The sequence below is a fragment of the Alteromonas sp. ABV4_515 genome (assembly GCF_056160345.1).
In genome coordinates this window covers 173,015-403,700 of the sequence record NZ_JBSWWZ010000003.1, presented here as the reverse complement: position 1 = coordinate 403,700, position 230,686 = coordinate 173,015, and the positions used below count along the sequence as shown (strand labels likewise).

At 47.6% G+C, this 230,686-nt stretch carries 214 protein-coding genes, 7 tRNA genes, 1 other RNA gene, 1 pseudogene and 2 riboswitches (2 of these 225 cut by a window edge); of the genes and pseudogenes, 156 read left to right on the top strand and 67 right to left on the bottom strand.

The genetic code is table 11. The annotated features are described in order from the left end of the window. From dmpE to ACXAGX_RS09555, 8 genes are all read left to right on the top strand, one after another. Positions 1-331 carry the 3' end of a 2-oxopent-4-enoate hydratase gene (gene dmpE / locus ACXAGX_RS09590; RefSeq protein ID WP_474837954.1) on the top strand. Its footprint begins 467 nt before the window's first position, so 331 of the gene's 798 nt are visible here — the last part of the coding sequence; its start codon lies beyond the left edge, outside the window; its stop codon occupies positions 329-331. Beyond that, positions 328-1,122, top strand: coding sequence for a 2-oxo-3-hexenedioate decarboxylase (dmpH, locus tag ACXAGX_RS09585; protein ID WP_474837952.1), 795 nt, complete (start codon positions 328-330; stop codon positions 1,120-1,122). Before dmpE ends, dmpH begins: the two co-directional genes overlap by 4 nt. 13 nt (positions 1,123-1,135) lie before the next feature. After that, complete coding sequence (locus ACXAGX_RS09580) at positions 1,136-1,357, top strand: tautomerase family protein (protein ID WP_474837950.1); 222 nt, start codon at positions 1,136-1,138, stop codon at positions 1,355-1,357. Then, entirely contained in the window at positions 1,354-2,271 is a 918-nt protein-coding gene (locus ACXAGX_RS09575; RefSeq protein ID WP_474837948.1) for an acetaldehyde dehydrogenase (acetylating), read from the top strand. The genes ACXAGX_RS09580 and ACXAGX_RS09575 overlap by 4 nt, the downstream gene beginning before the upstream one ends. Beyond that, on the top strand, positions 2,271-3,308 hold the full coding sequence (gene dmpG, locus ACXAGX_RS09570) for a 4-hydroxy-2-oxovalerate aldolase (RefSeq protein ID WP_474817788.1): 1,038 nt from the start codon (positions 2,271-2,273) through the stop codon (positions 3,306-3,308). The genes ACXAGX_RS09575 and dmpG overlap by 1 nt, the downstream gene beginning before the upstream one ends. 72 nt (positions 3,309-3,380) lie before the next feature. Further along, positions 3,381-4,133 carry an SDR family oxidoreductase gene (locus ACXAGX_RS09565; RefSeq protein WP_474837946.1) on the top strand — a complete coding sequence of 251 codons (753 nt, stop codon included), beginning with the start codon at positions 3,381-3,383 and terminating at the stop codon, positions 4,131-4,133. A 44-nt stretch (positions 4,134-4,177) separates the two neighbouring features. After that, positions 4,178-4,594, top strand: coding sequence for a tautomerase family protein (locus tag ACXAGX_RS09560; RefSeq protein WP_474837944.1), 417 nt, complete (start codon positions 4,178-4,180; stop codon positions 4,592-4,594). Between the two features lie 68 nt (positions 4,595-4,662). Continuing rightward, positions 4,663-4,998 (top strand): 2Fe-2S iron-sulfur cluster-binding protein, encoded by a 336-nt coding sequence (locus ACXAGX_RS09555; protein ID WP_474837942.1) that lies wholly within the window; start codon positions 4,663-4,665, stop codon positions 4,996-4,998. Between the two features lie 33 nt (positions 4,999-5,031). On the opposite strand, the gene ACXAGX_RS09550 is transcribed toward ACXAGX_RS09555, so the two are convergent. Both ACXAGX_RS09550 and ACXAGX_RS09545 read right to left on the bottom strand, forming a co-directional pair. Beyond that, positions 5,032-5,106: transfer RNA gene (locus tag ACXAGX_RS09550), tRNA-Arg, on the bottom strand. Between the two features lie 118 nt (positions 5,107-5,224). Then, positions 5,225-6,391 carry a flagellar assembly protein T N-terminal domain-containing protein gene (locus tag ACXAGX_RS09545; RefSeq protein WP_474837940.1) on the bottom strand — a complete coding sequence of 389 codons (1,167 nt, stop codon included), beginning with the start codon at positions 6,389-6,391 and terminating at the stop codon, positions 5,225-5,227. Positions 6,392-6,617: 226 nt separating this feature from the next. On the opposite strand from ACXAGX_RS09545, the gene ACXAGX_RS09540 reads away from it, so the two are divergent. Beyond that, positions 6,618-7,094, top strand: coding sequence for an LPP20 family lipoprotein (locus ACXAGX_RS09540; protein WP_474837938.1), 477 nt, complete (start codon positions 6,618-6,620; stop codon positions 7,092-7,094). Positions 7,095-7,200: 106 nt separating this feature from the next. Here ACXAGX_RS09540 and flgN read toward each other — a convergent pair whose 3' ends face one another. From flgN to flgA, 3 genes are all read right to left on the bottom strand, one after another. Further along, positions 7,201-7,632 carry a flagellar export chaperone FlgN gene (gene flgN / locus ACXAGX_RS09535; protein ID WP_474837936.1) on the bottom strand — a complete coding sequence of 144 codons (432 nt, stop codon included), beginning with the start codon at positions 7,630-7,632 and terminating at the stop codon, positions 7,201-7,203. A 10-nt stretch (positions 7,633-7,642) separates the two neighbouring features. Next, the gene (flgM, locus tag ACXAGX_RS09530) at positions 7,643-7,978 is read right to left on the bottom strand and encodes a flagellar biosynthesis anti-sigma factor FlgM (RefSeq protein WP_070127087.1); all 336 of its coding nucleotides are present in this window, start codon (positions 7,976-7,978) and stop codon (positions 7,643-7,645) included. Positions 7,979-8,080: 102 nt separating this feature from the next. Beyond that, positions 8,081-8,815 (bottom strand): flagellar basal body P-ring formation chaperone FlgA, encoded by a 735-nt coding sequence (gene flgA, locus ACXAGX_RS09525; protein ID WP_474837934.1) that lies wholly within the window; start codon positions 8,813-8,815, stop codon positions 8,081-8,083. A 166-nt stretch (positions 8,816-8,981) separates the two neighbouring features. On the opposite strand from flgA, the gene ACXAGX_RS09520 reads away from it, so the two are divergent. The 13 genes from ACXAGX_RS09520 (at position 8,982) to flgL (ending at position 21,651) form a co-directional block, all read left to right on the top strand. Beyond that, positions 8,982-9,902 carry a chemotaxis protein CheV gene (locus ACXAGX_RS09520; protein WP_474817796.1) on the top strand — a complete coding sequence of 307 codons (921 nt, stop codon included), beginning with the start codon at positions 8,982-8,984 and terminating at the stop codon, positions 9,900-9,902. An 18-nt stretch (positions 9,903-9,920) separates the two neighbouring features. Further along, positions 9,921-10,754: a CheR family methyltransferase gene (locus tag ACXAGX_RS09515; RefSeq protein ID WP_474817797.1), complete on the top strand. Its 834-nt coding sequence runs from the start codon at positions 9,921-9,923 to the stop codon at positions 10,752-10,754. A 95-nt stretch (positions 10,755-10,849) separates the two neighbouring features. Then, positions 10,850-11,257 (top strand): flagellar basal body rod protein FlgB, encoded by a 408-nt coding sequence (flgB, locus tag ACXAGX_RS09510; protein ID WP_070127082.1) that lies wholly within the window; start codon positions 10,850-10,852, stop codon positions 11,255-11,257. Further along, positions 11,257-11,679: a flagellar basal body rod protein FlgC gene (flgC, locus tag ACXAGX_RS09505; protein ID WP_070127081.1), complete on the top strand. Its 423-nt coding sequence runs from the start codon at positions 11,257-11,259 to the stop codon at positions 11,677-11,679. The genes flgB and flgC overlap by 1 nt, the downstream gene beginning before the upstream one ends. A 24-nt stretch (positions 11,680-11,703) precedes the next feature. Continuing rightward, positions 11,704-12,393 carry a flagellar hook assembly protein FlgD gene (locus tag ACXAGX_RS09500; protein WP_070127079.1) on the top strand — a complete coding sequence of 230 codons (690 nt, stop codon included), beginning with the start codon at positions 11,704-11,706 and terminating at the stop codon, positions 12,391-12,393. Positions 12,394-12,407: 14 nt separating this feature from the next. Continuing rightward, positions 12,408-13,793 (top strand): flagellar hook protein FlgE, encoded by a 1,386-nt coding sequence (gene flgE, locus ACXAGX_RS09495; protein WP_474817798.1) that lies wholly within the window; start codon positions 12,408-12,410, stop codon positions 13,791-13,793. A 130-nt stretch (positions 13,794-13,923) separates the two neighbouring features. Next, positions 13,924-14,667, top strand: a complete 744-nt coding sequence (locus ACXAGX_RS09490; protein ID WP_474817799.1) for a flagellar basal body rod protein FlgF — start codon at positions 13,924-13,926, stop codon at positions 14,665-14,667. Between the two features lie 47 nt (positions 14,668-14,714). Continuing rightward, positions 14,715-15,503, top strand: a complete 789-nt coding sequence (gene flgG / locus ACXAGX_RS09485; RefSeq protein WP_070127076.1) for a flagellar basal-body rod protein FlgG — start codon at positions 14,715-14,717, stop codon at positions 15,501-15,503. Between the two features lie 11 nt (positions 15,504-15,514). Then, on the top strand, positions 15,515-16,195 hold the full coding sequence (flgH, locus tag ACXAGX_RS09480; RefSeq protein ID WP_474837932.1) for a flagellar basal body L-ring protein FlgH: 681 nt from the start codon (positions 15,515-15,517) through the stop codon (positions 16,193-16,195). Between the two features lie 11 nt (positions 16,196-16,206). Further along, positions 16,207-17,319 carry a flagellar basal body P-ring protein FlgI gene (locus tag ACXAGX_RS09475; RefSeq protein WP_474817801.1) on the top strand — a complete coding sequence of 371 codons (1,113 nt, stop codon included), beginning with the start codon at positions 16,207-16,209 and terminating at the stop codon, positions 17,317-17,319. Further along, positions 17,319-18,272: a flagellar assembly peptidoglycan hydrolase FlgJ gene (gene flgJ / locus ACXAGX_RS09470; RefSeq protein WP_474817802.1), complete on the top strand. Its 954-nt coding sequence runs from the start codon at positions 17,319-17,321 to the stop codon at positions 18,270-18,272. Before ACXAGX_RS09475 ends, flgJ begins: the two co-directional genes overlap by 1 nt. 18 nt (positions 18,273-18,290) lie before the next feature. Further along, on the top strand, positions 18,291-20,414 hold the full coding sequence (gene flgK / locus ACXAGX_RS09465) for a flagellar hook-associated protein FlgK (RefSeq protein WP_474817803.1): 2,124 nt from the start codon (positions 18,291-18,293) through the stop codon (positions 20,412-20,414). A 7-nt stretch (positions 20,415-20,421) separates the two neighbouring features. Further along, positions 20,422-21,651, top strand: a complete 1,230-nt coding sequence (flgL, locus tag ACXAGX_RS09460) for a flagellar hook-associated protein FlgL (protein ID WP_474817805.1) — start codon at positions 20,422-20,424, stop codon at positions 21,649-21,651. On the opposite strand, the gene ACXAGX_RS09455 is transcribed toward flgL, so the two are convergent. Continuing rightward, entirely contained in the window at positions 21,628-22,599 is a 972-nt protein-coding gene (locus tag ACXAGX_RS09455) for a hypothetical protein (RefSeq protein WP_474837930.1), read from the bottom strand. The genes flgL and ACXAGX_RS09455 overlap by 24 nt on opposite strands. Positions 22,600-22,826: 227 nt before the next feature. On the opposite strand from ACXAGX_RS09455, the gene ACXAGX_RS09450 reads away from it, so the two are divergent. From ACXAGX_RS09450 to ACXAGX_RS09370, 17 genes are all read left to right on the top strand, one after another. Then, positions 22,827-23,678, top strand: coding sequence for a flagellin N-terminal helical domain-containing protein (locus ACXAGX_RS09450; RefSeq protein WP_474817807.1), 852 nt, complete (start codon positions 22,827-22,829; stop codon positions 23,676-23,678). A gap of 1,016 nt (positions 23,679-24,694) precedes the next feature. Next, positions 24,695-25,540, top strand: a complete 846-nt coding sequence (locus ACXAGX_RS09445) for a flagellin N-terminal helical domain-containing protein (RefSeq protein ID WP_474817808.1) — start codon at positions 24,695-24,697, stop codon at positions 25,538-25,540. A 682-nt stretch (positions 25,541-26,222) separates the two neighbouring features. Beyond that, complete coding sequence (locus ACXAGX_RS09440) at positions 26,223-27,062, top strand: flagellin N-terminal helical domain-containing protein (RefSeq protein ID WP_474837929.1); 840 nt, start codon at positions 26,223-26,225, stop codon at positions 27,060-27,062. Between the two features lie 91 nt (positions 27,063-27,153). Next, a complete protein-coding gene (locus ACXAGX_RS09435) occupies positions 27,154-27,633 on the top strand; it encodes a flagellar protein FlaG (protein ID WP_474817810.1) in 480 nt (159 codons plus the stop codon). Positions 27,634-27,645: 12 nt separating this feature from the next. Continuing rightward, positions 27,646-29,076, top strand: coding sequence for a flagellar filament capping protein FliD (gene fliD / locus ACXAGX_RS09430; RefSeq protein WP_474817811.1), 1,431 nt, complete (start codon positions 27,646-27,648; stop codon positions 29,074-29,076). Between the two features lie 22 nt (positions 29,077-29,098). Beyond that, positions 29,099-29,527, top strand: coding sequence for a flagellar export chaperone FliS (gene fliS / locus ACXAGX_RS09425; protein ID WP_070127064.1), 429 nt, complete (start codon positions 29,099-29,101; stop codon positions 29,525-29,527). A gap of 161 nt (positions 29,528-29,688) precedes the next feature. Continuing rightward, a complete protein-coding gene (locus ACXAGX_RS09420) occupies positions 29,689-29,838 on the top strand; it encodes a hypothetical protein (protein ID WP_474817812.1) in 150 nt (49 codons plus the stop codon). Positions 29,839-29,840: 2 nt separating this feature from the next. Further along, complete coding sequence (locus ACXAGX_RS09415; RefSeq protein ID WP_474837927.1) at positions 29,841-33,212, top strand: motility associated factor glycosyltransferase family protein; 3,372 nt, start codon at positions 29,841-29,843, stop codon at positions 33,210-33,212. Between the two features lie 39 nt (positions 33,213-33,251). Beyond that, positions 33,252-34,202, top strand: a complete 951-nt coding sequence (locus ACXAGX_RS09410) for a stealth family protein (protein WP_474837925.1) — start codon at positions 33,252-33,254, stop codon at positions 34,200-34,202. Positions 34,203-34,387: 185 nt separating this feature from the next. Next, positions 34,388-35,386 (top strand): hypothetical protein, encoded by a 999-nt coding sequence (locus tag ACXAGX_RS09405; protein WP_474837923.1) that lies wholly within the window; start codon positions 34,388-34,390, stop codon positions 35,384-35,386. 11 nt (positions 35,387-35,397) lie between these two features. After that, positions 35,398-36,525, top strand: a complete 1,128-nt coding sequence (gene gmd, locus ACXAGX_RS09400) for a GDP-mannose 4,6-dehydratase (RefSeq protein WP_474837921.1) — start codon at positions 35,398-35,400, stop codon at positions 36,523-36,525. After that, entirely contained in the window at positions 36,518-37,633 is a 1,116-nt protein-coding gene (locus ACXAGX_RS09395; RefSeq protein WP_474837919.1) for a DegT/DnrJ/EryC1/StrS family aminotransferase, read from the top strand. Before gmd ends, ACXAGX_RS09395 begins: the two co-directional genes overlap by 8 nt. A gap of 3 nt (positions 37,634-37,636) precedes the next feature. Then, entirely contained in the window at positions 37,637-38,686 is a 1,050-nt protein-coding gene (locus tag ACXAGX_RS09390; protein ID WP_474817818.1) for an N-acetylneuraminate synthase family protein, read from the top strand. Continuing rightward, entirely contained in the window at positions 38,679-39,299 is a 621-nt protein-coding gene (locus tag ACXAGX_RS09385; RefSeq protein WP_474837917.1) for a NeuD/PglB/VioB family sugar acetyltransferase, read from the top strand. The genes ACXAGX_RS09390 and ACXAGX_RS09385 overlap by 8 nt, the downstream gene beginning before the upstream one ends. Beyond that, positions 39,296-40,174 carry a sugar phosphate isomerase/epimerase family protein gene (locus ACXAGX_RS09380; protein WP_474837915.1) on the top strand — a complete coding sequence of 293 codons (879 nt, stop codon included), beginning with the start codon at positions 39,296-39,298 and terminating at the stop codon, positions 40,172-40,174. Before ACXAGX_RS09385 ends, ACXAGX_RS09380 begins: the two co-directional genes overlap by 4 nt. After that, on the top strand, positions 40,131-40,883 hold the full coding sequence (locus ACXAGX_RS09375) for an acylneuraminate cytidylyltransferase family protein (protein WP_474837913.1): 753 nt from the start codon (positions 40,131-40,133) through the stop codon (positions 40,881-40,883). The genes ACXAGX_RS09380 and ACXAGX_RS09375 overlap by 44 nt, the downstream gene beginning before the upstream one ends. Before the next feature lie 74 nt (positions 40,884-40,957). Further along, complete coding sequence (locus ACXAGX_RS09370; RefSeq protein ID WP_474837911.1) at positions 40,958-41,836, top strand: GSCFA domain-containing protein; 879 nt, start codon at positions 40,958-40,960, stop codon at positions 41,834-41,836. A 47-nt stretch (positions 41,837-41,883) separates the two neighbouring features. Here ACXAGX_RS09370 and ACXAGX_RS09365 read toward each other — a convergent pair whose 3' ends face one another. The 11 genes from ACXAGX_RS09365 to ACXAGX_RS09315 form a co-directional block, all read right to left on the bottom strand. After that, positions 41,884-43,338, bottom strand: a complete 1,455-nt coding sequence (locus ACXAGX_RS09365; protein WP_474837909.1) for a CDP-glycerol glycerophosphotransferase family protein — start codon at positions 43,336-43,338, stop codon at positions 41,884-41,886. A 6-nt stretch (positions 43,339-43,344) separates the two neighbouring features. After that, positions 43,345-44,088 carry an SDR family NAD(P)-dependent oxidoreductase gene (locus ACXAGX_RS09360; protein ID WP_474837907.1) on the bottom strand — a complete coding sequence of 248 codons (744 nt, stop codon included), beginning with the start codon at positions 44,086-44,088 and terminating at the stop codon, positions 43,345-43,347. Positions 44,089-44,150: 62 nt separating this feature from the next. Next, positions 44,151-45,542 (bottom strand): AMP-binding protein, encoded by a 1,392-nt coding sequence (locus ACXAGX_RS09355; RefSeq protein WP_474837905.1) that lies wholly within the window; start codon positions 45,540-45,542, stop codon positions 44,151-44,153. Further along, positions 45,445-45,705, bottom strand: a complete 261-nt coding sequence (locus ACXAGX_RS09350; protein ID WP_474837903.1) for an acyl carrier protein — start codon at positions 45,703-45,705, stop codon at positions 45,445-45,447. The genes ACXAGX_RS09355 and ACXAGX_RS09350 overlap by 98 nt, the downstream gene beginning before the upstream one ends. Then, positions 45,698-46,351 (bottom strand): UDP-4-amino-4,6-dideoxy-N-acetyl-beta-L-altrosamine N-acetyltransferase, encoded by a 654-nt coding sequence (gene pseH, locus ACXAGX_RS09345; RefSeq protein WP_474837901.1) that lies wholly within the window; start codon positions 46,349-46,351, stop codon positions 45,698-45,700. Before pseH ends, ACXAGX_RS09350 begins: the two co-directional genes overlap by 8 nt. Beyond that, positions 46,352-47,401: a pseudaminic acid synthase gene (gene pseI / locus ACXAGX_RS09340; RefSeq protein ID WP_474837899.1), complete on the bottom strand. Its 1,050-nt coding sequence runs from the start codon at positions 47,399-47,401 to the stop codon at positions 46,352-46,354. Positions 47,402-47,418: 17 nt separating this feature from the next. After that, on the bottom strand, positions 47,419-48,501 hold the full coding sequence (pseG, locus tag ACXAGX_RS09335; RefSeq protein WP_474837897.1) for a UDP-2,4-diacetamido-2,4,6-trideoxy-beta-L-altropyranose hydrolase: 1,083 nt from the start codon (positions 48,499-48,501) through the stop codon (positions 47,419-47,421). Next, positions 48,502-49,203 carry a pseudaminic acid cytidylyltransferase gene (pseF, locus tag ACXAGX_RS09330; RefSeq protein WP_474837895.1) on the bottom strand — a complete coding sequence of 234 codons (702 nt, stop codon included), beginning with the start codon at positions 49,201-49,203 and terminating at the stop codon, positions 48,502-48,504. A gap of 55 nt (positions 49,204-49,258) precedes the next feature. Further along, positions 49,259-50,428 carry a UDP-4-amino-4,6-dideoxy-N-acetyl-beta-L-altrosamine transaminase gene (pseC, locus tag ACXAGX_RS09325; protein WP_474837893.1) on the bottom strand — a complete coding sequence of 390 codons (1,170 nt, stop codon included), beginning with the start codon at positions 50,426-50,428 and terminating at the stop codon, positions 49,259-49,261. Continuing rightward, entirely contained in the window at positions 50,425-51,426 is a 1,002-nt protein-coding gene (pseB, locus tag ACXAGX_RS09320; protein WP_070127043.1) for a UDP-N-acetylglucosamine 4,6-dehydratase (inverting), read from the bottom strand. Before pseB ends, pseC begins: the two co-directional genes overlap by 4 nt. Positions 51,427-51,561: 135 nt before the next feature. Next, positions 51,562-52,017 carry an adenylyltransferase/cytidyltransferase family protein gene (locus ACXAGX_RS09315; protein ID WP_070127042.1) on the bottom strand — a complete coding sequence of 152 codons (456 nt, stop codon included), beginning with the start codon at positions 52,015-52,017 and terminating at the stop codon, positions 51,562-51,564. A 257-nt stretch (positions 52,018-52,274) separates the two neighbouring features. On the opposite strand from ACXAGX_RS09315, the gene ACXAGX_RS09310 reads away from it, so the two are divergent. From ACXAGX_RS09310 to flhB, 19 genes are all read left to right on the top strand, one after another. Then, positions 52,275-53,078 carry a flagellin gene (locus ACXAGX_RS09310; RefSeq protein WP_474837891.1) on the top strand — a complete coding sequence of 268 codons (804 nt, stop codon included), beginning with the start codon at positions 52,275-52,277 and terminating at the stop codon, positions 53,076-53,078. A 158-nt stretch (positions 53,079-53,236) separates the two neighbouring features. Continuing rightward, positions 53,237-54,718 carry a sigma-54 dependent transcriptional regulator gene (locus tag ACXAGX_RS09305; protein WP_474837889.1) on the top strand — a complete coding sequence of 494 codons (1,482 nt, stop codon included), beginning with the start codon at positions 53,237-53,239 and terminating at the stop codon, positions 54,716-54,718. Between the two features lie 115 nt (positions 54,719-54,833). Beyond that, a complete protein-coding gene (locus ACXAGX_RS09300; RefSeq protein WP_474817834.1) occupies positions 54,834-55,979 on the top strand; it encodes a sensor histidine kinase in 1,146 nt (381 codons plus the stop codon). Beyond that, positions 55,976-57,322: a sigma-54-dependent transcriptional regulator gene (locus tag ACXAGX_RS09295; protein ID WP_070127038.1), complete on the top strand. Its 1,347-nt coding sequence runs from the start codon at positions 55,976-55,978 to the stop codon at positions 57,320-57,322. Before ACXAGX_RS09300 ends, ACXAGX_RS09295 begins: the two co-directional genes overlap by 4 nt. A 221-nt stretch (positions 57,323-57,543) precedes the next feature. Then, complete coding sequence (fliE, locus tag ACXAGX_RS09290; RefSeq protein ID WP_070127037.1) at positions 57,544-57,879, top strand: flagellar hook-basal body complex protein FliE; 336 nt, start codon at positions 57,544-57,546, stop codon at positions 57,877-57,879. Positions 57,880-57,893: 14 nt separating this feature from the next. After that, positions 57,894-59,597: a flagellar basal-body MS-ring/collar protein FliF gene (fliF, locus tag ACXAGX_RS09285; RefSeq protein ID WP_474837887.1), complete on the top strand. Its 1,704-nt coding sequence runs from the start codon at positions 57,894-57,896 to the stop codon at positions 59,595-59,597. A gap of 11 nt (positions 59,598-59,608) precedes the next feature. Next, positions 59,609-60,640 (top strand): flagellar motor switch protein FliG, encoded by a 1,032-nt coding sequence (gene fliG, locus ACXAGX_RS09280; RefSeq protein ID WP_070127035.1) that lies wholly within the window; start codon positions 59,609-59,611, stop codon positions 60,638-60,640. A 14-nt stretch (positions 60,641-60,654) separates the two neighbouring features. Beyond that, positions 60,655-61,437: a flagellar assembly protein FliH gene (fliH, locus tag ACXAGX_RS09275; protein WP_474837885.1), complete on the top strand. Its 783-nt coding sequence runs from the start codon at positions 60,655-60,657 to the stop codon at positions 61,435-61,437. Next, positions 61,430-62,764: a flagellar protein export ATPase FliI gene (gene fliI, locus ACXAGX_RS09270; protein WP_474837883.1), complete on the top strand. Its 1,335-nt coding sequence runs from the start codon at positions 61,430-61,432 to the stop codon at positions 62,762-62,764. The genes fliH and fliI overlap by 8 nt, the downstream gene beginning before the upstream one ends. Positions 62,765-62,769: 5 nt before the next feature. Beyond that, entirely contained in the window at positions 62,770-63,219 is a 450-nt protein-coding gene (fliJ, locus tag ACXAGX_RS09265) for a flagellar export protein FliJ (RefSeq protein ID WP_070127032.1), read from the top strand. A 137-nt stretch (positions 63,220-63,356) separates the two neighbouring features. Further along, positions 63,357-65,264, top strand: a complete 1,908-nt coding sequence (locus ACXAGX_RS09260) for a flagellar hook-length control protein FliK (protein ID WP_474837881.1) — start codon at positions 63,357-63,359, stop codon at positions 65,262-65,264. An 85-nt stretch (positions 65,265-65,349) separates the two neighbouring features. Continuing rightward, positions 65,350-65,910 carry a flagellar basal body-associated protein FliL gene (fliL, locus tag ACXAGX_RS09255; RefSeq protein ID WP_474837879.1) on the top strand — a complete coding sequence of 187 codons (561 nt, stop codon included), beginning with the start codon at positions 65,350-65,352 and terminating at the stop codon, positions 65,908-65,910. A gap of 12 nt (positions 65,911-65,922) precedes the next feature. Beyond that, complete coding sequence (gene fliM, locus ACXAGX_RS09250) at positions 65,923-66,981, top strand: flagellar motor switch protein FliM (RefSeq protein WP_070127029.1); 1,059 nt, start codon at positions 65,923-65,925, stop codon at positions 66,979-66,981. 28 nt (positions 66,982-67,009) lie between these two features. Next, positions 67,010-67,417, top strand: a complete 408-nt coding sequence (gene fliN, locus ACXAGX_RS09245) for a flagellar motor switch protein FliN (RefSeq protein WP_070127028.1) — start codon at positions 67,010-67,012, stop codon at positions 67,415-67,417. A 124-nt stretch (positions 67,418-67,541) separates the two neighbouring features. Continuing rightward, positions 67,542-67,862, top strand: coding sequence for a flagellar biosynthetic protein FliO (gene fliO / locus ACXAGX_RS09240; RefSeq protein WP_474817840.1), 321 nt, complete (start codon positions 67,542-67,544; stop codon positions 67,860-67,862). A gap of 13 nt (positions 67,863-67,875) precedes the next feature. After that, a complete protein-coding gene (fliP, locus tag ACXAGX_RS09235; RefSeq protein WP_474838109.1) occupies positions 67,876-68,613 on the top strand; it encodes a flagellar type III secretion system pore protein FliP in 738 nt (245 codons plus the stop codon). 9 nt (positions 68,614-68,622) lie between these two features. Beyond that, entirely contained in the window at positions 68,623-68,892 is a 270-nt protein-coding gene (gene fliQ / locus ACXAGX_RS09230; RefSeq protein WP_070127026.1) for a flagellar biosynthesis protein FliQ, read from the top strand. 13 nt (positions 68,893-68,905) lie between these two features. Continuing rightward, positions 68,906-69,688 (top strand): flagellar biosynthetic protein FliR, encoded by a 783-nt coding sequence (gene fliR, locus ACXAGX_RS09225; protein WP_474837877.1) that lies wholly within the window; start codon positions 68,906-68,908, stop codon positions 69,686-69,688. A gap of 11 nt (positions 69,689-69,699) precedes the next feature. Beyond that, positions 69,700-70,824, top strand: coding sequence for a flagellar biosynthesis protein FlhB (gene flhB / locus ACXAGX_RS09220; protein ID WP_070127025.1), 1,125 nt, complete (start codon positions 69,700-69,702; stop codon positions 70,822-70,824). A 48-nt stretch (positions 70,825-70,872) separates the two neighbouring features. On the opposite strand, the gene ACXAGX_RS09215 is transcribed toward flhB, so the two are convergent. Continuing rightward, positions 70,873-72,789: a diguanylate cyclase gene (locus ACXAGX_RS09215; protein WP_474817843.1), complete on the bottom strand. Its 1,917-nt coding sequence runs from the start codon at positions 72,787-72,789 to the stop codon at positions 70,873-70,875. A 154-nt stretch (positions 72,790-72,943) separates the two neighbouring features. On the opposite strand from ACXAGX_RS09215, the gene flhA reads away from it, so the two are divergent. The 17 genes from flhA to ACXAGX_RS09130 all read left to right on the top strand — a co-directional run bounded on the left by flhA (position 72,944) and on the right by ACXAGX_RS09130 (position 91,219). Continuing rightward, a complete protein-coding gene (gene flhA, locus ACXAGX_RS09210) occupies positions 72,944-75,046 on the top strand; it encodes a flagellar biosynthesis protein FlhA (RefSeq protein ID WP_474817844.1) in 2,103 nt (700 codons plus the stop codon). 29 nt (positions 75,047-75,075) lie between these two features. After that, a complete protein-coding gene (gene flhF, locus ACXAGX_RS09205) occupies positions 75,076-76,572 on the top strand; it encodes a flagellar biosynthesis protein FlhF (RefSeq protein ID WP_474817845.1) in 1,497 nt (498 codons plus the stop codon). Further along, positions 76,569-77,435, top strand: a complete 867-nt coding sequence (locus ACXAGX_RS09200) for a MinD/ParA family protein (RefSeq protein ID WP_070127022.1) — start codon at positions 76,569-76,571, stop codon at positions 77,433-77,435. The genes flhF and ACXAGX_RS09200 overlap by 4 nt, the downstream gene beginning before the upstream one ends. Beyond that, a complete protein-coding gene (locus tag ACXAGX_RS09195; protein ID WP_070127021.1) occupies positions 77,432-78,160 on the top strand; it encodes an RNA polymerase sigma factor FliA in 729 nt (242 codons plus the stop codon). Before ACXAGX_RS09200 ends, ACXAGX_RS09195 begins: the two co-directional genes overlap by 4 nt. A gap of 48 nt (positions 78,161-78,208) precedes the next feature. Beyond that, positions 78,209-78,592 carry a chemotaxis response regulator CheY gene (cheY, locus tag ACXAGX_RS09190; RefSeq protein ID WP_070127020.1) on the top strand — a complete coding sequence of 128 codons (384 nt, stop codon included), beginning with the start codon at positions 78,209-78,211 and terminating at the stop codon, positions 78,590-78,592. Between the two features lie 34 nt (positions 78,593-78,626). Continuing rightward, positions 78,627-79,370: a protein phosphatase CheZ gene (locus ACXAGX_RS09185; RefSeq protein WP_474817846.1), complete on the top strand. Its 744-nt coding sequence runs from the start codon at positions 78,627-78,629 to the stop codon at positions 79,368-79,370. A gap of 12 nt (positions 79,371-79,382) precedes the next feature. Further along, complete coding sequence (locus ACXAGX_RS09180; RefSeq protein WP_474837875.1) at positions 79,383-81,638, top strand: chemotaxis protein CheA; 2,256 nt, start codon at positions 79,383-79,385, stop codon at positions 81,636-81,638. 24 nt (positions 81,639-81,662) lie between these two features. Next, positions 81,663-82,808: a protein-glutamate methylesterase/protein-glutamine glutaminase gene (locus ACXAGX_RS09175; protein WP_474817848.1), complete on the top strand. Its 1,146-nt coding sequence runs from the start codon at positions 81,663-81,665 to the stop codon at positions 82,806-82,808. A gap of 28 nt (positions 82,809-82,836) precedes the next feature. Then, positions 82,837-83,601 (top strand): ParA family protein, encoded by a 765-nt coding sequence (locus ACXAGX_RS09170; protein ID WP_474817849.1) that lies wholly within the window; start codon positions 82,837-82,839, stop codon positions 83,599-83,601. A gap of 7 nt (positions 83,602-83,608) precedes the next feature. Then, the gene (locus ACXAGX_RS09165; RefSeq protein ID WP_474837873.1) at positions 83,609-84,343 is read left to right on the top strand and encodes a chemotaxis protein CheW; all 735 of its coding nucleotides are present in this window, start codon (positions 83,609-83,611) and stop codon (positions 84,341-84,343) included. A 15-nt stretch (positions 84,344-84,358) separates the two neighbouring features. Then, the gene (locus tag ACXAGX_RS09160) at positions 84,359-84,847 is read left to right on the top strand and encodes a chemotaxis protein CheW (protein WP_474817851.1); all 489 of its coding nucleotides are present in this window, start codon (positions 84,359-84,361) and stop codon (positions 84,845-84,847) included. 78 nt (positions 84,848-84,925) lie between these two features. Beyond that, entirely contained in the window at positions 84,926-85,345 is a 420-nt protein-coding gene (locus ACXAGX_RS09155; RefSeq protein WP_474837871.1) for a DUF2802 domain-containing protein, read from the top strand. 238 nt (positions 85,346-85,583) lie between these two features. Further along, entirely contained in the window at positions 85,584-86,522 is a 939-nt protein-coding gene (metA, locus tag ACXAGX_RS09150) for a homoserine O-succinyltransferase MetA (RefSeq protein WP_474837869.1), read from the top strand. Between the two features lie 3 nt (positions 86,523-86,525). Further along, the gene (locus ACXAGX_RS09145; protein ID WP_474837867.1) at positions 86,526-87,581 is read left to right on the top strand and encodes a homocysteine S-methyltransferase family protein; all 1,056 of its coding nucleotides are present in this window, start codon (positions 86,526-86,528) and stop codon (positions 87,579-87,581) included. Positions 87,582-87,590: 9 nt separating this feature from the next. After that, positions 87,591-90,215: a methionine synthase gene (gene metH / locus ACXAGX_RS09140; RefSeq protein ID WP_474837865.1), complete on the top strand. Its 2,625-nt coding sequence runs from the start codon at positions 87,591-87,593 to the stop codon at positions 90,213-90,215. Positions 90,216-90,244: 29 nt separating this feature from the next. Beyond that, positions 90,245-90,835: a DUF938 domain-containing protein gene (locus ACXAGX_RS09135; protein ID WP_474837863.1), complete on the top strand. Its 591-nt coding sequence runs from the start codon at positions 90,245-90,247 to the stop codon at positions 90,833-90,835. Between the two features lie 33 nt (positions 90,836-90,868). Continuing rightward, positions 90,869-91,219 (top strand): hypothetical protein, encoded by a 351-nt coding sequence (locus ACXAGX_RS09130; RefSeq protein WP_474837861.1) that lies wholly within the window; start codon positions 90,869-90,871, stop codon positions 91,217-91,219. Positions 91,220-91,287: 68 nt separating this feature from the next. On the opposite strand, the gene ACXAGX_RS09125 is transcribed toward ACXAGX_RS09130, so the two are convergent. Together ACXAGX_RS09125 and ACXAGX_RS09120 are read right to left on the bottom strand one after the other, a co-directional pair. Further along, positions 91,288-92,178, bottom strand: a complete 891-nt coding sequence (locus ACXAGX_RS09125) for a LysR family transcriptional regulator (RefSeq protein ID WP_474837860.1) — start codon at positions 92,176-92,178, stop codon at positions 91,288-91,290. A 106-nt stretch (positions 92,179-92,284) separates the two neighbouring features. Beyond that, positions 92,285-93,235 (bottom strand): hydrogen peroxide-inducible genes activator, encoded by a 951-nt coding sequence (locus ACXAGX_RS09120; protein ID WP_474817860.1) that lies wholly within the window; start codon positions 93,233-93,235, stop codon positions 92,285-92,287. A gap of 146 nt (positions 93,236-93,381) precedes the next feature. Between ACXAGX_RS09120 and ACXAGX_RS09115 the strand changes: the two genes are divergently transcribed. The 4 genes from ACXAGX_RS09115 (at position 93,382) to ACXAGX_RS09100 (ending at position 98,136) form a co-directional block, all read left to right on the top strand. Continuing rightward, a complete protein-coding gene (locus ACXAGX_RS09115; RefSeq protein ID WP_474817862.1) occupies positions 93,382-94,032 on the top strand; it encodes a carbonic anhydrase in 651 nt (216 codons plus the stop codon). A gap of 11 nt (positions 94,033-94,043) precedes the next feature. Then, the gene (locus ACXAGX_RS09110) at positions 94,044-95,582 is read left to right on the top strand and encodes a SulP family inorganic anion transporter (RefSeq protein ID WP_474837858.1); all 1,539 of its coding nucleotides are present in this window, start codon (positions 94,044-94,046) and stop codon (positions 95,580-95,582) included. Between the two features lie 247 nt (positions 95,583-95,829). Then, complete coding sequence (locus tag ACXAGX_RS09105; RefSeq protein ID WP_474817864.1) at positions 95,830-96,477, top strand: carbonic anhydrase; 648 nt, start codon at positions 95,830-95,832, stop codon at positions 96,475-96,477. Between the two features lie 12 nt (positions 96,478-96,489). Continuing rightward, complete coding sequence (locus tag ACXAGX_RS09100; protein WP_474837856.1) at positions 96,490-98,136, top strand: SulP family inorganic anion transporter; 1,647 nt, start codon at positions 96,490-96,492, stop codon at positions 98,134-98,136. A 56-nt stretch (positions 98,137-98,192) separates the two neighbouring features. Here the strand turns inward: ACXAGX_RS09100 and ACXAGX_RS09095 are convergent, their stop codons facing one another. After that, positions 98,193-100,274 (bottom strand): M13 family metallopeptidase, encoded by a 2,082-nt coding sequence (locus ACXAGX_RS09095; RefSeq protein ID WP_474817867.1) that lies wholly within the window; start codon positions 100,272-100,274, stop codon positions 98,193-98,195. Then, positions 100,264-101,487 carry a GNAT family N-acetyltransferase gene (locus tag ACXAGX_RS09090; protein WP_474838107.1) on the bottom strand — a complete coding sequence of 408 codons (1,224 nt, stop codon included), beginning with the start codon at positions 101,485-101,487 and terminating at the stop codon, positions 100,264-100,266. Before ACXAGX_RS09090 ends, ACXAGX_RS09095 begins: the two co-directional genes overlap by 11 nt. A gap of 82 nt (positions 101,488-101,569) precedes the next feature. Here ACXAGX_RS09090 and ACXAGX_RS09085 point away from each other — a divergent pair, with 82 nt between their 5' ends. After that, entirely contained in the window at positions 101,570-102,019 is a 450-nt protein-coding gene (locus ACXAGX_RS09085; RefSeq protein WP_474817868.1) for a regulatory protein RecX, read from the top strand. 12 nt (positions 102,020-102,031) lie between these two features. Here ACXAGX_RS09085 and ACXAGX_RS09080 read toward each other — a convergent pair whose 3' ends face one another. Continuing rightward, complete coding sequence (locus ACXAGX_RS09080; protein WP_474817869.1) at positions 102,032-102,217, bottom strand: hypothetical protein; 186 nt, start codon at positions 102,215-102,217, stop codon at positions 102,032-102,034. On the opposite strand from ACXAGX_RS09080, the gene alaS reads away from it, so the two are divergent. The 8 genes from alaS to ACXAGX_RS09040 all read left to right on the top strand — a co-directional run bounded on the left by alaS (position 102,211) and on the right by ACXAGX_RS09040 (position 109,225). Next, entirely contained in the window at positions 102,211-104,808 is a 2,598-nt protein-coding gene (gene alaS / locus ACXAGX_RS09075) for an alanine--tRNA ligase (RefSeq protein WP_474837854.1), read from the top strand. The two genes, ACXAGX_RS09080 and alaS, sit on opposite strands and share 7 nt — an antisense overlap. A 133-nt stretch (positions 104,809-104,941) precedes the next feature. Further along, positions 104,942-105,136: a carbon storage regulator CsrA gene (csrA, locus tag ACXAGX_RS09070; RefSeq protein WP_070126998.1), complete on the top strand. Its 195-nt coding sequence runs from the start codon at positions 104,942-104,944 to the stop codon at positions 105,134-105,136. 161 nt (positions 105,137-105,297) lie between these two features. Continuing rightward, a tRNA-Ser gene (locus ACXAGX_RS09065) sits at positions 105,298-105,388 on the top strand. Positions 105,389-105,430: 42 nt separating this feature from the next. Beyond that, a tRNA-Arg gene (locus tag ACXAGX_RS09060) sits at positions 105,431-105,507 on the top strand. A gap of 49 nt (positions 105,508-105,556) precedes the next feature. Continuing rightward, positions 105,557-105,633 (top strand) — tRNA-Arg (locus ACXAGX_RS09055). Between the two features lie 387 nt (positions 105,634-106,020). After that, a complete protein-coding gene (locus tag ACXAGX_RS09050) occupies positions 106,021-106,287 on the top strand; it encodes an OadG family protein (protein WP_474817871.1) in 267 nt (88 codons plus the stop codon). A gap of 19 nt (positions 106,288-106,306) precedes the next feature. Further along, positions 106,307-108,091: a sodium-extruding oxaloacetate decarboxylase subunit alpha gene (oadA, locus tag ACXAGX_RS09045; protein ID WP_474837852.1), complete on the top strand. Its 1,785-nt coding sequence runs from the start codon at positions 106,307-106,309 to the stop codon at positions 108,089-108,091. A 3-nt stretch (positions 108,092-108,094) separates the two neighbouring features. Then, the gene (locus ACXAGX_RS09040; RefSeq protein ID WP_474837850.1) at positions 108,095-109,225 is read left to right on the top strand and encodes a sodium ion-translocating decarboxylase subunit beta; all 1,131 of its coding nucleotides are present in this window, start codon (positions 108,095-108,097) and stop codon (positions 109,223-109,225) included. Between the two features lie 7 nt (positions 109,226-109,232). On the opposite strand, the gene ACXAGX_RS09035 is transcribed toward ACXAGX_RS09040, so the two are convergent. Genes ACXAGX_RS09035 through pspF form a run of 6 tightly spaced genes read right to left on the bottom strand, consistent with a single transcriptional unit; the run spans position 109,233 to position 115,688 of the window. Then, positions 109,233-110,048: an ATP-binding cassette domain-containing protein gene (locus ACXAGX_RS09035; RefSeq protein WP_070126994.1), complete on the bottom strand. Its 816-nt coding sequence runs from the start codon at positions 110,046-110,048 to the stop codon at positions 109,233-109,235. Next, positions 110,045-111,040, bottom strand: a complete 996-nt coding sequence (locus ACXAGX_RS09030; protein WP_474817874.1) for an oligopeptide/dipeptide ABC transporter ATP-binding protein — start codon at positions 111,038-111,040, stop codon at positions 110,045-110,047. Before ACXAGX_RS09030 ends, ACXAGX_RS09035 begins: the two co-directional genes overlap by 4 nt. Next, complete coding sequence (locus ACXAGX_RS09025) at positions 111,040-111,933, bottom strand: ABC transporter permease subunit (RefSeq protein ID WP_474837849.1); 894 nt, start codon at positions 111,931-111,933, stop codon at positions 111,040-111,042. The genes ACXAGX_RS09030 and ACXAGX_RS09025 overlap by 1 nt, the downstream gene beginning before the upstream one ends. Further along, entirely contained in the window at positions 111,920-112,951 is a 1,032-nt protein-coding gene (locus ACXAGX_RS09020) for an ABC transporter permease (RefSeq protein ID WP_070126991.1), read from the bottom strand. Before ACXAGX_RS09020 ends, ACXAGX_RS09025 begins: the two co-directional genes overlap by 14 nt. After that, positions 112,948-114,582 carry an ABC transporter substrate-binding protein gene (locus ACXAGX_RS09015; RefSeq protein WP_474817876.1) on the bottom strand — a complete coding sequence of 545 codons (1,635 nt, stop codon included), beginning with the start codon at positions 114,580-114,582 and terminating at the stop codon, positions 112,948-112,950. The genes ACXAGX_RS09020 and ACXAGX_RS09015 overlap by 4 nt, the downstream gene beginning before the upstream one ends. Before the next feature lie 2 nt (positions 114,583-114,584). Beyond that, entirely contained in the window at positions 114,585-115,688 is a 1,104-nt protein-coding gene (gene pspF, locus ACXAGX_RS09010) for a phage shock protein operon transcriptional activator (RefSeq protein ID WP_474817877.1), read from the bottom strand. Positions 115,689-115,910: 222 nt separating this feature from the next. Here pspF and pspA point away from each other — a divergent pair, with 222 nt between their 5' ends. The 9 genes from pspA to maiA all read left to right on the top strand — a co-directional run bounded on the left by pspA (position 115,911) and on the right by maiA (position 124,193). After that, positions 115,911-116,582: a phage shock protein PspA gene (gene pspA, locus ACXAGX_RS09005; RefSeq protein ID WP_474817878.1), complete on the top strand. Its 672-nt coding sequence runs from the start codon at positions 115,911-115,913 to the stop codon at positions 116,580-116,582. A 107-nt stretch (positions 116,583-116,689) separates the two neighbouring features. Further along, complete coding sequence (pspB, locus tag ACXAGX_RS09000; RefSeq protein WP_474817879.1) at positions 116,690-116,929, top strand: envelope stress response membrane protein PspB; 240 nt, start codon at positions 116,690-116,692, stop codon at positions 116,927-116,929. After that, entirely contained in the window at positions 116,926-117,381 is a 456-nt protein-coding gene (pspC, locus tag ACXAGX_RS08995; protein WP_474817880.1) for an envelope stress response membrane protein PspC, read from the top strand. Before pspB ends, pspC begins: the two co-directional genes overlap by 4 nt. Positions 117,382-117,568: 187 nt before the next feature. Beyond that, positions 117,569-118,369, top strand: a complete 801-nt coding sequence (gene phhA, locus ACXAGX_RS08990; protein ID WP_474837847.1) for a phenylalanine 4-monooxygenase — start codon at positions 117,569-117,571, stop codon at positions 118,367-118,369. A gap of 107 nt (positions 118,370-118,476) precedes the next feature. After that, complete coding sequence (gene tyrR / locus ACXAGX_RS08985) at positions 118,477-120,033, top strand: transcriptional regulator TyrR (RefSeq protein WP_474837845.1); 1,557 nt, start codon at positions 118,477-118,479, stop codon at positions 120,031-120,033. Between the two features lie 206 nt (positions 120,034-120,239). Then, entirely contained in the window at positions 120,240-121,340 is a 1,101-nt protein-coding gene (hppD, locus tag ACXAGX_RS08980) for a 4-hydroxyphenylpyruvate dioxygenase (protein ID WP_474837843.1), read from the top strand. Beyond that, complete coding sequence (locus tag ACXAGX_RS08975; protein WP_474837841.1) at positions 121,333-122,481, top strand: homogentisate 1,2-dioxygenase; 1,149 nt, start codon at positions 121,333-121,335, stop codon at positions 122,479-122,481. The genes hppD and ACXAGX_RS08975 overlap by 8 nt, the downstream gene beginning before the upstream one ends. Further along, the gene (locus ACXAGX_RS08970; protein ID WP_474837839.1) at positions 122,478-123,488 is read left to right on the top strand and encodes a fumarylacetoacetate hydrolase family protein; all 1,011 of its coding nucleotides are present in this window, start codon (positions 122,478-122,480) and stop codon (positions 123,486-123,488) included. Before ACXAGX_RS08975 ends, ACXAGX_RS08970 begins: the two co-directional genes overlap by 4 nt. A gap of 48 nt (positions 123,489-123,536) precedes the next feature. Continuing rightward, entirely contained in the window at positions 123,537-124,193 is a 657-nt protein-coding gene (gene maiA / locus ACXAGX_RS08965) for a maleylacetoacetate isomerase (RefSeq protein ID WP_474837837.1), read from the top strand. 70 nt (positions 124,194-124,263) lie between these two features. On the opposite strand, the gene ACXAGX_RS08960 is transcribed toward maiA, so the two are convergent. Next, complete coding sequence (locus tag ACXAGX_RS08960) at positions 124,264-124,731, bottom strand: Lrp/AsnC family transcriptional regulator (protein WP_070126980.1); 468 nt, start codon at positions 124,729-124,731, stop codon at positions 124,264-124,266. A gap of 196 nt (positions 124,732-124,927) precedes the next feature. Here ACXAGX_RS08960 and ACXAGX_RS08955 point away from each other — a divergent pair, with 196 nt between their 5' ends. Then, the gene (locus ACXAGX_RS08955) at positions 124,928-125,983 is read left to right on the top strand and encodes a Glu/Leu/Phe/Val dehydrogenase dimerization domain-containing protein (RefSeq protein WP_474837835.1); all 1,056 of its coding nucleotides are present in this window, start codon (positions 124,928-124,930) and stop codon (positions 125,981-125,983) included. Positions 125,984-126,075: 92 nt separating this feature from the next. Then, an RNA gene (gene ffs, locus ACXAGX_RS08950) (signal recognition particle sRNA small type) lies at positions 126,076-126,172 on the top strand. Positions 126,173-126,192: 20 nt separating this feature from the next. On the opposite strand, the gene ACXAGX_RS08945 is transcribed toward ffs, so the two are convergent. Beyond that, complete coding sequence (locus tag ACXAGX_RS08945) at positions 126,193-126,474, bottom strand: late competence development ComFB family protein (protein WP_474837833.1); 282 nt, start codon at positions 126,472-126,474, stop codon at positions 126,193-126,195. A 675-nt stretch (positions 126,475-127,149) separates the two neighbouring features. Here ACXAGX_RS08945 and ACXAGX_RS08940 point away from each other — a divergent pair. The 4 genes from ACXAGX_RS08940 (at position 127,150) to ACXAGX_RS08925 (ending at position 132,805) form a co-directional block, all read left to right on the top strand. Further along, the gene (locus tag ACXAGX_RS08940) at positions 127,150-129,807 is read left to right on the top strand and encodes a TonB-dependent receptor plug domain-containing protein (RefSeq protein ID WP_474837831.1); all 2,658 of its coding nucleotides are present in this window, start codon (positions 127,150-127,152) and stop codon (positions 129,805-129,807) included. 169 nt (positions 129,808-129,976) lie between these two features. Further along, positions 129,977-130,882: a class I SAM-dependent methyltransferase gene (locus ACXAGX_RS08935; RefSeq protein WP_474837829.1), complete on the top strand. Its 906-nt coding sequence runs from the start codon at positions 129,977-129,979 to the stop codon at positions 130,880-130,882. Beyond that, positions 130,872-131,753, top strand: coding sequence for a sulfotransferase family protein (locus ACXAGX_RS08930; protein ID WP_474837827.1), 882 nt, complete (start codon positions 130,872-130,874; stop codon positions 131,751-131,753). The genes ACXAGX_RS08935 and ACXAGX_RS08930 overlap by 11 nt, the downstream gene beginning before the upstream one ends. Positions 131,754-131,794: 41 nt before the next feature. Next, positions 131,795-132,805 carry an aspartyl/asparaginyl beta-hydroxylase domain-containing protein gene (locus ACXAGX_RS08925; protein WP_474837825.1) on the top strand — a complete coding sequence of 337 codons (1,011 nt, stop codon included), beginning with the start codon at positions 131,795-131,797 and terminating at the stop codon, positions 132,803-132,805. Here the strand turns inward: ACXAGX_RS08925 and ACXAGX_RS08920 are convergent. Next, entirely contained in the window at positions 132,795-134,351 is a 1,557-nt protein-coding gene (locus ACXAGX_RS08920) for a sulfotransferase family protein (RefSeq protein ID WP_474837823.1), read from the bottom strand. The two genes, ACXAGX_RS08925 and ACXAGX_RS08920, sit on opposite strands and share 11 nt — an antisense overlap. A gap of 704 nt (positions 134,352-135,055) precedes the next feature. On the opposite strand from ACXAGX_RS08920, the gene ACXAGX_RS08915 reads away from it, so the two are divergent. From ACXAGX_RS08915 to ACXAGX_RS08890, 6 genes are read left to right on the top strand one after another with little or no spacing between them, the layout of a single operon-like run. Next, positions 135,056-135,823, top strand: a complete 768-nt coding sequence (locus ACXAGX_RS08915) for a DUF3450 domain-containing protein (protein ID WP_474817894.1) — start codon at positions 135,056-135,058, stop codon at positions 135,821-135,823. A 6-nt stretch (positions 135,824-135,829) separates the two neighbouring features. Continuing rightward, entirely contained in the window at positions 135,830-137,188 is a 1,359-nt protein-coding gene (locus ACXAGX_RS08910) for a MotA/TolQ/ExbB proton channel family protein (protein WP_474817895.1), read from the top strand. 1 nt (position 137,189) lies between these two features. Continuing rightward, positions 137,190-137,714 (top strand): MotA/TolQ/ExbB proton channel family protein, encoded by a 525-nt coding sequence (locus ACXAGX_RS08905; RefSeq protein ID WP_070126970.1) that lies wholly within the window; start codon positions 137,190-137,192, stop codon positions 137,712-137,714. Between the two features lie 11 nt (positions 137,715-137,725). Next, entirely contained in the window at positions 137,726-138,124 is a 399-nt protein-coding gene (locus ACXAGX_RS08900; RefSeq protein WP_070126969.1) for an ExbD/TolR family protein, read from the top strand. Position 138,125: 1 nt separating this feature from the next. Beyond that, positions 138,126-138,737: an energy transducer TonB gene (locus tag ACXAGX_RS08895; protein ID WP_070126968.1), complete on the top strand. Its 612-nt coding sequence runs from the start codon at positions 138,126-138,128 to the stop codon at positions 138,735-138,737. 2 nt (positions 138,738-138,739) lie between these two features. Further along, positions 138,740-140,050, top strand: a complete 1,311-nt coding sequence (locus tag ACXAGX_RS08890) for a tetratricopeptide repeat protein (protein ID WP_474837821.1) — start codon at positions 138,740-138,742, stop codon at positions 140,048-140,050. A 44-nt stretch (positions 140,051-140,094) separates the two neighbouring features. Here the strand turns inward: ACXAGX_RS08890 and ACXAGX_RS08885 are convergent, their stop codons facing one another. Next, positions 140,095-142,146 (bottom strand): GNAT family N-acetyltransferase, encoded by a 2,052-nt coding sequence (locus ACXAGX_RS08885; protein ID WP_474837819.1) that lies wholly within the window; start codon positions 142,144-142,146, stop codon positions 140,095-140,097. A gap of 45 nt (positions 142,147-142,191) precedes the next feature. On the opposite strand from ACXAGX_RS08885, the gene ACXAGX_RS08880 reads away from it, so the two are divergent. Continuing rightward, the gene (locus tag ACXAGX_RS08880) at positions 142,192-142,611 is read left to right on the top strand and encodes an acyl-CoA thioesterase (RefSeq protein ID WP_070126966.1); all 420 of its coding nucleotides are present in this window, start codon (positions 142,192-142,194) and stop codon (positions 142,609-142,611) included. 26 nt (positions 142,612-142,637) lie between these two features. Here ACXAGX_RS08880 and ACXAGX_RS08875 read toward each other — a convergent pair whose 3' ends face one another. After that, complete coding sequence (locus tag ACXAGX_RS08875; protein ID WP_474837818.1) at positions 142,638-144,428, bottom strand: helix-turn-helix domain-containing protein; 1,791 nt, start codon at positions 144,426-144,428, stop codon at positions 142,638-142,640. A gap of 184 nt (positions 144,429-144,612) precedes the next feature. Continuing rightward, positions 144,613-144,701, top strand: a riboswitch (cyclic di-GMP riboswitch). A gap of 47 nt (positions 144,702-144,748) precedes the next feature. On the opposite strand from ACXAGX_RS08875, the gene ACXAGX_RS08870 reads away from it, so the two are divergent. From ACXAGX_RS08870 to ACXAGX_RS08825, 10 genes are all read left to right on the top strand, one after another. Continuing rightward, entirely contained in the window at positions 144,749-145,408 is a 660-nt protein-coding gene (locus ACXAGX_RS08870; protein ID WP_474837816.1) for a PEP-CTERM sorting domain-containing protein, read from the top strand. Between the two features lie 136 nt (positions 145,409-145,544). After that, positions 145,545-145,646, top strand: a riboswitch (TPP riboswitch). 59 nt (positions 145,647-145,705) lie between these two features. Continuing rightward, positions 145,706-147,757: a TonB-dependent receptor gene (locus ACXAGX_RS08865; RefSeq protein WP_474837814.1), complete on the top strand. Its 2,052-nt coding sequence runs from the start codon at positions 145,706-145,708 to the stop codon at positions 147,755-147,757. 9 nt (positions 147,758-147,766) lie between these two features. Then, positions 147,767-148,036 (top strand): YkoF family thiamine/hydroxymethylpyrimidine-binding protein, encoded by a 270-nt coding sequence (locus ACXAGX_RS08860; RefSeq protein WP_474837812.1) that lies wholly within the window; start codon positions 147,767-147,769, stop codon positions 148,034-148,036. Beyond that, the gene (gene pnuC, locus ACXAGX_RS08855) at positions 148,029-148,649 is read left to right on the top strand and encodes a nicotinamide riboside transporter PnuC (RefSeq protein WP_070126961.1); all 621 of its coding nucleotides are present in this window, start codon (positions 148,029-148,031) and stop codon (positions 148,647-148,649) included. Before ACXAGX_RS08860 ends, pnuC begins: the two co-directional genes overlap by 8 nt. Beyond that, positions 148,627-149,442 carry a phosphotransferase gene (locus ACXAGX_RS08850; protein ID WP_474837810.1) on the top strand — a complete coding sequence of 272 codons (816 nt, stop codon included), beginning with the start codon at positions 148,627-148,629 and terminating at the stop codon, positions 149,440-149,442. The genes pnuC and ACXAGX_RS08850 overlap by 23 nt, the downstream gene beginning before the upstream one ends. Positions 149,443-149,567: 125 nt before the next feature. Continuing rightward, positions 149,568-149,644: transfer RNA gene (locus tag ACXAGX_RS08845), tRNA-Trp, on the top strand. Between the two features lie 22 nt (positions 149,645-149,666). Then, positions 149,667-150,179: a hypothetical protein gene (locus ACXAGX_RS08840; protein ID WP_474837808.1), complete on the top strand. Its 513-nt coding sequence runs from the start codon at positions 149,667-149,669 to the stop codon at positions 150,177-150,179. Positions 150,180-150,185: 6 nt separating this feature from the next. After that, a complete protein-coding gene (gene rimI, locus ACXAGX_RS08835; RefSeq protein ID WP_474837806.1) occupies positions 150,186-150,635 on the top strand; it encodes a ribosomal protein S18-alanine N-acetyltransferase in 450 nt (149 codons plus the stop codon). A gap of 201 nt (positions 150,636-150,836) precedes the next feature. After that, on the top strand, positions 150,837-151,589 hold the full coding sequence (locus tag ACXAGX_RS08830; RefSeq protein ID WP_474837804.1) for a hypothetical protein: 753 nt from the start codon (positions 150,837-150,839) through the stop codon (positions 151,587-151,589). A 72-nt stretch (positions 151,590-151,661) separates the two neighbouring features. Beyond that, positions 151,662-151,841 carry a hypothetical protein gene (locus ACXAGX_RS08825; RefSeq protein ID WP_474837802.1) on the top strand — a complete coding sequence of 60 codons (180 nt, stop codon included), beginning with the start codon at positions 151,662-151,664 and terminating at the stop codon, positions 151,839-151,841. Here ACXAGX_RS08825 and ACXAGX_RS08820 read toward each other — a convergent pair. Continuing rightward, a complete protein-coding gene (locus ACXAGX_RS08820) occupies positions 151,810-152,757 on the bottom strand; it encodes a LysR family transcriptional regulator (RefSeq protein WP_474837801.1) in 948 nt (315 codons plus the stop codon). The two genes, ACXAGX_RS08825 and ACXAGX_RS08820, sit on opposite strands and share 32 nt — an antisense overlap. A 122-nt stretch (positions 152,758-152,879) precedes the next feature. Here ACXAGX_RS08820 and ACXAGX_RS08815 point away from each other — a divergent pair, with 122 nt between their 5' ends. From ACXAGX_RS08815 to ACXAGX_RS08795, 5 genes are all read left to right on the top strand, one after another. After that, positions 152,880-153,941, top strand: a complete 1,062-nt coding sequence (locus ACXAGX_RS08815) for an SDR family oxidoreductase (RefSeq protein WP_474837799.1) — start codon at positions 152,880-152,882, stop codon at positions 153,939-153,941. Between the two features lie 146 nt (positions 153,942-154,087). Continuing rightward, a complete protein-coding gene (prfC, locus tag ACXAGX_RS08810) occupies positions 154,088-155,671 on the top strand; it encodes a peptide chain release factor 3 (RefSeq protein ID WP_474837797.1) in 1,584 nt (527 codons plus the stop codon). 23 nt (positions 155,672-155,694) lie between these two features. Beyond that, the gene (gene argS, locus ACXAGX_RS08805) at positions 155,695-157,425 is read left to right on the top strand and encodes an arginine--tRNA ligase (protein ID WP_474837795.1); all 1,731 of its coding nucleotides are present in this window, start codon (positions 155,695-155,697) and stop codon (positions 157,423-157,425) included. A 478-nt stretch (positions 157,426-157,903) separates the two neighbouring features. Further along, entirely contained in the window at positions 157,904-158,077 is a 174-nt protein-coding gene (locus tag ACXAGX_RS08800) for a hypothetical protein (protein WP_170826625.1), read from the top strand. A gap of 63 nt (positions 158,078-158,140) precedes the next feature. Next, on the top strand, positions 158,141-159,091 hold the full coding sequence (locus ACXAGX_RS08795; RefSeq protein WP_474837792.1) for a rhomboid family intramembrane serine protease: 951 nt from the start codon (positions 158,141-158,143) through the stop codon (positions 159,089-159,091). On the opposite strand, the gene ACXAGX_RS08790 is transcribed toward ACXAGX_RS08795, so the two are convergent. Beyond that, positions 159,057-159,929, bottom strand: coding sequence for a LysR family transcriptional regulator (locus tag ACXAGX_RS08790; protein ID WP_474837790.1), 873 nt, complete (start codon positions 159,927-159,929; stop codon positions 159,057-159,059). The two genes, ACXAGX_RS08795 and ACXAGX_RS08790, sit on opposite strands and share 35 nt — an antisense overlap. Before the next feature lie 154 nt (positions 159,930-160,083). Between ACXAGX_RS08790 and ACXAGX_RS08785 the strand changes: the two genes are divergently transcribed. The 4 genes from ACXAGX_RS08785 (at position 160,084) to ACXAGX_RS08770 (ending at position 164,591) form a co-directional block, all read left to right on the top strand. After that, positions 160,084-160,839 carry an SDR family NAD(P)-dependent oxidoreductase gene (locus ACXAGX_RS08785; RefSeq protein ID WP_474837789.1) on the top strand — a complete coding sequence of 252 codons (756 nt, stop codon included), beginning with the start codon at positions 160,084-160,086 and terminating at the stop codon, positions 160,837-160,839. Positions 160,840-160,921: 82 nt separating this feature from the next. Beyond that, a protein-coding gene (prfB, locus tag ACXAGX_RS08780; RefSeq protein ID WP_474837787.1) for a peptide chain release factor 2 occupies positions 160,922-162,020 on the top strand; the annotation gives its coding sequence in 2 pieces (ribosomal slippage) (positions 160,922-160,996 and positions 160,998-162,020; 1,098 coding nt in all). Between the two features lie 23 nt (positions 162,021-162,043). Continuing rightward, positions 162,044-163,585, top strand: a complete 1,542-nt coding sequence (gene lysS / locus ACXAGX_RS08775; RefSeq protein WP_474837785.1) for a lysine--tRNA ligase — start codon at positions 162,044-162,046, stop codon at positions 163,583-163,585. Between the two features lie 151 nt (positions 163,586-163,736). Then, a complete protein-coding gene (locus ACXAGX_RS08770; RefSeq protein ID WP_474817922.1) occupies positions 163,737-164,591 on the top strand; it encodes a formate/nitrite transporter family protein in 855 nt (284 codons plus the stop codon). On the opposite strand, the gene ACXAGX_RS08765 is transcribed toward ACXAGX_RS08770, so the two are convergent. The 3 genes from ACXAGX_RS08765 to ACXAGX_RS08755 are packed head-to-tail and all read right to left on the bottom strand — an operon-like array spanning position 164,588 to position 166,813. Next, a complete protein-coding gene (locus tag ACXAGX_RS08765; protein WP_474837783.1) occupies positions 164,588-165,490 on the bottom strand; it encodes a ketopantoate reductase family protein in 903 nt (300 codons plus the stop codon). The two genes, ACXAGX_RS08770 and ACXAGX_RS08765, sit on opposite strands and share 4 nt — an antisense overlap. Beyond that, entirely contained in the window at positions 165,487-166,185 is a 699-nt protein-coding gene (locus tag ACXAGX_RS08760) for a TIGR01621 family pseudouridine synthase (protein WP_474837781.1), read from the bottom strand. Before ACXAGX_RS08760 ends, ACXAGX_RS08765 begins: the two co-directional genes overlap by 4 nt. Positions 166,186-166,189: 4 nt before the next feature. After that, positions 166,190-166,813: an Hpt domain-containing protein gene (locus tag ACXAGX_RS08755; RefSeq protein WP_474837779.1), complete on the bottom strand. Its 624-nt coding sequence runs from the start codon at positions 166,811-166,813 to the stop codon at positions 166,190-166,192. A 218-nt stretch (positions 166,814-167,031) separates the two neighbouring features. Between ACXAGX_RS08755 and ACXAGX_RS08750 the strand changes: the two genes are divergently transcribed. The 4 genes from ACXAGX_RS08750 (at position 167,032) to ACXAGX_RS08735 (ending at position 172,753) form a co-directional block, all read left to right on the top strand. Continuing rightward, a complete protein-coding gene (locus tag ACXAGX_RS08750; protein WP_474837777.1) occupies positions 167,032-169,863 on the top strand; it encodes a M16 family metallopeptidase in 2,832 nt (943 codons plus the stop codon). Positions 169,864-169,936: 73 nt separating this feature from the next. Next, a complete protein-coding gene (gshA, locus tag ACXAGX_RS08745) occupies positions 169,937-171,535 on the top strand; it encodes a glutamate--cysteine ligase (protein WP_474817927.1) in 1,599 nt (532 codons plus the stop codon). A gap of 110 nt (positions 171,536-171,645) precedes the next feature. Then, on the top strand, positions 171,646-172,338 hold the full coding sequence (locus ACXAGX_RS08740) for a transglycosylase SLT domain-containing protein (RefSeq protein ID WP_474817928.1): 693 nt from the start codon (positions 171,646-171,648) through the stop codon (positions 172,336-172,338). A 289-nt stretch (positions 172,339-172,627) separates the two neighbouring features. Next, positions 172,628-172,753, top strand: coding sequence for a DUF3149 domain-containing protein (locus ACXAGX_RS08735; RefSeq protein ID WP_083273178.1), 126 nt, complete (start codon positions 172,628-172,630; stop codon positions 172,751-172,753). A 10-nt stretch (positions 172,754-172,763) separates the two neighbouring features. On the opposite strand, the gene smrB is transcribed toward ACXAGX_RS08735, so the two are convergent. Continuing rightward, entirely contained in the window at positions 172,764-173,330 is a 567-nt protein-coding gene (gene smrB, locus ACXAGX_RS08730) for an endonuclease SmrB (protein WP_474837775.1), read from the bottom strand. A 132-nt stretch (positions 173,331-173,462) separates the two neighbouring features. On the opposite strand from smrB, the gene prmB reads away from it, so the two are divergent. From prmB to ACXAGX_RS08715, 3 genes are read left to right on the top strand one after another with little or no spacing between them, the layout of a single operon-like run. Continuing rightward, the gene (gene prmB, locus ACXAGX_RS08725) at positions 173,463-174,407 is read left to right on the top strand and encodes a 50S ribosomal protein L3 N(5)-glutamine methyltransferase (protein WP_474817931.1); all 945 of its coding nucleotides are present in this window, start codon (positions 173,463-173,465) and stop codon (positions 174,405-174,407) included. A 5-nt stretch (positions 174,408-174,412) separates the two neighbouring features. After that, a complete protein-coding gene (aroC, locus tag ACXAGX_RS08720; protein WP_474817932.1) occupies positions 174,413-175,516 on the top strand; it encodes a chorismate synthase in 1,104 nt (367 codons plus the stop codon). Positions 175,517-175,548: 32 nt separating this feature from the next. Then, positions 175,549-176,724, top strand: coding sequence for an MFS transporter (locus ACXAGX_RS08715; RefSeq protein WP_474817933.1), 1,176 nt, complete (start codon positions 175,549-175,551; stop codon positions 176,722-176,724). 18 nt (positions 176,725-176,742) lie between these two features. Here ACXAGX_RS08715 and ACXAGX_RS08710 read toward each other — a convergent pair whose 3' ends face one another. From ACXAGX_RS08710 to sodB, 5 genes are all read right to left on the bottom strand, one after another. Further along, a complete protein-coding gene (locus ACXAGX_RS08710) occupies positions 176,743-178,029 on the bottom strand; it encodes an NAD(P)/FAD-dependent oxidoreductase (RefSeq protein ID WP_474817934.1) in 1,287 nt (428 codons plus the stop codon). 31 nt (positions 178,030-178,060) lie between these two features. Then, on the bottom strand, positions 178,061-179,581 hold the full coding sequence (locus tag ACXAGX_RS08705) for a SpoVR family protein (protein ID WP_474837773.1): 1,521 nt from the start codon (positions 179,579-179,581) through the stop codon (positions 178,061-178,063). A 1-nt stretch (position 179,582) separates the two neighbouring features. Then, entirely contained in the window at positions 179,583-180,869 is a 1,287-nt protein-coding gene (locus ACXAGX_RS08700) for a YeaH/YhbH family protein (protein ID WP_070126934.1), read from the bottom strand. A gap of 59 nt (positions 180,870-180,928) precedes the next feature. After that, positions 180,929-182,851 (bottom strand): PrkA family serine protein kinase, encoded by a 1,923-nt coding sequence (locus ACXAGX_RS08695; RefSeq protein WP_474817936.1) that lies wholly within the window; start codon positions 182,849-182,851, stop codon positions 180,929-180,931. 235 nt (positions 182,852-183,086) lie between these two features. Then, positions 183,087-183,668, bottom strand: coding sequence for a superoxide dismutase [Fe] (gene sodB, locus ACXAGX_RS08690; protein ID WP_474817937.1), 582 nt, complete (start codon positions 183,666-183,668; stop codon positions 183,087-183,089). Positions 183,669-184,013: 345 nt separating this feature from the next. On the opposite strand from sodB, the gene ACXAGX_RS08685 reads away from it, so the two are divergent. The 5 genes from ACXAGX_RS08685 to ACXAGX_RS08665 all read left to right on the top strand — a co-directional run bounded on the left by ACXAGX_RS08685 (position 184,014) and on the right by ACXAGX_RS08665 (position 192,345). Beyond that, positions 184,014-184,364 carry a Grx4 family monothiol glutaredoxin gene (locus ACXAGX_RS08685; RefSeq protein WP_070126931.1) on the top strand — a complete coding sequence of 117 codons (351 nt, stop codon included), beginning with the start codon at positions 184,014-184,016 and terminating at the stop codon, positions 184,362-184,364. 401 nt (positions 184,365-184,765) lie between these two features. Beyond that, positions 184,766-187,336, top strand: coding sequence for a TonB-dependent receptor plug domain-containing protein (locus ACXAGX_RS08680; protein ID WP_474837771.1), 2,571 nt, complete (start codon positions 184,766-184,768; stop codon positions 187,334-187,336). A gap of 142 nt (positions 187,337-187,478) precedes the next feature. Then, complete coding sequence (locus tag ACXAGX_RS08675; protein WP_070123639.1) at positions 187,479-188,039, top strand: RNA polymerase sigma factor; 561 nt, start codon at positions 187,479-187,481, stop codon at positions 188,037-188,039. A 3-nt stretch (positions 188,040-188,042) separates the two neighbouring features. Further along, positions 188,043-189,110 carry a FecR family protein gene (locus tag ACXAGX_RS08670; RefSeq protein WP_474837769.1) on the top strand — a complete coding sequence of 356 codons (1,068 nt, stop codon included), beginning with the start codon at positions 188,043-188,045 and terminating at the stop codon, positions 189,108-189,110. 424 nt (positions 189,111-189,534) lie between these two features. Then, positions 189,535-192,345, top strand: coding sequence for a TonB-dependent receptor plug domain-containing protein (locus ACXAGX_RS08665; protein WP_474818397.1), 2,811 nt, complete (start codon positions 189,535-189,537; stop codon positions 192,343-192,345). Positions 192,346-192,451: 106 nt separating this feature from the next. Here the strand turns inward: ACXAGX_RS08665 and ACXAGX_RS08660 are convergent, their stop codons facing one another. After that, positions 192,452-192,646 carry a bacterioferritin-associated ferredoxin gene (locus ACXAGX_RS08660; RefSeq protein WP_070123642.1) on the bottom strand — a complete coding sequence of 65 codons (195 nt, stop codon included), beginning with the start codon at positions 192,644-192,646 and terminating at the stop codon, positions 192,452-192,454. 225 nt (positions 192,647-192,871) lie between these two features. Here ACXAGX_RS08660 and ACXAGX_RS08655 point away from each other — a divergent pair, with 225 nt between their 5' ends. Beyond that, positions 192,872-193,477, top strand: a complete 606-nt coding sequence (locus tag ACXAGX_RS08655) for a peroxiredoxin (protein WP_070123643.1) — start codon at positions 192,872-192,874, stop codon at positions 193,475-193,477. A 121-nt stretch (positions 193,478-193,598) separates the two neighbouring features. On the opposite strand, the gene rnt is transcribed toward ACXAGX_RS08655, so the two are convergent. Then, positions 193,599-194,234 carry a ribonuclease T gene (gene rnt / locus ACXAGX_RS08650; RefSeq protein WP_070123645.1) on the bottom strand — a complete coding sequence of 212 codons (636 nt, stop codon included), beginning with the start codon at positions 194,232-194,234 and terminating at the stop codon, positions 193,599-193,601. 240 nt (positions 194,235-194,474) lie between these two features. Here rnt and ACXAGX_RS08645 point away from each other — a divergent pair, with 240 nt between their 5' ends. After that, complete coding sequence (locus tag ACXAGX_RS08645) at positions 194,475-195,338, top strand: flagellar protein MotY (RefSeq protein ID WP_474817940.1); 864 nt, start codon at positions 194,475-194,477, stop codon at positions 195,336-195,338. A gap of 49 nt (positions 195,339-195,387) precedes the next feature. Here the strand turns inward: ACXAGX_RS08645 and glpQ are convergent, their stop codons facing one another. Both glpQ and ACXAGX_RS08635 read right to left on the bottom strand, forming a co-directional pair. After that, complete coding sequence (gene glpQ, locus ACXAGX_RS08640) at positions 195,388-196,395, bottom strand: glycerophosphodiester phosphodiesterase (protein ID WP_474817941.1); 1,008 nt, start codon at positions 196,393-196,395, stop codon at positions 195,388-195,390. Between the two features lie 260 nt (positions 196,396-196,655). Further along, positions 196,656-196,952 carry a hypothetical protein gene (locus ACXAGX_RS08635; protein WP_139138932.1) on the bottom strand — a complete coding sequence of 99 codons (297 nt, stop codon included), beginning with the start codon at positions 196,950-196,952 and terminating at the stop codon, positions 196,656-196,658. 376 nt (positions 196,953-197,328) lie between these two features. Between ACXAGX_RS08635 and ACXAGX_RS08630 the strand changes: the two genes are divergently transcribed. Next, positions 197,329-197,823: a retropepsin-like aspartic protease family protein gene (locus ACXAGX_RS08630; protein ID WP_474837767.1), complete on the top strand. Its 495-nt coding sequence runs from the start codon at positions 197,329-197,331 to the stop codon at positions 197,821-197,823. A 49-nt stretch (positions 197,824-197,872) separates the two neighbouring features. Here the strand turns inward: ACXAGX_RS08630 and ACXAGX_RS08625 are convergent, their stop codons facing one another. Beyond that, entirely contained in the window at positions 197,873-198,364 is a 492-nt protein-coding gene (locus tag ACXAGX_RS08625) for a VOC family protein (protein WP_474837765.1), read from the bottom strand. A gap of 106 nt (positions 198,365-198,470) precedes the next feature. Between ACXAGX_RS08625 and ACXAGX_RS08620 the strand changes: the two genes are divergently transcribed. Beyond that, a complete protein-coding gene (locus ACXAGX_RS08620; RefSeq protein WP_474837763.1) occupies positions 198,471-199,355 on the top strand; it encodes a LysR family transcriptional regulator in 885 nt (294 codons plus the stop codon). Between the two features lie 29 nt (positions 199,356-199,384). On the opposite strand, the pseudogene ACXAGX_RS08615 reads toward ACXAGX_RS08620, so the two are convergent. Next, positions 199,385-199,636 (bottom strand): annotated as a pseudogene (locus ACXAGX_RS08615) (endonuclease III); the annotation flags it as partial. A gap of 19 nt (positions 199,637-199,655) precedes the next feature. Next, positions 199,656-200,582 carry a LysR family transcriptional regulator gene (locus tag ACXAGX_RS08610; protein ID WP_474817950.1) on the bottom strand — a complete coding sequence of 309 codons (927 nt, stop codon included), beginning with the start codon at positions 200,580-200,582 and terminating at the stop codon, positions 199,656-199,658. Positions 200,583-200,694: 112 nt separating this feature from the next. Here ACXAGX_RS08610 and ACXAGX_RS08605 point away from each other — a divergent pair, with 112 nt between their 5' ends. Both ACXAGX_RS08605 and ACXAGX_RS08600 read left to right on the top strand, forming a co-directional pair. Continuing rightward, complete coding sequence (locus ACXAGX_RS08605) at positions 200,695-201,681, top strand: zinc-dependent alcohol dehydrogenase family protein (protein WP_474837761.1); 987 nt, start codon at positions 200,695-200,697, stop codon at positions 201,679-201,681. An 11-nt stretch (positions 201,682-201,692) separates the two neighbouring features. Continuing rightward, complete coding sequence (locus ACXAGX_RS08600) at positions 201,693-202,496, top strand: SDR family NAD(P)-dependent oxidoreductase (protein ID WP_474817952.1); 804 nt, start codon at positions 201,693-201,695, stop codon at positions 202,494-202,496. 2 nt (positions 202,497-202,498) lie between these two features. Here ACXAGX_RS08600 and nth read toward each other — a convergent pair whose 3' ends face one another. The 9 genes from nth to ACXAGX_RS08555 form a co-directional block, all read right to left on the bottom strand. Next, a complete protein-coding gene (gene nth, locus ACXAGX_RS08595) occupies positions 202,499-203,131 on the bottom strand; it encodes an endonuclease III (protein ID WP_474817953.1) in 633 nt (210 codons plus the stop codon). A gap of 9 nt (positions 203,132-203,140) precedes the next feature. After that, positions 203,141-203,833, bottom strand: a complete 693-nt coding sequence (locus ACXAGX_RS08590; RefSeq protein ID WP_070123653.1) for an electron transport complex subunit E — start codon at positions 203,831-203,833, stop codon at positions 203,141-203,143. Next, entirely contained in the window at positions 203,830-204,474 is a 645-nt protein-coding gene (gene rsxG / locus ACXAGX_RS08585) for an electron transport complex subunit RsxG (protein WP_474837760.1), read from the bottom strand. Before rsxG ends, ACXAGX_RS08590 begins: the two co-directional genes overlap by 4 nt. Further along, positions 204,474-205,547 carry an electron transport complex subunit RsxD gene (gene rsxD, locus ACXAGX_RS08580; protein ID WP_474837758.1) on the bottom strand — a complete coding sequence of 358 codons (1,074 nt, stop codon included), beginning with the start codon at positions 205,545-205,547 and terminating at the stop codon, positions 204,474-204,476. Before rsxD ends, rsxG begins: the two co-directional genes overlap by 1 nt. Beyond that, a complete protein-coding gene (rsxC, locus tag ACXAGX_RS08575; RefSeq protein ID WP_474838105.1) occupies positions 205,547-207,781 on the bottom strand; it encodes an electron transport complex subunit RsxC in 2,235 nt (744 codons plus the stop codon). The genes rsxD and rsxC overlap by 1 nt, the downstream gene beginning before the upstream one ends. Positions 207,782-207,786: 5 nt before the next feature. Next, positions 207,787-208,356, bottom strand: coding sequence for an electron transport complex subunit RsxB (gene rsxB, locus ACXAGX_RS08570; protein WP_474837756.1), 570 nt, complete (start codon positions 208,354-208,356; stop codon positions 207,787-207,789). Further along, positions 208,356-208,937, bottom strand: coding sequence for an electron transport complex subunit RsxA (gene rsxA, locus ACXAGX_RS08565; RefSeq protein WP_070123658.1), 582 nt, complete (start codon positions 208,935-208,937; stop codon positions 208,356-208,358). The genes rsxB and rsxA overlap by 1 nt, the downstream gene beginning before the upstream one ends. A 188-nt stretch (positions 208,938-209,125) precedes the next feature. Continuing rightward, a tRNA-Asn gene (locus ACXAGX_RS08560) sits at positions 209,126-209,202 on the bottom strand. A gap of 22 nt (positions 209,203-209,224) precedes the next feature. Further along, positions 209,225-209,301 (bottom strand) — tRNA-Asn (locus ACXAGX_RS08555). Positions 209,302-210,423: 1,122 nt separating this feature from the next. On the opposite strand from ACXAGX_RS08555, the gene ACXAGX_RS08550 reads away from it, so the two are divergent. From ACXAGX_RS08550 to ACXAGX_RS08540, 3 genes are all read left to right on the top strand, one after another. After that, complete coding sequence (locus ACXAGX_RS08550; RefSeq protein WP_474838103.1) at positions 210,424-211,731, top strand: MATE family efflux transporter; 1,308 nt, start codon at positions 210,424-210,426, stop codon at positions 211,729-211,731. Beyond that, entirely contained in the window at positions 211,731-213,749 is a 2,019-nt protein-coding gene (gene uvrB / locus ACXAGX_RS08545; RefSeq protein ID WP_474837754.1) for an excinuclease ABC subunit UvrB, read from the top strand. Before ACXAGX_RS08550 ends, uvrB begins: the two co-directional genes overlap by 1 nt. 170 nt (positions 213,750-213,919) lie before the next feature. Beyond that, a complete protein-coding gene (locus tag ACXAGX_RS08540) occupies positions 213,920-214,846 on the top strand; it encodes a LysR family transcriptional regulator (RefSeq protein WP_474817958.1) in 927 nt (308 codons plus the stop codon). Positions 214,847-214,953: 107 nt separating this feature from the next. On the opposite strand, the gene ACXAGX_RS08535 is transcribed toward ACXAGX_RS08540, so the two are convergent. From ACXAGX_RS08535 to queC, 3 genes are read right to left on the bottom strand one after another with little or no spacing between them, the layout of a single operon-like run. Beyond that, positions 214,954-218,049 carry a DUF748 domain-containing protein gene (locus tag ACXAGX_RS08535; protein WP_474837752.1) on the bottom strand — a complete coding sequence of 1,032 codons (3,096 nt, stop codon included), beginning with the start codon at positions 218,047-218,049 and terminating at the stop codon, positions 214,954-214,956. A gap of 60 nt (positions 218,050-218,109) precedes the next feature. Beyond that, entirely contained in the window at positions 218,110-218,694 is a 585-nt protein-coding gene (locus ACXAGX_RS08530) for a DUF2780 domain-containing protein (RefSeq protein WP_474837750.1), read from the bottom strand. 19 nt (positions 218,695-218,713) lie between these two features. After that, positions 218,714-219,373: a 7-cyano-7-deazaguanine synthase QueC gene (gene queC, locus ACXAGX_RS08525; RefSeq protein ID WP_474837748.1), complete on the bottom strand. Its 660-nt coding sequence runs from the start codon at positions 219,371-219,373 to the stop codon at positions 218,714-218,716. Between the two features lie 117 nt (positions 219,374-219,490). On the opposite strand from queC, the gene queE reads away from it, so the two are divergent. Together queE and ACXAGX_RS08515 are read left to right on the top strand one after the other, a co-directional pair. Next, a complete protein-coding gene (queE, locus tag ACXAGX_RS08520; protein WP_474837746.1) occupies positions 219,491-220,141 on the top strand; it encodes a 7-carboxy-7-deazaguanine synthase QueE in 651 nt (216 codons plus the stop codon). Between the two features lie 17 nt (positions 220,142-220,158). After that, positions 220,159-221,028, top strand: a complete 870-nt coding sequence (locus tag ACXAGX_RS08515; protein ID WP_474817963.1) for a type 2 periplasmic-binding domain-containing protein — start codon at positions 220,159-220,161, stop codon at positions 221,026-221,028. 89 nt (positions 221,029-221,117) lie between these two features. Here ACXAGX_RS08515 and asnB read toward each other — a convergent pair whose 3' ends face one another. Both asnB and ACXAGX_RS08505 read right to left on the bottom strand, forming a co-directional pair. Continuing rightward, positions 221,118-222,791 (bottom strand): asparagine synthase B, encoded by a 1,674-nt coding sequence (gene asnB / locus ACXAGX_RS08510; protein WP_474817964.1) that lies wholly within the window; start codon positions 222,789-222,791, stop codon positions 221,118-221,120. Positions 222,792-223,072: 281 nt separating this feature from the next. Beyond that, positions 223,073-224,737 (bottom strand): M28 family metallopeptidase, encoded by a 1,665-nt coding sequence (locus ACXAGX_RS08505; protein ID WP_474837745.1) that lies wholly within the window; start codon positions 224,735-224,737, stop codon positions 223,073-223,075. Between the two features lie 72 nt (positions 224,738-224,809). Here ACXAGX_RS08505 and ACXAGX_RS08500 point away from each other — a divergent pair, with 72 nt between their 5' ends. Beyond that, on the top strand, positions 224,810-225,664 hold the full coding sequence (locus ACXAGX_RS08500) for a DUF3025 domain-containing protein (RefSeq protein WP_474837743.1): 855 nt from the start codon (positions 224,810-224,812) through the stop codon (positions 225,662-225,664). Positions 225,665-225,719: 55 nt separating this feature from the next. Here ACXAGX_RS08500 and ACXAGX_RS08495 read toward each other — a convergent pair whose 3' ends face one another. Next, positions 225,720-226,424, bottom strand: coding sequence for a Yip1 family protein (locus tag ACXAGX_RS08495; protein WP_474817967.1), 705 nt, complete (start codon positions 226,422-226,424; stop codon positions 225,720-225,722). Positions 226,425-226,681: 257 nt separating this feature from the next. Here ACXAGX_RS08495 and ACXAGX_RS08490 point away from each other — a divergent pair, with 257 nt between their 5' ends. From ACXAGX_RS08490 to ACXAGX_RS08480, 3 genes are all read left to right on the top strand, one after another. Further along, complete coding sequence (locus tag ACXAGX_RS08490; protein ID WP_474837741.1) at positions 226,682-227,461, top strand: ABC transporter ATP-binding protein; 780 nt, start codon at positions 226,682-226,684, stop codon at positions 227,459-227,461. Between the two features lies 1 nt (position 227,462). Next, a complete protein-coding gene (locus tag ACXAGX_RS08485; protein WP_474837739.1) occupies positions 227,463-228,656 on the top strand; it encodes an ABC transporter permease in 1,194 nt (397 codons plus the stop codon). 313 nt (positions 228,657-228,969) lie between these two features. Beyond that, positions 228,970-230,686, top strand: partial view of a GAF domain-containing hybrid sensor histidine kinase/response regulator gene (locus tag ACXAGX_RS08480; RefSeq protein ID WP_474817972.1) — the start only. It continues 1,784 nt past the right edge of the window; only the first 1,717 of its 3,501 coding nucleotides appear in the window; it begins with the start codon at positions 228,970-228,972; the stop codon falls past the right edge of the window.

The following is a 230,686-nucleotide window of genomic DNA, read 5'->3' as shown; positions in this document are numbered from 1 at the left end:
AGACAATGCTTCCTGCGGGGTTTATGTGCTGTCTGATCAGAAACTCGACCCGCGCAAGGTGGATATCACCATGTCCGGCATGACCCTTTATAAAAACGGTGAACTGTTCTCAACCGGAGTCGGCGCAGCTGTGCAGGGTTCGCCCTTCAATGCTGTCGCCTGGCTCGCTAATACTCTTGGTGAACTCGGTATTCCGTTTAAGGCCGGAGAGGTCATTCTGTCCGGTTCCCAGTCTGCGCTGGTGCCGGTGTCTGACGGCGACGAACTGACCTGTACTCTGGGCGGTATCGGTGAATGCTCAGTGCGATTTGAAGGGAGAACAGCACGATGAAAACACAACTGACTCAGGATCAGATCACCCGCTTCTGCGAGCATGTGGAAGGCGCGCAGACCCGTGCCTACGCCATCCCTAAACTGACCAATGAATTTGCGGAGATGACCGTCGAGGATGGTTACTTTGTGCAGAACGCGTTGCGAAAACGCTTCCTTGAACAGGGTCAGCGGCTGGTGGGCTGGAAGGCGGGTCTTACCTCTAAAGCCAAAATGCAGCAGATGGGCGTATCGGTGCCAACTATCGGTTTTCTTACTGACGCCATGAGCGTACCGGAAAATACTGTGGTCGATACCGCTGAACTGGTTCATCCCCGGGTAGAGCTGGAAGTGGCTTTTGTGACTAAGGCCGAGTTGTCTGGCCCCGGCTGCACAGCATCAGACGTTCTGGCGGCAACAGATTTCATTCTGCCTGCTATCGAGGTAATCGATTCACGCTACGAAAACTTCAAGTTTGATTTGCCCAGCGTAGTGGCGGACAACTCGTCCTCTGCGAAATTTGTCGCCGGTGGACGCCCCCGTTATGCCGAAGATGTGGAACTGGATCGTCTTGGCGTCGTGCTGGAAATCAACGGTGAAATCGTTGAAACCGGCTCTTCTGCGGCGGTACTTGGCCATCCGGCAGAAGCGATGGCCATGCTGGTCAATATTCTCGCGGATATGGGCGAAGTGTTGCCTGCCGGCAGTTTTGTGATGAGCGGTGGCATTACAGCGGCAGTGGCTGTTAAGCCCGGTGACTCTGTGGTCGCCCGCTATCAGGAACTTGGCAGCGTCAGCGTACGCTTCACCTGAGCAGGAGTGACTCATGCCAATAATTGAAATGCATTTGATGAAAGGTCGCACCGATGAGCAAAAACGCTGTGCAGCCAGAGCAGTAACGGACGCCATTGTGGAATCTCTCGGTGTGAAGAAAGAGTCTGTTCGCATTCTTATTACTGAACACGGTGACTGCGACTTCTTCGTATCGGGTCTCACAATGGCGGAGCGAAATCACCAGCGAGAATTAAAACTGGAAGGAAACTTATGATGAAAAAAATCAAGTGTGCTCTGATAGGTTCGGGAAATATCGGTACCGACCTTATGTATAAAGTCATGCGCAGTGACGTGCTGGAGCCGGTATGGATGGTAGGTATCGACCCGGAATCTGAAGGCCTGGCGAGAGCGAAGAAGATGGGCCTGAAAGTAACCGCAGATGGCGTTGATGGTCTGTTACCTCATGTTGAGGCGGATGAAATTCAGATCGCTTTCGATGCTACCAGTGCTTATGTCCATGCGGAAAACAGTCGTAAACTCAACGAGCTGGGCGTCATGATGATTGACCTGACGCCTGCTGCCATCGGGCCGCTTTGCGTACCGCCGGTAAATCTTAAGGAGCATGCCGCTAAACAGGAAATGAACGTTAATATGATTTCCTGTGCTGGCCAGGCCACTATTCCTATTGTTAATGCGGTATCTCAGGTACAGACCGTAGAGTACGCGGAAATTATCGCCAGCCTGTCTTCTAAGTCTATCGGTGCGGGAACCAGGGCGAACCTGGACGAATTTACTTTTACCACTTCCAATGCTATCGAGAAAGTGGGTGGGGCGAAGAAAGGCAAAGCGCTGGCGATTATCAATCCCGCAGAGCCCCCTATCATCATGCGTAACACCATCTACTGCCTGACGGAGGATGCGCCGGACGAAGCCAAAGTGCGCAACTCTATTCTCACCATGATTGAGCAGGTACAGAAGTATGTGCCAGGCTATCGCCTGGTTAATGGTCCGGTTTTCGATGGCAATAAAGTAGCTGTGTTTATGGAAGTGGCAGGGCTTGGCGACTACCTGCCGAAATATGCCGGCAACCTCGACATCATGACTGCCTCTGCTACCCGCACAGCAGAGATGTTTGCCGAAGAAATACTTAACGGCACCCTGTTGCTGAAACCTGTGGAGGCTGCGTAATGAGTGAGCAGAGAAAAGTAATGCTGCATGACATGTGTCTGCGCGACGGCATGCATGCAAAAAAAGAACAGATCAGTGTTGAGCAGATGGTGAAAGTCGCCACGGCTATGGATAACGCCGGTGTACCGCTCATTCAGGTTACCCATGGCGCAGGTCTGGGCGGTAATTCATTGCAACATGGTTTTGCTATGGCCAGCAATGAGGAATATATCAGTGCTGTAGCTGCAGCGGTGAAAGAGACCATCATCTCGGTACTGCTTATACCAGGGCTCGGCACTATGAAAGAGCTGCGCTCAGCCTATGAAGCCGGAGCAAGAAGTATTCACGTTGCCACTCACTGTACGGAAGCCGATACCTCACCACAACACATTGCCTGCGCCAGAGAGTTGGGAATGGACACGTCAGGCTTTCTGATGATGTCTCACCTGAACACGCCTCAGGGCCTGACAGAACAGGGAAAGCTAATGGAATCTTACGGTGCGCAGACTGTGTATATCACGGATTCTGCTGGCTATATGCTGCCTGCGGATGTGACTGAAATCATCTCCCGCCTCCGCGGTGAACTGAAACCGGAAACCGAGATTGGCTTCCACGGCCATCATAACCTGGGGATGGGCGTCGCCAATTCCATTGCGGCTATTCAGGCTGGTGCCACCCGCATAGATGCGTCGGTTGCAGGTCTTGGTGCAGGTGCCGGTAACACGCCACTGGAAGTGCTGGCTGCTGTGTGTGAACGTATGGGTATTCCTACCGGCTGCGACCTGTTTAAGCTGATGGACGTAGCGGAAGACATCATTGTTCCTATGATGGATCACATGGTTCGCGTTGACCGCGATTCCCTGACTCTGGGGTACGCTGGCGTGTACTCCACGTTCCTGCTACATGCGAAAAAGGCCGCAGAGAAATATGGCATTACCGCCCGGGATATTCTTGTTGAACTGGGCCGTAAGAAAATGATCGGCGGACAGGAAGACATGATTCAGGACACCGCCATGACGCTGGCCAAAGAAAAAGGCCTGTTAAAAGAAGCGAGCTAGTTCTGAAGCGCGACCTGGAGAAGGGGAGTTCTGCAGAAAGTCGCGCTACCACGAAGTATGTAGGAGGTTTATATGTCCGATAAAAAACTTGCTGTTGTCGTGGGTGCCACGGGAACTTTTGGTGTTGAAATTGTGCGTCAGCTTGGTGATGCCGGGCTGAATGTGCTTGCAGTCGGTCGGGACGCAGATGCGTTGTCGAGCCTTGCCAGTCAGTATGACCACGTTCAGACCTGCCAGGCCGATATCAGTAACGACAGTGCGATTGCGGCTATCGGCAATGCCGTATCCGGCACGGTAGACATGGTCGTTCACGGACCGGGTGTCGGCGTAGCCGGTGGAATAATGACAGTACCCACCGAGACAATGGTGGATGCAGTGAATATCAAAGTAGGCGGCATGCTGCGGGTAACCCGCGCAGTCCATGACCACCTCGAGGCTGGCAGTCGTCTGGTGGCCATCGGTGGTCACTACGGACTGGAGCCAACGGAGTATGCCGCATCAGCCGGTGTAGCCAATGCTGCTCTGGTTAACGTGATGCGTCAGCTGTCGCTGGCATATGGCGAGAAGGGTATTACTGCTCACACCATAGCGCCGGGCCCTGCAGATAGTGAGCGGCTTCGTCGGGTAGCATCGGCGCGGGCAGAACAGCGGGGTATTGATGTGGAAGACGTGCTTGATGAACTCAAAGCAGATTCATCGGTACGTCAGTTCACCACCGCCGATCAGGTTGCCTGGGCGGTGTGTAATCTGCTCGATCCCCGAGCCATCGCCATGACAGGCTCTACTATCATGCTGGATTCCGGCCGTCGTAAAGGGCTGCCCTAGGCTGCTCTTATTAACGTGACGAATATCGTCATAGGAGATGTTTTATGCCAATCGTTCACTTTCATTTACCAGAGCGTCTGGCCGGACGGGAACAGGTCGAGGCCGTTGCCGCTAAAGCCACGGCAATTTATGCAGAGGTGCTGGATAGTCCGGTAGAACGCATTCGTGTTTATACGCATATTCTGCCTGACTACTGTGTCAGTGTGGGTGGCAAAACGCTGAATGCCGGCGCACCACCCGCACCGTTCTTTGAGTTTTTCGTCCTGAAAGGACGCTCACTTGAACAGCGCCATCGTGTTTCTGCGGGTTTTACGGAAATGTTATCGCTGACGCTGGGTTGTGATGCCAGCATTATTCGCGGTGTGTGTAATGAGGTTGAACCGGACAACTGGAGCATAGCTGGTAAGCCCGCTTCTGCCGTCCGACAAGGTGAGATAGCCAGTCGCGCAGGTACGCACTAAGCATTGATTGACCACTACCTCAATCCAGAAATAGACCTGCCGGCTTTGCCGGCAGCGGGAGAAAGACTATGCCTTTTAACGTCGACGTTACTAACAGCGATGAAACCTTCAACTGCCGAGCAGATGAAAACCTGCTCGCTGGAATGATGCGACGTTCCGGGAAATGCATTCCTGTGGGATGTCGCGGCGGTGGCTGCGGGGTGTGTAAGGTCAGAGTGATTTCCGGCCTGTGCAAGACCACAAAAATGAGCGCCTGTCATGTGACGCCTGAAGAGCAGGCAGAAGGGTATTTGCTGGCTTGTAAGGCACTTCCGACAACGAATATCGTAGTGGAGATTATCGGCAATATTCGTAAGAAAGTCTGTGAGCAACGCAAAAAGGAAGCGGCGGTTCTGCACAAGTAACCCCGATACTTCTGCGGATGTCAGAAATACTCATGGCGTCCCCGGCAGGAATCGAACCTGCAACTAAACCTTAGGAGGGTCTCGTTATATCCATTTAACTACAGGGACCAGAATTGCTTTTGTCTTTAATATCAAGCGTTCGCGCCAGTATAGTAAAATTTCATGGTGCTGTCAGCCAGCAAGGCTGACTCGCAGATTTACTGAGACCGGCACAGGTTAGTCTGCTTTACCGTTTAGTCACAAAGTCATTGGGCTGGATATTGCCAATGATGCCATTGTCTACCGGCACCACGGTGGCACTGTCTACAGAGGCGCTGACGACTTTCACTTTTGTAGGATAAAGGTTGTACTGCAAGAAGTGCATGCCTTGGGGGTCTATGACTTCATTGGTTTTATAAAGCGTCAGCTCATCACCCGGTTGGATGCCATGAGCACGTCCAATCGATACCTGAAGTTGGTCACTGTTAACCGCCAGAACACGGCCTGTGGCGGGTTGACACGTCAGTTCGTGCTCAACGTCTTCAACGATGTTACTGAAAAGACGGTTAATGGCTTGGCCGTATTCACTCTGCCAGAATCGGGAGCTGCTGACATCAATTTGCTCAAAGCGATCAAACTCCCATAAAGCCTCGGTGCTGTAATTCTTTTGCATGAGCGTGGCACCATTCATACCGTCAACCAATGCCAGGTCCAGTGAAAACTGACGCAGTGCATCATCGCTCTGCCAAAATGCCAACGAGGAATGTTGGGGGCGTACAATGCTTAAATCTGTGATCGTGGCTGCCAACACATATTGTGCCCGACTTTGTCGTGCCAGCGATGGTGCCTGAGCGAGAACGCTAGAGCGACGCCAGCGCACCGTATTAGGAACGATTTGCTGCAGTGAGGTATTATCAGAGTTGGCGACAAACTGCTGCTGAAGAGAGCGGGGTGCTTGTTCAGACAGCGCATGGATTTGCCCGTCTCCAGCTTGCTGCCGATGTTCAATGGGAAACCAGGTGGTGACTAACGTTTTTTGAAAGCCGGCTGCTTTACAGGTTACCGCCTTAGGAAAAATATCAGCTCGAATCGTTACCGTAACGTAGTCGCTATGCCATTTCTCATCAATCAGCTCTAAGTTATTCACCTCACCGCTGGCATTGATTTGAAGTCGATCTTCTTGCAATAAACCGTTAGTCAGCATTTGTACGCTTTGTACCGACGCGCCGGCAAACATCAATGCCTGTCGAATGGCCTCTTCGGTGGCTTTTTCTTTAGCTGCGGTGCGGTTGCCTTGCTGAATCAATGCCTGTCCTCTTGCCTCGTACCAAGCGGCAGAACTTTGCCACGACAGCACGGCCAAGGTGCCCGTCAGTGCCACAGTTTTAACAAAGCGGAACAATGATTGATTCATATTGGCATTACCTTTACAAACACCTGATGGGTGCGAACAGTTAACTGCAAACCAATTGTCTGCGTTATAATGATCTCTTAGCAAAACTCAGCAAAAAACGTTCCTGAAATACTGTCTGAAATCTGACGCTCACTAACAAGGCACAGTTATTGCGTGCCTATCCAACATTCGAAACGTAAAGTATCGACACTCAAAAATAGAAACCCAGAGTAACGTTAGGTGAATTATGCGGACATTAATCAAAAAATGGGGAACGGCTTTTGGCGCGGGCTTGGCATTGTCGCTTACCGGTTGCTCTGGCCTAATTGATAAACATGTCGAGTGGGAAGTGGTTGAACCGGAAAGCTATCCGGTATTATCGGCTATCGGCTACGCGCCAATCGCTCAACAAATGGGGCAGACAGACAACGATCGTTCTTTGATGGCCATGAAAGCGTCAAAGCTTGATGCTTATCGCGAGCTAGCCGAGCAGGTTTATGGTCAACGCCTCGATGGTGAGCAGTCTGTCGCGAATATGATCATGCAGAATTCCCAATTAAAAGCGTCTGTCGAGGGTGTGATCCGTGGCGCGCGGGTAGTGAAGAGTTATCCGGTAGGGGAAGACACCTACGCGACTGAGCTGGAGTTAGATATGCGCATGGTATACGACATCTATCTGACCACGGCGAAGCCTAAACGGATAAAAGACGTAACCTACTACTAGTTTGATTTCGGAAATAAAGCCTGATGAGGTTTATTCCCCTTTAGATATAACAAAGCCCGTTTACACGGGCTTTATTGTAAATAATTGTCTTGTTTTTTGTATGTTCTTAGGCACTTACGCCACGACCCAAACCTGAACCTTTCGGTTTTCCGCTTTTATCATAGGTCAGTGATTCTTTCGCGCGTACCTCCAACATCAAATTGCGCAGATGCGTGAGTCTTAATTGACCCTGCTCAACGGCTTTCTGATTCACTGAAGTGCGGTACTTACATTCTTCCAGCAGCTTTTTAGCTGTAGCGATGAGTTCTGAAACGTCGTCTGGCACCGACGATTCATTAACCAGCGACTGATATTGCTTACTAATGCTCATATCACTCTGCTGTATGGTGTCGAGGGTCTGCTCTTTCTCCTTGAGCAAGTTCATCAAAGCTTCAGCGTCACGGCTGCTGATAAGGTGCAACTCCTGCTCAAGTAACAACGCCAGATGCTCTAAATTAGCAATCTGTTGTTGTAAGCCTGAAAGCAAGTTTTGCGACATAATTTACCTACTAAGATTTGATGCCAAACACCTGCGCTTCTAATCGCGCGATTTTGTGCGCAAGCGAATCAGCATCGATTTTATACTCACCACTTTGAATGGCTTTCTTCAACTTGTCGACCTTTTCCTGATTAACTGGCGCCTCAGTGCCTTTTTTCTGCACCTGACTCAACTGCTGAGCTGACTGAGTCAAAGAAACAGAATCCTGACGTGGTGCAACAGTTTGCGCCGTTTTCGCGGCAGCTTCTTGCTGCACTGCAGACTGGGTCTGTGCTTGCTGATTATTCAGCTTCGCATTGTCGATGGGTGCCTTAGGGGCCCCATTGTTTACATTATTAATTGCCATAAATTTTTCCACTACCAATAACACCTCATACACGTTATCGGCTGAACCTGTCGCTTCTTTAACCTTTTTGGCGTATTTCTTAAAATATTTTCTAAGGCTGAATTACAGGTTTACAACGACGGTTTGCGTGCTGACCACTTCGGCAATAATTGCTTTGTTTGAAGACGCATTTATAACCTGAATATTATCGCCGATGACCCCGTCCTGTCTAGCGATACCGGCGGTTTTTACCTGCATGCCGCCACCTTGTGCACTGATGGTTATTCGATCACCTTTACAGACAAAGCATAGCATATTTGCCTGAATAGGTTGTCCATTGCGCACTCGTCTTTTCATTCTGGCGCCGAGTAGTTCATCTGCCGACGAATAACTGGTATGACGTAACTGGTTAACATCGACTTCGGCTAACCGGAGATTTTCTGATGTAAGCAAGCTGCCGGGGCTGATGAGCCCTGCGGTTACCACGACGGTTCGTGTTCGTGAGACCCGGGCATTGGTAAATAGATACCAGTCATTATTGCCGCAGCTCACACGCACAGAAATGTAACTTTGGCGCAGAGAAGCAGGCTCTGCATGATAATTAAATGGCGTATGGCATACCGGAATTTGAATGCGATCATCAATGGCTACCATATTTATCGATATATTTTCTTGTTCTGAGTCGTTGCCGATAGCATTTAATAAATAACGCTCTGCACCCTGTTCAATTTTTTCTCGCAACTGGCTGCCCGACTGCGCAAATACAGGGTTTGAGACTATGTTAAGCAGCAAAACGAAAGCAAGAAGACGAAACTTACTTAAAGTAATGACCATTTTTTTCGATAACAATTTATGCATGATGACTTTTTTCGTGTTCACTTCACTTTATTTTGACTATGATTAAGAGCAGGATCGGATGGTACGAAAAGTCACTATCGTCACTTTTTTGGCGATTCTGCTTTTAAACAAAGAGTGATAAGGTGAAACGCAATGTTCGTGCCCAATTTTAAATTAGAGGTGATGTATGTCAGGCATTCTTGATTCCGTTAACCAGCGCACGCAGTTAGTGGGGCAGAACAGGCTTGAACTTCTGTTGTTCAGACTCAATGGCCGTCAGCGCTTTGGCATTAACGTATTCAAAGTGCGAGAGGTATTGCAATGTCCGCCTCTTACCGCAATTCCAAAGCTGAATTCCTTGGTTCGTGGTGTCGCGCATATTCGCGGCCAGACCATTTCCGTTATCGATCTCAGTATGGCAACCGGTGGGCGTCGTATTGAAAACCTCGATACTGCCTTTATCGTGATTGCTGAATACAACCGCTCCGTTCAAGGCTTTCTGGTGGGGGCGGTGGAACGCATCATTAATACAAACTGGGACGCAATCATGCCGCCGCCGCAAGGAACTGGCCGTGCCAGTTATCTCACCGCGGTGACTGAGGTGGACAAAGAGTTAGTAGAAATACTCGATGTAGAAAAAATTCTGCATGAGATTTCTCCGCTTAAAGCCGATGTTAGCGACTCCATTGCTGAAAATCTCGATACTACCGGCAGTGAAGATAAAATTATCTTTATTGCTGATGACTCTTCTGTTGCTCGCAGCCAGGTTAAGAAGTCACTTACTGCACTGGGCCTGAAGATGGAGCTGGCTAAGAACGGTCTTGAAGCGCTCAATCGTTTAAAAGAAATTGCCGCTGAAACCGGAGATGTCACTGACAAAGTTGGCGTGTTGGTTTCAGATATTGAAATGCCAGAAATGGATGGCTATACCTTAACGGCCGAAATTAAAAACACCCCTGAGTTGCAAAAACTCAAGGTGGTTTTGCACACATCACTCAGTGGCGTATTTAACCAGGCCATGGTGCAAAAGGTTGGCGCCGACGATTTCATTGCGAAATTCCATCCTGACGAATTGGCCACAGCCGTGGGCAAATGGTTAAAAAAATAAGTACGAGGGCAGGGAAGTTTGAAAAACAAAGAAGTTTCAGCCGATAGTTATCGTCAGTTTGGTGCGTTTTTGCAGCAGCAGTGTGGCATTTCACTGGGCGATAACAAGCAATATCTGGTAAGAAGTCGGCTGTCTTCGTTAATGTACGAATTTAATTTTGACAGTATTGACGAATTAATTGCTGCTGTTATTCGCGGTGCAAACCGCAGTCTACTGCAAGCTGTACTTGATGCCATGACCACCAACGAAACCCTGTGGTTCCGAGATGGCTATCCTTACGAGTTACTTATCAATACTATTCTTCCCAAATTTGCATCAGAAAATCGACGTCTTCGTGTATGGAGTGCGGCTTGTTCATCAGGACAAGAGCCGTACTCTATCGCCATGTCTGTTCTGGAGTATCAACGACAGAACCCTGGCACATTGCGTGGGGGCGTCGACATCACCGCAACTGACCTATCGTCTTCTATGCTGGATAAATGCAATAAAGGCGTTTACGACGAATTGTCTTTAGGCCGCGGCTTATCCTCTGAGCGTCGTCAGCGCTATTTCTCCCCTAATGACGAAGGCATGATGCAGGTGAATCGTGAAGTCAGGGATATGGTGACGTTTAAAAGCCTCAACTTACTGCATAGCTATACCGGCCTAGGTCGATTCGATATTGTATTCTGCCGCAATGTGCTCATTTACTTCCCGGCGGACGTCAAGCAACGCATACTGCAACAAATTGCCGCCCAGTTGCAACCAGAAGGCGTTCTTTTCCTCGGAGCTTCAGAATCCATTGGTGAAGCGGCTTCCTTGTTTACTATGGTTAAATGCCGTCCAGGCCTTTATTACCAACGCAAGAAATAATCTGCCCTCATACTCATTCAGCGTCAAAAAATACTTGGCACTTCATTTGCAGTTGATTTCGGGAATGTCGAAATACGTGCAACCGGAGTCTTTGAATGGCCATCAACCTCGATAATCTCGTTGGCTTTCATCAAAAAGCAATCAACATCCGTGAAGAAAAAATGGAAGTCATTGCCGGAAATCTGGCAAACGCCAACACGCCTGGCTACAAAGCTCGTGATATTGATTTTAAACAGGCAATGGAAAGCGCACGCCATGTTCAGCAGCAAGGTAATCTTACTCGCACCCACGATAACCATATTGGTGGTTCGCTGAGTACAAGCAGTTTCGACATCGACTACCGAATTCCAAATCAGCCAGATACCGGTGACGGCAACACCGTTGAGGTACAGTCTGAGCGAAATGCCTTTCTTGACAATGGAATGAGATATCAGGCCAGCCTGAAATTTCTGGAAGGAAAGCTGAAGGGTATGAAGAAAGCCTTGAGTGGAGGGCAAAGTTAATGAGCCTGTTTAATGTAATGTCGATCTCGGGTACGGGCATGGAGGCAGAAAGTGTCCGCCTGAATACCACCGCCAGTAATATTGCTAACGCGAACAGTGTGAGTAGCAGTTACGAAGAAACGTACAAAGCCCGACACCCGGTTTTTGCCGCTGAGCTGGCTCGTGCATCAGAAGATCAGACCAAAGGGGTTGGTGTTCAGGTGAAAGGCATCGTCGAGAGTGATGCGCCTCTACAAATAGAATACGCACCGCACAACCCTATGGCAGACGAAAACGGCTATATCTACAAGCCTAATGTCAACATTGTTGAAGAAATGGCAAATATGATGTCTGCCTCAAAAGGTTATGAAACCAACGTGCAGGTAGCAGACACAACGAAAAGATTATTTCGTCAGGTACTGCAATTAGGCAGTGGCCAGTAAGTCGGTTAAGCAGAGGATTTTATCGTGAGTACGATTACTAATACCCCAGGGCTGAACACTGACCTCTACTGGCAAGAAGAAGGCGTCGCTGTTTCTGACGGTAGCGAACAGCGACTTTCTCAGGAAGACTTCTTCTCGCTACTGACAGAACAGCTTGCCAACCAGGATCCAACCAAGCCCGTTGATAACGATCAAATGGTGGCGCAAATGACGTCATTTACTATGGCTGACGGTATTTCATCACTGAATGAGAAGTTTGAGTCTTTCGCCGCGTCTATGACTTCGAACCAGGCCCTGCAGGCGTCCAGTCTTATCGGCCAACAAGTACTGGTTGAGGGAAATGTAGGTTACATGTCAGAAGAAGGTGCTGGTTTCAGCGGTGTGCTGGTAAATGAGCAAACGGTACAGGATCTCAAGATCAACATTGAGAATCAGTACGGTGAAATTGTAAAAACCATGAATGTGGGTACGCAAGCTGCAGGCAACATTCAGTTTGCCTGGGATGGTACTGACAATAGCGGCAATGCCATGCCGGCGGGTGAGTATGTTATCAGTGCCAATGGCAGCGTGGACGGCGAGGGCACTTCGGTGCCTATCGCAGTAAACCGCCAGGTAGGCAGCGTAAGTATGACTGGCAGCAGTCAGGGCATTATTTTGAATTTGGCGGGTGATGTGAGCATAAGTCTTGGCGACGTCATCCAAATAGGCAGTTAGTAGGAGAAAGAGTTATGTCTTTTAATATTGCACTTAGTGGCGTTTCTGCCGCGCAGAAAGATCTCGACGTCACCGCCAACAACATTGCGAACGTCAACACCGTTGGTTTTAAAGAGTCGCGTGCAGAGTTTGGTGATGTCTATGCATCGTCACTCCTGGCGGGCGCAAAAACCAAAGTGGGTGATGGTGTACTGACGCAAGAAGTGGCGCAGCAGTTTTCTCAGGGTAGTTTGCAGTTTACCAATACCGCATTAGACTTAGCGATTACCGGTAATGGTTTTTTCGCCACAGTACCAGAGATCACTTCCCGGGATTTCTCATTTACCCGTGCTGGTCAGTTTAAGCTGGATGAAGATAACTTCGTGGTTAACAGTAACGGCGACAACTTACTTGGCTTCCCGGTCAATACTGATGGTACCAGTTCTTCAGTCGCTTTAAGTACAACGGTTCCGGTACGCATTCCAGATTCATCAGGTTCGCCTCAGCAAACCAGTGAAGTGGATATTCGCATGAACCTGCCAGCGGGTGATCCTGCATTAGATCCAACTCAGTTTAATCCAGATGATCCACTGACCTACAACGCAGCGACTTCCGTTACTGTTTACGATTCGCTGGGTGACAGTCATGTAATGACCTACTATTTCATTAAAGATCCGGCTTCGGCGACAACGAATGACTGGTATGTAGCCACGGCGATCGATGACAATCTGATTGATATGGTCAATTCCGACGGTACCGATTCTGACGTTGCCACTGCGACTAACACCGTGGGTACGGCTTCAGGTTTTCCTGTAACGGCGGCAAAAATGTCATTCAGCCAGGGCGGTGACTTTGTTTCTATTCAAGCTGCAGATGGTGTATCGAGTTCCGATTTTAAAATTCAGACAGAAGCATTAGGGGGAACCATTCTCTCTAACGGTTCTGATCCTACGCAGCAAATCAGTATCGACTTCAACCTCGATCCTGCTGGCGCGACTACCCTTGAACCCACGCAGTTTGCGTCAGCCTTTGAAGTAACATCGTTAGAGCAGGATGGCTTGCCAGTCGGACGTTTGACGGGTATCGATATCGGCCCTGACGGCCTGGTAAGAGCGACTTTCTCGAACGGTACGTCAGAGCCAATTGTTCGCGTGGCATTGGTTCGCTTTTCTAACGAGCAGGGCTTAACGCAGCAAAGTAGTACGCAATGGAAAGAGTCGATTGCGTCGGGTGAAGCTCTCGCCGGGGAAGCAACCACAGGCACCTACGGTGAAATCAATTCATCAGCACTGGAACAGGCAAACGTTAACCTGACAACAGAGTTGATTGACCTGATCATCGCTCAGCGTAACTTCCAGGCTAACTCCCGTGCATTGGAAGTGAACAATCAGCTAAACCAGACCATTCTGAATATCCGATAGTTTACACCTTTTAGAAGGCCGGCATCGCCGGCCTTTTTTCTATCTATTCTCACCTCTTTACGCCAATTTACTTTTGGCATCTGAATTGCAGTCACCTTGGTATTGTTAATCAGAACGTCAAAAGTCAGTCATGGATAAATTACTCTATATCGCTGCAAGCGGCGCCAAACAAGACCTGTTGGCCACGGGTGTACGTGCCAATAATCTGGCGAATGCACAGACCACGGGTTTTCGGACTCAGCTTGAACAGGCAAGAGCAATGCCGGCCTACGGCGAAGGTTTGCCGACTCGGGTGTTTTCCATGACCGAAAGCCCTTCTCATAACTATGAGTCCGGCGCCATGGTGCAGACCAACCGTGACCTTGACGCAGCCATCCAAGGTGACGGCTGGTTCTCTGTTCAGGCGGCTGATGGTCAGGAAGCGTATAGCCGTGACGGTAGTTTTCAGCTGGGCCCCGACGGCATGTTGACAGATATGCATGGAAATATCGTGATGGGCGATAACGGCCCGATCTTTTTGCCGGTGCCGTTAGATAACCTGAATATTGCCATGGATGGAACCATTTCTACCCGCCCCGTTGGCGCGCCAGAAAACGTATCCGAAGAAGTGGGTCGTCTGAAACTGGTAAACCCGGATTTAGACAATATGGAAAAAGGGTATGACGGATTGTTCCGAACCAAAGATGGCGTTCCCGCAGACGCGGACCCGAATGTCATGGTGCGCACTGGCATGCTTGAAGGCTCAAATGTGAATGCAGTAGATGAGATGGTCAATATGATCAGCTTACAGCGTCACTATGAGATGCAGGTAAAGATGATGAAGCAAGCCGATGAACTCTCAACTCGTGGCAATCAGTTGCTTCGTATTATTTAATTTTTAACTAATGATCACATGCACATGCGAGTGGTCAGGAGGTCGATATGCATCCTGCGTTATGGATTAGTAAAACTGGGCTAGACGCCGCACAAACCGACGTTGCTACGGTATCCAATAACCTGGCAAACGCCTCGACAGTAGGCTTCAAAAAAGATCGTGCGATTTTTGAAGATTTGCTTTACCAGAATATAAACCAACCTGGCGGGCGTTCGTCTGCAGATACGGAAATGCCTTCAGGTCTCATGTTGGGGTCGGGTTCTAAGGTGGTAGCCACGCAGAAGGCGCACACCCAAGGGAACATGCTAACCACAGAAAATGCCCTCGATATGTCGATTCAGGGGCGTGGTTATTTTGAAATCCTGCAACCTGACGGCACCATTGCTTATACCCGTAATGGTCAATTTACGCTTAATGATCAGGGGCAGATTGTTACCTCTGGCGCAGGCTTTTTGTTGCAGCCAGAAATTGCGGTGCCTGAAGATGCGCAGCAAATCACCATTTCACAGGACGGTGAGGTGTCGGCCACTATTCGTGGCCAGGCCGATGCTCAGGTCTTAGGTCAGCTGAATATTTCAGACTTTGTTAACCCCACAGGCCTGCAACCCACCGGGCAAAACTTGTTTGTGGAAACCGCTTCCAGTGGCGCACCTATTCAAGGTGTTCCCGGATTGCAGGGGCTAGGCACCATCTCGCAAGGCACGCTGGAAACCTCCAACGTTAACGTCACGGAAGAATTAGTGAACCTGATTGAAAGTCAGCGTTTGTACGAGATGAACTCGAAAGTCATTTCTTCTGTTGACCAGATGCTTGGTCAGGTGATTCAGCAGCTTTAACAGGTGACATTATGCGGATCCTTGGTTTTATCGCACTTAGTATGATGCTGGCCGGTTGCAACAGTACGCCGCAGCCGCCGGTACAGGCGAATGATCCGGCCTTTGCGCCGGTGATCCCGGATATCCCTCAGGAGCACATTACTGAGGATGGCGCGCTGTTCAGACCTTATATGGCGAACAGTCTGTATTCTGACGTTACCGCCCGTCGTGTTGGCGACATTATTACGGTAACACTAAGTGAGAATACGGCGGCATCAAAGACTGCGGACACCACAACTGCGAAAAATACGGGCGTGAACGTACAGCCCATCACTGGTCTCGGGGGTAATCCCATCAATATCGGGAATGAATCGATTCAGCTTGGTTTGAATGCCTCGAATGATTTCACTGGTAATGCCCAGGCGAACCAGAGTAACAGTTTGCAAGGCGCCATTTCTGTCACCGTTGTCGACATTATGCCGAATCAAAACCTGGTGATCCGCGGTGAAAAGTGGTTAACCCTGAATCAAGGGGATGAATACATCCGCCTTACCGGCATTATTCGTCCTTCAGACATTAGCCCAGAAAATGAGATTGTTTCTACCCGAATCGCTAACGCCCGCATTCAATACAGCGGCACGGGCAGTTTTGCCCGGGCGCAGGAGAAGGGCTGGCTTACCCGTTTCTTCTCATCTGAAATCTGGCCTTTCTAGGAGTATCCGGTATGCGTTTTTTGACTTACCTCACAGCCTTTTTGCTGGCTGCCATGCCGGTTATCGCCAGTGCTCAACGTATTAAAGACGTAGCCAGCATCCAAGGGGTGCGTAGCAACCAGTTAATCGGCTACGGATTGGTTGTGGGTCTACCGGGAACTGGCGAGCAAAGCCCGTTTACAGAGCAAAGTTTCCGTACCATGCTGAGCAATTTTGGTATTAGTCTCGACCCGAACACCAAGCCTAAAATTAAGAACGTGGCAGCCGTGGCGGTACATGCCGACCTACCCGCTTTCATTAAACCAGGACAAAAGATTGACGTTACCGTTTCGTCTGTGGGTGAAGCAAGTAGCCTGCAGGGCGGCACCTTACTACAGACGTTCCTTAAAGGGGTTGACGGCAAAGTGTATGCGGTGGCCCAGGGAAGCTTAGTGGTAAGCGGTTTTGGTGCCCAGGGCGGTGACGGTTCACGGATTGTGGTAAACACGCCTACTGTTGGCAGAATTCCTAATGGCGCGCTGGTTGAGCAAACCGTGCCGTCCGGCTTCGCAAACGGCGACACGCTAACACTCAATTTGCATTATCCCGACTTTTCAACGGCCAAGCGATTGGCAGATACCATCAACGAACGTCTTGGCGCGCAGCCTGAACAAGGCTATGCCATTGCCACGCCTATAGATGCCGCATCAGTGCGTGTGTCGGCGCCCCGTGACGTAGGTCAACGAGTGGGTTTTCTGGCGGTACTTGAGAATTTTGATTTCGAGCCCGCAGATGCACCGGCACGCGTGGTGATTAATAGTCGTACTGGCACCATTGTTATTGGTCAGGACGTTCGCTTACTGCCCGCTGCTATTACCCATGGTGGTTTAACGGTCACTATTGCCGAAAATCAACAAGTGTCTCAACCGAATGCGCTGGCCGATGGCAACACGGTCGTCACCACACAGTCTATTGTGGATGTGGATCTCGCCGACAGCAGAATGTTCAAGTTCCAGCCTGGCGTAACCCTGGATCAATTAGTCCGCGCGGTAAATGAAGTAGGCGCAGCCCCCGGTGATTTGATGGCTATTCTTGAGGCACTCAGGCAGGCCGGTGCCCTGCGTGGCGAACTGGTCATTATCTGATGGACATGCAAAACACTTCACGTAGCCAATTGGAAATGGCCCGCAATGCGAACGACATTGGTGGGTTGAACAACCTGCGTGAAGCCATGGCAAGTGGCAACGGTGAAGTGTTGCAAGAAGCTGCCCAGCAGTTTGAAGCGATATTTGTGCAGATGATGCTGAAGTCCATGCGTAAAGCGCAAGATGCACTTGCCGATGAAGACAGCCCATTTAATTCGGAACAAGTAAAGTTTTACCGTGATATGCATGATCAGCAGCTTGCCGTCGATTTGTCCAGCAACGGCGGCCTTGGTCTGGCGGATCTCATCGTTAAGCAGCTCGGTCAATTAGATCCGAATTATCGCCCAGCCAGCACCATTAGGGCTGATGGCAACATTGAATCTTTAAACCAGGCTCGCGCCGAGTCTGTTACCAAGGCACAGGATACGGTGTTGGAATCTGCGTCGAAGGGTACCAAGTCTGCCTACAAGGCGGCCATGTTTGAAAACCAGGAAAGTTTTGTTGAAGCCTTGTATCCCCATGCAGAAAAGGCGGCTGAGATGCTTGGCACAGATGCTAAGGCCATTATCGCGCAAGCCGCGGTGGAAACTGGTTGGGGACAGTTTGTGATTCACGATCAGGAAGGAAATAGCACCCACAACCTTTTCGGCATTAAAGCGAATCGTCAATGGCAAGGTGAGCAAGCGGTGGTAGATACCCTTGAATTTAGCAATGGTGTGCCCGAGCGTCGCAAAGCGGCATTTAGGCAATATGACAGTCTGGAAGCCGGCCTTGCCGACTACGTGAACTTCATTCGTTCTCAGCCTCGCTATCAGCAAGCCGTAGAAAAGGGCGCTGACACGTCGCAGTATTTCTCTGAATTACAGCAGGCCGGGTATGCCACCGACCCCAACTATGCCGAAAAAGTCATGGCGGTGTATCGCAGTGATATTGTCCAGGGCTTCCAGCCTTAATTACCGGAGTGCAGATAAATGATTCGCGCTGATCTTTTCAACATCGCTACCAGCGGCGTAAATGCCAGCAGTCAGCTACTGAACTCTACCTCGAACAATATTGCCAACGTGAATACCGAAGGCTACGTGCGAGAAAGAACGGTATTTGAAAGCACAACACTTGGCGGCGTTGGTCGGGGAACGACTGAGCGGGTTATCAGCATCTTTGCGCAAAATCAGCTGCGTCGCGACACTACCTCGGTGGGTGAGCTGGAAACCTTCGTTGAAAAAACCGCGTCGTTGGATAATTTGCTCGCCGGCGAAGCCAATTCTATTGCCAATGGGCTCAGCGAGTTTTTTGCCGCCATACAAACTGCTTCCGATGACCCAACAAATCTGGCGTCCAGAGAGGCCGTGCTAGGTAAAGCAACAAGCATGGTGGCGCGGCTTAATTCCATTTCAGACTTTATGGAAGCGAAAGAAGAAGAGCTGAATCTGGAATTTACCAGTCAGGTTGAGCGCGCCAATAGCTTGATCACAAATATCGGTGAATTGAATGTTGCCATTGTCACTGCGAAAGGTGGCAGTAACTCTGAGCCAAGTGCACTGCTCAACGAACGTGACAAGGCCATAAACGAACTCGCGGAACTCATGTCTATCGAGGTGCGAGAAAATCAATATGGCGCTTCGGTAATTAACTTATCTTCCGGCGAATCATTGGTTCTTGAGAATGGCGACTTCAACGTATTTGAACTGGGGAACGACGCCGATCTCAATTTCAAAGAGTTGCAGTTGGCTACCCATTTCAATTCTCAAACCAAATCCGAAACGGCAATAAATATCAACGAAGCCTCTGTGGGTGGTTCGTTGGGCGGGCTCTTTCGTTTTCGTGATGAAATTTTGGGTCCAGCCCAGCGGGACGTAGGGCAAATAGCCCTGGCGATGGCTGATGCTGTTAACTCTCAAAATAAATTGGGAATGGATTTAGATCTTCAGCTTGGTGGCGATATTTTTGCTATTCCCGAGTTTACCGGACTGAACTACACCGGTACGCCCGATAATTTGCCCGTTAGTGGCCGAATCATTCCGGGGCAGGGCAGCGACATTACTGATGCCGACTATAAAATTACCGTTGATGCGGTAAATGGTAGTGGTTACCCCACTTCTGTCACCCTCACCATGATCAACAGCGACGGTACGCCGAAAAAGCTGGCCGACGGCAGTGACGCCATCTTCCCGTCTATAGCCATTAATGCCGGCTATAACGACTTGCCTGGTGGGATTCAAATTGAGTTTCAATCTGCGTCCGGACACAGCGTTGGGAATGAATTTCTGATCCAGCCCACCAAGTATGTGGCTTCTGATATTGCGCTTGCCACCGAACGCCCGGAAGATCTGGCGTTTGCAGCCCCTATACGTGCTGAAGCCAGTTTATCCAACTTAGGTGATGCGCAGGTTAAGCAAGTCACCGTGTCTAATACGGTGGTGGACGCCGCGCTTGGTAGCGAAGCCTCAGCATTCGATGGTGCGGGTGGTATTCATAATGCAGCCAACGCGCCAGGCGGCACAGTTGGTGCACCTGCGCAAATTGTATTCACGTCGGCAACGGATTTTCAGGTTCTTGATGCCGCTGGCGCGGTTATCACCAACGTGTCAGGGGTAACAGACTACGACAACCTTTTAGCTCAGGCGGAAGCCACGGGTAGTGGTCCAGCATGGCCGGCTGCGTTCAGTGCACTTGATGATTACCCTGGTTATGATGTGAGTTTGTCAGGCGTACCGGTACCTGGCGATAGCTTCAACCTCACCTATAATACAGATGGTGTGGCAGACAACACCAATGCGGAAGTACTGGCTGGATTGCAACGGGAAGGCTTGGTACAACTAAGTGCCGACAGCAGTAACAAAACCCGGACATTCCATGATGCTTATTCGTCTTTGATTGGTCGCGTTGGCGAAAAAACCGCCACGGCAGAAATTTCTTTGGAAGCTGCCGAAGCCATGAAAGTACAGTCTGAAACCTGGTTTGATTCCGTTTCTGGTGTGAGTCTCGATGAAGAAGCGGCAAACCTGGTGCGTTATCAGCAATCTTACGCTGCGGCGGCAAGGATCCTGACAACGGCACAAGATTTATTCGACACGATTTTGTCGGTAGTGAGGTAGTGTAAAAATGCGTATTTCTACCAATCAGATTTATGATCAAAACATCCGTGCGATCATGGAAAACCAAAAGCAGCTCACGGCAACCCAGGAATCGCTGTCTACCGGTAATAAGCTTAACCGTCCAAGTGATGACCCCGTAGGTGCAGCCAGTGTGGTGCGACTTACTGAGCAACTCGATAAAATCACGCAGTATCAACGTAACAACGATCTACTTACCAACGCATTAGAAGAGCAGGAAGCCGTGCTCAACAACATGTCGGAGTCGTTACGTCGCGCCCGAACGCTGGTGGTGCAGGCAGGTAACGGTATTTTATCTGAGGAAGACCAAGGGGCTATCGGTAAAGAGTTAGAGCAGATCCGCAACGAAGTACTTGATTTGATGAACACCCAGGATGCCTCGGGCAATTTTATCTTTGCGGGTTATCAATCACAGCAGCAAGCGTTTACATTTAACCCGGCCGCATCCGGTAACGCCATAACGTTCTCAGGTGATTCAGGCACCACATCCGTGAAGCTTTCTGACAGCGTTACTGTTCAGCGCAGTTCATCGGGACTCGAAGTGTTCGAGAACGTTTTTGCTCGTCATAACTTTTCTGTTACAGGGTCAAGTGCGGGGGCAAACGTAACTACAGCGAAAGTGGCGGAGCAGGGTACCTTCGATCAGTTCTTCGACAACAACTATGATGCCGTTACACCGGCTAACAATAATTATCAGTTGGAGGTGTTGGGCTCGGGCCAGGTGCAGCTCACTAATTTAGGTACCTCTGCCGTTGTTGGCGCAGTTGATTTCACTTCTGGCGAGCCGTTTACCATTAAGGGAATGACGTTTACGGTTAATGCTACCGTAGGGGAAACCGTAGACTTTTCATTGAATACTCCAGAAAAGAAAAACGTTGCCGAAACCTTAAATGACATTGCCAACCAACTCATGGACGACTCGTTAAACGGAGATGCATTGGAAAGTGCCCTGGCAGACGCTTTGGTAGGATTAGATAATGGCATGGAAACCATCAATCTGGAGCGCTCCTCTCTTGGCGGCAGGCTGAATATTGCTGAGTCTATTTACGAAACCAATCTCGATTTAGAACTGACTGCCAAAGATGCCAAAGCGAACATTGTTGAGACCGATTATGCTGAAGCCTCAACGGAATTTGCTAAGCAAGAAGCGGCATTAAGCGCGGCTCTGGCCACCTTCCCAAGAGTATCCGGCCTTTCACTGTTTGATTACATTGGCTAATGTTTCTACACCGGTGACGTGAGCGAAGTAGACGCGCGTTTGGTTGTCCTGATGGCTTGAATAATAGCTGATAAATAGGTCATCTCCCAGCAAGACCAGCCCAGGATAACTGTTGTCACCGGCACTAGGTAGTGTGAGACATTCGCTTAGCTGCGTTGTAGATTTATTCAACAACCATATTTGGGTGACAAAAGTGTCACCATTCCATTTCCTGCCTGCCACGAGAAAGTGTTCTTTGCCTAGCGGCAACATGGCAGGACCGCCAATGTACTCACCAAGATCCTGCCACTGCCAACGATGATACGGCGGTTTACTTATGCCAAATTGGGCACTGAAAGAATCGGCGTCGCGACGAACAAGGGCGTTAATTACGCCGTTATTATCAATAACCAAATCACTTTCATTTGGATAGCCCAATCCGTCTCTTTCCAAACTAAGAGCGGCAACTGGATGCCGGTAAAATCGGCGTTGCGGATGGCCCTGAAATAAGTCCAGTCGATTGGCTTTACGATTATAAGCCAGCCCTAGCGCCGTATTGTTGTGCCAGGCAATACGCCACAGCCACCAACCATGTTCGCCAAACCGGTTCTGTGATGACCAATATCTGCCATTGTCTGAAAACCAACTCAACATAGACGTTTTTACCTTCGAGCCGTCACTCTTTACTTGGCGACAGTAGGCTATCAGCCAAATCTTGCCATTATCGTCGATAGACAGTTTTGGATCGCGCAAGTCTGTCTGCGGAAAACTGAGTGTTTGCCGGAAAAGGCGTTTGCCGTTTTTACATAGCTTCACTACATCAATGCTGCCATCGCCACTCACGTGATTGGCTGCACGACGGTAACAGCATAAAAAACCATCATCCAGTGCGATTAAATCGGTAAAAGCACAGTGAGCAGCCAGAGATGAAACGCGCTGAAGTTGATGGAGTTGTAAAATATTTCTCATATTAAAATTTTCATAAAACCAATATGTTAACCAAGTATAGGCGGCAATAGTCTGCCGCTCCACGGCAATTTTTAGTGATTTATATTAAAGGGATTAAAGTCTAAGTCGATAACACTACTGAGAGAGCCAGTTCATCAATTACCCCTCAGGTTTTGGTGACTACTATTTGTAATCGCCGGTAGTTCCGGCAGCCAGCTCTGCTGGACTGAGAGTGTAGGAGAGACTTTATGTCTATGTTCGTGAATACCAATGTATCCTCACTGAATGCGCAACGTCAGCTTTTTGATGTTAGTAATTCTCTGAGCACGTCTTTCGAACGTTTATCCTCGGGCTTCCGCATTAACAGCGCTGCTGATGATGCCGCAGGTCTTCAGATAACCGATCGAATGACTTCACAAGTACAAGGTCTTAACCAGGCCGTACGAAATGCCAATGATGCAATTTCATTATCGCAAACTGCTGAAGGGGCATTATCAGAAACCACCACCGCACTTCAACGTATTCGTACGCTGGCAGTACAGTCACAAAACGGTATTAACAGCTCAGCTGACCGTGTTGCACTGCAAAAAGAAGTCTCTGCGTTACGTACAGAAATCTCACGTATTTCGACCACAACGCAGTTTGCCGGTGTAAACATTCTTAGTGGTGACTTTTCTGCTAAGTTCCTGGTGGGCGCAAACGCTGGTCAGACTATTTCTGTAAACCTGTCGTCGCCTTCGCTAACGCGTGCAGGTGTGCAAGGTTTCAGCGCAACGGGTCTGGGCATTACCGGCTCTGATGTGGATGTTCTAACAACCAGTAACGCATCCGGCATGATGGCAAAAATCGATACCGCTATTTCTGCTATCGGTGGTCTGCGTGCCGATTTAGGTGCACTGCAAAACCGTTTCCAGTCAACCATTCGTAACCTGAGCAACATTTCAGAAAACGTTTCTGCTGCACGTTCTCAGATTAAAGATACTGACTTTGCTACTGAAACAGCAAACCTGACCCGTAACCAGATCCTTCAGCAGGCAAGTACAACCGTACTGTCACAGGCTAACCAGCGTCCTCAGGCCGCATTGCAGCTGCTGGGTTAAGCGTTAACGGGAAAAGCCAGGAGGTAGTGCTCTAGCTGCATTCCTTAGCAAGTAAGAGTCGGTATATATCGGCGTCAAAAATGCCTGATGGTTCTCATCGGGCTTTTTTATTATGCGGCAAGTGGTTTTACGCTCATCACAACTCACAACTCACAACTCACAACTCACAACTCACAACTCACAACTCACAACTCACAACTCACAACTCACAATTGCAGAATGCTGCGTGCGCGCTGTGTGTATACGAAATCGACTTAGCTAATTTATAACGAGCTCCACGTGCACGCAGTCTCATCAACACGCGAGAATGCTTTGCTAGAAGCAATATCCGTAATGCTTTCTGCGCAGTCATTCACCGGGAAAACGATATTTAATGGGCGTTTTAGTAGGAGTTACAGTAAATAGAGTCCGACTAAATTGCAAAAAATGTCAGCCAAGCGCTTCTCTTCGTTTCTTGTTCAAGTTTTAAGTTGTTGAATTTTTTAGTAAATATATATCCTCCAATATTCCTTTAAAAATTTAAAAAAAAGCTAAAGGATTTTCCCGATTATGACGATAACTATTACAAAGGGAATGAATGATGTTTATTCATTTAGTAAAAGCTTAAAAAGTAGTGCTGGTGGAAGTTTTTTTAAGCTTAAATGCCTGGTTAATTTTATGTTGATAGTAATTTAATTGTTTACTTTCAGATATTTAGTTAACGATTGTTGTGTTTGTGACTGGTTTGAAGTTGAAACGGTAACAATAGAGGGTATTAGCGGTTATCAAAGAAGGAGCTGCTGACAGGCGAGAATGAAGCCAGGAGGTAGTGAGAGGTTTGAGGTCTGGAACGACAAACCCGCCAGCCAGCATAGAGAAGTCACTTCTCTACTTAGCAAGTTTTACCGGTAGTGTGCCGGAAAAACGTCAGAGAAACTCTGACACATTGAAGGTAGCACTAACCGTGCCAACAAATTTACATCGCGCAACCTATAAAAATAATAGCGCAAACACTTTGAACTGTTAGGAGAGACCCCATGAGTCTATTTGTTAATACCAACGTGTCATCTATAAATGCACAACGTCAATTATTTACCACTGGTAACAATCTGAGTACTGCATTCGAACGCCTGTCTTCAGGCTTTAGAATCAATTCAGCAGCAGATGATGCCGCTGGCCTTCAGATTACCGACCGTATGACTTCTCAGATTCAGGGTCTGAACCAGGCTGTTCGCAACGCCAACGACGGCATCTCTCTTGCTCAGACAGCAGAAGGCGCAATGGCAGAAACCACCACTGCGCTGCAACGTATTCGTACACTGGCGATTCAGTCTCAAAACGGTATCAATAGTTCTGCAGACCGCCTTGCACTGCAAAAAGAAGTGTCTGCACTGCGTACAGAAATCTCACGAATTTCTACGACCACGCAATTTGCTGGTGTGGATATTCTGAAAGGTGACTTCTCTGCTAAGTTTTTGGTCGGCGCAAACGCGGGTCAAACTATCTCAGTGAATTTATCTACTAATGCGCTTGGACGAGCTGGCGTAAATGGTTTTAGCGCAACTGGCTTGGGCATCGTGAGTGATGACGTATTAACAGAGCAGGGTGCATCGCGATTACTCACCGCTGTAGATAAAGCCGTATCGGCAATTGGTGGATTACGCGCAGACTTAGGTGCGCTTCAGAACCGTTTCCAATCAACGATTAGAAACCTGAGCAACATTTCTGAAAACGTATCAGCGGCAAGATCACGTATCAAAGATGCAGACTTTGCCACCGAGACGGCAGAACTGAGCCGCAACCAAATCCTGCAACAAGCAAGTACCACTATTCTTGCGCAGGCAAACCAGCGTCCACAAGCAGCTTTATCACTGTTAGGATAATCTGAAAGAGGTATTTTCTCGGGACGGAGTTGAGAGGCCATTCCCCGATAAGAAGGTTAGCGGCCGAGAGGCCGCTCCTTGAAGAAAGTGCCGACTAACAGGACTAAGAGTGTAGAAGAGTTGGTTGAGAGGCCAGTTTATCCTACTAAACACCTGCCAGCCGACAGTAACTGAATTTGCTCAATCTCCTAACGTGAGCAAATTGGCCGGGATTTTATGTCTCGGCCTTTTTTTAATTCTTGCCGAAAACCTTGCCAATTGAATCTACAGATTGAGCAAATCTGACGTTCACCTAAACCAAAGCACTTCGCGTGCCAGTTTTCAATTTACCGCCCACTTTTCAAAACACCGCGTTTTGGTGGTTGAATGCTTTTTGTTATATGCCAGAGTCGTTCAACAAACAACCTCCTGTTTTAGACTTTTCTTGCTTTTCCTTTCGCAGAACTCAAAAAAGATGAAATTAAAATTGTTTTAAAACAATGGCTTAAGTCTTTTCTTTTGTGGTGCGAAAAAAAAATCGAAAAAAAGCTAAAGATCCTAAAGACTTTGCCGATACCTATTGTTGAGGGGTAATTTACTTTACTTTTAAGAGAGGGGTTAGACGGGAGTAGTGACCTGTCTAATTTGAACTGGAAGGGTTTGATGATACCACATAGGCCATTGAATCCCTAGGAGGTTATTTATGTCTTTGTTTGTAAATACTAATGTTTCATCGATCAATGCGCAGCGTCAGCTTTTTGACGTGAATGATCGTCTGAACACGTCTTTTGAAAGACTATCATCAGGGTTTCGTATTAACAGTGCAGCCGACGATGCTGCTGGCCTGCAAATTTCAGATCGTCTGACATCTCAGGTTCAGGGTTTGAACATGGCTGTACGTAATGCGAATGACGCGATTTCGCTTTCTCAAACAGCAGAAGGTGCATTATCTGAGGTTACAACCAGCTTGCAGCGTATTCGCCAGCTGGCTGTTCAATCGCAGAACGGCATCAACTCGTCGTCTGACCGTAAGGCGCTGCAAAAAGAAGTGTCTGCTTTACGTACTGAAATTTCACGTATCGCCACCACCACACAGTTTGGTAACGTGAAAATTCTTGATGGTAATTTTTCAGCAAAATTTCTGGTTGGTGCCAACGCCGGTCAGACTATCTCTGTGAACCTGTCTTCTACCAATTTGGGTTCAATCAGTGGTTTCAGTGCGACTGGCCTGAATATCACCACTAATAACGTATCAACTGCAGACGGTGCGTCAGCGCTGATGTCCGATGTTGATGCCGCTATTTCTGGTATCGGGGCGGTACGCGCCGACTTAGGTGCATTGCAAAACCGTTTCCAATCGACTATTCGTAACCTGAGTAACATCAGTGAGAATTTGTCTTCTGCTCGTTCGCAAATTCGCGATACAGATTTTGCAACCGAGACCGCTGAATTAACCCGTAACCAAATTATTCAGCAAGCATCGGTTTCTGTGCTGAGTCAGGCAAACCAGCGTCCGCAAACTGCGCTATCTCTGCTCGGATAAGCTATAATATAGTTGTTACCTTAATTGAGATAAACGGGTTACTCGCACATAAGCAAGTACCCGTTAAGACGTTTCAGTAAGGAGGTATTAGGTGGAAATTCAAAATACTCAAATTGGCCAGACATTTGCTTTGAAGACTCAGGCTGCGCCCGTTCAGGCGAGTCCGCTACCTGCTGCCGAGGCATCGTCTGACGGTTCGTCACAAACCAGCGACAAACAACGGACTACTCTCCCAGCTTCTTCGGAATTGCAGAAGGCGACAGAAAATTCTAAGAATTTATCTCAAGCTTCTTCAGCGCAAGCCGATACAGTGTCAGGAGAGGAAAATGATGTTGAGCTACAGGAAGCGGTAGCTAAGGTTGAATCTTTCCTGAAAGTACAGAATCGGGATTTGGCATTTTCTGTAGATGAAAATACCAGCCGCTCGGTAGTGACCGTAAAAGATTCGACATCTGGAGAAGTCATCAGGCAAATACCTTCGGAAGAAGTGTTAAAGCTTGCTGAACGAATTCAGGATTTACAGCAGGATGTTGGTGACAGCGTAGGAGTGTTTATCAACAACCAGGTTTAGATGGGGTAGGTTATGACAATTCAGTCTCTAGGTGTGGGATCAGGGTTAGCACTCGACGATCTTGTACAACAGTTATTAGCTGCAGAGCGCACGCCGAAAGAGGAGCGCTTGAATGCAAAAGAAGAGCGAATAGAGGCTGAAATCTCAGGACTTGGTCAAATTAAGTCTAAACTTTCCGACTTCAAAGACGCCGTAGATGAATTGCGTAGTGATAACGCCATTAACGGGCGGGAACCTACTATCACCAATCCGTCGGAAGACAACGATGTGTTGTCTGCAGATGCGTCAAACTCAGCTTTACGTGGTACGTATGAAGTTGTCGTTTCCCAGCTTGCAGCGGGAAGTCGCATTACCACTGACGATGGCGCTTTTACCTCTAGCAGTGATTCGGTACTGTCTTCAGGTACCGGTTCACTCACGTTTGATGTGGGCGGTAGCGAGAGTTTTACCGTTGATATCACGGCGGGTATGACACTTACCCAACTTCGTGAAAAAATTAATAAGGCGGAAGATAATTTTGGCGTAACGGCCAATATCATCGACACGGGTACCAGTGCAGGTCCTCGTCTGGTCTTTTCCTCAAGCGAAACCGGTGACGGTAACGATTTGGTTATTACCAACGATACCGGTGCCGCAGAGCTGGACAGACTGTCTACCACCGGCGGTACCAATAACATCAGCGCCGCAAATATTGAGAGTGCCCGAAATGCTATCGCGACCATTGATGGCATTGAAGTGCAAAGTAGTTCAAACGAGTTCGAAAACACCATTCAGAACGTGTCGTTTGAGGTTAACGAAGTTTCTCCTAAAGACGCGGCTGGCGATTTCCTCGCCACCAAATTAAATATTGGTTATGACAAAGAAGGTTTGGATAAAAAAATCCGTGACTTTGTCGATAACTACAATGCGCTCATTGATGAAATCGGCACACTTACCCGTTACGGTGAGTCTGAGCTGGAAGAAGACGGCGCACTGGCAGGTGACTCGTTAATTCGAAGTATCCAAACTGGATTAGCCTCCATCGTGGGCGATAGTGTAAGTGCGTCGGCCTTAGGCGGTTTGTTCCAGATAGGTATTGAATTTAACGACGACGGAAAGCTGGAAATTGGTACTACCGATTATGGCTTAGGTACCGGTGAAGATCGTTTGGAAGATGCGATGGAAGATAACTTCGATGAAATCGCGTCTTTGTTTACCGATTCCGATGAAGGTATTGCCACACGTCTTTACGACTTTGCCAAAGAATATACCTCTTACAGCGGATTGATTAGCTTACGTGAAAGAGCCGTGAAAGATGATCGCGACGAATTGTACGATGAACGGGAAACCCTTGAACTTCGTATGGCCAGCTATGAAAGTATGCTGCGAGATAAATATTTAAACCTTGACCAGACAGTGGCGCAACTGAATCAAACCGGTTCTGCATTGCTCGCGTCATTATAAGTAAAATTGAGTTGGAGTTACTATGTCACTTAAAGGTATAAACGCATATCGCAAAGGCAACCTTAAACAAGATGTTGCCAATGCCGATCCACATAAATTGACACTGATGCTGTTGCAAGGCGCACTGGATCGCGTTGCCTATGCAAAAGGTGCGATGGAGCGTAAAGATCTGGTCAGTAAGGCTGATTATATTTCTAAAGCCAGCGCGATAATCATGCACTTGCGCGATACCCTTGATTTGGAAATTGGTGGTGAAGTCGCAAACAATATGTTCGCACTTTACAATTACATGGTTCAGCTTCTTAACGACGCCCATATCAATAATGACTTGAATATGTTAGGTGAAGTGTCTAGCCTGTTAACACCAATCCGCGATGCGTGGGTACAAATTCCGGAAGCTGCTAAGCAGGAAGCTTACGAGGCCCAACGTCTTAACCGACAAGCTATTTGAAAAATTCGATTCTAAATCATAGCGATACTCCACTATTCTTAAAAGCAGTCAACGCCCGGTTGACTGCTTGCCTAACGCTTTCCAGCGACGACTTTTCCTCTGAGCAATTTCGATACTTATCCCAAATACGCCATAAAGTTATTCTCCGTGCGTTAAGCCGAATGGCGCCAGAACAACGCACTGACTTTGCTAAACAAGAACTAGAAATTAATCGTAAGCTTGAAGAGCTGGCGCAAGGGTTGCTAGGTAATGCAAAAGATGAAGTGGTTAAATATTCCCGGGGTCGGGCTGCCGTTAACAAGTACAAGTAAACATGCTGAACCAAATTCAATTACATATTCATAGCGACGAAGTAGAACAACAAAAGGTGGAAGTCGAGGCGGCGGTGGAGATCAGACGTCGACACCGTGAAGGCATTGACGCCTTTCGCCGAAACATTCCGTCGTTATTGTCGTGTATCAGTAATGAAGCCACCACAAACTCTACCATTCTGTGCAATAAGTTTGGTGAGATAAATATCGTTAATGTTACTAGTGGGCAAGTACTTTACGGGTTGCATCCGGTTGAGGAGGTCTGCGAGCACTTCAGACAAGCTATGGTGCTCGCTGAGCCGGTTCATTTAGTTGAAGATAGTCTTCGAGAGCCCGATGTATTAGTTATTCTGGGATTAGGACTCGGCTATTATTTGCCGAAAATTATTGAAGAGAATAAATTCAAGAATATTGTAATTTATGAGCCCAATGAAGAGCACTTTGTGTGCTCTCTGTCCGCCATTGAATGGCGGGATATTCTGTCGCTGGCAAAAAAGAACGGCATTGGCCTCTTCCTGCAAATTGGGGAAAATGGAAAAAAGCTTGCTGAGAATATCGAAGAGCTGCAGACCCATTTAGGCTGCACCGGTTTCTATTTCTACAAACACCTTAACAATCCGGTATTCGACGAAATTGAATACCGATTAAGAACAGATAGTTGGACTGCGTTTACAAAGTGGAACGCGTCAGTAAGCCAACGTAATCCCATTGTGAACTATGTTCCTCAGTGGACATTCAGGCAATGTAAGCCTGCGGATGATTTTGCGTTAGATACTGCCAAACGAGACACTAACCTTCAGGCATTTAAAAAGTATTTTCCAGATATTTATAAAGAGTTTGCTGATTACAAGCCTGATATCTGGTGTGCGGGATATGACAGTCGAGATAAGCTGAATATTGTTCATCGCAAAACCCGATCTTGGCTGTACCATTACGATGCTGAAACGGCATCGACCGATAGCTTTCAGTGCTTTGAAAAGCATCCGCACAAAGATGGCATAGTGCTGGGGTATAAAGGGAAGAAGCTACGAAACTATCTGCATTATCAAATGGTAATGGAGTGCGAAAAGGTACTCAAGGGCGTTGAAGATGAAACCGGAAATCTGCCGGAGCAAATAAAATCAATCATCTTCTTTGGCATGGCTGCAGGCTTTGAACTTGAGCATTTAATTCACCACTACGATGTTGAAAAGCTGTTCATCTGCGAGCCTAACAAAGACTTTTTCTACGCTTCCTTGTATGCACTCGACTGGGAAGCGATCCTCACCTATTTCTCACAGAAAAAACGTCGCCTATATTTAAATATTGGTGATGACGGTACCAATCTGACGAACGACTTACTGGTACAGTTCCAGTCTATTGGGCCGTATGTCTTGGCGAATACCTATTTTTATCAAAGTTATTACAACGAACATTTGGTGAAGGCTGTATCTCAACTGCGCGAACAGCTTCAAGTGATGATTGCGATGGGCGATTACTTTGATAATGCCCGGTACGGTACATCTCATACCTATGCAGCAATTAAAAAAGGTACGCCGTTTCTGAGAAAAGGCGTAAGCAAAAAGCTCAGTACCGCTGACAAAGATGTGCCTGTATTGATTGTGGGCAACGGCCCATCACTGGATCAATTATTACCACTGTTAAAAGAGGAAGCCGATAAAGCGATTGTTGTTTCCTGTGGTACGGCCTTGCAAACGCTTCATAAACACGGGATCACCCCGGATTTTCACGCTGAAATCGAGGCCAATCGTTCTACTTACGATTGGGCTGTGCGGGTTAACGACCCCGACTATTTAAAATCAATTTCACTGATCAGTTGTAATGGTATACACCCTGACACCTGCAATCTGTACCGAGATGTGTTTCTTGCCTTTAAACAAGGTGAGGCTTCGACGGTATCGATACAAGAAGTTCTTGGGCAGAAAATCTTCGCTGCTCTCGACAATGCTTATCCAACCGTTACCAATTTTGCGGTTAACTTTTTCACAGAAATTGGCTTTTCGCAGTTTTATCTTTTCGGTACCGATTTAGGCTTTGTTGATGAAAATCACCATCACAGTAAAACCTCAGGGTATTACGACGAGAAGGGTCAGGATCTCTACGACTACACAACGGAAAACAATACCAGCTTGGTTATTCCGGGTAATTTCAGGCCATTTGTTAATACCAAATATGAGTTTAAAGTCTCTAAATCCGTGCTTGAAAATACGCTGCAAGGGAAGCGGCTAGATGTGTACAACCTGAATGACGGTGCAAAAATAAATGGTACCCGGCCTTTGCATTCAGAAGATGCCATTGTTATCAGTAATCCTGAGATAAAGCGGCAAGCCCTTAACGCCTTGAAGGAAAATGGTTTTGCAGTATTGAATTTTACTGATTTTGATAACGACTTTTCGGCAAGATTCAATCATGCGCAATTACTTACTGAAATTGATGAATTGATTAGTGCATTACCAGCGCACTTTGCCCAGCGCAGTGACGTTGCCGAATGCATAGAAGAGCAGAGAAATATTCTCGTGGCCTCACTGCTTAGAAAGCGCTCTCTACTTTTCTTTTATTTGAACGGCACACTTAACTATATAAATAGTTCTCTGACTAAAGTGGTCAATTTGCAAAGTGAGACTCGCGCAGTCGAATTAGGTGAGCAACTCGCAGGCGTTTGGAAACGTTACCTTTCTTATATTCGTCAAAGCTTTGAAAATCAGCAGTTTGAATTCGATAACATTACCAGTTTTATGGGTAAGCGTAGAGCGCTGCTGCTAAATCAATGGTTCGAAAATAATCCGGTGCGAGTGAAAACGCACGACGGTGAACCCCTTTGTTCGTACAGTGTTTATCTTCAGATCGCGAACAAGCATTCGAAAGAAAAGGCCCCGTTGGTTTACGTGGCCACCGACATAACTGAACAGAAAGCAGAGTATCCGCATCAGCACCTTATTCAACGTAGGGAAGTTGAACAGGTTGACACATTGTTCCTGAAAACCGGTAATACTGTTTATCTACCAGGGAGCTATAAAACCCCGTTTGCTTCGTCGTCATGTAACGAAGAAACCTGCGTGAACTTTGCGGTACTTGGAATGGCCAGCGGCTTGACGGGTGTCATCATCGTGCCAAAACTGATTTACTGCGAAGACTATGAGCCTGCTGGCGTGGCATATTTGCTTCAAGCGCTTTCTGGCTACCATTGCTACGGAGGCGCGGATTTCCTCATAGTGAGTCAAAAACTACTTAGCGAAACGCAGTTACTACTTAATAGTGGAGACAGGCTGTGTTATTTGCCGGAATTGAAAGCGCTGGATCTTATGGGGCGGAAATTGTCTGCGGATATTTATGAGTCGCGGTTGCTCGATATGGTCGCCAGAGGCATTGAATAAGCGCTTGTTGGACAACGCTGCACAGGGGCCAGTATTGAAATGCAAAGCGAAATAGACTTTGTTATTACTTGGGTCGATGGCAACGATCCTGTTCATAAAGCCAAACGCAAACGCTGGCAGTCCAGGGCGTGGCAAGGTGAGTCGAGAGACGTAGAACAGTCTGTTAGTGATAAACGGTTCGTGCAGCACCGTGAGCTCATTTATTGCCTTCGGTCTATTAAGTACCATGCGCCGTGGTATAGAAAAATCTGGTTGGTGACAGACAACCAAATCCCCGAATTTTTGGACAGCGCCAAGTTAGCCGAAGACAAAATATGTGTCGTAGACCATACGTTACTTTTTAAACATCACCCAGATGCACTCCCCACTTTTAATACGCGGGCAATAGTCAGTCAGCTTGACGTCATTGAAGGCTTGTCAACGCAGTTTATTTACGGCAACGATGATTTTATGTTCGGTAGTGCTGTTAGCCCAGACTTCTTTTTTAACCAAGATAAACCGGTTATCTGGGGGGATTGGCAGCCTGTGTTACCAGCCAATAAGACCACATTGTTTCAGCAGGGGATGATCAATGCAGCCAGAATGGTGGAAGCGGATACCGAGCAATTTATTCACATTAGTCACGGCTTCCAACCCATGGATAAGAATATCATTGGTAAATTAAAGTCTTGTTTTACCGATGCATTTGCTAATAATCTGCAACACAAATTCCGTCACCGAAGCCAGTTTTTGGTTGAATCTCTGCACAATCATTACTGTTATTACAAATTAATGTGTCCTGTGGCGGGTACTGAGCCAATGGTGCACTTCAGTTTTGAACTATGCCGTGAAGGCACGGAAGAAAAGGTTCGCTTATTACTGGATTTGTTTAAAACCGGCGAGCGAAAAATGCTGTGTATAAACGAATATCAGGCACTGGTTGAACGCATGGAGTTTGTAGAAGGCGAGCTTGATAAGCTATGCGGGCCAGCGCTTTTCAGTGAGCATTGACAGCCTGATCAAGTTATCATTTCATGGTTTTTCTATTAGTGCCGATAACCTTGTGATACTTAACTAAACCGGCATGGATTATCTTTTCCAACGCGATCTTCAGATTTATGACTGATACTGATAATAGAAAACAGGTTCTCATTTTACTCTCATCACCTTTTCAATATTGGTGTGCACAGGAGTACTTGTACCAGGCTTCGCTACTTCACTGTGATATTACGGTTATCAACGCGGCCACCTTCTGCCGTCACTCCATGGTTCAAATAAAACGGCTGCATGAAAACTGCTCACGGGTAAAAGAGGTCATCCTGACTATTCCTAAAGCCGGAACGTTAACGTCGCGGATTGCCCCTTATGCTGATTTAGCAAAGCAATTTCTGCACATTAAATTTGACCTTGTTTTAGTGGGTGATCTTCGGCAAATTTGGATGCAAGATATTGCCTGTAGTCTTGATTGCGAAAATATCGTTTTGGTGGACGATGGCGCCGCAACCAATGTGTTTGTGGAAAAACTGATTGGACCGGCAAACTTTAAGTTGCCTGTTTCTATGCACTCGCAGCGCCCCGAACGAAAACAAGAAGCGGCAAACATAAAGCAAGCATTGGGGCTAAACGTGGTGGAAAAGTCGATGACGCTTTTTTCCATTTTTACGTTTCCCCATGATAACCATACGCGGTTAAATCAATTATCGGCATTACGTGCGCGTTTTACGCAAACTGAGAAAAACGATGAATTTCACTTTATTGGTTCGCCTGTGGTGGAAAAAGGCATTCTCGCGGATGACGACTATTACAAAATGATTGAAGATGCGTTGAGAAATAGCCGTGCAGGCATGAAGCCAGTTTATTTCGCGCACAGAGCGGAAGCACTCGAGAGTAAAAAACAAAAGCTGGAAGCATTAGGGTTTTCCGTAGAGTTACACGATGAACCTTACGAATTACTGTGCGCCAGTGCGGGAAGGGTGCCGGCAGAAATAGCGGGTATGCATTCAACTAGCTTATTTAATATGAAAATTCTGTTTGCAGAGCAGATTTCTGCCTCTTGCTACCTGATGAATGAAACGCGGCTTGCCCAATTTGCTACGCAACATTGGGGGAGCGATAAGTTTACGTTAAGAGATCACATAGAATCGATCTATCGTCGCCTCGATGAATTTAATATCGAAGCCAGGCTGGCGAACTAAGTGAGGACACAATGACCAGGAAAGTTGCATTAATTACCGGCGTTACCGGTCAGGACGGTGCATATTTATCGCGGTTTCTACTCGATAAAGGTTACGAGGTACATGGCCTGCGTCGCCGTGCGTCATTGCCAAATCTGGATAGAGTGCATGATCTCGTGGAGCCGCCACAACAGGTTAAAAACGATTTTTACCTGCACTACGGTGACATGAGCGATGCATTGTCGCTGGTCAGATTGATCAACGAAATCCAACCCACCGAAGTTTACAACCTGGCCGCACAGAGTCACGTTCACGTTTCTTTTAATGCGCCGGAGAACACCGCAGACGTCAATGCGCTGGGTACACTAAGGTTACTGGATGCGCTAAGAACGCTGAAAATGGAAGATTCAGTGAGGTTTTATCAGGCGTCTACCAGCGAACTTTACGGAAAAATACAATCTCCACGACAAGATGAAAGCACACCGTTTTATCCGCGCTCTCCCTACGCCACAGCGAAACTCTACGCTTACTGGTCTGTTGTAAATTATCGTGAGTCTTACGGCATGTTCGCGTGTAACGGCGTACTGTTTAATCATGAGTCTAAGTTCAGAGGTAAAACCTTTGTCACCCGAAAAGTGACTTCAACAATCTCTCGTATTGCTTACGGGCTTCAAGATTGTTTGTATTTGGGGAACATTGACGCGCAGCGTGACTGGGGTCATGCAAAAGATTACGTAGAAGCGCAATGGCTGATGCTACAACAACCAGAACCTGATGATTTCGTTATTGCGTCGGGAAGAAAAACCTCCGTGCGCGAATTTGTGGAAATGAGCTTCAAACTGCTCGGTATCACCTTGCGATGGCAGGGCAGTGGCGTTGATGAGATCGGCGTTGTTGAAAATATCGATGCAAGTGTGTTGGAAGAAGCGACCAAAGGCTTTCCACCGGCCCTTCGCATTGACGACACTGTGGTTCGTATCGACCCTTATTATTTCCGTCCAAATGAAGTGGATGTATTGTGGGGCGATGCGAGCAAGGCTGAGCGCGTATTGGGCTGGAAACCTGTTATTGGCTTGCAGGAAATGGTGAGCGAAATGGTTACCCATGATCTGGCGTTATCTCGGGATGAAGCTATTTTGAATAAGCATAGACATGACTAACACCGACTTCATACCTGTATCTCAACCTTTTATCGATGACAGCGCAAAGGCGCTGGTCATGGATTGTTTGGAGTCCGGCTGGATTTCATCTCAGGGCGCGTATGTTACTCAGTTCGAGAATGATTTTGCTGCTTACATAGGTGCAGAATTTGCTATTAGTGTCACCAGTGGAACCGCAGCACTACACTTAGCGCTTCTTGCCATAGGCATCGGCCCGGGCGATGAAGTTATCGTACCGGATCTTACGTTTGCGGCTACAGCGAATGCTGTGCTGCTGTGTGGCGCCAAGCCAGTGCTGTGCGCTATCGATGAGGATACCTGGACCCTCGATGTGCAGGATTGTAAGCAGTTAGTTACCAGCAACACCAAAGCCATTATTCCTGTGCATTTATATGGCAACCCTGCTGATATGAAAGCGATTACCCATTTGGCTGGCGAACATGGTATTACTGTTATTGAAGATTGCGCAGAATCCCTAGGCGCATCGGTGGATGAACAGTACACAGGCACGATGGGGGAAATGGGCTGCTTTAGCTTTTTTGCTAACAAATTGCTGTCTACTGGTGAAGGCGGCATGGTTACCACCAACGACGCTGAATTAGCTAAGAAACTGCGAATTTTACGGGATCACGGCATGGCGCCGGACAAAAAATACTGGCACGACTTTGCCGGGTTAAATTATCGGATGACCAATATTCAGGCGGCAATCGGCGTGTCCCAGTTAGCGTTGCTTGATGAGTTCACTCGCTTGCGCGGTGAACAGGAGAGGCTCTATCGGCAGCATCTGGAAGGGATATCTGGCATTATGTTTAAATCGGTGTTGAGCGGCGCAAAGTCGGTTAACTGGCTAATGTCTATTAGAGTCAATGCCGAAAACAAAAGTGCCGAGGGCTTACGAGCCTGGCTTGCTGAACATCAAGTGGATTCCCGGCCATTTTTCTTTCCGCTTCACGAGCAACCCCCATACCGTGATGAACGTTCGGCCCTGGAAGCGACGAAGAAACTTTCGGATAGCGGATTATCTCTACCCACATTTATTGGCCTTAGTAACGAACAGATAACGCGCATTTGCGATCTGATTAAAAGATATATGGGTCAGGAAGCATAAAACATGACGACATTTTCCCAACAGATAAACATCGCTGACACGGTAATTGGGCCTGAGCAACCGGTTTACATCATCGCAGAAGCTGGCGTTAACCATAATGGTGACATCAATCTAGCGTACAAACTTATCGACGTTGCCGTGAAAGCCGGCGCAAACGCAGTAAAATTTCAATTGTTCGACACCGTCGCCCTAATCCGCAACGATGTAAAAAAGGCCAGTTACCAGGTTCAGGATACGAGCGACCAGCAAAGCCAATATGACATGCTAAAAGCGCTGGAAATTTCACCTCAGCAATGTGAAGCACTGGCGGAATACGCTCGTAGCAGCGGTATTGATTTTATCGTTACGCCCTTCGATGAACCCAGCCTGACGTTTTTACTGTCTTTGCCGCTATCGGCATTAAAAATTTCGTCCACCGATCTGACCAATATTGCTTTTATTGAGCGGGCTGCTCAAGCGCTGGTGCCACTCATATTGTCCACGGGCATGAGTGAGCAGTCTGAGGTTGATGAAGCGATGGCAATGCTTCGGGGTAAGTGTAACGATTTAATTTTATTGCAATGTACGTCAAGTTATCCGGCGCCCGATACAGAGCTCAACCTGCGTGTAATGAATAAATACCAGTCCGACTATGACGTCGTTGTTGGTTACTCTGATCATACTGCTGGCATTGGTGCTTCGCCTTATGCCGTGGCGGCAGGGGCCAGTGTAATTGAAAAACACTTTACGCTGGATAAAAGTCTGCCAGGCCCGGATCACCAAGCGTCGTTGTCTCCTGAGGAATTGGCGTCTTTGGTAAAAGAAATTCGTAAGGTAGAAACCATGATGGGGCGCAGCGTGAAGCGTGTGGAATTATGTGAACGAGAAAACCGGTTATCTCTGCAAAAATGTTTGGTGGCTGCTGAGCCCATTGCGAAGGGAGAATATCTAACTGCACGCAATGTGGTTGCCAGAAGAACCGGTGGCCATGGCATTCCGGCGAAATACATTAACGATGTGATTGGCAAGCAAATGCATTGCGACCTGGCCCTTGGTGATATCATCGATGTCTGAAGCACATCTGGTGATAGCGGGGGCGGGGGGGCACGCTCGCTCCCTGGTGTCTTTGTTGCGCGCCAATAAGCTTGAGCCCCAAGCCATTATAGACGTGCATGCCGCGCCAGGTGAGGTGATCATGGGCATTGCGGTAGTAACGAGTATCGACCATCTCAATCTGGACGGTGAGATAACCACCATCTTGGCCATTGGCGATAATGCCTTGCGTAAAACGAAAGCTAATGATTTAAAAGCTCAGTGTTACACGTTGCCGCTAACCCATCCTTCTTCTTTTATCGATGAATCTGCGGTATTAGGCTGTGCCAGTCAAATTTTTGCGGGCGCCTATGTTGGCCCGCTTGCTGAAGTGGGGCAATTTGCCATAATAAATACCCATGCCGTGATAGAACACGAAGCCAGTGTAGGGGCTTTTTCTCACGTGGCTGTGGGTGCCAAGTTGCTAGGTAGAACGCGAATTGGTGAGTCTTGTTTTATTGGTGCCGGCGCAGTAATAAAAGACGGAATATCAATTTGTGATGGCGTGACGGTGGGCGCAAACAGTTTTGTTAATAAGCCTATTGATGAACCGGGTGTTTACGTCGGCAGTCCCGCAAGGAAACTCAACCGATGAATGGGCAGATTTACATTTCCAGCAGTTGTGTCAACAACCGTAAAATCGCAGACAGCGTGCGGCAACTCGCCGAGCAAGGTTATACCAATATCGAATTATCCGGCGGTACCAACCTTTATCCAAATTGGAAACAAGATCTTCTGAATTTACAATCAGAGTTTGGAATTCAATATCGTTGCCACAACTATTTTCCGCCGCCAGAGGAACACTTTGTACTTAACCTGTCAGCCAGTGATAATGATGTTCGGGCGCGTTCCATTGCCCATGTTCAGCAAGCCATTACGTTGTCTGCTGAGTTAGGGGCAAAGGAGTATGGTGTGCATGCGGGCTTTCGATTTATGCCTGACCACAAAAAGCTTGGGCAGGCTTTTGATTGCGCTCAGCTGCAAAGTGAAGAAGAGGCTATCGCACTTTTCGCGTTAGCCTGGGAAGCGCTTAATAAACAGGCCAAGGATCATGGCGTGAGCTTGTATGTAGAAAATAATGTGCTTTCGAAAGCAAACCGGACAACCTTTGGCAGTGATAATCCTTTTTTAGCCACAGATTCTGCATCAATAGCCCGTTTACAGGATGCCTGTCAGGCTTCGTTGTTGTTAGATGTGGCCCACTTAAAAGTAAGCTGCAACAGTCTGGGGCTTTCGTTTGAAAAAGAGTTAGCGCAATTAGCCCACCTGTCTGACTACCTCCATTTTAGCGACAACGATGGGACTGCAGACACAAATCATGGCGTGCGTGAGGGAACAGCGTTATTCAGTTTATTGCGCAAAGTCGAACTTGCGAATAAAACCATAACCCTTGAAGTTTATGACGGTTCAATTCAAACGAGTTTGAATGCCACATTGGCATTACTTCAACCTGGGATGGCTGATGGATAAGCAGCAAAAAGTACTCGCCATCGTGCCCGCTAGAGCAGGTTCAAAAGGCGTTGTCGACAAAAATATTAGAATACTGCATGGTAAACCTTTGCTGGCGTGGACCATTGAAGCGGCATTAAAAGTCGATGATATTCAAGATGTGGTGTTGTCTACAGATAGCGAACACTATGCGCAAATTGGCAGGGAGTATGGCGCGTGGGTGCCCTTTCTCAGAGAAGCAAAGTTCGCTACAGACGATGCCTCTCTCATGTCGTCAATACAGCATACGCTAGACAGGCTAGCAAAAGAAGGCAAAGCATATGATGTGGTTGTAGTGCTACAACCCACCTCGCCATTAAGAACGGCAAATCACATTCGCGAAGCCCTGACTCTTTTTCGTGCTAAGCCGCAGTCACCTAAGTCTCTCGCTTCAGTTTATGAAGTCAATGCAAAATACCGATGGCTGTTAAGCATCAATGACGAATCACAACTGCGGTTTGTTGATGACAAACTTAACCAGGGAGGGGGATTTAATCGTCAGTCTAATTCTCCTGTATATATGCCAAACGGGGCGATTTTCATTTATCAGACTCAGGCACTTTCAGCACAATATCAACCCAATACTTGTCCGTATGTTATGACGGAAGCGTCATCCCTTGATATTGATACTGTAGATGATTTTCAGTGCGCTGAAGTTCAGTTGAGCCAGATGAGCGTTGATGCAGGCTAACCCCACGTTCTACTAATGTGTTTCAACAGATTGCCGATACAGTGGTTGTCGAATGGTAACCGGAGAGATAGCGCATGAGAAAAATGAGTGTACTTGAAAAACACGGCTTTGCTGGCTTAAACCGTTGGCCTGGCAACGAGCAACTCGCGCAAGAAGATGCTGTTCTCGATTACTTTATGCACGGCTATCTGCCCACTCAATCGATAATCGACAAAGAGACAAACATAACGGCGTTCGGTTCGTGTTTTGCGGGAAATGTGTCTCGCTTTCTGTTGAAACATGGCTACAAAGTGAATGCCCATAGCTGGGACCATAACCTTTCCGACCTCATTCGTATCGATGAAATTATGGTTCACACACCCGCTTTATTGGCACAATTCGAGTGGGCGTTTGAAGACAAGTCACTGGATACGATTTTCATTGGGACCAATGAAGAGAAAGCGCAAACCTACCACAGCCTTGAAATCTGTAAAGACATCATCAAGCAGACAGACTTTTTCATAATCACCTTAGGTTTAACAGAGGCATGGTTCGACAAAGAAAATCAGCAGTACCTTTGGAAGTTCGTGCCGAATAAGAAGCTGGATGCGCAAAGATTCGAAAACCGGTTTGTTTCCTTTGCTGAGAATCTCGACAACCTGAATAAAATCTATTCGTTGATTAAGCGTCATAAACCGGATGCAAAAATTCTGTTTACCTTGTCTCCTATCCCGTTGCTAGGTTCGTATCAAAAGAAATCTGTTATCTGTGCGAATACGTCTTCTAAAGCAACCTTGCGAGCCGTATTGCACGAATTCATGACGCAAAAAGAGGATGACAACTTATTTTATTTTCCGTCTTACGAGCTGATTAATCACTATGTTGATGAGCCGTGGAAGGAAGATAATCGACACATCACCCCCGAAGCCGTTGAAACCATCATGTCTATCTTTGGTCGCTACTATTTAAAGTAAGTGATTGGTGAAACGCTGCTTTTTGCCTGCAGCTCGTGTCCTGAAGTTCAGGTTTGTTCTCTGACTAGGGAGACAATTTGCGGAGAGGCGAGTTGTGGCAAGGTTTCAAATTTAGTGCGTAGCTTTTCGCGCTGAGCAGCATACAGTTCTTTTTCGCTGCGTAACGCCGCCAAAAGTGAATCTACGGTTGTCACGGTTTCACCGGCCACAAAATCATCATCACTCACCAGCGTGTTGCCTCGAAGTTGTAGGTATTGCTGCTTATCGTACTGGAAATAAACAATGGGTTTGTCCGCCAGCAGAAAGTCGTAGGCAATGGAGGAGTAGTCGGTAACCAGTGCGGCAGCATCTGCCAGCCAGGGGTACACATTTTTTCCGCTCGGATAGATATAGATATTCGGATGGTCCGGGAGAGCTTGCAGACAATTCTGCTCTGATAGTCCCATGGCTTCGCCAAATAGACGTGAAATAAACGGGTGGAACTTGAGGATAAAAGCAGCTTTGTTTTGCTCGCACCAGTGATTGATTTTATCCAGATCGAGAGGATATTCATTGTCCCCCCAGTCTCTGTATGTTGGCGCATAAACCACAATGTCGCCATGTCTGGCTCGCACTTGGTTGAGGGTGTCTAGCGACTCTGCATTTATCCAGTCTCGTTGTTCCTGCGTCTGACAGAAGACGTCATTTCTCGGGTACCCCAGATCCAGATATTGTCTTGCGCGAAATATGGTTGGGAAGATATTCAAATTGAACCAGCGGGAACTGGAGATAAATGCCTCATCACAGATGTGCGGGTAATGTATGTTTCCACTCAACGCTTTGTACGGCAGTCCATGCCATAACTGAATGACGGGAATGGCTTTGCGTAACAAAGAGAATGTCTGGCCGGTAAACTCATGATCAACGACAATGCGCCGGGTACAGCACAATCGAAGTAAGGCCGCTATGCTCAACCGCTTGTACAGATCAGTGTCATAATCTAAGGCATCAATCTGTTGCTTAAGGTTTCTGCCCACTAAAAATGCTTCACCTGAGTGGCTTCTTTTATGCTCTCGGTAGGCAAGTAGCATGTTGGTGTCGAAAAAACCTTCAGCGTAATACAGATAGTGTTTTTTGGGTGTGAAGCATCTTACAAACGTAAAGAGGGTGAGCAGTAACGTAAATTTAAATCGCTTAACGTAGTGGGTGAGGGGAACCTGATAGCGCGAAAACACAACATCTTCATTGTCGTTCTGGTTTTCAATGATCACTAAAGAAGACTTTGCAAAACCTTTATCCAGTAGCCCCGCGGCAACCGCTGAGGTATACGACGCCTGATGCAAAACGATTTGGGAGCCCGTCGGAAGATCGTTTTCCGCGTTCACGATATCCTCCGCCTGCTTCAGATTATCCACAAAGCCGACTACCTGATAACCCTGAGCAGAGAGTTGCTTGGCGAGTTCGCGTCCTGCAGGATTTGCTGGCGCAACAAGTAGGGGCGTTTGTTTAGAAATCGATACCATGATGCGTTATGCCGTAGAGCCTGCGTCTACTGTCAACACGGTGCCGGTTACAGATTTGGCGTGCTGACTTAATAAGTAGAGTACTGCCGCTGCTGCATCCTCGGGCGTAGCCAGTTTTCCTAGCGGACTTCGACGTTTCACGCTCTCCAGTTTCTCTCCTTGTAACGACTCAGTCATGTCTGTTTGCATGTAGCCTGGTGCCACACAATTCACGGTAATATTCGCTTTGCCCACCTCTCTGGCAAGCGACCGGGTAAAGCCTTCAAGCGCGGCTTTGCTTGCAGCATAAACACTTAGTCCATTGAATCCTGTGCTGGCAATAATGGATGAAACATTAATGATGCGACCGCCACGATTGAGCATCATGCTTCTTGATAGGTATTTCGCCAGCAGGATAGGGGCTTGCACATTGATATTCAGTAAACTGCTGATTTCACTGTTGTGCATGGTGGCAAGCACGCCATCAAAACCCACGGCAGCATTATTTATCAGCCCGTATGGTCTACCGTAATTAGCAATGATCGTTTTGCAAAGGTGATGAATGTCATCCAGCTCAATCAGATCAAAGGGTTCAAAATGCAGGTCGTCTAAATAGCTTTCTTGCAACCCTTTTAATTCTGCTGACAGGGTTCTGGAAATGGCCACCACACGATAACCCTGCTCAAGACATTGTTTGCAAATTGCCAGTCCTAAACCTCGTCCTGCTCCGGTAACAACCACCAGGGGTTTTGTTTGTTCTGATTTATCCATTGTTGTTTCCGTGTTTTCTAATTTTTAAGTCTGGTTTATCTGTTTTGTTGTCACGATAGTGTTCACTGACGCGACACTTTGCCGCTGTCAGACAAAGGGAGCGTAGGAACAATATTGATTTTCGTCGGCATGTCGGCTCTATCCAAATGTGTTTTGCAATGGAGCATCAACGCCATTTGTAACTGCTTCGCGCTTAATGTCGTGCTCGTCGCCTTAGCAACGGGTTCATCGAGTTCTGGTGCCTGCAACACCACGTCTGCAATCACAATCTGACCTAAAATTTTATGTGGCTTGCTGTACACGCGGGCCAGTGCAACTTGTTCGGCAGAAAGCAGTACGGATTCAACCTGTTCTGGGAATACTTTGTGTCCGCCAACATTAATGACACCATTGTCTCTGCCTTTAAAGAACACGCGGTGATGCGATATGCTCACGGCGTCCTGCGTATTGATATAGCCATTTTCATCAGTGTGAACTACCGCTTCACTGCTATTTTTCCGATTCACTGTGTTGGCGGTGAACGCTGGTTTTAGCCAAAGAATATTCTCTTTTACCCGTAGTCGAATACCGTTAACACCAGTTTCTAGCCATTGTTCGGGAAAACCTGCTTTTCCATCGCTAACGGCAAATCCCACTCCGGCCTCGGTAGATGCGTAGATATGGAATATTTTCGCTTTCGGATATCTTGATAGAAGGGCATCGAGAAGCGGCTGATCAGCAATTTCACCACCCAGCGAAACCCGTGAAAAGGCTAAATGATGGCTGGGTTCGGTGAATAAGAATTGTCGCCAAAAGGACGGCGTTGCAGAAAGCGCATTGACTTGCCAGTTAAGCATTTGCCTGGATTTATCGGCAATATCACCACGAAGGCAGTCAATGGTACAGGCACCACTCAGTATGCCCTGTAAAACAACCTGCAAACCGGCAAATCGGTACGGCTGATACGTGAGTGCCCAGCGCAATTCGGATAAGTGTGGTTTTATCTGTATCGCTGAGCATATGCTCGATGTGGTATGTGCGATTCTTTTAGGATTGCCGGTAGTCCCCGATGTTTGAATGAACCAGGTTGTTGCTATTGTCGAATGAGAGACGTTTGTCGCCAGTTTGTAACGGAGTGCTTCCGGCGTAATGGTGATATGCTCTGCAACGCTTTCTAGCGCCAACAATGTTGTGACGAAGTGGGCGAGATCGGTAATCGCTTCGCTACCAGAAAGGCCGTCATCTGAATCCATAGCGGCGTTGCGGTAAGTTTCACGCAAAGAGGTGGCATTAGCTTTGAGCGTTTCATAGCTAATTGTCCGACCATCATGTGTGATAACGGCCGGGCCTGAATAAGTTTGAATGCGCGCTAGCAGACTATTCACTGGGTTGAAGTACGCTCTGATAAACGCTAACGAAATCTCCCAGCGTTCTTGGGTAAACAGCGAGTTCCATTTCACTGAAGGGATCGACATTAAATTCTTCTTCGAGTTGAGCCACGAGCATTGCAAAGCCAAGGGAGTCCAGGCCGCTCTGAAGTAGTACGGTGTCATCGTCGATATTGTCAACAAGGTTGCAGTCAGAAATTAGTGCTACCTGACGCATGCTGTCTAATATGGTGTCTCGTAAGTCAGTCATCCTGCTCATTATCTCTTTTTGCTGTAGGCGAAGGGGCATGGCGCTTGAAGAATTCTATCTCATTTTCAAATGAGATATTGTGTGCTGCCAGGGCTATTTGTTTTGGAAGACGGGCCAATAATTCGTCTTTCGATGTGAGCCATTGCATTCTCGTATATTCAAAGCGTTTGACGGTATGGTTTTTCCCGCTGCGGGAAATGGTGTCTCCGTCTTTCAATGGTGTGTAATTAAACAATTTATGGAGCTTCAATACTGAAGTGTTAAACGATAATACTTCGGCATACAGTCGCTCAGCGGTGGTTTGTGTAAAGGCAAACTCCAGCGCGGCAATTTCAAGGAGTAATCCTGAACCCGGCCACACATCATCTTCACCCAGGTAACAGCCCCATTCCAGCGTCAGCGGGTTTTCACTTTTTAATGTAAAGTTGAGTACACCGATAGGGCGCTCGTTTTGTTCCATCACAAAGAAAACCCGGGTTGGATCGTTTGCTAAGTTCTCAAACCAGGCAAGGTGCTGCTGCAGCGTGATGGTATCTTGCTGATGCATATTTTGGCGTATATGCGGCTTGTTTCGCCATGCTAATACACGCTCCAACTGCGCATGGCTCAGCGGCGAGAAGTGGCTGGAGGGGTATTTTCTTTCCATTTACACCAGGTCCCAAGACATGGGGGTGCCTTTTGCCACATCGTGTTTTACTTGTTTGCCAAGCAGTCGGGCTAAATACTTAACCGGTAAACCAAGGCCGGGACGAATTGCTCGTAGGTTCTTTTCAGTGAGCACTTCTCCTGCGGATAAATCTTCACAGATATACAAAGACCGGCGGTGTATACGCGAATTCACTTCCGCTGTGGTACACCCGTAACTCACCGTACCAATGGCAATGGCTGCGCGCTCAGTTTCTTTCACCAGCATTGCAAATTCATCCGGTTCCAGTGAAAAAGCGGCATCGACGCCACCGGCACTGCGATCAATAACAAAATGTTTTTCAATCACGCTGGCGCCCATTGCTGTTGCAGCAATTGCCACGCCTAACCCTGACGTGTGGTCTGATAAGCCCACGTGGCATTGGAACATCTGTTTCAAATGAGGAATGGTGGCAAGGTTTGCATTAATGGGATCTGCAGGATACTGACTTGTGCATTTCAGCAACACGTATTGGTCACAGCCGTTGCTCTGTAGCACTTCTACAATTTCTGCTATTTCAGTCAGGCTTGCCATACCGGTAGACACAATGACGGGTTTACCAGTTTGGGCAACCTTGGCTAGAAGTGCGTGATCGGTATTTTCAAAAGAAGCGATTTTATAGCAAGGCACGCTGAGTGATTCTAAGAAATCAACGGCACTTGCATCAAAGGGGGTACTGAATGCCACCATGCCTCTGGACTTTGCTCTTTCGAATATCGCACTGTGCCATTCCCAGGGCGTATGCGCTTTCTGGTAGAGGTCGTATAGCGATGACCCTTGCCATAAACTGTTTTTATCATCGATGAAAAACTCGCCATGCTTGACGTCTATGGTCATAGTATCTGCGGTGTAAGTTTGTAACTTCAATGCGTGAACGCCAGCATCTGCGGCAGCATCAACCATACGCAAAGCCAAGTCCAGATCCTGGTTATGATTGCCGGACAATTCCGCAATAATAAACGGGGGCTGGTTGCTGCCAATCGAAAAAGGGCCAATGTCTATGGTTTTCACGTTTTGCTTCTCGCTTGTTATTGCTGCTGTTGTTGATGTTGCTGTCGTTGCTGTATTACCAGATTTACTTCCGGCAGAAGATGACGAATAATTTGACGACACACCTCTGGTGTTCCCGCTTTAGCAGGCAAGATAGCACCGGCCTGCTGTGCCATGGCGGTCAGTTTATTAGTATCTGATAGCATGGCAGTGAGTAAACTGGCAATGCATTTTGCACTCACCTCGTTGTAATGGCCGGCGTACACGCATGCTTCCTGTTTAGACACACAAACCGTACTTTCTATTTGATTCTCGGCAATGGTCACCACTAACCCGGGAAGTTGAGATATACATCGTTCCCAGTGCATACTACCGCCCGCACCTATCATCACATCGGCTTTACGCATTAGCGCGGCCATATAGGTACTGTCGATGTGAACGTCAATATGCTGACAATGGCTAACGCGCTCGAGGATATCTTGTTTATTTCGATGCGACGAACCTATTACCACATCGGCAGAAAGGCGGCTTTCTTTACATAATTCCAGGGCATCTAACGCTATTGTCGTCATATTAACCGGGTCGCTACCGCCAAAGCATATCAGCACCCGTGGTGCTGCACTGTGAGTTTGCTGGTGGCTCGAACCGTCGAGATAAAACTCTTCTCTTAAAAGTGCATATTGTGGACCTAAAAGCACTTCGCATTTTTCTGGAATAAGGTGCTGATACCGTTGCGTAAAGTTATCCGTAAGATTGCAATCCAATAATAAGTCGCAATGATGGTCGCGGTTTGCCAAATCATCGATAACCATCACTTTTTTGCCAGCATTGATCAACTCACTTTCAAAGCGTTGATCTAACTGATAATGATCGATTATCCATAAGTCAGCAGGGATATGTGCCACCGAACTCGCTATGGCGTCAACTTCAATATAGCCAAAACCCTGTTCGCGAATGAGTCCGAGCAACATATCTGCCCCTTTTGTTGCTACAAAAGTAATTTGAATATCGGGTACCCAGTTCTGCAACATGGTTTTTAGCGACTTCGCTAAGGTAAGGCAGCGCATGCCGTGACCGGCGCCGATTTGATGACTGGCATCAACGCGAAAAGCGATCAGCAACTATATTTCCCCCATCTCATGTAGCACCTTATAGAGAATTTCAGCACGCTTCCAATCCTCGGGTGTATCGATGTCCTGCACCTTGTGGCTCGGGAGTGTGAGCATTCTGGAACGTGGCGAAAATACCCGTTTGCTCTTGTTCAGCCACGTTTCTGATTTAGCCACGTACAATTGCCCAGCATCGTGAAAAGTATCCGCTAAATCTTGAGAACGCTTACCAATATCCTGTGCAGAGAAGGGGAGTACACCGCCGTCTGTGTCTTCTATCAAGGCCCGTTGAATGGGAAAGGAAAATTGATTGGCGGTAAACACAAAGTCTGCATTGAGTGTGACTAATTTACTTATTGCGTTGTCAATTGTGGTGCTAGCAAGAAAGGGAGCAGTGGCATAGATGCAAGCACAAACTTCCACAGCCATGCCTTGGGCCATCAACGTTGACAACGTGTGCCGTATCACCGGTGTGGTGCCGGTGTGGTCGTCTGCTAATGTCTTGTCTCTGAGAAAAGGCACTTCCGCCCCATAAAATTCAGCAATTTCAGCAATAGATTGATCGTCAGTAGACACGATGACTTTGTCGATATTCGCACAACCCAGGGCCGCTTCAATGGAATAAGCAATTATGGGCTTACCGCAAAAGTGTTTAATGTTTTTTCCGGGAATCCGTTTACTGCCGCCTCTGGCTGGAATAATAGCAATATTCATAATGTTCGATGTTTTACCGTTAAGCTAAACCGCGTTTATAAAAGTAAACGCACCGCTACCTGGTTAAAGAATTAACGAGCGATAGTAATGTATCGGCAATAAAATCAACTTGTGAAGGCGTTAAATCTGGAAAAACGGGTAAAGTGACTGCCTGACGGTAGTAGTTTTCCGCTGCGGGGAAATCGCCCCAGTTGAATCCTTTCTCTTGATAGAAAGGTTGCGTATGAATGGGAATGTAGTGCAAGTGGGCAAAAATGCCGGCTTCTCGCAGTGAAGATACTAACCGAGACTGCTGTTCTGGCGTGATGGCGTTAATTCTCACGACATACAAGTGAAAGCTACTCACGCATGATGGTGAAACAACAAGCGGAATTATGGCTTCTTCGTCGCTGAAGCGTTGGTCGTAGAGGGCTGCAACACGATTTCGTTGCGTGACAAATTCGCTGAGTTTGTTTACCTGACTGGTACCCAGGGCGGCCTCAACGTCATTCATGCGATAATTGTAACCAAGTGCTATTTGTTCATAGTACCAGGGGCCGTCGGATGATTTTTTCATGCTATCCGGATGGTTGGTAACGCCATGGCTTCGAAGCAATCGCATGGTACTTGCCAGTTCAGCATTGTTGGTCATCGCCATTCCCCCTTCCAGGGTGGTAATAATCTTGACCGGATGAAAACTAAAAATACATATATCAGCGAATTGGCAGCAGCCCACACGGCTATTCTGATAACTCGCACCCACGGCGTGTGATGCGTCTTCGATAACCTTAAAACCATACTTTTTTGCCAGCTTCGCGATGGCTTCCATGTCACAGGATTGTCCGGCGAAGTGAACAGGAATCACCACTTTGGGTAATGTATCGGTGCGTGCTGCTTGTTCCAGTTTGTCGGCCAAAGCCACCGCACACAGGTTACCAGAGGTAATGTCTATGTCGACAAAGTCGACCTCAGCACCACAATATAATGCGCAGTTGGCTGAGGCTACGAAAGAGTTCGGCGAGGTCCAAACACGGTCGCCTTCTCCCACGCCTAGCGACAGACAAGCGATATGAAGCGCCGAGGTAGCGCTATTTACCGCGACACCAAATTGAACCTGGCAGTAGTCTGCTAAGGCTTGTTCGAACTGAGGTACAGCAGGGCCTTGCGTTAACCAATCTGATTTTAGTGTTTCGACAACGGCCTTGATATCGTCCTCATCAATATGCTGTCGACCATAAGGAATCACTTTTTCGCTTCCTCGTTAAAAGCACAGATTTCCTGTACTGATAAAAAGTGCGGATTGGTGTCTGATACATATTCAAACCCTTCGTCGACAGGCTTTCCTTTTTCATCAAGCGCATTACTGGTGAAGTTATTACTCCGATGGAAAAATTTAATAGCAGGGGCGATAACGAAGTGATCGTCAAACTCGAAGGTATGGAAAGCCATGTCGCCAGGGCACATCATTTCGTGAAGTTTTTCCCCGGGGCGAATGCCTACAATTTTGATTGGCAGTTCAGGGGCCATCGCCTGGGCAAGATCAGTGATTCGGATAGAAGGGATTTTCGGTACGAAGATTTCTCCCCCTAACATCCGCTCAAAATTCTTGAGCACGAAGTCTACGCCTTGCTGCAGAGTAATCCAGAAGCGGGTCATATTCTGATGGGTAACCGGAATATGGTCTGTGCCCTCATCAATTAACTTTTCAAAGAAAGGCACAACCGAGCCTCTTGAACCTACCACATTGCCGTAGCGAACCACTGAAAAACGCGGCTTTCGTCCACCCACCATATTATTAGCTGCAACGAATAATTTATCCGAAGCTAACTTGGTGGCACCGTAAAGATTTACAGGGTTGGCGGCTTTATCTGTCGAAAGGGCAATAACTTTACTTACCCCGTTATCGATAGCGGCGTTTATGACGCTTTCGGCTCCGTCGATATTGGTGCGAATACATTCAGTGGGGTTATATTCTGCTGCGGGCACTTGTTTCATTGCCGCAGCGTGAATAACAAAATCTACGCCCTGCATCGCGCGGGTCAGTCTGTCTTTGTCACGTACATCACCGATAAAGTAACGCATGCAGGGGGCATTAAACCGCTGCTGCATCTCAAACTGTTTGAGTTCATCGCGTGAGTAGATAATCAGGCGCTTAGGTTTATAGCGAGAAAGGAGCGTTTCGGTATATTTATGACCAAAAGACCCGGTGCCACCGGTGATTAATATAGACTTTCCATCGAACATATCACGCCCGCTATTTTTTTGATTGTTAAGTTAAATATATCATGTGTCGGTAGCTTTGCCACAAACCTTAACACTATCAGTGTTTTGTCTGTTTGATTCTTATACCTCGACGGTGCATTTTAGAGGTTAAAATCATCAGATATTTTCAATAAGCCCATGAAGGTGCCTTGTCACTTTCTGAATTTCTCTGATTTTTTCATCTTGTATTTCGTGGATCACCGTTTTCAATTCAGTGGTCGACACATCTTTCGTTCGTGGCAGATAAATCACTTTCACAATATCCTGCAAATCATCGAACTGACCCACCCAATCATCTCCCATGGCGAATATGTCAGCATCCAGACGAATAAGGTCCTCCCGCTTTTGCTCCCAGCAGTTTTCCTGAAATACGTCATCGACGTAGCGGCAAGCCAGTAGGATTTCGCGACGATCATGAAAGGGGATGACCGTGGTTTTCCCTTTTTGCTGATTAAACTCATCAGAAGACAAACCGACAATCAGACGATCGCCAAGGGCTCGTAAGCGTTTAAGCAACTTAACATGGCCTATGTGAAAAAGGTCGAAAGTGCCATAGGTGACAATAGTGGTCATTTTCATCATGCTTTTCTCGTTCAGTCCTTGTTATATCGGCCAAAGCCCGGCTACCTGTACCTGAAATTTCAGTTATAGTTTTTAACACTCACGTGTCAATTCTGAGACCTTTTGAACTGAACAAAAAGTGATTCGTAGTACTGGCTTTGATACTATCAAACAATATGACGGGTTTGTGCTATATTTAAACCTGAGTCAAATAATCACGATTTACTGGCCGTGATTCTAGTTAGCGTAATGCTGAGGAGACTTCTCAAATGATCAACTTTAATAGTGATGCATCATCTAATACTTCACTACTTCAACAGGTTCAGGAAAAACAAACTAGCCTGATGGAGAAGCTCGCCTCTGGTAAAAAAGTTAACAGCGCTGCCGATGGGGCTGCTGCTCAGCAAATCATCGATCGCCTGACTTCTCAGGTCGAAGGTAATCGCCAGGCTGTGAACAATGTCTACGATGGCATCTCATTGGCGCAGGTCGCCGAGGGTGGCCTTGAAGGCATTAATAACGACGCCAATCGTATTCGTGAACTCACGTTGCAGTCGGGTAGCGGTATTTTGTCCGACGCCGACCGTCAGGCCATTCAATCTGAAATCACGCAGCTTCAGGAAAACATCACGCAAACCATAGAGCAAACCACCTTTGCCGGTAAGCCGTTACTGAATGCCGATGGCGAAATCAGTTTTCAAGTGGGTGCAAATCCAGACCAGAAGGTGGGAGTGAACACCAGCGATGTGGCAGGCAATTTATCGGGCTTACTCAATATTGACGTCACTTCCGATAATTTAACCGATGCGTTAGATGCTGCCGATGCGGCGTTGGAAACCGTCGGTGGCTTCCGTGCCGACCTGGGCGCAACACAAAACGCGCTGGCGAGTACTGCCCGTAATTTGACCCAGGCTGATGTAAACAGCACCGAGGCAAGAGGCCGTATTCAAGATCTGGATTATGCTCAGGCCGTTTCTGAAAGTGTAGCGAATGATGTACGTGGACAAGCGGCAACGACGGTCCAGGCACAAGCCAACCAGCAACAGGGTCAGGTGCTCGCGCTACTCAGTTAATAAATCCTAAATGATTATGTTTTAAACAAAAAGAAGCAGTGTGGACTGCTTTTTTTTATTACAAAACGAGAATCAGTGTTTCCGAACTGATTTTTTACCGCTACAATCAGACAGATGCGCTAGACTGTAAATAATAAAAACGCGTTCTCGAGGAATCGATGAAGGAAATTTTGCTCGTTAGTGATAACGGCGAACTTATTCAAAAGTTGGAGACAGTCATTACTTTCATGGGGGAAGCTTGCTTTGGGCAATCTTTCGCAGATAGCCTTGGCTATTTAAATACCCATTCAGTGGAAGCAGTGATGGTTGACTACGCCAGACCCGACCAGGTTCAAAATCTGGTCGCGCAGTTTCCTCACATCCCTTTTGTCGCGATACAGTCTGCAGACGGCCAGGTAACGCCTAATTGTAATCTGGTCAGCACTGCAACACTTCCTATTACTTATCCGGTACTCACTCAGGCTATTCATCGCTGTCAGGAATATTCCCGACATCGTCCAGGCCCTGTAAAAACCGCTGGGCTCAAAACCCGCTTGTTCCGTAGTCTTGTTGGTCGAAGTCAGCAAATTCAAATTGTTCGTAAGCTGGTAGAGCAGGTGGCACCTACTGATGCAACCGTGCTTATCCTTGGTGAATCGGGTACCGGTAAAGAAGTGATTGCACGTAATGTACACTTCCTATCAGAGCGTAAAGATGGCCCGTTTATTCCGGTAAACTGTGGTGCTATTCCTGGCGAACTGCTGGAAAGTGAGTTGTTTGGTCATGAAAAAGGGGCCTTTACCGGCGCAATCAGTGCACGTAAAGGGCGTTTTGAATTGGCTGAAGGCGGTACATTATTTCTTGATGAAATTGGCGACATGCCATTGCAGATGCAGGTAAAACTGCTTCGTGTCTTACAAGAAAGAACCTTCGAGCGGGTGGGTGGACACACGCCGATCCGCGCAAACGTGCGTATCATCGCGGCAACGCACCGTAATTTGGAAACCATGATTAAAGACGATAAATTCCGTGAGGATTTGTACTATCGTCTGAATGTTTTCCCCATCGACAGCCCTGCGCTGCGTGAACGTCGCGAAGACATTCCGCTGCTGTTACAAGAACTGATTAGTCGTATTCAGGGCGATGGCGTTTCAGTAGTTAAATTCACAGAAATGGCGATATCGTCGCTGATGGAACATGATTGGGCGGGTAACGTTCGTGAACTCTCCAACTTGGTAGAACGCTTAAGCATTCTCTATCCGAATCAGATTGTGGATATTCAGGATTTGCCAGTGAAGTATCAATATGGCGAAATTCAGATTTATGAGCCTGATTATCCAGAGGAACTGTTAGAGCGTGATGCCTTTAACGAGTTGTTTGCTGAGGCTGCGGCCAGCGAAGCAGATCGCGACGCAGAAAGTACGCCTCAACCTGCAGCACCGGAAGCCTCGTCTGATAACTCTCAGTTACCAGAAGGCGGTGTGAACCTCAAAGAATACCTTTCAGAACTGGAAATTAATCTCATCATTCAGGCGCTGGATCAGCAAGAGTGGGTAGTTGCCCGTGCTGCCGATAAACTGGGCATGCGTAGAACCACCTTGGTTGAAAAAATGCGCAAGTACGAAATTCAGCGAGAAGAGTCCGTCCCGTCAGATAATTGACTGTAAAGTCGCCCAGTAAATGCGAATAAGATTTTGTATTTATTGATTTTTATTTTTGGCACATCAAATGCATTAATCTTCATAAGGCACAATGTCTGCTTTTTGACGAGGGTTTATGGCATACGATGGACAAAGCTATTCTTCACTGTATAGCGACACATCAGTACAAATTTCTGAATACCGTTACAACACTGCATCTGATGATGCCGGTGTCGGTGACGATATTGATAGCCTCAAAAAGCAAGCAAGTCGCCTGTCGCATCTTCTGCAAGTGATGCCTGCTGGCGTTATCGTTCTGGACGGTCAGGGTGTTGTTCGGCAGGTTAACAGTCAGGCCAGTGAGTTACTGGGCGAGCCGCTAGAAGGTGAGTTATGGCGAACCATCATTGCTCGCTCCTTTAAACCTCGGGCAGACGATGGCCATGAAGTATCGCTTATCGATGGCCGTCGGGTTAAATTATCCATTACGCCCCTCGAAAACGAACCAGGCCAGCTAATTGTTCTCACCGATTTAACAGAAACCCGAGAGTTGCAAGCCCGGGTGAGTCATATGCAGCGTTTATCTGCGCTCGGTAAAATGGTGGCCTCGTTGGCACATCAAATCCGTACACCATTGTCTGCAGCAATGCTGTATGCCGCTAATTTAAAACGCAAAGGTTTAGGTGAGCATGCAACCCGGGATTTCGCGGGTAAACTCACTGATCGCCTCAAAGAACTAGAAAGTCAGGTAAACGACATGCTGTTGTTTGCTAAGTCCGGTGAAGATCAGGTTGTGTCCGAGATTTCTTTGACCCATCTCCTTGACGCTATTGAGCCTAATGCCCGCACCATTGTTCAGCAAGCCGAGCAAACCCTTAGCATTCAAGGTTTCGATGGAGAATCCACACTAACGGGAAATCTCACCGCGTTGCAAGGTGCTATTTTAAATCTTATTCATAACGGTTCCCAGATCAGTCCACAAGGTGCCGTGATTAATCTGTCGGTGGTCCGCAGTGGTGAGCATATTGCTATTTCAGTGATTGATCAGGGGCCTGGCGTACCGCTTTCCATGCGTCAGAAAATTTTCGAACCGTTTTTTACCACTAAAACCCATGGAACCGGATTGGGCTTAGCCGTGGTGAAATCTGTTGTGAATGCCCATAAGGGCCAGTTGGGTGTCACCAACCTGGACGGGCGGGGCGCCTGTTTCACAATGACCTTACCGGTAACCGTAAAACCATCATCTTCATTTTCCGCTGCGATCACAGGAGCCAAGTCATGAGTCATTCTACTATTTTAATTGTTGAAGACGACGCCGGTTTGCGCGAAGCACTGAATGACACGCTACTGCTTGCAGATTATCGTGTAGTGGCGGCAGCATCCGCTGAAGACGCGCTGGTCAAGTTGGCGTCAGAGAATATCGATTTGGTGGTCAGCGATATACAAATGGGCGAAATGAACGGGCTGACACTACTTAAAAATATCAGACTGCGCTATCCACAGTTACCGGTATTGCTGATGACGGCTTACGCAACTATCGACGATGCGGTACAAGCAATGCGTGATGGCGCCACTGATTACCTTTCCAAGCCTTTTGCTCCAGAAGTGTTGTTGAATCTGGTTAGCCGCTATGCGCCATCGCATAAAATTGAATCTCGAACGCCCATTGCTGCCGATCCCTCAAGTTTAAAGTTATTGGAGTTATCTCGCAAAGTGGCGGGCTCTGAAGCAACCGTCATGGTACTCGGCCCCAGCGGTTCAGGGAAGGAAGTGCTGTCTCGATACATTCACGACCAGTCAGCCCGGGCAGGCGAAGCCTTTATTGCTATCAACTGTGCCGCCATTCCTGAAAATATGCTCGAAGCGACGTTGTTCGGTTATGAGAAAGGCGCGTTTACGGGCGCCGTTCAGGCGTGTCCGGGTAAGTTTGAACAAGCGCAGAGTGGCACCATCCTCCTCGACGAAATTACGGAAATGGATTTGGCATTGCAGGCTAAATTGCTTCGCGTTTTGCAGGAGAAAGAAGTCGAACGGCTTGGTGGCCGAAAAACCATCGAGCTGGATGTGCGTGTTATTGCAACCAGTAACCGCGATCTCAAGCAAGCCGTAGAGGCGGGCGAATTCCGCGAAGATTTATATTATCGTCTGAATGTGTTCCCCATTATCTGGTTGCCGTTGGCACAGCGCCCTGGTGATATCGTGCCATTAGCGGAACATCTAATGTCCCGCCATGCAGACAGCAAGCAACATCGCGATATACGGCTTTCTGCTGCTGCCCGCAATAAGCTTGTGCAGTATGACTGGCCGGGCAATGTGCGAGAGCTTGAGAATGTAATGCAACGGGCGTTAATACTTTGCGACGGTGAGGTTATCGAATCTTCAGATCTGATGATCGACATGACCGCCACACTGGTCAGCCATACCGCAAGTATCGACGACCCCGTAATTGACGACAGTAAACTCGGCTCTGAATTACGACATCAAGAGCACCAGATCATTCTTGATACCCTTCAGCTATGCAAAGGGAAACGAAAAGATGTCGCAGAGAAGCTGGGTATAAGTCCACGAACGTTACGCTATAAATTGGCACGCATGCGTGATGAAGGCATCGACGTACCTGCGTAAAAAAATCGATTCATTGCAATGTGTGCGTGTTTCACACACAAGCCTCTTGCCACGGTATTCAACCGTGGCTTTTTTTGTCAATTCTGTGTCAGTTATTTGGCATCGCCTCTAAGCTTCTGAATTATATAACTTAAAAAAGTTGGTATTGCTTTTGCTGTTGTCTATTTAAGAAACTAAGTCAGACAGTATTCTGACGAACCGTAAATTTTCAGGAGTCAGCGATGGACATTAAAGCCAACAGTTTGTATCAGGAAATGCAATCTATGATCGGCCAGACCCGTCTGCAGGCCACAGAAATGCCGGAACAGGCATTAGAAGTCAAAAATGCATCTGGCAGTGAGTTTTCAGCCATGCTTAAGCAGGCAGTGGAAGGGGTAAACAATATGCAGTTGGAATCAAAAGATTTACAACAGCGGTTTGAAATGGGCGATCCCTCTCTCAGCCTGGCGCAGGTTATGGTAGCGAAAGAAAAAGCAGGTATTGCCTTTGAAGCAACAGTACAGGTGAGAAACAAAGTGCTGGAAGCCTATAAAACAATTATGAACATGTCGGTGTAGTGGGGTAGTACGTCATGGCTGAAGCAACAGGTACTAACTTAACCGTAAGCGACGGAGTCGACGATAGCGTCAATTCCGGTGCAGAAAATAAATCCGGGTTCATGGACACCCTTGGTAGTGCCGACATGGTTCGTCAAATGGCGCTTGCTGTGGTGCTGGTAATTTGTGTTGCCATTGCCATCTTTATTTTGTTGTGGGCGCAAGAGCCTGATTATCGCCCGTTGGCAAAGCTGGAAACTGAAGAGCTCATCGAGACCTTAGACTACCTTGATGCCAATCAAATTGAATATAAATTGGAAGGTAACACGGTTTTAGTGCCTACCGATGAATTCCAAACCATTCGCCTTGGCATGACCCGCCAGGGGTTGACCCGTGCTGGTGATGATGGCACTGAAATTATCATGCAAGACATGGGCTTTGGTGTATCGCAGCGTGTGGAAATGGAGCGATTGAAACATGCCCGTGAGCAGCAGATCGCGGCAACAATTGAAGACATGGCCAGCATTCAGAAAGCCAGAGTCCTGCTGGCGATGCCGAAAGAAAATGTGTTTGCTCGCCGTGAGAAAAAAGCCAGTGCAACCGTGGTGCTAACCGCGAAACGCGGAAAGGTGATTGCGGGTGAAGAAGTGGATGCCGTGGTAGATATCGTGGCCTCTGCGGTACAAGGCATGGAACCCGCGCGGGTAACGGTAACAGACAGTAATGGTCGATTACTGAATTCCGGTTCTCAGGATTCTATGAGTGCCCGGGCACGTAAAGAATATGAAATTGAGCGTCAGCGCGAACAGGAATATTTGGAAAAAATTGATGCGATTCTGATCCCGGTACTCGGTTTAGGAAACTACACAGCACAAGCTGATGTGTCTATGGACTTCACGGCCATGGAACAAACTCAGCGTACTTACAACCCAGACTTACCCGCTGTGCGCAGCGAAATGACTATCGAGTCGAACAGTGTGGGTGGGCTTAACGGCGGTATTCCGGGCGCACTCACCAATCAGCCTCCGCTTGATTCTAACATTCCAGAAAACGCCATTGGCGCAGACGGGCAATCAGCGCCTGTGCCTGGTCGTAGCAACCGCGAATCGACAAAAAATTACGAGCTGGATACCACTATCAGTCACACCAAAAAACAGACTGGTGTTATTCGTCGTCTGAGCGTGTCGGTGGCTGTTGATCATGACCGTACAACCGCTGAAGATGGCAGTGTCACCACCGCGCCGAAGTCCCAGGAGCAACTTCTGAATATCCGTCGCTTACTGCAAGGTGGAATTGGTTTTGATGTGGCTCGCGGAGATTCTCTGGAAGTAGTCAGTGTACCTTTCACCCGTATGGATGAAGAAGGTGTCGAAGATATACCTTTCTGGGAACGTCCGGAAATCTTACCTATACTTAAACTGGTTGTGGGCGGACTCATCATTATTGTGCTGATCATTTTCGTGATTCGCCCAATGTTGCGTCGTCTGATCAATCCTGATGAGACCAAAGACTCTGACGACTTCGATGCGGATGAGGGCTTAGATCTGGGTGATGATACCATTAGCATGCTGAGTCAGGATTTTGATGAAGGTCAGGTTGGCTTTGCACCTGATGGCTCGCTCATGTTGCCAGATTTACACAAAGATGAAGATGTTCTTAAAGCTGTGCGTGCGCTGGTTGCGAATGAACCTGAGTTGTCCGCACAGGTTGTTAAGGGCTGGTTGACGCTGGATGACTAAGGTTCAACAAAATGCCTGAAGATAATAACCAACAAACTTATGACATTAGTAAACTGGAAGGGGTAGAAAAGGCCGCTATCTTGTTGCTGAGTTTGTCAGAAGAAGATGCAGCCCAAATCCTCAAGCACCTGGAACCGAAGCAGGTGCAAAAATTGGGCGGTGAAATGGCGAAGGTTGACGATATGACTCAACCGAAAATTACTGCCGTGCATAAGCATTTTATTGAAGAAATTCAAAATTACAGCACCATCGGATTCCAGAGCCAGGATTTTGTGAAGCGTGCGCTTACTGCTGCACTGGGTGAAGATAAAGCGGCGAATCTGATCGATCAAATCTTGATGGGCAGCGGCGCCAAAGGGCTTGATTCTCTCAAGTGGATGGATTCCAAGCAGGTGGCCGGTATTATTCGAAACGAACACCCGCAAATTCAAACCATCGTATTGTCTTATCTTGAGCCTGAGCAAAGTGCGGAGATTTTGTCGCAGTTCGCTGAAAAAGTGCGTCTGGACTTGCTAATGCGTATCGCCAATTTAGAAGAAGTTCAGCCCGCAGCCTTGCAGGAGCTGAACGAAATCATGGAGAAGCAGTTTGCCGGTCAGGCAGGTGCACAAGCGGCCAAAATGGGCGGCCTGAAGTCTGCTGCCGACATCATGAACTACCTCGATACCTCCATTGAAGGTCAGTTGATGGATGCCATCCGTGAACAAGATGAAGAAATGAGTCAGCAAATTCAGGATCTGATGTTCGTATTCGATAACCTGATAGACGTGGATGATCGCGGCATACAGGCAATCCTGCGCGAAGTGAATCAGGACTCACTGCTGAAAGCCATTAAAGGCGCTGATGAAGAGCTTAAAAATAAAATCACTGGCAACATGTCGGCCCGGGCGGCAGAAATGTTACTGGATGATCTTGAAGCGCTCGGTCCGGTACGTTTATCTGAAGTGGAAACTGCTCAGAAAGAAATTCTGTCGGTGGCCAGACGTCTTGCTGATTCCGGTGAAATTATGCTGGGCGGCGGTGGCGGCGAAGAGTTCCTGTAACGGACTAATCTGCCATGAATGATAAATTGCCGAAGAATGATGAATTTTCAGATGCGAAGTCCTGGGATTTGCCATTTCTTGATGAAGCGCAGACCACTGAAGATCTCACCCGCACCAATGCGCTGAATCGTCGTAGCGACTGGAAATACGAGCCTCCCGAAGCTGAGGAGGAAGAAATTTTGCCGCCAACGGCGGAAGAAATCGAAGCCATTCGTCAGTCTGCTTATGACGAAGGGTATAATGAAGGTAAGCAAACCGGATTTGACGAAGGTAGGGCTGCTGGCTTTGAAGAAGGCAAACCGGAAGGTTATGAAGCCGGGCTGCAGGCCGGTAAAGAAGAAGGCTTAAATGCCGCTGCCGAAGAGATGGCTGCTTTAGCCGGGCATTGGTCTTCGCTAGCGGATAATTTAGTAGCACCGTTATCTCAGGTTAACGAAGACACCCGTAAGCAACTGGTGAAATTAGCGGTGTCTCTCGCCCGTGCAGTTATCAGAACAGAAGTGCAGACCAGTGAAGATGTGGTCATGCAGGCGTTGGCTGAAGGGTTAAAAGCGCTGCCAGTGGCTGAATCACAGTTCCATATATCCATGCATCCCGACGACATTCAAATTGTTAAAAATCACTATGGCGATGAAACGATTGCCGCGAAGGGTTGGCATTTCATTGAAGCCCCGGCAATGTCTCGTGGTGGTTGCGATATCACCACCCAGCAAAATGCCGTCGATGTGTCGGTTGAACGTCGCTGCCGAGATGTATTAAATCGCTTCCTGCTCGACCAGGGATTGTCTGATGACTAGCCCCTGGGGTAATTATTTCGAAAACCTCTGTGTCGATATTCCTCAGCCTCCTATTGTGGCAGCGGGAAAACTGGTTCGGGGTATCGGTCTTACGCTTGAAGCTGTGGGGTGCCAACTTCCTGTGGGCAGTCAGTGCATGGTCCAGACTGTTGAGGGAGAGATAGAAGCGGAAGTGGTGGGTTTTGGTGAAAACATTACTTATCTTATGCCAACTGAGGCGGTGCGTGGCATCGTGCCGGGTTCTCGGGTACTTCCGTTAAACCGCCAAAGTGGTTTGGCAGTGGGGATGGGATTACTGGGTCGCGTGGTCGACGGTAATGGTCAGCCGCTGGACGGTTTAGGACCCGTAAAAGCAGATACCCGCGTATCCACGAATAAGCCCCCGATAAACCCGCTAAGTCGTCGACCAATATCTGAACCCATGGATGTGGGGGTTCGGGCTATTAATGCCCTGAATACGGTGGGCGTCGGTCAGCGAATGGGGCTATTCGCCGGCTCCGGTGTCGGAAAATCCGTGCTGCTGGGTATGATGACCCGGGGCTGTCAGGCTGATGTTGTAGTGGTGGGATTGGTTGGCGAGCGGGGCCGAGAAGTAAAAGAATTTATCCACGACATTCTTACCGAAGAAGAGCGCCAACGTGCGGTCGTCGTTGCAGCGCCAGCTGATACCTCACCACTTATGCGGTTAAAAGGCTGCGAAACAGCAGTGACCATTGCGGAGTATTTTCGCGATCAGGGCATGAATGTGCTGCTATTAATCGATTCTCTTACGCGCTATGCCATGGCACAGCGCGAGATTGCATTGGCGGTGGGTGAACCACCGGCAACGAAGGGATACCCACCCTCAGTGTTCGCAAGACTGCCTGCTTTGGTGGAACGGGCGGGTAATGGTAGCGAAAACCAGGGCTCAATCACCGCATTTTATACCGTACTGACGGAAGGCGACGATCTTCAAGATCCCATTGCCGATGCGGCGAGGGCAATACTGGACGGTCATGTTGTGTTATCCCGTTCCTTAGCCGATAGTGGTCACTATCCCGCGATTGATATTGAAGCCTCTATCAGCCGGGTAATGCCGATGGTAACCAGCGACGAACATTTAGAACAAGCCAGACGTATTCGTCAGGTCTACTCAATGTACAAACAAAACCGTGATCTCATTTCCATTGGTGCATATGCCAAAGGTTCAGACCCGCGTATCGATTCGGCCATTCGTGCCGAACCTGCAATTAACGCTTTCCTGCAGCAAGGCATGAAGAATATTCTGCCTTACAGTGAGTGCCTTCAAGGCATGACTGCCTTGGCGGGTGGGTTAGGTAAAGGGTAACAGCCATGAGTCAACTTGACTTAGTCGCTAAGTTTGAACTGGAAAAGGAACAGAAAGCGGCGCAGCAATTTCAGCTCGCGCAGCAGCATGTTACCCAGCAACGTCAAAAGTTAAGTAGCCTGCAGCAATATCGGTTGGATTATTTGCGTCAAATTCAGGCCACTGGCAAGAGTGGTGTGGGCGCGAAAGCGTATCATCAACATCTTTCGTTTGTGGGTAAACTGGATAAAGCCTGCCAACAGCAAATGAACCTTATCTCTCAGGCTACCGTGGTGGCCGATCAGCGTAAACGTGCCTGGCTGGAACAGCAAAAGCGTCGGAAAGCCGTGGATATGTTAATCGATAAAAAAGCCCTTGAAGCCCGTCAAAAAGAATCTCGCCTGGAACAAATCATGAGTGATGAGTTCGCTTCACAAAAATTCTATAGAAATCAGTTGTCCAAGTCAGGTTACTAACAATTTTTCAAGTAAAGTTCATAGTAATTCAACAATTGGAACAGGATTTGAATAGTCTTTTCCGTGACGAAAAATAACCCACCCAATTTACTGTTTTTTGACGAAAACACACAGTCTGCGGGAAGAGGATTGAGATTATGATGCAACAAGTTGCCACGCAACGTTCAGATATTGCCGCTCTGCCAGTCGATATAGAATCATCGACGGCAAGTGCAGATGCTTCAGGCCAAAATCAGGCTTTTGAAGAGGTATTTACGCAAGCGACTCAATCCCCACCTGTGCGTGAGAATAAGCCACGGGAAAAGAACGCAGATGACATTACGGTTAATCGTTCGGTTAAACGGGACACACCAGTTGAGAAAAAGGTGGATGAGCAATCTCGCCGTGGTGATAGCAATGAAGCGCAGTCGCAGTCTGAACAGTCAGCCAATGAGGTCACTACCAGGAAAACCCAAAGTAGTGGCAATGGAAATAATGGCGAAAATGCAGCGGATGTCGACACCGAGCACGATGACGCCCTGTTGGTTCAGGGGGAAGAGGCAATTGATGAGAGCACGGCAGACATCCAACCTGATATCGACATACAGCCTGACTGGTTGGCCTTTGTCGATGCCATCCGCAAGCTTAACAGTGGTGACGAAACCGCGTCTGAGCAAGGCATCGTAATAGATGCTTCTGGCGAGGGCGACGTTATTGTTGATGACTCAGCCTTGTCCACTGATGTTGTCTCGCCGGATACCGACCTCGAAGCACTTATCGCGAGTTTGAAAGGCACAGTTCAGACTGACGCCGAAAATACTGAAAGTACAGATAAAAACGCCGAATTAGCCGCCTTGGTTGAAGCGTTGAATGAAGCCGTGAAAAAGCTCATGGCCAGTGAAGAAGATGGCGAGCAGCCAGGCAAGGCCGACGACGTTGTGACTGAAGACGTAATGAAAATGGCGGCCTCACTGCTTGCAAGCCTGTCAAAAAATGGCAGCAAAGATCTAAACCGCATCGCCGAAAGTCTTGCTGATGGCGAGACTTCCGCTGAAGCAGAAATCATCGTCACCGACGCAGAGCTACTGGTATCACTGATAAAAAGTGAACTTGGTGAAAACACAGAACAGCAGCCGAGCGGCAAAGAAGCAGATAAAAACACAACGGATGATGGCAGCGCCGCATTACCCTTGGTGCCGGCAAACGATTTGATGAAAAATCTGGCGGTAACCGAAGACACCACTAAAACACTGGTAGCGGAATCGTTGGCAGATAAAGTCGTGGCGCTCTTGCCTGACAGTAGCAATGAAACGCAAAAAGCTGAGGTAAAGCAGGGCGTGATTGATGCTGTTAAGCAGTATCAAACCAAACTCGACGCTGGTGTGGAGCCCGCGCAAACGCTAGAGGTCATGATTGCTGATGTGATTAATGGGGCAGATATTTTACCCGATGACAACATTGAACAACGCATAGCCGGCGAAATGCAGCAATTATCATTACTAGTGAATGCGGCCACGCAAGTGGCGGGCTCGGGGAACCCCGCTATCATGGCGGGAGCGCAGACCCGAGCAGACAATACCCTTGCTGATATTCAGCAAGTGAAAGCGGAGCGTGTACTTCAACAGCCCTCTGATGCCGACAAAGCGGTGAACATTCATCAACCTGAAGGTCAGCAACAACTGGCTGAGAAAGTACGTTGGATGGTGAATGCCAGAAATTCAATGGCAGAAATTCGCTTAGATCCGCCTGAACTTGGCAGTATGCAGGTGAGGGTTAATGTGAGCGGCGATACGGCATCAGTCAATTTCGTTGTGCAATCTCCACAGGCCCGGGACGCATTGGCACAAGCGGAGCCGCGCTTACGCGAAATGCTGGCCGAGCAGGGCATCAGTCTGGGAGAGTCTTTTGTTAACCAACAGCAACAGGGTGAAGCGAATAAGCAGGGCAGTGAAGGCTCAGGTAATGGTGGCAATGGTCAGTTTGCTGGCGGTGGCGAAGAAGAAACCCAAGTGGTTGAACAATCTTTGACCCGACAGGCGCAAGGTGGAATAGACGACTATGCTTAACCGTAATTGCGCATACGTGAAGCGTCTTGCCAATTACAGTTAAAGTCCCATAATACTTGCCATTCTGATTGATGAGGTTGTTTCAATGGCTGATGAAGAGTTACAAATTGAAGAAGAGGGTGGTGGTAAAAAGAGTAAGTTAATGCTCATTATCATCATCGTAGTGGTGTTGCTTGGTGGCGGCGCAGGCGCGTATTTCTTTTTGTTTGCAGGTGATGAACCCGTGGCGGAAGAAGGCGTTGAAGGCGAAGCGGCCGCGGAAGGTGGCGAAGAAGTTGAAGCCGAAGCCGCCGATGCGGGAGCAGGCAGTGCTGGCGCCGAAATCGGCACAGCGCTTTATGTTGCCATGCCACAACCTCTGCTGTTTCATATTCCCGGCAGTGGACGTGAGCGCACCGTGCAGATAAAGATTCAGCTTTTGGTACGTGGGTCTGACAACGAAGAAACGGCAAAAGTGAATATGCCGCTCATTCAGGGTCGTCTGTTGCAGGTATTCAGTAGCAGTAACGCTGATGATCTGGTCACCGAAGCGGGGAAAATTGAACTTCGCGAGAAAGCGTTGGAAGAAGTACAGTCCGCGATGAAGGAATATACCGGAACAGAAGTGGTCGAACAGGTATTGTTCACAGGTTTCGTGATGCAATAACGGGTAATCTCAGTGAGCGATTTATTATCACAAGACGAAATCGACGCGCTGTTACATGGCGTCGATGATGTCGAAGAAGAAGAAGTCTCGGACGCGCCCTCCGACAGATCTGCGCTGGAATATGACTTTTCCTCGCAGGATCGCATTGTACGGGGGCGGATGCCGACGCTGGAAATTGTGAACGAGCGCTTTGCAAGGCACTTGCGGGTGAGCTTGTTTAACATGATGCGCCGGTCTGCTGAAGTTTCCATCAACGGTATTCAAATGATTAAATTTGGTGAGTACATTCACACGTTGTTTGTACCCACCAGTTTGAATATGGTGCGATTCCGCCCACTTAAGGGAACCGGACTCATCACCATGGAAGCACGTCTGGTTTTTATTCTGGTAGATAACTTTTTCGGTGGTGATGGTCGTTATCACGCCAAAATTGAGGGCCGTGAGTTTACGCCTACAGAGCGCCGAATTATTCAGATGCTACTGAAAATCATCTTCGAAGATTACAAAGAAGCCTGGGCGCCCGTTATGGATGTTTCTTTTGAATACCTCGATTCAGAAGTGAATCCGGCCATGGCTAACATTGTGAGCCCGACCGAAGTGGTGGTGATCAGTTCTTTCCATATTGAACTCGATGGTGGCGGTGGCGATTTCCACGTATCACTCCCGTATTCTATGTTAGAGCCGATTCGGGAATTGTTAGACGCCGGTGTTCAAAGCGATAAGGAAGATACCGATTTACGTTGGAGTAAGGCACTTAGGGATGAAATTCTGGATGTGAAGGTCGCGCTTACCACGCACATGCTAGACGTGGATGTACCGCTTCGACAGATAATGGAATTTAAGCCCGGTGATATTATTCCGGTAGAAATGCCGGAGCACATTACTGTGCTAATTGAAGATTTACCGACGTTTCGCGCGAAGCTAGGTCGCTCCCGTGATGCGTTGGCACTGAAAATTTCCGATAAAATCGCCCGGCCTACGTCGGTGAAATCGGAACTGCAATTATTAACCCGTGGTGGGCGCGTTATCGATAACGACGCTGAGCTACAAGTACTTGAAGAAGATCTGTAGTCATGATCTTAGTTAAAGGGGTATTGTCATGAGTGATAATGACGGAATGGACGACTGGGCTGCGGCTATGGCCGAGCAGGCCGATGCGGAAGCGGCCGAAGGTGAAGGTGGCGAGGACGTTCAGGTTGCCGAATTAGATGAACTAACCGACGACGCCCCCATTACGCAGGAAGAGAAAAAGAAACTAGATACCATTCTGGATATTCCTGTGACCATTTCCATGGAAGTGGGGCGCAGCCAAATCAGTATCCGGAACCTGCTACAATTGAACCAGGGGTCAGTGGTGGAATTAGACCGGGTTGCCGGGGAACCACTGGATGTTCTGGTAAATGGCACGTTGATTGCTCATGGTGAAGTAGTAGTAGTCAACGACAAATTTGGTATTCGGTTAACGGATGTTATCAGTCAGATCGAGAGAATCAAAAAGCTTCGCTAAAACGCTTTCTAAAACAGGGGGTTGCTTTCTGCTGCCCCTGTTATTTAGTTTCACAACCCGTGCCGAAGGCACCCAATCTTTTTCCAATCCTGTTTCTGTACTGTCAATTTTCGGATCACTTCTCGTGGTGGTCGGCATTATTTTTTCTTTAGCCTGGCTGATGCGCCGGTTTAATGTCACTCATGCCAGTAGTGGTCAGATGAAAGTGGTTGCCAGCATGGTAGCAGGTACGCGAGAGCGTATTATTGTTATTCAGGTTGGGGAAGAGCAGCATCTCATTGGGGTGACAGCCACCAACATTAACCATTTGAGCAAACTTGAAACGCCTCTGGAAACCAATAACACCAGTGAAACCGGTGGTGCCGATTTTAAGCAAAAACTGATCAAAGCCATGGCGGGCACCATTAACCCCGCCGTAAAAGGAGCGGACAATGAAAAACAATAAACACCGCTTATTGATGCTGATGCTACCCGTTATCTTAGTGTTTAGCTTACCGGTAATGGCACAACAGGGCATTTCTGCTGTTACTGTCACCAGTAACCCGGATGGTTCGCAAGATTATTCAATGACGCTGCAGGCACTGTTTATCATGTCTGCGCTAAGCCTGATCCCTGCGTTCATCATGATGATGACCTCATTTACCCGCATCATCGTGGTGTTGTCTATCTTACGTCAGGCTATCGGCTTACAACAGGCGCCTTCCAACCAAATCCTGATTGGGGTGAGCTTGTTTTTATCTATGTTCATCATGACGCCGGTATTTGAAGAAGTGAATGAACGTGCACTTCAGCCATACTTAAACGAAGCAATGACTTCCCGTCAGGCGCTGGAAGAAGCCGCCGAGCCTATGCGGGCGTTTATGTTGTCGCAGACCAGGGTGAAAGACTTAGAAACGTTTGTTCGTATTGCCGGTGACGAAGGTAAGTATGATGAGCCAGCAGATGTGCCGCTTACTATCCTCATCCCTTCTTTTATCACCAGTGAGTTAAAAACCGCCTTTCAGATTGGTTTCATGTTGTTCATTCCGTTTTTGATCATCGATTTGGTTGTCGCCTCAATATTGATGGCAATGGGTATGATGATGCTATCGCCGATGATCGTTTCATTGCCCTTCAAGTTGATGTTGTTTGTATTGGTAGACGGCTGGAACCTGATTTTCGGGACGCTAGCCACCAGTTTTGGTATGGGCGTCTAGGAGAGCAATATGTCACCAGAGGTGTTTGTACAAATATTGCGGGAATCCATGTTTATGGTAATTCTGCTGGTTTCCGCGGTTATCGTACCCAGCATGATTGTGGGTTTAATTGTTGCCGTTTTCCAGGCAGCAACCTCTATCAACGAACAAACCATGAGTTTCTTGCCTCGTCTTATCGTTACTTTGTTGGCGCTGGCCTGGGGCGGGAATTGGTTAGTGGAGCAACTGATGGATTTTACCTTCCATATGGTTGAGCAAATCCCGCAAGTTGTGGGATAAGCAGGCTCCGTTAGTGAACGTCGATCTCAATACCATCAATCAGTTTTTGGCCGATCTGATGCTGCCTTTTATGCGCATCAGTGGTCTGTTTGCTGCGATGATTGGTCTAAGTGCTCAGTCGATTCCGGTGACGGTGAGAACATTGCTCGCGCTGTTTCTTACCTTAGTGATTATGCCAGTTATAAAACCTGTTCCATTCGACAACTTAGTCGGGGTGGGCGCCATTGTTGAAGTTATTCAGCAAATTATTATTGGTGTCGCCATCGGCTTCATTTCCATGATGGTATTAAATACCTTCGTGCTGGCAGGTCAGATAGTGGCAATGCAGACCGGGCTTGGTTTTGCATCGATAGTCGACCCGGTTAACGGTATTAATGTTCCGGCCGTGGGTCAGTTTTATCTGATTCTCGCAACCTTACTGTTCTGGACCTTAGATGGCCACCTGGCAATGATTCAAATGATTACGACCAGCTTCGATGCTTTTCCCATCGGTGAAGCCTGGTGGACCGCAGCCCAGTTCCGGGACATCGCCGAGTGGGCAAGTTGGATGTTTGTTTCCGCAGTAACCCTTTCCTTAGCCCCCATCGTGTCGCTACTGATTGTGAACCTGGCCTTTGGGGTTATGACCAAAGCCGCGCCGCAGCTGAATATTTTTAGTATTGGTTTCTCCATTGCCCAGATAACCGGGTTAATTATTATCTGGGTTACGTTAGAAAACTTTGTTTCCCATTTCGCCACACAATGGCAGCGAGCACAGCAGTTTATGTGTGAGTTGCTGCTGATTTGTCCCACTTGATGAGGTAAGTCATGGCTGATCAACAGGATAAAACAGAAGACCCCACGAGCAAACGCCTCGAAGACGCGCGAAAAAAAGGTCAGCTCGCCCGATCGCGGGAACTCTCTACGGCATTGGTGCTGGTGGCTAGTGGCATCATGTTTCTATTGCTTGGCGGCACCATTGCGAAAGCAATCTTCGGCATGATGGAAGATATGTTTACGCTGTCCCGCGATGAAACCTACGACATGACTCACATGTTTAATGCCTGGGCACAGGGGTTTTCTGCAGTGGCTGGGCCGGTGTTGCTGTACATGATTGTAGCCATGGCTGCGGGAATATACGGTTCAATCGCACTAGGTGGCTATAACTTTACCTGGCAGTCTGCATCACCAAAGCTCAATAAACTTAACCCCTTGAATGGTTTCAAGCGCATGTTTGGTATGAACGGCTTAGTTGAATTGCTTAAGGCCATCGCCAAGTTTTTTGTCATTGCTACCATCGCCCTATTAACGCTGATGTATTATGAAGATGAGGCACTTCATCTCGACGTTGAGCTTTATCCCAATAACTTGTTTCACGCCTTGGATATGCTGGAGTGGGCGTTTTTGTTTCTTACTCTGGGCATGATCCCTATCGCCGCCCTTGATGTGCCTTATCAGATGTACAAGCACAACAAAGAAATGAAAATGTCGAAGCAGGAAGTGAAGGATGAGCGTAAAAACGCTGAAGGCGATCCCATGGTGAAAGGGCGTATTCGTCGCCTGCAATACCAGGCCGCAGCCCGAAGAATGATGCAGCAGGTACCGGAAGCCGATGTCATCGTAACCAACCCGACCCACTATTCTGTTGCGCTGAAATACGATGACAACGGCGGCCGTGCGCCGGTGGTAGTGGCCAAAGGTATCGAAGAATTAGCCATGCATATTCGAAAAATTGGTGACGCTCACGACGTTCCCATTGTGCCTTCGCCCATGCTAACCCGGGCGATTTACTACTCAACCGAAGTCGATCACGAAATCCCTCACAAACTGTTTATGGCGGTTGCTCAGGTACTGGCGTACGTTTATCAACTGCGGGCATTCAAAGCGGGTAAAGGTAAGCGCCCGAAACCGCTGAAGAAAGACCTGCCTATACCACCGGAACTCCGGCGCTAAAGCTGGAGTATGGTAGCGAATAGCGAGGAAAATTATCAGACAAAGTTTTTATCCGGCAATGTTGTTATCGACGAGATTAATAGCGTCGCGGCTTTTATCCTTAGCCTGATATAGAGCTCTATCGATAGCCTCTAATTCTTCTGCCATCGTTCCTGGCCCTGTAATGTACCCAATCCCACCGGAAACGGTGAGAGGGTCTAATGCGTAGGGAAGTTTTTCACCAGCGGCTTTCAAGGCCGCTCTAAACTTATCTGTAGCAATGCGAGCCTCCGTCACATTGGTATCAGGGAAAATCAGCAAAAATTCCTCACCGCCGATCCTGCCCGCAATATCACTTTTTCTGAAATTGTCTCTAACCAGAGCACCAAACTTGCGTAAAACCTCATCACCTGCGGCGTGACCAAAGTTGTCGTTCACCTGTTTAAATAAATCAATATCGAGTAAAGCGACAGTAAGTTTTTTTCCGGTAACCTCTGCAATACCTGCCTGTTCCTCCAATAGTTTTAAGGTATGCTGACGGTTAAGCAGAGAAGTGAGGCTGTCAGTCATCGCAATTTGTTCCAACTTATACTGATACCTGGCGCGCTTTTTCTGCAAAATAACAAGTACTACGCAAAGGATTGAGAGTAAAATCAGCGCTGAAATCATAAAAAATCCTCGCTGACGCTCTGTTTTTATCCGCAACTCCTGCGCTTTCGTTACTGATCTGAGAGCAGCATTTTCCTGATTTTTCTTATTGACGTCGAAGAGAGTTTGCAGTTTAAACAGCTTGTCTGCACTGATTTCGTTCAAGCGTTTTATCTGTTTTCTGCGTGCGTCATCAAGTAATTGATAAGCCTGGCTGTAATTGCCTAATGCCGCCTGAATTCTCGATTCCAGCAATCGAAATTCAATCATTTCTTTCGGTGTGGTTGAGGCGAAAAGAGGCTCTGCACCGGTAAGAGTGTCAAGCGCAGCCTCGAAGTTACCGGTGTGATAATGGGCTTTTGATAAGCCCCTTAAAATGTCACCGCGATACTGTTCATGGGGCAGAGTGCCCTGGATCAACACCAAATTTTGGTATACGTCCAAGGCTTCTGCAAAGGCTTTCTTTTTCATTAATCTATCAGCATCGAGCAGTTGTAATTTCACTTGCGCATTTTTATCTGGCAATTCCTGAGCAATTGTCATTGCTTTATCAAAGTATTGCCGTCCAGCGGTCTCGTTGTTCGTTGCGAAGTGAGATAAAGCCAGTTTATGTAAAAGGTTTAGCTGATTGATCCGGTTGTTTTTCGTGATGGCAAAATCAAGCGCCTCCTTCAAATAGGGGACAGCATTGTCGTACTGCTCAGCTTCCTGAAACACCGTTGCGATAAGGCCTGCTATGTGAGCAGGCGGAATTTGCGTGACATTTTCCGAGGCAATCCTGTGCGCAACAATGAGCTTGGTCAGTGCCGACTCGCGATTTTGCAATGATTGCTGAATCAATCCCTCCGTCATCAATGCACCAATATGTAACTGGATGATGTTATTCTCTTGCGCCCACTCGTTAACGATAGCAACATACTGCAATGCCAGTACCTGACGTGCTGTTTTTTCATAAAGTAACGATTTTTGCAGCAACAAACGGTGATAGAGCAGTGGCTCATTGATTTGATTTACATTGGTAAGTCCCAGCTCCAACAGCGACTCTGAGCGCTCAAAATCCCCCAGCTTCATATAAAAGTATGACAGCAGATATTGAATGGTGGCTGGCGTATATTCAGGTTGCACATCATCAAGCATCTCTTCGAGGCCTAAAACGGTCTCCTTCGGATTCTGATGAAAAGATTTTATGACGCGGATAACCTCATCATTGGGAGCAGAAACTTGTGCCGATGCAGCATGAGTAGAATAAGACATCAATATCAGACTGATTGCCGTGACAACATGAAGAAAAGTGCCAATAGATGCAATACGTCGCTGTTTTAACTGGTATTCCGGCACACAATGTCCTGAACAAATCTTATCCACATTAACTATAGTTCAAAAACTCGAAACAGGCGCGCATTAGTAAACATTTTCAAACTGGCACAGTAGTTGAAATACTCACTACAGACGCAATTGAAGTGTCAATTTTCTGTTAGCGAGAGCAATTATTATGCAGTTATCCGCCTACCTGCAGCGGTTCGACAAGAACCAGTTTCAAAATATCACCAGTGGTCTGGGTGCGCCTGTCGTATTACTGGCGATTATGGGCATGGTTATTCTTCCCATGCCGCCATTTCTACTCGATGTGCTGTTCAGCTTTAATATTGCGTTGAGTCTGGTGATCATCCTCGTTGCCGTGTTCACCCAAAAGCCGGTGGATTTTGGTATTTTTCCGCTGGTTTTGCTTATTGCTACGGTATTAAGGCTTGCGCTTAATGTGGCATCTACACGGGTTGTTCTGCTGTACGGCCATGAAGGTGGCGATGCTGCGGGAAAAGTGATCGAAGCGTTTGGTGCGGTGGTTATTGGCGGTAACTATGCAGTGGGGGTTGTCGTATTCGCTATTCTTCTGATCATTAACTTCAAAGTGGTTACCGCGGGTGCAGGTCGAATCTCAGAAGTGAGCGCCCGCTTTACCCTTGATGCCATGCCCGGTAAACAAATGGCCATTGACGCCGATTTGAATGCTGGCTATATCGACCAGGATCAGGCCCGTAAACGTCGTGAGGAAATCACCGCCGAGGCCGACTTTTATGGTTCTATGGACGGTGCGTCTAAATTTGTAAAAGGTGATGCGGTTGCTGGCTTATTCATCATGCTGATTAACATCGTAGGTGGATTATTTATCGGCATGATTCAGCACGACCTCGCGTTTGGCGATGCCATGGAGGTGTATACCATTTTGACTATCGGTGATGGCCTGGTAGCACAAATACCTTCTCTGCTGCTTTCAGTGGCCACCGCCATTATTGTGACTCGTGAAAACGAAACCCAGGAGATGGGTAAAGAAATCCGTACCCAATTGGGCAACCCTCAGGCGCTGTATATTGCCTCTGCGGTGCTGTTTGTCATGGGCATTGTGCCAGGTATGCCGCATATCGCATTTCTGGGCTTTTCTGCCATAGCGGGTGGCTATGCCTACTGGCAAGGTGTGCAGGCGAAGAAAGAAGCCGAAAAACCAAAAGTTCCAGCGAAGACAGAGGCGGGGGTCGATCATCCGGTTCCAGAGGCTAAAGAACTCGGTTGGGACGACGTACAGCAGGTCGATACTATCGGACTGGAAGTGGGCTACCGGCTTATTCCGTTAGTCGATAAATCCCAGGGCGGCGAACTGCTCACCCGAATCAAGGGCGTACGTAAAAAGCTCTCTCAGGAACTTGGCTTTCTGGTACCGCCGGTACACATTCGCGATAATCTGGATCTCGACCCCAATGCTTATACCATTGCGATGTTGGGTGTCACCATTGGCGATGCGCAAATCAGTCACGATGAAGAACTCGCCATTAATCCTGGACAGGTATTCGGTAAACTCGAAGGGCGCGCAACCAAAGATCCTGCCTTCGGTTTAGACGCAGTGTGGATTAGGCCGAACCAGCGTGAACATGCACAAACACTCGGTTATACCGTTGTTGACGCTGCTACCGTAGTGGCAACGCATCTAAGCCAGCTGCTGAGTAACAATGCTTATCAACTTCTCGGCCATGAAGAAACTCAGCAACTACTGGATATGCTGGCTAAGTCTAGTCCGAAACTGGTCGAAGGGCTGGTGCCTGACATTCTACAACTCAGTACCGTGGTGAAAGTGCTGCAGACACTGTTATTTGAAGGTGTGCCTATTCGAGATATGCGTACCATTGTTCAGACGTTGACTGAGTACGGCCCGCGTAGTCAGGACCCAGATGTACTGGTGTCTGCGGTGCGTATTGCGCTAAAACGTCTCATCGTTCAGGAAATCAGCCAAGGCGCCAAAGAAGTGCCCGTCATAACTCTGGCACCAGAGTTGGAACAGATGTTGCACCAGTCTCTTCAGGCAGGGGGAGAAGATGGCGCCGGTATCGAACCAGGACTCGCAGATCGTCTCCAACAATCCTTGCAACAGGCCGCACAACAACAAGAGCTAGAAGGCGAGCCTGCAGTACTCCTGACGTCAGGTATGTTGCGACCTGTGCTGTCACGCTTCCTTAAATATTCGGTAGCTGGCTTGCATGTGTTGTCGTACCAGGAAATACCTGACGACAAGCAAATTAAAATTGTCAGCTCTGTCGGTCAATAATCTGACACTGGGTGAGTGAAGAGGTTGAGATGAAAATCAGACGTTTTTTTGGCAAAGATATGCGGGAAGCGTTAAGCCAGGTAAAAGCCGAATTGGGCAGTGATGCCGTCATTATGTCGAACCGTAAAGTGGCCGATGGTATTGAGCTGGTGGCTGCTTACGATAAAGAACCTGAGGCAAAACTTAACCTGAACACGCGCCATGACAACAAAGCATCCGCGGGCCAGCAAAAGGCCACGCCGAGCCTGAGCGAAATTATTGGTGATGATGGTCCTGACAACCTCCGTGCATTATTAGAAAAGCAGGCTGCCGAGCGAAACGCAGCGGCTGACGCTGCTACGCAGCAAAACGCACCGCGCCAGGTTCAGCCTCATTCCCAGCGCGACCTTGCTCAGCCTCAATATCAATCACAGCCTAAGGCACAAGCTCAGCCACATTCCCAGCGCCCACAGCAGCAAACTGCACAGCAAGACAATGATGTATTTTCTTTTGCTGATGTATTTAATCACGGGCGCAACAACACTGCACCAGCTTCACAAATGAGCCCTGACTTCGAAGCTGCGCCTTCTCAGCAGGCACCTTCGAGTAACGCGCAGGGCAATAGTGAACTGGATGCCATCAAAGAGGAATTGGCGTCTTTACGTAATGTGCTGCAATATCAGGTGGCCGACCTGATGGAAGCGAAGAAAAAGCGTCAGCGACCCGTTCACAGCTACCTGATGCAATGCCTCACTGGCATGGGGTTAAGCGTTGCGCTGGCTGAACAGTTAGTACATTACACGCCTTCACAGTACACCGAGCGTGAAGCGTGGATTTATTTGTTGAACCTGTTGGCTAACCGTCTGAACGTTTCGGGTAACGATATTCTTACGCAAACCGGTGTTGTTGCACTGGTCGGTCCAACTGGCACGGGCAAAACCACTACCGTTGCAAAGCTTGCTGCACGTTATGCACAAAAGTACGGGGCAGAGCAGGTAGCGATGATCACCATCGATACCTATCGGATTGCAGCTTATGAACAGCTGGCGACTTACGGCAAAATTATTGGCTGTACTACCCGAAAAGCACAAAGTAGCGAAGAATTAGCTGAACAACTCTTTCAGTTACGTCATAAACGTCTAATATTAATAGATACAGCAGGTTTTAGTCAGCGAGATAGCCGATTAATTCAACAACTTGGTCAGTTTAGCAACGGTCAAATGCAACCTGTACGTAAATACCTGGTTGCGCAAGCTAATACCCAATATCCTGCTCTGCAGCGCATTATTGCAGCGTATAATTCGGTTAAACTCGACGGCTGTATCTTCACTAAAATTGATGAGTGCTACAGTTTGGGTGAGGTATTAAGCGTTGCTGTTGAGCAGCAGCTACCGGTGAGTTATGTGACCGATGGCCAGCAGGTGCCTGAAGATATTAAAGTTGCTGATGCGAAATCTCTCGTATCTGCAGCGGCAAAGCTTTATAAAAAGTACGGTTTGAATCATACTAAGCATAATCATGAAGTTAATTCAGTTAAGGCAGTATGATCGAAGATCAAGCGAGTAGCTTACGAAAGATGAATCAATCACGCCTCATTAAGGTTATAGCCGTCACCGGCGGTAAGGGTGGTGTGGGTAAAACCAACATCACACTGAATACGGCCATCGCCATGGCAAAGCAAGGCAAACGGGTGATGGTGCTCGACGCCGACCTTGGCCTGGCTAACGTCGATGTTATGCTCGGACTGCGAGTAGAGAAGAACCTTTCTCATGTGCTGTCTGGCGAATGCACCCTCGACGATGTGCTGGTAACCGGCCCCCATGGCATCAAAATCGCACCGGCAACGTCGGGTACGCAGGCAATGACAGAATTGTCGCCTACCGAGCATGCAGGTCTAATTCGTGCGTTCAGTGAATTGCGCTCGCAAATCGACGTGCTCATTGTCGATACTGCAGCGGGTATTTCCGATATGGTGCTGAGTTTCTCCCGGGCGTCTCAGGATATTATGGTCGTGGTGTGCGACGAACCCACCTCGCTCACTGATGCCTATGCGTTAATTAAAATTCTAAATCGGGAACACGGTGTTTTTCGGTTTAAAATTGTTGCCAACATGGTGCGGGACATACGTGAAGGACAGGAGCTTTTCAGTAAATTATCAAAAGTCACTGGGCGTTTCCTTGATGTGGCGCTTGAACTGGTGGCTACCGTCCCCTTCGACGAGAATATTCGTCGAGCGGTAAGAAAGCAGACAGCCATCGTTGATGCTTTCCCAGGCTCGCCTGCCGCCGTAGCCATTAGTCAATTGGCGACCAAAGCGGCTAATTGGCCGGTTCCTGCCCAGCCAGGCGGACATCTCGAATTTTTCATCGAACAACTGGTAGCTAAACAAGCGGTAGGAAACCAACGTTGAACAGTAAAGCAGCAGCTTACCGACAACAGAATGACACTGCACAGTTGGTAGAGCGACATGCACCATTGGTTAAACGCATAGCCCATCATTTGATGGCCCGTTTACCTGCCAGTGTGCTTGTGGACGACCTGATACAGTCTGGCATGATCGGATTGCTGGAAGCTGCGAAAAATTTTGACGGTTCGAAGGGCGCCAGTTTTGAGACGTTTGCGGGTATTCGTATTCGCGGTGCCATGCTGGATGAAATTCGAAAAGGTGACTGGACTCCCCGTTCAGTGCACAAGAATAGCCGCGCAATCACAGAAGCTATCTCTTTAGTTGAAAGAGAAACAGGAAGAGATGCGCGCGATGTTGAAATAGCTGCTAAGCTAAATGTCAGCATTAATGATTATCATCAAATGCTTAACGAGGTTAATGCCGGAAAATTAATCGGTATCGAAGATCTCGGTGTATCTGAAGATGTGATCACAACAGAACAAAGTAAGGGTAATGACTCACCGTTAGAAGATCTTATGCAAGGCGCCTTTCAGAAAGCGCTGGCATACGCTATAACAACATTACCCGAGCGGGAAGCGATTGTATTGTCTCTGTACTATGACGAGGAACTGAACCTACGTGAAATAGGTGAAGTGCTCGACGTGAGTGAGTCCAGAGTCAGTCAAATTCACAGCCAAGCCATGTTAAAACTAAAAGCACGAATGCAATCCTGGCAGGCTGAAGAATAGCGCACACCAATATTAATAACGATTTACTATCCTTCACCGGAGGCTATTTTGGACAAGAGCATGAAAATTCTCGTGGTAGACGATTTTTCTACGATGAGACGAATCATAAAAAACCTGCTTAAAGATCTTGGATTTTCCAATATTCAGGAAGCTGACGATGGTAGTACAGCTTTGCCTATGCTCCAGCAAGGCGACTTCGACTTTGTCGTGACTGACTGGAACATGCCGGGAATGCAAGGGATCGATCTTCTTAGAGCTATCCGTGCTGACGACAAACTTAAACACTTACCAGTGCTCATGGTGACTGCAGAAGCGAAGAAAGAGCAAATTGTTGCTGCTGCACAAGCTGGCGTAAATGGATACGTGGTGAAACCATTTACAGCAGCTACACTAAAAGAGAAATTAGACAAAATCTTTCAGCGTTTAGGCTAACTTAGCAGCACCTGCCAGAGAAGAGGATTACTGGATGTCACCCATTAAAAAAGTCCCTATTTCGCTAGAAGAGGCGAAGCAACTGGTTAGTTATCTAGAGCAAGGGGATGATGAATCCGCCAATGCTCTGTTGGAGGCAGTATCAGCCAAGGAATCTGTGGAGCTCTTTGCCGAGGTTGGCAAGCTTACCCGTCAGCTCCATGATGCATTAAACACATTTCAATTAGACGAGCGCATCGCAGGCTTAGCCAACGATGATATTCCCGATGCGCAGACTCGTCTGAATTACGTCATCGAAGAAACAGAGAAAGCCGCCAACACCACAATGGATGCTGTCGAGTCATGCATGCCTATTGCGGAATCTCTGGCAGAGCGTATCGGCGCAATTGAGCCTGAATGGCAGAAACTCATGACCCGTCAAATCGAGCTAGGTGAGTTTAAGTCGTTGTGTTTGGAAATTGACTCCCTGTTTAAAGACGCATCTCAGGATTCGACTAAACTTAATAGTCTGTTAACCGAAGTGTTGATGGCACAAGGTTATCAGGATCTCACGGGGCAGGTTATTCGACGTGTAATCGATCTTGTGAAAGAAGTAGAAGATAGCTTGGTGAATATGTTGACTGTGTTTGGTGAAGCTGGTCAGCCTAAAGATAAAACACCCACCAAGAAGCCAGATGCGATTGAGGCAGAAGGCCCAATTCTTGATGCTGAAAAACGTGACGATGTTGTACAGGGTCAAGACGATGTGGATGACCTTCTATCAAGCCTTGGTTTTTAGGGGAGCGAATGAATGTCGTTTGAAGTTGATGAGGATATACTACAGGACTTTCTGGTTGAGGCTGGTGAGATCCTTGAACAATTACAGGAACAGCTGGTCGACCTGGAAAACAACCCGGAAGATGCTGACCTCCTCAACGCTATCTTCCGTGGGTATCACACTGTAAAAGGTGGTGCTGGTTTTCTTTCTCTAACCGAACTGGTAGAGATTTGTCACGGTGCAGAAAACGTCTTTGACGTGATGCGCAACGGTCAGCGCACGCTAACACCTGAACTTATGGATGTTATTCTCCAAGCCACGGATGTGGTTGTTGAGATGTTTGAACGTGTTAAAGCCCGCGAACCATTAGAGGCCGCAGACACAGCACTGGTCGATACCCTCCATAAACTCAGTAAGCCTGAATCCGCAGACGAAAATATTTTCGGCGATGTTTCAGCCGCAGCGCCGGTAGTTGAGGCGCCTGTCGAAGAAGAACCAGAACTCATTGTTGAAGAAACGCCTGTTGCACCCGAAGCTACTGCTGTGGCATCTGGCGACAGTGGTATTGAAGATATCTCAGAAGATGAGTTTGAAGCCTTGCTGGACCAATTACATGGTTCAGGTGCGCCTGGTCGTCCTGCTGAATCTGCAGCATCACCGGCCCCGGCAGCGCCAGCGGCACCTGCAGCGGGTGGCGATGGTGAAGATATCACCGATGATGAATTTGAAGCTCTACTTGATGAGCTTCACGGCAAAGGGCAGTTTAAAGGGCCATCAGATGCTGCGCCAGCACCGGCAGTCGCACCCGTTGAGCCGGCCGCAGATAGCGGTGACGACGAAATCACTGATGACGAATTTGAAGCCTTACTTGATCAATTGCATGGTAAAGGTCAAGGGCCTGCAGGTGGCGTCGAAGTAGACAATACTGCGACCAAAGCAGTTCAGGCCGCGAAAGCAGAACAGAGTAAGGCAGCAGAGCCGCCTAAGGCAGCTACACCGCCTCCGGCCGCCAAACCGGCGGAACCGGCGAAGCCTGCGACACCTGCTAAACCGGCAGCGGCCAGTAAACCTGCGCCTGCTGCTAAAGCCGCGCCAGCCAAGAAAGAAGAGAAGGCACCGCAAGCTGAAACCACTGTACGGGTTGATACCAAACGCCTCGATCAGATAATGAATATGGTGGGCGAGTTGGTGTTGGTGCGAAACCGCTTACTTAGCCTTGGCATCACCACAAACGATGAAGACATGTCGAAGGCCATTGCCAACCTCGACGTTGTAACGGGTGACTTACAAGGCGCGGTAATGAAAACCCGCATGCAGCCCATCAAGAAGGTTTTCGGTCGTTTCCCTCGGGTTGTACGTGACCTCGCCCGCAGCTTGAAAAAGGAAATTACCCTTGAGCTTGAGGGTGAAGATACCGACCTGGACAAAAACCTGGTTGAGGCACTGGCCGATCCGTTGGTTCACTTAGTTAGAAATTCCGTGGACCACGGTATTGAAATGCCAGATGACAGGGCAAATGCCGGAAAACCGCGCATGGGTACGGTTAAGCTATCAGCGTCGCAAGAGGGTGATCACATTCTGCTTACTATCGATGATGATGGTAAGGGCATGGACCCTGAAAAACTGAAAGAAATTGCAATCAGTCGCGGTGTTCTCGATGCCGATGCGGCAGCCAGAATGTCCGATGTTGAAGCATTCAACCTGATTTTTGCCCCGGGCTTCTCCACCAAAACCGAAATCAGTGATATTTCGGGTCGTGGTGTGGGCATGGACGTGGTGAAAACCAAGATTAACCAACTCAATGGTACCGTAAATATTGATTCTCAGATGGGTAAAGGAACCCGTCTTGAAATCAAAGTCCCACTGACGTTGGCAATTCTGCCTACCCTGATGATTGTTGTTGGCAAACAAACCTTCGCATTGCCGTTGGGTGCTGTGAATGAAATCATCAACATGGATATCAAAAAGACTAATACGGTAGATGGTCAACTGACCATGATAGTGCGTTCAAAAGCGATTCCATTGTTCTTCCTCGGCGAATGGTTAATTCGCGGACCAAAAGACATTAGCAAAGAAAAAGGACATGTGGTTGTGGTACAAATTGGTACCCAACAGGTCGGTTTTGTTGTCGACGCGCTAATTGGTCAGGAAGAAGTGGTGATTAAACCGCTGGATGCGTTGTTGCAAGGAACTCCAGGCATGGCCGGTGCAACCATTACATCTGATGGTGGTATTGCACTCATTCTGGATATCCCAAGTCTTCTTAAGCGCTATGCCCGTCGGTCATAGCTGCTAGTAAAGGAACTTCTTGTTATGGCGTTTAAAGTCCTTGTTGTGGACGACTCAACGTTTTATCGTCGCCGTGTCCGTGAAATTCTGGATGAAGACAGAGAACTTCAGGTTGTAGGTGAAGCCTGTAACGGCGAAGAAGCGCTGGATATGCTTGTCAAGCTATCGCCGGATGTGGTGACCATGGACGTCGAGATGCCGGTAATGGACGGCATCACGGCGGTCAAAAAGATTATGGCTAAACGTCCAATTCCAATTTTGATGTTTTCATCGCTGACTCACGAAGGTGCTCAGGCTACCCTGGACGCACTGGAAGCTGGTGCGTTGGATTTTCTACCGAAGAAATTTGAAGAGATCTCTAAAAATCGCAAAGACGCTGCGAGCCTGCTGAGAACCAAAGTCAGGTTACTTGCGCGGCGTGGTGTGGGTATACGCCGACCGCCAATGGCCCGTGCTGCTCCAGCACCTAAGCCTGCGCCTCCTATGCCTGCCAATGCACCCAAAGCCACGTTTTTTAAAAGCTCGTCTGTGCTTACAGGGCGGGCCGAAAGTGCCAGTGCCGCACCAGTGGTGTCTCAAGTTAAAGCCTCAGGCAAGCGTTATAAGTGCCTTGCCATTGGTGCATCAACCGGCGGGCCTGTGGCATTACAAAAAGTGCTTTCAGGTTTACCTGCTAACTTTCCTCATCCTATTGTTCTGGTTCAGCATATGCCCGGAACGTTTACCAATGCGTTTGCTCAGCGTTTACACAACAACTGTGATATCTCTGTGAAAGAAGCGGAGCAAGGTGACATCCTGCGGCCTGGTTGTGCGTATTTGGCGCCAGGGGGCAAGCAGATGGTGGTAGATTCCCGCTCTTTGCCAAATATTGCATTGCGTGATGCGCATGCTCACGAGAAAGATACCTACAAGCCCAGCGTGGATATTACCTTTAACAGTTTGGTTGATATTTACGGCGGCGACGTACTGTGTGTGATCCTTACCGGTATGGGAGCAGACGGGCGCGAAGGCTGTGACGCGTTGCATAAAAAAGGCGCAAAGGTGTGGGCTCAGGATGAAGATTCTTGCGTGGTTTATGGCATGCCGCAGGCTGTGGCAAAAGCCGGTATTGCGGAAAAGAGCATCAATATTGAACATATTGCATCGTGTATCCGCTCTGAGATGATGTAGAGCGAATTCAATCAGCAGGAGTTGAAGGTTGAAAATATGGACGATTGCCAACCAGAAGGGAGGAGTGGGAAAAACCACGACCACCGTTACGCTGGGAGGCATTCTAGCGCAACAGGGTAAACGGGTGTTATTAATCGACACCGATCCTCACGCGTCGCTCAGTTATTACTTTGGTACCGATGCAGAAGAACTAAGTGCTTCTGTTTACGATATTTTTATTAATCATCAGGAGATATCTGCCGATAGGGTACTGGACAGCTTGTGCCCCACCAAATTAGACAGCTTGTTTATTCTTCCGGCATCTATGGCATTAGCCACGCTGGACCGACAAATGGGTATGCAAAATGGTATGGGACTTATTCTTAAAAAAGCCTTGCAGACTGTGGAAAAGGAGTTCGATTACGTACTGATCGACTGCCCACCTGTATTGGGTGTATTGATGGTGAATGCGCTGGCAGCCTGCCATAAAGTGGTGGTGCCGGTGCAAACCGAATTTTTGGCACTTAAAGGTCTCGACAGAATGGTGCACACCCTAGAGATTATGGGGCGTTCGTTACGTAAGGAATTTGACACATTGATTGTGCCAACTATGTTTGATCGCAGGACAAATGCGGCCATCCAGGCACATCAAAAATTGCAAGACGATTACGGCAGTAAAGTGTGGAGTGATGTCATTCCCGTCGATACTCGGTTCAGAGATGCGAGTCAGGCACAGACACCTGCCTCTGTGGTTTATCCGAGATCGCGAGGGGTCTTCGCCTATACTAAACTGTTAGATGAATTGGAACTATGAGTCGACTATGAGCAAGAGTACGCCGTTCGCCCGTGAAGATGTGATGCAGGCGTATCTGGACAGCTTACTACAGAGTCCGGAAGACCCGGCAGATGTCACGGCAAACACCGCTCGGTTACTTGAGCAGGCGACTGCTGACATCGTGGCCCGGGAACCGGTAGCCACGCCCGTTGAAGAGGTTGACGTGGCTGCGCCTGTGGTGGAAGAAATTGAGGAAAGCATTGCTTCTGCAGAAGCCATTGTGGTACCTCAAGAGCCGGTGACTCACCGGCCCATTCAGGATTTGCTTGAGAGTCGTTTCCAGGCACTGTTTTTTGAGGTAGCTGGTCTCACACTGGCGGTGCCTTTAGTGACACTAGGCGGTATCCACCGCATGGAAAAAGTCGGTGGGCTCATCGGTAAGCCTAAGTGGTTTAAAGGGGTGATGCTGCATCGTGAACAAAAAATAAACGTTGTTGATACTGCAATGTGGGTTATGCCAGAAAAATACGATCAAAATCTCGCAGAAACGCTAAACTATCAGTATCTTATTATGTTAGGGGACAGTTTGTGGGGCCTAGCCAGCGACAAACTGGTCAATACCGTTACTCTTACCAAGGACGAAGTGAAATGGCGTGAGGCCGGTGGCAAACGTCCATGGTTAGCGGGCATGGTAAAAGAAAGAATGTGTGCGTTAATCGACGTATATCAGTTAATTGCAATGCTAAATAACGGCTTAGGCAGTAATGACCAAACGCCTTAGCGGGGAGCCAGGTTAATGAATGACAAGACCACAAGTAATAATTCACCTGAGAAAGATCAGGTGCTTCAATGGGTCACCTACCGTTTAGGTGAAGAAACATACGGCATCAACGTTATGCAAGTACAGGAAGTACTGCGCTATACAGAAATTGCCCCAGTACCTGGCGCGCCAGACTATGTACTAGGTATCATTAATTTGCGTGGTAATGTTGTTACCGTTATCGATACCCGTGCCCGCTTTGGCTTGATGCCTGCTGATACCACAGACAATACCCGTATCGTAATTATCGAGTCGGATGAACAGGTAGTGGGTATTCTGGTTGATAGCGTTGCTGAAGTGGTTTATTTGAAGTCTTCAGAAATTGACAGCGCGCCAAACGTAGGCACAGAAGAGAGTGCCAAGTTTATTCAGGGCGTGAGCAACCGCGATGGCGAATTGTTGATTCTTGTCGACCTGAACAAGTTACTCAGTGATGACGAATGGGACGAACTGAGCGGCTTCTAAGCAATATCACTGCCCGTTACCCGGCGGGCAGTGCCTGAGCTTCTTTCCTTTCCCAATTTTTGGAGAATTAACGTTTATATGGATGTATCGGCCTTGTCCTTACTTGCCATTGCTACAGGGCTTCTGGCTGTTGTTGCCGTTATCTGGCTGTATTTTCATTTTAATAAACGTTTGACTCACCTTATACAAACGCATCTTGAGAGCGAATCCCGCGCCGACATGCTCAGTGACGATGTGAAAAATCTTGAAAACCAAATTGCCGAAATGCAAACCCGCTCCATGGTGCAGGGCAAACACATGCGTGAATTGGCCGACCAATGTGACCAGTTTGAGAATCAGTTGCGGGAAGTGAAGCAACAAGACCCTTCAATGCGCTTATACACCCGTGCCGCCGAACTGGTGAAGTCGGGCGCTTCAGTGGAAGAGGTCATGCAAGCTTGTGATTTGCCCCGCGCTGAAGCTGAACTACTGATGAGCATGCACAGTCAGCGAAATTAGTCTGTCAGCGGCAAGTGCGTTTAGTGCTTAATCTCTGATTAATCTGCAATACCTTTCCTCGATAGTTTTGCTAACTGCCACGCGGACAATTATCAAGGGTGCTATGCTTTACCAAGCGATACGTGCTTCAAGTCCTAAGGTGCAACTTAAGCCGTTTAGACGTCCAGCCGTAAAGATGTTGACATCGCAAGTGATTCAGCCACAATAGCGGCATATTCTGTCAATCATTGGAGCATCCATGCCTATCTGTATCCCAGGTCAACTTCCCGCGCAGGACGTGTTATCCGGTGAAAATATTTTCACTATGGACAGCAACCGTGCCGCCACTCAGGATATTCGCCCTATGGAAGTAGGGATCCTGAACCTGATGCCGAATAAAATTGAGACAGAAGTTCAAATCCTCAGGTTGCTTTCTAACACGCCACTGCAGGTGAACGTTAACCTTATTCGTGTCGATAATCTGGCACCCAAACATACACCCCAGGCGCACATGGACGCCTTTTATCACGACTTCTCAGAAATCGAAAGTAAGAAGTACGATGGTCTTATCGTGACTGGCGCACCGTTGGCGCATTTGCCCTACGAAGATGTGAAATACTGGGACAACATGAAAGATATTCTGGAGTGGGCACAACGCAACGTGCAGTCTACCATGTATCTTTGCTGGGCAGCGCATGCGGCTATGTATCACTTTTACGGTGTACAGCGAGCGCTTCGTGATAATAAGTTATCTGGTGTATTCGAGCATAAGGTACTAGATCCGTATAACGAGCTGTTACGAGGTTTCGACCCGTATTTTTATGCGCCACATTCCCGGTTTGGCTATATCGATTCAGATGTCTACAATGGCGTGAAAGGTTTGCACGTAATCACCGAATCCCCTGAAGCAGGTGCCTACACCGTGGTGTCTGATGATAAGCGGATGGTGTTCGTAACAGGCCACCCTGAATACGATCCGGAAACGCTGCACGATGAATACTATCGCGACTTACAGGCAGATTTGCATCCTGCCATTCCGGCAAATTATTTTACCGACGACGATCCGACAAAAGCGCCTTTAGTCCGTTGGCGGTCTCATGGTAGTCTCATGTTTAATAACTGGCTGAACTATTATGTTTACCAGACTACCCCGTACGATTTGAACCAGCTGGCAGAAAAAGCCCAGCCGAAGAGGTAACCCGTGAGTTCAGACAAACAACACGCTCTGCTGGACGCGGCAGCAAAACGCATTCTTATCCTGGATGGCGCCATGGGCACCATGATCCAGGAACACAAGCTGGAAGAAGAAGATTATCGCGGCAAGGAATTCGCCGACTGGCACTGCGATGTGAAGGGCAATAATGACTTGCTGGCCATTACACAGCCCAAGATCATTTACGATATTCACTGTGCTTATCTTGAGGCAGGGGCGGATATCATTGAAACCAATACCTTTAACGCCACCACCATCGCCATGGCCGATTACGACATGGAAGCGCTGTCAAAAGACATCAATATTGCCGCGGCGAAACTGGCCCGCAAAGCCTGCGATGAATTTACCGCGAAAACCCCAGACAAGCCGCGTTATGTGGCCGGTGTGTTAGGGCCCACAAACCGCACAGCCTCGATTTCGCCTGACGTAAACGATCCGGGCAAACGCAACGTAACCTTTGATGAGCTGGTGGAAGCCTACATTGAATCGACAGAAGCGTTGCTGGATGGCGGTGCGGATATCATCTTGATTGAAACCATCTTCGATACCTTGAATGCCAAGGCCGCCGTATTTGCCGTTGAATCTGTTTTCGATAAGCGCGGCAGCCGCGTACCGGTAATGGTGTCTGGTACTATTACCGATGCCTCGGGTCGTACCCTGTCTGGCCAGACGGCTGAAGCGTTTTATTATTCCATGCGTCATGTAACGCCGCTGTCCATGGGGCTCAATTGTGCCCTTGGCCCTGATTTGCTGCGTCAGTATGTGGATGAAATCAGCAATATTGCAGAGTGTTTAGTATCAGCGCACCCGAATGCAGGTCTGCCTAACGAGTTTGGTGAATACGATCTCGGCGCTGAGGAAATGGCGAAGCACATTAAAGAGTGGGCGCAGTCTGGACTGGTGAATATCGTTGGCGGTTGCTGTGGCAGCACGCCTGAGCATATTCGTGCTATGTCAGAAGCCGTTGAAGGCGTTGCACCACGAAAAGTGCCGCACTTCGAACCTAAAATGCGCCTTTCCGGCCTCGAACCTTTTGTTCACTAAGGTGTTATTGTGACAGCAGAGTTTTCAACATTTATCAACGTTGGTGAACGTACCAACGTCACCGGTTCCGCTATTTTCAAGCGCCTTATTCTGAATGCAGAGTATGAAAAAGCGCTGGATGTTGCCCGCCAGCAGGTGGAGAACGGCGCACAAATCATCGATATCAACATGGACGAAGCCATGTTGGATTCGGTGGAGGCCATGCGTACCTTCCTGAATCTGATTGCGTCTGAGCCGGATATCTGCAAAGTGCCTATCATGATCGACTCTTCCAAGTGGGAAGTCATCGAAACAGGCCTGAAATGTGTACAGGGTAAAGCCATCGTTAACTCCATCAGCCTGAAAGAAGGAAAGGAGCAGTTTCTGCATCATGCGAAACTGATTAAACGATACGGTGCCGCTACCGTGGTTATGGCCTTTGACGAAACCGGTCAGGCGGATACCCAGCAGCGTAAAGTGGAAATCTGTCAGCGCAGCTACAAAATCCTTACCGAAGAGGTGGGCTTCCCGCCGGAAGATATCATTTTCGATCCGAATATTTTTGCAGTTGCTACCGGTATTGAAGAACACAATAACTACGCGGTGGACTTCATCGAAGCAACCCGCATCATCCGCGATACCTGTCCGCATGCCCACATCAGCGGTGGCCTGTCGAATATCTCGTTCTCTTTCCGGGGTAACAATCCGGTGCGTGAAGCCATGCACTCGGTATTTCTGTATCACGCGATTCGCGCGGGTATGGACATGGGCATTGTCAATGCCGGTCAGCTGGAAGTGTACGACCAGATACCTGACGAGCTTCGCGAAGCTGTAGAAGATGTGATTCTGAACCGTCGTGAAGACGGCACCGAGCGTCTGCTGGACATTGCGCCGAAATATCAGGGCGATGGTAAAGCGGCGGCGGTGGAAGATCTCACCTGGCGTGAGCAGTCGGTGAATAAGCGTCTTGAACACGCGCTGGTAAAAGGCATCACCGATTACATTATTGAAGATACCGAAGAAGCCCGCCTGGCCGCTGAACGTCCGCTGCACGTTATTGAAGGGCCGTTGATGGACGGCATGAACGTGGTAGGTGACTTGTTCGGTGAAGGTAAAATGTTCCTGCCTCAGGTGGTGAAATCTGCCCGGGTAATGAAAAAAGCCGTCGCACATTTGCAGCCATACATCGAAGCCGAGAAAGACGGCGAATCGAAGAGTAACGGTAAGATCCTCATGGCTACCGTGAAGGGCGACGTGCACGATATTGGTAAAAATATCGTTGGCGTGGTGCTGCAGTGTAATAACTTTGAAGTCGTAGACTTGGGCGTGATGGTGCCTTGCGCTACCATTTTGCAGGTGGCGAAAGACGAAAAGGTAGACATGATTGGTCTGTCGGGTCTTATCACGCCGTCACTGGATGAAATGGTCTATGTGGCGAAGGAAATGGAGCGCCTGGGCCTGGATTTACCGCTACTAATTGGTGGTGCTACCACCTCTAAAGCACATACCGCGGTGAAGATTGAACAAAACTATCATGGCCCGGTTGCTTATGTACCGAACGCCAGTCGGGCAGTGGGTGTGTGTCAGAAACTGATTAATCCAGAGTCTCGTAAAAAGTTCGAGCAGGAATTGACTGACGAATACGACAAGGTACGTGCACAGCATGCCCGTAAACAGCCCCGCAGCCGTCCGATAACGTTAGAAGAGGCGCGTGCAAATGCATATCAGCCAGATTTCTCTGCGCAGCCTGTGAAGCCCAACAAGCTCGGTGTTACGCCGGTTACTGTTAAGCTTGAAACCTTGCGTGACTATATCGACTGGACACCGTTTTTCCTGACGTGGTCACTGGCCGGCAAGTTTCCCCGCATTCTTGATGATGAAGTGGTGGGCGAACAGGCAAAAGAACTGTATGCCGACGCCAACAAGATGCTAGATAAGATCATTGCTGATGGCAGTTTGCAGGCCAAAGGTGTGCTGGGTCTGTTCCCGGCAAACCGGGTAGGTGACGACGTTGAAATTTATACCGATGAAAGCCGTGAAAGCGTGCTGGGTGTGTCCCACCATCTGCGCCAGCAAACCCTGAAAGACAAATTTGCGAACTATTGTTTGTCAGATTTCGTTGCAGCAAAAGACAGCGGTATTGCCGATTACATGGGCGCCTTTGCGGTGACCGGTGGTATCGGTGAAGACGAACTGGCCGAATCGTATAACCAAGCCGGTGACGACTATAACGCAATTATGGTGAAAGCCGTTGCCGATCGTCTGGCAGAAGCCTTCGCTGAATATCTGCATGAACAGGTTCGAAAAGAATACTGGGGCTTTGTGCCAGATGAAAACTTGGATAACGACGCCCTTATTCGCGAGAAATACCAAGGTATTCGCCCTGCACCGGGTTATGCGGCGTGTCCTGAACACACTGAAAAGCAACTAATCTGGGATCTGCTGGACGCCGAGAAACATACCACCATGCGCCTCACTGAAAGCTACGCCATGTGGCCGGGGGCGGCAGTATCAGGGTGGTATTTCTCTCATCCTGAATCCCGCTATTTTGCAGTGGCAAAAATCCAACGCGACCAGCTGGAAGATTATGCCGCCCGCAAAGGCTGGACAATGGAAGAAGCCGAGAAATGGCTGGCTCCTAACCTTGATGACTGATCGCTTGATGATAAACGGATGCTAAACAGATGACCGGCCAACTGCCATTTTCCCAGGCCTGTGAAAACAACAAAGGGCCAATTTTAGCAATACTAAAAGACGCGTTTGCAGACCGTAAACGCGTGCTGGAAATTGGCAGCGGCACTGGACAGCATGCGGTGCACTTTGCACCGAATCTTCCACATCTGATATGGCAAACCAGCGATCAGCCGGCTTATCACGAAGGCATTAAATTATGGTTGTCTGCTTATCCGTCAGAAAATCTGCTATCGCCGTTGTCTCTCACGGTAGGACAGGGCGAGCTACCATTTGCTGAGTATGATGCGGTTTATTCTGCCAATACTGCGCATATCATGCAGAAGGCGGAAATTGCTGAAATGATGCAGACGCTGTCGGAAAAATTGCCTCAGGGTGGTGTATTTTGCCAGTATGGCCCGTTTACCGATGACGGCGAGTTTAGCAGCCACAGCAACCGTGAGTTCCACCTAAGCCTGATAGAAAGAGGCTGCGGAGGCTACCGGGACATTCAAGAACTCGAAGCCTGGGCGCCGGCGCTCACATTGGTAGAAGTTCACACAATGCCCGCTAACAACTTACTGTTGCAATGGAAAAAACGGTAGACTGATAGTTATCACAATGAAGTGGTGAGCAGGTTGATAAAACGCTTTTTTCAAAAGTTCCGCCCCGCACCTGCAAACGTTATCGTTGTAGGTACCGATTACCCATCGTATCAGCTCGGCAGCTGTATTCAGGCTGAATCCTCGTTACACCTGTCATTCTTTATGAACGAAGAACCCTGGCATCACCGCACCTTTATTCTAGAAACCGAATTGCGTTATTCCAGCGAATTGCTTTCACTGGTAGAGAAACATCAGGTGAAAGCGGTGTTTTGTGCCTGTGGCGCAGACTTTGCTGTTTACCAACAAAGATTCGCTGAATCACTGACACAGCGAAATTGCCAGCTTATTCTTTGCAAGAACAGCCGGTTACCTGCTTTAAGCTAGCGTCTTTAGCGTTAAACAAAATTTGTCTTGTGCGTGGTACTTGTGCTGAAAGCGTATCGCTATTGAGGTTAGGGCTGGCCGATGGATCTGGCCAACGCGATAAACGCTTTGATGAATGGTGCGTTGGCATCCGACTTTCGATAGCCCAGGTTCAACGATTTTTGTATGCCGTTTTTACCTAAACGCACTGTGGTCAGTTGCAGTGCTTCCGCTTGCTCCTCAGCAAGCCATTTGGGTAATGCGCCCACACCACGGCGAGCACTGATCATTTGCAGCATGATTTCAGTGGTTTCGATAGTTTTATGTTTTTTAACTGTACAGCTAGCTGGCGTGAGGAAGTGAGAGAACACATCCAGTCTGGAAGGTTCAACCGGGTAAGTCAGTAGCGTCTCGTCGGCCAATGCTTGTGCTTCAACCATCGATTCCTCTGCCAGCGGGTGTTCGCGAGATACAACGAGTACCTGCTCGTAATCAAAAACCGCTTCGTATTGAATGGAGGGCAAGTGCAGCGGATCTGGTGTTAACAATAGATCGATATCATAACCATGCAGTGCCTGTAGCCCGCCAAAGGTAAATTTTTGCCTCACGTCTACATCTACGTCTGGGTAGTCTGATAAAAATGGCTTCACCACTTTTAGCAGCCATTGGTAACAAGGGTGACACTCCATACCAATACGCAAAATGCCCTGTTTACCCTGAGCTATCTGGGCGAGTTGTTCTTCGGTATGAGCAAATTGAGGGAGTAATCGCTGCGCCAGATTCAGCACGGCATTGCCAGCATCGGTAAGCCGTAAACGTCGGCCATCTTTTTCCCAAAACGCGATGCCAGCTTGCTGCTCTAGCTTCTTCATGCTGTGACTCAGTGCGGACTGGGTCAAATGCATGTTGTCTGCCGCTTCAGTGAGAGTGCCAAATTCATTAATGGCGGCAATAATTTTCAAATGCTGGCGATCAAGCATGGTTGTTCCGTGAGCAGAGTTCATGATTTACTCGAAATATAGCATTTCTACTCATGGTTTATCTGTCTACACAGTATCGATTCAGTTGAAGAAACGGCTAGATGCGTTAAGGTGTCAATTCCGACACCGAAACCGCAGTTTGCAAGCGGTCACTGATCACATTGCGCATTAAACTTGCCAGGTCGCGAAAGGTAGCACGTGCTGGTGAGGTGTTTCGCCAAGCTAACATGTGTTGCCGTACAATCGGCATGTCAGCCAGTTCGCATACATGCAACGCTTCTGGGTTGTGCAGCTCTGAATGAACATAAAGACCAGGCAAAAACGCCATGCCCATGCCCATTACTACCATTTGCCGCAACGTATCCAGACTCGTACCTTCGTAATCGCGATCAACGTTAGCTCCCAACTGAGCACAAATTTCCTGTACCTGATAGTGAAAGTGATGGCGGTCTTCCAGCGCCAGGATTTTCTGTCCTCGTATCTCTTCCGGCTCGATGAAGTCCCGTCCCGACATAGGATGGTCGGCGGGTAGAACGAATTTCAAAGGCTCAATGAACAGCGGTTGTGTTTGAATTTGTGAATCGCGGTTCGACATCGGCGAAAGCGTGATGTCGAATTCACCCGCCAGTAGGCCTTGTAACAGTTGTTTCGGCGCAGCTTCGCGTACATAGAACTTAAGTCCCGGTCGTAAGCGGTGAATATCTGGCAATATGTGTGGTAGCAGATACGGCCCCAGCGTGGGCGGAATGCCTAAACGGTATGTGGTTGAGTCACCTTGCGATAGCGACTGTGCCATTTCACCAAACTGCATAGTCGATTGTAAAACCGCATCGGCATATTCAAGTAAGGCCTTGCCCTGAGCGGAAAGCAAAGTGCCTGAGCGAGAACGTTCGAACAGCACCAAACCCAAGTTCGTTTCCAGTGTGCTTATCTGGCTGGTAAGGGTAGGTTGACTGATACCTAAAATTTGCGCAGCACGGCGAAAGTTAAGGTGTTTAGCTACGGTAACAAAGTAGCGAATTTGATTAAGCGAAGGCGCTTTACCGTTAAAAAACATAGGGACCATCTGTCTGTTAAACGTATTATTTTGTTGTGTGATAGCTTTTTGCTATCGCGATATACTCTATACATCTATAAAGCTATCAGTCAATCTTGTCAGTATAGATTTAAACTAAAGTTTATCCGTGTACCTAGGAGTAATAAATGGATCACGTAATTTCTGGCGTAGCTAAGTTTCAGCGCGACGTTTATCCTGAAAAGAAAGAAACCTTCAAAAAGCTGGCAACCGGCCAGAATCCTGAAGTATTGTTCATTACTTGTGCAGACTCCCGCATCGACCCGAATCTGGTAACGCAAACAGATCCAGGCGAGCTTTTCATCTGTCGCAACGCTGGCAACATTGTACCTCCTCACAGTAACCAAACCGGTGGTATGACTGCATCAATAGAGTTTGCCGTTGCAGCACTAGGCGTTACCCACATCGTAGTATGTGGCCATACCGATTGTGGTGCAATGAAAGGTGCACTAAATCCTGAAAAATTGGATAGCTTGCCACATGTTAAAGAGTGGTTAGGTCACTGCCGTTGCGCCACTGAAGTCGTTAAGGAAAAGCATGGTGGTGAACTTAATGCTGATAGCTTAGCTGAAGTGACTAAAGAGAACGTATTGCAGCAAATGCAACACCTAAAAACCCACCCAGCAGTAGCCGCTAAACTGGCGACCAAAGCCGTTCAGCTACACGGTTGGGTATATGACATTGAAACCGGCATGGTCCATTGCTACGACCCTGAAACAGAGAGTTTCAAAGAAATGGAACAGGCCTATGCTGAGCGCACTTTAGTGGTAGGCGCGTAAGGAAATAGCCTATGAAACTTGATTTATCGTTTAGTGAAATAAAGAACGATTTACCTGCCAGTATCGTTGTATTTTTTGTCGCGTTACCACTTTGTTTGGGTATCGCTCTGGCTTCTGGCGCACCGTTGTTTTCCGGCGTTATCGCCGGCATCATCGGTGGTGTTATTGTTGGCCTGATGAGTGGTTCTCGCCTTGGTGTAAGCGGACCAGCAGCAGGATTAGCGGTAATCGTTTTTGATGCCATTGGTACACTTGGCAGCTGGGAATTATTTCTGGTTGCCGTGGTACTTGCCGGTGTATTCCAGTTAATTCTTGGATTTATGCGCGCTGGTTTTGTTGCCTACTTCTTCCCCACGTCGGTCATAACCGGCATGCTGGCAGGTATCGGTATTCTGATCATTCTGAAACAGTTACCTTACCTATTTGGATGGCATTCTGATTTTCTGGGAGAAGAAGCTTTTAACCAGGTAAATGGAGAAAATACCTTCTCTGCAATCGAGCACGCGGTGTCTCTTATGTCACCAGCTGCGGTTGCGATTTCGGTGGTTTCTCTAGCCTTGCTGGTTATTTGGGACAAGTACCTCACCAAAGCGCACAAAATTTTCCAGCTCATTCAGGGCCCCATTGTGGTGGTTCTGCTGGGTATTGTTGCGTCAATCGTGCTTGCGCAAGCCGGTATGCCGTTACAGGCCGATCAGCTGGTAAGTCTGCCGGTTATCGACAGCTTCGAGGCATTTAAAAATGAGATGGCATTCCCTGCATTTTCGGAAATGCTGAACATTGATGTGTTTACCATCGCACTCGTGATGGCAGCGGTTGCCAGTATTGAAACACTGCTTTGTGTTGAAGCTACCGATAAACTTGATCCGCAGAAGAATACAACACCAACCAACCGTGAACTGAAAGCGCAAGGTATTGGTAACATCGTTTCTGGTCTGGTAGGCGGATTACCTATTACTCAGGTAATTGTTCGTAGTTCTGCGAATATTGCCTTTGGTGGTAAAACCAAAATGTCAGCCATTCTGCACGGTGTTTTTCTGTTAATCGCGGTATTTGCAGCAGCCACTATGCTGAACCAGATCCCGTTGGCATCGTTAGCTGCCATTCTTATTACTGTTGGTTACAAGCTGGCTAAGCCTGCCATGTTTAAAGTGATGTACAAAACGGGTTGGGAACAGTTCTTACCCTTCGTTACCACTATCCTGGTAATGGTATTTACTGACCTTCTAACAGGTGTGGTAACAGGCCTTGCAGTGAGCGTTTTCTTCACACTGAAACACAGCTACCGCAATTCATACCAGTTCACTGAAACCGTGAACGAAGAAGGCGGTGCGAGAACGCATCACATTGTTATGGCTGAGGAAGTTTCTTTCTTTAACAAACCTAGCATTTTGAAGAAACTAAACTCTATTCCAAAAGATTCCAAAGTCGTTCTGGATTTCTCAAAGAGTAAGTCAGTGGCTTTCGATGTAAAGGAATTGGTTAAAGATTACCTCGACCAAGCCGGTAGTAAAAACATTAAAGTTGAAACTATACAGTTTCAGCAATAATGGAATGTTGTAAGACGCTTTCTGTTATTTAGTCCTACAGTTAAAGGGCCGATTTAGGCCCTTTTTGTTTATCTCAAAAAATTGGTTTATTGTTTTACTGACAGTGTAATCACTCATCACCTCGTTCAAATGAGTACCTTTGATAGAAAAAAACTATCGCGAGTAGTAGTGTTTTTCTATAAAGCTATCAGTTAAAAATTCTTTTAATAGAATAATGATAATACCATGTTAATTTGAGGTAAATTTTATGGACCACGTGATCTCTGGTGTCGCAAAGTTTCAGAAAGAGGTATTCCCCAAAAATAAAGCAACCTTCGAAAAATTGGCTAATGGCCAAAATCCCGAAGTCCTTTTTATCACCTGCGCTGATTCGAGAATCGATCCCAACCTCGTGACTCAGACCGGCCCGGGTGATCTCTTCATCTGCCGTAATGCTGGCAATATTGTTCCTCCGCATACCACCCATACCGGCGGTATGACCGCTTCTATTGAATTTGCCGTTGCGGCTTTGGGTGTAAGCCACATCATCATTTGTGGTCACTCTGACTGCGGCGCGATGAAAGGTGCACTTGCCCCTGATTCACTCGATGCATTACCTCACGTCAAAGAATGGCTTGGTCACTGCCGTTGCGCCACCGAAGTGGTGAAGGAAAAGCACGGCAATTTATCAACTGATTATCTCGATGAAGTCACCAAAGAGAATGTATTGCAGCAAATGCAGCATATTCGCACCCATCCTGCCGTTGCAGCGAAACTTGCCACTAAGCAAGTTCAATTGCATGGTTGGGTTTACGACATCGAGTCTGGTGACGTGCTTTGCTACGACGAGAAAGCTGAAGCATTCAAACTGCTTCAGGATGTATATGGTGGAAAACCCTTTGGCGAGAAAAAGTAGGAGGCGAGTCAGATGAAAAACTTACTTTCTAATGTAAAAGGCGATTTAACCGGCGGCCTCACAGCTGGTATTGTTGCGCTGCCGCTAGCTCTCGCACTTGGTGTGGCATCAGGTGTCGGCCCAATGGCAGGACTTTACGGCGCTATTGCGGTTGGTTTTTTTGCAGCATTATTAGGTGGTACGCCGTCGCAGATTTCAGGACCAACAGGTCCTATGGTGGTCGTTCTGGCAGGCTTGTTTGCCACGCTTTCGGGTGACCTAGGCTTGATTTTTACGGTGGTGATGCTCGCCGGTCTGCTACAGATTATTATGGGCTTTACCGGTGTCGGTCAGTATATCCGACTGGTGCCTTATCCAGTAATCTCCGGCTTTATGTCGGGTATTGGTGCCATCATCATTATTCTGCAACTTGGCAGATTGATGGGGCATGAGCCGCCGGGAGGCACTATTGGTGCGCTTAAATACCTTCCTACGGCGCTGTCTGACATCGATTTCGTCACCCTTGGTCTTGGGTTAGGAACATTGATTATTGCCTATAAGTGGCCGCCCAAATTGGGCAAAGTGGTACCGGGTGCGCTCGCAGCACTGATCATTGGTACACTGGTGAGCTTAGGTCTTGAAACGCCAATTCTTGGCGATATTCCAACAGGTCTACCAGAGCTGCACATGCCGGTATTCGATCAGTCAAAATTACTTCTGGTGCTGGAAGCTGCCTTCATTCTCGCTATCCTGGGCGCAATTGACTCGTTGTTAACGTCTCTTGTGGCGGATAACATGACCCGTACTCGTCACGACAGTAACAAAGAACTTATCGGCCAGGGTGTTGGTAACACGGTTGCTGGTCTGATTGGTGGTATTGCGGGTGCTGGCGCGACGATGCGTACGGTGGTGAATATTCGAAGCGGTGGTAAAGAACGCTTGTCGGGTATGGTTCATGCGCTGGTACTGCTAGCGATAGTATTGGGCCTTGGTCCATTAGCTGCGCAAATCCCTCACGCCGTATTGGCTGGTATTCTGGTGAAAGTGGGTCTGGATATCATCGACTGGAGTTATCTGAAGCGCGCGCACACTGGGCCGCGTTGGGACTTCGTTCTCATGTTGCTGGTACTGGGGCTGACGGTATTTGTAGATCTGATCACTGCGGTGGGCGTCGGTGTGGTATTGGCTGCATTAGCCTATGTTAAGCAAATTGCGCAGCTTCAGCTTGATGAAGTGAATAATCTGCCAGAAACATCAACCGATCCTGAAGAAGACGCGCTGCTTAAACAGGCTGGTAACAAGGTACGTATCTTCAGCTTTGGTGGTCCGTTGAGTTTTGGTGCTGCCGCTGATTTAGGCCATCACGTTCGTGAGAAAGTAAAAAATGGTTCACGGGCGCTTATTCTAGACTTCAGCCGCGTTCCTTCCATGGATGTCTCTGCTGCAATGGCGGTGGAAACTATCACATCTGATGCGAAGGCTGCAGGCCGTCACGTGATTATGTGTGGCGCAGCAGCGGCTGTACAGACCGTGCTTGAAAACATTAACGCGCACCAGAGTGGTGTGGTTGTAACGCCAGACCGCAAAGCGGCGCTAGCTAAGGCGATGGCATTGGTGAATGAGCCGGGAAAGGATAACGGCAGTCCGGGTGCTGCCGCAAATTTCATCCCAGCGAAATAATTATTAATCATAAAAAAAGGGCTTCCAAACGGAAGCCCTTTTTACTTGTTCTTTTTTTACCAGATTTGCACCCGATCTTCCGGTGCAAGATACAGTGCATCGCCAGGCTTCACGTCGAAGGCTTCGTACCATGCATCCATGTTACGTGGTGTCAGTGTACGGTAGCGAGCTGGAGAGTGCGGGTCAGTGCGAAGCTGATTAATCAGACTTTGCTCTGTACGCTTCTCGCGCCAAACTTGCGCCCATGCCAGGAAGAAGCGTTGATCGCCTGTCAGACCGTCGATAACAGGGGCTTCTTTTCCATCAAGGCTTAACTTATAAGCTTCATAAGCCATTGCCAGACCACCCACGTCACCGATGTTTTCACCCATGGTCAACTGACCATTTACATGTTGTCCTTCTACCGGCTCGTATGCATCGTATTGGGCACCCAGCTGTTCTACTTTTGCAGTAAACGCTGTTAAATCTTCATCAGTCCACCAGTTACGCTGAATACCGTTGGCATCAGATTTTGAGCCCTGATCATCAAAACCGTGACCCATTTCATGACCAATAACCCCACCAATTGCGCCATAGTTTACCGCTGGGTCAGCGTTCGGGTCGAAAAACGGTGGCTGCAGAATCGCTGCAGGGAATACAATTTCGTTAAACGAAGGATTGTAATACGCATTCACAGTTTGTGGCGTCATGCCCCAGCGCTCACGATCGGTGGGCTTCAGCTCGTTCTCAACGTCTTTTTCATGGAAAAATTTACGTAAGTTACGAATATTCTGTACCAGTGTGTCGCTACTGATTTCAAGACCACTCAGGTCAACCCACTCATCTGGGTAACCGATTTTAGGACGGAATGCTGCCAGTTTAGCGCGTGCTTCTTTCTTGGTTTCGTCACCCATCCACTCCAGGCCATCGATACGCTTGCCCAGTGCGGTACGCAGGTTTTCAACTAGCTCCGACATTTGTGCTTTTGAGCTTTGTGGGAAGTAGCGGTCAACGTAAATTTTACCCAGCACAAAGCCAAGTGATTCGGTTCCTGAGAGTTGTCCAACAGCGCGCTTCCAACGTGGGCGAGGCTCTTGCTGACCGTTTAACGTACGGCTGTAAAAATCAAAGGATTCGTTATTTATTTCTTCGCTTAGCAATGAAGAATTGTTGCTAATGGTATGGAAGGTTAGATAGGTTTTCCAAATACCCAGGTCGGTTTCGTTGATAATGTTGATGACATCTTTCAGCGGTTCTGGGGTACTGATGTTCAGTTCTGGTGCTTTCAGATCAGACTGGGCCAGGAAAGTATTCCAGTTGAAGCCCGGATAGGCATCGCTGAGTGAGGCGCGCTCAATTTGGTTCAGGGTGAGGTCGCGGTTACGGCGTTTCGCACGGGGCCACTGCGCATCGGCAATGCGGGTTTCTAATTCAAGAATTTGCTGCGCACCTTCTGCTGGGCTCTCAGCACCTGCAAAGGCCAACATCTTCTCTACGTGAGCAACATAGGCTTCGCGAATTTTTACGAAACGCTCTTCATCACTGAGGTAGTAATCGCGATCAGGCAGACCCAAACCACCTACACCTACTGTTACCTGATACTCATTAGGATCGAGGCGGTTATAACCCAGGTAAGAATAGATTGGCGTGGCACTGCCGTATAACCATGACTGACCAAAGACACGAGTAAGGTCATCGCGGTTACCAATTTTGCTGATCATGCCAAGAATGTCAGAGATGGGTTCGATCCCTTTGGCATTGATGGTGTCGGTATCCATGTAAGCAGAATAGAAGTCGTGAACCATTTTCTCTTCGGTATTGAGATCCTGCTTCGTCATCAGGTCGTCAACGATAGCTTTTACCTGTTCTTCACTGCGGTCTCGTAATGCGTTAAACGCACCAAAGCGAGTTTTGTCAGCCGGCAATTCGTAATTTTTATACCAAGTGCCGCTGGCATATCCAAAGAAGTCATCTCCGGGTTTAACTGACGTATCCATGGCGGTTAAATCCACACCAAAACTGCCCAATTCAGGCTTGCCGGCTTCTGCTGTAGTTTGTGCTTCTTTTGCCGGCGCGGAAGACGTCGACTGTTCTGGTTTACTACAACCAGAAAGGCTGAGTGCTGCAGCAATAGTGGCAGCAAGTAACTTATACTTCATTGTCGTTTCTCTTTGTCGTTATGGCAGTGTCGGGTGTGACAGCTGCTGTACTTGTTGTTTTCAGTTTATTTGTCATTGCTTCGTTAAACGGTAACACAGTTGCCGCCTGTTGGAAGTAATGGGAAATTTGGGGCGTTTCCTGATGTAAAAATTCTTCTACAGCACTATGGAAACGGTTATCAAATAAATGGTGAAGAGATACACAAAAGGTTGGCTCGAAGCCGCGTAAAATTTTATGTTCACCTTGTGTCCCCGGATTAAATAAAGGTAATCCATGCTCAATGGCGAATGCAATGCCTTGATTGTAACAAGATTCGAAATGCAGCCCATCGATGTCCTGCAGGCTCCCCCAATAGCGACCATAAAGGCCCTGTTCATCGTAAAAAAACAGTGCGCTGGCAACCGGCTCCCCGTTCCTGGAGGCCTTCACTAACAGAATGTGGTCAGCCATAGTACGGAAAATAGCTTCGAAGAACTCAGGGGTGAGATACCCGCTGTGCCCCGACCGCTTTAGATAAGTTTGCTGGTAACAGAGAATAAAAAACTGAATATCGTCGTCAGTCAGTTCGGCACCTTTAATACGCTGGATGGTAACCCCAGCTGCATCAAGTTTTTGACGTGATTTTCGCAGTGAACGGCGTTTTCTTGATGTTAGTGCAGCAGTGAAATCATCTTCAGTTTCGTACCCATAGTTGTACCACTGAAACTGTACGGAATAGCGACGGGCAAAACCATTCTGTTGCCAGGATAGAGAATCAGCCTGAGGGCTGAACAGAATATGCAGCGATGACACGCCATCGTTTAGCAAGGTATTGAGCGAAGCGTGGATAGTGGGAAGCACGTCATCAGCGTTGTATCCGTCTGCAACCAATAACCTTGGGCCGGTAACGGGAGTAAACGGGATAGCGCTAATCCATTTTGGATAATAATCCAAACCATGTTGCTCGTAGGCATGCGCCCAACCGTGGTCGAACACGTATTCGCCGTAGCTGTCGGCTTTCAGATAGCCAGGCATGGCGGCAATCAGTTTTGACTCGTTATGTACCAGCAAAAAATACGGATGCCAGCCTGTCCCTTCACCCACACAATCCGTATTTTCCATGGCTGACAGAAACGGATATTGCAAAAACGGCCCGGCAGACGATGCAAGGGCTTGCCAGGCGGGTGCTGGTATCGCATTAATAGATGTGACAAAGGATGTGGTATATTTCATCTCAGACACGAAGTTAGCTGTTCACCAGAACACGCTGTCAATATAAAGCCAATGTTAGTTAGAAATCTGATAATCCGACACCATGACAGACCCCAACCGCAAAATCATTATTGACGCGATTACCCGCATGCTGGCACGACGAGAGCACAGTAGGGTAGAAGCCCGCACAAAGCTAAGCCAAAAGGGGTTTGACCCAGAGGCATATTTGCCGGTTCTGCAGGAGTTCACCGAGGCTGATATTCAAAGCGATAGTCGTTATGCTGAAATGCGTGTTCGCGCCTGCGCGTCAAAAGGGATTGGGCCTGAAAGAATACAACGAGAATTGTCGCAACATCAGATTGATCATTATGTGGTGCAGGAAGCCATGAAAGAAGCCGATGTAGATTGGTTTGAGTTGGCGCTAAACGTAAAAATAAAGAAATTTGGAGAGGGCCGGGAAACTGACTTTAAAGCCCGTCAAAAACAAATGCAGTTTATGAATTATCGCGGCTTTACCCGTGATCAAATCCAATATGCCGTCAATGGCGACTAAAACCCGACTAAATTAGCAGCGAATCCTTAACAACCACGCGCTTTCCATGATATGTTTGCGCCCTGCGGGCGGCGCACCTGTTCGGGTGCCATTTTCCCCACCATTTTCATGCATCTTCGGTACATCGCGGATATTTTCCCTAGCACCGATGGGATGTGCACTGTTAATAAAAGTAGGAAGTTTGGATTTCAATGACATTATCAACTGCTGACATACGCCAAAAGTTTATCGATTACTTTAAGAGTCACGGCCACCAGGCAGTGGCAAGTTCTTCTCTGGTGCCGGCAGATGATCCTACACTCCTGTTCACCAATGCGGGTATGAACCAGTTCAAAGACGTGTTCTTAGGGGCAGAAAAGCGCAGCTATAGCCGCGCAGTTTCTTCTCAGCGCTGCGTTCGTGCAGGTGGTAAACATAACGATTTAGAAAACGTGGGCTACACCGCTCGCCACCACACCTTCTTTGAGATGTTAGGTAACTTCAGCTTTGGTGATTACTTTAAAAAAGAAGCAATCAGCTTTGCGTGGAATTTTCTTACCGTTGAACTGGGTCTGCCAAAAGAAAAGCTATTGGTAACCGTGTATTCCGAAGATGACGAAGCGTTCGCTATCTGGGAAAACGAGATCGGTGTGCCTGCAGAAAAAATTATCCGCATCAATACCTCCGATAACTTCTGGTCCATGGGTGATACCGGCCCGTGTGGTCCGTGTTCCGAGATTTTCTACGATCACGGCGAGCACATTTGGGGGGGGCCTCCGGGCACGCCTGAAGAAGACGGCGACCGCTTCATTGAAATCTGGAACCTGGTTTTCATGCAGTTCAATAAGCAAGCAGATGGCACCATGGAGCCGCTGCCGAAGCCTTCTATTGATACCGGTATGGGCCTTGAGCGTATTTCTGCCATTCTTCAAAATGTGCACAGCAACTATGAAATCGACTTGTTCCAGAACCTCATTAAAGCGACAGCTGACATCACTGGCGCAACTGATCTGGAAAACAAATCTTTGCGCGTGGTAGCGGACCACATTCGTTCATGCGGCTTCTTAGTGTGTGATGGCGTTATGCCAAGCAACGAAGGTCGTGGTTATGTACTGCGTCGTATTATTCGTCGTGCGGTTCGTCATGGCTATCAGTTGGGCGCCAAAGACATTTTCTTCTACAAGCTGGTAGCGGCACTGGTGAAGGAAATGGGCGAGTTTTATCCTGAACTGGCTGATCAACAACCGGTTATTGAGAAAGTACTGCGGGTAGAAGAAGAGCAGTTCAGTAAAACCCTTGAGCGCGGTATGAATATGCTGAATGACGCGCTGTCTGCACTAGAAGGTGACACGATTCCGGGTGAAGTGGTATTCAAGCTTTATGATACTTACGGTTTCCCGGTAGACCTGACTAACGATGTGGCTCGTGAACACGACGTTAAAATTGATGAAGCCGGTTTCGAAAAAGCCATGGAAGCCCAGCGCAACCGTGCTAAAGAAGCCAGCAATTTTGGCGCGAACTATAACGACTTGTTGAAAATCGATCATACAACATCGTTCACCGGCTATAACGATGTTGACGGTGAAGCGAACATCGTTGAGCTAATCTTCGACAACCAGTTTACCGACACGTTGACCGATGGACAGGAAGGGGTTGTGGTACTGGATCAAACCCCGTTTTACGCAGAATCGGGTGGTCAGGCCGGCGACAGCGGCGTGCTTAAAGTAGCGGGCGGCGAGTTTATTGTTTCTGATACCCAGAAAATGGGTAACGCTTTTGCCCATAAAGGTAAAGTGGTTGGTGAGATTAAGAAGGGTGAGACAGTCACTGCGGCAATTGACAACGCCAAACGCGAAGCCGTGAAGAAAAACCACAGTGCTACTCACTTACTGCACGCGGCATTACGTGAAATCCTCGGTGAGCACGTAACCCAGAAAGGTTCATTGGTTGAAGCAGCCCGTATGCGTTTTGACTTCTCTCATTTTGAAGCGGTCACGCCAGAACAGCTTCTGCAGGTTGAAAACCGCGTGAACGAGGAAATTCGTGCGAACCATTCGTTGAAGACAGAACTGATGGAACTGGATGAAGCGAAGGCTTCCGGTGCCATGGCGTTGTTCGGTGAGAAGTATGACGAGAAAGTGCGCGTAGTAACCATGGGTCCATTCTCGGTAGAGCTTTGTGGCGGTACTCACGTTCAGCGCACCGGTGATATTGGTTTATTCAAAATCACCTCAGAAAGTGGCATTGCATCAGGCGTTCGTCGCATAGAAGCGATAACTGGCGCAGCGGCAGTTGAATATGTGCAACAACAACAGATTCAGTTACAAACCGCAGCTGGATTATTGAAGACAGATAGCGCGGGCTTGATTGACCGTATCGGTGCATTGCAGGCGCAAACTAAAGATCTGGAAAAAGCACTGACCGCAGCGAAGCAAAAATTGGCTGCGCAACAGGGCGCTGATCTCTTAGGCGATGCTCAGGATATAAATGGTGTGAAAGTGCTGATTTCCGAGCTTGAAGGCGTAGAGTCGAAAGCATTACGTGGAATGATGGACGATCTTAAAAACCGAATCGGCGAAGGCATCGTAGTACTAGGTATGGCTGATGGTGCTAAAGTCAGTTTAATTGTAGGCGTCACCAAACAGCTAACCGGCAAAGTTAAAGCAGGAGAACTGGTTAACTTTATTGCCTCACAGGTTGGTGGAAAGGGCGGTGGCAGACCAGACATGGCGCAAGCCGGTGGTAGTCAGCCAGAGAATCTGAAAGGTGCATTGGCGTCAGTTAACGCATATCTGTCAGATAAGCTATAATCCAGTGTGTAAGGTATACAGTGAGTTTCTTAAGTGACATGGAAACAGGGAATCACTGCTGTTACCGTCGGGTCGTGCCGACGAGTGACGAAAGTTAAGGGAAAGTTCATTTTTAAAGGACAGGAGCAAGCGAATGCTTATATTGACTCGTCGTGTAGGTGAAACCCTGATGGTAGGTGATGATGTTACCGTGACTGTTTTAGGGGTTAAGGGTAATCAGGTACGTATTGGTGTAAATGCACCAAAAGAAGTATCAGTGCATCGTGAAGAAATTTACATGCGCATTCAGGCTGAAAAAGGTGGTCAGCCCGGCAACACTGCTGAATAATCACTTATAGAAAGGTCGGTTTAACCGGCCTTTTTTGTGTCTACGGACTGAAAAAGTTGGCTTTTTATCCGATTTGTTTAAAATGGCAGCATACGATTCATTTTATTGAAAAAAGGGTTTGACTCCCTCACGAGTATCAGTAAAATGCGCACCACTGTTACGGAGAGGTGGGTGAGTGGCTGAAACCAGTTCCCTGCTAAGGAACCATACCTATTACTGGTATCGAGGGTTCGAATCCCTCCCTCTCCGCCACTATTAAGGTTGGAAGTGGTGGCCAACAATAAGTTTTAATGCGCGTGTGTAGCTCAGCTGGATAGAGTACCTGGCTACGAACCAGGCGGTCGGAGGTTCGAATCCTTCCACACGCGCCAACTTACAAAAGCACCACCTTTTACGGTAAAACGTAAAAGTATACTTAAAGCGTGTGTAGCTCAGCTGGATAGAGTACCTGGCTACGAACCAGGCGGTCGGAGGTTCGAATCCTTCCACACGCGCCACATTGAAAAGCCCACCATCTGGTGGGCTTTTTCATTTCAGCTTTCTGCTGCTACTTCTTTTCTCAAACATCGACGTTTTACTCATCCCTTCATATCGCCAGTTTCGCTGCTTTCGTTCAAGGGCCTCGTGCAGTACATAGCATTGCACTGTCATCGTTTGCCCCTTGCTAATAATGAGAAATGGCCCACAATGGTGATAATTTGTACTAAGGAATAAATGCTGACCATAGGTCTTCACAATCTTAATAAATGGACCAAAAAAGCGAACTAAGTGTGAGTTTATGCTTTATTTTTGCATATTTATTGGTTTTATAGGTCTGAAGTCCCATTGTTTTTGCATTTTTAACATGATAATTATTCGCTTCACCCAAATTAGAGGTAATTTATATGGCCCCTGAATCCATGAGCAGCCTACTGGGCGAGGCCGCTACGCTAATGTTTACAGGCATGGCATTCGTGTTCGCCTTTCTTGCTTTGCTGATTGCTGGCGTGCGCTGCATTGCCTGGTATTGCGAAAAGTTTCCAGGCGAGGAACCCGCCGCCGCGCCGGTGCGTACCCGGGCTATGCCGACAGCAAAAGACGCAACAGTTAGCGCCGGAACGATTGCAGCGATAACGGCTGCCGTTCATCAGCACCGAAATAATCAGAAATAGGTTTTTAAGAGGAATCACTATGTCTAAGCCATTGGCACTGACCGAATTAGTTCTCCGCGACGCACACCAGTCTTTACTCGCAACCCGCATGCGCCTGGAAGATATGCTGCCTATTGCCAGTAAACTTGATGATGCCGGTTTCTGGTCTGTTGAATCCTGGGGCGGTGCAACCTTCGACGCCTGTATCCGTTATCTTGGGGAAGATCCCTGGGAACGTATTCGCGCATTGAAAAAGGCGATGCCGAAAACGAAGCAGCAGATGCTGTTGCGTGGTCAGAATTTGCTAGGCTACCGTCACTATGCAGATGATGTCGTAACGCGCTTTGTTGAACGAGCCCATGATAATGGCGTGGACGTGTTCCGTATTTTTGATGCCATGAACGATGTCCGTAATCTGCAAACCGCCGTGAAAGCCGCCATTGACTGTGGCGCCCACGCGCAAGGCACCATGTCATATACCATCAGCCCCATGCACACCATCGATGGCTGGGTTGATATGGCTAAGCAGCTTGAAGATATGGGCGTGCATTCCATCTGTATTAAAGATATGGCGGGTCTGCTGAAACCTTATGAATGTGAAACACTGGTCACCCGCCTGAAAGAAACCGTTCAGGTGCCTATCGCCATGCAGTGTCATGCGACCACGGGCCTGAGTACGGCAACCTATCAAAAAGCCATTGATGCCGGCATCGACATGCTGGACACCGCGATTTCTTCAATGAGTATGACCTATGGTCACAGCGCCACTGAGACCATTGTGTCGGCCCTTGAGGGCACCGAAAAAGATACGGGCTTGTCGCTAGAGGGGTTGGAAGACATTGCCGCTTATTTCCGCGACGTTCGAAAGAAATACGCCAAGTTTGAAGGCAGCCTCAAAGGTGTCGATGCCCGTATATTGTTGGCGCAGGTGCCAGGCGGCATGCTCACCAATATGGAAAGCCAGCTGAAAGAGCAGGGCGCTGAAGACAAGTTTGATGAAGTATTAAAAGAAATTCCGCGGGTGCGTGAAGATCTCGGCTTTATTCCATTGGTAACACCTACCTCACAAATCGTCGGGACTCAGGCTGTTTTGAACGTACTGACCGGCGAACGTTATAAAAGCATTTCCAAAGAAACCGCGGGTGTACTAAAAGGCGAATACGGCGCAACTGCTGCGCCTGTGAATGCTGAACTGCAGGCCCGGGTGCTTGACGGCGGTGAGCCGGTTACCTGTCGTCCAGCTGATTTGATCAAACCAGAAATGGAAAGCCTGACAGACGACCTGACATCATTGGCTAAAGACAAAGGCTTCCAGTTGGCGGATGAACAGGTCGACGATGTACTCACTTACGCCTTGTTCCCGCAAATCGGTCTGAAGTTCCTGCAAAACCGCGGCAACCCAGATGCCTTTGAACCAGCGCCAGGCAAAGAACCGGAAGTGGCTACAGCGCCTGCTGCTGCTCCAAAAACTGCGGGTCAGCCTTCCAGTTACGATGTTAAAGTGGATGGCAAGGTGTATCACGTGGAAGTGGCTGATTCCGGCACGCTAACCAGCGTGACACCGGCTGCAGCGTCTGCGCCTGCCTCGTCTGCGGAGCCAGCACCATCAGCCAGCGGTCAGACCATCAACGCGCCGCTTTCCGGTAACGTATTTAAAGTTCTGGTAAGTCCGGGTGACGTTGTTGCCAATGGTGATGTGGTGATTATTCTGGAAGCGATGAAAATGGAAACGGAAATACGCTCTGCCTTCGACGGAACGGTAAACACTATTCTCGCTAAAGAAGGTGACAGCGTCGCTAGCGGTCAGGCACTGATAGAGTTATAAGCCATGGAAAAACTATACATACTCTGGGACAGCACTGCGCTGGCTCATTTTCAGAGTGGTGAGCTAATAATGATGGCCGTTGGGCTGTTATTACTGTGGCTCGCCATCGTAAAAAAATTCGAGCCCTTGCTGCTGTTTCCTATCGGCTTCGGAGCTTTGCTGACCAACATTCCGCTGGCAGGTTTTTCTGACCCCGGTGGCTTGCTCTATTATATCTACGAAGTGGGTATTCACTCTGGCGTTTTCCCGTTACTCATATTCATGGGGGTGGGAGCCATGACAGACTTTGGTGCCTTGATTGCGAATCCTCGCATGCTTCTACTCGGCGCTGCTGCCCAATTTGGTATCTTTGCCACATTGTTTGGTGCGATAGCGCTGAATTTTATTCCCGGCTTTGATTTTAGCCTGAGAGACGCGAGTGCCATAGCCATTATTGGTGGTGCCGATGGACCAACTGCCATTTTCCTCGCTTCACGTTTGTCGCCAGACTTGCTTGGCGCTATCGCTGTCGCCGCTTATTCTTACATGGCGTTAGTGCCAATAATTCAGCCACCCATTATGAAGGCGCTGACGACTGAAGATGAGCGCAAAATTGAAATGGCACAGCTTCGGGAAGTGAGCCGTAAAGAGAAAATCATTTTCCCTCTGGCCGTTCTGATCTTAACCATTTTGTTTTTGCCCTCGGCGACGCCGCTGGTGGGCATGTTCTGCTTCGGTAACCTGATGCGTGAATGTGGTGTGGTAGATCGCCTGTCCAAGACTGCCCAAAATGAGCTCATCAACATAGTCACTATCTTCCTTGGGCTGGCAGTGGGTTCCAAGCTTTCGGCTGATAAATTCCTTACCGTGGAAACCTTAGGGATCCTGGGCCTGGGCGCGATCGCCTTCGCAATAGGTACTGCTGCGGGCGTACTCATGGCAAAGGTTATGAATAAAGTGAGCGGCGGCGGTATTAACCCATTGGTTGGTGCTGCGGGTGTGAGTGCTGTGCCTATGGCGGCCCGTGTGGTTAATAAAGTCGGTTTGCAAAGCAATCCGCATAACTTTTTGCTCATGCACGCCATGGGGCCAAATGTGGCAGGCGTACTGGGCTCTGCCGTAGCAGCGGGTATCCTGTTGGCGCTGGTGGGTTAAGCGAGTTCTACTCTGATGTGGCCAGCGTTTGCTGAGGTACGAGTGACTGATAAGCGAGAATGAGCTTTTTAGTCATCTCGTGCTGAGGCCAACGAAAAATGGTTTCGGTTTTACCTGTTTCGACAATCTGGCCACCGTCCATGACAATGATCCTGTCGGCAATATGACGCACAATCCCTAAGTTGTGAGAGATAAATATGAATGACAGGCCCAGTTCCTTTTGCAGTTTCAGGATCAGGTTTACCGTTTGTGAACGCACTGAGGGATCGAGTGCTGCGAAAGGTTCGTCGGCAACCAGGATTTTCGGTTGCAACACCATGGCCCGCGCAATTGCCACACGCTGTTGCTGACCATCTGACAACATATGGCGATAAAAGTAGTAGTGATCACGCAGCAAACCTACTTTAACCAATATATCTTCAATCAGGGTTTTGCGTTCTGATTCAGACAGTTCGGTATTAAGCTTTAATGGTTCATCGAGAATGCGGCCTACAGGAATGCCCGGATTCATCGCCTCACTGCTGTGCTGGAAGATCATTCGGATATCGTTACTGCTGTTGTAGCTTTTAGTAGACTTCTTTTTAGCCGCGTTGTACATCACGTTGCTCAAGAATATCTCCCCTTCGTCGGCGGGTATTGCACCAACCAGCAGCTTCGCCAACAACGATTTACCCGCTCGGTTCTCACCAATTATCGCAATAGTTTCACCTCGTTTCACCGTCAGCTCGATGGGTCCCAAGGCAAACACTTCTGGCTTTTTCAACCAGCGCTTCTGATCGCTATGACGGAATGTCAGGCCACTGACATGCATAAGCTCACTCATAGTTTCTCCATATGCAGCGGAAAGTGGCAGCTGTAAGTGTGATCATGAATACGTCTTACGCCCGGTGTGCTCACGCAGGCCCGCTGCGCGCGAGGACAGCGAGGTCCTAAACGGCATCCAATTGGCACATGCTGTAACGAGGGGATAGTGCCGTCGAGAGAGGGCAGTACCGATTTCGGCGGCAAGTCCGCCCGGAAACTTGGTGCACTGTCGATAAGTGCTTTGGTGTACGGATGCAGTGGGCGCTTACGAATATGTTTCATCTTGCCCGATTCCACTGTTTGACCGCAGTACAGCACGGTCATGGTATGGGACATGCTGGCAATGGCCAGCAAATCGTGACTGACAAACAAAATCGAGAGTGATTTTGTTTGATTCAGCCGCGTGAAGAGTTTCAATACTTTGGTTTTGGTGGTGGTTTCCATCCCTCGGGTCGGGTCGTCGGCGATGAGTAATTTGGGTTGTGAGATTAACGCCATGGCAATCATAAACTTCTGACCAATGTCAGTGGGTACCTGATGCGGATACGCGTTCAGGTAATGTTTGTGATTCTTAATGCCCACCTTATGTACGGTATTGATAGCCGTTTTTCGGCGATCTAGATTTCGTTGCCAGAACCATTTACCGTTGACTAACTCGTCGGGGATCGCTTCTTCGAGCTGTTGTCCTAATGTCATCGATGGGTCCATGGACGTAATAGAATCCTGAAACACAACACCAATATCACGGCGCATCAGTTCCCGGCGTTCTTTCGCCGTCATCGATAACATGTTCTTGCCATGCCAGCTCATCCGGTCTGCTGTAACTTTCCATTGGGGCGGTAACGCACCGGAAATGGCCTGTACCATTAAACTCTTACCCGAGCCAGATTCACCCACCAGTGCGCGAATTTCGCCACTGTTAACGGTGAGGTTCACTTTATCGAGGGCTTTTACCCGCGTACTACCGTTGTCAATTTCCAGGGTCAGGTTTTTGATGTCCAGCATTGGCATTAGTGTGTCAGCCTCCGTCTTAGTGCAGAGCGTAAACCGTCGCCGACAATGTTAATTGCCAGAACCATAAGAAAGATGGTCAGACCCGGTAGTCCCACATTCCATGGTGCCACATAGGCAACATCGAGGCCGTCAGCAAGAATAACGCCGAGTTCCGGCAGTGGCGGCTGTGCACCCAAATTCAGAAAACCCAGTGCCGAAATGTCGATAACAGCTACGGAAAGCGCCAGAGAGCCTTGTACAACCAGCATCTCAATCATGTTGGGCAGTACCGAGTGAAAGAAAAGCTGCAAAGGCTTGGCGCCGTCCAGACGAGACGCCAGAATGTATTCTTTTTTCATTTCGCTGCGCACAAACGAGCGGGTGTGATGTATGAACTGTGGGATCAATGCCAGTGTTATGGCCCACATACTGTTCACCAAGCCTGTGCCCAAAATCGCGACGATAATGATGGCGATTAAGAGAGTAGGAATGGCCATCAGTGCATCCAGGGTATGATTAATGACGCTTGAACGTACCCCACTCGTCATCCCGGCAATGGTGCCAATGGTAACGCCCACCACCATGGCGATTAACACCAGAAGTACGCTGGAGCCGAAGGTTACCCGGCACCCATACATGATACGAGAAAACACATCTCGTCCAAGCGCATCAGTGCCAAACAGGTGGCTGATTGTGCCGTTAGGTTCCCAGCTTGGAGGTACGAGTAACGCATCGATGTTTTGTTGTAGCGGGTCGTAAGGGGCAACGAGCGGCGCAAACAAAGAAACAAAAAGAAACAGACCAAGTACAATGAAGCCCGCAAAGGCGACATGGCTACTGCGAAATTCTTCCCAGGTGCGTTGCCACGGGGAAGGCTGTGATTCTTCCTGATAAAGACTAAACCGTGCCACGTTCGTATTTTTCCCGGCTTGGATCGATGATCCGATTAAACAAATCAATCAAAATAGTAAAACTAACCACTAAAGTTGCCACTGCAAGCATGCCTACCCGTAATGCCGGATAGTCACGCTGGTAAATAGCCTGAATTAACCAATTGCCAATGCCCGGCCATGAAAAGAGCGTTTCCACAATCATCGCGTTGGTGATCAGCGTGGTTATCTGAATAGCCATCAAAGGCAGAATGGGAAGTAAGGCGTTACGCAGGATATGCCGACGGAATATTTGTACGCGGGATAGCCCCCGTGACTCTGCCGCCGCAATATAAGGGCTTTTCAACACATCAATAACAGATCGTCGTGTGAGTCTTACCACTGAAGCTGTAGACACCAGCGCAATGGAAATTGTTGGCAGTAACAAATGATAAAGTGCGTCATTCAATGCCAGTGACGTATCGGTGTTCTCAGCAATAATAATATCAATCAGAATAAAGCCCGTGGTGGGCGGAACATCAAACAACAAGCTGACACGACCAGACAGTGGTACAATCCCAAGGTTAAGACTGAACACCATAATAAACACCAACGCCAGCCAGAAAACCGGAAACGAGTAGCTCACCATACTGGCAGAATTAATCAGATAGTCCCGTTTCGTGTAGCTGCGCATGCCTGCATAACACCCCAGCGGTACACCCACGAAAATCGCCACGAAAAGCGCATATGCACTGAGTTCAATGGTGGCGGGCATGGCGATGCCAATTTCTTCCCGTAAGGGCAATCCGGATACAAAACTATATCCCCAGTTCCCTTGCAGTAGCTGCTGTACGTAATGAATGAATTGAAACAGGTAGGGTTTATCCAACTGGAATTGACGTAGCAAAGCGGCGCGTTCGGTTTCATTTTGCGGGGTAATGCCGGTGAGGTTCACCAGTACGTCACCGGGAAACAGATATGCCAGTGAAAAAGACAGCGCCGCCAGCACCAGCATGGTGGTGATAAACAGGGTGGCATAACGAATTAGAATTTGTATCACAGGGACTTAGTCACTCCGGCAAATCGCACGCCGCCGTACGGGTTTATACTCATACCTTTTAAATTTTTTCGATAGGCCTGGTAGCGATAAGCATGTGCAATAGGTACCAAGGGAAGTTCATCATACAACAGACGGTTTACTTCTTCATATATAGCTTTTCGACGCTCGAGATCCTGTGTTTCCAGCGCCTCGTTGATCAGAGCATCATACTTTTCATTGCACCACATGGCGCGATTAGTACCCGATGGAATAGCGCCACAGCTGAGAAGAGGGCGGTAGAAATTATCCGGATCACCATTATCAGCAGACCAACCAATCAACACACTGTCATGCAAACCTTCCCGTAAATGTCGCCGGAAGGTGGTCCAGTCATAAGTCACAATATTCACCTGAATATCAACGGCGGACAAATAACGTTGAATCAGCTCAGCCATTTTACTTGCGTTTGGATTATACGCGCGTTCAACAGGCATTGCCCAAATGGTCATGGTGAAGCCTGGCTCAATGCCCGCTTCTTTAAGTAATTTTTTCGCCAAAACCGGGTTATACGCGGTGTCTTCCGCATCACTTTGAAACGCCCAACTGGCTGTAGGAAGCAAGGTTTTCGCCCGCGTGGCGCTTTCAAAATAAACGGCTTCCAGCAGGGTGTTTTTGTCGATGGCCAGTGCCAGCGCTTTTCTGACTTTAGGATCATCAAAGGGTGGGCGTTCCGTGTTGAAGGCCCAAAAACCAATATTCAGCCCTGGCTTTTCAGAAAGCTCGAGTTCTTCCCGGTTACGAATGATCTCAAGCTCAGTTTGCGCAGGGAAGGCAATAGCATCGCATTCACCAGTGATAAGTTTCGCCAGTCTTATCGAACTCTTGGTGGTGATATCGTAAATAAGATGCTCGGTATTAGATTGTCCATCAGGTAATTCATCAACCCCCCAGTAATTCTCATTTCGAAGGAAGCGGATGTAATGATCTTTACGATAGCTTTCAAACTTAAACGGGCCGGTTCCTATAGGGAAGTAATCAATGCGTTCTGGCGTACCGCGACTCAGCAAATGGTCGGCATACTCCGCTGAGAGTATGACTGAAAAATCCGTAGCCAGGTTTGCCAAAAATGAGCTATCAGGCTCTTTGAGGGTAATTTGCACCCGGTAGCCATTTATACGCTCAACATTTACGATGTTGTCTGCTAATCCAAGACTTTCGAAATAGGGGTAGCGGCCGCCGGAAACGGCATGAAAAGGATTAGAAGGCAAACGCCAGCGGTTAATACTGAAGATCACATCGTCAGCATTCAACGAGCGGGTTGGCGTAAAATAAGTCGTGGTGTGAAAAGTAACGTTTTTATGAAGCTGGAAGGTGTAAGTTAGTCCGTCATCAGACACCATCCAACTTTCAGCAACGTTAGGCACAATTTGCCCGCTTTCGGCATCGAAATTGAGAAGGCGATCGTAAAGTTGATGTGCCGTAGCATCTGCAGTGGTGCTGGACGTGTCAGTTTGCGGATTAAAGTTCACCGGATTACTTTCGGAGCAGTAGATGATCCCTGATTGGTAAAAGGCAATCTGTTCTGATTTGTCGCAGGCCTGCAAACCCGTTAAAGCAACCAGAAATGCCGCCCACCGAAAACCGCCTCGCACCGTCACGCCTCCACAGATTCTGCCGAAGAATCCAGTAAGTTATATTTTTTCAGATATCCACGAAGCTGATGATAAGTCAGACTCAACTTTTCTGCAGTCTTTTTCTGATTAAACTGACTGTCTTCAAGGGCCTGGCGAATCATATCGATTTCATATTGCTGAGAGCGTTCTTTTAGATCAATGGGGAAGTTAAACGACGCCGTCGCCGGTGCAGCAGGCGCGTTTGCCGCGACATCGGGTAATTCAGGCGGTACTTCCACAACGTCTGACACTGTACCAGAGCTTGCCATTCTGTCCTGGGTTTTAATTCTGCCCTTGGGTCTGAACGGAGACTCAAACGGATCGAGAATAATTTCATGCACAGGTAGGTGAGGGTTGTTGGTGCGATAAACCGCCCGTTCAACCACGTTTTTCAGCTCACGGATGTTGCCCGGCCAGGAGTATTCCAACAGCGTTCGGCGTGCCTTTTCGGTAAAACCGCTAAAGAGTTCCATTTCCAGTTCACGGGCCATATTAATGGCGAAGTTTTCTGCCAGAAGCAATATGTCTTCTTTTCGTTCCCGTAATGGCGGAATAGTAATAACATCGAATGCTAAGCGATCCAGCAAGTCAGCGCGGAATTCTCCGCTCTCTGCTAAAGCCGGTAGGTCTTCGTTTGTCGCCGCAATAATACGCACATCAGTTTTCAGTGTTTTACTGCCGCCCACACGTTCGAATTCACCATATTCAATCACTCTGAGCAGCTTTTCCTGAATAAGTCCTGAGGTGTTTGCCAGCTCGTCGAGGAACAGGGTGCCGTTGTTAGCGACCTCAAAACGACCTTCCCGTCGTTTAGCTGCACCGGTAAATGCACCAGCTTCATAACCGAACAGCTCACTTTCAAGCAGGTTTTCATTCAGTGCGGCACAATTGAGTTTGACGTAGTTTTGATCCCAGCGCTGTGACAGAAAGTGCAAACGAGCAGCGATAAGTTCTTTACCGGTTCCCCGTTCACCGATTACCAGCACCGGTTTGTTCAATGGCGCGATCTGTGAAATCTGTTCCAGTGTTTCCAGAAAGCTATTGGCCTGCCCAAGCAAGTTATCTTGTTGGCGAAATCTACTCATTTATTCCCTCAAGTGTTAGTCAATTAGACCAATTCTTAGTGTAGATGAAAAAGTGGTGAGAATCGAACTATTCTTTTTCACGAAAAAAAGCTTTCAATTCAGTGGTATGCAAATACGATGAAGTTGGCAAGTATATTGTATAGATATAACCCAGTCGCAGATTGCGAATTTTCGAAACCATGCACTTTTGCATGATTATTTCACGAGATAGAGGTAATGAATATGGGTATCTTCTCGCGTTTCACCGATATAGTGAATTCAAACATCAACGCTTTACTGGATAAAGCTGAAGATCCGGAAAAAATGGTTCGTCTTATCATCCAGGAGATGGAAGACACACTGGTAGAGGTGCGTTCTGCGTCAGCGAAGACCATTGCCAGTAAAAAGGAAATTGTAGCGCAAATCAGTAAATACGAGCGTGATGCTGAAGATTGGGGAGCGAAAGCGGAACTGGCGCTGAGCAAAGACCGCGAAGATTTAGCGCGTGCTGCCCTGCAAGAACGCAAAAAAGCATCGGAAGCTGCTGTTGCACTGGGTCAGGAACTGGCTATTGTTGAAGAGCAGATTTCTAAACTTCAGGACGAAGTGGGTCAGTTGCAGGATAAACTGGCAGACGCAAAAGCCCGTCAGAAAGCGATTATTATGCGTCAGAAAACAGCCAGCTCTCGCTTAGAAGTGAAGCGTACGCTGGATAGCAGTAAAGTGGATGCGGCAATGGGGCGCTTTGAGCAATATGAGCGTAAGATTGACGATTTGGAATCTCAGGTTGAAGCTTATGATTTGGGTAAGAAAACCCTTAACGATGAGTTTGCTGAGCTGGAAGCCGGTGACAAAATCGATGAAGAGTTAGCCGCATTAAAAGCCAAAATGAATCAGAATAAGAGCGCAGAATAAAAAGCGCGTCAAACCGGCAACCAAACGGTTGCCGGAAAAAGAAACACGATTAATTTTACTCCTGATATTATGGAAAAAATCAGAGTATTTGCTGGAGGAGAGAGAATATGGACGCGGGAATAATGGCATTAATAACAGCCCCTTTAGTTCTGTTTTTAATTTTTGTTGCACCTATCTGGTTAATTTTACACTACCGCAGCAAAAAGCAGGTGAGCCAGGGCTTGAGTGCAGAAGAATATGCAGAATTAAAAACCCTGGCTGAAAAAGCGGAAAAAATGTCAGACCGGATTAAAACCCTTGAGTCGATTCTAGATCATGAAGCGCCACAGTGGAGGGACAGAGCATGAAAGGTCAGTTATGTCGCGACACCCAGCACAAGCGTATAGCCGGTGTTTGTAGTGGAATAGCGGAATATTTTGGTCTTGAACGCTGGCTAGTCCGCATTCTGGTGGTATCAGCTTTCTTTCTACTTGGTGGTCCGTTTATCTTTATTGCATACGTAGCATGCTGGTTTATTCTTGAGCCGAAGCAAGCTAATGCGCAAATTTTTAAAGACGACCCGGTGAGCCAATTTAAGTCTGGCGAAGGCAAAGGTTGGACGAACACCCACGCTGTGCAGCCAGAGCAATCTGCCAAAGTGGCGGTGAAAACCAAAGTCTGGCAGGCTGGCGAACCGCCTAAACAGGCTGTTCATGATATCGCCGCGCGTTTTAAAGACGCAGAATTACGCCTGCGTAAAATGGAAAAGTACGTTACCTCCCGCGAATTTCAATTAGACCGCGAAATTAGCAGACTTTAATTCGATCCTCTTCTCGATGGCAGTGATGCCATCGACTTTTTTGTTTTTAGAGCCTGCAAATCAAATGTTTAACTCCGTTTGTAAAATTTATGTTACGGTGTTCGGGGCAACCTCAATGTGCCTCTCTCTTCCTTCCGCCGGTAAAGTCCTTAGACTGAAATGAGTTTCTCAATTCACGAAGGTACCCATGGCAAAGTCGTCCGCATATCAGTCAAAACAGCCCGATGAAAATGGCAACATCCACTGGACTCAACAGGAAAATGCTATTTGGTCAGAACTGTATCATCGTCAGATTTCACTGTTGCCGGGCAGAGCCTGCCAACAATACCTGGATGGCTTAACGTTGCTAGACCTGCCAGAAAATCGTATTCCTCAGCTGAGCGAAATTGATAGTGTATTGGAATCGACAACAGGCTGGCGAACCGCGCCGGTCCCCGCATTGATAAACTTTTCCTCATTTTTTGCCTTGCTGGCGGATAGACAGTTTCCTGTGGCCACTTTCATCCGTAGCCGGGAAGAATTTGATTATTTGCAAGAGCCGGATATTTTTCACGAGGTATTCGGGCATTGCCCATTGCTAACCAATCCTGCATTTGCACACTTTACGCATACCTACGGCAAACTCGGCTTGGCAGCGTCTAAAGAAGAGCGAATTTATCTTGCGCGGCTTTATTGGTTCACCGTGGAGTTTGGTTTGGTTAATACCGCCGAGGGGCAGCGTATTTATGGCGGCGGCATTTTATCTTCTCCAGGCGAAACCTGTTACGCGCTGGAAAGTAATGCACCGTTGAAGGTACCAATGAATCCTCTGGATGTACTACGAACGCCATACCGCATCGATATTATGCAGCCGCTTTATTACGAATTAGCCGCATTCGACGATTTATTTACGCTGGCAGAAAGCGATATTATGAAACTCGTCCGGCAGGCTATGAAGCTGGGGTTGCATGCACCGCTTTTCGAGATAGCGCCTAAACAAGCGAGCTGAAAATTATTTAAGCATAGTAATGTTATGATTTTGTGATATCCTGTAAATATATATTTACAATGCTATATTCATACTAATGTAGCCACAAAAACAATGACAGAAACCCTATGCGCTTAGAAATCAGTTGCCAGGATCGCCTTGGTATTACGCAGGATATATTGGATATCCTCGTTGAACATGAAATCGACTTACGTGGCATCGAAATTGACGTCGCGGGAAAAATATTTCTGAATTTTCCTAACATTGAATTTGAAGATTTTCAGCACTTGATGCCAAAGATCCGGCGGATTAATGGCATCGACGATGTGAAAACCACCCCGTTTATGCCGGGGGAAAGGGAGCGTCACCAGCTTTCAGCCATCCTTCGTACATTACCAGACCCGGTTTTCTCCATCGATAACCGTTGCCGCATTTTAATGTGTAACGAAGCAGTGATGAGTGGGATGGAAATGCCGTTCTCGGATATCAAATCAATGGACGTGGGGGAGTTGGTTAAAAATTTCAATTTCACCCGTTGGATGGAAAACGAAGAAGGGGCCGCCACGTCGGTTAAAGTTAAATTCATCCAGCAGGATTACCTCGCCGATGTGTTGCCGGTAACCGTTCCAGATGGTCACAATCAGCCCATTCTCGCCGGCGCCGTCGTCATCTTGAAATCAGAAATTCGCCTCGGGCAGCAGTTCAGTGCTTTTCATCAAGTTGAGACGGACTCGTTCGACCATTTCATTACACGTTCCGCGGCCATGGCGAAAGTGGTCAATGAGGCCAAACAGATTGCTGATCTGGATGCGCCTGTGTTGATATTCGGTGAAACCGGTACCGGCAAGGAAATGATAGCCAAAGCGTGCCATCAAGCCAGTCGCAGACATAAAAGCGAGTTTCTGGTTCTGAATTGTGCCTCTTTGCCAGACAGCGTCGCTGAATCGGAGTTATTTGGCTATGCTGCCGGGGCGTACAATCAGCCTGACGGTAAAGTGGGACTCTTAGAGCTGGCAGAGGGCGGCACGCTACTACTCGACGAAATTGCAGATATGTCGCCGCAGTTACAGGCAAAACTGCTGCGGGTTTTGGAGAATAACGAATTTCGCCGGGTGGGCGGTGATAAACCTGTTGAAGTGAATGTGCGCTTTATTTGTACGACCAGTCGTGACCTTGGTCAACTGGTAGAAGAAGGTGTGTTCAGAAAAGATTTGTATTATCGCCTGAATGTACTGAGTTTAGTCATGCCGTCTTTAAAAGAACGCCGCCAGGATATTCTGCCATTGGCAGAATCTTTCATTCTGCAGCACAGCGGAAAATTAGGGCGTCGACCGGCAAAACTCAGTAAATCCTGCGTCGACTTTCTGCAGCAGTATCCATGGCCGGGAAATGTTCGGCAACTACAAAACGCTTTATTCCGCGCGTTATCGTTGCTAGATGGTAATGAAATTACCAAAGAAGATATTCAACTGCCAAGTTGTGCCCCGAGTGTCACGTACATTGATGAGAACTTTGATGGCACCCTCGATGAGGAAGTGAAGAAGTTCGAGCGTGATTTGCTTAAACGCCTTTATCCATCGTACCCAAGCACACGACAGCTTGCCAAGAAGTTGGGGCTGAGTCATACCGCTATCGCAAACAAGTTGCGTGAATATGGTATTAATAAAAGCACTGTAAAGCTTTAATGACAGCTTGTTGCGTTGGCTTTACGAAATAAATGCCATTTAACGTTGTTCGGCGGGCAAGAACGTAGCTTCCCGCCGAATGTCCACAAATCTGTACGCTTTTGCACTTCGATACCATCAAAATACACTGTTAGTCCCCCACTGTCCTTCCCATTAAATTTGGTGTTTATTGTTCACATAACATTAACAAGTGTGAGGAATGCACCATGTCAGATATCGATTACTCTTATAACCCATTGGGCTCAGATGGCTTCGAATTTGTTGAATATACAGCTGCTGATGATAAGGGCATCGGCGATCTCAAAGCGTTGTTCTCGTCGTTGGGGTTTGCTGAAGTTGCCCGTCATCGCTCCAAACGGGTGTGGTTGTATCGTCAGGGTGACATCAACTTTATCGTTAACGCAGAACCTGCTTCACAGGCTGAAGAGTTTGCGCGTTTACGAGGACCGAGTGTATGCGGCATGGCATTTAGAGTTAACGATGCCGGCGTTGCTTTTGAACATGCTGTGAAAAACGGAGCGAAAGCCTTTCACGGTAATCTTGGGCCGATGGAACTAAACATTCCAGCGGTTTACGGTATAGGCGAGAGCACACTGTATTTTGTCGACCGCTATGGTGATGACAGTATCTACGAAGTCGATTTCCGCTTTTACGATGACTGGCAGGCGCGCATGACCGATGCCAATGCAGGCCTGACTTTTGTCGACCATCTCACTCACAACGTCCGCCGCGGAAACATGGCGGTATGGGCGAATTTCTACGAGAGCATTGGTAACTTCCGCGAGATCCGCTATTTCGATATTGAAGGGAAGCTTACCGGTTTAGTGAGTAAAGCGATGACCTCACCCTGCGGAAAAATCCGCATTCCTATTAATGAATCTTCCGATGATAAATCTCAAATCGAGGAATTTATTCGCGAATACAACGGCGAAGGTATTCAGCATATTGCCATGTCTACCGACGATATTTATCAAACCGTACGCGATTTAAAAGCCCGCGGAATGCGCTTTATGGACACGCCGGACACCTACTACGAAGGTGTGGAGAAGCGGGTTCCCGGTCATGGCGAATCGCTGGCAGAATTGAAAGAACTGAAAGTGCTGATTGATGGCGCACCGATGAAAGACGGCATTCTATTACAGATTTTCACTGATACCGTTATTGGCCCAGTGTTCTTCGAAATTATTCAGCGTAAGGGCAATGAAGGATTCGGTGAAGGTAACTTTAAAGCCTTATTCGAGTCTATCGAGCTTGATCAAATTCGCCGGGGCGTGTTGGAAAATAGCAACGAGAAAGAAAATGCGTAACTGGATCCGGTTTCCCGTCACTCAGGGCGTGCATTCGAAACAAGCCCACGCTGACTTTCCTGAACAAGGCATTTATGAACGGGAAATTGGTCGCAGTGGCTTCTTCGGACCCGCTACGCATTTGCATCACAAGCATGCGCCCACCGGTTGGACGGAGTGGGAAGGCGATTTGCGTCCTCGTGCGTTTGACTTAAATATGCTTAAACTGAGCGGCGAAAGCAGCCCGTTTTCTGCCCCCGATATCCTGTCGAATGCCCATTGTAAATATCGACTGTGGAAATGTGCTCATCCGATGAAGCATTTAGCCCGCAACGCCGATGGTGATGACTTATTGTTTGTGCATGAAGGGGAAGGGGATTTGTTCTGTGATTTTGGTCACCTGGAAATTACCGCCGGTGACTATGTATTACTTCCTCGTTCAACCATGTGGCGGCTTGAGCCCCGCGAGCCCTTCACGTTACTGATGATTGAAGCCACAAACGAAGCCTATCAGCTGCCAGACAAAGGCATGTTGGGGGGCCAAGCGGTATTTGACCCTGCGGTATTGGAAGTACCGCAGATCAATCCGCGCTTCTTGGCTCAGCAAGATGAAAAAAGCTGGAAAGTTGAGGTGAAGCGTGGCGGTAAAACGTCGGTAATCACCTATCCGTTTAATCCGCTAGATGCGATTGGATGGCACGGTGAGGTGTGTGTGGTGAAATTGAACTGGCGGGATATCCGCCCGTTGATGAGTCACCGCTATCATCTGCCGCCTTCAGCTCATACCACATTTGTGGCGCCGCGCTTTGTGGTGTGTACATTTGTTCCGCGGCCAATCGAAAGCGACCCCGGTGCACTGAAAGTGCCTTTTTACCACAACAACGACGACTATGACGAAGTGCTGTTTTATCACGAAGGGGATTTCTTCAGTCGCGATAATATTGAAAAAGGCATGGTGACATTTCATCCGGCAGGATTTACCCATGGGCCTCATCCCAAAGCATTCGCCGCAGGCAGGGCGCATAAGAAAACCTTTACGGATGAGGTAGCGGTAATGGTGGATACCAGAGATGCCTTAATCGCCAGTGATGCTGCCTTGCGGGTGGAAAATCCGGAATATGTGTACAGCTGGAAGACCTCAACAAAGGAGGGCGAAGAATGAAATTTGCAACCTATAAAAATGGCCAGCGAGACGGCGTATTGATGCTGGTCTCCAGAGATTTGACACAAACCATAGCCGTGCCAGATATTGCTAACACACTGCAGTACGCGCTGGATAATTGGTCCGAGCTCGCTGCTCAACTGCAATCACGTTATCAACAGCTTAACGATGGCATGCTAAAAAGCGAGCCGTTCAGAGAAGAGCGTTGTGAATCTCCGCTTCCACGGGCCTATCAGTGGGCTGACGGCAGTGCCTATGTAAATCATGTCGAGTTAGTCAGAAAAGCACGGGGTGCTGAAATGCCCGAAAGTTACTGGCAAGACCCGTTAATGTATCAAGGCGGCTCCGATGATTTTATCGGTCCCCGGGATGATGTGATTTTACCAAGTGACGACTGGGGCATTGATTTCGAAGGTGAAGTGGCGGTAGTAACCGATGATGTGCCTATGGGATGTTGTGAAACGGTGGCGGTTGAACGAATACGATTGCTGATGCTAGTAAACGATGTGTCTTTGCGTGGGTTAATCCCCGGTGAACTCGCCAAAGGGTTTGGTTTTTTTCAGTCTAAACCTGCCAGTAGCTTTTCACCGGTGGCGATAACGCCGGACGAGTTGGGGGATACCTGGAATCTGACAAAAGTGCATCTTCCGTTACGTTCGACCTACAACGGCGAGTTATTCGGCATGCCCCATGCTGGCATCGATATGACATTTAACTTTGCACAACTTATTGCGCACGCGGCTAAATCGCGTAATCTGAGAGCAGGGGCTATTATCGGCTCTGGAACAGTATCCAATAAACAAGGTACTGAACATGGTAGTGCTGTAAAAGATGGTGGTGTTGGTTACTCCTGTATTGCCGAAATTCGGATGATTGAAACCATACGCGATGGCAAACCGTCCACGCCGTTTATGCAGTTCGGCGATCGTATTCGCATTGAGATGCTGGATGGACAGGGGCACAGCATTTTTGGCGCTATTGATCAGCAAATAAAACCGCACAACTAAAATAACGCTAACATAACGAGAGTGCGGTGAATGAAAGAAGGGTGAAACATGAGTCTGAAACTTTACGGTTACTGGCGTTCTTCTGCAACTTACCGGGTGCGCATTGCGCTGAATCTGAAAGGACTGGATTACGAATATGTGCCGGTTCATCTGGTGAAAGAGGGCGGTGAACAAACCCACGAACTTTTCACCCGCTTAAATCCGGCCCAGTTAGTGCCAGCGCTGGTGGATGACGATGAAGATTTTGTACTGAATCAGTCTCTGAGCATTATTGAATATCTTGATGAGCGTTACCCGGAAACGCCGCGGTTGTTACCACAACACGCGCTTGAAAGGGCACGGGTTCGTGGTCTCTCTCACGACATCGCAATGGAAATGCAGCCGTTAGGAAACCTGCGTGTGCTGAATGCGCTTCGTGATGATTTCGATGCCGACGACGAAGTAGTTGGCGCCTGGGTACGCAAGTGGTCGAAACTGGGTTTTGAAGCCATTGAAAGTCGCTTGCAGACACAGGCTGGGAAGTTCTGTTTTGATTTCGATGTAACCATGGCTGATGTTTGCCTGGTACCCCAGGTTTATATTGCCAAACGATTTAACCTGGATTTGACGCCTTATCCACTGATCGAAAAAATTGTTGCGAATTGTCAGGCGCTGGAAGCCTTTGAGAAAGCCCGGCCTGAAAATCAGCCGGACTGTCCGGAATAATTCGGCGATGCCATTTGGCAGACACCACGACTAAAGGTACAAAAAAGTCCGTTTTCACGGGCTTTTTCTGTTACTGACTCTTAATGGGTAACTCTGTGGTGTTCTTCACTTGCTTCAGTGCAAACGTAGAACTGAGGTGATCAACCAGAGGTAAATGGGTTAGCTTTGTCTTAAGAAGATATTCATACTCTTCTATGCTCTCTACGACCACTTTAAGAAGATAATCCTTCTCCCCACTGGTTGTATGACATTCAACCACTTCGTCAATCGATTGCACCGCATTTTCAAAATCGTTGAGGGAGTCGCCGTCATGGTTTTTGAGGGTGACAAAGATAAAAACGGAAACACCCAGATTGAGTTTTTTGCTATTTAAAAGGGTAACTTTACGCAGGATGATCCCCTCGGATTCCATGCGTTTGACGCGACGCCAGCAAGGCGTATGTGACAATCCGACCTTCTGGCTCAGGTCGGCCATCGATACGGTTGCGTCCTGTTGAAGCACGCGAAGAATTTCGCGGTCAAATTTATCTAATTTCATGAATCAGGCTTCTCGTTAGGTCTATGATAATTATTATAACACTTCCATAATACTAGGATATATATCCTAGTCTATAGTTCTTCTGAATAACCATATTTCCGCTTGTAAACTTCCGTGACCAACAATGCAAAATCTGTCCTCGTCATGTTCGGCTAATATAGCCGCAATTTAACCCGCTTAGAGAAGAACCATTTTCATGTCAGTTTTTGAACATCCTGAGTTCGATAGTCACGAACACGTTGCCTTTTATCATGACAAGCCGTCAGGCTTGAAAGCGATTATCGCTGTGCACAATACCAATCTTGGGCCAGCACTGGGTGGATGTAGAATGTGGCCTTACATCGATAGCCAGGAAGCACTAACAGACGTGTTGAGACTGTCGAAAGGCATGACCTACAAATCGGCGATGGCGAACCTGAAGTTGGGTGGCGGGAAGTCGGTCATTATCGGTGATCCTCGCAAACAAAAGTCTGAAGACATGATGCTGGCCATGGGCCGATTCGTGGATTCACTGGGCGGTAAGTATTTTACTGCCGAAGATTCGGGTATTGCAGTAGGTGATTTGAAAACCATGGCCACCCAGTCTGACTACATCACCGGTGTGAGTGCACAATATCACTACAACAATGAAACGCCTGACGGTAATCCAGCGCCGTCTACTGCCTACGGCGTGTTCACCGGCCTTAAAGCATCAGTAGAATATGCGCTAAAAACTGATCTTAAGGGCGTGCGTGTGGCTATACAGGGCGTAGGGCATGTGGGTTATCGTTTGGCTAAACATCTGCATGAGCATGGTGCTGAACTTTTCGTTACTGACATCTTCCCGGAAGGCGTTGAACGTGCAGTACAGGAATTTGGTGCCCAGGCCGTTGCCCCTGAGAAACTGTATTCGTTAGACGTGGATGTGATTGCTCCTTGTGCCTTAGGCGCGTCTATTAATGATGAAACGCTGCCTGAAATCAAAGCCAAAGTGATTGCGGGTGCGGCGAACAATCAGCTGGCAAAAGAGACAATGGGGGAAGCCTTACGCCAGCGCGGTATTTTGTACGCGCCGGATTATGTGATTAACGCAGGTGGCGTTATCGATATTTATCATCAACGTATGACGTCTTCGAGTGACGCATTACGCACCCACATTGAACAGATTGGCGATACGCTGAAAGAAATTTATCAACGCGCGGAAAGTGATGAAAAAGCCACCAATATCGTGGCAAATGTCATTGCAGAAGAACGATTTAATCACAAAGCTTGAAACTTCGGTCTCAAATCGTCATAATGCGCGCCGCTCCTGAAGACAGTCAAACATAATTTGCATCTTCAGGAGCCGCAAGTTTCAATGGTGGGCCTTGGTCCTCTCGCAATGATACTCTGTGAACCCGGTCAGGCCCGGAAGGGAGCAGCCGCAGCAGACGACTCATGTGCCGGGATGTGGCTGGGGCCCGCCACCCAATTCCCCAAAGTTTATTCTTCAGTTGTCCGTTTCGTTTTAGCTTGATCTAAATAGCGCATCGCCTTTTCAACGGCACTTTCTACATTCATTTCCATTTGCTGACGCTCGCTCTGTGGCAAATAAAAAGCCATGTCGACTTCAAAGCGGATGTAACGCGGTGGTACCTGGTTAAGTGCCAGGCAACAGACGTCAGCCAGGTAGTCAGCTGATTTGGATTTGTCCAATTCCAATTCACTCAAACGCTGCAACACCAGATGTTCATAATAGTTATGGATGTCATCATCTAATTTCATGTTTGTATCCTTTGCTTAGAATGGCCCTTCCATGCCCTAACAGGTTGGTTACTCAAAATCATGTTTTGTCTAACCCGACCTGATAATCGGCATTATTGCTTTTACTTGTATAGTCGTTTTAACGCAAATGTCGAGAAGAGATGGCTAAAAGCATAACAATAAAGAAAATACGCGATATTCCTTGTTTCGTCGTCTTAACCTATTCAAATGGCGATAGCGGTTAAAGATTAAATTTTAATGATTGTGGAAAAATTAAACTGGCGATGCTCCCGCGTTAAATAACGTTCTTTGTATATTTATATTTACAACCCTATGATTAATGATAATCGTTGTTATATATTTGTTCTTGTAATGTTGCAATGTGATATGGCAAGAAGCTCTTTTATCCGCAATTTTGTGGTTTATCGAGATGAAAATTCTAATAATAGAAAAAAATGATAAATCTTATCTTAAAAGTGTGTTTAAAATCATACTAGAAGATGATCGTTTTCCTAATAACGTAAAAATTTAAAAAAAATTTGAACTTTTGCAACTTCGCTCCGCAAAGTAAGTTGACCCTCTGTTGACTCTGTGGTTATTATCGTCGGTGAGGTGTTATACCTTTTAATAATAAGTCGTAGATAAACGATTTAATAACACACACTAAACGATTTTAGTGGTCCAGGGAGACAATACATGTTTAATAATTCTAAGCTGGCCAAGTCTGTGAAACTGGCTTGCGCTTTCGGTGCGCTTTCTGCTGCTACATTTGGTTCTTCAAGTGTATTTGCACAAGAAGAAGCAGCTGACGACAACGTTGAAAAAATTGCTATCACTGGTTCTCGTATCAAGAGAACTGATATGGAAACTGCAAGTCCTGTTCAAATCATCTCAACTGAGCAATTCGTTGAGCAGGGTCGTGTATCTGTTGCTGACGCGCTGCAAAACGTAACGGCTAACAGCTTCGGTTCTTTCGTACCTTCTTCAGGTTCATCTGCTCAGTCACAAGCTACTGTTAGCTTGCTGGGTGCCGGTTCTGACCGTACTCTGGTACTGATCGACGGCCGTCGTATGGCGGGTTCACCTTCTTTAGGTGGTTCATCAGTTAACTTAAGCTCTATTCCAATGGCTGCTGTTGAGCGTATCGAAATCCTGAAAGATGGTGCTTCTGCTATCTACGGTTCTGACGCTATCGCGGGTGTAATCAACGTAATCCTGAAAAAGAACTACGAAGGTGTAACTTTCGATGTTCAAGTTGGTCGTCCTTCTAACGAAGGTGCGGATACTCGTCAATTCTCTATTGCAACGGGTGTATCTAACGACAAAGGTAACATCACGTTCGTTTATGACCACCAAGAACAAGGTGCTATCTTCGATTCTGACCGTGAGTACACTGCGGCTTCTTGGGAAGACTTAAACGGCGACGGCCTGATCTCTATTTACGACGAAACCGTTGGTGTGAGCTACTACGGTGCAACGCTTTATGGTCCAAATGGTCTGGAAGCTTCTCCAGATTGTGACAACCTGGCTGCTAACGTTCCTGGTTTCGTAGGCGTACTGGACCAAGGTACTCAATTAGTTGGTTCTGGTATCGGTAACGGTTCAGTGTGTGGTTACGCATTTGCTAACGTATCTGCGAACATGGCATCAACTAACCGTGACTCTATCATGTCTAGCGTAAACTACTCGCTGACTGACAACATCGAGTTCTTCGGTCGTGCAATGCTGTCTCGTAACGATTCTTTCGGTCGTTATGCGCCTCCTGCTGCTCCTTGGAACGGCGTTCCTGCAAACAGCACAAACAACCCATACGATGAACCAGTTCAAGGTTACTGGCGTTGGTACCAGATCGGTAACCGCGACGGTCTGGTAACTGACTATCAGCAAGATTACATGGCTGGTTTCTCTGGTTTCTTCGGCGACAGCGTTGAGTGGGAAATTGCTTACCACAAAGCTAAACTGGACTACCGTCAAGTTGGTCGTTACTACCTGAGCTATGCGGGTCTTGCATACAACCAAGCGAACGATATCGATCTGGGTTCTGAAACTGGTGTGAACAACATGCGTTCTACCATCTATCAAGAAGACCAGAACGAAATGGACCATATCTTCGGTGGTGTTCAGTTCTCTCTGGGTGAACTGCCTGGCGGTGAAATCATCCACTATGTTGGTGGTGAATACTTCGACCAAAACTTTGCTTCTAAGTACGATGCACAATCTGAAGCGGGTCTGATCGGTGGTTCTGCGGGTAACACTGCTGAAGGTCAGCGTGATACTACTGCATTCTTCTATGAGATTTCTGCTCCAGTTACTGATGAAATTTTGGTTTCTGCTGCATACCGTCACGATGATTACAGCGACTTCGGCACGAAAGGTACACCAAGTGTTAAAGTTGAATACCGTCCGATGGAAGATCTGCTGTTGCGTGGTTCATACTCTAAAGGTTTCCGTGCACCGTCTCTGAGCGAACTGCTTGCAGCAACTTCATTCAGTGCTACCTCTGCAACTGACTACGTAGCATGTCGTGACGCAGGTATCCCTGTAACTGATTGCCGTAGCCGTCAGTTTGATAACCTGATTGAATCTAATGAAAACCTGGGTCCAGAAGAATCAACGTATATCAACGTAGGTTTCGTGTACTCTGGTGTTGAAAACCTGTCTGTGTCTCTTGATTACTTCAACCTGGACGTTGAAAACGTGATTGACAGCATCACAGTACAGACGCTGATCAATGCTGAATACGGTGGTTTCCTGGACGACTTTATGGCTGCATATCCAGGCGTTTCTCTGGTACGTGCTGAAGACGGTTCTGTTCTTGAAGACGTTGTAACTCGTTCAGAAAACGGTGCGGTAATGAAGCGTACTGGTCTTGATTTCAGCATCGAGTACTCACTGGAAACTGAATTCGGTGATTTCCGTCTGACTAACAACACCACTTACATGCTGAGCTCTGAGAGCGACGTATACTTCGGTGGTCCTTCTCAGGATTACGCTGGTTTCGCCGGCCAACCTGAGTACAGAAGCCAGTTTGGTGTTAACTACTCAATTGCTGACCTGACTGTTGCGTGGACTACTGACGTGATCAGCGATACTGCAGAAGATGATTACCTGGATGTTGCTGACGGTAACCCGCAAAACTTCCGTTATGTATCTGAAAACCACAACCCAACTTACGTTGTTCACAATATTAACGTTAAGTACTTCACTGATTACGGTACCTTCTCTCTGGGCGCTCGTAACCTGTTTGATAAAGGTGTTGTATATGACGACGCAGGCCTGTGGGTAGACGATACTCTGTATCAACAGGGTCACATCGGTCGTAACGTTCAAGCTGGATACCGCATCAGCTTCTAAGTTTAGCTTGCTAAATTTAGTGTTAATATCAAAAGCCGCTTTTCGAAGCGGCTTTTTTCGTTCGGTAATCCCTCTTTCCATTCTTTATATAACTGCCTTTTCCCGATAAACTGACTCCTCAATAGTTAAAAGATACACATCCGTTTGTGTCTGAGGGTTTATAATAATAATGAGTGATTTCTGGACGGATTACTGGCGACAAGGACATCTGACTTCTTTTGGTGATAGTCAAGGCGCAGGGTATCAGGGGGCGCTAGCCACGCACTGGGAAAATACTTTCACAACGCGTTTGAGTGCAGGCCAAACCATTGTCGATATCGGTTGCGGTAATGGCGCAATGTTTGACATTTTGCTGAGTACACCGATTGCTGAGCAAGTGAAGTTGATTGGCGTTGACGCTGCCTCACTGACTATTCCAAAAAAGTTCTTGAAACCTAACGTTAGCTTTCTTCAACAAACCTGTGCTGAAGCACTCCCTTTGGAAGCTAATACTATCGACATGGTGATTTCTCAATTCGGTCTCGAATATTCCGATTTCTCTCAATCAATTGAAGAGTTAGCCAGAGTATTGAAGACAGATGGTAAGCTTTTGTGCATCATGCACTGCGATACATCTTCTATTGTCGCGCCGAATGCCAGTATCCTCGCAATGGCCGAGCGACTTGCTGAACCCGAGTGTGGACTGTTCGCATTACTTAATCGTTATGTGTTGGCCTTGCGCGATAATACCGATGTAGAGGCGCACAGAATGCGTTTTCAAAACGCGTTTAGTCAAGCGTCAGAAGACAACCGCAATGCCCTGGATGCAACAAACTTTCCCCAATTCTGCCAGGTGCTTTTCGACCCTCAACGCGACTACAATAACAGACAGATCATTCTTAAAATGTTTGAGGATGAACTCACTGGGCAAATTGAACGCTTATCTGACTTAACACAAGCCGCTCTCGATGAAAACGCGCAAAATGCCTTAGTCGACATACTTACTCACAGTGGATTTAACGACATTAAAATCGATCCCTTTGTTGATGACAACGGAGATGTACTGGGTATAAAGGTAAACGCTAATGCCAGCTAGTGTATCAATAGTTCGTCCTATTATTATCATGTCGGCGCCGCGCAGTGGGAGTACGCTGCTTTTTGAAACGTTGAGTCGTCACCCTGAGCTTTATTCATTAGGCACAGAAAGTCATGGGTTAATCGAAAGTAATCCATCACTTTCGCCGCCATTTAATAATTTCGACAGCAATGCACTGACAGAGGGTCATGCGACACCAGAGATTACTGAGCGGATAAGAAACGCATTCGCATCTTCTATAGTAAGTTATAGCAAAGAGCGTCCATCTTCAGACGCATCCGTAAGGCTACTCGAAAAGACACCAAAAAACGCAGTGCGGATCCCGTTTCTCAAGAAGCTATTCCCTGATGCGCGGTTTGTTCACTTGGTCAGGGATCCGATTAAAAATATCGCCAGTATCATGGATGCCTGGCAGTCTGGTCGCTTTGTCACTTACCCGTTTTTACCCGGTTGGGACGCCCATTGGTCATTATTTCTGCCGCCGGGCTGGCGTACTTTAAAAGGACAATCCCTTGCTGAAGTTGCTGCATACCAGTGGAAAGTGGCCAACCAATCAATTCTAACCAACCTGGACTATTCGGAAAATGGCGATACGGTATTGGTTCGCTACGAAGACTTGGTTGCTGAACCACAAAAGGTATTGGCACGGATCTGTGACTTTCACAAACTCGCACCTCACCAGTTCGTTACTCGTGACGAAGCACTGCCTTATTCACAGTTCACTTTGACGCCACCAAGCGCAGATAAGTGGTTGCGTCATCAGCAAGCGTTAAGTGCAATTGAATCGGCGCTCTCACCAACGGTTGAGAAAATTAATCTAGCGTTAGCTGAACAAGCACTGCCTTCGTTGCATGTAACACAAATATCTTAATGGTCATTTCAGCTTAAGCTGCAAAAGTAAAAGAAAACATAATGAAGCTTACAAACGAATTTATTCAATTGCCCTTATTGTTTGATGTAGAGCAACTCAAAAAAGAAGTGGCTAAATTTACTCAAGCTGACTGGAAACCCCACCACGAAGGCTTCAATGGCAACTTTTCTATTCCGCTTATTTCAGTGGGTGGCAAAAACAATAATGACTTCAAAGGAGAGATGAAAGAAACGTCGTATCTTCAATCGTCGCCATATCTACGCCAGGTTATTGGTAGCTTTGGTGAAGTCATAGGTCGCTCAAGATTAATGGGACTATCTCCGGGCGCTGAGGTGCCGCTGCATTCTGATATTAATTATCACTGGTTTCGCCGTGTTCGCATTCATGTACCCATTGTCACAGAACCATCGGTGACATTTTACTGCGCCGATAAAGAAATAAACATGCAAGCAGGGGAAGCTTGGATTTTTGACTCTTGGAAATACCATAGAGTGTGCAATGCGTCAGACGTGTTTCGCGTTCACCTGGTTATCGACATTTGTGGTTCTAGTCGCTTTTGGGCGTTATCTGAAAAGGGCAATTGCCCCGGCGAAGCAGAGAAAACACCACGCTCTGCGTTTACAAATATTCCTTTTGAAACGTCAACTCAACCGCCAATTTATACCGAGAAGTATAATGCGCCCTTGGTGATGTCACCGGGAGAAATGGAAGGCTTAGCGTATGAACTGTTCGATGAATTAGACCGCAGCCCTAATAATTCAGCCGAGGATGCAGCAGAGTTTCGAAAAATAGTCAGAGGCTTCTGCCAAGATTGGCGCGTGCTTTGGACGCAGTTTGGCTTAACGGAGGTTGGGTGGCCTCACTACCATAATTGTCGTAACCGCGCTTTCGAATCAGTCCGTAAATTTGATACTCGATTAAAGCTTGCGAACGGAACTCAGGCGCCGCGGATGTTCTTATTTTGCATGATTGATCCCGCCCTCAATGTTGAAGTTAAAACCGACTATCTCGCAGCTATGAATACCGACGACAGCGGAAATATCACACTTTAGCATTGGCTAATATTTCTGCTCGTTGTTCAACTAGCTTATTTACTCGCGCTTGATAAGGTGCGAGTAATTCACTGAATTTGTCGCCTGAGCCTAAGGATGATGCCGATATGGGTTGTCTTACCTGACTTGCACTCGGTGTAAGGACAGGCGTGGACTGCTGATAGAAGTTCAGGTTTGAATCTGAGTAGGGCAAACCACAATAAGCGAATAGTTTCTTCACTTCTTGCTGTGGCTCGTGTACCAGTGCTTCATAGTCGATAATATATGGTGAACACTGTTGCTGTTGTGCATGCTGTAATAGTGCGTAATACCCTTCTATGTAAGTCAGAATATGTTCAATGTTGTAGGCATATTCATTCCCACTCATGAAATACTGGCGATACAGCGCGATAATGTTATCCGTGACAGGACGCAGAATATTAATCACCTTGGCGGTGGGGAAAAGCTGCGTGATCAATTGGTGATGAATAAAATTATTCGGGTTTTTATCAATCAACATACCATCGGGTAAAGTGACGAAGTCGCGGGCTTGCTGCAAATAGAATTCTCTCAGCGCGGCTTTGTCATTTTCAGATACCGGAGAAGCTGGATTTCTGCCAGTCATCTGTAGATGCAACGCTATTCTTTCCATGAATGGCAATTCATTGGTTGTTTCCACTTGCTCAGCACTTGCAAGAATTTGTTCAATGAGTGTTGTGCCAGAACGGGGAAGGCCACAAACGAACAGTAAATTACCTCCTTGGGGATGCTTTTTATCAGCATTGTACGGTTGGGAAAGTAGTGCCTGAATCAAAGAGACAAACGCTTCTCGCTGAAAAGGGCGGACACGACACAGTAAACTATTTCCTGTTTGTAATAATGTAGTAGCCGCTGCAGTTTCCCCTTTATCAGCCTGAACTTTTGATAACGCTAAATTGACCAAGCCAGACTGCAAAGGATCTGTGAGTTGCGCTAATGCCGACTCGGCGAGTGAAGCGTCGGTGTCAGAAAATCGAAAGCCTTTTAAATCGCAAAGGGACCATAGCCCGGTACCTGAAGCGTGGGGACACTCATTAATGAATCGTCGATAGGCATTAGCTGCAGAATCAATTTGAGCAAAAGACTTGGCATAGTGACCTTCAAGCAGGTCCAAGCCCTTCGCTTGTGTGGCCTGATGTCGAAGTCTCTTTAGCCAATGTGCGGAGTCAGCCATATTACCCGTAGCCTGGCCACTTAATACCAAATGATACAGTTGTTCATTGGTTAAGTGGGGGTGCTGATGTGAGACAGCGCAAAGTAATTTGAAGAGCGGGTAGTGCAGTTCAAATTGAATGAGTAACTTCATCAATATATCGACTAACTCGCCTTCAGGCCCTGCTTGCACCGCTGAACGGAGCATGAATGTACCCTTGATGATGTCGCCAGAACGAAACAGGGCATAGCCCTGAGCCACCGCGTTCGCCGCAGGATTCTTTATAGCATCTGCCTTGTTGAGGGCTTCTGCAACTTGCCCGCGATTCACTAATCCAAACGCTTCCTTTAGCAATGCCACATCTTTAGGCTGCACTGAGATACTCCGCAAAAATATCCATCATAGCCTGAACGGCAGATTGTGAAAATAAAACCCAGACAAAAACAACATTTATAGAGCTGACACTTTCGCTGCTTTCTAACGCGGCTCTGCTAACAATCGCGGAAGGCAATAGATTGGTCGCAAAACAAACACTAAAAACAAAAAGCGTTGATTTATAACTACGTCATTTGACGTAGGAAAAGACGAATATTCACATCGAAATCTTGGCGAAATAGAATGTTTGGGCAAAAAAAGTAATTAAAGAATCAAACATACAAAAACTCTCTAACGTTCTGTTAACTAATAGGCGTCTTAACGTAGAACTGGTCGGGGAAGAATGAGATTTTCGAAAAACAGTTATTAACCCAAAGTATGAAGAGAATGCACTGATTACGCGGTGAAATTCCGCTAAGAAAGGCTAACTTACAGCCTTTTCAGCACATTTTTCTGGTACGACCATATCCAGATTGGTTAAAGTGTAATCGTTCAGACAAGATTAACAGCCGTGTTAAGACAGTGTTACTTGACTCATTCCATTGATCCGTGTGAGTATTGGAGTTCGTAGTGTTGGCGTTTTGGCGCTAAACACTACCTTCCTTAAAAACATTGATAAAGTTTTTACGCCCCTGGCTCGAACATTTACTTAATGTATCGCGCGAGGATTCAAATAAGAAATTTGGTTGGGAACTATGTCCAAGATGAGCAAGAGAACTCTTATTGCTTCTACTGTGATCGGTGCATTCGCACTTACTGGTAGTGCAGCTGTCTCTGCAGTGGAGCTATCCGATCTTCAAAAAGAAGACGCGAAGATTCATGCTGCTGCAGCGAAATCTCAAGAAAAAATCAACACGCTGTTCGAACAGTCTCAAGAACTGCTTGTTGAATACCGTTCAGTTGTGGATCAGACAGAAAATCTGAAGATTTATAACGATTATATCGCTAGCCTGGTTGCTGACCAGCAACGTGGTATCGATTCACTGCAACGTCAAATCGATAGCATCGAAGCAACTAAGCAGGGCATCGTTCCGCTTATGTTCCGCATGATCGATAGCCTAGAAAAATTCATCGAGCTGGATTCTCCAATCCACCTTGAAGAACGTCGCGAGCGCGTACAGCGTCTGCGTGACCTGATGGCTAATTCTAACGTTACGGTTTCTGAGCAATTCCGTCAGGTAATCGAAGCGTATCTGGTTGAAGTTGAGTATGGCACGAAGATGTCTTCTTACCAGGGTACAATTGACGTTGACGGTGCTGAACAGACTGTTGACTTCTTTAACCTGGGCCGTACTGCTCTGCTGGCTTTGTCTCTTGACCAAACTCACGCGTGGGTATGGAACAACGAAGCTCGTACATGGGAAAAACTGGGTGACGAATACCTGGCCTCTACTGTTATTGCAGTGAAAATGGCTCAGGGTACTATTCCACCAGATCTTCTTAAGTTACCAATTGAAGCAGCAGCGGAGTAAGTGTTAATGAAACCAGTATTCAAATCTCTTGTAGCCGCTGCAACAATGGCAGTGGTGGCTTCTGGTGCTCAAGCACAAGAAGCAGTGAGCCTGCAGGACCTGCTGGAACAGGTTAAACAAAACCGCGTTTCAGAAGCGAAAATTAACCAGCAGCGTGAAGCAGAATTCCAATCTGCACGTGCTGACAAGCAAGCTCTGTTGAAAAAAGCACAATCAGACCTTCAAGCGGAAGAAAACCGTGGCGATCGTCTGCAACAGCAATTTTCTAACAACGAAACAACACTGAACGAAAAAGCTGCAGAGCTGGACCAGGCAACGGGTACTCTGGGTGAAATGTTCGGTGTGGTACGTCAAGCTTCTTCTGAAGCATTCGGTCGTATCTCTACTTCTATCGTAAGTGCACAGTATCCTGGCCGTGACGACTTCCTGGCAGAAATGTCTGAAGAGTCTAAAGGTCTGCCTAACATCTCTGAGCTGGAAGACCTGTGGTTCGCACTGCAGACTGAAATGACTCAGGGCGGTGAAGTTGTTCGATTCACTACTGAAGTAGTTAATCTGGACGGTGGTTCTTCTGAGCAGGAAGTTGTACGTGTTGGTTCTTTCAACCTTATCGGTGAAGAAGGTTACCTGACTTACGACGACATGAACGATGTAGTTCAGCCTCTGGGCCGTCAACCAGACGGTTACCTGGTATCTTCTGCTAAGGACCTGGTTGCTGCTAACTCTGGTCTGGTAGGTTTCTACGCTGACCCTTCACAAGGCGCTATCCTTGGCCTGTTGAAGCAAAAAGCCACTATGGCTGAGCGTTACCATGCAGGTGGCGTAGTAGGTTACGTTATTACTGGTATGCTTATCATCGGTCTGCTGATCGGCGTATTCAAGATGATTCAACTGGGTGCAGTTGGTGCGAAAATCAAATCGCAACAGAAAAACCCAGGTAACCCGTCTACCAGCAACCCTCTGGGTCGCATCCTGATGGTTTACAAAGACAACAAAGGTGCTGACGCTGAAAGCCTTGAACTGAAACTTGATGAAGCCATTCTGAAAGAATTGCCTTCTATCGAGAGCGGTATCAACGTAATCAAAATCTTCGCTGCTATTGCCCCTCTGCTGGGTCTATTAGGTACGGTTATCGGTATGATCGAAACGTTCCAAACAATTACTCTGTTTGGTACGGGCGACCCGAAAATGATGGCTGGTAGTATCTCAATGGCACTTGTAACTACTGCTCAAGGTATCATCGCGGCTCTGCCTCTGATCCTTACTCACAGCATCGTTGCATCGCGCAGCAAGTCTATCGTACACGTTCTTGACGAGCAGACTGCGGGTATCATCGCAGCTCACTCAGAGTCGGAGAAAGCGTAATATGTTATACCTGATCGGATTATGGGAATCTGTCAGGGATTTTATCGCTACCGGTGGTGACGTACTTTATTTCGTCGCCCTCGCGCTCTTTCTCATGTGGGTACTTATGATTGAGCGCTACTGGTACATGACTTCAGTGTTCCCAAAGGTGAAGAAAGATATCATCGCCAAATGGGACGCTCGAAGTGATACTACCTCTTGGTATGCGCATAGAATCCGTGACGCATGGATTTCTCAGGCGTCAGATGATCTGAACGCCAGGATGCTAATCATTCGCACGTTAGTGGCAATTTGTCCGCTAATTGGTCTGCTCGGTACAGTTACCGGTATGATCTCGGTTTTCGAAACAATGGCAACGCAAGGCACCAGTAACGCCCGTCTGATGGCATCTGGTATCTCAATGGCAACAATCCCGACAATGGCGGGTATGGTTGCGGCACTGTCCGGACTATTCATTAGTTCTCGTCTCGAAGCTAAAGCGAAGATGGCTAAAGAAGGCTTAGTAGATAGCCTTCCACATCACTAGAGAGAACGATTATGGCTCGAAAAGTTAGAACAGAAGAGGAAGAAGCAGCGATCGATATGACGCCTATGCTGGATATCGTATTCATCATGCTTATCTTCTTCATTGTTACTACTGTTTTCGTTAAAGAAGCAGGCATAGAAGTAAATAAGCCTGAGGCGAGCCAAGCGTTTCTTCACAAAAATGCCAACATTTTCATTGCTGTAACGGAAGATGGAACTGTATGGATGAATAAAAGTGAAGTCGCTGTGGACTCGGTCAGAGCTACTTTAGAACGATTGCTTACTGAACAGCCAACGGATTATGTATTTATCCAGGCTGACGTCAAAGCCAAACATGGTGTCGTAGTGAAAGTTATGGACCAAGTTAAAGCTGCAGGCATCGATCGCGTATCGGTAGCGGCGAGGGGTTAAGATGGTAAGGATAATTGTTTCTATTTTGTTAGGTGCAGTAGTTGCGTTTGGTCTGTTTATTATCATGGCAAAGCTCATTGAGAATTCAGGCAGACCAGCAGATGAAGTAGCACCTGCTCCGATAATTGATATTGTGATGCGACCGCCGGAAGACGACACGCAAACGCGTTCTCGTAAGCCGCCTCCGCCTCCGCCGCCACCTCAGCAACCGCCTAAGGTTCAACCTGTTGAACCAGAAGCTGCTGAGCCAAACACAGACGGTTTCAGTCTGGCAATTCCGTCAGTTGATACCGGTGGTGTTGGTGTAGATATCGGTGGTGTAGGTGCGATGCAACGTGACGGTGACGCAACACCTATCGTACGTATCGACCCTAAATATCCACCTGATGCTGCCCGTGATGGCCGTGAAGGTTGGGTAAAACTGCAGTTCACTATTAATGAACAAGGTGGCGTAGATGACATTTCAGTTATCGACGCAGATCCTAAACGTATTTTCGACCGTGAAGCGCGTCGTGCACTGAGCAAGTGGAAATACAAGCCTAAAATTGTTGACGGTAAAGCGGTTAGACAAGAAGGCATGTTCGTTCAGCTGGACTTTAAACTGGAGCAATGATCATGAAACTACGTACATTTAAAATGTCCGCCGTTGCTTTAGTATTAGGCGTTGGTGCTGCTATCGCAGCGCCAATGGCCGCAGCGCAAGAATCTGCGCCTGCTGCCGCTGCGCCTAAGAAGCCATCGGGCCCTGTGATTTGTCCTGGTTATGTTAAGGGCAAAACCACACTGGTTGGTGAACGTACCGGTAAGAAGGTTCAGGCAGCATTTGAAGCATATAACGAAGATCGTGTGCAAGAAGCTATCGACATCCTGAAGGAAGTTGATCCTAGCGACGATTTTGACCGTGCATATGTAAATCGCTTCCTGGGTAACCTGATTGCTTCTCAAGAAGGTAAAGGAATGGAAGCATTCGGTTACCTGAAAAGTTCTGTTGAACCCAAGGTTCTGAACGATCTTGAGCATGCTGGAACACTGAAGCTTCTGGGCGACCTGAGCATGCAGGAACAAAAGTATTCTGACGCTGTAAGTTACTACGATCAGTGGATGGACTTTACCTGTAAAGAAGACGCTCAAGTTTATACCCGTAAAGCGCAAGCTTTGTACGAACAGAAGAAATTCGACCAAGTAGCCTCTGCTGCAGATAATGCGATTCGTTTAAACGAAGAAGCTGACAAGTTGGATAAAAACCCGTACTTGTTAAAATTATCTGCGTTCTTCGAATCGAAGAAATATCCAGAAACAGTAAGCGTTGCCGAAACACTGGTGAACAAGTTCCCAGATAACGGTACCTACTGGATTCAGTTAAGCAGTTTCTACATGATGGTTGAGCGTTTTGATAAAGCGGTTCAAACTCTGGATGTTGCATACACTGCAGGCTTCCTAGAGAAAGACTCGCAAATCAAACAGTTAGCATCTCTTTATTCTAACGCTGGTAATCCACATGCTGCCGCTTCATTGCTGGCAAAATATGTAGATTCTGGTCTGCTTAAGAAAGACGCGGAAATGTTTGCGAACATTGCCAACTCTTTCCACCAAGCAAAAGATTATAAAGATGCGGCTTCGTTCTATGGTAAAGCTGCTGCTGCCGATTCAGATCCTGAGTATTATCGTAAGCAGGGTACATTGTTACTCGTAGCTGAAGATTACAAAGGTGCGATTAAGGCACTGACAAACGCACTGGAGCGTGGCGCTGAAGATCCTGCGAAGATTCACTTCTCTTTGATGGAAGCGAACTTCTATGCTGGCAACTTCAAAGCTGCTTACGAACATAACCAGAAAGCGAAAGAAGACAAATCTCTGCGTCGTAACGCATTAGCGTGGGAACCTTATATTAAAGATAAGGCTAAAAACCGCGGTATTAAGATTTAATTCTGCATTCATTAAAAAACCCTGCTTCGGCAGGGTTTTTTGTTTTAGTTCTCTTCAATAGTTTCAAGCCATTCAGATACTCGCCTTCGGCAATCTTCAATCATGGTTTTCTTGCCATTGTAACCCGTGTCTTGCGCCACTTTTGCAGGGTTTATTTTCTTTTCCAACAGCGATAAACAAAGGCAAAGTATCGCATCATCACAGCGAGACAATAGCCAACTCGATGAGGAGTACAAATGATCAACGCTGCGACTGCCGCTAGCAAATTGTTTCAGCCTACGCTGATGTAGTGGCCTTGCGATAGGATTCTCAGGAGTACGTTCACATTCTATTAGTTGGGAAATAACGTTATCAGCGGTATCACTGATTGGCAGTGCCATTAAGGCGCTAGTAAATCCTGAAGCTTTATCTGGTTTCCGTCCTCGCTTCATAAGTAGAAAATCTGCTGAAGTCCAAAATTTCAGCAGAGGCTCATCTGCCCCGAAAGATGTTGTGAGTAAATCTATTTTGTCAACGTGTTGGTAGTAGTGTTTTAAGTTTGCCAGCAGTTCGCTTCCCAACCCGTTGCCCTGCCATTGTGGCTGCACGGCGATTCGATTTATTCTTCTGTAGCGCAAAGTCGCTACATTGGCTTGCGCAGACTGCAGCGCGAGACTCTGCGCGGTAAGGTGTCCTTTAACCCGTCGGGTGCCGCTGGCAATGCCACTGGCCACATCTGCTAAGTGTTCGTCACCTTCTGCTTCAACGGCACAGGCAGCCATCAGGTTGCCTTTTGTGAAGAGTAAATGAAACTGAAGGTTAGGTGAGTCCATCATTCTCGCTAAATCGTCAGGGCTACTTTGATAGTGCGCGGTAGAAAGAAGCTGCATAACTTCTTTTACTAAGCAGAGATCCATTTCCGATACTTTGTAGATTTTGTATGCGGTTGAACCATTGCCATTGGCCAATTCTTCTGACTTGTCTTTATTGAAGTGAGCAGTGCCGACTGTGGCTGGTATGGTTCTCTGCTCAGGACTGGCAAATATTAATGTATCAACGAGTTTTTCCAGAGGGTCATTTTCAGACCATCTTAATGGGGGGCGAAGTGTAAAAACAGGTATATTCCTGTGTTTTAAAAACTTGGTACGAAAGCCCTGTCCGCTGCCCTCGTATCCATCTGTAGTGGTACTAAGAAGTGTTAATCCAGGCCTATCAATCAATTCATTTAGCACCGGTAGCGGCACTGATGCAGCTTCATCAATGATCAACACATCATAGATAGCTTCGCGTAACTTCGGATTATCGAGTGCCATCCATTCAAGGGATAGAGCGGGGTCTTCTATCAGGCTTTCAGCCACGCGCTCCAATGTTTTAACCGATAAGAGGGATGGAGCCGACAGCATGACACTTCGCCCGGCATTGGTGAAATGAGCGCCGATGTGGCCCGCCAGCGTGGATTTACCTCTTCCTCTTGCTGCAATAATACATCTACAACTTTGTTTGTTTACGTTTTCTGCGGTGATGGCGTTAAATATATTTTGCTGGTCGGGCGTTAACGATAAACCGTCGGTTAATCCTTTATTTTTTACCTCTTGCGGTAACGGCAGTATTTCGGTTGTTGAGGTAATCCTGCCTGCGAAATCTGCGTGTACTAACAAGTCGGCCAAATAGCTAATGTATTGACTCTTGTGTATTTCGGAACCGTGACTCAGGAAGTGCGGGTTTAGCACACTTTCATGCTGTGCCCAGGTTTCAAGTGGCGGACAAAGTAGGATGGTTGTGCCGCCTTGTCGAACAGTTCCAGCTATGGCAGCTAACACAGACGGGCGAAACGTTTCTCCGGCATCGACAACCGCGACATCGAATTCTTTGCCCAGTAAATCTTTAAAGTGCGTGTAGGAGCGGTGCTTCAAAGTCATTGCAGGCGCAAAATCGCCTATCCAGCAGCAATCTAACTGGCCAGCCAAGCCCGAGACGATAGAACTAGCCTTGTCTATACACCAGGTGGTTTCACCCGTGATCAGCAGCAGTTGTCGCTGATAGCAACCATTCGTCGATGATAATGGGTGAGAAATCCACTCAGTTGGGTCTGTCTGGGCCATGTGCCATTTTTTCACGTATAATCCTGCGCTTAGTTTATCGATTGTTTAAGAGGAATTCGAATGCGCTTTTTGTCCCGCCGACTGGTAATGCCGAATGATTTAAATTATGCCAATGCATTATTCGGAGGCAGAGCGATGGAGTGGATTGACGAGGAAGCAGCCATCTTTGCAACTTGTCAGTTAGAAACCAATTGTTTGGTGACCAAACATATTGGCGAAATTACTTTTGAGTCGCCAGCGCTTCAGGGTGATATTGTTGAGTTTGGTTTGGAAACGAAAAAGGTGGGTAGAACATCTATTACCGTCAGTTGTTTGGTACGAAATAAAGCCACTAAAAAAACCATCTGTCTGGCAGACGATATTGTGTTTGTAACACTCGATCCAGAAACCCGAATGCCAACACCGCATGGAAAAACCATGGCTGCGCTGGAAGCGCAAACGGAGCAGGAAATTAGAAACCTCAACTTGCAGGTTGATTAGCCCCCACACATGTGAGGCAGCCTGTGTCAGGCTGCCGAAGATTTCCAATTTGCGAGTACGTCGGTGAGAGTGTTGATTTGAGCCTCTGTTAGACCGTCTCCCGCCGCATAGGTTTGCGGTTCACCTAATTTTGCCAGTGAGGTGAATGCAATGTCATGACACAGCAAAATTTGCCCTGCTACCGAGCTGGCACTTCCACGTTCTTCTATATTACAAAGTTTCCAGAGTTGCTGGTTCAGGTCGCTGGCAAACCCCCAGCGGAGTAACATTAACGACGTTGCGCCATACAGACAAATGCCATAATCTTGATTCACTTTATCGACAAAATCGCTAAAGCTTTCGCTTTCCTCCCACCCAGATAACGCACCGTCCGCAAACAAACATTCATCGTGGAAAATTAAAAATACCGATAGCGTACCGAACAATAACAACTGTTTAATTTTTTCTGTCTGCGCTTCATCGTATTGCGAAAAACCAAAAAGCCGTTGGAACACGGTATAACTGAGCAGCATCGCATCGGTGAGAATTTCAATATTGGAAAATCGACACTGTGCGGTCAGTAATTGTTGCGCTGCAAAAATGACAGCGAGGTCTCGGATATTGCCTAACCCGAGATTGCGGCCAATGGCTTGTTCCAGGCTTTTGGGGGTTGTTCCGTACACGGCGCGGCTTGCTTTGCTCATCACGTGAGCTTGAAATATCGGATCTTTTTCAATGAGAGACACAACGCCAGGCAATGTCATGGCTTCTGCATCCATTTTCAGCAACGAACGAATTGAGTGGGGCAGTGGAGGCAGATTTTCCACCACCTCCAGCAAATTACTATTGCCCGTCTGAAATCGAAGTCGGTTTCCCAACTGACGAAGCTGACCGGCACTTATACCGCTATGCTCTTTAAAGCTCCGCTCGAATGAACGTCGGTCAGAAAACCCTAACGCTTCAGCAGCATCTTCTGTTTTCTGGCCACTCAATAATCGATGACAGGATTGATCATGGATGAACTCTTTCAGCAAAGCACTGAATGAAATGGAATCTTGTCTAAGCTGACGACGAAAAGCGGATTCAGTTTGCCCTAGTTGAGTTGCTACCCACTCCGAGCGGATTCGTGCAGGACTCGCTGCTTTTTGGAAAACGTCACGCACTTGTTGCTTAAGTGGAATGTCATGGGTTTCTTCCAGTCCAGCAGAAAGCATCTTTTTAATCGATTGCGAATAGTAAAAAGACGCGACTTCACACCAGGCGTTGGCAAAACAAAGGCGCACTTTGCCAGTCTCATAATGAATATCACTGTGACTCAGTGGTGCCAAAAGCGCTTCAGGCTGAGCGTTCATGGGCGGCATGGTGACACGGGAAAAGTCAAATTTGCGCCCGGCAAGATGACGAAAAAGCGCCAGCAGAAAATAGCACCGAAGTTCCGTTAGTATTATGTGTGGCGATGAAGCAAATTCTACCGTGGTAATGGTACCGTCTGATTTCACCGTGAGATTGGCTTGCTCACCCATTAAATGACGGTAATGCTTGCCCAATACATGCATGGCGTCGTCGATATGTTTGCTGGCAGTCAAATACACCACCAGGTTACTCATTTTATTGAAATCGAGATAACCAATAAGTGAACGGCCGGTCTGTTGAAACTGACTCGCAGGACAAAGATCGTGGAAGAGGTTTGCTAAGGTCTCATCATCAAGTTTGCCGCTTTCAACGCTGGCAATACATTCCAGTGCAAGATTATCTCGCTCATTGTTAAGACCAGAATCCCGTCTGAAACTGAGTAAAGCCCGAATAATTGCTGACCAGAAAAGTCCTTGGTAATGCACGTGCGCTCCCATGTTTTAAGCTGCTTGTTAGAATATAGCAAATGCAGGTTGCATGACAGAGGAGGGCACTATTTATTCCCTGGTACAAATGTGTCCCAAAGATCGAACGGATCTGTCCTGTTTTGCTTTACGCCGCCCTCGTATTATTACAACCGTTGATTGAATAAGGGAAACGTCACTTCCCCCAACAACATGCCAAACCTGCCGTGAGGCAGGGACGGAAAGCCACGGGTCTTACTGACCAACCGCCAGTAAGACAGCCGGGCTGCAGTGAAGTTGATTAATTACTTTCAGGCAAACACTGCTCAAGGACTCAAAAAATGAAATTTAGCATCAAAGCTGCAGCACTGGTAACCACGTTTTTCGCAGCCTTTTCTTCAAACGCTGACGTAATTTCAACTTACGATATTGATTTCGCCACCGCTGATTTAGAAGCGCATCAGCAGAATGGTAGTACTTACGACGTTTACACGAATGGCGTACTTAATTTACGAGAAAATGCGTGGGTAACGCTTAATCTGTTCGATACGTTTGGTATTTCAGAACTGGATCTCGATAATGGAGCGACATCGTACAACTTCACTTTTGACATCAGAGTGCTGCCTGGTGCGAGAAATCCAAATCCTAACCCTTTCACTGAAATCGCAGGGCTGTGGTTTGCCGATTTTACTAACGGTGAGCAGAACCACGATGCAAGTCGCACGTTCAATCTAGCAGGTACACAGAACTTCGGTATTCAGGACTTGGTATACACCAATGCGCCTCGCTGGGAAACGTTCAGCATCAATCTAGATGATTACTTCTCTGGTGTCATCACTGACATCGTATTCATTAACGACTGTAATTTAAATGCTGGCTGTGGCGACATGAAAACCCGTTTCCGTAACGCCTCTATCACTGAAGTCAGTGAACCTGGCGCCATGTCACTCATCCTTTTAGGTATGGGATTGATGGGATGGCGCGCAAGACGCCAGAAATAACAAGTCGTCAGACTTCCTCAGCCCGCCAACGTCACATGGCGGGCTTTTTTGTGTTTGCGGATCAGTGTTCTGCAGCTTGACTCAGGTTATGAAGTTGTTAGACTGCAGGCGCATTTTTGCTACAACGGTAAAAATGCATTAGGCCAAGGGGTGCCGGTTAGCGGCTGAGATCCATTGTGTGGGAACCCTTAAACCTGATCCGGATAATACCGGCGTAGGGATGGTGAAAAATTTGATTTAGCTACCTCAATACCTGCCTGTAAAACCGGATCTTTTTGATGACTGAAGAGATCCTTAATGAAAAAAAGCACATTACTCCTCGCCATTCTGGCAACACCGGCATTTGCTGATAACGACACCGATATAGAAAAAATCACGGTTAGCGGCGATTTCAGAGCATCTACCCTTGAACAACTCAGCGCCAGCGCATCGGTTTTCGGCGAAGAGCGCTTAGATAGCCGTCAGGCCTCTCACGTTGAAAATATGCTGAATGTGGCGCCCAATGTGAATTTTGCCAGTGGTGCTTCCCGTGGCCGTTTTATTCAAATTCGTGGTATCGGCGAGCGTAGTCAGTTTGCTGAGCCCATTAATCCTTCTGTCAGCTTTATGGTTGATGACTTTGATTTTTCAGGTCTTGCTGCCGCTGGCGTATTATTCGATACCCGTCAGTTGGAAGTGTATCGCGGCCCGCAGGCTACCGTATTCGGTGCTGGGTCCCTTGCTGGTGCAGTGAAAATTGTGAGTCATGCCGCAGATGCAGACGACAGTCACTTTGAATTCGGTTTGGGCAACACGTCGCTAATGCGTATTGAAGGTGCACACAGTGTACAAGTGTCAGAAGACTTCGCTATTCGTCTGGCCGGGGTGCATAACAGTAGTGACGGCTTTGTTGAGAACGACTTTCTTGAGCGTGACGACACCAATAATATTGATGAAAGTGCGGTAAGACTCGCTGCACAATGGAATATTAGCAGTAAAACTAGCCTGAATGCCGACCTGCGCTGGTACGACGTAAACAATGGTTATGATGCCTTTTCGCTGGACAATAACCGACACACACTTTCTGATGAACCTGGATTTGATGATCAACTCACTAAGGGGATCAGCCTGCATTTGAATCATCAGCTGGATGCCGGTTTACTGGAAGTGATTGCCACCGCTGCGAACCATGATATCGCCTATGGCTACGACGAAGATTGGACTTACGATGGTTTCCATCCATGGGGATACACGTCGTTCGATGCCTACTTCCGCGACGTTCAACAACGCTCTGCAGAGGTGCGTTTTACCTCGGCAGATGATAAGAAACTGTTCGGTGATACCACGACTTGGGTTGTTGGTGCGCGCATTAATCACAGTGAACAAAACTTGTTACGTGAATACACCTATGCCGACGGTGACTTCATTAGCCAATTTGAACCAACCACCACGGCGGTATATGGACAGCTTGATACACAGTTAAATGATTCGTGGTTGTTAACTACGGCGCTGCGTGTTGAGGAGTATTCTCAAAAATACAATGACAATGCCGGTTTGGACTCAGAAGACGACTCCAGCATGGTGGGCGGAAAAGTGGCACTGACCTATGACTGGGACGGTGATTTTGTGTATGCCAGTGTATCTCGTGGTTACAAAGCAGCAGGTGTCAACTTCGACGAGCAGGTAAGTGAAGCACGTCGATTCTACGATACTGAATATAACTGGAATTACGAAGTGGGTTATAAAGGGCAACTGTTTGACCCTGCGATCACCGCACGTTTCGCTGTGTTCTATATGGACAGACAAGATACTCAGGTGAATGATTACGACGTACAAACCCGTGAAGATGGCTCGGCAGCCTTTATCGACCTGACCGCCAATGCCGATGTAGGCACCAATAAAGGTGCTGAGGCTGAACTGAGCTGGCAGGTAACTGACGCGTGGACTCTGCAGGGATCTGTGGGCTATTTAAGTGCAACCTTTGAAGGTTATGAAACGGCTGATGGTGCCTATGTTGACGAACAGCGTCAGGCGCAGTCGCCTAAATTTACTGCTAACCTGTTCAGTGAGTTCTGGCTAACCGATGAGTGGGTATGGCGGGCAGACATGGACTTTAAAGACGAATACCGTTTCTCAGACAGTCATGACGAAACCGCTCCCGCTGCCACATTATTTAATACCGATATCACCTGGGTTCGTGGCAATTGGCGCACTACCCTGTGGGTGAGAAATCTAACCGATAAAACCTACTACACTCGTGGGTTTGGTGGTTTCAGTAATGATCCGCGAGACGAGTATGCCTTTGCCGAACCGTATTATCAGTTGGGTGATGGCAGACAATTCGGTGTTACCCTACGCGTTCAGTTTTAAGGAATAGTTATGCAAGTAATGGTTGAGTTATCTCTGTATCCGTTAGTCAACGAGTACATTCCGCCGATTCAGAATTTTATCGATCGTCTCAATAGCCATCAGGGGTTGTTGGTTACTACCTGTTCCACCAGTACCCAGGTGAGCGGGGAGTACGGTCTGGTAATGGATGTTCTGGGTAAGGAAATGCAGCGTACCCATGAAGAAGTCGGGCAGGCTATTTTTGTAGCCAAGTTCCTAAACTTTGATGCCATGCAAGCACGCAAGAAAAATAATGACTGAGTTTTTTTCGGCATTTATCGGTCAGCTCACAGCCACCTCTCCAGCGGAGTGGGTGGCTGTTGTGCTGGCACTTGCGTATGTTTGGCTAGCAGCGAATCAGAACCGTTGGTGTTGGTTATGTGCGTTCATTAGCACTGCTATCTATACCTGGTTGTTTTGGCAGGTAACGTTGCCGTTTCAGGCAGTACTGAATTTGTATTACATGATAATGGCGGGCTACGGTTATTATCAATGGAACCGCCAATCTGGCGGGGAAGATATCGTGCGTTCATGGCCCTGGTACTGGCATGCTATGATGATTCCGGGGTTACTGTTTATTGCCTGGGGATTGTCGTTATGGGCACAAGGCCAGTTCAATAGCGACCATTTGCTGCTCGATGCCAGCATTCAGGTGGTGAGTGTGGTGACCACCGTGATGGTTGCGCATAAAGTATTGCAGAACTGGTTATACTGGTTCGTGATTAATCTGGCATCTGCCTATTTGTACGCACAAAGCGGCCTAGCTTTATCTGCCTGTCTGTTTTTTGGCTATGTAGGTTTCTCTATTTTTGGCTATTTACAATGGTCGCAACAATGGAAGCTGCAACAGCATGACGCCCACGCGTATCGTTGAGTTGGTGTCTGCACCTCTCGGCCTTTCAAGCAAGGTAACTTGCGAAGCGTGGGGTGGGGGAGATGTGAATCAGGTTTTCCGTGTTAGTGATGGGGAACGTGAGTTTGCCGTGAAATGGACGGGCAACGACCATTTTAGCGGCATTGATAAAACGGCTGTGTTTGCCCTGCAAAAACAGGTGGCGCAGGCGGAATTGGCACCCGAGCCTGTTTGGCTGAGTAACGACCATAGCTTGTGGGTTGAAGTCTGGCAGCAAAATCTGAATACCAGCTTTGAGCTTCCAGGTGTAACGTCAGGGGCAGACGATCAGAGCATCTCCACGAAACAAATTTTGTTACTGGCATCCGCTCTTGCTTCCATTCATCAGCAAAATGTCATTGCACCAGAGCTAGACTTATCCGCGCGCTGGCAGCATTACATCAAACTTGCCGCCTTGCCGGACGATCATGAATGGGTAAAGCGGGTCACCGAATTTACTGAAAATGGCCTTGCCTGTGTTGGTGCCGATGACAGCCCCGTGCTTTGTCACAACGATTTATCGTTACCGCATATTGTTGAGACCACGACACCGGTTATCGTTGACTGGGAATATGCAGCAATGGGTAACCGTTATTTCGACGTTGCTTCATGCGGGCAGATTAACCAGTTGGGGCAAGCACAAAAACTGGCATTGTATCAGGCTTATGCACTTTATAGTGGCATGGAGCAGCAAGTCGTCATCGAGCATTGCCTGCAACAAGAGGCCGTAGTCGCGCTAACCGCGTCGCTGTGGTACGCGGCGTTACCAAAATAAAAAGTCATTTGCCTGCATAAATGCATGGATTTTGTGCGCATTGGTTGAATGGTAGGCAAACGCACGATTTTGCAGATAAAAAGGCTTTACCTTTGAAGTTGCATACGTATAATGCACAGCGCGCTAGGGGTGTAGTTCGAATTGGTAGAACAGCGGTCTCCAAAACCGATGGTTGGGGGTTCGAGTCCCTCCACCCCTGCCACTTTTCCTCTGAGTAAGTTATAGTGTCTTCACTTTCTTCCACTCACAATATTATGTCTTCTTATTTAAATCCTTATCAAACTGCTATCCTCCAGGAAATGGGCATTTGTGTCTGGCAATCTCAGTCAGCGCTGAATGATGTTGCCGCCACTAACAATGCCAAGCCTGAAGTCGCAGCTGTTTCCCCGGCTAATCAGTCCCGTGAAGCCGTGAATACGTCTACCGGCGTAGCACCGACAGCCGCAAATGGTCAGGCCAGGATTGCGCAACTGCGTTCTATGCTGGGCAATAAGGATGAGAATAAAGGTGCCAGAGCTCCAGTTCCCGTTGCCGAATCCATTGACCCGCAAAGTTTTGGTCAGATGGGACGAGATATTTTGCTGGCGCTGTCATTATTTCATAATGTGAAAGCCATTCGCTGGCAATACGGTACTGAACTGTCATTGAAAGACAATGTGCTTACCTTGCCCTTTAAAACTGCACCTACCCATGCCGCCGACAAGCGTCGTTTGTGGCAAGTGATTTCTGCAAATTAATGCAATATGTCTTTTGAATTAAAACCGCTGATAGAAGACGATGTCGCAGATGCTCATCAAATCCATCAGCAAGCTACCTACAATCCTTGGTCATTAGCCACCTTTGCTGATTGCCTAACGCCTCCTTATGCCGGGCTTGTTGCAACTGATGTCGAAAATCAGGTCTGCGGCTATGCGGTTATCCTGCTTGTCGTCGGTGAAGCAACTCTCATGGATATCGCCGTGGCGCAATCTGTCCGCGGGCGAGGCTTGGGTAAGCAGTTGCTTAATGGTGCTATTGAATGGTGCCAGCAACAGCAGACTGAATCCCTGTGGCTGGAAGTAAGAGCTGGAAACACCCCCGCCATTTCGCTTTATCAAAAAGCTGGATTTGAAGACATTGAAATCCGTAAGAATTATTACCCCAGTGATAACGGCAGGGAAGATGCGCGCATCATGCGCAAGATGCCGGTTTAATTCTCTGTCTTTTCCTGGGAAGTTCAGCTTGTCGCCCCGGACATTCCCCAATAACCTATTATCAGGAAGATGATGTCAGTCCACACTGTAGTAAAACATAAGTACAAGCCTGACTACTGGATACGGAGCTGTATTGCGATATCGAAAGATACGTGCATTCTTTTGGGCTCGCATCTAGAAAAGCCAGGAAAGTTTCTAGTCTTGAACGAAGGCAATGTCAGACAATTGTCTTATGAAATTCCTCAGACACGAGACGACCAACGAGGCGCGTTGTATAAAACGGAAACCGGGTTTGGTTGTATTTTTGACACCTGCATTGTTGAATATGATTTTTCCAACGACAGGTTTTCAGAATACCTGATTGAAAAGCCACTTCCCAAGGATTACGCTGGAAGAACGACGGGGCCGCTAGGTCGGGCTTCCAGATTGAGTGACAATCAACTGTTAGTTCCATTGGAGCATTACTTTTTTAGGTTCCATGCGAGTTACATGACAACATTATCGCTTAGATCAGACTCGGGCATTTTCTCCCCCTTCATTTTTTCATTAAAGAAGTCCCACCCATGTTGCCATCTTCAGTGTTCTGTAACTTATATTGATGATAAAACCATCTTTCATCGCTGTGCAATCGCAGACAGAAAAGCCGATCATCCCGACAATTATGCTGAACTTTGCGAGTTGAAAAATGGGACTGTTCAAATCATCTCATCGACTTCTGTCGGTAGAGGTAGTTTCGCTTCTGACAATTCCTGCCTTATGGTTAAAACAAGAAGCAAGCCATTTAAATTTGAGATTTACAGCTTAAATGGCGAAAAGGAGCATGTTATTCCTATCACGCCAAAACGGTTTCTGGGAAATGTGGATAAATGGCATTTAACGTTTTTTGATAAATTTGAAAATACCCTTTGGATAGCATCTGCTTCCGATGTAACAGAAATTCAGCTTTCTCTTTAATCAACCTCATCCAAAATTCTCTTGTTGCGTATAGGTTAATACAAGCGTCAGATAATTTTGATGGTGAACGTGATGGTAAAATCGAAGCAAGATAATAGTCATGAACGGGAAATTACACTGGAAGAAGATGATTTTCAGCACGACGAGGACGAGTTTGATCCTGTCGCGGGTGAAGAGGATCCCGGTGCTGCGTTGGAAACCTTAGTGGAGTATGACAAGTCTAAGCGTGATTCTTCCAACAATCCCAGTTAGGTAATGGTGTCACCTTTTCAAAAATAAAGTCTATAAAGGCGCTCACTTTCGGTACGCCAAGCCGTCGTTGGGGAGTAAGTACATACAGCGCTCTTTGCCCGTCGGATACTTCTGAGCGCCAGTCCTGCAACAATGGGATCAGGGACCCTTCAGACAGTTCTTCAGAAATAAGCCAGGTTGGGAAAAGCACGAGCCCTTGTCCCAACAGTGCGGCTTTCACCAAACTTTCCGGATCATTACTGTAAAAGTTGCCTGTTACATCAATCGGCGTTGATTGATTTGCATCTCTTGCCTGAAAAAACCAGCGCTGACGACCGAGTTCCCCCTGATAGATAAGACAGTTATGTTGGTCGAGTTGTTCTGGTGACAGAGGCGCTCCGCACTGCGAGACATAGTCTGGGGAGGCTGCCACTACGTAATTCATATTAGCCAATCGGCGGCTAATGAGTGAAGAGTCAGCCAAATCGCCAACACGAAAAGTGATATCGTGACCGCCACGTATAGGGTCGACCACCTGATCGCGCAATAGCAGTTCTGCTGTGATCCCTGGGCATTGTCGCTGAAACTGATTCAGTAAAGGGACTATCTGCCGCTGGCCAAATGCGACCGGAGCATTAATTCGTAGCACCCCTGCAGGCTCTGGAGCTGGATTTGCCAGTGCTTCCGTTGCAAGGTCTAGCTGCTCCAGAATACCGCGAATTTCCTCATAGTAACGCCATCCCGCTTCCGTTAACGCCACTGCCCGTGTGTGACGATAGAGTAAAGGTTGACCGAGTGAACTTTCAAGGGCACTGATTTGACGTGATACAGATGAAACCGCACAGCGAAAATGCCGTGCGGCTGCCGTAAAACTGCCAGTGGCAGCCACGCGATCAAAAACCCGCAGAGCATTTAAATCTATATTATTGATATTCATGTAGTTGCTTTCTGTGCAATAAAGATTTGCAGATAATGCGATTGTAGCAACATCAAACCGCTTTTACCCTTTGAATCCTACGCCGATTACAACGGCTTTGTTTCACTGTATAGGAGAGCAATATGCAAAAAGGTACAGCATTAGTGGTGGGAGCAACCGGCCTGACGGGCGGTAACCTAGCTGCTTGGTTAGCGGCAAATGGCTGGAGTGTTTATGGCTTATCACGAAAAGGAGTTGAACAAAGCGGTGTTATTTCCGTCGCAGCAGATTTACTGAATGAGAAAGCTACGTCCGAAGCATTGGCGGATTTACCGATCACTCATGTTTTTTATTGTACCTGGGTCCGTCGTGATACAGAAAAAGAAAACATTGAGTCGAATAGCGCGATGATGCGCAATATGTTCAAGGCGCTCAATACCGACAGGCTTAAACATGCGTCTCTGGTTACCGGTACAAAGCAATATCTAGGGTCATTTCATGCTTATGGAAGTGGACGTATTGAAACGCCGTTCCGTGAAAGTGAACCTCGGGTACCGGGTGACAATTTTTATTATGCTTTAGAAGATGTGTTGTTCGAGGCTGCAGAGCGGGGCAATTTTAGTTGGAATGTACACAGACCGCACACAGTGATTGGTTATTCCCGTGGTAATGCCATGAACATGGGCGTGACCCTGGCGGTTTACGCTTCTATCTGTAAAGCAACCGGTAAGCCGATGGTTTTTCCAGGATCTAAAACGCAGTGGAATGCACTGACAGACATGACCGATGCTAATTTGCTAGCTCGCCAGATTGAATGGGCGGCGACCATGCCGGGTGCTGCTAATCAGGCGTTTAATACAGTAAACGGAGACACTTTTCGCTGGCGCCGTATGTGGCGGGAAGTCGGGACGTTCTTTGGTGTGGATGTGGCTGATTGCCCTGAAACGCCACAGCCGCTGGAGCAACAGATGAAAGGTTGCGAATCGGTGTGGCAGGATATCGCGGCTAAACACGACTTGGTTGAAGATGATGTGACTAATCTGGTTTCCTGGTGGCATAGCGATGCTGATTTGGGACGTGAGCAGGAATGCGTGAACGATATGACTAAATCACGGGATTTCGGTTTCACCGATTATAAAGAAACCCGTGCCGCTTTCTTTGACTTATTTGCACGACTGCGGGCAGAGAAGGTGATTCCAGAATAAACTGACTTGTTCGCAGGGACGGGAAAAAGGGCGGCAATTTCTGTGATTTCTGGTATCATGCGCGCCAATTTTTGAAATTACAGGTGACGCCCTTTCTAAGCTCTGAGCCCGCGTCCACCCTCACACAGTGACAGATCAGAATATTCATGAGTAATCTAACCAGCGAAATCAGCAAACGCCGTACGTTTGCGATTATCAGTCACCCGGATGCGGGTAAAACCACCATCACCGAAAAAGTGCTTTTGTTCGGACAAGCGTTGCAAAAAGCCGGTACCGTAAAAGGTAAAAAATCCGGTCAGCACGCCAAGTCAGACTGGATGGAAATGGAGAAGGAGCGGGGGATCTCGGTTACCACCTCGGTAATGCAGTTTCCGTATCGCGAAAACCTGGTAAACCTGCTGGATACCCCGGGACACGAAGATTTCTCTGAAGACACTTATCGAACGCTCACTGCCGTGGATTCCTGCTTGATGGTAATCGATGCGGCGAAAGGTGTTGAGGATCGCACCCGTAAGCTGATGGAAGTTACCCGTCTGCGTGACACGCCCATTATCACCTTCATGAACAAGCTCGACCGCGATATCCGTGACCCGCTTGAGTTGCTGGACGAGGTAGAAACTGAGCTGAAAATCATGTGCGCGCCGGTAACCTGGCCAATCGGCTGCGGAAAGGAATTTAAAGGTGTTTATCACCTGCACCGTGATGAAGTCATTTTGTATAAATCCGGTCTCGGTCACATGATTCAGGATGTTCGCATCATTAAAGGACTGGATAATCCGGAACTGGAAGCGGCTATCGGCGGCGGCCTGCTAGAGACCCTGAAAGACGAGCTGGAACTGGTTCAGGGCGCGTCTAACGAGTTCGATCAGGAACTGTTTCTTGAAGGCGAGCTCACGCCGGTTTTCTTCGGTACTGCTTTAGGTAACTTCGGCGTGGATCACATGCTCGACGGATTGGTTGAGTGGGCGCCAACCCCGCAGGGCCGGGAAACCGAAGAAGGCAAGATTGAAGCAGATAACCAGGCTTTCACCGGCTTTGTGTTTAAAATTCAGGCCAATATGGATCCGAAGCATCGTGACCGTGTGGCGTTCTGTCGAATCGTATCGGGTAAATATGAGAAAGGCATGAAAATGCATCATTCCCGTATTAACAAAGATATCCGTATTTCAGATGCGCTGACGTTCCTGGCCGGTGACCGTGAGTTGCTGGAAGAGGCTTATGCCGGTGATATTATCGGTTTACACAACCATGGCACAATCCGGATAGGTGACACGTTCACTTCAGGTGAGAAGTTCCGCTTCACCGGTATTCCTAATTTTGCGCCGGAACTGTTCAAGCGTATTCGCCTGAAAGATCCGCTGAAACAGAAGCAACTGCTAAAAGGCCTGATCCAGCTTTCCGAAGAAGGGGCTGTGCAGGTGTTCCGTCCGCTGATCAACAACGACCTGATTGTCGGCGCGGTAGGTGTGCTACAGTTTGACGTGGTTGTAGCCCGTCTTAAAGCTGAGTACAACGTTGATGCTATTTACGAGCATATCAGTGTGAATACTGCGCGCTGGGTTTACAGCGACAGTGACAAAAAACTGGACGAGTTCCGCCGTAAAGCTGAGCAGAATCTGGCGCTGGATGGTGGTGACAACCTCACTTATATCGCGCCGACTATGGTGAATCTGCAGCTCGCGAAAGAGCGTTACCCTGATATTGAATTTAAAGAAACCCGCGAACACTAAGACCGGACAAAAGATCGAGAACTATGAATATACATGCTTTACTTGTCAGCCGTTTCTCCGAAGCGTTAGATAAATTAGGTGCAGAAAACGCACCCGTGCCAGTGGCACGCAGTTCACGTCCTGAGTTCGGTGAATACCAGTTTAACGGTGCCATGGCACTCGCAAAACAGTTACGTCAGAAGCCACGCGATATCGCAGAGAAAATTGTTGAGCTGGTGAATCTTGATGATGTTGCCAGCAAGCTGGAAGTGGCGGGTCCGGGTTTTATTAACGTTCACCTGAGCGATGCCTGGCTGGCAAACCAGTGCGAACAGGCATTGAACGACCCGCGTATTGGTGTTGCGAAAGACGCAGAACAGACCATTGTGGTGGATTATTCTTCGCCAAACCTCGCCAAAGAAATGCACGTGGGTCACCTGCGTACCACCATCATTGGCGATGCCGTGGTGAAAGTACTGGAATTCCTGGGCCACAAAGTGATTCGTCAGAACCACATGGGCGACTGGGGCACGCAGTTCGGTATGTTGCTGGCGCACCTGTCTGACAAACTGGAAAACCAGATGGCGGAAACCGCGCTGTCTGATTTGGAAGACTTTTACCGTGAAGCAAAAGTGCGCTTTGACGAAGAAGAAGGTTTTGCTGACCGTGCCCGTGAATACGTGGTGCGCTTGCAGGGCGGTGATGAGCAATGTCTCAAGCTGTGGGATCAGTTTATCGATATTTCGATTAAGCACAGCGAAGAAGTGTACGACAAGTTGAATGTGAGCCTGACCCGCGAAGACATCATGGGTGAGTCGGCTTATAACGACGATCTGGCAAACGTGGTTGCTGACCTTAAAGAAAAAGGTATCGTGGTAGAAGATCAGGGCGCGCAGGTAGCGTTCCTGTCTGAACTGGCCGATAAAGAAGGTAAGCCAGCGGTATACATTGTGCAAAAATCCGGTGGTGGTTATCTTTATTCCACAACTGACCTGGCAGCTATCCGCTATCGTTGTGGCAAGCTACAGGCAGACCGCACGCTTATTCTGACTGATGCCCGTCAGGCACTGCACTTTAAACAAACTGAAATTGTGGCCCGCAAAGCAGGCTTCATCAGTGACGAGCAAACCTACGAGCATTGCCCATTCGGTATGATGCTGGGCAGCGATGGCAAGCCGTTCAAGACCCGTACTGGCGGCACTGTTAAGCTGGTGGAACTGCTGGACGAAGCGGTTGAGCGTGCCGGTAAGTTGATTTCTGAGCGTGATACTGATTTGTCTGAAGCGGAACTGAAAGAAGTGGCGGACAAAGTCGGTATTGGTGCCGTTAAATACGCTGATCTGAGCAAAAATCGGACGACAGACTACGTGTTCAACTGGGACACCATGCTGAGCTTTGAAGGTAACACGGCGCCGTATCTGCAATATGCTTATACCCGTGTGCAGAGTATCTTCCGTAAGTCAGGTATTTCTCCAAAGGATTTAACCGGCGCGATGCGCTTCACCGAGAAACAGGAGCACGCCTTGGCAGTATTGCTGCTGCAATTTGAAGAAGTGATTGGCGTAGTTTCTCGTGAAGCAACTCCGCACGTGCTGTGTACTTACCTGTACGACGTAGCAAGTGCGTTTATGAGCTTCTACGAAGCCTGCCCAATTCTCAAAGACGGCATTGAAGAAGACGTTCGTAATAGCAGACTCGAGTTGGCTGCATTGGTTGCGAAAACCCTGGAGCAGGGCCTGAGCCTGCTGGGTATTGAAACCCTCGAGAAAATGTAATTTCTAGCCGATGTTTCAGAGAGGCGTGAGCGCTTGAAGCGCACTACGCGATTTCAATCTGAAACACGGCGTAAACCCATCCATGGGGCCTCGGCTGCCGCTTCCCTGCGGCAGACGGTTTCAGATTGAAATCACTTCGTACGCTTATCGCTCACGCCCATCGACAAAGCTCGGCGACGCATCCTTGCGGCTGACGGTCCTCGCTCCCCAACACCTTACCCACCTGCTGGCTCAGCAATAGCAACTGTGCTCTATTCGCATTAGCTTCCCTGCGGCAGACGGTTTCAGATTGAAATCCATTCGCGTAATTATTGCTCACCCCTTTTCTTGTGTTTCACTCCAATTTTTATCTAAAAACAGACTTTACGGACAGTTTTCACCGTCTTTAAAATCTCTAATATTAAATACGACTTCTTTTATTGTTAAAGAAGTTTAGCTTTCAGAACTATCTATTTTTAAACAACTAAAGGAACTAGTTATGCAAGAATTAAATATCAACGAAGTAGAGCAAGTAAGCGGTGGATTAAGTGCAGAGCGCGGTGCAATTGCCGAAGCTGCAATAGCAGGTGCAGCTTTTGCTGTGGGCATGACCGGAGTAGGTCTAATTGCTACTGGTGCTGTCCTCGCATGCGTTTATTTAATGGATGATTAATGAAAATAGTAAATACTACGGATTTTCTCCGTAGTATTTACTAAAACAGGGATATTGATTGGAATGAAAATCAAGAAAAATGGAGGGATACCAGTAAAAATTCATGATTTGGATACATTCATAAAAAATTGGCGTCCTATAGATGGGTGGCTTATAAGCGACAAAAACCAATATGTACTACCAACACATCATAGTGCACTCGGTCGTATTTTTTATTCTTCCTACTGTAAGAAAGTAAAAGCAAATTTGATGGCGATAGTCTTTTGCTTGCTGTCTGTGATTTTATTGCTGGCTTTCAAGCCCGTCGAAAACAATCAGGCGCTCATAGTCGTATTTTCCTTACTTCTATTGTTTTCGGTATGTGATGGAATTTTATCAGTAAGGAGTATTGATAATTGCCGACAGAAAATCGAATTTTTATTTAACTTCAAAAGTACTTCTGAGTTGCATGGTCCGCCATTAGCGCTACTAATGTGTGTTATGTATTCGATTCAATGGTTGCTCGAGGTTTATTATGGAAGCCTAGAATCTTTAATAATCTCTGTTGGTAATTATTATCCAGAAATAAACATCTTCTCCTCATGGCGTTTTATCACTGGTTCCTTTCTCCATGGTGACTTGCAACACTGGATTTTGAACACCCTATTGGCAATATTGTTTGCATCCACGATTCCTAAAACAAAGCTTTTTAAAACCGGATTGATACTGATTCTCGGCGCCGTCACTTCACATTGCATAACGTATTTTTGTCATCTAGCTTCTGATTCATCGTTTGATTGTTTATTAGGTATCTCTGGAGGTGTCTTCGCGTTACTTGGATATTCTGTCATTGCTCACCTACGGCAGAACGCGAAAAGTACGGCATTAATACTTTTTGCTATCATGGTATTGAGCGAGGTTTCGCTTGCTTTGCTTACTGATGATTCGAGCCATACTGCGCATATCAGCGGCTTTCTCTTTGGCATTACCATTGCTCTTCTTAATTCTTCAAAACCCCACCGACCCAATCAATAAATTCCCGAACCCGCTTTGGCATATGCTGTTTGGAAGGATACACAATCGACAAGGGGAGCGGTGCGCTGGTGAAATCTTCCAGTATGCTTACCAGTGAGCCATCGGCTAGGTGTGCTTTCACGCCATGCAGAGGTACCTGGATCATGCCGAGGCCGTTGAGGCAAGAAGTGAGGTAGGCGTCGGTGGTTGCTACCGATACCAAGCTTTTCATCGCAATTTCAATATTGCGGCCGTCTTTCAAGTACTCAAAGGTCGCCGATGTGGATTGCAGAGAAAACCCGTAATCTACCAGAAAGTGATCTTGTAAGTCGGCAAGGGTCTCGGGTTTACCGAAGCGTTCTATATAAGACGGACTAACGCAATTTACCACCGTAAAATCACCGAGGGGCTTTGCAATAAGTTCGCTGTCTTCCAATGTACCTGCGCGGATCACGCAGTCTACGCGCTCTGAAATAGGGTCGATACGATAATCTGCGCCTTTCAGACGAATACGGGTTTTGGGATGAGTGTCGAACCATTCATGTAGACGTGGGGCCACCATAGACGCATATAACCTTCCCGGCATATCAACAATGATGTCACCACTGAGCTGGCCGCTGTCATCTTGAAACTGGCTTTCCAGTACATCGAGCTCAGCGAGAATTCGCTGACATTCAGGCAAGTATCGACTACCTGATTCAGTGAGAGTCACGCGCCGGGTACTGCGATGAAAAAGTCGGGTGCGCAAGTGGGTTTCTAACTTACTCACCGACATGGAAACCGCCGACTTCGGTACCCCAAGTTGATCAGCGGCGGTAGAAAAATTCCCGCTTTCTGCAACTTTGATGAACCGTCGCATGCACTCAATTTTATCCATATTGCCTTTATCTGTTCATATAAAGTGAACAGTGTGTCGTTATTTTTCTGGTTTTTCAAACTTACCCTCACCGTTAAGCTTCTCTAATTGGCAACATTGCCATGCTTTTCATGGCATAAGTTTTGAGGAAACGATAATGAGTAAAATTGCTTTAATCACCGGTGGAAGCCGCGGTCTCGGGCGCAGTATGGTGTTGGCGCTGGCCAAAAAAGGGGTCGACAGTATTTTCACCTATGCCAGCAATGAAGACGCAGCGCTAGCAGTTGTGGATGAAGTTAAACAATTTGGGAGCAATGCAATCGCACTGCAATTCGAAGCGACAGATTTTAGTGCTTACAGTGAATTCGCCGCACGAATAAAGACGCTACTCAGAGATAACTTTAACGAGCAGTCGCTGGATTTCCTGATAAACAATGCCGGAACGGGCTTACACAAAAGTATTGCTGATACCACCATGGAAGACATGGATTTTCTGTATCAATTGCATGTGAAAGCACCGTATTTTCTCACCCAAAGCCTGCTTAGCGAGATAGCAGACAACGGACACATTGTGAATTTGTCTTCTGGTCTGGCACGATTCAGCGTACCGGGAGCGAGTGCTTACGCCATGATGAAAGGGGCTGTGGAAGTGATGACGCGATATATGGCTAAAGAATTAGGTGAGCGGGGGATCAGTGTAAATACCCTTGCGCCGGGTGCCATCGCTACCGATTTTAATGGCGGTGCGGTGCGTGATAACCCGCAAATGAACCAGTTTGTCAGCAGCGTGACAGCAAAAGGCCGGGTTGGTGAAGCCGAAGATATTGGTCAGCTGGTGGCCAGTCTGCTTACCAGCGACGCAAACTGGATGACGGGTCAGCGAATCGAGGCCTCCGGCGGGATGTTCCTGTAAAAATCTGAGGCTGTTCCACTATTAAAATACCCCCAAATTCGGTAGACTGCGCGGTCTTGATTTATGAGTGAAATGACAAACTATGTTTGAAGTTAATCCTGTAAGAAATGCTATCGAAGATATTCGTGAGCGTGCTTCGGCGCTCCGGGGGTATCTTTGACTTCGATACGAAGTCAGAACGTTTAGAAGAAGTTAACCGTGAACTGGAAAGCCCGGACGTATGGAATGAGCCAGAACGTGCTCAGGCGTTAGGTAAAGAGAAAGTTGCGCTGGAGCAGGTGGTAGAAACCATTCAGCGTCTCGATCAGGGAACGGAAGATGTGGAAGGTTTACTGGAACTCGCTATTGAAGCTGAGGATGAGGAAACCTTCGAAGAAGCCAAATCCGAACTGGAATCTTTGGTTAAAGATCTGGAAGTGCTGGAATTCCGCCGTATGTTTGCAGGCCCCAATGATGCCTGCGACGCCTATATCGACCTGCAGGCCGGTTCCGGTGGCACAGAAGCCCAGGACTGGGCGAACATGCTGCTGCGTATGTATCTGCGCTGGGGCGAGGCACAGGGCTTCAAGACCGAGATCATCGAATTATCTGAAGGTGAAGTCGCGGGTATCAAGAGTGCAACGATTCGCTTTGAGGGCGAGTACGCTTTTGGCTGGCTGAGAACGGAAACTGGTGTTCACCGCCTGGTGCGTAAGTCGCCGTTTGACTCGGGCAACCGTCGTCATACGTCATTCTCATCGGCCTTCGTCTATCCTGAAATTGATGACAACATCGAGATCGATATTGACCCGTCTGATTTACGTATTGATACCTACCGTGCATCCGGTGCCGGTGGTCAGCACGTTAACAGAACCGATTCAGCGGTACGTATTACCCACGAGCCAACGGGCATCGTGGTGCAGTGTCAGAATGACCGCTCACAGCATAAAAATAAAGACCAGGCGTTTAAGCAGTTAAAAGCCAAACTTTATGAATATGAGCTGCAGAAACAGAATGCCGAGAAGCAGGTATTGGAAGACAACAAATCCGATATTGGCTGGGGCAGCCAGATCCGTTCTTACGTTCTGGACGACTCCCGCATTAAAGATTTGCGTACCGGTGTTGAAACCCGGAACACCCAGGCCGTTCTTGACGGTGACTTAGATAAATTCCTGCAGGCCAGCCTTAAATCCGGCCTGTAAATACGTAATAAAGTGGAAAGGTTATGACCGACCAGCAACACGATGAAAACAAATTAATTGCCGAGCGCCGTGCCAAGCTCACGTCAATCCGTGAAAACTGCCGCGCGAATGGTTTTCCAAACGACTTCCGTCGTGAAAACTACGCCGAAGAACTGCAGGCGCAGTTCGGTGAAGAGGAAAAAGAAGCACTGGCAGAGCAGGGCAATAAGGTCTCTGTGGCCGGTCGTATCATGGCCAAACGCGGTCCGTTTCTGCTGCTGCAGGACATGACCGGTCGTATTCAGGCCTATGCCGACAAGGAAACGCAAAAAGAAATCAAAGCGAAATTCGGTAGCCTGGATATCGGTGACATCATTGGCGTGGCCGGTGATCTGCACAAATCCGGTAAAGGTGACTTGTATGTAAACATGGAAAACTGGCAGCTGCTGACCAAATCATTGCGTCCGTTACCAGAGAAATTCCACGGCCTTGCTGATCAGGAAACCAAATACCGTCAGCGTTATGTTGATCTGATCACCAGTGAACATACTCGCAAAAACTTTAAAATCCGCAGTGCGCTGATTAACGGCATTCGCCAGTATCTGACCGAGCGTGATTTTATGGAAGTGGAAACGCCGATGCTGCAGGTTATTCCGGGCGGTGCGACGGCCAAGCCCTTTGTCACTCACCACAACGCACTGGACATTGATATGTACCTGCGTATTGCGCCGGAATTATATCTGAAGCGTCTGGTTGTCGGTGGCTTCGAACGTGTATTCGAAATCAACCGGAATTTCCGTAACGAAGGTTTGTCTACCCGTCACAATCCTGAGTTCACCATGCTGGAATTCTACATGGCGTACTCTGACTACAACGACCTGATGAACCTCACTGAAGACATGCTGCGCAAGCTGGCTCAGGACATTCTGGGTACCACGGAACTGGTGAACACCACTCGTGACAGCGAAGGCGAAGTCACGTCTGAAACGCATTACGATTTCGGTAAGCCGTTCGACCGTTTAAGCATGGGTGAAGCCATTCTGAAATACTGGCCACAAGCCAACGAGGCAGCAATCCGTGATCCGGAAGCGCACCTTGATGAACTGAAAGCCATGGCGAAACAGTTGCATATCAAAGAGCCTGAAGTTGATGGCATTTGGGGGGCGGGTAAATACCTGTGTGAAATCTTTGAAGCGACGGCAGAAGAGAAACTTATTCAGCCTACCTTCATCACTGAGTATCCGTGGGAAGTATCGCCGCTGGCTCGTCGTAACGACAACAACCCGTTCATCACCGACCGTTTCGAATTCTTCGTAGGCGGCCGTGAATTGGCGAACGGCTTCAGCGAGCTTAACGATCCGGAAGATCAAGAAGCCCGTCTCCGTAAGCAAGTTGAAGAAAAAGATGCCGGTGACGACGAAGCAATGCACTTCGACGAAGACTACATCCGCGCGCTGGAGTACGGTTTACCGCCAACAGCGGGTCAGGGTATCGGTATCGACCGACTGGCGATGTTGTTCACCGACAGCCCGACCATTAAAGACGTTATTCTGTTCCCGCACATGAAACCGGAAGTTCAGGAGTAACGCTAGCGTTACTTACGAAATACCAAACGGCAGCGTTAAAACGCTGCCGTTTTTTTATGCGCGTTCTATATAAAATCAATCGAATTTCATGCCCTTGTCGTATCAGCAGTATTGTAAATCTGTTGTTTAAATCATTTCAGAAGGGCTGCCAATGACAGGCGACAAACATCACAAGCACCAGGATCATGAAGATCATCAGTCTCCGCTTACCGAAGAAGAAGAGCAGGATGTCAAAGAGCATGGGAGCCTCAATTCGGTCTCACTGTATGCGGTTATTCACCGGGAAGGGCTGGAAGAATTAAAACGCCCTTTTATGTCGTTGTGGTGGTCCGGTGTCGCCGCGGGGATCGGCATTTCAACCTCTGTGCTGGCAGAGGGGATCCTACATACCATGTTCGAAGGCTCAGATAATCAGTTTGCGCTGGAGAACTTCGGTTATACCGTGGGTTTTGTGTTAGTCATTATGGGGCGCTTGCAGTTATTCACTGAAAATACGCTGACTGTAATCCTGCCTTTGCTCACCGACCGCTCTTGGAAAATGCTGGGATGTCTCGGTCGTTTGTGGGGGATTGTCTTCATAGCCAATATGGTGGGCACATTTCTCGCGGCCTACTTAATGTATGGCCTACATACCGTGCCGACAGAATACATTGAAGGGATGAACGCAATTTCAAAACACTATGTTGAACTGGATTTCTCGGAAGTGTTTTCTTATGGCGTGATTTCCGGATTTATCATTGCTGCTATTGTGTGGATGAAGCCGTCGGTGCAGTCTGCTGCGTTTTTCGTTATTGTGATGTTTACTTACCTTATCGCAATCGGTAATTTCACCCACGTGATTGCGGGCTCAACTGAACTGTTTTTACTGGCTTTGCAGGGAGAAGTGTCTGCGTTGCAAACCGTTACATTAATTTGCGGCACGTTATTAGGGAATATCGCCGGTGGAACCTGCCTGTTTGCTTTGCTGGCCCACGGTCAGGTGGCGCAGGAGATTGAGCCTGATTAAACGGAAAGTTGGTTTATCTGTTGGTAAAGCCGCGCGTTGGTGGGAACGGCAATGCGCTCACCCGCAGCTTTCGACAACAGATAGCCAGTGATAGCGTCTATCTCTGTTTGTCGCTGATGAGCGATATCCTGATGCATACTGGAAAAGTTATCCGCGGTGGCCTGGGCCACCGTTTTTATGCGAGCCAGTATGGTTTCAGCGTTTTCATTCAGCCCACAAACCTGCATAACTTCAGCAATCTCACGACTTAGTGCGTCAAGAACTGCGACAAAGCGAGGTGCCAATATCTGACCATTTCGAATATTGTGGATGGCGGTGAGCGGATTAATCGCCAGGTTTACCGACAACTTTTGCCAGAGTGACAGATAAATATCTTCACACCATGTAACGGGCGGAAAGGCAGTTTCAACAATCGTTCTAATCTTGTCATCGGTGGCTGGGTCGGCCGGTGTGGACAACGAGCGGCCTGCCAATGTAGTCCCCATTCCTGTATGCCGCACTGATTCGTGATTGGTTTTCAAAGCACCGTGACTGGTGGTGGCTTGATAGATACGTTGCAAAGGCAAAATCTTGCGCGCTATTTCTTCGCCCCCCATGCCGTTTTGCAATAGCAGAATGGGGCTGTCGCTTATCACTGCTTGCCATTGAAGCAATGCTGCTTCAAGTTGATAAACCTTCAATGGCAATACAACAAGATCATAGGTAAGGGGTGTACCGGTGGGCGAAATATCTTCCGCGTAACTCGATATTTGTTTGCCATCGAATAAGGCAACGCTTTTCACACCGGTTCTATGTTCACGCATTCCCCGGTGCACCATGACATCATTTGCTGACGCAAAAGCGGCAAACAGCGAACCGATGGCACCATCACCAATAATACACACGTTATTTTGCGTCATCCATCGTCCCGTCTGGTTGGCAAAGTAAAAGCGGGCCAGGGGAGTGAAGTCACGCAGGGCTGTTTTTCAAGCCATGTGGTGAAAAGCGGGGAAGTAAAGAATTCACCGTCTTGCGGCAGACAATGAATGGTAAATTTTTGCCCTTCATAGTCGAAATGCAATTGCCAGGCATGCAAGCTAACTCTATCGGCTTGCGGGGCGCCGTAATGGGTGTCACCGAGAATGGGAGCGCCTAGGCTTTTCATTGCAACCCTGATTTGGTGGGTTTTACCAGTCAGCGGTTTAACCTGTGCAATTCGCCCCAAATGGTCGATATGATGACTGAATAACTGGGTAACCGCAGGGTTCTCTCGGGTTTTGGTGAGAACATGTTGACCTCGTCGCCGGTTCTTCATGTCACCGGCAATCGTGCCTTGTTTTTTTGACGGTTTTGCGGACAAGGCGGCAAGATAGTATTTTTGAATATTGCGGGTAGCAAAAAGTTCGCTAAGTACCGCCGCGGCGTTTTTATGCCGTGCCAGCAATAAACAGCCCGAGGTAACTGTGTCTAGTCGATGACAAAGATAGAGCGCGCTATCACCGGTGATTTTTTTTGTTTGCGCAATAACGCCTTGCTCACTATCGTGCATCGCTACGCCCACAGGCTTGTTGATAACGATAAAGTCGGCGTGTTCAGCAATAATTTGTATGGTCAAACCGTTAAGACGCTCGCAAAAGTGCCAAGGCGCTATCGTAATCTAACTCATCGATAGCATCGCGTAGCGTTTGCTGCAGCCCTGCATCGGATGTGGTTTGCTCAAGCCAGCTATCCAATTGGTCCTGGGCAATAAATTCACTTTGTTCTAGCGCTCGGATAAAAGCATCCGGGGCGGCGGTGTTGCCTGCGCCTTCAGCGGGAGTCGCCGATGGCGTCATGTCTTGATCAACAGAAATATCGGATGATGGCAGCAAGGCCGATTGTGGATTATCTAACAACGCTGGGTTGGCCTGTAGCTTCGCTAACAGCAACAAGGTTTCATCCATCGCGGTTTTCAGTTCCGGCAAAGAGGCTGGTACAGCAGCATCGGTTTTGAGTTCAGCTTCAGTTTCTTTGCTGGCAAGATGTAGGCGGGTAAATCCCAGGTTGCTGGCAACCCCTTTAATGGTATGCGTATAGAGTCTGGCCTCCTGCCATTGCTGATCATCCACCATAGTCTGAAGCTTATCTGATGCTTGCTGGTACTCGTCGGCGAATTTTTGCAATAAACGCAGAAAGAGGGTTTTATTCCCACTTAATTGAGACAGGCCAAATTCAAGATTAATTGTCTGTTCGGCAGAACTCATAGCATCTCCTCATCAATTTCGGCCAGTGTATTTCATTGTTGAATAAATTGATACATGGGCTACGGAGAACAGGGTTTTCTGAGCTAATTTCTGGTAGTCTCAGTAACAATCTTTATCAAACGCAGTAACAACTTATTCTCGCTAGTGCGCTTTATCATAGGTTAGCAGTAGTGGTTGCTGACGCAATCCGACATGAAATACAAAGAAAAGGAAGCCTGATGACGTTATCTCTCGCCGCGAAAGCCTTACTCTGTGGCAGTGTTGCAGTGTCATTATTAGGATGTCAGTCTCAAAAGCCTGTTGAGCCGACAAACGACACACTGCAAGAACAGCAAGTTTACATACCCTTTGAGAAATACACGCTGGATAACGGCCTGACCGTCATTCTTCACGAGGACCACTCCGACCCGTTGGTACATGTTGATGTTACCTATCACGTGGGCAGCGCCAGGGAAGAAGTTGGCAAGAGTGGTTTCGCCCACTTCTTTGAGCACATGATGTTCCAGGGCTCTGAACATGTTGCCGACGAGGAACATTTCAAGATTATCACTGAAGCGGGTGGCACGCTGAATGGCACTACTAGCAACGATCGCACGAATTACTTTGAAACTGTGCCGGCAAACCAACTCGAAAAAGTACTTTGGCTGGAAGCCGACCGTATGGGGTTCTTACTGCCTGCGGTTAACCAAACAAAGTTTGAGAACCAGCGCGAAACCGTAAAAAACGAGCGTGGACAGCGTGTTGATAATCAACCTTACGGTTTGCGGTCAGAAAAGAACGGGGAAGCACTTTATCCTGCGGGTCATCCTTATTCGTGGCTGACAATTGGCTATGTGGAAGATCTCGACCGGGTGAATGTAAACGATCTAAAAGCGTTCTTTAAACGTTGGTACGGGCCGAATAATGCGGTACTGACCATCGGTGGCGATATTAATGCTGATGAAACCAAAGAATGGGTTGAACAATATTTTGGCTCAATTCCCCGGGGCCCGGAAGTGGCGGAGCCAGAACCTCAGCCAGTAACATTAGCTGAAGACCGCTATGTAACACTGGAAGATAAAGTCCATTTACCACTGCTGCAAATTACCTATCCCACGGTTTATGCCCGTCACCCTGATGAAGCGCCTCTGGATGTGTTAGCCGATATTCTGGGTGGGGGTAAAACCTCGTTAATGTACAAAAATCTAGTGAAAGAAGGGATAGCCGTACAGGCGGGCGCTTCTCACCCTTGCCGCGAACTGGCATGCGAATTTCAGTTGATCGCGTTAGCGAATCCACAAAACGGTATGGATTTAGGTGCATTGGAATCAGTCATCGATAGCACACTGGCAGAGTTTGAAACCCGAGGTGTGAATGCCGACGATTTGCAGCGCACGAAAGGGGGCATTGAAGCATCCACCATTTTCGGCTTGCAGAGCGTATCAGGTAAGGTGAGTGCATTAGCCGCCGGTGAGACCTTCTACGGCAAACCTGATTTAGTGCAAGAAGATCTTGAACGCTACCGCAATGTGACCGCTGCAGACGTTATGCGTGTGTTCAAGCAATATGTGAAGGGTAAACACAGCGTCACTGTTTCTGTGGTTCCTCAGGGCCAGGCCGACATGGCCGCCGCCCCACAGAATTTTGAAATGCCGCCACGTCAAATTCCGCAGCAGGCACAACCTGCCGAAACCGTGGAAACCGTCAGTATCGAAGATGATTTTGACCGTAATGTAGAGCCTGCGGCAGGGCCAGCTCCCACGGTGGAAGTGCCTGAATTCTGGAAAACCAAACTAGCTCCAGCTATCGATATGCTGGGTGTGACCAGTGAGGAAACACCTACGGTAACACTCACGCTGAACCTGGAAGGGGGAATGTTACTCGACCCCATGGATAAAGCAGGCTTAGCTTACGTTACCGCGGCAATGATGAATGAATCGACACAGAATTATTCTAACGAGGCCCTTTCTAATGAACTGGCTAAGCTGGGAAGTTCAATTCGTTTTAGTGCCTCAGGCCGTTACACGCAGGTTTCTGTTTCTACCCTTACCAAAAACCTGGATAAAACCCTGGCGTTGTTGAATGAAAAACTGTTTAGCCCGGCGTTTTTGCAAAGCGACTTTGATCGCCTTAAAGCGCGTATGGTGCAGAGCCTTCAGCAAAGCATGCGGAATCCAGACTATATGGCTAACCGGGCAAAAGAGCTTGTATTATATGGCGATGAAACTCGCGTGAGCCTGCCATCTTCCGGTAGTCTGGAAACCATTGCCAATATTACGCTGGACGACGTGAGAGCATTTTACGATACCTTCCACACGCCGTCTCACGCCAGTATTGTGGTGGTAAGCGATCTCACGCAGGTTGAAGTGGCCTCTGCGTTGTCTTTTTTGTCTGAATGGCAGGTCAGAGACTACGAAATTCCGACTTTTTCTGATTTCCCTCAGTACGAACAGCCACATGTATTCCTGGTAGATAACCCGAATGCCGTGCAGTCTGTGGTTTACATGGTAAAACGCGCAATGACCTTTGATGCCACAGGCGAGTACTTCTTATCGAGACTGATGAATTTCCCGCTTGGTGGTGCCTTTAACAGCCGGATTAATCTGAATCTTCGCGAAGACAAAGGTTACACCTACGGGGCGTCTACTTCGTTCATTGGTGGCAAAACTCTGGGCTGGTTCGAGGCCCATGCCAACGTAACCGCGGTAAATACGGTGGATGCCATAAAAGAAATGATGAAAGAGATTAAGAATTACCGTGAAAACGGTATAACAGACGCCGAATTACAGTTCATGCAAAATGCGTTTACGCTAAGTGATGCGCTGGAGTACGAAACACCGGCCAGCAAGGTGGCATTCCTGCGTCAGTTACTCGCTTATGATTTACCTGATGATTACCGCGATCAACAAACCATGATGATCAAAAATGTAAGCACGAAGGAACTGAGTGAGTTAGCGAAATCACAATTGAATATCGACGACATGCAAATTATTGTAGTCGGTGATGCCGCGAGCCTTAAGGAACCGTTAAAAGCCCTGGGCTTGCCGGTCGAGACGTTATCACTGAATTAGTGAAAGGTTTTTATTGAAATTCTGGTGTTGCGCCCCACATTTGTGGGCCAACACTCCTTGATGGATGAACACATTGACCTCATCAGAGCAAATTTTTACCCGTCGCGTTGAAGCGATGGAATCGCCTGCGTTTCTAGATGCGCTAAAAGATATCAAACACGGTGTAGAGCGTGAAGGCTTGAGAATTGAGCCCGCTGGTGCACTGGCCGTAACGCAACATCCTGAAGCACTGGGTGCCGCTCTGACGCACGATTGTATTACCACTGATTTCTCTGAGTCGCTGCTCGAATTCATTACCCCGCCGGTAGCCAGTAGCGAAATCACAGAAACGCAACTGAAAGACATTCACAAATTTGCCCTTGAGAATATGGGCGGTGAATTGCTTTGGCCATTAAGTATGCCGTGTTTCATCGATGACGAATCCCGTATTCCACTGGCCTATTATGGTGAATCAAACGTGGCGCAAATGAAGCGTGTGTATCGTATGGGCCTTAAAAATCGATACGGCAGCATGATGCAGGCGATTTCCGGCGTGCACTTTAACTTTTCTTTGCCAGACAGTTTCTGGAAAGTGTGGGCAGACTACACAGGGCAGACCTATTCACAAGATCAGGTGTCTGCCGACTACCTGGCGATGGTGCGTAACTATCGTCGCCTTTGCTGGTTGTTGCCTTACCTGTATGGCGCTTCGCCGGCATTGTGTCATTCCTTCATGAAAGGAAAACCGACTACTCTACCGTTCAAGAAAGTGGGCAAGGGCACTTTATATATGCCTTACGCCACTTCACTGCGAATGAGTGACTTGGGCTATACCAACTCAGAGCAGTCGGCGCTGCAAATTTGCTACAACCAAATAGCCACCTACACGGAAAAACTCCGCAGCGCCATGTACACGCCATCTGAACGTTTTGGCCAGTATGCTGCTGGCGAAGGCGGTCATTATCAGCAGTTATCGAAAAATATTCTGCAGATTGAAAATGAGCTCTATTCACCCATACGTCCTAAGCAACCAACGGCATCGATGGAAAAGCCCACCGATGCTTTGGTACGTCGTGGGGTGAGTTATGTGGAAGTGCGCGTATTGGATGTAAACCCCTTCTCGCCGGTGGGCATTACCAAGTCGCAAATGGATTTCCTTGATGTGTTTATGGTGAGTTGTCTGATGATGGAATCACCAGACATGACGCCAGAAGAGTTAGTGGTGTGTCGCGAGAACATGGACAAAGTCGTGCTGGAAGGCCGTAATCCTGAACTTAAGTTACACACCAATGGCAGCGACATCGCTTTTAGTGCGTGGACTGAAAAGCTGTTTGCTCAGTTCAGAAAAACTGCCGAATTGCTTGATAAAGCTAACCAGCGTTCTGATTATTCCATCGCGGTAAACACCGAATGGGAAAAGGTGTGCGATCCGGCGCTAACGCCATCAGGACGCATTCTCGATGCGTTGCTTGCAGAAAATAAAGATAACGTGGTGTTTGGTCTGGAACTGGCGCAGAAATATGCGTCTGAAATAAACGGTTACGATTACAAACAATATAGCCGCGAAGATTTTGAGAGAATGGCATCTGAATCCATCGCTGCTCAGAAAGCGGTAGAGGCGGCAGATGACAAATCATTTGCTGATTTCATTCACGATTATTTTGCCGAACCTATGGCAACGCGAGCAAGTTGACGTAAAGTTAAGTAAACTGAAGTCAGAACCGTCGTTTATGCTGCATCAATGCAGGGCTATACCTGAACGACAGACAAAAAAATGCCTGGCAAGAGGGCCAGGCATAAATAATGTTCCAGGGAAACACACACATTTTGCTAGAACACTTATTCAGACAACGTCCAGTGAGAAAGTTCAACATTCGTTTCAAGTTTTTTCTAGCTGGCGCCACTTTTTTTTCGGCAAGCCTGCTGAGCGGTTGCGCTACCTCCCCACCTCAGGACACCAGTAATATCTGTGAAATCTTCTATGAGAAAGAAGATTGGTATGACGCTGCGGCTGATGCCCGGGATAAGTGGGGCGTGCCTATTCATATTCCAATGGCAATCATGTATCAGGAAAGTTCTTTCCGTCATGATGCACTGCCACCCAAAGATTATGTTTTCTTCGGTCTTATTCCATGGGGCAGGGTGAGTTCTGCTTATGGATATTCTCAGGCTAAAACCATCACCTGGTCAGACTACGTGCGGGAAACGGGTAACAGTTGGGCCGACCGGGACGACTTCGAAGATGCCATGGACTTCATGGGCTGGTTTATTTCTAAGTCGTATAAAATAAACGGGGTCTCGAAATGGGACGGTTATGCCCAGTACCTGAATTATCATGAAGGTTGGGGCGGCTACAAACGCCGTAGTTATAACAGCAAGCCCTGGTTGAAAAAAGTGGCTAGCACCGTTAAAGCGCGCTCATTACGTTATGCAACGCAACTTAAAACCTGCGAAGAAGACTTAAGTAAGAGTTGGTTCTGGAAATTATTTTCCTGATTGATGGAATGCGGAGAAAAAGAGGTAGGCAGGCGCACCACACACCTGCCTACAATCGACGCTAAGCCAAGACCGTTAATCACCCAACGTCGAACAGGCAGTTTCAATATATTGCAAATGATAATGATTTGCAATAGCAACAAGTAAAAACTTTTCAGATTGTTTTATGGCCTGTTGATCTAGGTCATGCCCCCGCGAGCTTCAGAAAAATCCCCTTGATGCAGATCACAGAAATTTCTCCGACACCGTTGCACACTTAACCCGTCCACCAATGTTAAGGAGCAGAACGATGTTCATGTCCATGATTAAAGATCCGGTAGTGTGGGGTTCGCTGCTATTAATTTTCGTCGTGATTGTGATGATGGGGTATTACACCTGGCTGTTTATGCACAACAGTGCCGAGCAGGATAAATAACGAAGCAGGCTTAGCCCTTCTTTGCATTGCTGTCTGGGGTATCAATTAAAACGAGTAACGCCCCTTGCCCACCGTACTCCAGGGGAGCCTGGTGAAACGCTTTGACATGGGGGTGTTGAACCAGGTAATGGGGCAAGGCGTTTTTTAAAATTCCAGCGCCGATACCATGCACAATGCCAACGCAGTCAATCAGTTCTTTGCGGGCGGTATAAATTAATGCGGAGAGTTCCAGCTTTACATTCTCACGATTTAGGCCGTGGAGATCCAATACCAGCTCAGGGTAAAAATCACCCCGACGAAGACGTTTAAGGCTATGGGTTGGTTCGTCTTCACGGCAATAACGCATGGGGCCTTGGGCGGGAAGACTTGCTTGATACACATCAGAAAAAGCAAAGCTGGCATCGAGCAAACGCTGCTGACGGCTGTCAGGCTGTGTGGCAGAATGTAAACGCTTGGTTGGCACGTGGCGGCGCTTATGCACCACTTTATCCTGCGTTAACGGCTTAATGCCGTTCATTTCATCCATAAAGGCCGCGAAATCGTCATCCTTATTTTCAGGCCCGCTTTTATCCGCCAACAATCTTCTCCGGTTATCACTTATACACGCATTGAATAGGGCAAATGCGGCGTGGTGCACGCATTTTGTGTTGGGAGTCGCCCTGAGTTTCGGTATGATACCAGCTTTATTTCTGGCGATGTACCTCACTCCATGACCGATAAGATTTATTTAGACGAAGCCATCCGCGATTTGCACACTGTACTAGATATGGTGCGATGGACTGTCAGCCGTTTCAACTACGCTCAACTTTACTACGGTCACGGTACCGATAACAGTTGGGATGAAGCGGTTTGCCTGGTTATGCACGCGCTACATCTGCCACAAGATATTACTGCCCGTACCGGCGATGGTTTATTTTCTGCGCGACTAACCCAGTCAGAAAAAGAGAAAGTAACCGATTTGGTACTTAAGCGCGTGCAAACCCGCATGCCGCTGCCATATATCACTCATGAAGCCTGGTTCTGCGATATGCCGTTTTACGTGGACGAGCGCGTGCTCATTCCTCGTTCGCCATTTGCTGAACTGATTAAAACCCGCTTTGCCCCGTACCTTGAAGAAGCGGTTGAGCCAACCAGTATTCTGGATATGTGTACGGGCGGCGGTTGTATCGCTATCGCTCTGGCGCACACCTTCCCACTGGCGCAGGTTGATGCCGTGGATATTTCATTCGACGCCCTTGAAGTGGCTGACTTTAATATTCAGGAACATAATCTGGGCGATCGGGTTTTCCCCATCCACTCTGATTTGTTCACCAGTCTGGAAGGCCAGCAGTACGATTTAATCGTGTCTAACCCGCCTTATGTTGATGAAGAAGACATGAACGATCTGCCTGATGAATATCAGCATGAGCCTGAGTTGGCTCTAGCTGCCGGTGAAGACGGCTTAGATCTGGTGGAACAAATGCTAAAACAAGCACCACACTACCTGAAAGACGGTGGTTGGATGCTGGTGGAAGTGGGCAACAGTGAAGTGCATATGGCAACACGTTTCCCGGGGTTGCATGTAGATTGGGTTGAATTGCAGCAGGGCGGTCACGGGATTTTTGCGGTGTCTAAATCGTCACTGGTGACTTATTTAAACGGTAAGGAAAATTAATACAGATGTCTGGCAATAGCTTCGGAAAAATGTTTACTGTGACCACCTTTGGTGAAAGTCACGGTATTGCTATCGGTGGTGTGGTTGATGGTTGTCCTCCTGGACTGGAAATCACTGAGGCGGATCTGCAGATTGATTTAGATCGTAGAAAGCCTGGCACGTCACGTTATACCACAGCACGTCGGGAAGGCGATGAGGTTCAAATTCTGTCTGGTGTGTTTGAAGGCAAAACGACCGGTACCAGCATTGGTCTTCTGATCCAGAATACCGACCAACGTAGTGGTGACTATTCCAATATTAAAGATCGTTTCCGCCCTGGTCATGCAGACTACACCTATCATCAGAAGTATGGCACTCGGGATTATCGTGGTGGTGGTCGTTCTTCTGCGCGGGAAACGGCTATTCGTGTTGCAGCGGGGGGAATCGCCAAGAAATTCTTAAAAGCGGTTTACGGTATTGAAATTCACGGATACCTGTCTCAACTGGGTCCGATTAAAGTGGACACGGTTGACCACAGCATTACTAACACCAATCCGTTTTTCTGCCCCGATGAAAGTAAACTGGAAGCGCTGGATGAATATATGCGCGACCTGAAAAAATCCGGCGATTCAATTGGCGCGAAAGTGTCCGTGGTTGCCACGGGGGTTCCTGTGGGTTTAGGCGAACCGGTGTTTGACCGCCTCGATGCCGACATCGCCAGTGCCATGATGGGCATCAACGCCGTGAAGGGCGTGGAAATTGGTGATGGTTTCGACGTCATTGAGCAAAAAGGCAGTGAACACCGCGATACGTTAACACCAGATGGTTTCACCAGTAATCACGCTGGTGGTGTGCTGGGTGGCATTTCCTCAGGCCAGGATCTCGTTGTACACATGGCGCTCAAGCCTACATCGAGCATTTCTGTGCCAGGTAAAACCATTGATGTTGACGGTAATGAGATTGATATCGTCACCAAAGGTCGTCACGACCCTTGTGTGGGAATTCGTGCCGTGCCTATTGCCGAAGCGATGCTGGCCATTGTATTGATGGATCATTGTCTGCGGCACCGTGCTCAAAATGCGGGTGTTTCCACGTCTACGCCGGTTATCCCTGGCAACGCTGACAAATAATTCTTGAATATCTCTCTTAAAGGGTGCGTGAAATGGTAGCTCATTCACGCACCAATCTTATTCTTCTCGCTATCACCTACTGGCTCTATTTCGGGCAGCTAGGCGTTCTTACTCCTTATCTGGGCATTTTTCTCGATGGACGTGGCTTCTCTTCCGCCGACATTGGTGAACTCTGGGCCGTTATTACCTTATCTCGCATCGTCGGACCATCTCTGTGGGCCAGTGTGGCCGATAAAACCGGCAAAGCGGTTAACGTTGTCCGGTTAGGCTGCTTATTGTCGGTACTGTGTTTCAGTTCGGTGTTTTGGGTTCACAGTTTTTGGGGATTAACATTGGTGTTCGGGTTAATGATGATGTTCTGGACGGCAGTGCTGCCGCAACTGGAAGTTATCACCATTCAGTCAGTGAAACCGACAAAAATCAGCTACGGTCAGATCCGTTTGTGGGGCAGTATCGGTTTTATCGTACTTACCGTTTCCGTGGGTAAAGCGCTGGATATTTTCTCTTCTGAAGCCCCGGTATACGCCAGTTTATTTGTGCTCACGGGTTTGTTCATCGCTTCGCTGTTTATTCGTCAGCCAGAGAAAGTGCCGTCAAAAGAAGAGGAAACCGGTACCTTATGGCAGATAGCCAAAAATCGCACATTTTTGCTATTTCTGGCCGCGGCCGCTTTATTGCAAGTGAGCTTTGGCGCGTATTACGGTTTCTTTGCATTGTACATGCGGGATTTGGATTACTCGGGTCAGCAAACGGGATTACTCATCGCTATCGGCGTTGTGGCTGAAATTGGTATATTCCTTATTGCCCGTCGGCTCATCTCACGTTTTGGCGTATGGCAATTGTTGTTGGCTTGTTTGGTCCTTACCGCAATGCGTTGGTACGCGCTGGCAGCCTGGGCCCAGTTTGGTGTGGTTGTAGTGATCAGTCAGCTCATTCATGCACTGAGTTTTGGCCTTGCGCACGTAACTGCTATGCATTTTATCACTCACTTTTTCCCGGCCCGGTTTCAGAGCCGCGGACAAGCACTGTATGTGAGTATCGCTTTTGGTATCGGCGGCGCGTTGGGTAATTATGTAGCAGGGCAGCTGTGGGATCAGGGCGTTCATGCCTACGAGACGTTTGCCTTTGCTGCTGGCGCTGCGTTTATTGGGGCGTTTTGTCTTATTTTCTGCGACCGGGCAACAATCAATACCACGCGCCCGGCCTAAAGGCGTTAACCCGAAGGGTTAACTCAATAAAGTGGTTTCTGTTTGACTGGAAGCTGCTTTGGACTTACTAAAACGGGTCGCGCTGTAGGGCTCAGGGTCGGTAAAGGGCGTTTCACCGGTCATGATTTCTGCCAGCAATCGACCCGTCACTGGTCCTAACGTCAGGCCATGGTGGGCATGGCCGAAATTAAACCATAAGCCCTTATGTCGCGGCGCTGCGCCGATTACCGGTCGCATATCCGGCAGGCAAGGGCGAAGACCCATCCACGGCTCATCTTCTATTGGTTCACCAAGGGGCAGTAAGGTTCTGGCAATGGCTTCACAGCGGCGCAGCTGGCTGTCATTTTTTGGCGCGGCGGGGCGGTCAAACTCAATGCCCGTGCTTAGCCTAATGCCTTGTTCCATAGGCGCGAGCACAAAGCCACTTTCACTGTCGCATACCGAATGATGTAATTGTTTGCCTTCTTGCATACAATAATGACGATGGTAGCCCCGCTTCACGGCAAGCGGAATAGCATAGCCAAATAACTTAAAAATGTCTGCAGACTGTGGCCCGAGTGCCACTACTACATTTTGGCTGGTAACCGGCCCTTCTAAGGTATCAACTTGCCATCCATTTTCACCCTGGGCCAAAGAGCGTGCATCACCCTGCAAAATAATCCCTCCCTGTTGGCGAAAGAGTGCTGCATAGCCTTTTACCAGCGCTCCGGGATTGGTCACTGTTTTCGGATCAAGCCAGTGAATGCCCCCAATGACCTTGTCAGAGAGGTGTGGGTCACGCTGTTGTAATGCCGATTGGTCGAGCACATCATAGTTTATGCCATAGGAGACGAGACCCTGGGCCTCTGAACGAGCGCGGCTAAAAGCTTGCTCGTGCTTAAATATTTCAATCCAACCTTCACAGCGAATCAATTCTGACAGCCCGGCTTTTTGCACAAGGGTGTCATGCTCGTCAATGCACCGTTCAATAAGCGGAAGCATGGCCAATGTTGATGCATTAAGCGGTGAGGGCGCGGATTGCTTCCAGTACTGGAACAACCAAGGGGCGATTTCCGGCAGGTAACCGGGATTAAACCGCACAGCGGTTTCCCGATTTAAACTATAGCGGAGCAGAGCAGCAAACTCCCGAGGGAATGCGTAGGGAATAACGCTTGAGCGTTCTATTAGACCAGCATTGCCAAAACTGGTACCTTCACCGGGCTGGTCACGGTCGAGTAAAACAACCTGATGACCCCGGGATTGAAGGTGTAGCGCTGTGCACACACCAACAACTCCCGCACCAAGCACGATAGTGTCGTACTGCATGATAAAACAATTTCCTTATTATTTGCGCTTATCAGGCGGCGTTGGCCGTGCGCATACAGCTGGCTATTACCTCTGCGCCGTTGCCAGTATCTTGCTCAAGATATACATCAAACTTCCATAATCGGAACAGGTGTCGCATGACTTCGTCTTTCGAGTCTGCCAACGGAATTCCCCGCTGTGGCACATAACGAAGGGTGAGTGAGCGGTCACCGCGAACATTCACATTATAAACCTGAATATTCGGCTCCAGATTACTGAGATTGTATTGAGCAGACAGTTTTTCGCGAATTTTCAGATAGCCTTGTTCATCATGAATGGCACTCACGCTAATGTACGGGTTGTCTTCGTTATCCTCAATGGAGAACAGTTTGAAATCACGGATCAGCTTGGGTGATAGGAACTGACTAATGAAGCTTTCATCTTTAAAATTATGCATAGCGAAGTGCACGGTTTCAAGCCAGTCTTTACCTGCTACATCTGGCAGATAATATCTATCTTCCTCCGTAGGGTTTTGGCACATGCGCTTGATATCCATGAACATATTAAAGCCCAAGGCGTAGGGGTTAATACCAGAATAATACGGGCTGTTGTACTCAGGCTGCATCACTACACCGCTATGGCTGTGCAAAAACTCCATCATAAAGCGGTCGGTTACCAAACCTTCATCGTACATTTGATTGAGAATATGGTAGTGCCAGAAACAGGCCCAGCCTTCGTTCATCACCTGAGTTTGCTTCTGTGGATAGAAGTACTGTGAGACTTTGCGAACAATGCGCACCAGTTCACGCTGCCAGGGCTCCAACAGAGGCGCATTTTTCTCGATAAAATACAGTAAGTTTTCTTGTGGCTCCGATGGGAAGCGGGCTTGTCTGGGTTTGGTATCGGCATGTGAGTCGGGCACGGTGCGCCAAAGTTCATTCACCTGAGATTGCAGGTATTTCTCCCGTTGTTCCTGACGAGCCTGTTCTTCCTGCAGAGAGATTTTCTGCGGCCGCTTGTAACGGTCAACACCATAGTTCATTAACGCATGGCAGGAATCAAGAATGCTCTCCACTTCATCGGTACCGTAGCGCTCCTCGCATTTGGCGATGTAGTTTTTGGCAAATACCAGATAATCGATAATGGAACTGGCGTCTGTCCAGGTCTGGAACAGGTAGTTACCTTTAAAGAATGAGTTGTGACCATAGCAGGCGTGAGCCATCACCAGCGCCTGCATGGTAATGGTATTCTCTTCCATCAGGTAGGCGATACAGGGATCGGAGTTAATGACGATCTCGTAGGCCAGGCCCATCTGGCCGCGGCGGTAGTTTTGTTCAGTCTGAATAAATTTTTTGCCAAAGGACCAGTGGGTGTAGTTGATGGGCATACCAATACTGGCATAGGCATCCATCATCTGTTCAGCGGTGATGACTTCTATCTGATTCGGATAGGTGTCGAGTTTGAAATTTTTCGCAATGCGGTCGATATGGGTTTCATACTCTTCCAGCATGTCGAAAGTCCAGTCTGGACCATCGCTTAAAGGCGTTTCCGCACGTTTCTGCGTTTTTGACATATCATCCTCCTGCGGCAGCGCTCTGTTCAGATTTCTTAAACAGTTCCCTGAATACAGGGAAGATGTCGCTGACGCTCTGAATGTGCTTACAAACGAAATTCTCGCAGCTGTTTTCCACCTGCTGATACTCGCGCCAGAGACTTTGGTGCTGACGCTCGGTAATTTCGATGTAGGCGAAATATCGGGTAACCGGTAACAGCTCTTTCATTAGGATCTGTTTACACTGGGGCGAATCATCCGCCCAGTTGTCACCGTCCGATGCCTGAGCGGCATAGATGTTCCAGTCAGTATCCACATAGCGCTCTTTGATGATTTCATCCATCAATTTGAGTGCGCTGGATACAATGGTGCCACCCGTTTCTTGCGAATAGAAAAACTCCTGTTCGTCCACTTCCTTGGCCTGCGTATGATGGCGAATGTAGACCACCTCCACATTCTCATAAGTGCGGGTAAGGAACAGATAAAGCAGGATGTAAAAGCGCTTGGCCATGTCTTTGGTCGCCTGATCCATCGAACCGGACACGTCCATAAGACAAAACATCACCGCTTTACTGGTGGGAATGGCTTTCTTGTCGTAATTTTTGAAGCGTAAATCGAAGGTGTCGATAAACGGCACCCGGGCGATTTTCGCTTTTAACTCAGCTATCTCTTTCTCCAGTTCGAGAATGGCAAGGCTGTTATCGTGTTTGTCGGCTTTAAGTGCTTCAAGCTGCTCCTCTTTCTCCCGCAATGCCCGTTTGTCGCTGCCGCTTAATGCGATACGACGAGCAACCGAGCCTTTTAGTGAGCGAACAATGTCGAGGTTACTGGGCACACCGTCGGTCTGATAACCCGCGCGATACGTTTCGTACTGCACGACCTTGTCGAACTGGTTTTTTTTCAGGTTGGGTAACGCCAGATCGTCGAACAGCAGGTCGAGGTATTCATCTTTGGAAATAGAGAATGAAAACTCGTCCTGACCTTCGCCACTGTCACTGGCTTCACCTTCACCCTGGCCCTGACCACCACCGGAAGGCGGACGCTCAATTTTGTCGCCAGCCGTGAACTGATCGTTGCCGGGATGGACAACGGTACGCTGTCCACCTTTGCCGGTATGGAATACCGGCTCTTTAATGTCTCTTGACGGAATACTGATTTGTTCGCCGGTTTCCAGATCCGTCACTGAACGTTGGCCAACAGCGTCGGAAACCGCACGCTTGATCTGCTGCTTGTAGCGACGCAGAAAGCGTTGACGGTTTACCGTGCTTTTTCCCTTACTGTTTAATCTTCGGTCAATAAAATGCGCCATAGATACCTACTATTTGGTTTCAACAACAATGCGTCTTGTTCCGCTACCACGTAAGCAGACTAGGACGCTTTGCGTACCCGCAGATACCATTCACATAACAGTCTGACTTGCTTGGAGGTATAGCCTTTCTCCACCATGCGATTAACAAAGTCGTCGTGTTTTTTCTTATCTTCTGTCGAACCTTTAGTATTGAAAGAAATGACAGGTAATAAGTCTTCTGTGTTGGAGAACATTTTCTTCTCGATCACAGTGCGCAGTTTTTCGTAACTGGTCCAGGCCGGGTTTTTACCACCGTTGTTAGCCCGGGCGCGCAGCACGAAATTAACGATTTCATTTCGGAAGTCTTTCGGATTACTGATTCCGGCAGGCTTCTCGGTTTTTTCCAGTTCCGCATTCAACGATTCGCGGTCGAACAGCTGACCGGTTTCTGGATCGCGGTATTCCTGGTCCTGAATCCAGAAGTCAGCATAGGTGACGTAACGGTCGAATAGGTTCTGACCGTACTCTGAATAGGATTCGAGATACGCGGTTTGGATTTCCTTACCGATAAATTCCACGTAACGGGGAATGAGGTAACCTTTAAGGAACTCGCGATAGCGGTCAGCGGTATCCTGCGGGAACTGTTCACGCTCAATCTGGCGCTCCAGAACGTAGAACAGGTGAACCGGGTTCGCGGCCACTTCCTGATGATCGAAGTTGAACACCCGCGACAAAATTTTGAACGCGAATCGGGTAGATAACCCTTCCATGCCTTCATCGACACCGGCGTAATCGCGGTATTCCTGATAGGATTTGGCTTTCGGGTCGGTGTCTTTCAGGCTTTCGCCATCGTAGACCCGCATTTTTGAATAGATGCTGGAGTTTTCCGGCTCTTTTAAGCGCGATAACACAGTAAACTGGGCCAGGCATTCCAGGGTATCTGGTGCACAAGGTGCGCCGTTGAGTTCACTGTTATCAAGCAACTTGCGGTAAATATGCAGCTCTTCCGATACCCGCAGACAATAAGGCACTTTTACGATGTAAACACGGTCGAGGAAGGCCTCATTGTTCTTGTTGTTACGGAAAGATTGCCATTCAGACTCATTAGAGTGAGCCAGAATCAAGCCGTCGAAGGGCAGGGCAGAGAAACCCTCTGTAGGGTTATAGTTGCCTTCCTGCGTAGCCGTAAGCAGCGGATGTAGCACTTTAATCGGTGCTTTGAACATCTCTACGAATTCCATCAGGCCCTGGTTGGCTTTACACAGGGAGCCGGAATAGCTGTAAGCATCCGGGTCGTTCTGAGCAAACTGCTCCAGACGGCGTATGTCTACTTTACCGACTAACGATGAAATATCCTGGTTGTTTTCGTCACCTGGCTCGGTTTTAGCGATACCGGTTTGATCGAGAATAGAAGGATAAACCCGAACCACCTTAAATTTAGTGATATCGCCACCAAACTCGTGCAGACGTTTACGGGCCCAGGGTGACATAATGGTTTTTAGATAGCGTTTTGGGATGCCATATTCTTTCTCGAGAATATTGCCATCTTCGTGTAAATCAAAAAGTGAGAATGGATGGTCGTTGGTGGGTGACCCTTTCAACATGTATATGGGAACCCGTTGCATGAGTTCTTTCAGTCGTTCGGCAAGGGAGGATTTACCGCCGCCTACCGGACCAAGCAGGTAGAGAATTTGTTTTTTCTCTTCTAGGCCCTGAGCGGCATGCCTTAAATAAGACACTATCTGCTCAATGGCTTCTTCCATGCCGTAAAACTCATGGAATGCCGGATACCTTGCAATGACCCTATTTGAAAATATTCGACTAAGCGCCGGGTCAGTGGAAGTGTCGACCATTTCAGGCTCACCAATGGCCTGAAGCAACCGTTCTGCTGAGTTTGCATAAGCGGTTGGGTCGTCTTTACAGATATCCAGAAATTCCTGGATGGTGAATTCTTCTTGTTGGCGCTCTTCGTAACGTTGCTGGTAATGCTCGAAAATACCCATAGATTTCCCCAAAAAACGGATTCCCGTATTTACAGCTTAGACCTGTTTGAGCAAGTTGGAAGTGTTTTCTCAGGATATTTGGTAATAAAAACCGGAATATTCATCTAATAAAAGAATGAACCTTTTCAAAAAGGAATTGTCTTTAAAGCCAGTGAGTTAAAGGTTAAATTTATGTAACAAAAAGCCCGCTGGTCAGCGGGCTTTTAGAATTCTTAACTAAAAACGGTGCATTTAATTATGCAAAGTTTTCGTTCGCAAATTCCCAGTTAACCAGTTTCCAGAAGTTTTCCAGATACTTAGGACGTGCATTGCGGTAGTCGATGTAGTAAGCATGTTCCCACAGGTCAACAGTCAGCAGAGGTGTAACACCTTCTTCAGTGATAGGCGTGCCTGCGTTGCTGGTGTTAACGATGTCCAGAGAACCGTCAGCAGTTTTCACTAACCAAGTCCAGCTAGAGCCAAAGTTGTTTACTGCTTTATCGTCGAATGCAGCCTGGAAGTCTTCGAAAGAACCCCATTTTGCTTTGATGGCATCGGCCACTGCGCCAGTTGCTTCACCGCCGCCATTCGGGCTCAGGCAGTGCCAGTAGAACGTGTGGTTCCAGATTTGCGCCGCGTTATTAAATACGCCGCCTTCAGAAGTTTTGATAATCTCTTCCAGAGATTTGCTCTCCAGATCAGTACCTTCTACCAGACCATTTAACTTAGTTACGTAAGTAGCGTGGTGCTTACCGTAGTGATATTCCAGCGTTTCAGCAGAAATGTGCGGCTCAAGTGCATTTTTTTCGTACGGCAGTGGTGGTAGTTCAAACGCCATTTGAATTCTCCATTTTTCTCTAGGAAGTAAAGTCGGATTTCGCGGCCAGAACAGAAAGCTGAAAGCGAAAACGACAACGGTCAATTACTGTGGATCAGATATAAGGGTTGAATTTGATAACTCAATGACAGATTTATGCATTTTTATTCTGAGAATGCAAAAAATTGTCTTTAGCCTATATCAGAAAAGCCTGTGTAATAGTGTTATAGCAATCTGGCAATAAAGATCACTCATCTGGCGACGAAATTTCCTTTTTACGGGATTTATTCTGGCTGACCCTTGAATCCGTTGTCAGGATACCCATAATGCAATGACTAGTTAAACCGACCACCTAAAGAGGATTGGATGGAAAATACGACCGAATCAACTGTAGACAGAATCAAAGAGCAAATTGCTGAAAACCCGATCCTGTTATATATGAAAGGCTCCCCAAAACTGCCAAGCTGTGGTTTTTCTGCACAGGCGGTACAGGCGCTGATGTCATGTGGCGAACCTTTTGCCTATGTTGATATTCTGCAAAACCCGGATATCCGTGCGGAATTGCCAAAATATGCAAACTGGCCAACATTTCCGCAACTGTGGGTTGACGGCGAGCTGGTAGGTGGCTGTGACATCATCATCGAAATGTTCCAGCAACAAGAGTTGCAACCGCTGATCAAAGAAACTGCAGAAAAGTACAAAACAGAAGAAGAGTAATCGACTTTCTGGCCAATGCAGTTTGGCGGCAAAAAGCACAAAAAAATAAACCCGGCATCGCCGGGTTTTTTTGTGTCAATCTGACACAAACTGGTCGAAGGGAGATAACCAAAAAAAGTACAAAAAATAGCCTGAAAATAGCATTTTTTAAGACGTATAAACGCCGCCAATATAGTAATAGACAAACCACAAAACCAAATCCTCTATCACTTTAAAAAATATTTTTAATTTCTTTAAAATCGTTTGTTTTTGAGTGATTTGCGATTTATAAGTTCCCTCAGCAAACGGCCAGTTTGCAAAATTATTAAACATTAAAAACAGAAATTATCACCCACTGAGGGACGTTTTTTTACATCGAAGAAACACCCAGTGGACAGATGACGAAAATCCAGGAAACCACTATGAAAACTTCACTGTCACAAGTGACCAGAAATGTGCGAATTGCACTGGCAGCATCTGCTGCTGTGGGCATGCTCGCATCTGCAAATACCTATGCGCAGGAAGCTGACGAAGCCGAAGCGAAAGATTTTGAACAAATCGCCGTTGTAGGTACTCGCGCTGCGCCTCGTTCTGTTGGCGAGTCTCCAGTACCGGTAGATATCATTTCCAGCGACGAATTCCAAAACCAGGGCGCAACTGACATGGTCTCCATGATGCAGACCGTTGTTCCTTCGTTTAACGTGAACGACCAGCCAATCAACGATGCATCAACACTGGTACGTCCGGCTAACCTGCGTGGTATGGCATCAGACCACACCTTGGTGCTGGTAAATGGTAAGCGTCGTCACCGCTCTGCGGTAATCACTTTCCTGGGTGGCGGTCTTTCTGACGGTGCACAAGGACCAGATATTTCGGTTATTCCTTCATCTGCACTGAAGCAGGTGGAAGTACTGCGTGACGGTGCAGCTGCTCAGTACGGTTCTGACGCTATCGCGGGTGTGGTTAACTTCGTACTCAACGACGCCGATGAAGGCGGTATGGTTGAAGCCCGTTATGGTTCTTACTACGAAGGCGACGGCGACCTGATGCAAATCTCAGGTAACATCGGCCTTCCGTTAAGCGAGAACGGTTTTATTAACCTGTCTGCTGAATACCGCACTGCTGATCCAACATCGCGCAGCGTACAGCGTGACGACGCAGCGGCCCTGATTGCTGCGGGCAACACTGCTGTTGCCGATCCTGCCCAAGTATGGGGTTCGCCTGAAATTAAAGACGACATCAAGTTCTTCGCGAACTTAGGTCTGGAACTGAATGATAACGCCGAAGCCTACATGTTCGGTAACTACGCAGAGCGTGAAGTGGAAGGTGGTTTCTACTACCGTAACCCGCACAACCGTGGCGGTGTGAATGACGGTGGTACTGATGCCGACGGTAACCAGTTACTGCTGGTTGGCGACCTGACAGGCGATATGTCTGGTAACTGCCCAACTGACATTCAAGTAGGCGACAACGTGCTTGAAAATCCACGTTACATCAACGAAGTTGCTAACAACCCGAACTGTTTCGCATTTAACGAAATGTTCCCAGGTGGTTTCACGCCTCGCTTCGGTGGTACGGTTCAAGATATGTCATTGGTATTCGGTACCCGTGGTGAGCTGCCAAACGAAATTGGTTACGACATCAGCTTAAACCTGGGTCAGAACGAAATCGATTTCGCGATTTCAAACACCATCAACCCCTCTTTAGGTCCAGACACGCCAACGTCGTTTAAGCCTGGTACTTACGTTCAGTCTGAACAGACTTTCGACCTTGACCTGACCAAGCCAATTGAAGTGGGTCTGAATGAGCCTCTGTATCTGGCTGGTGGTTTCCAGTATCGCCACGAGAGCTACGAAGCGAAAGCGGGTGATATTGCCTCTTATGAAATTGGTCCATTGGCTTCACAAGGCTTCGGTATCGGTTCAAACGGTTTCCCGGGTCTGTCTAACAAGAGCCAAGGCGAAGCATCACGTCACAACATTGCATTCTATTTAGATGCTGAATTGTACCTGACGGATGATTTCCTGGTTGCCGCTGCGGTACGTTACGAAGACTACTCTGACTTCGGTAACACCACGAAAGGTAAAGTGTCTGCGCGTTACCAGTTAACCGATAACATTGCACTGCGTGGTGCGTACTCTACTGGCTTTAAAGCGCCTACAATCGGTCAGAGCACCGTGCGTAACGTAACTACTGCATTTGGTGCGAGTGGTCAGCTGGAAGATCAGGCAACATTGCCACCAACAGATCCTATCTCTGTACAGAAAGGCGGTACGCCATTAACACCAGAAGAATCTGAGTCTATGAGCTTCGGTGTTGTTGCTGAGTTCGACAACGGTCTGTTCTTGACTGCCGACTACTACCACATTGAAGTGACTGACCGTATCAGTACAACTTCAGCAATCGCGTTAACTGAAGAAGACATTGCAGCACTGCTGGCACAAGGTGTGAGCGATGCGTCTAGCTTCTCTGCGGTTAAGTTCTTCACTAACGATTTCGATACCACAACTGAAGGTCTTGATGTTGTTGCTAACTACAGCCAGGACATGTTTGGCGGTGAAACCAAGTACTCACTGGCATACAACTGGACCTCAACAACGGTTGACCAAGCTTCAGACAACATCACACCAGAGCGTGTACGTATGCTGGAAGACAACCTGCCAGCAACCCGTTGGAGCTTTACTGCCAACCACACTAATGGTGACTGGCGCGTACTGGGTCGTCTGAACTATTTCGGTAGCATCTTTGAAGATCACCTGGATTCAGGTCTGCCTATCGAAAATATTGGTTCTGAGCTGAGCCTAGACGTTGAAGTGGGTTATCACTTTACCGACGACCTGCAGGTTGTTGTAGGTGCGAAGAATGCGCTGGATGAGTACCCAGACCGCAATACGCAGTACGATAATGAGATTGCTGGTGCGATGTATCCGGTAACTTCACCACTGGGTATCAATGGTGGTTTCTACTACGTTCGTGGTATTTACACCTTCTAATAGCTAGAACTGTCAATTAAAAGGGGGCTTTGCCCCCTTTATTGGCTGTAAAAAGTACAAAAAAATGCATGACTTATGTAGTAATAAACTGGCAATATAGCCTGTGTTGTAACGGTTTTGCTACATATACTGCGAAGAGAATATGACCAGAAAGTCGACTATTGCTGCCACATTTATAAAATACCGCACAAAAATGATGCGGGCTGTGGGCGCTATTGTCAGTTCGGATGATATCGAAGACATCGTGCAGGAAGCGTTCATAAAAAGTTACGAAGCAGAACTTACACAAGAGATCCGCTACGAACGCACTTACATGCTCAAAACAGCAAGAAACCTTGCGCTTAATCATGTGAACAGTGCTGCCAGCCAGTTAAATCAGGCGGTAGACGATATGGACATGCTATCTAATGATCTCATTGGATATAACCTTGAAAAGCATGTCGAAAGTAAAGAGCGATTTATTCATTTCTGCCGTGCGACTGAATCTTTGTCGCCAGAAGTGAAGCGAGTATTTTTATTAAAGAAAGTTTATGGCATGAGCCAGCGCGACATTGCTGAGCTTGTGGGGCTAAGTGAAAGTACTGTAGAGAAACACGTGGCGAAAGGCCTGTTACAGTGCTCTAAATTTCTGGCGTCATCCGGTGACACATCCAGAGACAAACCCGTTAAGCCTAAACATCATCAGGACAATCATAGTAGTTAAGCCATGAGTAATGTCAGTAAATTTACCAGCAAGGACGATATCCACGAAGAAGCGTGTTTGTGGATAAGCCGGATTGATCGCGGTTTGAATAGTGAAGAGACCGAATCACTGCATGCATGGTTGGGCGCAAGTTCCAGTCATCGCAGGATCCTTTTCGAAGTGGCTCAATTGTGGGACGACTTGAGCGTACTTAATGAATTAAAAGGGCTGTTCCCAGATCGTAATCAATATAACGGCGAAGCCCGCAAAGCTAAGAGCATTTTGCGCCAGGCACGCTGGAGCGTTGCCGCGGGTTTTATTTTGATGGTTGCCGCTGCTGCCATGATGGTGGATTCCTATTGGCTTAATCAGAGCGATTCCGGCTATCAGTTGGTCCAGCGAGTAGGAACGGCCATTGGTGAGCAGAAAACCCTGACCCTGAACGACGGTTCAGTGGTGCACATGAATACTAACTCCGCGATTCACATTAAGTTTGATGAAGACGAGCGGATCATTGATTTAATCAAGGGTGAAGCCCACTTCACCGTTGCCCACGATGCAAGCAGACCTTTCACCGTGACTGCTGGTATTAACACCGTCACCGCCATCGGTACGGCGTTTAACATGCAGTATACCAACGACGAGGCATTTGAATTGGTCGTCACTGAAGGGCGAGTTCTGGTGCAAGATAAAGTGTCTTCGATTTCCCGGGAGGAAATTGCAGATGTAATAAAGTCTGGAACAACTCGCGCTGACCTTAAGTTACTGGCCGCTGGTGAAAAAGCCAATGTCGACGGTATCCTCAGCGATCTGAAAAATCTCGACGATGATGCCATGGAGCAAGATCTCGCTTGGCAACAGGGCATGATTGTATTCAAAGGTGAAGCGTTAGAAGATGCTTTACGTGAAATTGAACGTTACACCGCTGTCAGCTTCGAAATAGATGGCGTAGAACTGCGTAAAAAGCGCGTGGCTGGATATTTCAAGGTAGGTGATATCAGTGGCCTGCTATCTGCACTTAAAAACAGCTTCCATATCGAGCACAAGCGAGTGGATGCTATGACGATTCAATTGTCAGAGCAAGAAAGCTAATTCAAGAGTAGCCCGCTTCATAGCGGGCGGCTATTTTTTTGCCTTATATCAATTTTTATTAGCCTCGTTCACAGTGGATGTGGCAATTCTCAAATTATCTTAGTATTAATTTTTATTATTCCGACCATTGGTATACTGTGCCGGTCGTAGTATGTAGGTAGCGTTGTGGAAGTCAGAAAAGTCGTTATACTGCATTAACAGCAACATCAATACTTTGTAACTCACTATATGTATAGCCTGTAAGCGAATCAGCGCTGAATAATAATAACGAAACCACGTAATAGTGAAAATTCGACAATGTTAATTTTTAATACTTTTGACACCTAGCCTGTTCATGCGCTTTCCATTAGTAAGCCAACGCCTTAGACGACAGCTTCGCATCACCGGATTAGTTGCAGCCAGCTACTTCGCTGCATCTGTTGCAATGGCTCAACAGAAAATTGAATTCGACATTCCTGCGCAGCGGGCGGATGTTGCGTTAACAGAATTCGCTAAACAAGCGAATACCACTTTACTGTTTCCTTATGAACTCGCCGAGAAAGTGCAAGCTAATGGCTTGTCGGGTACTTTTACCCTGCAGGAGGGGTTACTTCATCTTTTGAAGGGAACCGAGCTCGCCGTGCAGATTGATGCTACCGGCATGCTAACCGTAAAGCCTATTGTTGAGTTACGCCAGCCACCACCGCGTCCACCTAAATCCCGCATTAATGATGACATCGGTTTTTCTATTGAACGCATCGCTATCGTAGGCACCCGCAGTGCACCACGTTCAGTGGTTGAGTCGCCGGTGCCACTAGACATTATTGCCGGTGATACACTCCAAGCCCAGGGCAGTTCTGATGTGTTAAGCATGTTGGCCGGTGTTGTACCGTCACTGAATGTAAACGATCAGCCCATTAACGATGCCGCTAGCTTAGTACGCCCGGCCAATCTGCGAGGGATGGCTGCCGACCACACGCTGGTGTTACTTAATGGCAAGCGACGTCATCGCTCTTCTGTGATTACGTTCCTGGGCGGCGGTTTATCAGATGGTGCACAGGGGCCTGATATTTCAGTCTTGCCCGCCGGTGCCATGAGACAGGTGGAAGTGCTTCGCGACGGCGCCGCAGCACAGTACGGTTCGGACGCGATTGCTGGGGTTATCAACTTTGTGCTCGACGATCGTCGAGAGGGGGGATACCTCAGCGCGAAAACCGGTGAGTATTATGAAGGTGATGGTGAACTGGTTCATCTACAAGGGAACCTTGGCACGTCATTGGGAAGTGGCTTTTTTAATATCACGGCAGAGTACCAACAACGAAATGGCACGAGTCGTTCTGTGCAGCGTGCCGACGCACAAGCGCTTATCGACGCCGGTAATACGTTTGTTTCATCCCCCTCCCAGGTATGGGGAGCGCTGGATGTAAATAGCGACGCCAAACTGGCTTTTAATGCGGCAGTTCCGCTAACCGAGAAAGTCGATGTCTATTGGTTTGGTACCGCTGCACGTCGTGAAATTGAGGGCGGATTTTACTATCGTCACCCTCATACCAGACTGGGGATTTTTGCTGATCCAAACAGTGATACAGCCAAACTTCTCGTCGCAGACAAAGATGGCTTAGGGCAGGGGATAACGTGTCCCGATATTTTTATCACCGACAACAACGTGTTGGACGACCCCGCCTATTTGCAAATCGCGGATAATTCTACTCCGCTGGGCCAGAACTGTTTTGCATTTAATGAGTGGTTTCCCGGTGGTTTCACGCCACGTTTTGGCGGAGTGATAAAAGACGGTTCTGCATTTGCGGGCATTCGTGGTGAGCTCAATGATGATTGGCTTTTTGATCTTAGTGCCAGTGTCGGTTATTCGAATGTGAGCTACCGCTTGCATAACACCATTAACCCCTCACTAGGCGAAGCAACCCCAACCAGTTTTACGCCCGGTGCAGTTAGTCAGTTAGAGCGTACCATCAACCTGGATTTTTCTCGCTTCTTAGACAGTTGGACATCTAAACCTATCAGTTTCGCCACGGGTATGGAGTGGCGACGTGAGCGCTATAGCCAGCAGGCAGGGGATGACGCGTCGTGGATTGAAGGGCCGTTTGCGAACAATGCAGAAGTTGCGACTTCTCCTGGCTTTGGTATTGGTTCTAATGGCTTTCCGGGTTATCAGCCAGTAACTGCAGGGGACTGGAGCCGCCACAACTGGGCCTTATATGCCGATGTGGAAATGTTCCTGAGCGAAGATCTGCAACTTGCCACCGCATTGCGCTCAGAGCACTTCTCTGATTTTGGCTCTACCCTAGATGGTAAGGTCAATCTGCGATACCAGTTAAACGATATCGTTTCTTTTCGAAGCTCTCTCAGCTCGGGCTTTAAGGCGCCCACGGTGGGGCAGAGCAATGTCATCAACATTACTACAGCCTATGCGTCAACGGGTCTGGAAGATCAAGCAACGCTGCCTCCTACGCATCCTATCTCGCAAATGCTGGGTGCCGAACCGCTAACCCCAGAAGAATCGATTAACAGCAGCATTGGACTGGTCGCCTTTTGGGACGAGGATTTTTATCTCACCGTCGATTATTTCAATATTCGTCTGTATGACCGTATCAGTACCACATCCGCCATTCCTCTTACTGCAGACGACGTGGAACAACTTATCGCACAAGGTAATCCCGAAGCCGACAACTATCGCGCGATTAAATATTTTGCCAATGATTTTGATACTGCGACACAGGGTGTCGATATTGTATTGAATTACCGGTTTGATTTGGCGGATGTGACCAATGCGCTAACGACATCATTTAACTGGACAGATACGCGGGTTAAGCGGCTTTCGGCTTTTCCGCAAACTCAGCCTGATGGTAAAGTGTTACTGGTGCCTAGTCTGACACCGCAGCGGGTGCGCATGCTGGAAGACAACCTTCCCGCCGTGCGGATAACCACTACCTTAAAGCAACACTGGCAGGCCTGGTCTATGCTTTGGCGGCTTAAGTACTATGGCGCGTTTTATGAAGACCATGTTGATGCGGCTGCGGGAATGGATATCGACGGTAGCAGCATGATTACCCTGGATGCGGAATTAAGCTGGCATTACTCTGAAAACTTGACGGTGGCGTTAGGGGCTTCGAATGTATTTAATACAACGCCGCAAATTAATCCCTATGCAGATGTAGTCGGGGCGCTGTATCCACCTACATCACCTTCAGGCATGAACGGCGGATTCTGGTACTTGCAGTCGCGATATGATTTTTAAGAACGTGTGCAGGTTCGTGTTCGAAAGAAGCTTGAGGGCGTTAAACGTGCTAGGGCGCTGAACCCTGGAAGGCGTAAAATAAAACTGAAATAAAGGGGAAGGTTAGTTAGCAAACCTCTTTGAATAACGTTTCATCGATAATTGTTGAATCGATAATTTGCTGAGCCATCTGAATGCACTTTCCGCATTGATTACCCAGATCGAGTTGCTGACGAAGTTCACGGATGTTACCTACGCCATCTTGTTCTACTGCATTTTTGATGTCTTTATCTGTTACGCCATAACACATGCAAACAAACATACTACCAACCCGTTAAATTAAATCGTTAATGATAATAATTGCTATTTGTATGTTTGGCAAGGTGGAAAGATCATTTTTATGATTAAACTTTAGACTAAATACAGTGGCGATTAATAACATCGATAGATTTTGACAACAGAATACTTGGCTTTCATTTATCCGCACCTATATTGAAAGTGCCGCAATGGCAAAACTATAACAATCTGAAAAAATTTGGAGCAAACAATGAGCGTACTGGTAGGCCGTCCGGCCCCTGACTTTACTGCAGCAGCTGTTTTAGGCAGTGGTGAAATCGTTGATACTTTCACTTTAAGCGAAGCGATTAAAGGTAAAAAAGCGGTTATCTTCTTTTACCCGCTGGACTTCACTTTTGTATGTCCTTCTGAACTGATTGCTTTTGACAAGCGTTACGAAGAGTTCCAGAAGCGCGGTGTAGAAGTGATTGGTGTATCTATCGATTCTCAGTTCTCTCACAATGCGTGGAGAAACACGCCAGTAAATGAAGGCGGTATTGGTCCGGTTAAGTACACACTGGTTGCTGACGTTAAGCATGAAATCTGCCAGGCATATGACGTTGAGCACCCAGAAGCAGGTGTAGCGTTCCGTGGTTCTTTCCTGATCGACGGTGAAGGCAATGTACGTCACCAGGTGGTTAACGATCTGCCTCTGGGTCGGAACATCGACGAGATGCTGCGTATGGTTGACGCACTGAGCTTCCATGAAGAGCATGGTGAAGTATGTCCAGCAGGTTGGACTGAAGGTAAGTCTGGCATGGACGCATCCCCAGCAGGTGTTGCTAAATACCTGTCAGAAGAAGCTGACAAGCTTTAATCGACGGTGTGATACCTCTACGCCGCGCTGATGAAAATCATCGCGGCGTTTTTGTTTCTAGCGCTTCTCGGAAGACAAACTATTACCCAAATGTTCCAGTGTTTGTCAGTTGGTCAACGGCTTAAGCGTTCTCGGCTACAGGCCATCCACCTAGTGATTTGTAACGATTAACGATGTAGCAGAACAACTCAGCGGTTCTTTCGGCATCATAGAGCGCGCTATGTGCTTCACTCTGATCAAACGGGATGCCGGCTTCACGGCAGGCTTTTACCAGTACGGTTTGCCCTACAGCAAGGCCTGCTAAGGTAGTGGTATCAAACGAGACGAAAGGGTGGAATGGCGTGCGTTTGATATTGCTTCGCGCAATAGCAGCATTCACAAAACTCTGATCAAAGGTCGCATTGTGGGCAACAATGACCGAGCGTTGACAGTCAGCATCTTTTTGCAGTTTTCTGATTTGCTTGCACACTTCCTTCATGACTTCGGTTTCATCAAGGGCGCCGCGTAATGGACAATGAGGATCAATACCGTTGAAATCCAGCGCAGCCTGTTCGAGGTTCGCCCCTTCAAACGGGTTAACATGAAAGTGTACGGTTTTATGAGGGTGTAGATCGCCGTTTTCATCCATCTGAAGTGTCACCGCAGCAATTTCAAGCAGGGCGTCGGTGGCGGCATTGAAACCGGCAGTCTCCACATCAATAATGACGGGGAAATAACCGCGAAAGCGATGCTTCAGTACATTGGCATTTTCAGACATAAACAGCAGAAATCCTTGATAATAAAGGCGTGCATTTTACAGATAGTCGCTGAAAAACCAGCCTGGGCGTTCAGGAATATCATGGCGAAAGGCGTGATTATCGCAAGAACTGCTTTGGGTATCTACCTTTGAAAACTAAGCAATGCTGCGAATACGCGAATTGTTGTTGTGCTGTGCTAAACTTTTTTCTCATCGTGGCGATAAAGAAAGTGCAGATCATCTTTTGTAGCAGGGCGGAATATGTTTCGACAGGTATTAATCGGCATCTTATTGATCAGTGCGCCAGCAATGGGCGCAATGCGGCAGTATGCCGCTCCCGTAGAAGCATCTGACTGGATGCTGAAAGAGCAAACGCGCCTTCAGTGCACTCTTGCTCACACCGTGCCGGGCTATGGCGATGCGCTATTTTCAAGTGTGGCTTCCAAACAGTTAAACATGGAATTTGAACTGGACATGGATTTGTTGCCAAAAAAATTCGATGTCGCTGCGGTGTATTCCGTGCCGCCTACCTGGATGCCAGGAGCAATGCCCAAGAATATTGCCGACATGACGCTGCGAACCCAATACAACGGCGACTTACCTGAGCAAGCTGCATGGACCATGCTAAGCGAGCTTGAAAAGGGTTACTGGCCCACGATTTATTACAAAGATTGGTATAACGAGTACGATAAAGTTGCCGTGGCACTGAATGCCAGTAACTTTACACCTGTATATCGAAATTTTGTGAAATGCGTTTCGCAGCTCCTGCCTTACAATTTCGACGATATTGCCTATACCGTGTTGTCCTACGAGAAAAGCAGTGTTGACCTCACAAAATACTCGCAAAAGCGATTGAGTATGATTGGCGAGTACTTAAAAGAAGATAAAGAATTGGAGTTAGTACTTCTCGATGGCTACACCGATAGCTATGGAAGTCGCTATAGCAACGAGCAGCTTTCTATTCGTCGTGCGGAGCAGGTAAAGTCGTTCTTCACCTCTATGGGGGTGGATGCTGAGAGAATTGAAGTTACCGGGCATGGTGAGAAACGCCACATTTCACCAAACACCAATGCCGATTCACGGGCAATGAACCGTAGGGTTGTAGTGCGCTTGTCCAAAGGATAGACACGCCACAGTGAGAAACTAAAACGCCGGCAAGACTGCCGGCGTTTTGCTATTTACCACTTTGTCGCAGAAAATTCTTCACGGGGGGAATTTGATCGGTAAATACGCCATCTACTGCCAGTGGTCCCGTTAATAATCCAAGGATCTGCTCTGCAGTCATTCCCGTGGGGAGTGCATCAATCCGAAATGTATAAGGGTGGATAACCAGGCCTTCTTTTTTTGCCGTTGCCAGCCAGGGACTCGGAACAACCTTACCTTGCTGCAGCGCTTTCATGTCTAATAGCTGTGGGAACCAGGGGCCAATGCCGTCGGCGTATTTTGCTATATCCTGCATGCCTTGTCGGGTTAGCAGCGCCTGATAATCGGTCGCAGACTCGCCCCAACTGTTGTCGGCCAGCAGTAAGACAATCTTGCCTTTAAAACCAAGCTCGTTGCGTAAGCGCTTCACTTCAGCAAAATCAAAACACTGCACATAAATGTTCGCATTTTTGCCATTGAGATTGTAGCGCGCCAATGTGTCCAGTAGTTGTTGACTGATATCTACGCCTTCTTTTTTATGCCAGGCAGGGGATTTGATTTCAGTATAAAAGCCAATATTGCTTTTGAACTCGCGGTTAAGTTCACTGATAAGTTCAATGTGTTCATCTAGCGTAGCAACGGTAAACAGGGCTTTGCTGCCATGATAGCGATTGGCAAACACTTGTTTTCCATCTGTATCCGACCGTTCTTTTACTTGCAATGTACGTAATTCCGCTAGCGTAAAATCCAGTGCGTACCAACGGCCATCGTCACGAGAGCGTTCGGGAAACTTCGAAGCCACATCGGTTACGGTTTCCAGATGAATATCGTGAAGCACAACCAATTCGCCGTCTTTCGTCGCCACCACATCTTGTTCGATGAAATCGGGTTGCTGAGCAAACGCCAGAGAAGCAGCTTCCAGGGTATGTTCAGGCAAATAGCCAGATGCGCCGCGGTGGGCAATGATATCGAAGGCGCTGGCTTGGCTGGTGATCAGCGCTGTGGATAACGCAATGGCTTTTAGTTTGCTGGTAAACACGAGTAATCCTTTTTTGTGATGCTCGCCGAATGATCATGACGATGCTTTAAATGTTAACACGCGTTATAGACAGTAATGTGGCAGTGGCACTATCTCAAGAAGAAACGGTTAGATAGAGCGCTGAATGGGTTCGGCAAAAGTGACTGAGTGAAAAGCTTAAGAGGGGGAGTATTCGCTATTTTAAGCGCTAGGTTGAAATGCTATCAATAACGACGAGAGGCAAAGAACGGGTTTGCAGGCAAACAAACCCGTTCAATTCGTTACTTATGACGCTTAAAAGGAGGACGATTACCTTTTAATTTGGGTTTGTCCTCATCTTCAAGTAATTCTAACTGCGCTACATCGTAAACTGGCATGCGAGTGGTAACCCGTCGATAGGGAGGCTTGCCGCGTTTAATGACTTCTTTTACTTCCACGTACTCTGTGGCGGCTTCTCCGAGTGCTTCGAGTTGAGCAACGTCGGAAACCGGTACCGTTTTAACTACACGCTTGAACGGCGGCTTGCCAGAGTAATCTACAACTTGAATGTCGATGGTGTCTTGATCGTTACTTGCCATTACTAAGCTGCTCATTGAAGAGGCAAAAGCGAATGTGGCTAATCTTAGCGCAAATTTCATCATGGTGTCCTTATCTGTTTTTGCATCAATATGGTGCTTAGTTATTGTGATAAACAAATAGTTAACAAACAATCCTATCTGGTGATAGCTTTATTCTATCAATATTTATTTATTCTGGTAATGATTGCTATCTGATTAGGCCATTATAGGCGCATTTTCATGAGATTTGCTTTTTGGTGGTGCAATCTCGTTGTGCGGTGCTCGTTAGTGGGGCGATAGCCAATTTGCTGAAGACTTTGATGTCTGTGAGATCAGGCACTTACATACTGGCCATATAGTTGCTGTGTAATTAGGGTTAATAAACAGGACAATGATCATGAAACCCCTGAGTAACCGTGCACAGTCGTTTAATCTATTAAAGAGCCCATTAAAAAGCGTACTGATATTCGCGCTAACATTGCTGTCGATGCATGCGCTAGCCAGTGAGCAAACCATCAGTCTACAACAACATGCGGGCGGTACATTGTATCTGGATGCCACGCTCGACTCGGCGGTTAAAGCATCATTCCTGCTCGATACGGGGTCCAGTTTATTGACACTTAATGAGCAAACCTTCAAAGCGTTAAATCGAAACAAAAAGCTGACTGCAACCAGTAAAGCCGCTGCGCGAATGGCCAACGGCAAAATTGTCACGGTGTCTCAATATCGTCTCGATTCAGTACGTATTGGTGGGCATTGCGAAGTTGGGCCGGTGGATGTCTCTGTACTGCCAAGAGGCAGTAATATTCTTGGTGTGAACGCACTACTGAAAGCGGCACCGCTAACCCTGACAGCGGAACAAATAACACTGTCAGGATGCTTGCAGGATTAAATACTGGCATTAACGGGTAACATGCATCAGCCGTATTAGGGCTTGCGTATCACTCGTAATCCGATGCGTAAGTATCTTCATAGGAATGGGAGTAAAACTCAAACAAGTTGCCGAATGGGTCTTCAAGATACACCATTTGTGCTTGTTTAAGCTCATCATCAGGATGATAGCGGTGGATATCCATACGCACTTTGCCGCCATACGCTTCAACACGCTGAATCGCCGTATTGAACTGTTCCTTGGGTAACTGTACGCAGAAGTGGAAGATACCAAGGCGTGAGAAGTCTACCTGGTGGCGTTCTTCACGGTCTACCATTTCGAACAACTCGACTCCGATCCCGTCGGATGTAACTAGGTGAGCAATATTGAAACCCTTAAAACCTTCGCCGAATACCGCGGTGCACATCCGGCCAATGGCTGATTCTCGCTCTTCGATAACCTTGGTGTTGTTCATCACAATTCTAAAGCCTAACGCGTTGGTGTAGAATTCAACGGCCTTATCCATGTCGCCAACCATAATGCCCACGTGATTCATTTTCATAATGTTCTCCTCAACTAAAACAACATGAGCAAGCGTAAGGAAATTACTTGATTACGTGAAATTATCATTAATAATTAAATTAATAATTTTCTGTTATGGTATTTCTATGTTGAATCCGATTTGGTTACACACCTTTGTCACGCTGGTGGATACAGGGCATTTTACCCACACGGCAGAAAAGCTGTTTATGACGCAGCCGGGTGTGAGTCAGCATATCAACAAGCTTGAGCAGGCATGTGGCCATGTGCTGATTAGGCGCGAGAATAAATCTTTTGATGTGACTGAGCAGGGCAAACTGGTTTATCGCTATGCAAAGGGGTTGGCGGCACGGGAACATAGTCTGTTCGAGCAACTTGCTTTTGATGATCCTCACGTGGGAGACATCACCATTGCCAGCTCTGGCTCAGTGGCGCTATTGCTTTACCCTCAGTTGGTTGATTTGCAAAGCCGGTACCGACAATTGTCTATTCGGTTTGTTGCCGCGCCAAATCATCAAATACTGCAAGATGTTCAGGATCATCGCGTGGACATGGGGATTGTCACCGATATTAATCATTCACAATTATTTGATTCCAATAAACTGGGTGAGGAAGAGCTTTGTTTGGTGGTCCACAAAGAAACCGATTTAAACGTGGATAAAGCCGCCATACTGATGCAAACCGGCCTGATATCACACCCAGACGCGATACATTATTTGTCGCTTTATTTTAGTCAATGCCAGGAACCATCGCTGTTGAAAATTAATATCAGCGATATACCGGTAGTTGGCGCGGTTAACCAAATTGGCCAGATCTTGTATCCCATTGCACAGGGCATCGGGTTTACGGTGCTTCCGAAAAGTGCGGTCTCAGCATTTCCGTTAAACGCGCAGTTGCAGATCGTGCCGCCTGTACGGCCTGTAATCGAAGAGCTCTATCGAATTACAAAAAGAAACAGAGTGCTACCAGCACGTTTTGATACCGTCAATCAGGTGATTGAAATGGTTTGGTGAATGTGGCGATTCCCCGTGCTGACGCGCCACTAAATCTCAGTTTTTTCTTTAAACCCACACAAATCTTCAATAATGCAGGAGCCGCAACGGGGTTTGCGAGCGATACAGGTGTAGCGGCCATGAAGAATAAGCCAGTGGTGTACATCGACTTTAAATTCTTTGGGGACCACTTTAAGCAGCTTTTCTTCCACTCGGTCTACATTCTTGCCCATGGCGAATTTGGTGCGATTTGATACCCGGAAAATGTGGGTGTCGACAGCTATCGTGGGCCAGCTAAAGGATAATTAAAGTAGCTATTGATTAAACAGAGTGTGGCTGGAGGTGCTGTTTAAGCTTTTCATCCCAATACGGTTCACTATTAAAGTAACTCGAAAAGTAATCAATAAACGCTCTGACTTTAGGTGCTAATTGTCTGGAGCTTGGGTAAACCGCCCAAATAGCGGTTTCAGAAATCAATGGGTATTCGGATAATACTTCTACTAACTCACCATTAATTAATTGTTGATAGGCACTCCAGGTTGAATTGACAGTTATACCTATGCCATATGAGCAAGCGTCACGTATTGCTTCCCCGTTGTCGGTACTAAAGTTGCCGGTGACTTTAATATTTAGCGTTTCATTGCCACCCTTAAATGCCCAATGATCTAAATTTAAGAGGGTTATACAGTTATGATCTCTCAGTTCCATGGGTGAGGCAGGAGAACCATATTTAGATATGTACTCAGGGGACGCACATAAAATCCGTCTATCGTTTACTAGTTTTTTGGCTATTAGTGTTGAGTCTTTTAATTGCGAATTTCGGATGGCAATATCAAAACCGCCTTCTACTAAATCAACTATGGTATCGGACAGTTTTAAATCTATTTTTAGATTAGGGTATTCATTCATAAAGCCTTTCATCGCAGGCAATATATGCATGCGACCAAATGAGGCTGGAGCAGCAACACGCAACGTTCCACTTGGCTTTAAGTTCCCAACTCCCACCGATGCTTCAGCCGCTTCCACGCTAGCAATTACGTCTTCAGCATGATGAAGAAATGCGACGCCATCTTCAGTTAAAGATATCTTTCTTGTTGTTCTATGAAAAAGCCTTACGCCCAAACTTTCTTCCAGCTTTCTAATATGGCTACTCGCCACAGCGGCAGATAAGCCAAGTTCAGCGCCTGCAGAGCTTATGTTGTTTGTAGTGGCTACTCTAACAAATAGCTTTAGATACTCAATATTCATTATAAACTTTTTGTTGAAAGTGATTATTTATTTTGGGCAATTATCAACATCCCCTTTGAAGATTATACTCGTTTTAGCTTAAACATGAACAGAGCGTAACCGGAGAGTCAAAATGAGAGCAATGGTAGTTAACAAATTTGGTGGACCAGAGGTATTTGAACTTAAACATGTCGGCAAACCAGAAGTGAAACCGATGCATGTGTTGGTGAATATAAAAGCCACAAGTGTGAATACCGTGGACACAATGATCCGTCAAATGGGCAGCGAGTTACCTTTGTCCCCTTCAGCGCCTGCTATTTTGGGAATGGATTTCGCCGGAATAGTAGAAGAAGTGGGCGATGGCGTGACAGATTTCAAAATAGGAGATGAAGTGTATGGGTGTGCTGGTGGGCTTGCTGATCTGCCCGGGACATTAGCAGAATATATCGCTGCGGATTTTCGACTTATAGCTAAAAAGCCAGGGAATTTATCCATGGAACAAGCTGCCGCACTGCCATTAGTGGGTATTACTGCTTATGAAGGGCTAACCCGTGCGGGTGTTAAACAAGGCCAAAAAGTGCTGGTGCATGGTGGCTCAGGAGGTGTTGGTCACGTAGCGCTTCAACTTGCAAAATATTTTGGCGCTGAGGTTTATTCAACAGGAGGGGGAGATGTGCAGCTAGCTCTTATCAGTAAGTTAGGTGCCACCGCTATAAATTATAAAACAGAAGACGTAGCCGAATATGTAGAAAAATATACTAAAGGAATTGGCTATGATGTTGTATTCGACTCGGTTGGTGGTGAAAACATGCTGAACTCGTTTGAGGCGACTGCTTTAAACGGACACATTGCCACAACTGTTGCAATGCTTGACTTAGATTTATCGTTAGCTCATTTCAAAGGTTTGTCTTTGCATGTGGTATTTATGCTGATACCTATGCTCCACAATGTAAATCGGGAAGATCACTCTGACATACTTAAGGAGCTAGCCCGAATTGTTGAAGCGGGAGAGCTTGAAGTTGTTCTGGACAGTCAATCATTTTCACTAAATGAAGCGGGAAAAGCACATGAACGATTATCTAGTGGAAAAGCCATGGGCAAAGTTGTGATCAGCGTGTGAAGAGGGATGAAATGAAAACCATATTAATCACAGGTGCGACAGATGGCATTGGTCTAGAAACCGCGCAGATATTGGCTGGTTTAGGACACAACCTGGTTATTCACGGACGAAATGCAGACAAGCTGAAAAAGACTCACAAATTGCTATTAGAGATTGCTCCAAATATTGAAATAGACACTTATAAGGCTGACCTCTCAGACTTTTATCAAGTGGCGCAGTTAGTGGACAATATAAAAAAATGTCATCAATCGCTAGATATTATTATCAACAATGCAGGCGTATTCAAGACGGATAAGCCTGTTAGCGGTGTCGGGGTGGATGTAAGGTTTGTCGTTAATACGATTAGCCCTTTCATCATCACCAAAGGGTTACTGCCAGTGCTAAAAGATAATGGGAGAATTATTAATTTGTCATCTGCTGCACAAGCGCCGGTCAACCTCGAAGCTATGCGAGGGAGTTTGACGATTACAGATGACTTTCAGGCTTATGCTCAAAGTAAATTGGCCATTACTATATGGTCACAAGAGTTAGCCCATGAACTAAAGTCAGACCAGGTTGTATTAGCGGTTAACCCCGGTTCATTATTGGCTAGTAAAATGGTTAAAGAAGGTTTTGGTTTGGCAGGAAACGATATCGGGATCGGTGCTGAAATATTAGTTAAAGCATCGCTCTCTGATAAGTTTGCAGAAAGCTCCGGCCGGTATTTCGATAACGATTCTAAAACGTTTTCAGTGCCTCACGTTGATGCTGCAAATTCAGAGAAGAATAAAGCGTTAATGACAATTTTGGAAAGCTTCTACACCCAATTTGGATAAAACTACCCGGTTTTATCCTTAAACTCACACAAGTCTTCAATAATACAGGAACCGCAGCGGGGTTTGCGGGCGATACAGGTATAACGGCCGTGCAGGATCAGCCAGTGGTGAACGTCGACCTTAAATTCTTTTGGGACCACTTTAAGCAGCTTTTCTTCCACTCGGTCTACATTCTTGCCCATGGCGAATTTGGTGCGATTGGATACCCGGAAAATGTGGGTGTCGACAGCAATCGTGGGCCAGCCGAAGGCGGTATTGAGCACCACATTAGCGGTTTTTCTACCAACGCCAGGTAATGCCTCTAGCGCTTCGCGGCTTTCTGGCACTTCACCGTTATGTTTCTCAACGATAATTTTACTGAGCTTGTGTACGTTCTCGGCTTTCGCATTGTACAGGCCGATGGTTTTAATGTATTCCTTTAAGCCATCTACACCTAAATCAGCAATGGCTTGTGGCGTATTGGCGACGGGGAATAGCTTAGCTGTGGCCTTATTCACGCCCACGTCTGTAGCCTGTGCAGACAGGGTTACCGCAACCAGCAATTCAAATGGGGTAGTAAAATTGAGTTCGGTGGTCGGGTGGGGATTCGCATCCCGCAGGCGGGTGAGTATTTCCCGTCTTTTTGTATTATTCATAGCGCAACATTAACTTTCAGCGGTTACCCTGATACGGGTAACGGTTTTCGTTTCAGGCTGTTGTCTCGCGGCCAGGCGAGCATCGATAACATTCTTCACGGCAATCAGTAATCCCATGCCAAGAAAGGCACCTGGCGGCAGTATAGCCAATAAAAATGGCTGCTCTGTATCAAACAACGTGATGGTCCAGTTAGTCGCAATACTGCCAAAAAGCCGATCTGCACCGGCAAGCAGCGTGCCTGAGCCCAACGCCTCTCGCATGCCGCCTAAAACCATTAGCACGGCAGTAAAACCGGCGCCCATCATCAGCCCATCTACCGCTGCAGGCAGAACCGCATTTTTCGACGCATAGGCTTCGGCACGGCCGATGATGGCGCAGTTGGTTACGATGAGCGGAATAAAGATACCCAGTGTGAGATAAAGCTCGTAGGTAAACGCATTCATTAATAACTGAACAATGGTCACAAATGCGGCAATGACCATGACAAATACCGGGATACGGATTTCGTTACGCACGATGTTGCGTACCAGGCTCACGGTAACATTTGAACCAATGAGCACCAGCATGGTGGCAAGACCAAGCCCCAGGCCATTAATAACGGTAGCGGTCACCGCCAATAAAGGGCATAAGCCCAGTAGCTGCACTAGCGCTGGATTATTTTTCCACAGACCTTCAACGGTGAGCTCTTTTAATTCGCTCATTTTGCGTCTCCTGTCGGTACGGCACAATTAGATGGGGCCGAAAATAGCATTTCTTGATTGGCTTTCACGTACAATAATGAGGCTTTCACGGCGCCAACAACGGCCCGGGGCGTAATGGTAGCACCGGTGAATTGATCGAATTCGCCACCGTCTTTTTTCACTCGCCATTTTCCAAGATTATCAGCCTCAAAATGTTCACCATTGAAGCTGGTGATCCAATTGCTCACCGCCAGTTCAATTTTGTCGCCTAACCCGGGTGTTTCCTGATGTTCCACCGCACGCACACCGAGTACAGTGAGTTCAGTATTCACACCAATCACCAAATCGATGTCACCGCTATATCCGTCTGGTGCGGTGGCTTCAATAACGAGTGCCGAGGGAACGCCATTTAGTCGGCCACGATACACGCGGTGCTGACTATCAGCGTTACCCAGCATGGGATCTGACACAATTGTACAGTCGGCATACAGTTCATTGTCATGGGTGGCCTGAGGCACAACTTCATTAAGGATAGACAGCAAACGCTGTTGTCTTTGCTGTTCAATGCGCGTTTCAGTGCCGTAAAACGTGACACCGATGAGACCTGTTGTTACCAGCGCAAACGCGCCAAGCATTACCCCATTTTTAAGTATGGTGTTCATTATTGCTTACCCCGCGAATAGCCATAAGTGCGCGGACGGGTATAGTAATCGATGAGCGGTACTGCCATGTTCATGATGATAACGGCAAAAGCCACGGCGTCCGGGTAGCCACCGAAAGTACGGATTATTACTATCCAGAAACCAATCAGAGCACCGAAAACCAGACGTCCTTTTTGTGTGGTAGACGCTGATACCGGGTCGGTGGCGATAAAAAATGCACCGAATAAAACGCTACCGTTTAGTAAGTGAAACAACGGCGATGCGTAAATGTCTGGATTAATGAGGTGCATGAGCAGTGCACAAATGATGACGCTTAGCATCATGCTACCGGGAATATGCCAACTGATCACTTTCAGCCGCAATAACAGCAAGCCGCCTAGCGCGTACGCGAGGCCAACCCATGACCAACCCGCCGCGGCACTGTCTGCAACACCGCTATTGAACAACCCCGAATTTAGTAATTCAGAATAGGTTTGTGACTGCGTTAAACCCGTTTTAACGTAATCGAGAGGGGTGGCCGACGTGATGCCGTCTATCGTTGTTTTTACCTGCGTAATATCCATTCCATCCACGGAGAAGCCGGTAAAAATCAAACTTAACGTGTCAGCAAAATTCAGTTGTGTTGCCTGTAACGAGACCGGGGGAAGCCACTGCGTCATTGCCGCCGGGAAAGACACCAGCAACACAACGTATGCAATCATTGCCGGGTTAAAGAGGTTGTAACCCAGTCCACCATAAAGTTGCTTCACGATGGCAATGGCAAAGAAGGTGCCAATCACTGTCATCCACCAAGGTAAGGTGGGAGGAATACTCACTGCCAGTAAACAGGCTGTGAGTACAGCGCTGTAATCGCTGAGGTTGCGTATAACGGATTTATTCCGCAACGCGAGAATAGCGGCCTCGGTTACAATCGCGGTAATAAGGGCAATAGCAGCCTGAATCATTACACCCCAGCCAAAAAAGTACAGTTGACAGGCAACGCCTGGCAGCATGGCATAGAGCACCAGACGCATCACCTGTCCGGTATCCCGTTTGGCGCGTAGGTGAGGGGAGCTAGATAAGGTTAATTTCATTAGGCTTTATTCTCGTTTTCTTTCTGTGCCTTCTTGGCCTTTGCCTTGGCGACTGCGGCGGCGATACGCTTTTTCTTTGCCTCTGCGGCGCTGTCTTCAGCACTTACATCAGGATTATGTGGCACAGGAGCCTGCTCACTTTCTTCTACCGGTTTCGTTGCTGGTGCTGAAGTGTCTGACTGAGGTGCGGATTGCTGTTCGGCCTCTCTCGCCGCTTTCTTCGCCTTGGCACGGGCAACAGCGGCGGCCACCGCGGCCTTTTTATCGCTAACTTCATTATTAGGCGCAGGGCTGGCTTCTGGCTGCGGCGTGGAATCTTTCTGCTGTTGAACAGCTTCAGCTGCGGGCGAGCCAGCCTCCCGCGCGGCCTTTTTGGCTTTGGCGCGTGCGACGGCGGCAGCCACGGCCGCTTTACGATCGTTCGCTGGTGCTGTTGCTGGCGCTGGTGAATCTGCGGGAGTCACAACTTGGTCAGAAGGGGTCTCTGCTGTTTCAGCATTCTGCGCAGCCTTTTTCGCTTTTGCCCTTGCAATAGCGGCGGCAACGGCAGCTTTCTTATCACCAGCGGGCTTCTCACTGGCCTGGGTCGCGTCCGCTGTTGTTGCTTCCGCTTTTTCTACGGAAGCTTTTTCGCCTGTCGCTTGAGCAGCCTGTGCGGCCTTTCTCGCTTTTGCCCGAGCCAGTGCAGCGGCGACTTTATCTTTCGCCGGATCGGCTGTTGCATCGGCCGCTTTTCTCGCTGGCTTTTCAGCCGCGGCTAATCTGGCTTCTTTAGCTTTGCGATGCTTCTCTTCTCGCTCTGCTTTTTCTTGTTCAAGCCGGGCTTTACGGGCTTCAAAACGCTCTTTGGCTTTTTCCGATTTTGCTTTTTCGTCGAGTTCGAGGCGAATATCGGCCTTTGCTTTACGGTAATAATGCACCAGTGGAATTTCACTGGGACACACATAGGCGCAGGCACCACATTCAATACAGTCGAAAAGATTGTATTCCTGAGTTTTGTCGTATTCGCGGGCCTTACTGTGCCAATATAATTGCTGGGGCAATAAGGTTGCAGGGCAGGCATCGGCACAAGCGCTACAGCGAATACATGCCCGTTCGTCTTCGCCTTGCGTCAGTTCATGGGTTTCAGGAACCAGTAGGCAATTGGTGATTTTAACCACTGGCACTGCTGCGTCATTTAGGGTAAAGCCCATCATTGGCCCGCCCATAATCACTTGCGGTGTTTTTTGTTTATCCGCTAAATACCCCGCCTGAGACAATAAATGATTCACTGGCGTACCAAGGCGGGTACGGTAGTTGCCAGGGCGTTTTACTGCTTTACCCGTTACCGTGACAATCCGTTCAATGAGTGGCTTGCCAAATGAAATGGCATCATTGATTGCATGACAAGTACCTACGTTGAACATGGTAACGCCAATATCCAGCGGCAGGCCTTTTCGTGGTACTTCACGACCTGTCACCACTTGAATAAGTTGCTTCTCGCCGCCAGCCGGATACTTTGTCTCGATGCTCACTACTCGGACATGAGGGCGTGAAACCACCTGTTTTCGAATGGCGTCCAGTGCTTCTGGCTTGTTATCTTCAATAGCAAAAACCACACATTTAGGTTTTAGCAAATAGCTGAGGATATCGATGCCAGAGAGAATACTTTCTGCATGCTCTCGCATTAGGCGATCATCAGAGGTGATGTAGGGCTCACACTCCGCACCGTTGATAATGAGGAATTCAACCTCGTTATTCGCTGATGCTTTGATATGAGTGGGGAAACCTGCACCGCCCATACCTGAAATTCCTGCGTCGCAAAGCTTTTCAATCAGGGCTGTTTTATCAAGCGCGGTGTAATCGTCGCATGGGGAAAGTGGTGCCCAGATGTCCTGGCCATCGGCTTTCAGCACCACGCAAAGTTCGTTTAGACCACTGGGGTGCGCGGCAACATGCTGCGTAATGTCGGTAACAACACCGGAAGTCGGTGCGTGTACCGGTACTGAAAAAGGCTGATTACTTTGCGTAAGGGGTTGGCCTTTCATGACCTTATCGCCCACACGCACAAGCAGGGTACCGTCTGTCCCAATATGCTGTCGTACGGGAATAACAAATTCGTTTGCTAGCGGCAGATCGGCAATCTGTGTCTGATTCGATAGCGCTTTGTGGTCCTGAGGATGAACACCCCCTGGAAAAGTGGCAAGTTGGCCTTTATCCAGTCGTGAAACGACGTCTTCAAATTCCGGGAACATCACGCTTAAGACACCATCTTTATCGGAATATCGCCCTTAGGCGTTTTATCAAAATCCCATTTCCAGGACGCTGGTGTTACCTCCACAGGTAACATATCAATACAGTCTACCGGACAGGGATCAACGCATAAGTCACAGCCTGTACATTCTTGGGTTAATACGGTATGCATTTGCTTCGCAGCACCCACGATGGCATCAACGGGGCAGGCTTGAATACATTTCGTGCAGCCAATGCATTCGTCTTCGCGAATAAAGGCGACTTTTTTAACGTCTTCCTCGCCATGAGCAGCATCCAGTGGCTTCGCTTCTTTACCCGTTAAATCGGCAAGTTTTTTGATGGTTGATTCACCACCTGGTGGACATTTATTGATGTCATCACCATTGGCAATCGCTTCGGCATACGGGCGGCAGCCGGGATAACCACATTGGCCGCATTGCGTCTGCGGGAGTACTTCATCGATTTGTTCTACTAGCGGATCGGCTTCTACTTTGAATCGAATGCTTGCATAGCCAAGTAACAAGCCAAATGCAGCGGCTAAGACACCTATGGCGATAAGGGCAATAGATACTGTCATTATAGTTTCACCAGACCGGTAAAGCCCATGAATGCTAACGACATTAACCCAGCGGTAACCATCGCTATTGACGCACCTTTGAACGCTACCGGTACATCTGCAGCGGCGAGGCGTTCACGCATGGCTGCGAATAAAATAAGTACCAGCGAAAAGCCAACGGATGCGCCGAAGCCATATATTAAGCTTTCTACAAAGTTATGTTGTTCGGTGAGGTTTAACAAAGCGACACCTAATACTGCACAATTGGTAGTGATAAGCGGGAGAAAAATACCGAGCAGGCGATACAAGGTGGGGCTGGTTTTGTGCACCACCATTTCTGTGAACTGCACCACTACAGCAATTACCAAAATAAAGGCAAGGGTGCGAAGATAGCCAATTCCTAATGGTGCTAGCAGGTAAGTTTCTACGAGGTAACTGGTTACGGAGGCAAGCGTAAGAACAAAGGAGGTGGCCATCGCCATACCAATAGCGGTTTCTAGCTTGCCAGACACACCCATGAACGGGCAGAGACCCAGGAATTTAACCAGAACGAAATTGTTTACAAGTACTGTGCCCACTAAGAGCAACAAGAAATCTGTCATAGTAAAGTTGCGGACGCGAATCTATGGTTTGAAATAAAACACTCAGGCTACTGCCTGTCAGGTGGCGTATTATCGCTTTTTGTCGCGTGATTAACAACTTAATACAAAAGAATAATGGTAATCTTAAAATGAATAATTTGAGAGAATTTAAAGAGGGGAGGGAATTATAAATCGAATTAAGAGAAATTTGGCTCCCCCTCCCCGACTCGAACGGGGGACCTGCGGATTAACAGTCCGTCGCTCTAACCAACTGAGCTAAGGGGGAACCGAAATTGACATTGAAAAGTTGGCTCCCCCTCCCCGACTCGAACGGGGGACCTGCGGATTAACAGTCCGTCGCTCTAACCAACTGAGCTAAGGGGGACCTGCCTTTCAACGGGGCGGAATATTAATGACGTAATCGGTTACTGTCAACAAACGTTTTGAAGATTTTTTACTGTTCGCTCAAAAAATAACTTTTTTAATGCTTTTCAGTCAAAAAAGCATCAAAGCGATTAAAAAACGCACTTGAAGAAACCCAGTTAAGGTAGGTTGTTGAAAATAAAGTCAGAATTTTGACAAGGCAAAGTCTAAAAATATTGGATTAAATGCTTATAACTATTTTTTAGTCATAAGTATGAAATGAATATGAAAAAGACTTTGACTACTGTATTAAAGTACAGTTATTAATAGAAGTGTAACGTTGTTCAGGCAATTCTAAGGTTAGTCTTCACTTACATAAAATGATGCGGGATCGGCACAAATACCCGAGAATACTGGCCTTTAGCCAGTTATCCACTAAATCTGTGGATAACTATGTTGATAGGTGGGCTTTTAGTTTAATTATTCAGCGATTGTTGTGCTTAATTAAGCCTGGTGTCTTACGCGGATATCTTGGTATTTTATTTATTATCAATGGCTTACTTTAAAAGATCTAAGTGCGTAGACTATTTGATCTGATTTGTACAGACATTAACAAACTTGTGTGTTAATTCGCTAGTCGCGCTTAATAAGCCATCAGTATTTTGACACCTGAGCATAAACTTAACGCTAATTTAACATTTTGTACGATTCAACCGTTTACGGTTTATCGGGATAATCGGGTCAAAAGCCTGACTAGCACTGTCAAAATGCTGTCATCTGAGTGTCACAGAATTACAAACCGAGATCTCATACGATTGTTGTAGTAATAAAGGTAACTTTTGCCGCTTAACCCCGCCGCCGGGAAGATATGATGCTCTGAGAAGATTAAACCTCTATGCCGATTGTATCGCCCATACGAAACCTGGCATTTAGAGACATCACGATGGCGTATATAAACAGTGACTGATTAAATCCCATATAGTCGTGCAAGCGGGGAGGCAGTCAAGTAAACTGAATGGCTAACTGCTCTAACACCATTAATCCTTCTGGATTGATTTTTATTGAGACTGATGTGACAGATTCGAAAAAAAATGTGCGTGCTACAAGTTTAACAGAAGGTGATGTTGGCACCATTTTGAAGCGCATGACCATTCCGATGATTCTGGGAATGATCATGATGATGAGCTTCGGCTTGGTGGATACCTTCTTTGTCAGTTTGCTGGGAACGGAGCCCCTGGCAGCAATTAGTTTTACTTTTCCGGTAACGTTTACCGTGATTAGTTTGAATATTGGCTTAGGCATTGGAACCTCCGCCATAATCGGTAAGCTTCAGGGCAGCGGCAACCTGGAAGAATCTAGGGAATATGCGACTAGCTCACTGATGTTGTCATTTTCATTGGTCGGCGGGTTAGCCGTTATCGGTTATCTTACCATCGATCCTATCTTTGCCTTACTTAATGCCGATGCGTCGTTAATGCCACTCATTCACGACTATATGACATTATGGTATCTCTCCAGCGTGTTTCTGGCTTTGCCGATGGTGGGTAACAGTGTATTACGCGCCAGTGGCGATACCCGTACGCCGAGTATTCTAATGGCTGTAGGAGGCGGACTTAACGCTGCACTTGATCCTATCTTTATCTTTGGGGTTGGCCCCATTCCGGCCATGGGAATAGAGGGAGCGGCCCTGGCAACCTTACTCGCTTGGATTGTGGGAGCAGTATGGATTATTTGGTATTTGGCGGTAAGAAAACAGTTAATGGTGCCGCGCTTGCTTACGTTCAGTGAATTAAAGAAAAGCGCGCTGCCGGTTTTACGTATAGGTTTGCCTGCTGCCGGTGCTAACATGTTAACCCCCATTGCCGGTGGTGTAATGACGGCGGTGGTGGCAAATTATGGTGCTGAGGCCGTGGCTGCATGGGGAGTCGGTAACCGGCTCGAATCGATAGCCTCTATTGTCATTTTGGCGTTATCAATGACGCTGCCGCCCATTATCAGCCAAAATGTGGGAGCCAGTTTATATGATAGAGTGGAAGCGTCTTATCGCCTGACACTGAAATTTGTCGTTTTCTGGCAATTGCTGGTGTTCGCCATTCTGTGGCTTTTATCGGACTGGATCGCTACCTCGTTTGCCGAAGAAGCAGAAGTGGCATCTTTAATTCACTTATTTTTAATGATTGTACCGTTGGGATATGGCTTTCAAGGCATCATTATATTAACGAATTCATCATTAAACGCGATGCACCGCCCGATGGCGGCGTTGGTGCTCAGTTTCATCCGATTATTTATCTTCTACGTACCAGTATCCTATGCGGCCAGCCTGTTCTTCGGACTCAATGGCCTATTCTGGGGCGTAGTGGTTGCCAATCTGTGTATGGCAACGGTGTCCTATATTTATTTCAACCGGGCGTTGTCTGAACATCGTCAGGAACCAGGAGAGCAAACAGCATAATGAGTAGAGGCTTTGAACTGCAATCCAAATATCAGCCAGCGGGCGACCAGCCAAAAGCGATAGAAGCGCTGGTTGATGGGCTTGAAAGCGGCCTGGCGAGTCAGACATTATTGGGGGTGACTGGCTCCGGTAAAACCTTCGCCATGGCCAACATCATTAAGGATGTGCAGCGTCCTACGCTCATTCTTGCTCACAACAAAACGCTGGCAGCACAGTTATATGGCGAAATGAAAGAGTTTTTCCCCAATAACGCGGTGGAATATTTTGTTTCGTATTACGATTATTATCAGCCAGAAGCTTATGTGCCGAGTACCGATACTTTCATTGAGAAAGATGCTTCGATAAATGATCACATTGAGCAAATGCGGCTATCTGCTACTAAGGCGCTAATGGAGCGTCGAGACGTAGTTATTGTGGCCAGTGTGTCGGCCATTTATGGCTTGGGCGACCCCGAATCCTATATGAAAATGTTGTTGCACCTGCGCCAGGGTGACACCATGGATCAGCGTGACATTCTGCGTCGTTTGGCAGAGTTGCAATATAAGCGCAATGATTTGGCGTTTGAACGAGGTACATTCCGCGTGCGCGGTGATGTGATTGATATCTTCCCGGCAGATTCTGAGAAGCAGGCGGTGCGGGTTGAGTTGTTTGATAGCGAAATCGAGAAAATCAGCTTGTTTGATCCGCTCACCGGCGCGGTGGATAAATCCGTGGTACGGGCAACGGTATTTCCGAAAACCCATTATGTGACACCCAGAGAAAAAATCCTCAATGCCATTGAAGATATCAAAGAAGAACTGAAAGGGCGCAAAGCGCAGTTACTGGAGAGTAATAAGTTACTAGAGGAACAACGGATTTCTCAACGTACTCAGTTCGATGTAGAAATGATGATGGAATTGGGTTATTGCTCGGGTATTGAAAACTACTCACGTTACCTCTCGGGTCGTGCGCCGGGCGAGCCGCCTCCTACCTTGTTGGATTATTTTCCTGCCGATGGTTTGATGTTTATCGACGAGTCACACGTAACCGTATCGCAGATTGGCGCTATGTATAAAGGCGACCGCTCGCGAAAAGAAACGCTGGTTGAATTCGGCTTTCGTTTGCCTTCGGCCCTGGATAACCGGCCACTGAAGTTCGAAGAATTTGAACAGATCTCCCCGCAAACGATTTACGTGTCTGCCACCCCGGGTGATTATGAACTGAAAAAATCCGACGGCGAGATTGTCGAGCAGGTAGTACGTCCTACCGGTTTGCTAGACCCAATCATTGAGGTGCGCCCTGTAGCGACACAGGTAGACGACGTTTTATCTGAAATCCATAAACGTGTGGCGCTAGACGAACGCGTGTTGATCACCACGTTGACGAAACGGATGGCGGAAGATTTGAGTGAATACCTGAATGAACACGGCGTTAAAGTACGATATCTGCATTCAGATATCGACACCGTTGAACGTATCGAGATCATCCGCGATTTGCGTTTAGGGAAATTCGACGTACTGGTTGGTATCAACCTGTTACGGGAAGGTTTGGATATGCCAGAGGTTTCTCTGGTGGCTATTTTAGATGCCGACAAAGAAGGTTTCCTGCGTGCAGAGCGCTCGCTGATCCAGACTATCGGTCGCGCAGCTCGACACGTTAATGGTAAGGCTATCATGTACGCGGACGTGATCACCAAGTCGATGAAAAAAGCCATCGACGAAACCGATCGTCGCCGTGCAAAGCAACAAGCACACAACAAAGCTCATGGGTTAACGCCTCAGCGGCTGAACAAACCCATCACTGATATTATGGATCTCGGTGGTGACGGTGCCCAACCTGCTTCTGGTAAAGTTAAACTGCGCAAAGTTGCAGAGAAGAAGAAAGAGCTGCAGGCTGCCAGTGCCACCGACTTGATGTCTCAAATTGCAGATTTGGAGAAGAAAATGTTCGAATATGCGCGAGAGCTTGAGTTCGAAAAAGCCGCGTCGACCCGGGATGAAATTGAGACCTTGCGTAAACAAGTCGTCGCCATTTCTTAAGGGTTTTATCCTTCCTACACGCCCTTATAAACCGCTTTTTATGTTTCAGTTTGATTAAAAAGCGGTTTATCGCTAAGAAACTTGCAAAATAGCGTTGTAATCCCCGTGACAGTTACATATTATGATTCTAAAGTATTCATAACTATACCTATAAGTTCAGGGATTGCGCCATGTTGAATCGTTTACAAGAATCAGACATTAAATTGCTAAGGGTTTTTTATGCGGTAGCCAGTTGTAACGGATTTACTGCTGCAGAACCTGTATTAAGAATGCAGCGTCCGAATATTAGTGCTGCAATCAAAAAGCTCGAAGAACGTTTAGATTTGGTACTGTGTCATCGCGGCCGTGGTGGTTTTCAGATGACCAAAGAAGGTGAGGTGGTTTTCCAGGAAACAAAGCGCATCTTTAATGCTTTCGATAACTTCGTCTTTAACCTTAAATCCCTTCACGACGACTATTCTGGTCATGTCACACTGGTTATGATGGCGGGTCTGCCACTCTCTATGCACCTGGCTGTTAGTAAAGCAGTGAAAAGTACGATGAAGAAGTTCGACGACATTCACGTAAACATTCAGACCCGTCTTTACAACGAGGTAGAGCATGTTGCGCTGTCTGGTGAATGCCACCTGGTTATTTCTACTTACGATATGGTGAAACCTGAGTCTGTTACCTTCCATCCTGTGGGCGTTAACTGTACTGGACGTTTGTACTGCTCACCAACGCATTCGCTGGCAAAATACCGCGATGTTTCGTTACCGGAAGATATCAAGATTAGCGATTATCCTGCGATAGGTATTTCTGGTTTGTCTTCGGCGAACTATATCGAAGATGATCAACGTTTGGCGATTCAGACTTTTTCTGATTCATTTGAAGCGGCGTTGTCAGCCATTATGACCGGCGAGTACATTGGTTTGCTGCCAGATTATATTGCCAAAGAGCAGGGCGCTAGTTTAGGTCTTGTGCCAATTGCGAAGGGTAGCTTGTTCAATTTCGAACACGAACTGTTCGTAATGAACGGCAAAAACACTCGTCTCAATCCGGTTCTGCGTCATTGTATTAAAGAGCTCGGTTATTTTATTTCTGAAAGTCAGAAGTAAAAATCGCAAATTAATAAAAAAGCGGGAAGTGTTATCACTTCCCGCTTTTTTTTGTTGTTAGGACAAGCTAGCTTATCCGATGGGATGCGCTAAAGCCCGCGCAGCGCCTAGTCTGCTTTCAAGGTTAACAATGCGCTGCTGGTTTTTGCTTTTAGGTGCTGACTGCTGTTTAGCAGGAAAAGCCTGCTGGCTTTGATATCAGCTTCATTTGCAAGAAACACCTTCACGGCTTTCGCCCGTTCTGCTGCCAACGCAAATAAATCTCCGTCAGTTATTACTACCTGGTTTCTCAGTTGATTGTACATGGCGATGTGCAAAGCGCGGGTCACTTCATTTTCTTCGGGCGGGGTGTCTTTCCCTTGCTGGAGTTGTGCGCGAAGGGTTTCACGCTCGGTTTCCACTGTATGCCCAGTGCGTTCACTAAACAATTGCGCTACCGCTTGCGCCAGTGGTCCTTCAAGAGGTATTTCGCTGGCAGAAAAGTTGTCAGGCAAGCTTTCTAGGCCTGCTGTTTTCATCAAATCACTGTTCAGACGATCGATTTTCATCTGCCTGGTATCATTCACTTCGTTCACCGTGCCTTCAATGCTTAAGCGAAGTCCGGGTCGCTGTCTCAGAGCATCTGCCAGGGTTTTTAGTTTCTCAGTTGCGGCGGTATTTACGGTGACGCTACCGGCAGAGAAGTCGACTTCGTTGAGTTCATCTTCATCACTTCCGACAAGGTTAGCCAGGAATGAAAAGGGGGCGGTTACCGCTTTTTTGATGATGTTCCCCAGTGCATTGAAAATGATCGAACCGAAGCTAAACGCGGGGTTATCCAAATCACCAGAGACTTCCAGGCCCAAATCAATCACACCATCGCTATCTTGAAGTAGCGCGACGGCAAGGCCAAGGGGAAGACTCAACGCCTGCTCGGAATCACTTTTTCGACCTAACGTGAGCTGATCAATAACCGCATGGTTATCGCCCTCTAGCTGGTTATTTAGAAGCTTGTATTCAACATCCAGCGACAACAGACCGGCATCAATGTAGTAACCCATGTAGGTACCGGCGTAAGGGTTTACTGAGGTCAGTTCAGCACCACTTACAGAGAAATTAAGATCAAGGAAGATATCTTCCAACAGCGGGTTCAGTGCGCCTTTCAACGATACCGGGGCGTAATTATCGATCTTGCCTTCAATATCGACTTTGGCCGCGGTGCCAGAGCGGGAATATAAGTCGGAAATCGATCCATTTAAAGATTCAATACCAGAAGCAAAGCGGGGAGTGAGAGAGTTATCTGCAAAATAGGCACTGCCATTTTGGATGTCGATACTGTTTATTTTTACTAGCAGCGGCGTGGTTTTATCTACGACGGCTTCACTTTGCGCTTGTTCTACTTGCTCACTGGTCGCGGACTCTGCTGCGTTCGTGTCGGTACTGTCACTTTTGATAATTGCCCCTATATTAGTGCGGCGCTGTTCATCAATTAGCAGTTTACCGTAGGGCGCTGTGAGCGCGATATTATCCACAAGCAGTTCGTTATCGTCGCTGCTATAACGAATGCCAGATACTTGCATGTCCTGCCATTTAAGTAAGGGTTCAAAATGCAGGCCGTCCAGAATGTCCAGTGACGTAATGCCCGCACTACCGTCAAACAGAATACTGCCTTCCTTACTCGCTTTAAAATGCCCCTGAGCCGTTGCAGCACCTTCCGTTAAAGACACATTGGCGTATGGTGCGATGTAAGGCTGAAATTGACTCAGGTTAAGGTTTTCAAGTGAAAAATCACCGTTGAAGCTGAGGGTATTGATATCTGCCTCGCCCGAGGTTGAAAGGGTACCGGCATGGTCTTGCGGCACGTTATCTGGGTCACCGGCAATACCAAACCCAATTTCGTACTTTATGGGTTGACTGAAATCAGACTGTATTGCCCCCGTCATAACATCTAGCTGACTGACTCGCCAATTTACTGACTCCGCAATGTGTTTTTCTGCCAGTTGAAGATCACCGTCGCGAAGAGAAAAAGCATTCAGTGTAACGAGCCAGTTATTGGCGGAGGTGTCAGCATCTGAGGTGGGCGAACTCTGTGATGGTGCGCCAGGCGATGTGGCGTTTTTTAAGCGAGGCGTAAATATAGCAACTAAATCTACATTACCTTCGTTATAAACCCCGTTTACTGTAGGGCGCGCGACTGTTAATGATTCAATATCGACCCGAGTACTGGCCGTGTCCATGGCCAGCCCTTTCAAAGCAATTTCATCGACGGTGACTCTTTCTTTTTCACTGTCTGATAGTGCCAGTTGAGATAAGGTCAGGTTACCATTTCCTGCTTTCAAATTGATGCCATCGGCTGTTTCGGCAAGACGGTACTGTACATTGAAATTTAATCGTCCACTGCTGAGTCTGGCCTCAATAATGTCTTCAGATAACGGCCACAAAGGCGGCAGGTTGATATTGTTTAGCCTGATTTGTCCGGCAACTTCGAGTGGTGCCAACTGGAACAAACCATCGAAATGAAACTTGCCCCCATCGTCGGATTCAATATCTAACCGGTAACGATTTTTCAGTGCGTTTTGTTCAACTTTCTCCGGTTGCAACGAAATGGTGGAGTGCGTATCGAGGTTAGCGAGGTCCAGATCTAAATCAGGATACGACAAGGTTGCACCGGTAACCTTGTCGGCTAATTCAATATGTCCCTTTTGAAGATGAAACGCGTCCAATCGAATATGTGGAACAGCGGTTTGCTGTAATGATTGCTGGGATGCTTGCTGCTCTGGCTCGCGGTTTTTTGCCAGGTGGTCGAGGATGTCAGAGAAATTAAAGCGAGTATCTTCTCCCTCATCCAAGCGTTCAACTTTTGAATAGAGCGCTATCAGGAAAACATGTTCAACGGTTGGCGTAAACGACGTGAGGGTACGCCAAAACCCAATATCTGCTTCTAATAGGTCGAACTTAACAAAGGTATCATCGCTCCTGTCTTCGGCAATAGCAAAGCCCGACACTCGGGCCCGTAATAAAAAGGGATTAATGCCAATTTTATCGATACTGACCTGCCTTCCCAATGTTTCAGATAACGACGACGGCAGTTGAGATTGTAAGACGAGTGGTGTGATAGCCCCCACCAACAGTGCATAAAGCAGGTAGGCGAGTATCAGATAAGTGCTAAACCGAAGCCAACGAGGAAAGCGGGAAAATGCGGTAGTCAGATTTTTCAGAGCCATGATAACGAGATTGCCAGGTTAAGGAGATAGCGGGACTCATAGGCAGCCCCGCAGAATGCGTTAAAGATTGCTAACTAATTTATCCAGACCACTGCGGAATAAAGATTGGGTCTGTTGGCCTTCTTCTGATTGTAAATATGTGCTTATTTGACTGACAAAACTGCTGATCATTTCTGGCGTCAGCCCCAGTGCTTCAAATTGATTTTTAAGATCGTTAATCGACTTCATCGAACCACTGTATTCGGAAGCTTTATTTAACAATCCGGACAAAGAAGTAGATTTACCAGACGTTGAGCCTTCAGTGGTTGTCTCAGGTACCATGCTCATTAAGCTGTCCAGGCCCGGTAAGCTGTCAGACAATGACGAGAAATCACCGGAAGATAAATTTCCCTTAACATAGTTAAACACAGACGCAATACCACCTTGCGACTGTGCTTCCGTTACGCCCAGGTTTTCTGAAACGCTGCTAACCAGCCCCATAATATCTGTACCTTGTAAATCCATTAGCGCAGACGTGGTCGCAGTGGATTCGGCGGGTTTCTTACTATTCAGTAAACCGGACAATGTTTGTTGATTCACACCCGCATAGGCGTGCGATGACATCACCAGTGATACGGTAATAGCGGCGATTGATAATGCTTTCATACATTACTCCTGTTAATGATTAGGCTTCGTATGCCAGCGGGTCAGTAGCCTGATTTTCACGGAATGCTTCAAGACGCTCCTGACAAGCACCACATTTTCCGCAGGCTTTTTCCCTGCCGTTATAGCAAGTCCAGGTTTTTCCGTAATCCAGTCCCATCTGCAAACCCGCCGTAAGAATAGCGGTTTTGCTTACCTTGAGGTAAGGCGTCACAATTTCAACGGCCTCGTAGTTAGCAATAGCGCATACATCATTCATTTTTTCAACGAATTCGGGACGACAGTCCGGATAAATGGCATGATCGCCTGAGTGGGCACCGTAATATACCTTGGAAGCTTCTTCACTTACTGCGTAGCCTACAGCCAGTGAAAGCAGGATCATATTACGATTGGGCACCACGGTGGTCTTCATTGATGGCTCTTCATAATGACCTTCTGGTACATCAATGTCGTCGGTTAATGCAGAGCCACCGACCAAAGCGTTAATCGCTGAAATATCAACGATTTTGTGTGGCACGTTTAATTCATCACAAACACGGGCTGCATACTCAAGCTCCTTTTTATGACGTTGTCCGTAATTGAATGACAGCGCATACGGTTTTTTCCCATCGGCAAGGGCTTTATGCAGCACGGTAAATGAATCCATGCCGCCGGAATAGATAACAATGACTTTTTCAGACATAAGTTTCGTTTTTTTCGCGAAAAGATGCCTGAATTCTATTTGATTCTTGGTAAAATCCCAACCTGAATACACCACAGGACCACCACATTGCCGCAAACTCAGCTAAAAATTAATGAAATGTTTGAAACCATCCAAGGCGAAGGGGTGCAAACCGGTGTGCCGTCTATCTTTGTCCGCCTTCAGGGATGCCCTGTGGGATGCCCATGGTGTGACACTAAACACACCTGGACCCTGGACGACGCATTTCTAACTTCTGCCGATGCGGTGTTAGACAAAACACAGGAAAGTGAAGCGTTCTTCGCCTGCACTGACGACGCGCTATTGGAAATATTTGCGCAGCGCGGCTTTAACGCACGCCATGTTGTGATCACTGGCGGTGAGCCCTGTATGTACGACTTAACCTCGGTGACATCACTGCTGCATGCGCGCGGCTTCACCACGCAAATTGAAACAAGCGGTACCTTCGAGGTGCTTTGCCATGAGGATACCTGGGTAACGGTGTCGCCCAAAGTCGATATGAAAGGCGGCATGAAGATTCTGACCAGCGCATTGCAACGGGCTAACGAAATTAAACATCCGGTGGCCATGCAAAAGCATGTGGATGAGTTAGATGCACTGTTGGCGCGTTTAGGTGACGCGCAACCGGCGCACGTTTGTTTGCAACCCATTAGTCAGCAGCAACGTGCAACCGATTTGGCGATTGCGACTTGTATTGCTAGAAACTGGCGTTTATCGTTACAAACACACAAATACATCGGTATCGAGTAAAGGGAAGGATGTCGCTTATGCGCAAGTGGTTCGCAGTCTCACTGCTGTTATTAAGCATTAATGCGCAGGCCGCGTTATGGTCTATTACCTATCCTCGACCTATAGACGACAAAGATTTACGTACCGAATATCCACTGGCGTTGTTAACCCTGGCGCTGGAAAAGACCGGTGTGAAGTACAGTTTGTTGCCCTCCGACCGTATCATGCTGCAGGGGAAGGCGCTTCGCCAGTTGCGTGAAAATCGCGAAGTGAATGTGGTTTGGAGCATGACTGACAGTCAGCGAGAAAAAGATCTTCTCCCAATTCGTATTCCATTGGCCAAAGGGTTAATTGGCTGGCGTGTATTCCTCATCAACGACATGAGCGAGGCACGATTTACCAAAGAGATGAGCAAAAATGATTTGCTCAAACTGGTACCTATTTCAGGTGAAGAATGGCCAGATACCAAAATTTTGCAGGCAAACGGCTTTAATGTTTTTACCGTTCCGTCTTATGGTAATGCGGCTGAAGTGCTCGAAACCCACAAGGCTGATTTTTTTCCTCGATCGGTAATGGAAGTGCTTAATGAGCTGAATGCCGATACCATGCCCTCGGATATCATGTTAGAGAAAAACGTCGCGATGTATTACCCCACGGCGCTGTATTTTTTCGTTAATAAAGGTAATACAACACTGGCGAGGCTAATTGAGACAGGCCTTAAAATGGCCATTGAAGATGGTTCCTTTGATGCCTTGTTTATGTCGACGTATGAAGATGCGTTAAAGCAACTGGATTTGTCGAATCGCAACACCATCGTGCTCGACAACACCTTGTTACCTGAACAAACCCCGCTGCAGGACGCTTCGCTTTGGTACAAGGCGTCTCTCGAAAACCAGGAGAATCCCTGAGAGCTCGGTCACTTATTCTTTTAATTGGTATATTGCTAATACGAAAAAGCCCGGTCAATGACCGGGCTTTGTATTTCTAGTTGTGCAACTTAGTGACTTTTGCCAGAGTGCACGTCTTTCATAGAGCGACCTGATGGGTCAGCGTTGTTCTTGAAGCTTTCATCCCACTCAAGGGCTTCAGCCGTTGAGCAGGCAATGGATTTACCGCCAGGTACACAACGCGCAGCACTTTCTTGCGGGAAGTAGCCTTCAAAGATAGTGCGGTAGTAATACCCTTCTTTCGTATCAGGCGTGTTCACCGGGAAGCGGAATTCTGACGTAGCCAGTTGCTGATCAGACACTTCGGTTTCTACGAAGTCACGGATAGAGTCGATCCAGGAATAACCTACACCGTCACCGAACTGCTCTTTTTGACGCCACAGCACTTCAGCTGGCAGCGTTTTGCCATCGTCGAAGGCTTTACGCAGGATCCATTTTTCCATGCGGCCATCCACACACATTTTATCTTGTGGGTTCAGGCGCATTGCTACGTCCATGAAGTTCTTGTCGAGGAACGGTACGCGGGCTTCCACACCCCAAGCGCTGGTGGCTTTGTTCGCACGGGCACAGTCGAACATGTGCAGGCGATCCAGTTTACGCACTGTTTCTTCGTGCAGTTCTTTGGCGTTTGGCGCTTTGTGGAAATACAGGTAGCCACCGAATATTTCGTCAGAACCTTCACCAGACAGAACCATTTTGATACCCATGGCCTTGATCTTACGGGTCATCAGGTACATTGGCGTCGCGGCACGAATAGTCGTGGTATCGTAAGTTTCCAGATGATAAATAACGTCACGAATGGCATCCAAACCTTCCTGAATAGTGAAGTGGATTTCGTGGTGAACAGTACCAATCATGTCAGCTACTTGTTTCGCTGCTTTTAAGTCTGGTGCACCTTCAAGGCCAACGGCAAAGCTGTGCAGACGAGGCCACCAGGCATCAGACTTGTCTTCGTCTTCAACACGCTTAGCAACGTATTGGGCGGCAACGGCAGAAACCAGAGAGGAATCCAGACCACCAGACAGCAGTACTGCGTAAGGTACGTCAGACATCATGTGCGACTTAACGGCTTTCTCGAAAGCCACTTTCAGGTCGTCCAGGTTAGTCTCATTGTCTTTAACGGCGTCGTAGCTCATCCAGTCGCGCTTGTAGTACTTAGTCAGCTCGCCGGTTTTGCTCCACAGGTAGTGGCCCGGAGGGAATTCACTGATAGTTTTACAAATTGGCGCCAGTGCCTTCATTTCTGAGGCAACATAGAAGTTGCCATGTTCATCGTAACCGGTGTACAGCGGAATAATACCGATGTGGTCACGGGCAATCAGGTAAGCATCCTGTGCTTCATCGTAGAGGATAAAAGCAAACATACCTTCCAGTTCATCAATGAACTCAACACCTTTTTGCTCATAAAGAGGAAGAATAACTTCACAGTCCGAACGGGTCTTGAAGTCGTAAGGTGTTGCCAAATTCTGGGCAAGCTGTTTGTGGTTATAGATCTCACCGTTAACGGCCAGGATCTTATTATTATCCTGGCTGATGAGCGGCTGAGCACCAGTGTCTACATCGACGATGGCCAACCGTTCATGGCACAGGATGGTATTGTCATTATTCCAGATACCCGACCAGTCAGGGCCGCGATGACGCAGCAACTTTGTATAATCTAGCGCTTGGGTTCTGAGTTCAGACACGTCGGTCTTGATATCAAGGATACCGAAAATACCACACATAAAACGGGTTCTCTCTTGTCACTTGTTGAAAATAGGATTGTTTTTTCTGTCGGGTCGCTTAATCGCGGCCGCGGGTGAGACTTTATTGTTTTTGAAGGGTGCAAACTCCGCGTTTGTTGAATGTGCCAGTATGAGAAAAAAAAGCAAGGATTAACTTAACGGAATCGCAAATAAAGTGACGATTTTGCCATATAGGGCGGGGGAAACAGGGGAATCATGAGGCAGAATGCAAAAACGGGCCACCTTCACGATGACCCGTTTTCGTTAAACCTTAATGCGGTTTAAGGACGTTGAAATTCGCTAGTGGCATTCCACTGCGGCCAACTGTCAGCGTTGGCAACGTCATAGCCCACTTCAAACAGCAACTGGGTGTCCTGGGCAATGCCAGATAAATCCCATTCTTTACGAAACTCGTCACAAACCTGATGGTAGCAACCTTTAACAATGACATTCATGCGCTTTTTGTAATCGGCAGTGGCCGCATCCCAGGGTTCGCTACCGCCTTTAGCGTAAAGTGCCGGTACGCCTTTCTTCGCGAAGCTAAAGTGATCTGAGCGGTAGTAGTAACCGCCAGCAGGGTGTTCTTCCTGGGTAAGGTATCGGCCCTGGCGCACTGCTGCTTTTTCCAGATAGCTTTCCATTTCAGATTTGCCCATACCCACCACGCTCACGTTTTTGGTTTTACCCAATACGTTCATGGCATCCATGTTGATATTCGCAACGGTTTTATCGAGGGGAATAATTGGGTGGTCAGCATAATATTTTGAGCCCAGAAGTCCTTGCTCTTCCGCAGTGACAATGAGGAACGTCACGGAACGCGCTGGACGCGGAGACAGCTTGCTGAACGCATGTGCCATGGCAACAGCAGCGGCTGAACCGGTGGCATTGTCATGAGCACCGTTGTAAATTTGGTCGCCTTTCAGGCTTTCATCTTTACCCAGGTGATCCCAATGTGCCGTATAAATCACGTGCTCGTCGGGCTTTTCAGTGCCGGGCAGGGTAGCAATCACATTATTACTTACCGATTTCTGGAAGGTATTTTTCACCGTTACTGACGCCGTTAAGCCAAGGTCTTGATGATAAGGCCCGCTCAGTGCGGCTTTTTTCTGTTCGTCAAAATCGAGTCCGGCATCAGCAAAGACTTTCTTTGCTGCGTCCAATGTCAGCCAGCCTTCAACAGCCACACGGCTTGCGCCACCGTCTTTGGTAACCAGGCCATACTGCGGGCCGCTCCAACTGTTTGCTACCACAGACCAGCCATAAGAGGCGGGGGCAGTCTCGTGAACAATAATGGCACCCGCCGCACCCTGGCGACTGGCTTCTTCGAATTTGTAGCTCCAACGACCGTAATAGGTCATGGTGGTGCCCTGGAATTTGCCGGAATCAGGATTTTCAAAACCCGGATCATTTACCAGAATCACCACGGTTTTGCCTTTTACATCAAGGCCTTCGTAGTCGTTCCAGTCGTATTCTGGTGCATTTACACCGTAACCCACGAAAACCAGTTCAGAATCTTTCAGCTCTATCAGCGATTGTTCGCGTTTAGAGCCAGCCACCATGTCTTGTTTATACGCAAAGGCATTGTCGCCGATGGTCATAGTCATGTCTGCATCAGCAGTAATTTCCATCAGGTCAACAGGCTGTAGATAGCTGTTACCGTTACCAGGCTGGAAGCCAGCTTCTTTAAATTGGCCAACTAAGTAATCCAGGGTTTTCTTTTCTCCTGGGGTCGTAGGTAAGCGACCTTCAAACTCGTCGGAAGAAAGGGTTTTCAGCGGGCCGACAATTTCATCGGCAGTAATGCCGGCGTAAACCTGCTCGAAGGTTGATGTGGCTTCTGCTTTCGCTTCTGTAACCGGCGGTTGATCACTGCTACAAGCCGTGAGGCCCACTGTTGACAAGCCCACCATCGTTGGAACCATGAACGGCAAAAGAATTTTTTTCATTGTTAGTCTCTGTTTGCTCTACAATAACCATCCAGTATAGAGAAACCCGCCAGGCTAACCAATACATCATTTATGAATTCCACCGCAGTCTCATGGTCATCTGCCATAAATCATCCCGAGCTTGTCAGCCCTATTAAGCAATTGCTTTGTGAAACAGGTTTAACAGAAATTGCCGTTTTCCCTCAGCCAGATACACTGATGGCAGTAACAAATCACTGGCATAACGGCAATTGGTCGGGGCCGGAGTTTAAGGGCCAATCGACGTTTAGTGATGATGATGGTCGTTACTACGAGGAAATTATCTTTCAGGATAACGTGGTGCCAACCCGGGAGTCTAACTTGCATGACTTTTTTAATGCATTAATTTGGATACAATTTCCGCGTACTAAAGGATTGTTGAATCGAATGCATGTGGAAGACATTGCTGCGCATGGGGTTCATCCTCGCACACCATCGCGCAATCGTATTACCCATTTTGATGAATGTGGAGTAGTGCTTGCGGTACCAGAACGTTTGCAAGCACAAGGGCGTGAACTGGTTTATGCGCTTGCTCATCATAACTGGATTGAAGTTATGCTGGAGAAACAGGCAAGCTGGGGCGACGTGTTTTACCCATTTATTTTCGGCCACGCGAATTTAGAAATGTTACTTGAACCCTTCATCGGACTCACGGGGAAATGGCTGGCGGTGACTGTACCTGATGATTTCAATCAGATGTCTTTTCAACAGCAATGTCACGCCGTGGACACGGCGCTGTTTCAACGATTCACTCACGCAGATATTTTTTCTGCGAAAGGGCACTTACACCCATTACCGTTATTAGGTGTGCCGGGCTGGTACTCGCCGCAGAACCTAACGTTTTATCAAAATACCGATTATTTTAGGCCTCTTAATAAACAAAAAACGGTCGGGGAATTACTTCCCTGACCGCTGGGTTGATTGGTTGGTACTCGTCGAGTTCGCGCTTACTTGTAATTAGCGTTTACACAATGGCGAAAATCAGCCAAATGCCGTATATCACCGCCCCCGGTGCCAGAGCAACAATCCACGATTTTTTGGTAGAGAACGACGTCCACTGACCTAGTGCGACAGCGGTAAGGTAATAACTCCAGAACATATCGAGACGAATTGACTGGCCCAGGTTAAAAAAGGCGGAGGTGGGCTCAAGACCAAAAATGTAGGCGAGCGACAGCGGCGACAGGGAAATTGGGTCAATCTGATGTGAATCTGCCATTACCAGTAACACTAGCGCGAGCAGGCTTGGAATAATGGAAGGCAAAGCCGTCCACCAGGTCATGCCATACCAGTCGGTGAAGCCCTGAATACTTTTTTCATCGTTGCGGGTCATGAATGTCAGGTAACCGGCTACCAGGGCATTAATGATTAAAAAGCCCAGGAAGGATCCAATCAGCGTGCTCCACTTTATCATTCCTAACGTGAGTTGATCTTTGTAAGCTTGTTTTTCAGCCGGACTCACATCACCCAGTTGAACATCTGCAAGGTAATTGCTGTACCAGGCAAAGTCGATAGTTTGAAAAAAAAGATAAAGCGGCAATAAGGCCAATGTCATCACGATAAAAAACGGCACCCATGACCAGTTGTCTGTGTTTGCTAATTTGGCAAATACTTTGTTAGGCCGGATAAAGGTTTCGTTTACTGCCTGAAACGGATTGCTAACCTCTGACATGTTCTTTTCCTGTCTTATTTTGTGTTTTCCATAATGCGTAATAACGCTGATCTTAGTGCTATACGGTATGAAAAATGTGGGCAACTGTACACGGCGTATTTGTAAGGAAATATTCTGTCGCATTTTTTTCCTGTGCTTCGTAATATTTTTTTCCTAATCTTGACTGGTAGCAACGTGAGCAGTTTAGAAAGTGGTTCTACATTAGCTGCTTTTGCAAACAACAATATGGACGCTATTTACGTCAGGAAGCTATATAAATGATAGAAATCAATCGATTAGCTAAGAAGTTTAAAGTTGAAAATCCGAAAAAGCTGAGTGAGCAAGAAAAGCAAGACCCTCGCTTATCCGGAAAGTTTTTTAAATCAGTGGAAGATGTTTCGTTGTCTTGTGCTGCTGGAGAGGTTTTAGGGTTACTCGGCCCAAATGGGGCAGGGAAAACCACAACACTGCGTATGCTCTCAACCGCTCTGAAGCCGGAGGCGGGCAGTATAACCATCAATGGTGTCGACGTGCTGAAGAACCCCGTGGTGGCCCGTCAAAAAATTGGTTTTCTCTCAGGTGCTACCGGATTATACGGTCGGTTAACCGGTAGAGAAAATATCGCCTACTTCGGACAGCTTCATCAAATGACAAAAACACAAATCGATGACAGGATCGCTGAACTTGCCGACTTACTCGATTTGCACAGTTTTCTGGATCGCCGCTGTGAAAATTTCTCCACGGGAATGAAACAGAAAACCGCCATTGCCCGAGCAGTGATTCACAAACCCGAAGTTGTTATTCTCGATGAGCCGACTACCGGCCTTGATATCATGGCGTCGCAAACGGTACTTAACTTTATTCGGGGCCTCAAAACCCAGGGCGTGCCGGTTATTTTTTCAACCCATCATCTTGATGAAGTGGCCGAGTTGTGTGACCGGGTCACCGTAATCAACCACGGACGCACCCAATTTAACGACGAGATTGCCGCATTCAGAGCGCTAGTACCTGGCTCTTTGAACAGCGCATTTCTGGCAGCACTGGAACAAGGAGTTTGATATGTGGCTCGTATTTCTAAAGGAAATTAAAGAACTGCTAAGAGATAGAAAAACCCTGTTTTTCATGATTGCATTGCCAATCTTAGTGTTTCCCGCCATTTTCGGCGTAGTCACTTACGTGTCATCCAAAGCTATTCAGAAAGCGGAAAGTGAAATTCTTGATTACGCCATTGTTGGTGCTGAATACGCGCCCGACCTGGTCGCGCGAATAGCTGAGTCGGAAGAATTTAATCTCGTTGCAGCACCGCAAAATACCGACATCAAACAGTGGGTAAAAGAAGAAAATGCGGATTTTGTGCTGGTGATCCCAGAAAACTTCAGTAATGACGTATTAGCTAATGGTCAGATTTCGCTCACGTTATACCTCAATGACTCGGGATTAAATTTGGTACAGCGCCGACTCAATGAAATTGTCGACGCCATTGAAGAAGAAAACCAGCAAGGCGCGTTCTCTACGTTGGGTCTAAATGAAACCCAGCAACTAGCGCTAATTGACCCTGTAGTGGTTGAGAAAGTGAATGTGGCCGATCAGCGGGAAAACTGGGGGGAGAAAATCGGTGGATTTATTCCCTACCTGGTGTTCATGCTTTGCTTGCAAGGCGCGATGATCCCCGCCACCGATTTAGGCGCAGGGGAAAAGGAACGTGGCACGTTGGAAACTTTGCTTATTTCTCCTATTGCTCGTCATAAACTGGTGTTAGGGAAGTTTCTGGCCATTGCGCTGGCTGGAGTGACTTCTGCAATGGTGACCGTAGGCAGTATGGCAATCTGGGGCATCGTACTGAGTCAGGGCATGGCCATTGAGTTAGTTGCCGACTTTATGGGCTCAATTAGCGGCATGGATTTCCTGCTTATTTTCTTCATGCTGATTCCGGTTGTGGCTATTTTCGCGTCGGTATTACTGAGTCTGTCTATCTACGCTCGAAGCTTCAAAGAAGCACAGGGTTATATGACCCCGCTGGTGATGTTCACTATCGTACCGGTAATTATGGCAATGCTACCTGGCGTTGAGTTGAAAGGTGGCTGGGCCTGGGTGCCACTGACTAACGTAGCGCTCGCCATTAAAGAGCTGATCAAAGGTACCATGGACTACGTACAGTTAATTGCCATATTTGGCTCGACCGCTTTGATTGCTGGCGCCCTTATTGCCTTTAGTGTGTACTGGTTTAATCAGGAAAAAGTGCTTTTCCGTTAAGTCGTTATTGGTCTACCAGCGGTTGAAGACAATCATCAACCGCTGGCTAACTAAATATTTGATCTATTGCCGTTCCATGAATAACTGTGGCTGAGTGCGTTACTGTAGAAATTATTTCATTACTGGCATTCTTTTATCTTCGTAAATGTTTCCATCTTTTTTCATCTAAAAGCACTAATTTCTGGCTCAACTTTATCCAAAAGTATAAGTAACCTTTAAGCCATTTCGTGTAATCATTTCTTTGCAGTTTTAGTGCTGCCAACTTCTTTTTTCCCGTTGGTACTGTCTGTTTAGACTCTTTTCCGGAATGGCCATGTCGCTGAGTAAGCAAATCTACAAAGTTCTATTTACTCCTCTCGTTCTTACTGCTGTTGGTGCGGTGATTTGCGCCTTGCTGATTTATAACAGTCAGAATCAGATGCAAAAATCGACTGATATATTTATGCAGAAGAAACAGTATCTAGAACAGCTTTACACCAATCTTGGTTATGGCGGTGGCATACATTCGTTCAAGAATTATATTATTCGACGTGATCTTCAGTACAAAGTAACAGCTGAAGAAAAGCTTAATGAAGCGCTGCGTGCTTCTGGTAATTACAAAGCCTTGCCTAAAGTAAGTAATGTAGAGTTGGCGCAGATCACTGACATAGAGCTTGTTATTAATCAGTACCTCGAAAAGATAAGATTATTGCGCTCTGAGCAATTGGCTAGCTTGTCCGTCGAAGAACTTGATGCACAAGTAAAGGTGAATGATGAGCCAGCCATTTCTGCTATCGCCAGGCTCGACAACCTGCTCGATGCGGAGAACAGACTGGTTGGTGAAACGTTGGAATCTTCAACCTTCAGAACAATCAGTTTTATCTTTGTCGTACTGCTACTTACTGCGCTGTTATCATGGGTTGTTGCGCAGCGTCACGTTACTAAAATGCTGCTGTCGGTGAAAAGCGTAACCAGGCTGTCCCGCAACATATCAGACGGTAAAATGGACTTTTCTCTCGTTGACAACACTGACTATGGCAACAGCGAGATGAACAAGCTCGCCGGCGATCTGTGCGAGATGGGCAAAAAGCACCGAGATTTGCTAGATGAAATTCAGCAAAAATCTGCTCTGGATAATCTGCTCCAGCACATGTCGATGGCATTTACCGGGCAGAGTAGTAAGCAAGACGTTTATAACGCCATTATCAATAAACTTGCCGATTACATGAGCGCAGCCAGTATTTGCTTATATGTCGCTGATGGTAAATTTCTTTCCCTTGTAGCCCAGTGGGGGCTAACCTCTCTGGACGCTGATAAACCAATCCCCCACAAAGATTTTTTAAAACAAATGCTGGATGCCGGTGAGGTAACTACTATTGAGCAAGTACCCGATAAATTCTGGCGTTTGAAATCCATGATGGGCAGCATGGTGCCAAATAAATTGCTTTATTTGCCACTCGTCTTTGAATCTGAGCAATTAGGTATTATTGAGATTGCTTTATCAGACAATAGTGAGTTTACCAACAGAGCTGCAGCTGACAAATACTGTAAAGTAATTAGTCAGGGTCTACACAGCCTACATATACGTGAAGAAAATCAAGACTTGTTACAAGCGAGTCAGAGGCAAACGGCTGAGCTGGAGTTGCAACAAGAAGAATTACGGGTTTCAAATGAAGAGCTCCAAAAACAGTCCAGGGAATTGGAGATAAAAACCGTCTCTTTGGATAGCTCTAACAGCGAATTAAGCCAGGCTAAAACGGATCTCGAAGCGAAAGCGGCAGAACTGATTAAAATAAACAGCTACAAATCTGAATTTCTTGCAAACATGTCTCATGAATTCAGAACACCGCTCAATAGTTTGATGGTGCTCTCTTCGTTACTGCTAGAAAAGGAAACGTCACTCACAGGTAAAAATCTGGAATATCTGAAGTCCATTCATCAATCGGGTAATGATCTTCTTATGCTGATTGAAGACATTCTCGATTTAACCAAAATTGAAGCCAGGAAAATCACCCTCAATATCGAAACCTTTTCTCTGCGCGACTTTATTG

Bases quoted from the DNA above. Each gene is read 5' to 3' on its own strand.
- ACXAGX_RS08685 (WP_070126931.1), top strand. From the start codon at position 184,014: ATGGAAAATACGACCGAATCAACTGTAGACAGAATCAAAGAGCAAATT.
- pseH (WP_474837901.1), bottom strand. From the start codon at position 46,351: ATGGAAAGAAAATACCCCTCCAGCCACTTCTCGCCGCTGAGCCATGCG.
- ACXAGX_RS09450 (WP_474817807.1), top strand. From the start codon at position 22,827: ATGTCTATGTTCGTGAATACCAATGTATCCTCACTGAATGCGCAACGT.
- ACXAGX_RS09120 (WP_474817860.1), bottom strand. From the start codon at position 93,235: ATGTTTTTTAACGGTAAAGCGCCTTCGCTTAATCAAATTCGCTACTTT.
- fliD (WP_474817811.1), top strand. From the start codon at position 27,646: ATGACAATTCAGTCTCTAGGTGTGGGATCAGGGTTAGCACTCGACGAT.
- ACXAGX_RS09115 (WP_474817862.1), top strand. From the start codon at position 93,382: ATGGATCACGTAATTTCTGGCGTAGCTAAGTTTCAGCGCGACGTTTAT.
- ACXAGX_RS08750 (WP_474837777.1), top strand. From the start codon at position 167,032: ATGACGTTATCTCTCGCCGCGAAAGCCTTACTCTGTGGCAGTGTTGCA.
- sodB (WP_474817937.1), bottom strand. From the start codon at position 183,668: ATGGCGTTTGAACTACCACCACTGCCGTACGAAAAAAATGCACTTGAG.
- ACXAGX_RS09370 (WP_474837911.1), top strand. From the start codon at position 40,958: ATGAGAAAAATGAGTGTACTTGAAAAACACGGCTTTGCTGGCTTAAAC.
- ACXAGX_RS08870 (WP_474837816.1), top strand. From the start codon at position 144,749: ATGAAATTTAGCATCAAAGCTGCAGCACTGGTAACCACGTTTTTCGCA.
- ACXAGX_RS08895 (WP_070126968.1), top strand. From the start codon at position 138,126: ATGGTAAGGATAATTGTTTCTATTTTGTTAGGTGCAGTAGTTGCGTTT.
- flgH (WP_474837932.1), top strand. From the start codon at position 15,515: ATGCGGATCCTTGGTTTTATCGCACTTAGTATGATGCTGGCCGGTTGC.
- fliS (WP_070127064.1), top strand. From the start codon at position 29,099: ATGTCACTTAAAGGTATAAACGCATATCGCAAAGGCAACCTTAAACAA.
- rimI (WP_474837806.1), top strand. From the start codon at position 150,186: ATGTCTTTTGAATTAAAACCGCTGATAGAAGACGATGTCGCAGATGCT.
- argS (WP_474837795.1), top strand. From the start codon at position 155,695: ATGAATATACATGCTTTACTTGTCAGCCGTTTCTCCGAAGCGTTAGAT.
- flhF (WP_474817845.1), top strand. From the start codon at position 75,076: ATGAAAATCAGACGTTTTTTTGGCAAAGATATGCGGGAAGCGTTAAGC.
- flgB (WP_070127082.1), top strand. From the start codon at position 10,850: ATGGCCATCAACCTCGATAATCTCGTTGGCTTTCATCAAAAAGCAATC.
- ACXAGX_RS08700 (WP_070126934.1), bottom strand. From the start codon at position 180,869: ATGGCGCATTTTATTGACCGAAGATTAAACAGTAAGGGAAAAAGCACG.
- flgE (WP_474817798.1), top strand. From the start codon at position 12,408: ATGTCTTTTAATATTGCACTTAGTGGCGTTTCTGCCGCGCAGAAAGAT.
- ACXAGX_RS08550 (WP_474838103.1), top strand. From the start codon at position 210,424: ATGACCATTCCGATGATTCTGGGAATGATCATGATGATGAGCTTCGGC.
- ACXAGX_RS09090 (WP_474838107.1), bottom strand. From the start codon at position 101,487: ATGAAATATACCACATCCTTTGTCACATCTATTAATGCGATACCAGCA.
- fliQ (WP_070127026.1), top strand. From the start codon at position 68,623: ATGTCACCAGAGGTGTTTGTACAAATATTGCGGGAATCCATGTTTATG.
- ACXAGX_RS08610 (WP_474817950.1), bottom strand. From the start codon at position 200,582: ATGAATATTGAGTATCTAAAGCTATTTGTTAGAGTAGCCACTACAAAC.
- ACXAGX_RS09035 (WP_070126994.1), bottom strand. From the start codon at position 110,048: ATGAGTGAGCTTATGCATGTCAGTGGCCTGACATTCCGTCATAGCGAT.
- ACXAGX_RS08515 (WP_474817963.1), top strand. From the start codon at position 220,159: ATGCGCAAGTGGTTCGCAGTCTCACTGCTGTTATTAAGCATTAATGCG.
- ACXAGX_RS09580 (WP_474837950.1), top strand. From the start codon at position 1,136: ATGCCAATAATTGAAATGCATTTGATGAAAGGTCGCACCGATGAGCAA.
- pspC (WP_474817880.1), top strand. From the start codon at position 116,926: ATGAAAGGTCAGTTATGTCGCGACACCCAGCACAAGCGTATAGCCGGT.
- pseF (WP_474837895.1), bottom strand. From the start codon at position 49,203: ATGAATATTGCTATTATTCCAGCCAGAGGCGGCAGTAAACGGATTCCC.
- prfC (WP_474837797.1), top strand. From the start codon at position 154,088: ATGAGTAATCTAACCAGCGAAATCAGCAAACGCCGTACGTTTGCGATT.
- ACXAGX_RS09160 (WP_474817851.1), top strand. From the start codon at position 84,359: ATGAATGACAAGACCACAAGTAATAATTCACCTGAGAAAGATCAGGTG.
- ACXAGX_RS08850 (WP_474837810.1), top strand. From the start codon at position 148,627: ATGACGCCCACGCGTATCGTTGAGTTGGTGTCTGCACCTCTCGGCCTT.
- ACXAGX_RS08795 (WP_474837792.1), top strand. From the start codon at position 158,141: ATGAAAATCAAGAAAAATGGAGGGATACCAGTAAAAATTCATGATTTG.
- ACXAGX_RS08930 (WP_474837827.1), top strand. From the start codon at position 130,872: ATGCCAGCTAGTGTATCAATAGTTCGTCCTATTATTATCATGTCGGCG.
- rsxA (WP_070123658.1), bottom strand. From the start codon at position 208,937: ATGACAGATTTCTTGTTGCTCTTAGTGGGCACAGTACTTGTAAACAAT.
- ACXAGX_RS08535 (WP_474837752.1), bottom strand. From the start codon at position 218,049: ATGGCTCTGAAAAATCTGACTACCGCATTTTCCCGCTTTCCTCGTTGG.
- fliL (WP_474837879.1), top strand. From the start codon at position 65,350: ATGGCTGATGAAGAGTTACAAATTGAAGAAGAGGGTGGTGGTAAAAAG.
- ACXAGX_RS08635 (WP_139138932.1), bottom strand. From the start codon at position 196,952: ATGGCAAGTAACGATCAAGACACCATCGACATTCAAGTTGTAGATTAC.
- ACXAGX_RS09030 (WP_474817874.1), bottom strand. From the start codon at position 111,040: ATGCCAATGCTGGACATCAAAAACCTGACCCTGGAAATTGACAACGGT.
- ACXAGX_RS08945 (WP_474837833.1), bottom strand. From the start codon at position 126,474: ATGAAATTAGATGATGACATCCATAACTATTATGAACATCTGGTGTTG.
- ACXAGX_RS08800 (WP_170826625.1), top strand. From the start codon at position 157,904: ATGCAAGAATTAAATATCAACGAAGTAGAGCAAGTAAGCGGTGGATTA.
- fliH (WP_474837885.1), top strand. From the start codon at position 60,655: ATGAATGATAAATTGCCGAAGAATGATGAATTTTCAGATGCGAAGTCC.
- ACXAGX_RS09100 (WP_474837856.1), top strand. From the start codon at position 96,490: ATGAAAAACTTACTTTCTAATGTAAAAGGCGATTTAACCGGCGGCCTC.
- ACXAGX_RS08890 (WP_474837821.1), top strand. From the start codon at position 138,740: ATGAAACTACGTACATTTAAAATGTCCGCCGTTGCTTTAGTATTAGGC.
- oadA (WP_474837852.1), top strand. From the start codon at position 106,307: ATGTCTAAGCCATTGGCACTGACCGAATTAGTTCTCCGCGACGCACAC.
- ACXAGX_RS08960 (WP_070126980.1), bottom strand. From the start codon at position 124,731: ATGAAATTAGATAAATTTGACCGCGAAATTCTTCGCGTGCTTCAACAG.
- metA (WP_474837869.1), top strand. From the start codon at position 85,584: ATGCCTATCTGTATCCCAGGTCAACTTCCCGCGCAGGACGTGTTATCC.
- ACXAGX_RS09165 (WP_474837873.1), top strand. From the start codon at position 83,609: ATGAGCAAGAGTACGCCGTTCGCCCGTGAAGATGTGATGCAGGCGTAT.
- rsxG (WP_474837760.1), bottom strand. From the start codon at position 204,474: ATGAACACCATACTTAAAAATGGGGTAATGCTTGGCGCGTTTGCGCTG.
- dmpG (WP_474817788.1), top strand. From the start codon at position 2,271: ATGAGTGAGCAGAGAAAAGTAATGCTGCATGACATGTGTCTGCGCGAC.
- ACXAGX_RS08485 (WP_474837739.1), top strand. From the start codon at position 227,463: ATGTGGCTCGTATTTCTAAAGGAAATTAAAGAACTGCTAAGAGATAGA.
- ACXAGX_RS08770 (WP_474817922.1), top strand. From the start codon at position 163,737: ATGACAGGCGACAAACATCACAAGCACCAGGATCATGAAGATCATCAG.
- asnB (WP_474817964.1), bottom strand. From the start codon at position 222,791: ATGTGTGGTATTTTCGGTATCCTTGATATCAAGACCGACGTGTCTGAA.
- ACXAGX_RS09565 (WP_474837946.1), top strand. From the start codon at position 3,381: ATGTCCGATAAAAAACTTGCTGTTGTCGTGGGTGCCACGGGAACTTTT.
- ACXAGX_RS08655 (WP_070123643.1), top strand. From the start codon at position 192,872: ATGAGCGTACTGGTAGGCCGTCCGGCCCCTGACTTTACTGCAGCAGCT.
- pnuC (WP_070126961.1), top strand. From the start codon at position 148,029: ATGACTGAGTTTTTTTCGGCATTTATCGGTCAGCTCACAGCCACCTCT.
- ACXAGX_RS09125 (WP_474837860.1), bottom strand. From the start codon at position 92,178: ATGCTTGATCGCCAGCATTTGAAAATTATTGCCGCCATTAATGAATTT.
- aroC (WP_474817932.1), top strand. From the start codon at position 174,413: ATGTCTGGCAATAGCTTCGGAAAAATGTTTACTGTGACCACCTTTGGT.
- hppD (WP_474837843.1), top strand. From the start codon at position 120,240: ATGTCAGATATCGATTACTCTTATAACCCATTGGGCTCAGATGGCTTC.
- ACXAGX_RS08500 (WP_474837743.1), top strand. From the start codon at position 224,810: ATGAATTCCACCGCAGTCTCATGGTCATCTGCCATAAATCATCCCGAG.
- rsxB (WP_474837756.1), bottom strand. From the start codon at position 208,356: ATGACAGTATCTATTGCCCTTATCGCCATAGGTGTCTTAGCCGCTGCA.
- ACXAGX_RS08670 (WP_474837769.1), top strand. From the start codon at position 188,043: ATGAGTAATGTCAGTAAATTTACCAGCAAGGACGATATCCACGAAGAA.
- rsxC (WP_474838105.1), bottom strand. From the start codon at position 207,781: ATGTTCCCGGAATTTGAAGACGTCGTTTCACGACTGGATAAAGGCCAA.
- fliG (WP_070127035.1), top strand. From the start codon at position 59,609: ATGCCTGAAGATAATAACCAACAAACTTATGACATTAGTAAACTGGAA.
- queC (WP_474837748.1), bottom strand. From the start codon at position 219,373: ATGTCTGAAAAAGTCATTGTTATCTATTCCGGCGGCATGGATTCATTT.
- flgL (WP_474817805.1), top strand. From the start codon at position 20,422: ATGCGTATTTCTACCAATCAGATTTATGATCAAAACATCCGTGCGATC.
- ACXAGX_RS08815 (WP_474837799.1), top strand. From the start codon at position 152,880: ATGCAAAAAGGTACAGCATTAGTGGTGGGAGCAACCGGCCTGACGGGC.
- ACXAGX_RS08600 (WP_474817952.1), top strand. From the start codon at position 201,693: ATGAAAACCATATTAATCACAGGTGCGACAGATGGCATTGGTCTAGAA.
- ACXAGX_RS09375 (WP_474837913.1), top strand. From the start codon at position 40,131: ATGCCACATTGGCATTACTTCAACCTGGGATGGCTGATGGATAAGCAG.
- ACXAGX_RS08820 (WP_474837801.1), bottom strand. From the start codon at position 152,757: ATGAATATCAATAATATAGATTTAAATGCTCTGCGGGTTTTTGATCGC.
- ACXAGX_RS08605 (WP_474837761.1), top strand. From the start codon at position 200,695: ATGAGAGCAATGGTAGTTAACAAATTTGGTGGACCAGAGGTATTTGAA.
- pspB (WP_474817879.1), top strand. From the start codon at position 116,690: ATGGACGCGGGAATAATGGCATTAATAACAGCCCCTTTAGTTCTGTTT.
- ACXAGX_RS09395 (WP_474837919.1), top strand. From the start codon at position 36,518: ATGACTAACACCGACTTCATACCTGTATCTCAACCTTTTATCGATGAC.
- ACXAGX_RS08590 (WP_070123653.1), bottom strand. From the start codon at position 203,833: ATGAGCGAATTAAAAGAGCTCACCGTTGAAGGTCTGTGGAAAAATAAT.
- pseB (WP_070127043.1), bottom strand. From the start codon at position 51,426: ATGTTCGATGGAAAGTCTATATTAATCACCGGTGGCACCGGGTCTTTT.
- ACXAGX_RS09440 (WP_474837929.1), top strand. From the start codon at position 26,223: ATGTCTTTGTTTGTAAATACTAATGTTTCATCGATCAATGCGCAGCGT.
- ACXAGX_RS08940 (WP_474837831.1), top strand. From the start codon at position 127,150: ATGTTTAATAATTCTAAGCTGGCCAAGTCTGTGAAACTGGCTTGCGCT.
- ACXAGX_RS08675 (WP_070123639.1), top strand. From the start codon at position 187,479: ATGACCAGAAAGTCGACTATTGCTGCCACATTTATAAAATACCGCACA.
- ACXAGX_RS09040 (WP_474837850.1), top strand. From the start codon at position 108,095: ATGGAAAAACTATACATACTCTGGGACAGCACTGCGCTGGCTCATTTT.
- ACXAGX_RS09050 (WP_474817871.1), top strand. From the start codon at position 106,021: ATGGCCCCTGAATCCATGAGCAGCCTACTGGGCGAGGCCGCTACGCTA.
- ACXAGX_RS09105 (WP_474817864.1), top strand. From the start codon at position 95,830: ATGGACCACGTGATCTCTGGTGTCGCAAAGTTTCAGAAAGAGGTATTC.
- maiA (WP_474837837.1), top strand. From the start codon at position 123,537: ATGAGTCTGAAACTTTACGGTTACTGGCGTTCTTCTGCAACTTACCGG.
- ACXAGX_RS09390 (WP_474817818.1), top strand. From the start codon at position 37,637: ATGACGACATTTTCCCAACAGATAAACATCGCTGACACGGTAATTGGG.
- ACXAGX_RS09185 (WP_474817846.1), top strand. From the start codon at position 78,627: ATGTCACCCATTAAAAAAGTCCCTATTTCGCTAGAAGAGGCGAAGCAA.
- ACXAGX_RS09110 (WP_474837858.1), top strand. From the start codon at position 94,044: ATGAAACTTGATTTATCGTTTAGTGAAATAAAGAACGATTTACCTGCC.
- ACXAGX_RS08540 (WP_474817958.1), top strand. From the start codon at position 213,920: ATGTTGAATCGTTTACAAGAATCAGACATTAAATTGCTAAGGGTTTTT.
- ACXAGX_RS09260 (WP_474837881.1), top strand. From the start codon at position 63,357: ATGATGCAACAAGTTGCCACGCAACGTTCAGATATTGCCGCTCTGCCA.
- ACXAGX_RS09085 (WP_474817868.1), top strand. From the start codon at position 101,570: ATGACAGACCCCAACCGCAAAATCATTATTGACGCGATTACCCGCATG.
- ACXAGX_RS08705 (WP_474837773.1), bottom strand. From the start codon at position 179,581: ATGTCAAAAACGCAGAAACGTGCGGAAACGCCTTTAAGCGATGGTCCA.
- ACXAGX_RS08765 (WP_474837783.1), bottom strand. From the start codon at position 165,490: ATGACGCAAAATAACGTGTGTATTATTGGTGATGGTGCCATCGGTTCG.
- flgK (WP_474817803.1), top strand. From the start codon at position 18,291: ATGATTCGCGCTGATCTTTTCAACATCGCTACCAGCGGCGTAAATGCC.
- ACXAGX_RS09410 (WP_474837925.1), top strand. From the start codon at position 33,252: ATGCAAAGCGAAATAGACTTTGTTATTACTTGGGTCGATGGCAACGAT.
- ACXAGX_RS09095 (WP_474817867.1), bottom strand. From the start codon at position 100,274: ATGAAGTATAAGTTACTTGCTGCCACTATTGCTGCAGCACTCAGCCTT.
- ACXAGX_RS09380 (WP_474837915.1), top strand. From the start codon at position 39,296: ATGAATGGGCAGATTTACATTTCCAGCAGTTGTGTCAACAACCGTAAA.
- pspA (WP_474817878.1), top strand. From the start codon at position 115,911: ATGGGTATCTTCTCGCGTTTCACCGATATAGTGAATTCAAACATCAAC.
- phhA (WP_474837847.1), top strand. From the start codon at position 117,569: ATGGCAAAGTCGTCCGCATATCAGTCAAAACAGCCCGATGAAAATGGC.
- ACXAGX_RS08785 (WP_474837789.1), top strand. From the start codon at position 160,084: ATGAGTAAAATTGCTTTAATCACCGGTGGAAGCCGCGGTCTCGGGCGC.
- ACXAGX_RS09135 (WP_474837863.1), top strand. From the start codon at position 90,245: ATGACCGGCCAACTGCCATTTTCCCAGGCCTGTGAAAACAACAAAGGG.
- uvrB (WP_474837754.1), top strand. From the start codon at position 211,731: ATGAGTAGAGGCTTTGAACTGCAATCCAAATATCAGCCAGCGGGCGAC.
- ACXAGX_RS09490 (WP_474817799.1), top strand. From the start codon at position 13,924: ATGGATAAATTACTCTATATCGCTGCAAGCGGCGCCAAACAAGACCTG.
- ACXAGX_RS09455 (WP_474837930.1), bottom strand. From the start codon at position 22,599: ATGAGAAATATTTTACAACTCCATCAACTTCAGCGCGTTTCATCTCTG.
- flgG (WP_070127076.1), top strand. From the start codon at position 14,715: ATGCATCCTGCGTTATGGATTAGTAAAACTGGGCTAGACGCCGCACAA.
- ACXAGX_RS09360 (WP_474837907.1), bottom strand. From the start codon at position 44,088: ATGGATAAATCAGAACAAACAAAACCCCTGGTGGTTGTTACCGGAGCA.
- flhB (WP_070127025.1), top strand. From the start codon at position 69,700: ATGGCTGATCAACAGGATAAAACAGAAGACCCCACGAGCAAACGCCTC.
- ACXAGX_RS09575 (WP_474837948.1), top strand. From the start codon at position 1,354: ATGATGAAAAAAATCAAGTGTGCTCTGATAGGTTCGGGAAATATCGGT.
- ACXAGX_RS09300 (WP_474817834.1), top strand. From the start codon at position 54,834: ATGGCATACGATGGACAAAGCTATTCTTCACTGTATAGCGACACATCA.
- gmd (WP_474837921.1), top strand. From the start codon at position 35,398: ATGACCAGGAAAGTTGCATTAATTACCGGCGTTACCGGTCAGGACGGT.
- nth (WP_474817953.1), bottom strand. From the start codon at position 203,131: ATGAATAATACAAAAAGACGGGAAATACTCACCCGCCTGCGGGATGCG.
- pspF (WP_474817877.1), bottom strand. From the start codon at position 115,688: ATGAGTAGATTTCGCCAACAAGATAACTTGCTTGGGCAGGCCAATAGC.
- ACXAGX_RS09385 (WP_474837917.1), top strand. From the start codon at position 38,679: ATGTCTGAAGCACATCTGGTGATAGCGGGGGCGGGGGGGCACGCTCGC.
- ACXAGX_RS08900 (WP_070126969.1), top strand. From the start codon at position 137,726: ATGGCTCGAAAAGTTAGAACAGAAGAGGAAGAAGCAGCGATCGATATG.
- ACXAGX_RS09540 (WP_474837938.1), top strand. From the start codon at position 6,618: ATGCGGACATTAATCAAAAAATGGGGAACGGCTTTTGGCGCGGGCTTG.
- ACXAGX_RS09305 (WP_474837889.1), top strand. From the start codon at position 53,237: ATGAAGGAAATTTTGCTCGTTAGTGATAACGGCGAACTTATTCAAAAG.
- rsxD (WP_474837758.1), bottom strand. From the start codon at position 205,547: ATGAAATTAACCTTATCTAGCTCCCCTCACCTACGCGCCAAACGGGAT.
- ACXAGX_RS08970 (WP_474837839.1), top strand. From the start codon at position 122,478: ATGAAATTTGCAACCTATAAAAATGGCCAGCGAGACGGCGTATTGATG.
- ACXAGX_RS08860 (WP_474837812.1), top strand. From the start codon at position 147,767: ATGCAAGTAATGGTTGAGTTATCTCTGTATCCGTTAGTCAACGAGTAC.
- ACXAGX_RS09555 (WP_474837942.1), top strand. From the start codon at position 4,663: ATGCCTTTTAACGTCGACGTTACTAACAGCGATGAAACCTTCAACTGC.
- fliE (WP_070127037.1), top strand. From the start codon at position 57,544: ATGGACATTAAAGCCAACAGTTTGTATCAGGAAATGCAATCTATGATC.
- flgN (WP_474837936.1), bottom strand. From the start codon at position 7,632: ATGTCGCAAAACTTGCTTTCAGGCTTACAACAACAGATTGCTAATTTA.
- ACXAGX_RS09560 (WP_474837944.1), top strand. From the start codon at position 4,178: ATGCCAATCGTTCACTTTCATTTACCAGAGCGTCTGGCCGGACGGGAA.
- ACXAGX_RS09520 (WP_474817796.1), top strand. From the start codon at position 8,982: ATGTCAGGCATTCTTGATTCCGTTAACCAGCGCACGCAGTTAGTGGGG.
- ACXAGX_RS09310 (WP_474837891.1), top strand. From the start codon at position 52,275: ATGATCAACTTTAATAGTGATGCATCATCTAATACTTCACTACTTCAA.
- ACXAGX_RS09475 (WP_474817801.1), top strand. From the start codon at position 16,207: ATGCGTTTTTTGACTTACCTCACAGCCTTTTTGCTGGCTGCCATGCCG.
- csrA (WP_070126998.1), top strand. From the start codon at position 104,942: ATGCTTATATTGACTCGTCGTGTAGGTGAAACCCTGATGGTAGGTGAT.
- ACXAGX_RS08935 (WP_474837829.1), top strand. From the start codon at position 129,977: ATGAGTGATTTCTGGACGGATTACTGGCGACAAGGACATCTGACTTCT.
- ACXAGX_RS08495 (WP_474817967.1), bottom strand. From the start codon at position 226,424: ATGTCAGAGGTTAGCAATCCGTTTCAGGCAGTAAACGAAACCTTTATC.
- ACXAGX_RS09155 (WP_474837871.1), top strand. From the start codon at position 84,926: ATGGATGTATCGGCCTTGTCCTTACTTGCCATTGCTACAGGGCTTCTG.
- alaS (WP_474837854.1), top strand. From the start codon at position 102,211: ATGACATTATCAACTGCTGACATACGCCAAAAGTTTATCGATTACTTT.
- ACXAGX_RS08665 (WP_474818397.1), top strand. From the start codon at position 189,535: ATGGCTCAACAGAAAATTGAATTCGACATTCCTGCGCAGCGGGCGGAT.
- prmB (WP_474817931.1), top strand. From the start codon at position 173,463: ATGACCGATAAGATTTATTTAGACGAAGCCATCCGCGATTTGCACACT.
- ACXAGX_RS08755 (WP_474837779.1), bottom strand. From the start codon at position 166,813: ATGAGTTCTGCCGAACAGACAATTAATCTTGAATTTGGCCTGTCTCAA.
- ACXAGX_RS09365 (WP_474837909.1), bottom strand. From the start codon at position 43,338: ATGGTATCGATTTCTAAACAAACGCCCCTACTTGTTGCGCCAGCAAAT.
- ACXAGX_RS09420 (WP_474817812.1), top strand. From the start codon at position 29,689: ATGGCGCCAGAACAACGCACTGACTTTGCTAAACAAGAACTAGAAATT.
- ACXAGX_RS09415 (WP_474837927.1), top strand. From the start codon at position 29,841: ATGCTGAACCAAATTCAATTACATATTCATAGCGACGAAGTAGAACAA.
- ACXAGX_RS08710 (WP_474817934.1), bottom strand. From the start codon at position 178,029: ATGCAGTACGACACTATCGTGCTTGGTGCGGGAGTTGTTGGTGTGTGC.
- ACXAGX_RS08715 (WP_474817933.1), top strand. From the start codon at position 175,549: ATGGTAGCTCATTCACGCACCAATCTTATTCTTCTCGCTATCACCTAC.
- ACXAGX_RS08740 (WP_474817928.1), top strand. From the start codon at position 171,646: ATGTTCCAGGGAAACACACACATTTTGCTAGAACACTTATTCAGACAA.
- rnt (WP_070123645.1), bottom strand. From the start codon at position 194,234: ATGTCTGAAAATGCCAATGTACTGAAGCATCGCTTTCGCGGTTATTTC.
- tyrR (WP_474837845.1), top strand. From the start codon at position 118,477: ATGCGCTTAGAAATCAGTTGCCAGGATCGCCTTGGTATTACGCAGGAT.
- queE (WP_474837746.1), top strand. From the start codon at position 219,491: ATGTTTGAAACCATCCAAGGCGAAGGGGTGCAAACCGGTGTGCCGTCT.
- ACXAGX_RS08625 (WP_474837765.1), bottom strand. From the start codon at position 198,364: ATGAAAATGAATCACGTGGGCATTATGGTTGGCGACATGGATAAGGCC.
- ACXAGX_RS08925 (WP_474837825.1), top strand. From the start codon at position 131,795: ATGAAGCTTACAAACGAATTTATTCAATTGCCCTTATTGTTTGATGTA.
- ACXAGX_RS08660 (WP_070123642.1), bottom strand. From the start codon at position 192,646: ATGTTTGTTTGCATGTGTTATGGCGTAACAGATAAAGACATCAAAAAT.
- ACXAGX_RS08735 (WP_083273178.1), top strand. From the start codon at position 172,628: ATGTTCATGTCCATGATTAAAGATCCGGTAGTGTGGGGTTCGCTGCTA.
- ACXAGX_RS09350 (WP_474837903.1), bottom strand. From the start codon at position 45,705: ATGACTGACTTACGAGACACCATATTAGACAGCATGCGTCAGGTAGCA.
- ACXAGX_RS08880 (WP_070126966.1), top strand. From the start codon at position 142,192: ATGCGCTTTTTGTCCCGCCGACTGGTAATGCCGAATGATTTAAATTAT.
- ACXAGX_RS08975 (WP_474837841.1), top strand. From the start codon at position 121,333: ATGCGTAACTGGATCCGGTTTCCCGTCACTCAGGGCGTGCATTCGAAA.
- ACXAGX_RS09080 (WP_474817869.1), bottom strand. From the start codon at position 102,217: ATGTCATTGAAATCCAAACTTCCTACTTTTATTAACAGTGCACATCCC.
- flgJ (WP_474817802.1), top strand. From the start codon at position 17,319: ATGGACATGCAAAACACTTCACGTAGCCAATTGGAAATGGCCCGCAAT.
- ACXAGX_RS09445 (WP_474817808.1), top strand. From the start codon at position 24,695: ATGAGTCTATTTGTTAATACCAACGTGTCATCTATAAATGCACAACGT.
- fliP (WP_474838109.1), top strand. From the start codon at position 67,876: ATGCTGATGCTACCCGTTATCTTAGTGTTTAGCTTACCGGTAATGGCA.
- ACXAGX_RS09200 (WP_070127022.1), top strand. From the start codon at position 76,569: ATGATCGAAGATCAAGCGAGTAGCTTACGAAAGATGAATCAATCACGC.
- ACXAGX_RS08530 (WP_474837750.1), bottom strand. From the start codon at position 218,694: ATGAAAGCATTATCAATCGCCGCTATTACCGTATCACTGGTGATGTCA.
- dmpH (WP_474837952.1), top strand. From the start codon at position 328: ATGAAAACACAACTGACTCAGGATCAGATCACCCGCTTCTGCGAGCAT.
- ACXAGX_RS08505 (WP_474837745.1), bottom strand. From the start codon at position 224,737: ATGAAAAAAATTCTTTTGCCGTTCATGGTTCCAACGATGGTGGGCTTG.
- fliJ (WP_070127032.1), top strand. From the start codon at position 62,770: ATGAGTCAACTTGACTTAGTCGCTAAGTTTGAACTGGAAAAGGAACAG.
- lysS (WP_474837785.1), top strand. From the start codon at position 162,044: ATGACCGACCAGCAACACGATGAAAACAAATTAATTGCCGAGCGCCGT.
- ACXAGX_RS08915 (WP_474817894.1), top strand. From the start codon at position 135,056: ATGAGCAAGAGAACTCTTATTGCTTCTACTGTGATCGGTGCATTCGCA.
- ACXAGX_RS08790 (WP_474837790.1), bottom strand. From the start codon at position 159,929: ATGCGACGGTTCATCAAAGTTGCAGAAAGCGGGAATTTTTCTACCGCC.
- flhA (WP_474817844.1), top strand. From the start codon at position 72,944: ATGCAGTTATCCGCCTACCTGCAGCGGTTCGACAAGAACCAGTTTCAA.
- ACXAGX_RS09175 (WP_474817848.1), top strand. From the start codon at position 81,663: ATGGCGTTTAAAGTCCTTGTTGTGGACGACTCAACGTTTTATCGTCGC.
- ACXAGX_RS09295 (WP_070127038.1), top strand. From the start codon at position 55,976: ATGAGTCATTCTACTATTTTAATTGTTGAAGACGACGCCGGTTTGCGC.
- ACXAGX_RS08910 (WP_474817895.1), top strand. From the start codon at position 135,830: ATGAAACCAGTATTCAAATCTCTTGTAGCCGCTGCAACAATGGCAGTG.
- flgC (WP_070127081.1), top strand. From the start codon at position 11,257: ATGAGCCTGTTTAATGTAATGTCGATCTCGGGTACGGGCATGGAGGCA.
- ACXAGX_RS08865 (WP_474837814.1), top strand. From the start codon at position 145,706: ATGAAAAAAAGCACATTACTCCTCGCCATTCTGGCAACACCGGCATTT.
- ACXAGX_RS09315 (WP_070127042.1), bottom strand. From the start codon at position 52,017: ATGACCACTATTGTCACCTATGGCACTTTCGACCTTTTTCACATAGGC.
- ACXAGX_RS08955 (WP_474837835.1), top strand. From the start codon at position 124,928: ATGTCAGTTTTTGAACATCCTGAGTTCGATAGTCACGAACACGTTGCC.
- ACXAGX_RS08680 (WP_474837771.1), top strand. From the start codon at position 184,766: ATGAAAACTTCACTGTCACAAGTGACCAGAAATGTGCGAATTGCACTG.
- ACXAGX_RS08620 (WP_474837763.1), top strand. From the start codon at position 198,471: ATGTTGAATCCGATTTGGTTACACACCTTTGTCACGCTGGTGGATACA.
- ACXAGX_RS08905 (WP_070126970.1), top strand. From the start codon at position 137,190: ATGTTATACCTGATCGGATTATGGGAATCTGTCAGGGATTTTATCGCT.
- ACXAGX_RS08490 (WP_474837741.1), top strand. From the start codon at position 226,682: ATGATAGAAATCAATCGATTAGCTAAGAAGTTTAAAGTTGAAAATCCG.
- ACXAGX_RS08645 (WP_474817940.1), top strand. From the start codon at position 194,475: ATGTTTCGACAGGTATTAATCGGCATCTTATTGATCAGTGCGCCAGCA.
- ACXAGX_RS09180 (WP_474837875.1), top strand. From the start codon at position 79,383: ATGTCGTTTGAAGTTGATGAGGATATACTACAGGACTTTCTGGTTGAG.
- ACXAGX_RS09355 (WP_474837905.1), bottom strand. From the start codon at position 45,542: ATGTCGATCCCTTCAGTGAAATGGAACTCGCTGTTTACCCAAGAACGC.
- ACXAGX_RS09545 (WP_474837940.1), bottom strand. From the start codon at position 6,391: ATGAATCAATCATTGTTCCGCTTTGTTAAAACTGTGGCACTGACGGGC.
- flgA (WP_474837934.1), bottom strand. From the start codon at position 8,815: ATGCATAAATTGTTATCGAAAAAAATGGTCATTACTTTAAGTAAGTTT.
- ACXAGX_RS08695 (WP_474817936.1), bottom strand. From the start codon at position 182,851: ATGGGTATTTTCGAGCATTACCAGCAACGTTACGAAGAGCGCCAACAA.
- ACXAGX_RS08825 (WP_474837802.1), top strand. From the start codon at position 151,662: ATGGTAAAATCGAAGCAAGATAATAGTCATGAACGGGAAATTACACTG.
- fliN (WP_070127028.1), top strand. From the start codon at position 67,010: ATGAGTGATAATGACGGAATGGACGACTGGGCTGCGGCTATGGCCGAG.
- ACXAGX_RS08630 (WP_474837767.1), top strand. From the start codon at position 197,329: ATGAAACCCCTGAGTAACCGTGCACAGTCGTTTAATCTATTAAAGAGC.
- fliI (WP_474837883.1), top strand. From the start codon at position 61,430: ATGACTAGCCCCTGGGGTAATTATTTCGAAAACCTCTGTGTCGATATT.
- fliF (WP_474837887.1), top strand. From the start codon at position 57,894: ATGGCTGAAGCAACAGGTACTAACTTAACCGTAAGCGACGGAGTCGAC.
- flgM (WP_070127087.1), bottom strand. From the start codon at position 7,978: ATGGCAATTAATAATGTAAACAATGGGGCCCCTAAGGCACCCATCGAC.